General features: G+C 52.3%; 190 protein-coding genes, 3 tRNA genes and 3 rRNA genes (2 of these 196 only partly in view). 98 read left to right on the top strand and 98 right to left on the bottom strand.

Annotated elements, in window-relative coordinates; translation table 11 throughout:
• On the top strand, positions 1 to 772 hold the end of the coding sequence (locus EYZ66_RS00525) for a TonB-dependent receptor (RefSeq protein WP_160195546.1). The gene continues 1,067 nt to the left of window position 1, outside the view; 772 of the gene's 1,839 nt are visible here — the last part of the coding sequence; its start codon lies beyond the left edge, outside the window; it ends in the stop codon at positions 770 to 772.
• Between the two features lie 5 nt (positions 773 to 777).
• Here the strand turns inward: EYZ66_RS00525 and EYZ66_RS00530 are convergent, their stop codons facing one another.
• The 6 genes from EYZ66_RS00530 to rpsU all read right to left on the bottom strand — a co-directional run bounded on the left by EYZ66_RS00530 (position 778) and on the right by rpsU (position 6,081).
• A complete protein-coding gene (locus tag EYZ66_RS00530; RefSeq protein ID WP_009577351.1) occupies positions 778 to 1,416 on the bottom strand; it encodes a DUF2987 domain-containing protein in 639 nt (212 codons plus the stop codon).
• A gap of 86 nt (positions 1,417 to 1,502) precedes the next feature.
• Positions 1,503 to 1,579 (bottom strand) — tRNA-Ile (locus EYZ66_RS00535).
• A 28-nt stretch (positions 1,580 to 1,607) separates the two neighbouring features.
• Positions 1,608 to 3,410: an RNA polymerase sigma factor RpoD gene (gene rpoD, locus EYZ66_RS00540; protein ID WP_009577352.1), complete on the bottom strand. Its 1,803-nt coding sequence runs from the start codon at positions 3,408 to 3,410 to the stop codon at positions 1,608 to 1,610.
• Between the two features lie 101 nt (positions 3,411 to 3,511).
• Positions 3,512 to 5,335 (bottom strand): DNA primase, encoded by a 1,824-nt coding sequence (gene dnaG, locus EYZ66_RS00545; RefSeq protein WP_160195547.1) that lies wholly within the window; start codon positions 5,333 to 5,335, stop codon positions 3,512 to 3,514.
• Positions 5,336 to 5,406: 71 nt separating this feature from the next.
• Complete coding sequence (locus EYZ66_RS00550; protein WP_009575104.1) at positions 5,407 to 5,853, bottom strand: GatB/YqeY domain-containing protein; 447 nt, start codon at positions 5,851 to 5,853, stop codon at positions 5,407 to 5,409.
• A gap of 12 nt (positions 5,854 to 5,865) precedes the next feature.
• Positions 5,866 to 6,081, bottom strand: coding sequence for a 30S ribosomal protein S21 (gene rpsU / locus EYZ66_RS00555; RefSeq protein WP_009575103.1), 216 nt, complete (start codon positions 6,079 to 6,081; stop codon positions 5,866 to 5,868).
• Positions 6,082 to 6,235: 154 nt separating this feature from the next.
• On the opposite strand from rpsU, the gene tsaD reads away from it, so the two are divergent.
• The 3 genes from tsaD to folK are packed head-to-tail and all read left to right on the top strand — an operon-like array spanning position 6,236 to position 8,138.
• Positions 6,236 to 7,267, top strand: a complete 1,032-nt coding sequence (gene tsaD, locus EYZ66_RS00560) for a tRNA (adenosine(37)-N6)-threonylcarbamoyltransferase complex transferase subunit TsaD (protein ID WP_009575102.1) — start codon at positions 6,236 to 6,238, stop codon at positions 7,265 to 7,267.
• A complete protein-coding gene (gene folB / locus EYZ66_RS00565; protein ID WP_040816195.1) occupies positions 7,267 to 7,629 on the top strand; it encodes a dihydroneopterin aldolase in 363 nt (120 codons plus the stop codon). The genes tsaD and folB overlap by 1 nt, the downstream gene beginning before the upstream one ends.
• On the top strand, positions 7,626 to 8,138 hold the full coding sequence (gene folK, locus EYZ66_RS00570; protein ID WP_009575100.1) for a 2-amino-4-hydroxy-6-hydroxymethyldihydropteridine diphosphokinase: 513 nt from the start codon (positions 7,626 to 7,628) through the stop codon (positions 8,136 to 8,138). Before folB ends, folK begins: the two co-directional genes overlap by 4 nt.
• Here the strand turns inward: folK and EYZ66_RS14335 are convergent.
• From EYZ66_RS14335 to EYZ66_RS00605, 7 genes are read right to left on the bottom strand one after another with little or no spacing between them, the layout of a single operon-like run.
• Positions 8,135 to 9,271, bottom strand: coding sequence for a tRNA nucleotidyltransferase/poly(A) polymerase-related protein (locus EYZ66_RS14335; protein ID WP_009575099.1), 1,137 nt, complete (start codon positions 9,269 to 9,271; stop codon positions 8,135 to 8,137). The two genes, folK and EYZ66_RS14335, sit on opposite strands and share 4 nt — an antisense overlap.
• A 27-nt stretch (positions 9,272 to 9,298) precedes the next feature.
• Positions 9,299 to 10,150 carry a symmetrical bis(5'-nucleosyl)-tetraphosphatase gene (locus tag EYZ66_RS00580; protein WP_009575098.1) on the bottom strand — a complete coding sequence of 284 codons (852 nt, stop codon included), beginning with the start codon at positions 10,148 to 10,150 and terminating at the stop codon, positions 9,299 to 9,301.
• A gap of 5 nt (positions 10,151 to 10,155) precedes the next feature.
• The gene (gene apaG, locus EYZ66_RS00585) at positions 10,156 to 10,575 is read right to left on the bottom strand and encodes a Co2+/Mg2+ efflux protein ApaG (protein WP_009575097.1); all 420 of its coding nucleotides are present in this window, start codon (positions 10,573 to 10,575) and stop codon (positions 10,156 to 10,158) included.
• Positions 10,556 to 11,356 (bottom strand): 16S rRNA (adenine(1518)-N(6)/adenine(1519)-N(6))-dimethyltransferase RsmA, encoded by an 801-nt coding sequence (gene rsmA / locus EYZ66_RS00590; protein ID WP_009575096.1) that lies wholly within the window; start codon positions 11,354 to 11,356, stop codon positions 10,556 to 10,558. Before rsmA ends, apaG begins: the two co-directional genes overlap by 20 nt.
• Complete coding sequence (gene pdxA / locus EYZ66_RS00595) at positions 11,353 to 12,321, bottom strand: 4-hydroxythreonine-4-phosphate dehydrogenase PdxA (protein ID WP_009575095.1); 969 nt, start codon at positions 12,319 to 12,321, stop codon at positions 11,353 to 11,355. Before pdxA ends, rsmA begins: the two co-directional genes overlap by 4 nt.
• 2 nt (positions 12,322 to 12,323) lie before the next feature.
• Complete coding sequence (locus tag EYZ66_RS00600) at positions 12,324 to 13,589, bottom strand: peptidylprolyl isomerase (protein WP_009575094.1); 1,266 nt, start codon at positions 13,587 to 13,589, stop codon at positions 12,324 to 12,326.
• On the bottom strand, positions 13,573 to 16,107 hold the full coding sequence (locus EYZ66_RS00605; protein WP_040816178.1) for an LPS-assembly protein LptD: 2,535 nt from the start codon (positions 16,105 to 16,107) through the stop codon (positions 13,573 to 13,575). The genes EYZ66_RS00600 and EYZ66_RS00605 overlap by 17 nt, the downstream gene beginning before the upstream one ends.
• A 48-nt stretch (positions 16,108 to 16,155) precedes the next feature.
• Here EYZ66_RS00605 and EYZ66_RS00610 point away from each other — a divergent pair, with 48 nt between their 5' ends.
• The 7 genes from EYZ66_RS00610 to trpC all read left to right on the top strand — a co-directional run bounded on the left by EYZ66_RS00610 (position 16,156) and on the right by trpC (position 22,600).
• Complete coding sequence (locus EYZ66_RS00610) at positions 16,156 to 17,181, top strand: aminoglycoside phosphotransferase family protein (RefSeq protein ID WP_009575092.1); 1,026 nt, start codon at positions 16,156 to 16,158, stop codon at positions 17,179 to 17,181.
• On the top strand, positions 17,172 to 17,852 hold the full coding sequence (gene murU / locus EYZ66_RS00615) for an N-acetylmuramate alpha-1-phosphate uridylyltransferase MurU (RefSeq protein WP_009575091.1): 681 nt from the start codon (positions 17,172 to 17,174) through the stop codon (positions 17,850 to 17,852). Before EYZ66_RS00610 ends, murU begins: the two co-directional genes overlap by 10 nt.
• A 39-nt stretch (positions 17,853 to 17,891) precedes the next feature.
• The gene (gene rpe / locus EYZ66_RS00620) at positions 17,892 to 18,560 is read left to right on the top strand and encodes a ribulose-phosphate 3-epimerase (RefSeq protein ID WP_009575090.1); all 669 of its coding nucleotides are present in this window, start codon (positions 17,892 to 17,894) and stop codon (positions 18,558 to 18,560) included.
• A gap of 5 nt (positions 18,561 to 18,565) precedes the next feature.
• Positions 18,566 to 20,068: an anthranilate synthase component I gene (trpE, locus tag EYZ66_RS00625; protein ID WP_009575089.1), complete on the top strand. Its 1,503-nt coding sequence runs from the start codon at positions 18,566 to 18,568 to the stop codon at positions 20,066 to 20,068.
• Between the two features lie 107 nt (positions 20,069 to 20,175).
• On the top strand, positions 20,176 to 20,766 hold the full coding sequence (locus EYZ66_RS00630; protein ID WP_009575088.1) for an anthranilate synthase component II: 591 nt from the start codon (positions 20,176 to 20,178) through the stop codon (positions 20,764 to 20,766).
• The gene (gene trpD / locus EYZ66_RS00635; protein ID WP_009575087.1) at positions 20,763 to 21,809 is read left to right on the top strand and encodes an anthranilate phosphoribosyltransferase; all 1,047 of its coding nucleotides are present in this window, start codon (positions 20,763 to 20,765) and stop codon (positions 21,807 to 21,809) included. The genes EYZ66_RS00630 and trpD overlap by 4 nt, the downstream gene beginning before the upstream one ends.
• Positions 21,806 to 22,600, top strand: coding sequence for an indole-3-glycerol phosphate synthase TrpC (gene trpC, locus EYZ66_RS00640; RefSeq protein ID WP_009575086.1), 795 nt, complete (start codon positions 21,806 to 21,808; stop codon positions 22,598 to 22,600). The genes trpD and trpC overlap by 4 nt, the downstream gene beginning before the upstream one ends.
• Here trpC and EYZ66_RS00645 read toward each other — a convergent pair.
• The gene (locus EYZ66_RS00645; protein ID WP_009575085.1) at positions 22,597 to 23,235 is read right to left on the bottom strand and encodes a cyclic nucleotide-binding domain-containing protein; all 639 of its coding nucleotides are present in this window, start codon (positions 23,233 to 23,235) and stop codon (positions 22,597 to 22,599) included. The genes trpC and EYZ66_RS00645 overlap by 4 nt on opposite strands.
• Before the next feature lie 104 nt (positions 23,236 to 23,339).
• Between EYZ66_RS00645 and EYZ66_RS00650 the strand changes: the two genes are divergently transcribed.
• A complete protein-coding gene (locus EYZ66_RS00650; RefSeq protein ID WP_009575084.1) occupies positions 23,340 to 23,768 on the top strand; it encodes an OsmC family protein in 429 nt (142 codons plus the stop codon).
• On the opposite strand, the gene coq7 is transcribed toward EYZ66_RS00650, so the two are convergent.
• The 10 genes from coq7 to EYZ66_RS00700 all read right to left on the bottom strand — a co-directional run bounded on the left by coq7 (position 23,765) and on the right by EYZ66_RS00700 (position 33,663).
• A complete protein-coding gene (coq7, locus tag EYZ66_RS00655) occupies positions 23,765 to 24,433 on the bottom strand; it encodes a 2-polyprenyl-3-methyl-6-methoxy-1,4-benzoquinone monooxygenase (RefSeq protein WP_009575083.1) in 669 nt (222 codons plus the stop codon). The genes EYZ66_RS00650 and coq7 overlap by 4 nt on opposite strands.
• A gap of 18 nt (positions 24,434 to 24,451) precedes the next feature.
• The gene (gene purD, locus EYZ66_RS00660; protein ID WP_009575082.1) at positions 24,452 to 25,723 is read right to left on the bottom strand and encodes a phosphoribosylamine--glycine ligase; all 1,272 of its coding nucleotides are present in this window, start codon (positions 25,721 to 25,723) and stop codon (positions 24,452 to 24,454) included.
• A gap of 10 nt (positions 25,724 to 25,733) precedes the next feature.
• Positions 25,734 to 27,308: a bifunctional phosphoribosylaminoimidazolecarboxamide formyltransferase/IMP cyclohydrolase gene (gene purH, locus EYZ66_RS00665; RefSeq protein ID WP_009575081.1), complete on the bottom strand. Its 1,575-nt coding sequence runs from the start codon at positions 27,306 to 27,308 to the stop codon at positions 25,734 to 25,736.
• Between the two features lie 16 nt (positions 27,309 to 27,324).
• On the bottom strand, positions 27,325 to 27,552 hold the full coding sequence (locus tag EYZ66_RS00670) for a helix-turn-helix domain-containing protein (RefSeq protein ID WP_009575080.1): 228 nt from the start codon (positions 27,550 to 27,552) through the stop codon (positions 27,325 to 27,327).
• Between the two features lie 31 nt (positions 27,553 to 27,583).
• Positions 27,584 to 28,561 carry a tRNA dihydrouridine synthase DusB gene (dusB, locus tag EYZ66_RS00675; RefSeq protein WP_009575079.1) on the bottom strand — a complete coding sequence of 326 codons (978 nt, stop codon included), beginning with the start codon at positions 28,559 to 28,561 and terminating at the stop codon, positions 27,584 to 27,586.
• 77 nt (positions 28,562 to 28,638) lie between these two features.
• The gene (gene prmA / locus EYZ66_RS00680) at positions 28,639 to 29,532 is read right to left on the bottom strand and encodes a 50S ribosomal protein L11 methyltransferase (protein ID WP_009575078.1); all 894 of its coding nucleotides are present in this window, start codon (positions 29,530 to 29,532) and stop codon (positions 28,639 to 28,641) included.
• Between the two features lies 1 nt (position 29,533).
• On the bottom strand, positions 29,534 to 30,880 hold the full coding sequence (gene accC, locus EYZ66_RS00685; RefSeq protein WP_009575077.1) for an acetyl-CoA carboxylase biotin carboxylase subunit: 1,347 nt from the start codon (positions 30,878 to 30,880) through the stop codon (positions 29,534 to 29,536).
• Between the two features lie 14 nt (positions 30,881 to 30,894).
• On the bottom strand, positions 30,895 to 31,347 hold the full coding sequence (gene accB / locus EYZ66_RS00690) for an acetyl-CoA carboxylase biotin carboxyl carrier protein (protein WP_009575076.1): 453 nt from the start codon (positions 31,345 to 31,347) through the stop codon (positions 30,895 to 30,897).
• A gap of 37 nt (positions 31,348 to 31,384) precedes the next feature.
• Entirely contained in the window at positions 31,385 to 31,828 is a 444-nt protein-coding gene (gene aroQ / locus EYZ66_RS00695; protein WP_009575075.1) for a type II 3-dehydroquinate dehydratase, read from the bottom strand.
• Positions 31,829 to 31,962: 134 nt separating this feature from the next.
• Positions 31,963 to 33,663, bottom strand: coding sequence for a protein-disulfide reductase DsbD family protein (locus tag EYZ66_RS00700; RefSeq protein WP_009575074.1), 1,701 nt, complete (start codon positions 33,661 to 33,663; stop codon positions 31,963 to 31,965).
• Positions 33,664 to 33,773: 110 nt separating this feature from the next.
• Between EYZ66_RS00700 and EYZ66_RS00705 the strand changes: the two genes are divergently transcribed.
• Both EYZ66_RS00705 and EYZ66_RS00710 read left to right on the top strand, forming a co-directional pair.
• A complete protein-coding gene (locus tag EYZ66_RS00705) occupies positions 33,774 to 34,283 on the top strand; it encodes a copper chaperone PCu(A)C (protein ID WP_009575073.1) in 510 nt (169 codons plus the stop codon).
• A 12-nt stretch (positions 34,284 to 34,295) separates the two neighbouring features.
• Positions 34,296 to 35,321 carry a DUF2333 family protein gene (locus EYZ66_RS00710; RefSeq protein WP_009575072.1) on the top strand — a complete coding sequence of 342 codons (1,026 nt, stop codon included), beginning with the start codon at positions 34,296 to 34,298 and terminating at the stop codon, positions 35,319 to 35,321.
• Here EYZ66_RS00710 and EYZ66_RS00715 read toward each other — a convergent pair.
• Both EYZ66_RS00715 and EYZ66_RS00720 read right to left on the bottom strand, forming a co-directional pair.
• Complete coding sequence (locus tag EYZ66_RS00715) at positions 35,318 to 35,668, bottom strand: pentapeptide repeat-containing protein (RefSeq protein ID WP_009575071.1); 351 nt, start codon at positions 35,666 to 35,668, stop codon at positions 35,318 to 35,320. The genes EYZ66_RS00710 and EYZ66_RS00715 overlap by 4 nt on opposite strands.
• 16 nt (positions 35,669 to 35,684) lie before the next feature.
• Positions 35,685 to 36,686, bottom strand: a complete 1,002-nt coding sequence (locus EYZ66_RS00720; protein ID WP_009575070.1) for an adenosine kinase — start codon at positions 36,684 to 36,686, stop codon at positions 35,685 to 35,687.
• A 112-nt stretch (positions 36,687 to 36,798) separates the two neighbouring features.
• Here EYZ66_RS00720 and mrcB point away from each other — a divergent pair, with 112 nt between their 5' ends.
• Positions 36,799 to 39,027: a penicillin-binding protein 1B gene (gene mrcB, locus EYZ66_RS00725; RefSeq protein WP_009575069.1), complete on the top strand. Its 2,229-nt coding sequence runs from the start codon at positions 36,799 to 36,801 to the stop codon at positions 39,025 to 39,027.
• Positions 39,024 to 39,413 (top strand): hypothetical protein, encoded by a 390-nt coding sequence (locus tag EYZ66_RS00730; RefSeq protein WP_158026997.1) that lies wholly within the window; start codon positions 39,024 to 39,026, stop codon positions 39,411 to 39,413. The genes mrcB and EYZ66_RS00730 overlap by 4 nt, the downstream gene beginning before the upstream one ends.
• On the opposite strand, the gene EYZ66_RS00735 is transcribed toward EYZ66_RS00730, so the two are convergent.
• Positions 39,390 to 40,862, bottom strand: coding sequence for an ATP-binding cassette domain-containing protein (locus tag EYZ66_RS00735; RefSeq protein WP_009575067.1), 1,473 nt, complete (start codon positions 40,860 to 40,862; stop codon positions 39,390 to 39,392). The two genes, EYZ66_RS00730 and EYZ66_RS00735, sit on opposite strands and share 24 nt — an antisense overlap.
• 73 nt (positions 40,863 to 40,935) lie before the next feature.
• Between EYZ66_RS00735 and EYZ66_RS00740 the strand changes: the two genes are divergently transcribed.
• Positions 40,936 to 41,553 carry an NUDIX hydrolase gene (locus EYZ66_RS00740; protein ID WP_009575066.1) on the top strand — a complete coding sequence of 206 codons (618 nt, stop codon included), beginning with the start codon at positions 40,936 to 40,938 and terminating at the stop codon, positions 41,551 to 41,553.
• Here EYZ66_RS00740 and EYZ66_RS00745 read toward each other — a convergent pair.
• Genes EYZ66_RS00745 through EYZ66_RS00765 form a run of 5 tightly spaced genes read right to left on the bottom strand, consistent with a single transcriptional unit; the run spans position 41,550 to position 46,612 of the window.
• Entirely contained in the window at positions 41,550 to 42,143 is a 594-nt protein-coding gene (locus EYZ66_RS00745; RefSeq protein ID WP_009575065.1) for a hypothetical protein, read from the bottom strand. The two genes, EYZ66_RS00740 and EYZ66_RS00745, sit on opposite strands and share 4 nt — an antisense overlap.
• 3 nt (positions 42,144 to 42,146) lie before the next feature.
• Positions 42,147 to 43,157 (bottom strand): porphobilinogen synthase, encoded by a 1,011-nt coding sequence (gene hemB, locus EYZ66_RS00750; RefSeq protein ID WP_009575064.1) that lies wholly within the window; start codon positions 43,155 to 43,157, stop codon positions 42,147 to 42,149.
• Complete coding sequence (gene hemL / locus EYZ66_RS00755) at positions 43,154 to 44,452, bottom strand: glutamate-1-semialdehyde 2,1-aminomutase (RefSeq protein WP_009575063.1); 1,299 nt, start codon at positions 44,450 to 44,452, stop codon at positions 43,154 to 43,156. Before hemL ends, hemB begins: the two co-directional genes overlap by 4 nt.
• Before the next feature lie 16 nt (positions 44,453 to 44,468).
• Positions 44,469 to 44,891 (bottom strand): CopD family protein, encoded by a 423-nt coding sequence (locus EYZ66_RS00760; RefSeq protein WP_009575062.1) that lies wholly within the window; start codon positions 44,889 to 44,891, stop codon positions 44,469 to 44,471.
• 5 nt (positions 44,892 to 44,896) lie between these two features.
• Complete coding sequence (locus EYZ66_RS00765) at positions 44,897 to 46,612, bottom strand: chloride channel protein (RefSeq protein WP_009575061.1); 1,716 nt, start codon at positions 46,610 to 46,612, stop codon at positions 44,897 to 44,899.
• A gap of 81 nt (positions 46,613 to 46,693) precedes the next feature.
• On the opposite strand from EYZ66_RS00765, the gene argC reads away from it, so the two are divergent.
• Together argC and erpA are read left to right on the top strand one after the other, a co-directional pair.
• On the top strand, positions 46,694 to 47,731 hold the full coding sequence (gene argC / locus EYZ66_RS00770) for an N-acetyl-gamma-glutamyl-phosphate reductase (protein ID WP_160195548.1): 1,038 nt from the start codon (positions 46,694 to 46,696) through the stop codon (positions 47,729 to 47,731).
• Positions 47,732 to 47,807: 76 nt separating this feature from the next.
• Entirely contained in the window at positions 47,808 to 48,155 is a 348-nt protein-coding gene (gene erpA / locus EYZ66_RS00775) for an iron-sulfur cluster insertion protein ErpA (protein WP_009577162.1), read from the top strand.
• 17 nt (positions 48,156 to 48,172) lie between these two features.
• Here erpA and EYZ66_RS00780 read toward each other — a convergent pair whose 3' ends face one another.
• Positions 48,173 to 49,303, bottom strand: a complete 1,131-nt coding sequence (locus tag EYZ66_RS00780) for an anhydro-N-acetylmuramic acid kinase (protein WP_009577163.1) — start codon at positions 49,301 to 49,303, stop codon at positions 48,173 to 48,175.
• Positions 49,281 to 50,675, bottom strand: a complete 1,395-nt coding sequence (locus EYZ66_RS00785) for a peptidoglycan DD-metalloendopeptidase family protein (RefSeq protein ID WP_009577164.1) — start codon at positions 50,673 to 50,675, stop codon at positions 49,281 to 49,283. The genes EYZ66_RS00780 and EYZ66_RS00785 overlap by 23 nt, the downstream gene beginning before the upstream one ends.
• A 136-nt stretch (positions 50,676 to 50,811) precedes the next feature.
• Here EYZ66_RS00785 and tyrS point away from each other — a divergent pair, with 136 nt between their 5' ends.
• From tyrS to EYZ66_RS00850, 13 genes are all read left to right on the top strand, one after another.
• Positions 50,812 to 52,113, top strand: a complete 1,302-nt coding sequence (gene tyrS, locus EYZ66_RS00790; RefSeq protein WP_009577165.1) for a tyrosine--tRNA ligase — start codon at positions 50,812 to 50,814, stop codon at positions 52,111 to 52,113.
• Positions 52,114 to 52,418: 305 nt separating this feature from the next.
• A 16S ribosomal RNA gene (locus tag EYZ66_RS00795) occupies positions 52,419 to 53,952 on the top strand.
• A 72-nt stretch (positions 53,953 to 54,024) separates the two neighbouring features.
• A tRNA-Ile gene (locus tag EYZ66_RS00800) sits at positions 54,025 to 54,101 on the top strand.
• A gap of 114 nt (positions 54,102 to 54,215) precedes the next feature.
• Positions 54,216 to 54,291, top strand: a tRNA-Ala gene (locus tag EYZ66_RS00805).
• Positions 54,292 to 54,630: 339 nt separating this feature from the next.
• Positions 54,631 to 57,529: ribosomal RNA gene (locus EYZ66_RS00810) — 23S ribosomal RNA — on the top strand.
• A 114-nt stretch (positions 57,530 to 57,643) separates the two neighbouring features.
• A 5S ribosomal RNA gene (rrf, locus tag EYZ66_RS00815) occupies positions 57,644 to 57,759 on the top strand.
• Together the 16S, 23S and 5S rRNA genes with 2 tRNA genes alongside form the textbook arrangement of a ribosomal RNA operon.
• A 200-nt stretch (positions 57,760 to 57,959) precedes the next feature.
• Positions 57,960 to 58,340: a transposase gene (locus tag EYZ66_RS00820; protein ID WP_160195549.1), complete on the top strand. Its 381-nt coding sequence runs from the start codon at positions 57,960 to 57,962 to the stop codon at positions 58,338 to 58,340.
• Positions 58,337 to 58,672 (top strand): IS66 family insertion sequence element accessory protein TnpB, encoded by a 336-nt coding sequence (gene tnpB, locus EYZ66_RS00825; RefSeq protein ID WP_009576859.1) that lies wholly within the window; start codon positions 58,337 to 58,339, stop codon positions 58,670 to 58,672. The genes EYZ66_RS00820 and tnpB overlap by 4 nt, the downstream gene beginning before the upstream one ends.
• An 89-nt stretch (positions 58,673 to 58,761) precedes the next feature.
• Positions 58,762 to 60,336 carry an IS66 family transposase gene (gene tnpC / locus EYZ66_RS00830; RefSeq protein WP_160195550.1) on the top strand — a complete coding sequence of 525 codons (1,575 nt, stop codon included), beginning with the start codon at positions 58,762 to 58,764 and terminating at the stop codon, positions 60,334 to 60,336.
• Positions 60,337 to 60,684: 348 nt separating this feature from the next.
• Positions 60,685 to 61,488 (top strand): DUF6502 family protein, encoded by an 804-nt coding sequence (locus EYZ66_RS00835; RefSeq protein ID WP_009575106.1) that lies wholly within the window; start codon positions 60,685 to 60,687, stop codon positions 61,486 to 61,488.
• The gene (locus tag EYZ66_RS00840) at positions 61,485 to 63,005 is read left to right on the top strand and encodes a DUF5666 domain-containing protein (protein WP_040816200.1); all 1,521 of its coding nucleotides are present in this window, start codon (positions 61,485 to 61,487) and stop codon (positions 63,003 to 63,005) included. Before EYZ66_RS00835 ends, EYZ66_RS00840 begins: the two co-directional genes overlap by 4 nt.
• Positions 63,006 to 63,110: 105 nt before the next feature.
• Positions 63,111 to 64,538 (top strand): NAD-dependent succinate-semialdehyde dehydrogenase, encoded by a 1,428-nt coding sequence (locus tag EYZ66_RS00845; RefSeq protein WP_009575108.1) that lies wholly within the window; start codon positions 63,111 to 63,113, stop codon positions 64,536 to 64,538.
• A 93-nt stretch (positions 64,539 to 64,631) separates the two neighbouring features.
• Positions 64,632 to 65,141 (top strand): nuclear transport factor 2 family protein, encoded by a 510-nt coding sequence (locus tag EYZ66_RS00850; protein ID WP_009575109.1) that lies wholly within the window; start codon positions 64,632 to 64,634, stop codon positions 65,139 to 65,141.
• 86 nt (positions 65,142 to 65,227) lie between these two features.
• Here the strand turns inward: EYZ66_RS00850 and EYZ66_RS00855 are convergent, their stop codons facing one another.
• Together EYZ66_RS00855 and EYZ66_RS00860 are read right to left on the bottom strand one after the other, a co-directional pair.
• Positions 65,228 to 66,097, bottom strand: a complete 870-nt coding sequence (locus EYZ66_RS00855) for an SDR family NAD(P)-dependent oxidoreductase (RefSeq protein ID WP_009575110.1) — start codon at positions 66,095 to 66,097, stop codon at positions 65,228 to 65,230.
• Between the two features lie 88 nt (positions 66,098 to 66,185).
• The gene (locus tag EYZ66_RS00860) at positions 66,186 to 67,097 is read right to left on the bottom strand and encodes a helix-turn-helix domain-containing protein (protein WP_009575111.1); all 912 of its coding nucleotides are present in this window, start codon (positions 67,095 to 67,097) and stop codon (positions 66,186 to 66,188) included.
• Positions 67,098 to 67,310: 213 nt separating this feature from the next.
• Between EYZ66_RS00860 and EYZ66_RS00865 the strand changes: the two genes are divergently transcribed.
• The 5 genes from EYZ66_RS00865 to EYZ66_RS00885 all read left to right on the top strand — a co-directional run bounded on the left by EYZ66_RS00865 (position 67,311) and on the right by EYZ66_RS00885 (position 71,739).
• Positions 67,311 to 67,742 carry a response regulator gene (locus EYZ66_RS00865; RefSeq protein ID WP_009575112.1) on the top strand — a complete coding sequence of 144 codons (432 nt, stop codon included), beginning with the start codon at positions 67,311 to 67,313 and terminating at the stop codon, positions 67,740 to 67,742.
• Positions 67,714 to 69,165, top strand: coding sequence for a sensor histidine kinase (locus tag EYZ66_RS00870; RefSeq protein ID WP_009575113.1), 1,452 nt, complete (start codon positions 67,714 to 67,716; stop codon positions 69,163 to 69,165). Before EYZ66_RS00865 ends, EYZ66_RS00870 begins: the two co-directional genes overlap by 29 nt.
• 2 nt (positions 69,166 to 69,167) lie before the next feature.
• Positions 69,168 to 70,556, top strand: coding sequence for a sensor histidine kinase (locus tag EYZ66_RS00875; protein ID WP_040816204.1), 1,389 nt, complete (start codon positions 69,168 to 69,170; stop codon positions 70,554 to 70,556).
• Positions 70,557 to 70,578: 22 nt separating this feature from the next.
• On the top strand, positions 70,579 to 71,253 hold the full coding sequence (locus EYZ66_RS00880) for a response regulator transcription factor (RefSeq protein WP_050793381.1): 675 nt from the start codon (positions 70,579 to 70,581) through the stop codon (positions 71,251 to 71,253).
• Between the two features lie 135 nt (positions 71,254 to 71,388).
• Positions 71,389 to 71,739 (top strand): PilZ domain-containing protein, encoded by a 351-nt coding sequence (locus EYZ66_RS00885; protein ID WP_040816206.1) that lies wholly within the window; start codon positions 71,389 to 71,391, stop codon positions 71,737 to 71,739.
• Here EYZ66_RS00885 and EYZ66_RS00890 read toward each other — a convergent pair.
• Both EYZ66_RS00890 and EYZ66_RS00895 read right to left on the bottom strand, forming a co-directional pair.
• Positions 71,736 to 73,853, bottom strand: a complete 2,118-nt coding sequence (locus tag EYZ66_RS00890; protein ID WP_040816208.1) for an EAL domain-containing protein — start codon at positions 73,851 to 73,853, stop codon at positions 71,736 to 71,738. The two genes, EYZ66_RS00885 and EYZ66_RS00890, sit on opposite strands and share 4 nt — an antisense overlap.
• Entirely contained in the window at positions 73,850 to 76,009 is a 2,160-nt protein-coding gene (locus EYZ66_RS00895) for an EAL domain-containing protein (protein ID WP_040816209.1), read from the bottom strand. Before EYZ66_RS00895 ends, EYZ66_RS00890 begins: the two co-directional genes overlap by 4 nt.
• Before the next feature lie 124 nt (positions 76,010 to 76,133).
• Between EYZ66_RS00895 and EYZ66_RS00900 the strand changes: the two genes are divergently transcribed.
• A complete protein-coding gene (locus EYZ66_RS00900; RefSeq protein ID WP_009575120.1) occupies positions 76,134 to 76,457 on the top strand; it encodes a hypothetical protein in 324 nt (107 codons plus the stop codon).
• A complete protein-coding gene (locus EYZ66_RS00905) occupies positions 76,433 to 77,089 on the top strand; it encodes a DUF3187 family protein (protein ID WP_235714682.1) in 657 nt (218 codons plus the stop codon). Before EYZ66_RS00900 ends, EYZ66_RS00905 begins: the two co-directional genes overlap by 25 nt.
• A 51-nt stretch (positions 77,090 to 77,140) precedes the next feature.
• On the opposite strand, the gene EYZ66_RS00910 is transcribed toward EYZ66_RS00905, so the two are convergent.
• Complete coding sequence (locus EYZ66_RS00910; protein WP_009575122.1) at positions 77,141 to 79,543, bottom strand: acylase; 2,403 nt, start codon at positions 79,541 to 79,543, stop codon at positions 77,141 to 77,143.
• Positions 79,544 to 79,627: 84 nt separating this feature from the next.
• On the opposite strand from EYZ66_RS00910, the gene EYZ66_RS00915 reads away from it, so the two are divergent.
• Together EYZ66_RS00915 and EYZ66_RS00920 are read left to right on the top strand one after the other, a co-directional pair.
• The gene (locus EYZ66_RS00915) at positions 79,628 to 80,773 is read left to right on the top strand and encodes a DUF819 family protein (protein ID WP_009575123.1); all 1,146 of its coding nucleotides are present in this window, start codon (positions 79,628 to 79,630) and stop codon (positions 80,771 to 80,773) included.
• 51 nt (positions 80,774 to 80,824) lie between these two features.
• The gene (locus EYZ66_RS00920) at positions 80,825 to 81,901 is read left to right on the top strand and encodes an NADH:flavin oxidoreductase (protein WP_009575124.1); all 1,077 of its coding nucleotides are present in this window, start codon (positions 80,825 to 80,827) and stop codon (positions 81,899 to 81,901) included.
• On the opposite strand, the gene EYZ66_RS00925 is transcribed toward EYZ66_RS00920, so the two are convergent.
• Genes EYZ66_RS00925 through EYZ66_RS00940 form a run of 4 tightly spaced genes read right to left on the bottom strand, consistent with a single transcriptional unit; the run spans position 81,827 to position 84,637 of the window.
• Positions 81,827 to 83,008 (bottom strand): 5-(carboxyamino)imidazole ribonucleotide synthase, encoded by a 1,182-nt coding sequence (locus EYZ66_RS00925; RefSeq protein WP_050793382.1) that lies wholly within the window; start codon positions 83,006 to 83,008, stop codon positions 81,827 to 81,829. The two genes, EYZ66_RS00920 and EYZ66_RS00925, sit on opposite strands and share 75 nt — an antisense overlap.
• Positions 83,005 to 83,499: a 5-(carboxyamino)imidazole ribonucleotide mutase gene (purE, locus tag EYZ66_RS00930; RefSeq protein ID WP_009575126.1), complete on the bottom strand. Its 495-nt coding sequence runs from the start codon at positions 83,497 to 83,499 to the stop codon at positions 83,005 to 83,007. Before purE ends, EYZ66_RS00925 begins: the two co-directional genes overlap by 4 nt.
• 1 nt (position 83,500) lies before the next feature.
• A complete protein-coding gene (locus tag EYZ66_RS00935) occupies positions 83,501 to 84,436 on the bottom strand; it encodes a sodium-dependent bicarbonate transport family permease (RefSeq protein WP_009575127.1) in 936 nt (311 codons plus the stop codon).
• Positions 84,437 to 84,448: 12 nt separating this feature from the next.
• Complete coding sequence (locus EYZ66_RS00940) at positions 84,449 to 84,637, bottom strand: hypothetical protein (RefSeq protein WP_009575128.1); 189 nt, start codon at positions 84,635 to 84,637, stop codon at positions 84,449 to 84,451.
• Between the two features lie 118 nt (positions 84,638 to 84,755).
• Between EYZ66_RS00940 and EYZ66_RS00945 the strand changes: the two genes are divergently transcribed.
• Entirely contained in the window at positions 84,756 to 85,670 is a 915-nt protein-coding gene (locus EYZ66_RS00945; protein WP_040816212.1) for a LysR family transcriptional regulator, read from the top strand.
• Here the strand turns inward: EYZ66_RS00945 and EYZ66_RS00950 are convergent.
• Both EYZ66_RS00950 and EYZ66_RS00955 read right to left on the bottom strand, forming a co-directional pair.
• Positions 85,652 to 85,858 (bottom strand): helix-turn-helix transcriptional regulator, encoded by a 207-nt coding sequence (locus EYZ66_RS00950; RefSeq protein ID WP_009575130.1) that lies wholly within the window; start codon positions 85,856 to 85,858, stop codon positions 85,652 to 85,654. The two genes, EYZ66_RS00945 and EYZ66_RS00950, sit on opposite strands and share 19 nt — an antisense overlap.
• Entirely contained in the window at positions 85,855 to 86,241 is a 387-nt protein-coding gene (locus tag EYZ66_RS00955) for a hypothetical protein (protein ID WP_009575131.1), read from the bottom strand. Before EYZ66_RS00955 ends, EYZ66_RS00950 begins: the two co-directional genes overlap by 4 nt.
• A gap of 144 nt (positions 86,242 to 86,385) precedes the next feature.
• Between EYZ66_RS00955 and EYZ66_RS00960 the strand changes: the two genes are divergently transcribed.
• From EYZ66_RS00960 to EYZ66_RS00980, 5 genes are all read left to right on the top strand, one after another.
• Positions 86,386 to 86,961: an HD domain-containing protein gene (locus tag EYZ66_RS00960; protein WP_009575132.1), complete on the top strand. Its 576-nt coding sequence runs from the start codon at positions 86,386 to 86,388 to the stop codon at positions 86,959 to 86,961.
• A 14-nt stretch (positions 86,962 to 86,975) separates the two neighbouring features.
• Entirely contained in the window at positions 86,976 to 89,147 is a 2,172-nt protein-coding gene (locus EYZ66_RS00965) for a S46 family peptidase (protein ID WP_009575133.1), read from the top strand.
• A 75-nt stretch (positions 89,148 to 89,222) separates the two neighbouring features.
• On the top strand, positions 89,223 to 89,669 hold the full coding sequence (locus EYZ66_RS00970; protein WP_040816224.1) for a MarR family winged helix-turn-helix transcriptional regulator: 447 nt from the start codon (positions 89,223 to 89,225) through the stop codon (positions 89,667 to 89,669).
• 8 nt (positions 89,670 to 89,677) lie between these two features.
• On the top strand, positions 89,678 to 90,679 hold the full coding sequence (locus tag EYZ66_RS00975; RefSeq protein ID WP_139042547.1) for an HlyD family secretion protein: 1,002 nt from the start codon (positions 89,678 to 89,680) through the stop codon (positions 90,677 to 90,679).
• A gap of 8 nt (positions 90,680 to 90,687) precedes the next feature.
• Positions 90,688 to 92,208 carry a DHA2 family efflux MFS transporter permease subunit gene (locus tag EYZ66_RS00980; RefSeq protein WP_009575136.1) on the top strand — a complete coding sequence of 507 codons (1,521 nt, stop codon included), beginning with the start codon at positions 90,688 to 90,690 and terminating at the stop codon, positions 92,206 to 92,208.
• A 104-nt stretch (positions 92,209 to 92,312) separates the two neighbouring features.
• Here EYZ66_RS00980 and EYZ66_RS00985 read toward each other — a convergent pair whose 3' ends face one another.
• The 6 genes from EYZ66_RS00985 to EYZ66_RS01010 form a co-directional block, all read right to left on the bottom strand.
• On the bottom strand, positions 92,313 to 92,648 hold the full coding sequence (locus tag EYZ66_RS00985) for a YbjQ family protein (protein ID WP_009575137.1): 336 nt from the start codon (positions 92,646 to 92,648) through the stop codon (positions 92,313 to 92,315).
• Between the two features lie 8 nt (positions 92,649 to 92,656).
• A complete protein-coding gene (locus EYZ66_RS00990) occupies positions 92,657 to 93,022 on the bottom strand; it encodes an MAPEG family protein (protein ID WP_009575138.1) in 366 nt (121 codons plus the stop codon).
• Positions 93,023 to 93,068: 46 nt separating this feature from the next.
• The gene (locus tag EYZ66_RS00995) at positions 93,069 to 93,452 is read right to left on the bottom strand and encodes a diacylglycerol kinase (RefSeq protein ID WP_009575139.1); all 384 of its coding nucleotides are present in this window, start codon (positions 93,450 to 93,452) and stop codon (positions 93,069 to 93,071) included.
• A 71-nt stretch (positions 93,453 to 93,523) separates the two neighbouring features.
• Positions 93,524 to 94,300 carry a cyclase family protein gene (locus tag EYZ66_RS01000; protein ID WP_009575140.1) on the bottom strand — a complete coding sequence of 259 codons (777 nt, stop codon included), beginning with the start codon at positions 94,298 to 94,300 and terminating at the stop codon, positions 93,524 to 93,526.
• A 13-nt stretch (positions 94,301 to 94,313) separates the two neighbouring features.
• Positions 94,314 to 94,799, bottom strand: coding sequence for a low molecular weight protein-tyrosine-phosphatase (locus tag EYZ66_RS01005; RefSeq protein ID WP_009575141.1), 486 nt, complete (start codon positions 94,797 to 94,799; stop codon positions 94,314 to 94,316).
• A gap of 82 nt (positions 94,800 to 94,881) precedes the next feature.
• On the bottom strand, positions 94,882 to 95,349 hold the full coding sequence (locus EYZ66_RS01010) for a Dps family protein (RefSeq protein WP_009575142.1): 468 nt from the start codon (positions 95,347 to 95,349) through the stop codon (positions 94,882 to 94,884).
• Positions 95,350 to 95,710: 361 nt separating this feature from the next.
• Between EYZ66_RS01010 and EYZ66_RS01015 the strand changes: the two genes are divergently transcribed.
• The 6 genes from EYZ66_RS01015 (at position 95,711) to EYZ66_RS01040 (ending at position 101,342) form a co-directional block, all read left to right on the top strand.
• Entirely contained in the window at positions 95,711 to 96,946 is a 1,236-nt protein-coding gene (locus EYZ66_RS01015; RefSeq protein ID WP_083814345.1) for a cyclic di-GMP phosphodiesterase, read from the top strand.
• Positions 96,947 to 96,948: 2 nt separating this feature from the next.
• On the top strand, positions 96,949 to 98,232 hold the full coding sequence (locus EYZ66_RS01020; protein ID WP_009575144.1) for a putative bifunctional diguanylate cyclase/phosphodiesterase: 1,284 nt from the start codon (positions 96,949 to 96,951) through the stop codon (positions 98,230 to 98,232).
• Between the two features lie 34 nt (positions 98,233 to 98,266).
• Positions 98,267 to 98,950: an LOG family protein gene (locus EYZ66_RS01025; protein WP_160195551.1), complete on the top strand. Its 684-nt coding sequence runs from the start codon at positions 98,267 to 98,269 to the stop codon at positions 98,948 to 98,950.
• A 66-nt stretch (positions 98,951 to 99,016) separates the two neighbouring features.
• A complete protein-coding gene (locus EYZ66_RS01030) occupies positions 99,017 to 100,303 on the top strand; it encodes a dicarboxylate/amino acid:cation symporter (RefSeq protein WP_009575146.1) in 1,287 nt (428 codons plus the stop codon).
• Between the two features lie 23 nt (positions 100,304 to 100,326).
• Positions 100,327 to 100,977, top strand: a complete 651-nt coding sequence (locus EYZ66_RS01035) for an MBL fold metallo-hydrolase (RefSeq protein WP_160195552.1) — start codon at positions 100,327 to 100,329, stop codon at positions 100,975 to 100,977.
• Between the two features lie 5 nt (positions 100,978 to 100,982).
• A complete protein-coding gene (locus EYZ66_RS01040) occupies positions 100,983 to 101,342 on the top strand; it encodes a DUF2288 domain-containing protein (RefSeq protein WP_009575148.1) in 360 nt (119 codons plus the stop codon).
• Here the strand turns inward: EYZ66_RS01040 and EYZ66_RS01045 are convergent.
• The 14 genes from EYZ66_RS01045 to EYZ66_RS01110 are packed head-to-tail and all read right to left on the bottom strand — an operon-like array spanning position 101,339 to position 117,121.
• A complete protein-coding gene (locus EYZ66_RS01045) occupies positions 101,339 to 103,042 on the bottom strand; it encodes an amidohydrolase (RefSeq protein ID WP_009575149.1) in 1,704 nt (567 codons plus the stop codon). The genes EYZ66_RS01040 and EYZ66_RS01045 overlap by 4 nt on opposite strands.
• 13 nt (positions 103,043 to 103,055) lie before the next feature.
• Positions 103,056 to 104,522: an amidohydrolase family protein gene (locus EYZ66_RS01050; protein ID WP_009575150.1), complete on the bottom strand. Its 1,467-nt coding sequence runs from the start codon at positions 104,520 to 104,522 to the stop codon at positions 103,056 to 103,058.
• A 36-nt stretch (positions 104,523 to 104,558) separates the two neighbouring features.
• Positions 104,559 to 105,980, bottom strand: a complete 1,422-nt coding sequence (locus EYZ66_RS01055) for a M48 family metalloprotease (protein WP_009575151.1) — start codon at positions 105,978 to 105,980, stop codon at positions 104,559 to 104,561.
• A gap of 4 nt (positions 105,981 to 105,984) precedes the next feature.
• On the bottom strand, positions 105,985 to 106,656 hold the full coding sequence (locus EYZ66_RS01060; protein ID WP_009575152.1) for a hypothetical protein: 672 nt from the start codon (positions 106,654 to 106,656) through the stop codon (positions 105,985 to 105,987).
• Entirely contained in the window at positions 106,653 to 107,324 is a 672-nt protein-coding gene (locus EYZ66_RS01065; protein WP_009575153.1) for a hypothetical protein, read from the bottom strand. The genes EYZ66_RS01060 and EYZ66_RS01065 overlap by 4 nt, the downstream gene beginning before the upstream one ends.
• The gene (locus EYZ66_RS01070) at positions 107,302 to 108,300 is read right to left on the bottom strand and encodes a vWA domain-containing protein (protein WP_009575154.1); all 999 of its coding nucleotides are present in this window, start codon (positions 108,298 to 108,300) and stop codon (positions 107,302 to 107,304) included. The genes EYZ66_RS01065 and EYZ66_RS01070 overlap by 23 nt, the downstream gene beginning before the upstream one ends.
• Entirely contained in the window at positions 108,300 to 109,391 is a 1,092-nt protein-coding gene (locus EYZ66_RS01075) for a vWA domain-containing protein (protein ID WP_160195553.1), read from the bottom strand. The genes EYZ66_RS01070 and EYZ66_RS01075 overlap by 1 nt, the downstream gene beginning before the upstream one ends.
• Positions 109,392 to 109,394: 3 nt before the next feature.
• Complete coding sequence (locus tag EYZ66_RS01080) at positions 109,395 to 110,618, bottom strand: hypothetical protein (protein WP_009576227.1); 1,224 nt, start codon at positions 110,616 to 110,618, stop codon at positions 109,395 to 109,397.
• 2 nt (positions 110,619 to 110,620) lie between these two features.
• Positions 110,621 to 111,418 carry a MotA/TolQ/ExbB proton channel family protein gene (locus tag EYZ66_RS01085; RefSeq protein ID WP_009576226.1) on the bottom strand — a complete coding sequence of 266 codons (798 nt, stop codon included), beginning with the start codon at positions 111,416 to 111,418 and terminating at the stop codon, positions 110,621 to 110,623.
• Positions 111,419 to 111,426: 8 nt separating this feature from the next.
• Entirely contained in the window at positions 111,427 to 111,711 is a 285-nt protein-coding gene (locus tag EYZ66_RS01090) for a hypothetical protein (RefSeq protein ID WP_009576225.1), read from the bottom strand.
• Positions 111,701 to 113,752, bottom strand: a complete 2,052-nt coding sequence (locus EYZ66_RS01095) for a PEGA domain-containing protein (RefSeq protein WP_009576224.1) — start codon at positions 113,750 to 113,752, stop codon at positions 111,701 to 111,703. The genes EYZ66_RS01090 and EYZ66_RS01095 overlap by 11 nt, the downstream gene beginning before the upstream one ends.
• A complete protein-coding gene (locus EYZ66_RS01100) occupies positions 113,752 to 115,260 on the bottom strand; it encodes a coiled-coil domain-containing protein (RefSeq protein WP_009576223.1) in 1,509 nt (502 codons plus the stop codon). Before EYZ66_RS01100 ends, EYZ66_RS01095 begins: the two co-directional genes overlap by 1 nt.
• Positions 115,260 to 116,474 carry a hypothetical protein gene (locus EYZ66_RS01105; RefSeq protein ID WP_009576222.1) on the bottom strand — a complete coding sequence of 405 codons (1,215 nt, stop codon included), beginning with the start codon at positions 116,472 to 116,474 and terminating at the stop codon, positions 115,260 to 115,262. Before EYZ66_RS01105 ends, EYZ66_RS01100 begins: the two co-directional genes overlap by 1 nt.
• Complete coding sequence (locus EYZ66_RS01110) at positions 116,471 to 117,121, bottom strand: hypothetical protein (RefSeq protein ID WP_009576221.1); 651 nt, start codon at positions 117,119 to 117,121, stop codon at positions 116,471 to 116,473. The genes EYZ66_RS01105 and EYZ66_RS01110 overlap by 4 nt, the downstream gene beginning before the upstream one ends.
• Positions 117,122 to 117,278: 157 nt before the next feature.
• Here EYZ66_RS01110 and EYZ66_RS01115 point away from each other — a divergent pair, with 157 nt between their 5' ends.
• On the top strand, positions 117,279 to 117,485 hold the full coding sequence (locus EYZ66_RS01115; protein ID WP_160195554.1) for a hypothetical protein: 207 nt from the start codon (positions 117,279 to 117,281) through the stop codon (positions 117,483 to 117,485).
• A gap of 33 nt (positions 117,486 to 117,518) precedes the next feature.
• Here the strand turns inward: EYZ66_RS01115 and EYZ66_RS01120 are convergent, their stop codons facing one another.
• Entirely contained in the window at positions 117,519 to 118,754 is a 1,236-nt protein-coding gene (locus EYZ66_RS01120; protein WP_009575852.1) for a hypothetical protein, read from the bottom strand.
• A 164-nt stretch (positions 118,755 to 118,918) separates the two neighbouring features.
• On the opposite strand from EYZ66_RS01120, the gene EYZ66_RS01125 reads away from it, so the two are divergent.
• A complete protein-coding gene (locus tag EYZ66_RS01125; protein WP_009575853.1) occupies positions 118,919 to 119,701 on the top strand; it encodes a thioesterase family protein in 783 nt (260 codons plus the stop codon).
• 4 nt (positions 119,702 to 119,705) lie between these two features.
• Here EYZ66_RS01125 and EYZ66_RS01130 read toward each other — a convergent pair whose 3' ends face one another.
• On the bottom strand, positions 119,706 to 120,014 hold the full coding sequence (locus EYZ66_RS01130) for a hypothetical protein (protein WP_009575854.1): 309 nt from the start codon (positions 120,012 to 120,014) through the stop codon (positions 119,706 to 119,708).
• A gap of 87 nt (positions 120,015 to 120,101) precedes the next feature.
• On the opposite strand from EYZ66_RS01130, the gene ggt reads away from it, so the two are divergent.
• Complete coding sequence (gene ggt, locus EYZ66_RS01135) at positions 120,102 to 121,826, top strand: gamma-glutamyltransferase (protein ID WP_009575855.1); 1,725 nt, start codon at positions 120,102 to 120,104, stop codon at positions 121,824 to 121,826.
• 16 nt (positions 121,827 to 121,842) lie between these two features.
• Complete coding sequence (gene pdxH / locus EYZ66_RS01140; protein WP_009575856.1) at positions 121,843 to 122,484, top strand: pyridoxamine 5'-phosphate oxidase; 642 nt, start codon at positions 121,843 to 121,845, stop codon at positions 122,482 to 122,484.
• Between the two features lie 7 nt (positions 122,485 to 122,491).
• Here the strand turns inward: pdxH and EYZ66_RS01145 are convergent, their stop codons facing one another.
• Positions 122,492 to 123,787 carry a CinA family nicotinamide mononucleotide deamidase-related protein gene (locus EYZ66_RS01145; protein ID WP_009575857.1) on the bottom strand — a complete coding sequence of 432 codons (1,296 nt, stop codon included), beginning with the start codon at positions 123,785 to 123,787 and terminating at the stop codon, positions 122,492 to 122,494.
• Positions 123,788 to 123,896: 109 nt separating this feature from the next.
• On the opposite strand from EYZ66_RS01145, the gene EYZ66_RS01150 reads away from it, so the two are divergent.
• The 5 genes from EYZ66_RS01150 to rsgA all read left to right on the top strand — a co-directional run bounded on the left by EYZ66_RS01150 (position 123,897) and on the right by rsgA (position 128,352).
• The gene (locus tag EYZ66_RS01150) at positions 123,897 to 124,832 is read left to right on the top strand and encodes a hypothetical protein (protein ID WP_139042575.1); all 936 of its coding nucleotides are present in this window, start codon (positions 123,897 to 123,899) and stop codon (positions 124,830 to 124,832) included.
• A 68-nt stretch (positions 124,833 to 124,900) separates the two neighbouring features.
• Positions 124,901 to 125,524 (top strand): BamJ family beta-barrel-assembly machinery protein, encoded by a 624-nt coding sequence (gene bamJ / locus EYZ66_RS01155; RefSeq protein WP_009575859.1) that lies wholly within the window; start codon positions 124,901 to 124,903, stop codon positions 125,522 to 125,524.
• A gap of 13 nt (positions 125,525 to 125,537) precedes the next feature.
• Positions 125,538 to 126,695, top strand: coding sequence for an iron-containing alcohol dehydrogenase (locus EYZ66_RS01160; RefSeq protein WP_009575860.1), 1,158 nt, complete (start codon positions 125,538 to 125,540; stop codon positions 126,693 to 126,695).
• Positions 126,696 to 126,762: 67 nt separating this feature from the next.
• A complete protein-coding gene (orn, locus tag EYZ66_RS01165; protein ID WP_040816679.1) occupies positions 126,763 to 127,305 on the top strand; it encodes an oligoribonuclease in 543 nt (180 codons plus the stop codon).
• Between the two features lie 27 nt (positions 127,306 to 127,332).
• Positions 127,333 to 128,352 (top strand): small ribosomal subunit biogenesis GTPase RsgA, encoded by a 1,020-nt coding sequence (rsgA, locus tag EYZ66_RS01170; protein ID WP_009575862.1) that lies wholly within the window; start codon positions 127,333 to 127,335, stop codon positions 128,350 to 128,352.
• Here rsgA and asd read toward each other — a convergent pair.
• The 3 genes from asd to EYZ66_RS01185 form a co-directional block, all read right to left on the bottom strand.
• On the bottom strand, positions 128,349 to 129,200 hold the full coding sequence (gene asd / locus EYZ66_RS01175; RefSeq protein ID WP_009575863.1) for an archaetidylserine decarboxylase: 852 nt from the start codon (positions 129,198 to 129,200) through the stop codon (positions 128,349 to 128,351). The genes rsgA and asd overlap by 4 nt on opposite strands.
• A 103-nt stretch (positions 129,201 to 129,303) precedes the next feature.
• Positions 129,304 to 130,038: an MBL fold metallo-hydrolase gene (locus EYZ66_RS01180; RefSeq protein ID WP_160195555.1), complete on the bottom strand. Its 735-nt coding sequence runs from the start codon at positions 130,036 to 130,038 to the stop codon at positions 129,304 to 129,306.
• 42 nt (positions 130,039 to 130,080) lie between these two features.
• Complete coding sequence (locus EYZ66_RS01185) at positions 130,081 to 133,101, bottom strand: Tn3 family transposase (RefSeq protein WP_008293723.1); 3,021 nt, start codon at positions 133,099 to 133,101, stop codon at positions 130,081 to 130,083.
• A 179-nt stretch (positions 133,102 to 133,280) separates the two neighbouring features.
• Between EYZ66_RS01185 and EYZ66_RS01190 the strand changes: the two genes are divergently transcribed.
• From EYZ66_RS01190 to EYZ66_RS01205, 4 genes are all read left to right on the top strand, one after another.
• Positions 133,281 to 133,754, top strand: a complete 474-nt coding sequence (locus EYZ66_RS01190) for a winged helix-turn-helix transcriptional regulator (RefSeq protein WP_040818042.1) — start codon at positions 133,281 to 133,283, stop codon at positions 133,752 to 133,754.
• A gap of 46 nt (positions 133,755 to 133,800) precedes the next feature.
• On the top strand, positions 133,801 to 136,086 hold the full coding sequence (locus EYZ66_RS01195) for a molybdopterin-dependent oxidoreductase (RefSeq protein ID WP_009577296.1): 2,286 nt from the start codon (positions 133,801 to 133,803) through the stop codon (positions 136,084 to 136,086).
• Positions 136,087 to 136,145: 59 nt separating this feature from the next.
• Positions 136,146 to 136,670 carry a PaaI family thioesterase gene (locus tag EYZ66_RS01200; protein WP_050793490.1) on the top strand — a complete coding sequence of 175 codons (525 nt, stop codon included), beginning with the start codon at positions 136,146 to 136,148 and terminating at the stop codon, positions 136,668 to 136,670.
• Positions 136,671 to 136,787: 117 nt separating this feature from the next.
• Entirely contained in the window at positions 136,788 to 138,977 is a 2,190-nt protein-coding gene (locus EYZ66_RS01205; RefSeq protein ID WP_009577294.1) for a molybdopterin-containing oxidoreductase family protein, read from the top strand.
• Positions 138,978 to 139,616: 639 nt separating this feature from the next.
• On the opposite strand, the gene EYZ66_RS14385 is transcribed toward EYZ66_RS01205, so the two are convergent.
• A complete protein-coding gene (locus EYZ66_RS14385) occupies positions 139,617 to 140,654 on the bottom strand; it encodes an AraC family transcriptional regulator (RefSeq protein ID WP_009577291.1) in 1,038 nt (345 codons plus the stop codon).
• 186 nt (positions 140,655 to 140,840) lie between these two features.
• On the opposite strand from EYZ66_RS14385, the gene EYZ66_RS01215 reads away from it, so the two are divergent.
• Both EYZ66_RS01215 and EYZ66_RS01220 read left to right on the top strand, forming a co-directional pair.
• Positions 140,841 to 141,689: a TauD/TfdA dioxygenase family protein gene (locus EYZ66_RS01215; protein ID WP_009577290.1), complete on the top strand. Its 849-nt coding sequence runs from the start codon at positions 140,841 to 140,843 to the stop codon at positions 141,687 to 141,689.
• 204 nt (positions 141,690 to 141,893) lie between these two features.
• On the top strand, positions 141,894 to 142,511 hold the full coding sequence (locus tag EYZ66_RS01220; RefSeq protein ID WP_009577289.1) for a 2-hydroxychromene-2-carboxylate isomerase: 618 nt from the start codon (positions 141,894 to 141,896) through the stop codon (positions 142,509 to 142,511).
• Between the two features lie 271 nt (positions 142,512 to 142,782).
• Here the strand turns inward: EYZ66_RS01220 and EYZ66_RS01225 are convergent, their stop codons facing one another.
• Positions 142,783 to 145,092 (bottom strand): TonB-dependent receptor, encoded by a 2,310-nt coding sequence (locus EYZ66_RS01225; protein WP_116369203.1) that lies wholly within the window; start codon positions 145,090 to 145,092, stop codon positions 142,783 to 142,785.
• 823 nt (positions 145,093 to 145,915) lie between these two features.
• Between EYZ66_RS01225 and EYZ66_RS01230 the strand changes: the two genes are divergently transcribed.
• From EYZ66_RS01230 to EYZ66_RS01255, 6 genes are all read left to right on the top strand, one after another.
• Positions 145,916 to 146,890, top strand: a complete 975-nt coding sequence (locus tag EYZ66_RS01230; protein ID WP_156859321.1) for a glycyl-radical enzyme activating protein — start codon at positions 145,916 to 145,918, stop codon at positions 146,888 to 146,890.
• A gap of 86 nt (positions 146,891 to 146,976) precedes the next feature.
• Positions 146,977 to 148,497 carry an acetaldehyde dehydrogenase ExaC gene (exaC, locus tag EYZ66_RS01235; protein WP_116369214.1) on the top strand — a complete coding sequence of 507 codons (1,521 nt, stop codon included), beginning with the start codon at positions 146,977 to 146,979 and terminating at the stop codon, positions 148,495 to 148,497.
• 246 nt (positions 148,498 to 148,743) lie between these two features.
• Complete coding sequence (fdxA, locus tag EYZ66_RS01240) at positions 148,744 to 149,067, top strand: ferredoxin FdxA (RefSeq protein ID WP_040817928.1); 324 nt, start codon at positions 148,744 to 148,746, stop codon at positions 149,065 to 149,067.
• Between the two features lie 169 nt (positions 149,068 to 149,236).
• Positions 149,237 to 150,214 (top strand): NHL repeat-containing protein, encoded by a 978-nt coding sequence (locus EYZ66_RS01245; protein WP_216090319.1) that lies wholly within the window; start codon positions 149,237 to 149,239, stop codon positions 150,212 to 150,214.
• A 43-nt stretch (positions 150,215 to 150,257) separates the two neighbouring features.
• A complete protein-coding gene (locus EYZ66_RS01250; protein WP_235714749.1) occupies positions 150,258 to 151,466 on the top strand; it encodes an iron-containing alcohol dehydrogenase in 1,209 nt (402 codons plus the stop codon).
• Positions 151,467 to 151,492: 26 nt separating this feature from the next.
• The gene (locus EYZ66_RS01255) at positions 151,493 to 152,230 is read left to right on the top strand and encodes a hydratase (protein ID WP_009577221.1); all 738 of its coding nucleotides are present in this window, start codon (positions 151,493 to 151,495) and stop codon (positions 152,228 to 152,230) included.
• An 8-nt stretch (positions 152,231 to 152,238) separates the two neighbouring features.
• On the opposite strand, the gene EYZ66_RS01260 is transcribed toward EYZ66_RS01255, so the two are convergent.
• Positions 152,239 to 153,642 (bottom strand): wax ester/triacylglycerol synthase family O-acyltransferase, encoded by a 1,404-nt coding sequence (locus EYZ66_RS01260; RefSeq protein ID WP_009577220.1) that lies wholly within the window; start codon positions 153,640 to 153,642, stop codon positions 152,239 to 152,241.
• A 41-nt stretch (positions 153,643 to 153,683) separates the two neighbouring features.
• Positions 153,684 to 154,244 (bottom strand): hypothetical protein, encoded by a 561-nt coding sequence (locus EYZ66_RS01265; protein WP_160195556.1) that lies wholly within the window; start codon positions 154,242 to 154,244, stop codon positions 153,684 to 153,686.
• Between the two features lie 559 nt (positions 154,245 to 154,803).
• On the opposite strand from EYZ66_RS01265, the gene EYZ66_RS01270 reads away from it, so the two are divergent.
• The 11 genes from EYZ66_RS01270 to EYZ66_RS01320 all read left to right on the top strand — a co-directional run bounded on the left by EYZ66_RS01270 (position 154,804) and on the right by EYZ66_RS01320 (position 172,911).
• Positions 154,804 to 157,212: a pyruvate formate lyase family protein gene (locus tag EYZ66_RS01270; RefSeq protein WP_216090320.1), complete on the top strand. Its 2,409-nt coding sequence runs from the start codon at positions 154,804 to 154,806 to the stop codon at positions 157,210 to 157,212.
• Between the two features lie 235 nt (positions 157,213 to 157,447).
• Positions 157,448 to 158,470, top strand: coding sequence for an AraC family transcriptional regulator (locus EYZ66_RS01275; protein WP_009577079.1), 1,023 nt, complete (start codon positions 157,448 to 157,450; stop codon positions 158,468 to 158,470).
• Positions 158,471 to 158,714: 244 nt separating this feature from the next.
• Positions 158,715 to 161,102, top strand: a complete 2,388-nt coding sequence (locus tag EYZ66_RS01280; RefSeq protein ID WP_160195557.1) for a pyruvate formate lyase family protein — start codon at positions 158,715 to 158,717, stop codon at positions 161,100 to 161,102.
• Positions 161,103 to 162,012: 910 nt separating this feature from the next.
• Entirely contained in the window at positions 162,013 to 163,254 is a 1,242-nt protein-coding gene (locus EYZ66_RS01285; RefSeq protein WP_009575872.1) for a pyridoxal-phosphate-dependent aminotransferase family protein, read from the top strand.
• Between the two features lie 143 nt (positions 163,255 to 163,397).
• Positions 163,398 to 164,369 (top strand): 2-hydroxyacid dehydrogenase, encoded by a 972-nt coding sequence (locus EYZ66_RS01290; protein ID WP_009575873.1) that lies wholly within the window; start codon positions 163,398 to 163,400, stop codon positions 164,367 to 164,369.
• Between the two features lie 49 nt (positions 164,370 to 164,418).
• Complete coding sequence (glyA, locus tag EYZ66_RS01295) at positions 164,419 to 165,705, top strand: serine hydroxymethyltransferase (protein WP_040816704.1); 1,287 nt, start codon at positions 164,419 to 164,421, stop codon at positions 165,703 to 165,705.
• A 105-nt stretch (positions 165,706 to 165,810) separates the two neighbouring features.
• Positions 165,811 to 167,094 carry a glycerate kinase type-2 family protein gene (locus EYZ66_RS01300; protein ID WP_009575875.1) on the top strand — a complete coding sequence of 428 codons (1,284 nt, stop codon included), beginning with the start codon at positions 165,811 to 165,813 and terminating at the stop codon, positions 167,092 to 167,094.
• A 633-nt stretch (positions 167,095 to 167,727) separates the two neighbouring features.
• Positions 167,728 to 168,828: an S-(hydroxymethyl)glutathione dehydrogenase/class III alcohol dehydrogenase gene (locus tag EYZ66_RS01305; RefSeq protein WP_009575877.1), complete on the top strand. Its 1,101-nt coding sequence runs from the start codon at positions 167,728 to 167,730 to the stop codon at positions 168,826 to 168,828.
• A gap of 11 nt (positions 168,829 to 168,839) precedes the next feature.
• On the top strand, positions 168,840 to 169,673 hold the full coding sequence (fghA, locus tag EYZ66_RS01310; protein ID WP_009575878.1) for an S-formylglutathione hydrolase: 834 nt from the start codon (positions 168,840 to 168,842) through the stop codon (positions 169,671 to 169,673).
• Between the two features lie 355 nt (positions 169,674 to 170,028).
• Entirely contained in the window at positions 170,029 to 171,042 is a 1,014-nt protein-coding gene (locus tag EYZ66_RS01315) for an AraC family transcriptional regulator (protein WP_160195558.1), read from the top strand.
• 366 nt (positions 171,043 to 171,408) lie between these two features.
• Positions 171,409 to 172,911: an MFS transporter gene (locus EYZ66_RS01320; RefSeq protein ID WP_160195559.1), complete on the top strand. Its 1,503-nt coding sequence runs from the start codon at positions 171,409 to 171,411 to the stop codon at positions 172,909 to 172,911.
• Positions 172,912 to 173,013: 102 nt separating this feature from the next.
• Here EYZ66_RS01320 and EYZ66_RS01325 read toward each other — a convergent pair whose 3' ends face one another.
• The 7 genes from EYZ66_RS01325 to EYZ66_RS01355 form a co-directional block, all read right to left on the bottom strand.
• Entirely contained in the window at positions 173,014 to 175,191 is a 2,178-nt protein-coding gene (locus EYZ66_RS01325; protein ID WP_009575562.1) for a PQQ-dependent dehydrogenase, methanol/ethanol family, read from the bottom strand.
• A gap of 231 nt (positions 175,192 to 175,422) precedes the next feature.
• Positions 175,423 to 178,092: a TonB-dependent receptor gene (locus tag EYZ66_RS01330; RefSeq protein ID WP_009575563.1), complete on the bottom strand. Its 2,670-nt coding sequence runs from the start codon at positions 178,090 to 178,092 to the stop codon at positions 175,423 to 175,425.
• Between the two features lie 109 nt (positions 178,093 to 178,201).
• The gene (locus EYZ66_RS01335; protein WP_050793400.1) at positions 178,202 to 179,893 is read right to left on the bottom strand and encodes a class I adenylate-forming enzyme family protein; all 1,692 of its coding nucleotides are present in this window, start codon (positions 179,891 to 179,893) and stop codon (positions 178,202 to 178,204) included.
• Positions 179,894 to 180,029: 136 nt separating this feature from the next.
• Entirely contained in the window at positions 180,030 to 181,961 is a 1,932-nt protein-coding gene (gene acs, locus EYZ66_RS01340) for an acetate--CoA ligase (protein WP_009575565.1), read from the bottom strand.
• Between the two features lie 169 nt (positions 181,962 to 182,130).
• Positions 182,131 to 183,651 (bottom strand): acetaldehyde dehydrogenase ExaC, encoded by a 1,521-nt coding sequence (gene exaC / locus EYZ66_RS01345; RefSeq protein ID WP_116369214.1) that lies wholly within the window; start codon positions 183,649 to 183,651, stop codon positions 182,131 to 182,133.
• An 86-nt stretch (positions 183,652 to 183,737) separates the two neighbouring features.
• Positions 183,738 to 184,712: a glycyl-radical enzyme activating protein gene (locus EYZ66_RS01350; protein WP_160195560.1), complete on the bottom strand. Its 975-nt coding sequence runs from the start codon at positions 184,710 to 184,712 to the stop codon at positions 183,738 to 183,740.
• A complete protein-coding gene (locus EYZ66_RS01355; protein WP_160195561.1) occupies positions 184,702 to 187,089 on the bottom strand; it encodes a pyruvate formate lyase family protein in 2,388 nt (795 codons plus the stop codon). The genes EYZ66_RS01350 and EYZ66_RS01355 overlap by 11 nt, the downstream gene beginning before the upstream one ends.
• Positions 187,090 to 187,269: 180 nt before the next feature.
• On the opposite strand from EYZ66_RS01355, the gene EYZ66_RS01360 reads away from it, so the two are divergent.
• Entirely contained in the window at positions 187,270 to 188,208 is a 939-nt protein-coding gene (locus tag EYZ66_RS01360; RefSeq protein WP_009576011.1) for a LysR substrate-binding domain-containing protein, read from the top strand.
• Positions 188,209 to 188,228: 20 nt separating this feature from the next.
• Here EYZ66_RS01360 and EYZ66_RS01365 read toward each other — a convergent pair whose 3' ends face one another.
• Complete coding sequence (locus tag EYZ66_RS01365) at positions 188,229 to 188,993, bottom strand: FCD domain-containing protein (RefSeq protein ID WP_009576012.1); 765 nt, start codon at positions 188,991 to 188,993, stop codon at positions 188,229 to 188,231.
• A gap of 192 nt (positions 188,994 to 189,185) precedes the next feature.
• On the opposite strand from EYZ66_RS01365, the gene EYZ66_RS01370 reads away from it, so the two are divergent.
• Complete coding sequence (locus EYZ66_RS01370; RefSeq protein WP_009577216.1) at positions 189,186 to 190,709, top strand: arylsulfatase; 1,524 nt, start codon at positions 189,186 to 189,188, stop codon at positions 190,707 to 190,709.
• Positions 190,710 to 190,914: 205 nt separating this feature from the next.
• Here EYZ66_RS01370 and EYZ66_RS01375 read toward each other — a convergent pair whose 3' ends face one another.
• On the bottom strand, positions 190,915 to 191,559 hold the full coding sequence (locus EYZ66_RS01375; RefSeq protein WP_050793485.1) for a saccharopine dehydrogenase family protein: 645 nt from the start codon (positions 191,557 to 191,559) through the stop codon (positions 190,915 to 190,917).
• Positions 191,560 to 191,707: 148 nt separating this feature from the next.
• On the bottom strand, positions 191,708 to 194,728 hold the full coding sequence (locus EYZ66_RS01380) for a Tn3 family transposase (RefSeq protein WP_008293723.1): 3,021 nt from the start codon (positions 194,726 to 194,728) through the stop codon (positions 191,708 to 191,710).
• A 574-nt stretch (positions 194,729 to 195,302) separates the two neighbouring features.
• Here EYZ66_RS01380 and EYZ66_RS01385 point away from each other — a divergent pair.
• A complete protein-coding gene (locus EYZ66_RS01385) occupies positions 195,303 to 196,805 on the top strand; it encodes an MFS transporter (protein WP_160195562.1) in 1,503 nt (500 codons plus the stop codon).
• A gap of 102 nt (positions 196,806 to 196,907) precedes the next feature.
• On the opposite strand, the gene EYZ66_RS01390 is transcribed toward EYZ66_RS01385, so the two are convergent.
• The 7 genes from EYZ66_RS01390 to EYZ66_RS01420 form a co-directional block, all read right to left on the bottom strand.
• Positions 196,908 to 199,085 (bottom strand): PQQ-dependent dehydrogenase, methanol/ethanol family, encoded by a 2,178-nt coding sequence (locus tag EYZ66_RS01390; protein WP_009575562.1) that lies wholly within the window; start codon positions 199,083 to 199,085, stop codon positions 196,908 to 196,910.
• A 231-nt stretch (positions 199,086 to 199,316) separates the two neighbouring features.
• Positions 199,317 to 201,986, bottom strand: a complete 2,670-nt coding sequence (locus EYZ66_RS01395; protein WP_009575563.1) for a TonB-dependent receptor — start codon at positions 201,984 to 201,986, stop codon at positions 199,317 to 199,319.
• A 109-nt stretch (positions 201,987 to 202,095) separates the two neighbouring features.
• On the bottom strand, positions 202,096 to 203,787 hold the full coding sequence (locus EYZ66_RS01400) for a class I adenylate-forming enzyme family protein (RefSeq protein ID WP_050793400.1): 1,692 nt from the start codon (positions 203,785 to 203,787) through the stop codon (positions 202,096 to 202,098).
• A gap of 136 nt (positions 203,788 to 203,923) precedes the next feature.
• Positions 203,924 to 205,855 carry an acetate--CoA ligase gene (gene acs / locus EYZ66_RS01405; protein WP_009575565.1) on the bottom strand — a complete coding sequence of 644 codons (1,932 nt, stop codon included), beginning with the start codon at positions 205,853 to 205,855 and terminating at the stop codon, positions 203,924 to 203,926.
• Between the two features lie 169 nt (positions 205,856 to 206,024).
• On the bottom strand, positions 206,025 to 207,545 hold the full coding sequence (gene exaC / locus EYZ66_RS01410) for an acetaldehyde dehydrogenase ExaC (RefSeq protein WP_116369214.1): 1,521 nt from the start codon (positions 207,543 to 207,545) through the stop codon (positions 206,025 to 206,027).
• 86 nt (positions 207,546 to 207,631) lie between these two features.
• Complete coding sequence (locus EYZ66_RS01415) at positions 207,632 to 208,606, bottom strand: glycyl-radical enzyme activating protein (RefSeq protein WP_160195560.1); 975 nt, start codon at positions 208,604 to 208,606, stop codon at positions 207,632 to 207,634.
• A complete protein-coding gene (locus EYZ66_RS01420) occupies positions 208,596 to 210,983 on the bottom strand; it encodes a pyruvate formate lyase family protein (protein ID WP_160195563.1) in 2,388 nt (795 codons plus the stop codon). Before EYZ66_RS01420 ends, EYZ66_RS01415 begins: the two co-directional genes overlap by 11 nt.
• Positions 210,984 to 211,163: 180 nt before the next feature.
• Between EYZ66_RS01420 and EYZ66_RS01425 the strand changes: the two genes are divergently transcribed.
• Positions 211,164 to 212,102, top strand: a complete 939-nt coding sequence (locus EYZ66_RS01425) for a LysR substrate-binding domain-containing protein (protein WP_009576011.1) — start codon at positions 211,164 to 211,166, stop codon at positions 212,100 to 212,102.
• Positions 212,103 to 212,122: 20 nt separating this feature from the next.
• Here EYZ66_RS01425 and EYZ66_RS01430 read toward each other — a convergent pair whose 3' ends face one another.
• From EYZ66_RS01430 to EYZ66_RS01440, 3 genes are all read right to left on the bottom strand, one after another.
• Complete coding sequence (locus EYZ66_RS01430) at positions 212,123 to 212,887, bottom strand: FCD domain-containing protein (RefSeq protein WP_009576012.1); 765 nt, start codon at positions 212,885 to 212,887, stop codon at positions 212,123 to 212,125.
• A gap of 194 nt (positions 212,888 to 213,081) precedes the next feature.
• Positions 213,082 to 216,102, bottom strand: coding sequence for a Tn3 family transposase (locus EYZ66_RS01435; RefSeq protein WP_008293723.1), 3,021 nt, complete (start codon positions 216,100 to 216,102; stop codon positions 213,082 to 213,084).
• Positions 216,103 to 216,146: 44 nt separating this feature from the next.
• Complete coding sequence (locus EYZ66_RS01440) at positions 216,147 to 216,464, bottom strand: MBL fold metallo-hydrolase (RefSeq protein WP_160195564.1); 318 nt, start codon at positions 216,462 to 216,464, stop codon at positions 216,147 to 216,149.
• Between the two features lie 129 nt (positions 216,465 to 216,593).
• Between EYZ66_RS01440 and EYZ66_RS01445 the strand changes: the two genes are divergently transcribed.
• Both EYZ66_RS01445 and EYZ66_RS01450 read left to right on the top strand, forming a co-directional pair.
• Positions 216,594 to 217,352, top strand: a complete 759-nt coding sequence (locus EYZ66_RS01445; RefSeq protein WP_009575871.1) for a glucosaminidase domain-containing protein — start codon at positions 216,594 to 216,596, stop codon at positions 217,350 to 217,352.
• Positions 217,353 to 217,379: 27 nt separating this feature from the next.
• Entirely contained in the window at positions 217,380 to 217,775 is a 396-nt protein-coding gene (locus tag EYZ66_RS01450; protein ID WP_139042576.1) for a nuclear transport factor 2 family protein, read from the top strand.
• Between the two features lie 21 nt (positions 217,776 to 217,796).
• Here EYZ66_RS01450 and EYZ66_RS01455 read toward each other — a convergent pair whose 3' ends face one another.
• Positions 217,797 to 219,233 carry a PhoH family protein gene (locus EYZ66_RS01455; protein ID WP_009575869.1) on the bottom strand — a complete coding sequence of 479 codons (1,437 nt, stop codon included), beginning with the start codon at positions 219,231 to 219,233 and terminating at the stop codon, positions 217,797 to 217,799.
• A gap of 162 nt (positions 219,234 to 219,395) precedes the next feature.
• Between EYZ66_RS01455 and EYZ66_RS01460 the strand changes: the two genes are divergently transcribed.
• From EYZ66_RS01460 to EYZ66_RS01475, 4 genes are all read left to right on the top strand, one after another.
• Complete coding sequence (locus EYZ66_RS01460; RefSeq protein ID WP_009575868.1) at positions 219,396 to 221,354, top strand: ribonuclease R family protein; 1,959 nt, start codon at positions 219,396 to 219,398, stop codon at positions 221,352 to 221,354.
• 330 nt (positions 221,355 to 221,684) lie between these two features.
• Complete coding sequence (locus EYZ66_RS01465; RefSeq protein ID WP_050793412.1) at positions 221,685 to 222,389, top strand: FadR/GntR family transcriptional regulator; 705 nt, start codon at positions 221,685 to 221,687, stop codon at positions 222,387 to 222,389.
• 89 nt (positions 222,390 to 222,478) lie between these two features.
• A complete protein-coding gene (gene uxuA, locus EYZ66_RS01470; protein WP_009575866.1) occupies positions 222,479 to 223,669 on the top strand; it encodes a mannonate dehydratase in 1,191 nt (396 codons plus the stop codon).
• A gap of 2 nt (positions 223,670 to 223,671) precedes the next feature.
• Positions 223,672 to 225,081, top strand: a complete 1,410-nt coding sequence (locus tag EYZ66_RS01475) for a mannitol dehydrogenase family protein (protein WP_009575865.1) — start codon at positions 223,672 to 223,674, stop codon at positions 225,079 to 225,081.
• 20 nt (positions 225,082 to 225,101) lie between these two features.
• Here EYZ66_RS01475 and EYZ66_RS01480 read toward each other — a convergent pair whose 3' ends face one another.
• A complete protein-coding gene (locus EYZ66_RS01480) occupies positions 225,102 to 226,319 on the bottom strand; it encodes an acyl-CoA dehydrogenase family protein (protein WP_160195565.1) in 1,218 nt (405 codons plus the stop codon).
• A 65-nt stretch (positions 226,320 to 226,384) separates the two neighbouring features.
• Entirely contained in the window at positions 226,385 to 227,260 is an 876-nt protein-coding gene (locus EYZ66_RS01485; protein ID WP_040817474.1) for an AraC family transcriptional regulator, read from the bottom strand.
• A 116-nt stretch (positions 227,261 to 227,376) separates the two neighbouring features.
• Here EYZ66_RS01485 and EYZ66_RS01490 point away from each other — a divergent pair, with 116 nt between their 5' ends.
• The 3 genes in view from EYZ66_RS01490 to EYZ66_RS01500 are tightly spaced (at most 14 nt apart) and all read left to right on the top strand, a layout consistent with a single transcriptional unit that may run on beyond the window.
• On the top strand, positions 227,377 to 228,873 hold the full coding sequence (locus EYZ66_RS01490) for a CoA-acylating methylmalonate-semialdehyde dehydrogenase (RefSeq protein WP_009576935.1): 1,497 nt from the start codon (positions 227,377 to 227,379) through the stop codon (positions 228,871 to 228,873).
• A gap of 14 nt (positions 228,874 to 228,887) precedes the next feature.
• Complete coding sequence (locus EYZ66_RS01495; RefSeq protein ID WP_009576934.1) at positions 228,888 to 230,048, top strand: acyl-CoA dehydrogenase family protein; 1,161 nt, start codon at positions 228,888 to 228,890, stop codon at positions 230,046 to 230,048.
• Positions 230,045 to 230,686 carry the 5' portion of an enoyl-CoA hydratase gene (locus EYZ66_RS01500; protein ID WP_009576933.1) on the top strand. The gene runs 147 nt beyond the window's last position, so 642 of the gene's 789 nt are visible here — the first part of the coding sequence; its start codon is at positions 230,045 to 230,047; its stop codon lies off the right edge, out of view. Before EYZ66_RS01495 ends, EYZ66_RS01500 begins: the two co-directional genes overlap by 4 nt.

The following is a 230,686-nucleotide window of genomic DNA, read 5'->3' on the forward strand; positions in this document are numbered from 1 at the left end:
TTGGCGTTTTAAAGCGGGTATCGTCTATCAAGATACCTCTCAGAGTGAGCCATTCTGGGGTGCTTTGGGTTCGGCGACTTGGATATCAAACGCATTGCCCTTGCAGTTGACTTTGGATTACGCCGATAGCTCACAAGTCCCGGGTTATACCGCGTTAAAGTCTCGTCCTACCGGCCTGTTTGGCGGCAATGCGAACCTAGGTCGCGAAGAATCCGCGCAGTGGTCGACGACTCTCACTTATCAAGCGGCGGTAGGTAGCGATATTTCGGTTTCATTATTCAAACGCACGGACGATGACTTGGTCGACTGGACCTACAGTACGAGTCAACCCAGTACCCGCCAGGCTAATGCCGTTGACTTGGATGTTAAAGGCGTCGAGGTATTGTGGCGCGCGAGTGCCGGTGATCTTGCATGGATCGTCGGCGGAATGCACCTCACCAAAAATGCCGACTATGGCTCGGCCATGGTCGATGCGAGTTATTACGCGCTTAACTATGCTAAGCAGCGATTGACCGCCGCCTTGACCTGGCAGTTAGATGAGCAATGGCAGGTCAAACTAGACAACGAGTACCGGCGCCAAGCGCATAATCCTTTACGCAGCGGCGCTGATACCGCCTACGTTGGGTCGGTGTCTGTGGTGTATTCGCCGGTTGATGTGCTCGAGTTGGCGTTCATCGTTGATAATGTCAGTGACGAAGATTTTCAGCGCTTCCCGGGCTCACCGGCAGCGCGTCGAAGCGCGAGCTTGCAGGTTACGCTAAATTTGCGTTAATCAATCTAGCGCAGAGAAACGACCGACTCTGCTTGACGGCTGAAAGTTACCGTTGGGTTTTGCGCTTCGACTCTTTTGTTGCGCTTGAGCTCGATACTGTGCGTTTCGTCGGTTCGATATGTGGTGGTTTTTCCGTCAGCGGTCATTGTAATCGTTGCGGGTTCACCGAAGTGAAATTGCAAGGTCTTGAGTGTTGGCGTCAACCAGCTCATGCCGCCCGCCATTTTTTCGGTTAAGCCGTTAATATCATCGAGGGACGAAAAAAGTGTCTGATAAGAGATCACGTTGTCGGTGGGTGGCGCCAAAAACAAGGTGACGTTTAAAGACGTTAAGTGCGCGGGTTGGTTAACGACCAGCGTAAGTGCTTTTGCTTCAGCGTCGGTCAGCAAAGGCAAGGTGATGTTGTGGTTTGTATCAATGGGTAATGGCTGCTCTGGTAAGCCCGCGCCCTCTAGCCAGGCTTTGACTTCACCCTCTCCAGAATAACTGACGCGGGTATTGAGCTGCGCCATAGGACTTTTGACTTCGTCGTGAACGTACTGCAATACAGCATTGACTTTGCTGTATTCGACCCGTTTAAATTCGTCTGCAGAGCTCAGGCTTGAGGCTAGGCTTAACGCGATGATCATCAGTAATTTGGTCATTCAACACCCAAAAACAACTTACTCATGGCAGAGCGTAGCACCTACATGGGGGGCAACTGAAGTACAAAAAAATCCATCTGATGAAATGGTGGCCCCACCAGGACTTGAACCTGGGACCGATCGATTATGAGTCGAGCGCTCTAACCAACTGAGCTATAGGGCCATGAAGAGAGCGGCGATTATACGCCGCCTTAGTCGTCTAGGAAACTACGTAAGTAGTCGCTGCGCGTCGGATGTCGCAGTTTGCGAAGTGCCTTGGCTTCGATCTGACGGATACGCTCACGCGTTACGTCAAACTGTTTGCCCACTTCTTCCAATGTGTGGTCTGTGTTCATGTCGATACCGAAGCGCATACGCAAAACCTTGGCCTCGCGCGCAGTCAGTCCCGCCAATACCTCAGTGGTCGCTTCCTGCAAGCCTTGGCCGGTTGCAGAGTCCACCGGAGAGGCGATGGTTACGTCTTCGATAAAGTCGCCTAAATGCGAATCTTCATCGTCACCAATAGGTGTTTCCATCGAGATCGGCTCTTTGGCAATCTTAAGCACTTTACGCACTTTGTCTTCAGGCATATCCATGCGCTCGCCCAATTCTTCGGGCGTGGGCTCTCGGCCCATCTCTTGTAGCATCTGGCGCGAAATACGATTTAGCTTGTTGATCGTTTCGATCATGTGCACAGGAATACGAATGGTACGTGCTTGGTCGGCAATCGAGCGAGTGATGGCCTGACGGATCCACCAAGTTGCGTAGGTCGAGAATTTGTAGCCCCGGCGATACTCGAATTTATCGACCGCTTTCATCAAGCCAATGTTGCCCTCTTGGATGAGATCCAGGAACTGCAGGCCGCGGTTTGTGTACTTTTTAGCGATCGAGATCACTAAGCGTAAGTTCGCTTCGACCATTTCTTTTTTGGCGCGACGAGCACGAGCTTCACCCATCGACATGCGACGGTTGATTTCCTTGATCTCGCTAACGCTCAGGCCGCTTTTCTCTTCTGTTGCGATAATTCGGCGCTGCAGGCGCATCAACGTGTCGCGATCGGCTTCGAGTTTCGCGGCGCGTTCTGGTGCTTTCTTGATTAGGTCGTCCAGCCATGCCTCGTTGGTTTCGTTGCCAACAAAGCTGTCGATAAATGCTTTTCTCGGCACGCTGCAGTGGCGAACGCAAATCGTCATGATCTCGCGCTCTTGCGTGCGGACTTCTTGAAGCACATCGCGTGCCATATCGAGTAGCGGATCAAATACACGAGGCGTCAGCTTAAAGAACTTGAATACCTCGCCAAGCTTGTCCAGCTCTTTAAGGGTCACCTTGCTCTGGCGGCCTTTTTCGGCGAGTGCTTTCTCGGTCTTTTCCCACTGCTTGCGCAATTCTTTAAAGCGCTTTGCTGCCTCTACGGGGTCTGGACCAGAGTCACCTTCTTCATCGTCACCGCTTGCTTCGTTGGCGGCTGCGACTTCTGCTGCGGTGGGCACCTCGTCGGCAGGATCCAAATAGCCCACCATCACATCGCCCAACCGGCGCTCTTCTTGCGTGACTTGGGCGTACTCGTTCAGTACGTGCTCGACGGCGCCGGGGTAGTGCGCTAGGGCCGCCATTAACTCACGGATGCCCTCTTCGATGCGCTTGGCGATTACAATTTCGCCTTCGCGGGTAAGCAGTTCTACCGTACCCATTTCGCGCATGTACATACGGACTGGGTCAGTCGTTCGGCCTGCTTCCGTTTCTACCGCAGCCAGTGCGGCCGCGGCCTCGGCCGCAGCGATATCGTCGGCAGAGCTATCGCCTTCGGTCATTAATAGCTCATCGGCATCGGGTGCCTCTTCGAACACCTGAATACCCATGTCGTTGATCATCTGAATGATATCTTCGACCTGATCTGGATCTGAGATGTCTTCGGGCAGGTGATCGTTGACTTCTGAGTAAGTCAAATAGCCTTGTTCTTTGCCTTTCGCGATCAGGCTCTTCAAGCGAGACTGTTGCTTGACTGATTCAGTCATGAAGCGGTTACCTATGAGGAGATAAAATTAAGCCGGTTATTATAACAAGTTCAAAGCCTTACGACCAGACGCTGAGCGCTTGGCTTGAAAAAAGTTTGTCGCTATGAATTCGCTGACTCTAAGGCACGGAGTTCCGCCAAAAGTTCCTTAAGTTCGGATTTTTCGGTATCGGACAAAGACCCAATGCCGCGTTTGCTGAGATCATTTATGCGTTCTTGCAGAACTTTCAACTTGGGATGCTTTGTCAGGCGCCGCAGACAGTCTTTAAATTGAACGGGCAGACCATCGAAAGGAATGATCGATTCCTCACCCGCGAGTCGAGCCAGCAATTCACCCTCGGCGGTACCATACCAATGCCCGAGGAGCATCGCGGTATTGGAGTGGGGTTGCTTGCGCAGCAATGTGAGTAGCTCGCTCAGCAGCGACTCGCCAGAATCGTTAAGTATGGCAATGTCTTCGTTCTCGACTTGCGTGGCGACGTCGGGTCGCTGTAACAGTAAACTGATGCAGGTAAGCGCCAACTTACTGGGTCCGCTATTTTTTTCATGGCGTTGAATTGGTTTGGGCGCTAGGGAATTAGGGCTATTTGGCTCGAGATCTTGCGCGAGAATGGGCTTCGGCTTTGGTGTTTGAATCTGGGCAAGCTCTGTTAGAGACGCTAAATCTACGCCAGTCCGATCGGCCAGCGCCTGCCACATCAATTGTTTAAACACGCCGCTTGGCAGTTGTTGTACCAGTGGCACAGCACGCTTTGAAAATGAGGCTTTACCTTCGAGCGATTCTTGATTTAATCCCTCTGCGGCCATATCGAATAAGAACTGTTCGACCGGTCGAGCATCTTTGATTAATGATTCAAACGCTTGGGTGCCGAGTTTTCGGACCAGTGTATCGGGGTCTTCACCCTCATCTAGGAACAAAAATTTGGCTTGACGACCATCCTCGAGCAAGGGCAGCACCGTATGTAGCGCGCGCTCTGCTGCGGCTCGTCCGGCCTTATCGCCATCAAAGCAGAACACAACTTCTGATACAAGACGATAGAGGCGCGTTAAATGATGTTCCGATGTGGCCGTCCCCAGTGTTGCCACTGCGTAGTGAATATCGTGTTGCGCAAGTGCAATGACATCCATATAGCCTTCAACGACCACGATGCGCTCGATGGATTTGCGTGACTGTTTGGCTTCGTAAAGCCCATACAGCTCGCGGCTTTTTGAGAATACGGGCGTCTCGGGTGAATTAAGATATTTTGGTTTTTCGTCGCCCAGTACGCGACCGCCAAAGGCCACCACACGCCCCCGTTGATCCCTGATTGGGAACATAATGCGATCTCGAAAGCGATCGTAGGTGCGGTCCTTATCGTTGCGGATTGCCATGCCGTTTTCGACTAATGATTCGAGCTCTTTATCGCCCAAGCGCTCGATCAGATTTTGCCATCCAGGCGGCGCAAACCCAATCTGATAAAGTTTAGCGATGTGCCCACTCAAGCCCCGGCCCTTCAGGTAGTCGACGGCTCGACCGGCTTGCGGGTGATGTCGCAGGGCGTGTTGATAGTACTGATTAGCGGCATTCAGGGTCGTGTAGAGATGGGATTGACGGTCTCGTTGTGCCTCTTGCTGCGGAGTGGTTTGCTCGCGAGGTACTTCCAGGCCAGCGGTGTGGGCGAGTGTTTCCACGGCTTGCGGAAAGTCGACATTGTCGTAGTCCATCACAAAGCCGATGGCGTTTCCGCCCGCGCCACAGCCAAAGCAATAATAAAACTGCTTGTCTGGGTTAACGCTGAAAGAAGGCGTCTTTTCGTCGTGAAAAGGGCAGCGAGCCGAGTAATTCTTGCCGGTCTTTTTCAGTTTTATTCGACGATCAACGACTTCCACAATATCGGTGCGGTCGAGCAGGGTGTCGATAAAGCTTTGTGGAATGAGTCCGGCCATGGGCTATGTACGTTGCCAAAAAGGCTATTGAATCACGTTTTAGAGGCTTTGCCTAAAGACGGTGATCGCCTTTAGTTAAGGAGTGCTTTGACCCGCTTGGACACTTCGGCCATATCTGCTCGGCCTTGCATCTGTGGTTTGATGGTTGCCATTACAGCTCCCATTGCCTGCATGCCACTGGCGCCTGATGCCGCAATCGCGTCTTGAATCATTTTGTCGATTTCGTCAGCGGATAGAGGTTCTGGTAAAAATTCGCTAATCACTGCGATCTCGGCGAGTTCTTGCTCGGCGAGCTCATCGCGTCCAGCGTTTTGATATTGTTCTACGGAGTCGCGACGCTGTTTCAGCATCTTGTCCATAATCGCAGTAGCCCGCGCATCGTCAATGTCGATGCGCTCGTCTACTTCAATGCGTTTGAATTCCGATTGAATTAATCGGAGGGTGCCTAGGCGCTGCTTATCCTTTGCTTTCATGGCCTCTTTAACAGAGGCTTTTATCTGCTCGACTAGCGTAGCCATGGGCGCAGTCTCTTAATACAAACGAGTACGCTTGCGGTTTTCGCGAGAGACTTTTTTCAGGTGGCGTTTAACGGCAGCAGCGGCAGCTCGTTTGCGCAAGGTGGTAGGCTTTTCGTAGTGCTCACGCTTGCGAACTTCAGCCAATACACCGGCTTTTTCACAAGAGCGCTTGAAGCGACGAAGTGCTACGTCAAAGGGTTCGTTTTCTTTCAGCTTTACTGATGGCATTCTATTTACCTGTCCAGTTGTACGGTATGGGTGTAACCCCAATTTCAATTAAGGGCGCGAATTCTATAGTGGATTGCGCACGAATGCAAAGCTTTCTGCTAGCTCATTGCGCGCGCCTGTTTTACCATTGCGCCCAAGTGTTAAAGGGTGCCCTATGCGAGTATTAGGAATAGAAACCTCCTGCGACGAAACTGGGGTCGCAATTTACGATACCGAGGCCGGATTGTTGGCTGAAGCCTTGTACAGCCAAATCGATATTCATGCTGTCTACGGCGGTGTTGTACCAGAACTGGCCTCGCGCGATCACGTGCGCAAAACCTTGCCCTTAATTCATGACGTCTTGTCTCGAGCGGGTCTTGAGATTCACGATATCGAGGGTATTGCGTATACCTCAGGTCCCGGATTGATTGGCGCTTTAATGGTGGGTGCTCTGGTGGGGCGATCGCTGGCAGAAACCTTAGGCATCCCCGCGCTGGGTGTGCATCACATGGAAGGCCATTTGTTGGCACCCATGTTGTCGGATGAACCGCCGACCATGCCTTTTGTCGCCTTGCTCGTTTCAGGCGGGCATACTCAATTGATCGAAGTGCAGGGCATTGGAGACTACACCTTACTGGGGGAGTCGGTTGACGATGCCGCAGGTGAGGCTTTTGATAAAGTGGCAAAGATGTTGTACTTGCCCTATCCAGGTGGGCCGCACGTTGCAAAAAAGGCGGAGTCCGGTAACCCGGACCGCTTCGATTTTCCGCGCCCTATGGTGAATAAGCCGGGCCTGAACTTCAGTTTTAGCGGACTCAAAACCTATACCTTAACTACTCTGCAAAGTTTGGGCGGTATACATGAAATCAGCGAGCAGGATGTGTGCGATATTGCGCGCGCTTTCGAGGATGCCGTGGTTGATACGCTAATCATTAAATGTCGACGGGCTCTTGAGCAGACCGGGCTAAAGACTTTGGTGATGGCAGGCGGAGTTAGCGCTAACCAGCGCTTGCGCGCAAGTCTCGGTCCGGCGTTAGCGCCACTGGGGGCTAGTGTGTATTACCCTGCGCCGGCGTATTGCACTGATAATGGTGCGATGATCGCTTACGCCGGTGCTCAACGGTTGTTGGCGGGCGAGCAAGACGGACCTTTGATGGATCTGAGGCCGCGATGGCCCTTGGCGGAATTGCGAGCGGTGTCGAGTTAATGGGTGATTGTGTCTTAATTAAAGGCCTGCGCGTGCCCACTTGCATAGGAGTGCATGCATGGGAGCGCGAGATTCGACAGGAATTGGTCCTTGATATAAAGCTCGAATGGAATAATCGGTTACCGGCAGCGAGCGACAATGTTCGAGACTGTTTAGATTACACCGCAGTATCGGATTGGATAATGCACTACCTGGCTCAATCACAAGCCCAGCTTATTGAAACAGTAGCCGAACAAATAGCGATTGGTTTGTTGCATCAGTTTGGTGTCGCCGAGGTATCGTTGACAGTTAAAAAGCCCGGTGCGGTGCCGCAAGCTGACTGGGTGGGTGTGGAGCTCACGCGAACGCAGGCCGATTTGTGAGAGTATACCTAGGTATCGGCAGCAATATTGCGCCTGCTGATTCGATTGCTTCGGGTTTGCAAGCCTTGCGAGACGAGTTTGGTGCGCTGCAAGCATCAAGTGTCTACGAGTCAGACAGTGTTGGCTTTGACGGGCCGCGCTTTTGGAACTTAGTGGTGGCTCTGGATGCCGATTTGGGGTTGTTCGATTTACAAGATCGTCTTCGCGCCATCGAGTATCGGCACGGGCGCCCCGAGAACGCGATGCGCAACAGCAGTCGGGCGCTGGACATCGATATTTTGTTGTATGGCGATTACTGCGGTTTTTACGAGCACATCGAGTTGCCGCGCCCCGAAATTCATTACAACGCTTTTGTACTCAGGCCCCTAGCGGAGCTCGCACCTAATCGCGCACTGCCTAACATCAATATTTCCTTGGGTGAGCTCTGGCAACGTTTTGATCAGGCAAAGCAACCTTTGGTGCGCATTCCTTACGTTTATCTGGGTGTAGAGTTACCGGGTAATCTCTAGTCATTAGCCGCCAAGGCATTAGCAACAGCTTCACGGCGTGCTTGTTCTATGGCTTGTCCAATTGCGGGTCCCGTCAAATTGGCCTCGACATTGCCGCGGCCTATCTCTCGGCACATTTCGGCAAGTGCTAGCCACTCTGACCGGTTGTTTGTCTGCTCGTGGTTATCGATTCGTGCAAGATGGGCAGCCGTACTGAGTAAGTCCGCAAAACCTTCGCCTTGCTTGAGCGCGCCGCAATCACGCAAGCTGTTAAACACGGAATCGGGAGCCTGGGCATTGGGCGCAGCTTGTAGTTCAGGATGTACCCGCAGCTGGGCAATGTGTTCCACGATTCGCTTGGGCAGCCCGAACTGCGAAGTCAGTGCAGGTAAAACATCTTTGAGTGTGGGCTGTTTGCTGCCACGCAGTAGCCATGCGGCGATATGGTGGGTCGTATTGCGGCAGAGCATTGCACTTTGGTTCAGCGTATCTGTCCACGGCGTAAAAGTCGTGGGGCCTGTGTTGTCTACCTTGAGTAACTGCTGCAAGGCACCGCACTGTGCCAGTACCGCGATAAACTCGCCTGGATGTTGAGTGCCGAGCGCCTTGTGCAATTCTTGCCATAACCGCTCGTGAGGTAGGGTCGTCAATTCGCCGCTGGCCACGATGGTTTGCATTAGGCGCTGTGTTTCGGGCGCGATAGAAAACCCAAGGCGCTTAAATCGAGCGGCGAAGCGGGCCAAGCGCAAGACTCTTAAGGGATCTTCGCTGAAGGCATCGGTTACGTGGCGTAAAACCCGAGCCTCTAAGTCGACCCGGCCACCATAAGGGTCGATTAATGTGCCATCTTTGGTTTGAGCCATGGCGTTAATGGTTAAGTCCCGGCGCGCCAAGTCCTCTTCCAGTGAAACGTCTGGTGCGTAATGGCACGCAAAGCCGTGGTAACCCTGACCTTGTTTGCGCTCTGTGCGGGCTAGGGCGTACTCTTCGTTGGTGCTTGGATGTAAAAAAACCGGAAAGTCCTTGCCGACGGCGCGAAAGCCTTGTTCTAGCATGGCCTCGGGACTGCCGCCCACGACTACCCAGTCGCGTTCATGCACGGGTAGGTTTAACAGGCTATCACGGACGGCGCCGCCCACAAGATACGTTTTCATGCGGCGAGTTTAGGCCCAAACGCGGTGTTAGACCAGAGGCTTGCCGTTTTTGCAGGGGCAGCGAAAGAAGCGATCCTGTTCAAGCTCGTAAAGCGTTAACGAGCCGCCCCATACACACCCTGTGTCTAAGGCAAGTGCATGCGGTGCGGCGCAACGACCCTCAAGTGCTGCCCAATGGCCAAAGACAATGCGATGGTTTTCCGGAATTTGATGGGGATGATTAAACCATGCATCCACGGGCTCGGGTGTTTGAGTCAACGGGTTGGGTAACTCACTTGCCGAGGGGCTTGGCCCCTTGCTGGTCAAATCGAGTCGGCCCGACGCGGTACAAAAGCGCATGCGAGTGAAGACGTTGGTAATCGAGCGCAGACGTATCACGCCTGTCTGGGATTCGTCAAAGTAGTCGGGCTCGTTGCCGTACATGGATTCAAAAAACAACGGCGCCTTGCTTGAGCGCAGCATAGCTTGTACTTCGTTGGCATACCCTTGGGCCTGCTCGAGTGACCAATTTGGCGCAATGCCCGCATGCACCATGGTGACTTGGCTTTGGGTATACATTAACGGCTGCTGTATTAGCCAGCCCAAAAGGGTGTCGCAGTCTTTGGCTTTTAAGATTTCATCGATGGTATCGCCTTTTGAGGGTTTGCGTACCCCATGGGCCACAGCCAGCAGATGAAGATCGTGATTACCTAATACGACCTGAACATGATCTCGCCGTTCATACACAAAACGCAAAGCCTTTAGGCTCCTAGGGCCGCGATTGACAATGTCGCCCACCAGCCACAACCGGTCGTGTTGATCGTTAAAGTTTGCCTGTTTCAGCACGCATTTCAGCGGCTTTAAGCAGCCTTGTAAATCGCCGGCAATAAACGTCGCCATGGGTGTTAATGCAGAGCCCCGGGCTTGGCTAGCCGAAAGCTTGGGATAGTGACTTTAAACGTGTCTGGAAACGCGCCATGTTCGTGAATGACTTCGAAGGTGTAGTAGCCTTCCATAAAGCCGATGGGGGTCTCGAAATTTGAGCCGCTGGTGTAGTCATAATGCGCGCCGGGACGCAGAGTCGGCGTTTCGCCAACGACGCCAGCACCTTCTACTTCATCAATCTTACCGTTGGCATTGGTGATTTTCCAGTACCGGCGAAGCAGGCGCACGGTTTCCTCGCTGTGGTTTTCGATGCGAATGCGGTACGCAAAGCGATACTGTTTGCGCGCTGGATCAGAGTGCATTTCCAGATACTGAGGCTGAGTAAAGACCCGGATATCCAGCTTGGTGACCTCTTTAGTGTCAGAATTGTTCGATGCCATCGCTCAAAGCTACCCATTGTTCTAAGCTAATTGTTTCAGCGCGTGCGGCTGGATCTATGCCAAAGTGCTCGAGCTGTGCGTCGGATACCACGCCTTTCAAGTTGTTCCTGAGTGTTTTGCGGCGCTGTGCAAATGCTTGCTTAACTAAGGCCTGCAAGCGCCCGAGTTGCTCTAAATCTATCTTGCTCGAGTCTTTCGGAGTCAGTTTTACCACAGCCGATTGTACTTTTGGAGCGGGATCGAAGGCTTCGGGTGGGACATCGATAATGCGCTCAACGCGGCACAAGTATTGTGCTGCGATACCCAGGCGCCCCCAAGCCTTGCTGTGCGGCTGTGCTGTCAGGCGGTCGACTACCTCCGATTGCAACATAAAGTGCATGTCGGCAATGATATCGGTGTACTCGAATAGTTTCAGTATCAATGGTGTGGAGATGTTGTAGGGAAGGTTGCCCACGACACGCAAGGGTCTGCCTTGGTGCAACTCGCGGTAGTCCGTCTTCAGTGCGTCTTGATTGTGTAAGTGAAACCCTTTGTGAATCGAAAAGCTCGCCAGCAGCAAGGTTAATAAATCGCGATCGAGTTCGATGGCATCCAAGCGCTGACAATAAGGCACGAGTTCCGCCGTTAAAGCTCCCTGACCTGGTCCAATCTCGACAATATGGTCGTCTTGCGCTGGCGCAATAGCAGATACGATCGACGTGATCACATGCGTGTCGTGCAAGAAATTTTGCCCAAAGCGTTTGCGCGCCTTGTGTTTGTAGAGACCTGAGCTTTGATTCATGATTTTAAACTCGCCAATGTCGCGGCCAGTTCAAAAGCCGCAGAAAAACTGCCCGTTTTGGCGCGTCCAGTGCCGGCCAAATCGAGTGCTGTGCCGTGATCAACCGAGGTGCGAATAAACGGTAAGCCAAGGGTGACATTGACGGCCTCGCCAAAGCCCGCGTACTTAAGAACGGGTAAGCCCTGGTCATGATATTGTGCAATGACCGCATCCACTTGATCCAGAATCAACGGTTGAAATGCGGTATCTGCTGGGAGAGGTCCCAGCAGGTCGAAACCTTGGTTCTTGAGCTGCTCTAGGCAGGGCGTAATGATCTCGATTTCTTCACGTCCAAGGTGGCCGCCTTCGCCGGCATGAGGGTTTAAACCCAGCACCGCAAGCCGCGGATTGGCAATGCCAAAGTGTTGCTGCAAATCACGTTGCGTAATATGCAGCGTTTCGGTGATCGCCTGACTGGTGATCGCCTTGGGTACCGCACTGAGTGGCAAATGGGTGGTGACCAGTGCGACGCGCAAAGAACCGGCGACCAGCATCATGACGACTTTGGGCACCCCTGCCATGTCGGCAAAGAATTCGGTGTGACCACTAAAGGGCACGCCAGCGTCATTGATAACGGATTTTTGAACAGGTGCTGTGATAATGGCATCGAACTCGCCTCGTAGCGCCCCGTGGGCCGCACGTTCGAGGCTTTGCAGCACCGATGCTGCATTGGCAGTATTTAAGGCGCCGGGAATAACTGCTGCTTCGGTTGGACAGTTGATAATCTCAATACTGGCCGTGTCGTAAGGGTCGTCGCCGTAGTCAACCAAGTTCATGGCTAAGCCCAACTGCTGGGCTCTGGCCTTAAGTGTTGTCGCACAACCAATAACGATACGGCGGTGAGCGCTTGGGTTCTGCAGCGCAGAGGCGACAATATCTGGGCCGATACCCGCCGGTTCGCCCAGTGTAATCGCTAGGGTAGCCACAATTATTTAATGTCGACAAAGGCTTCGTCGCGGATCTGTTGCAGCCAGGCTTCGAGTTCTTCCTGATACTTTTGGTTGTGCAGGTAGTCTTGCGCGCGGTTGCGATTGACGATTTGGGTCACGTCTTGGTCGCGACGATCCATTACCTGCAGGATATGCCAGCCAAACTGCGACTGGAAGGGCTCGGTAATGGCGTTAAGCTCAGCGTTTGACATTTGCTCTTCAAACACAGGCACCATCTGGCCTGGGCTCGCCCACCCTAGGTCGCCACCCTCTTGGGCAGAGCCAATATCCTCTGAATATTCTCGAGCAAGATCGGCAAAGTCTTCACCATCCAGGGCGCGCTGTCGCAATTCGGCGGCTAATTCCTGTGCTTGCTCGTTGGTCAGAATTTCGCTTGGCTTGATCAGAATGTGGCGGACTGAGGTTTGCGGAATAATCTGAGTGCCACCACGCTTCTCCAATAGGTAGATAAAGTGGAATGAGCGGCCGTTCTCAATGGGTCCCGCAAACGATCCTTGTTCCATGGTTGGCGCGATGGGTGCAAACAGTGAGGGCAAGTCAGATTCTGGGCGAATGCCTAAATCACCGCCTTTGAATTGGTAAGGGTCTGTCGACGCGCCGATCACTTCGTTAAATTCTTCGCCTGCGTTAATTCGCTCGGCTAAGCTCTCGACGTAGGTGCGCGCTGCATCCAGATCTATGTCGTCGCTGACATCGAGGCGCGCATGAATTAAGCGATAGGCCGGTTGAATGAGTTGCTGACCTTCTTCCGTGTCAAGAAAAGCCTCGATTTCGGCTGTGGTAATATCAATTCGCTGGTTAACATTACCACCCTGAACGCGCTGAATGATCATTTCGCGCTCGATGTTGGCCAGTAACTCGCCATACGAACCGCCAGATTGCTCGAGCTGATCAACGAACTGCTGGGGCGTTAAACCATTTTGGCTGGCTAAACGTCCTACCGCCGCTGCTAATTGCTGGTCTTCGATTCGAATGCCATAGCGAACGCCTTTCTGCAGTTGGATGCTCTCCAGAATTAAGCGGTCCAGCGTTTCGCGGACCAGTGCATCCTCTGGTGGTGCTTCTAAACCACGCGACGTGATATTGTTTTTTACAACGATTAAGCGCTCTTGCAATTCGCTTTCCATGATGACGTCGTCGTCAACTACGGCAATGACTTTGTCTAGGATCTCAACAGCAGCTTGGGCGCCACTGATTGCGCAGCCTAATGCCAAACCTGCCGCTAATTTAACGAGTTGCTTCATGGAAACCTCTAATCAGTTGGTTGAGTGTCGAATCGATGGCTTGGCCAAAACCGCCTAAGCCTTTTAGTACGACCTCGATTTGTACTTGTTGTTCCTCGCGCCAGTCTAACTCAGTTTGGTAATACAGACCGTCAGGTACGTCTTGATACTGGCTGTGTACGAGCCGCACGCGCCAACAACAGCTGTCATACTCTAAACCAAGCAGCGTTTCGAGATTGGCATTGTGCCGTGTGTCGACATTGCCCGCAAACAAAACTCGCCATTGTGAGCTTAAACGATAAGCACCAGATACGTGCCATTGCTCGCGTGGAGCCATTAGAGTGTCGACTTTTGAGTAGCCCAAAGACAACAGGGTGTCGGTGCTTGGTTGCCAGCTGACTTCGGCAAACTGGTTCAGCGCTGTTCCAGACTGGGCGTCGGTAATGATGTCGAGCGATGCGCTGAAGCCTGAGTCCCAGTGAGCTTCAGCGTTAAAGCCTATTAGCTCGTCGTACTGGTACATCGCATGCGTCGTCAACAGGGGTGTCGCGGGGGTGTCGATAAAAGACAAGTAGGCCAGTCTTGCATCGAACACTGAACCGTCGGTGACATGGTTGAGCTCGATCGCTGCCGTTACTCTATTTTCGTCGAGTAGACGATCGTGGCCAACGGTTAAGCTGGGTTTAAACCAAGCGTTACTGTGTGCTGAACGGATTCGTGTATCGAACAAAGGGGTGCTTAGGGAGTCATCGCCGGTGTTGTTCAGGTAATAGATTTGCGGACTGATCGTTGTCAGCGCGCTCGATGTGCGCCGATCGAAGTAAAGTCCGGCGTCCAGGATAAAGCGATCAGCACTGGCCGTTGGTTTGTCGTCAATGCCAGGAGGCAAGTTGTCTAATGTGTAGCTCAAATCTTGAAAAGTGGCCTGGGCTTTGACGTAGGCGCCTGCGCCCTGCCAGTTGAGCGCCAAGCCTGCATTGGTATAGGTTCGCTCGCCCTGTATGGCTTGGTCGTTGCTGTGGTTGAAGTCAGTCCACTGCACGGTCAGCACAGGTTCAATGACGCGATTTTGACTGCGATAGCTGACCTCAAGTTGAGGAAGGCTTGCGTAGCTATCCTTCAAATCAAGCGCAGTTGATTGCAGTTTCCGGGCACTTATCTGGGCATCGAGATATTGCGCTTGATAGCGCAGATAACCTTCTTGGCTCAATTGGTCTTGGTAGCGACTATTTGCGCGACCGCTGTCGAGATCGCGCAAGTAGTTGGGGTCACTGATGCGTGCGATCTGAATTTTAGAGGACCAGTTATCGTTGTACTCGGCCTCTTGTGTGAGGTTGATATGCCAGCGGTTCTGGCCTACCGAGCCTCCGGCAAAGCCGAGTTCATCGCTGTCGATATAGCCCAATTCAAGTTCGAGCTGCCCAGTTGATTTACCGAGATAGCGCCCGGCAAGGGTTTGGTGGAACCCGCGCTCTTGCATCAGCATTGGGGTGTAGAGCACATCATAATTTGGCGCTAAGTTTGCGTACAAGGGTACAGCAATCGTCGCGCCGTTTTCTGAATCGTTGCTGATGCTGGGCCATAAAACCCCAGATTTGCGCGTGTCACCGACTGGAAAGCTCATGTTAGGCAGGGTGAGCACGGTCGTATCTTTGACTTTAAGTTTGGCGCCTTCTGCTCTACCAACGCCGGCTTCAGCGTCTAGTTCAAGCCTGTCAGCATGAAGCTCCCAACTGGGATCGTCCGGTGCGCAATAGCTCACGGCGCTATTGGTCAGTACCAAGCTTTGCGTGCCTGTTTGTTCTAGCTGCTCCGCTCTGCCGTGTAAAAAGTCGTCGTGAAGCACGAACTCGGCTTGACTCAATTTGGCAGTTTGATTGGCTCTTGAAATGACGGCGGCTTGGCTTTGCAGCAACACGCCCGGTTCACGAATTCGGATGTTTCCTTCTAGTTGTAGCGATTCGCTGTCAGTGGTGATGGTGACTTTATCAGCTTGGATTCGTCGGGCGCCTTGAGTGAGGAGAACATCACCTGACAGCACCGAGCCCGTGGGGGTTGTCTCTGAATTGTCGGCGCTTGCGTTGATGTTATCGCCAGAGGCTCCGCTTGTGTCGAAATCGGGCTCGAGGTAGCGGCCGCTGCAGCGAACGCAGTCTTCGTCTCGTTGGTCAGCCGGCACTCTGGCAAGTGGCTGCCAATCTAACTGCGCTGTGTCGGTTGTAAGTTTGGATTCAGGCTTTCCCGCAGCTGGGCTAGGCTGCTGGTTTGTCGTGCGGGTTGGCTTTGCGCTGACGGTACGCGGTGTCAGAGAAGCACTTGGCGCTGCATCACAGTCCCAGCCAGTGTTATCACGATTCGCTTCGCAACGGTATAGTGTGGGCGCAGAGGTTTTGTCTGGGGGGGCATCGGCTTGCCCGCCGCTGGCATACAACGCAAGCGCAGGCGCTAAGGCCAGCCACAGTGGGTGAAGTTTGGTTTTGCGTTGTGGAGTTGCAAGGGCCATGGTTACCAGTAGGTCTGTTAGTGCTAAAGTGCGCATGATAAAACATGCGGCTAGGCTTGTCCGACTTAAATTTTGTGAGAATCTGTGCAGAATCCAAATCCTGAAATACAACTGGCGTGGATCAAAACTCAGTTAGGGTTGAACGCAACCGAAGTCCATTTTCACGCGTTGGCGGGTGACGCGAGTTTGCGGCGTTACTATCGAGTTCGCGCGAACGGTCGATCGTACATTTTTGCCGATGCCAGCGCCGAGCCAGGCGTGACCCAAACCTTTGCACATTGCGCCAAAATTTTTTCGGAGGCCGGTGCGAGAGTGCCTCATCTTTTAGCATGGGATAACGAACTGGGGTACTCGCTACAAGAAGACGTTGGAGATCGCCAGCTGCTGCCCTTGTTGACCGACCAAAGTGTGGATATCTATTATTTAGGCGCCATGCAAATGTTGTCTCAGGTGGCACGAGCGACCACTCGAGCCATCGAGTTGCCGGCTTACAATGCCCGGCGTTTGCGAACGGAGTTGGATGTTTGTGAAGAGTGGTTTATCCGTGGTCTGTTGGGTATGGAACCCTCTGCTGAGTTTCAGAAGGCGCAAGGTGATTTGGACGAGAGACTGATCGACTCTGCGCTTGCGCAGGCTCAAGTTTTAGTTCACCGCGATTTTCACTCGCGCAATTTGATGGTGACCGATACTGAATTGGTCGCTATTGATTTTCAGGACGCCGTTATTGGCCCGGTGACTTACGACTTGGTGTCGCTGCTAAAAGATTGCTATTGCGCTTGGCCACGAGTAAAGGTCGAGGCTTGGGTCGAGACCTTCTATGACGGGCTAGGCGACTCGTTAAAGCCGGCCACTGTTGGTGAGTTTTTACGTGATTTTGACTTAATGGGCCTGCAGCGCCACATCAAAGTTTTGGGTGTATTTGCGCGCTTGTATTTGCGCGACGGTAAGCCGGGCTATTTGCCCGATTTGCCTCGAGTTATTGCTTACATAGAGGAGACCTTAATGCGGTACCGCGAATCTGAACCCAGCGTTGCCGAGTTCTTCGGCCGGTGGACCGAGCAGATTCGCCCCGCCTTTGAGCATTGCGTTTGGTACACCTCATGCGAGTGATGTTATTGGCCGCCGGTCGTGGCGAGCGTATGGGTGCTCTGACCGAGACCTGCCCGAAACCGCTGTTACCTGTAAACGGCTCGCCGCTGATTGTGCATCAATTGCGCAAGCTTCAGAACATCGGTTTTCGGGAAATTGTCATCAACACCTCGTATTTGGGTGAGCAAATTCAAGCAACCTGCGGTGATGGCAGCCAATTTGGGTTGGATATAGCCTATTCGCATGAGCCCGAACGTTTGGAAACAGCAGGCGGTATCGTTAATGCCTTGCCCTTGCTGGGTGATCAGCCTTTTTGGGTGGTCAACGCAGACGTGTGGTGCGACTACCAGCCCTTTCCCTGGGTGCGCTTGCCGCGTGGTGCAATGGCCTCGTTGATTATGGTGGATAACCCAGAACACAAGCCCTCAGGCGATTTTGGGTTTAGGCCCAATGGCAGCCTCGCGCTCCGACATGAGGTCCAAACCCAGGCATTTACCTACTCTGGCATGGGCGTGTATCACCCTGACTTGTTTAAGGGTTATGCGCCCGAGCCACTCCCCCTGAGACCCGTGCTAGAACAAGGGATCACCAACAGCGTAATTTTTGGCGAGCGTTTTCGGGGCTCTTGGCTGGATGTGGGAACCCCCGAGCGTTTGGGGGAATTAGAGAAAAGGTTCGCTGCGGCCCGCTAACGCGTTAAACTACACATTTTGCGAAACGAGACGCTTGCTGTGACCGATTATTTAATTGCCCCTTCGATTTTATCGGCCGATTTTGCTCGCTTAGGCGAGGAAGTTGACGCTGTGTTAGCGGCCGGGGCCGATGTGGTGCATTTTGATGTAATGGATAATCATTACGTGCCGAATTTAACCATCGGGCCAATGGTGTGTAAGGCCTTGCGCGACTATGGCGTTACCGCCCCAATCGATGTGCATTTGATGGTGTCGCCAGTGGATGCCTTGATCACGCAATTTGCCGACGCAGGTGCCAGCTACATTACGTTTCACCCCGACGCGTCGACGCACGTCGATCGGTCGCTCAGCGCAATCCGCGCGGCAGGCTGTAAAGCTGGGTTGGTCTTAAACCCTCACGTTAGCCCTGAGTGCTTGAAGTACGTCATGGATAAGGTTGATATGGTGCTGCTGATGTCGGTGAACCCTGGGTTTGGCGGGCAAAAATTTATTCCATCGACCCTAGAGAAATGTGCTGAAGTACGTCGTTTGATCGATGAGTCAGGCTACGATATCCGCCTAGAGATTGACGGTGGCGTGACGGCCGACAACATCGCAGACATAGCTCGAGCAGGTGCCGACATGTTTGTAGCCGGCTCAGCTATTTTTAACAAACCGGATTATGCGCAGGCCATAGCCGCCATGCGTGCTCAGTTAGCGAGCGTGTAAGAGCCATGTTAAATCCGATCAGTCAGGTAGAATTTCAGCAGCTCAAGGCGCAGGGCTTTAAGCGTGTCCCCGTAGCGGCGACCTTTTTAGCCGATATGGAAACACCCCTAACCGCTTACCTGAAGCTGGCTCGAGGTGCGTATTCTTACTTGTTTGAATCGGTGCAAGGTGGCGAAAAATGGGGTCGTTATTCCATTATCGGTCTACCGTGTTCGCATCGATTGGTGGCGCGCGGCCATGTTATGCAAGAAGTCCGCGGCAACGCTGTGTTGCGCGAGTGGGAGTCCAGTGACCCGCTGGCCGAGGTCGATGCATTTCGCGAGCAATTTACTTCGGCGCCCATCGCAGGCTTGCCCGTGTTTCACGGCGGGCTAGTTGGCTATTTTGCTTACGATACGGTGCGGTTCGTCGAGCAGCGCTTGGCCCATTCGGTGCCACATGATGACGTTCAAAACCCCGATATTCTCTTGATGGTATCCGAGGAGGTTCTGGTCTTTGACAACTTGGCGGGTACCTTAACGTTGATCGTGAATGTCGATGTGGATCAGGATCGTGCTTATGACGCAGCCATTGCGCGTTTGGGCGCGCTTGAAGCGGCACTGCCGCAGCCGCTTGAGGCTTTGCCAGCGATTCGCTTGGCGCCTGAGAATGCCGAAGCCATCGAGCAGGGCGCCGAATTTAGCTTTAGTCAAGATCGCTTTGAGTCTGCGGTTGAGCGAGTTAAAGACTATGTCCTGGCGGGCGATGTGATGCAGGTCGTGCCTTCACAGCGCATGAGTCTTCCCTTTTCTGAGCCGCCGATTAATTTGTATCGTGCGCTGCGCAACCTAAACCCTTCGCCTTACATGTACTATTTAGATTTGGGCGATTTTTATATCGTGGGTTCGTCACCTGAGATTTTGGCGCGGGTGCAGGACCAAGAGGTAACGGTAAAACCGATGGCGGGAACCCGTCGCCGCGGCCGCACTGAAGCCGAAGATTTGGCGATGGAGCAAGAGCTTAAAAACGACCCGAAAGAAATCGCCGAGCATTTAATGTTGATTGACTTAGGTCGCAACGATGTGGGACGCATTGCTGAAACGGGCTCGGTGGTATTGCAAGACAACATGATTATCGAGCGTTACAGCCATGTGATGCACATTATTTCGAGCGTCACCGGGCGATTAAAGTCAGGTTTGAGCCCTATGGATGTGTTGCGCTCGACTTTACCAGCCGGCACGTTATCGGGTGCGCCTAAGGTTCGCGCGATGGAAATTATCGACGAACTCGAGCCCGTTAAGCGCGGTGTATATGGCGGTGCAGTGGGCTATATCTCGTGGTCGGGCGATATGGATACCGCCATTGCTATTCGTACGGCGGTCATTAAGAACCAAACGCTGTATATTCAAGCGGGTGCAGGTATCGTTGCCGATTCGGTGCCGGAGCTCGAGTGGAAAGAGACTCTGAATAAGGCCCGCGCGATGTTGCGTGCGGCGGCGATGGTTAAGTCGAGTGAGTTATTGCCCTAAACCCCGGGTAAGCAAACGTGCTATCATTACGCAGCTTTAGCGCGCCGGCTAGCGAGTTTTTAGTCGTCCCGTGCTATTCAAAAACTCTCGTTTAAGGATCGGCGCCAATGTTGCTGATGATCGACAATTATGACTCCTTCACCTTTAACGTGGTGCAGTATCTCGCGGAGCTTGGCGCAGACGTGCACGTCGTGCGCAACGACGAAATCAGTGTCGCGGACATCGAGGCCTTAAAGCCAGAGCGTATTGTCATTTCACCAGGCCCTTGCACACCAAATGAGGCGGGAATTTCGCTGGATGTTATTCGCTCTTACGCGGGGCGGCTACCTATTTTAGGTATATGTTTGGGGCATCAAAGTATTGGCCAAGCTTTTGGTGGCAAGGTCGTGCGCGCTCGTGCGGTCATGCATGGCAAGACCTCACCCATTTATCACACCAACGAAGGTGTATTTCGTGACATACCCTCGCCCTACACCGCAACGCGTTACCACAGCTTAGTCGTCGAAAAAGACACGCTACCCGACTGCTTGGAAATTACCGCGTGGACGCAAACGCCCGCGGGTGAGGTCGATGAAATTATGGGTTTGCGGCATAAAACCTACGATATCCAAGGCGTTCAGTTTCACCCCGAATCGATCTTAACCGAACACGGTCACGCCTTGCTAAACAACTTTCTATTAGGAAAAGATGCTCCATGAATATTCAGGCAGCTCTAAAACGGCTGGTCGCAGGCGACGATCTTACCTACGACGAGATGCGCGCGGTGATGGCCCAAGTTATGTCAGGCGATGCCACGGATGCACAAATTGGCGCTTTGCTGATGGGTTTGCGTATCAAAGGTGAAACCATCGATGAAGTCAGCGCTGCTGCCCAAGTGATGCGCGACTTAGTGTCTCCCGTGACCCCTAAGAGTTCTCCTTTGGTCGATTTGGCGGGTACCGGGGGTGACGGCGCCAACCTATTTAACGTATCGACTGCCGCCAGTATTGTGGCTGCCGCGGCGGGTGCTCATGTTGCCAAACACGGCAATCGTTCGGTCTCGAGTTCAAGCGGTAGTTCGGATGTGCTGAGTGAGCTGGGTATGCCGCTCGATTTAGATTCTGAGCAGGTCGCGCGAGCGATTGATGCGGTGGGATTGGGGTTTTTATTTGCACCCGCTCACCACAGTGCTATGCGTTACGCAGTGGGCCCCCGGCGCGATATGGCTATGCGCACAATCTTTAACGTATTGGGTCCGTTAACCAACCCTGCTTTTGCCAAGCGACAGGTGTTGGGTGTGTTCGAGCCGGCGCTCTGTGATTTCATGGCGCAAGTGCTGCAGCGTTTGGGTAGCGAGCACGTTTTGGTCGTGCATGGTCATGGTGGTGTTGACGAGTTGAGCTTAACCGGCCCTTCGCAAGTCGCCGAGCTAAAAGACGGTGTCGTCACCAATTTTACGGTGACCCCAGAAGACTTGGGCCAAACCGTAGGTTCTATCGATGATTTAGTGGTCCACAGTGCTGCCGAATCGGCTGCGTTAATCCGGGGCGCTCTGGGTAACGAAGGTGGTGACCGTTATGATCGCGCGCGCGCAATCATTGCAATGAACGCAGGTGCTGCACTGTATGTCAGTGGCTGTGCCTCGACGCTCGCAAAAGGCGTGGCTTTGGCTGATGATGTCATTGCCACTGGGCAAGCTAAGGAGAAACTGGCGACCTTTATCCAGTTGACGCAAACCATGAAGGCTGCGGCAGAAGAATGAGTACCCCTACGATTTTAAGAACGATTGTCGCACGCAAGTACGAAGAGGTTGCCGACCGCAAACGGCAATTAACGCTCAGTAATCTTGAAGAGCTTCAGTCTGAGCAGTCGCCCGTGCGTGACTTTACCGGCGCCTTGGTTGCGCGTTGTTCTAATAATGAGCCGGGCATTATTGCCGAGGTAAAAAAAGCGTCGCCCAGCAAAGGGGTCATCCGCGCGGATTTTCGCCCAGGAGACATTGCCGAATGCTATGCGGGTGCAGGCGCTGCGTGTTTGTCAGTGCTGACGGATATTGATTTTTTCCAGGGTAGTGATGCCTACCTAAAAGAAGCACGCTCGGCGTGTGATCTGCCGGTATTGCGCAAAGATTTCACGGTTGATGATTATCAGATCGCCGAGGCGCGGGCAATTGGCGCAGACGCCATTTTATTGATCGCTGCGGTGTTAGATGATGCGCAACTCGCCGATTTGTATGCGGCGTCAACGCATTATGGTCTGCACACGCTGATTGAGGTGCACGATGCAAATGAATTAGAGCGCGCCCTGCGCCTAGAGGCCCCATTATTGGGTATTAATAACCGCGATTTGCACACCTTTAATACCGATTTACAGACAACGATTTCACTGCTGCCTGAAATCCCCGAAGGCGTGACGGTGATCACCGAAAGTGGCATTCATACCCGAGAAGACGTCGCATTGATGCGGTCCAACCACGTCAATGGATTCTTGATTGGCGAAGCGTTTATGAAGCAGACTGATCCAGGCGAAGCGCTGAAAGCCTTGTTTGCCTAATCTTGAGTCCTAACCAATAGGGTTTGGCCTGTGATGACGACCAGGCCGTCCTCTTCTAAAGACTTTAAAACCCTGCCAGCCATCTCTCGGCTGCATCCGACTAAGTTGCCTAGTTCTTGCCGAGTGATGCGGATCAGTCGCCCTTCGGGGTGCTCTTGTGCTTCGGGCTGTTGCGTTAGATCGAGCAGGGCATGCGCAATTCGGCCAGCGACATCGACAAACGTTAGATCGCGTAATTTCCGCGTGGTTTGTACCAGGCGTGAGGCCACCTGCGAGGCTATGGCAAATACGATGTCTGGGTACTTATCTCGGATGCTGTTAAGTTTGCTGTAAGAGATCGAGGCGATGTAGCAATCGGTTTTTGCCACGATCTTCGCGCTGCGATGAATGGCTTCGGCACTAAAAAACCCGAGTTCGCCGACGAATTCACCTTCGCTTAAATAGGCGACAACCATTAATTGGTTGGGGTCTTTTTCTTCGGCAACTTGGACAGAGACGGTGCCCTCTAAAATCAGATACAATCTGTCCGATTCACTGCCTTCGGCAATGATGGTTGCTTTGGCCTCGTAGTGCTGAGTTTCGCATTCGCGAACAAAGGCTTTAAAGAAACTTAGATCGTGTTGGCGCTCGAGCACACAGGCCTTCCGTAGTTAAGACAGGGCTACAGTTTAGCGTGTATCTGAGCAAAGTAAACAAAGATGCTATAAGTCATCTTTAAGTAATAGGTAAGGAGCAAATTTTGGAAGCGCGTGTAAAATGGACCGGCGGCAAGCAGTTTTTAGGTGAAAGCGGTAGCGGTCACTCGGTTGTCATGGATGGTCCCGAAAGTCTTGGTGGGCGTAATTTAGGTATTCGGCCGATGGAAATGCTGTTGATAGGCGCCGGAGGCTGTGCGAGCTTTGATGTGATCAGTATGCTTGAAAAAGGGCGCCAGAACGTTGTGGACTGCGAGGTGCTGCTGCAAGCTGAGCGTGCCGATGCAGTGCCTGCGGTTTTCACCAAAATTAATATGCATTTTGTGGTTACTGGCGTGAAACTCAAAGAATCGCAAGTGGAACGCGCGGTCGCGTTGTCGGCTGAAAAGTATTGCTCTGCGTCTATTATGTTGGCTGCCGCAGGAGTTGAGGTGACGCACACCTTTGAAGCAAGAGAGTTTGGTCAGGACTAAAGGTAGTAGCTACTTTTAGTCATCGCGGTCGCTACCGCGCTCATTGCATTTTTGATGGGTTTTGGTAGCTCGGCACCGCCTGCCTCTAACGCGGTTTCACCGTGGCGTTGCTCGTCTTCGATCATGGTTTGTAATATCAGACGGGAGCGACGATCCGACTCGGGCAATTGCTTTAAATGATCTTTTAAGTGGCGGCATACGCGCTCTTCCGTTGCGGCCACAAACCCTAAAGACCATTTGTCACCCGCTGCACCCGCAAGGGCACCTAAACCAAACGATAGTCCGTACCACAAGGGGTTCAGTATGCTGGTGTGGCTGTCGAGTTGGTCCAGTCGTTCTTTGCACCAGACCAGATGATCGACTTCTTCTTGCGCGGCATCGCGCATTTCTTCGCGTACTTCGGGGAGCTTCGCCGTCAAAGCTTGCCCTTGATACAGCGCTTGAGCACAGACTTCGCCTGCGTGATTAACGCGCATCAAGCCAGCCACATGGCGTTTTTCAGAGTCGCTTGTCAGCCCCTCGCTGTGACCTGAGGCCGGACTTGGCCGCGAGGCGACTAAGCCCTTGTTGGTTAGAGTTTTTACCACGGTATCGACTTCGCCTACTAAGCGATCTAACAGGCTTAACTGCCGAGTGCGAGGTCGAACCAGTGGTAGTGTGCTCATTTGCTTTTAACCTTTCTATTACAATGCGCGCCAGCCGATATCGCGGCGGTAATTCATACCCTCCCATGATATCGCTTTTATTGCGTCATAACAGTTTTGCTGGGCTGCCTGCAAATCGCTGCCCAGCGCCGTGACGCAAAGCACGCGTCCGCCGTTGGTAACAACATCGTTGCCATTCGATTTGGTTCCCGCGTGGAAGACTTTAACATCTTCACTGTCTGCTTGTTCTAAGCCGCTTATAACGTCACCTTTGGGGTAATCGGCAGGGTAGCCGCCCGCCGCTAATACCACCCCCATGCTGGGGCGAGGATCCCATTCAACGTCGCGCCCATCGAGCTCTCCTGCTAAAGCAGCTTGGCACAAGGCGATTAAGTCTGACTTCAAGCGCATCATGATGGGTTGTGTTTCGGGATCACCAAAGCGACAGTTAAATTCAATCACTTTGGGCGTGCCCTCGGTGTCAATCATAAGGCCTGCATACAAAAACCCAGTGTAATCGGCGCCTTCGCTGGCCATACCTTTGAGCGTCGGATAAATGACTTCGGCCATAATGCGGTCGTGAATTTCGGGTGTTACGACCGGCGCGGGAGAGTAGGCCCCCATGCCGCCCGTGTTGGGCCCCGTATCACCTTCGCCTACGCGTTTGTGGTCTTGGCTGCTGGCCATGGGTACGGCATTTTTACCATCACAGACAACGATAAAGCTCGCTTCCTCACCCAGCAGACACTCTTCGATAACGACACGACAACCCGCATCACCAAAGGCATTGCCAGACAGCATGTCGGTCACTGCATCGATGGCTTCTTGTTCGGTTGTTGCTACGATGACGCCTTTACCGGCGGCTAAGCCGTCGGCCTTGACAACGATGGGTGCACCTTGCGCTGTTATGTACCCAACTGCGGGCTCTACTTCGGTAAATGTTTGGTAGGAGGCCGTCGGGATATTATGACGGGCTAAAAACGCCTTAGTGAATGCTTTGGAGCCTTCGAGTTGTGCAGCGGCTTGACTAGGCCCAAAGCAGGGCAAACCGCGTTGAGTAAAGTCGTCGACAATACCCGCAACCAGCGGTGCTTCCGGGCCAACAATAGTAAGGCCCACACCGTTTTCAATCGCGAAGGCGGCAAGCGCATCAAAATCCAAAGGGTCGATTGCAACGTTTACCAGGCCTGCTTCGCGCTCGGTACCGGCGTTGCCTGGTGCGACAAATACCGTCTCGACGCTCTCTGATTGAGCTGCCTTATATGCCAGCGCGTGCTCGCGACCGCCACTTCCAATAATCAATACGTTCACGATTTGCTCCTTAGTGACGGAAATGGCGCATACCAGTAAATACCATGGCGATGTTTGCTTCGTCCGCCGCCGCAATGACCTCTTCATCACGAATTGATCCGCCTGGCTGAATTACTGCAGCAATACCGACCTTGGCAGCGTTATCAATGCCATCGCGAAAGGGGAAGAAAGCATCAGACGCCATGACCGACCCTTGTACTTCAAGTCCGGCATGCTCGGCTTTAATGGCCGCAATTCTCGCTGAATTAACTCGGGACATCTGACCCGCGCCAACACCGATGGTTCGCTGGTTTTTGGCGTAGACGATAGCGTTGCTCTTGACGAATTTAGCGACACGCCATGCAAACAGTAAGTCGGCCATCTCGGTTGGGGTCGGGCCGCGTTTGCTGACCACTTTTATTTCATCAGCGCCAATTAGACTCAGGTCGCGATCTTGAAGCAAAATGCCGCCATTAACTTGTTTGATATCGAGCGCGGGAGCAGTTGCTTGCCAGCCCGTAGTCGTTAAGACGCGCACATTGGTTTTTTGCGCCAGTATTGGCAGTGCGTCGTTATCCACGGTTGGTGCGATGATTACTTCCACAAACTGGCGGTCGATGATCGTTTTAGCCGTCTCGGCGTCGAGTGGGCGGTTAAAGGCAATGATGCCACCAAAGGCGCTTTCGGGATCGGTTTCAAACGCTTTGTGGTACGCCTCTAGAAGGGTTGTTGCAGTCGCTACGCCGCAGGGATTGGCGTGCTTAACGATAACGCAAGCGGGCTCGGCGAATACTTTGACGCACTCTAGCGCAGCGTCGGTGTCAGCAACGTTGTTGTAGCTGAGCTCTTTGCCCTGAACCTGTTGGGTATTGGAGATGCTGGCGTCAGGTGCAGGCGATTCGGCATAAAATGCAGCGGCTTGATGGGGGTTCTCGCCGTAGCGCATTCCCTGAAGTTTAGTAAATTGCTTCGTGTAAGTGCGCGGGAACTTGGGCTCGCCACCCTCTACGAATTGACCGAAGTGGTTGGCAATAGCGGCGTCGTACTTAGCGGTGTGCTCAAAGGCTTTGATGGCTAAATCGAAGCGCGTCTCGTAAGTTGTAGCGCCGTTGTTTGATTTTAGTTCGTCTAAAATGCGACCGTAGTCGGAGGCATTTACGACAATGGTGACGTCTTTGTGGTTTTTAGCGGCAGAGCGAACCATTGTAGGACCGCCGATATCGATGTTTTCAATAGCATCTTCTTGAGTGCAGTCTGGTTTTGCGATGGTCGCTTCAAAGGGATAAAGGTTTACGACGACCATATCGATAGTCTCGATCGCATGCTCTGACATGACGTCGTCATCGGTACCGCGACGTCCCAAAATACCGCCATGTACTTTAGGGTGTAGCGTTTTAACGCGTCCATCCATCATTTCAGGAAAGCCTGTGTAGGCAGAGACTTCACGAACAGGAAGACCAGCCTCAGACAGCAGTTTGTACGTTCCACCTGTGGACAGTAGCGCGACATTCATAGCGCTTAGTGCTGTGGCGAACTCTACAATGCCGGTTTTATCCGACACGCTAATTAATGCTTGTTTTACGGGGGCAAGAGCGGCTGTAGTCATGTGTGTCCTGAACGTTTTAGTCGATGAGTTGGTGGAATTTGAGTTTTTTGCGCAAGGTGCCGCGGTTTAAGCCCAGCATCTCGGCTGCTTTGCACTGGTTATGATTGACCTGCTCCATCACGTAGGCCAACAAAGGGCCTTCTACCTCGTTAATGACCATGGTGTATAGGTCGCTGGGCAGTTGGCCATCCATTTGTTCGAAATAGGTGTCTAAGCTTGCTGTTACAGCGTTGCGTAGGCTCATAAGAGTGTCCTTTGCCTATTATTCATCGTTATTACGCCGCATCTTTTCTAAGAGTCGCTGTTAATTGCTGGATAAAGTCCAGTTGTTCTTGGGGGTGCTGAATTCGGTTAAAGCTTGATCGTACGCTTCGGTCGAGGTCCATAGATTCAAAGTACCAGCTGGCGTGTTTGCGAGCAAAGCGCACGCCCATAAAGTCGCCGTAAAATTCATGAATCGCAGCTACATGCTGGTAGGCGATGTGTAGTTTCGTTTCACGACTGGGCGCTTCTAGTACCTCGCCGGTACGCCACTTGTGCTTTATCTGACCAAGTAACCAAGGTTGACCCTGTGCGCCGCGGCCGACCATGATCCCGGCAGCACCCGTGTAGTTTAACACCTTAAGTGCCTGATCGGGGTGGGTAATATCACCATTTGCGATGACTGGGATATCGACGCGGCTTACTACCTCTGCGATCGTATCGTATTCGACGGCACCTTTAAACGCGCAGGCTTTGGTGCGCCCGTGAATTGTAAGTGCAGCAATGCCAGCGTCTTGCGCGATGAGGGCAATGGTTGTGGCGTTGCGCTCGTTTGGTGATGTGCCGGTGCGAATTTTGAGGGTCACGGGAATATCTACGGCAGACTTTACTGCGACTAAAATGTCTTGTACTAAGGCTTCGTTGGCGAGCAATGCCGACCCCGCCGCCTTTTTACACACTTTTTTTGCAGGGCAGCCCATATTGATATCGATGATATCGGCGCCAGCTTCCTGGTTGAGCCGAGCTGCTTCCGCCAGTTGTTCGGGGTCATGGCCGACAATCTGTACGATATGAGCTTGGTTGGAGTCAATGACGCTGCGCCATTGGGATTTTTGGGTTTGGCGCGTGTCTGGGTTGGCACTGATCATTTCGGCGACTGCGTAGGACGCGCCGTGCTCGAGGCAGAGTCGACGAAACGGCAAATCTGACACGCCAGCCATAGGTGCGGCGATGACGGGATAGTCAAATTGATGGCGACCGATCGTCAGCAAAGTCGTTACCACTCTTTATGGGGAATTGGTAAGGATACCGCATGTCGTACGGTACTAGAACGAACATTTAAAAAAACTCAATGCTTACGCTTGCGCCCGATTAAACAAACCCATTCGTCGGTTTGATCGGCAATATGCAGCTCGACCGCTGGCAGGTAATGTTCGCTTACAGCTGGAACTTGGGATTCAATCAATCCTGCGAGCACCAACAATCCGCCGGGCTTCAAAAATTCGACTAATTTTGGCGCCAACATCATCAAAGGTTCGGCCAAGATGTTGGCGACTAAAGTATCTGCGTAAGAGGGCGTTAAGTGTTGATTTTCTAGCTCTGGGCTAACCACGATAAAATCGTCAGTCGAAATGCTATTGCGTTGCGCATTATCGGTCGTTGCAACGAGCGCCTGTGGATCGTTGTCGACACCTATAAATCGTGAGGCTCCCATTTTTAGCATGGCAATGCCCAGAATGCCCGATCCACAACCGTAATCCACAGTCATTTGATTTTGAAGATTTTGTTTGGCTAGCTGTTTTAAACACATCGCTGTCGAGGGATGGGTGCCAGTGCCGAACGCTAAACCAGGATCGAGTAATAAATTTACCGCGCTTGGATCGGGTGGGGTGCACCAGCTCGGGCAGATCCATAAGTTGTCGGAAAATTGAATGGGCTGATAGTGTTGCTCCCACTCGCGCTCCCACACTCGGTCTTCCAAGATTTCGATATCAAACTGACATGACGACTCAAACACGTCTTGAAGATGTGAGCGCAACGATTCGCTAGGAGTATCAGCCGTAAATAACCCCAAAATGACGAGGTTGTCCCAAAGAGGTGTCTCCCCAACTCCGGGCTCGAGCACAGGCTGGTCGGCGCCATCTTGAAACGTAATGGATACCGCGCCAAGTTCGAGCAAGTGGTCCTCGATGGTTTCGTGCAATGTCTTGGGCGCACGCGCTCGAACTTGGATCCAGGCCATGTCAGTCTTCCAGGAGGCCTTCGAGATAGTGAATGCTTACACCGCCGGCTAAGAACGAGGTATCTCTAACAAGGTTGCGATGCAGAGCTGCGTTAGTCCGTATGCCTTCTACAACCAACTCATCCAGCGCGCGCTGCATGCGTTTCATAGCGGTAGCGCGATCGTGTCCGTGAGTAATGACTTTGGCAATGAGTGAATCGTAAAACGGGGGCACGGTGTAGCCGTCGTAAATGTGGGAGTCAACACGCACGCCGATACCGCCCGGCGCATGGAAGCGCTTGATCTTGCCTGGCGAGGGCAGGAACGTTTGAGGGTCTTCCGCGTTGATTCGACACTCCATGGCGTGTCCGGTAAAGGTGATATCGTCTTGCTCGAAGCCGAGGGCTTCACCTCCCGCGACGCGAATTTGCTCGCGTACGATGTCGACACCGGTAATCATTTCGGTGACAGGGTGCTCTACCTGCACTCGGGTGTTCATTTCGATAAAGTAAAACCCACCGTCTTCGTACAAGAACTCGAAAGTACCTGCGCCGCGGTAGCCGATGGTCTTACACGCATTGACGCAGCTCTCGCCTACGGCTTGACGCAGCTCATCGGGAATGCCGGGTGCAGGCGCTTCCTCGATCACTTTCTGGTGTCGACGTTGGAGTGAGCAATCGCGGTCGCCCAAGTGAACAACGCCGCCTTGCCCGTCAGCCAATACTTGAATTTCGACGTGTCGCGGACGCTGCAGATATTTCTCGATATAGACGACATCACTGCCAAAAGCCGCCGCGGCTTCTGACTGTGTGACCTGCACCGAGGACAGCAGTGCTGCCTCGTTGTGGACGACGCGCATTCCCCGGCCGCCGCCGCCAGCCGCGGCTTTAACAATCACCGGATAGCCAATGCGACGCGCAATTTCGAGGGTTCGATCGGCATCGGCAGTCAAGGGACCGTCCGAGCCGGGCACCGTGGGGACGCCGGCTTTCTTCATAGCCTCGATGGCCGATACTTTGTCGCCCATTAGGCGGATGGTATCGGCGGTGGGGCCAATAAAAATAAAGCCGCTGCGCTCGACTTGCTCCGCAAAGTCGGCGTTCTCAGCCAAAAAACCGTAGCCGGGGTGAATAGCGTCGGCATTGGTGACTTCGGCTGCGCTGATAATCGCCGGTATGTTTAGGTAGCTTTGCGCTGAGGCTGCGGGACCGATGCAGACAGCTTCGTCTGCTAAACGCACATGCATGAGGTCGCGGTCCGCAGTCGAGTGTACGGCCACCGTTTTGATGCCCAGTTCCTTACAGGCTCTAAGCACGCGCAAGGCGATCTCGCCGCGATTCGCGATCAGGACTTTTTCTATGGTTCGCATCGATCTGCTCCCGATCAAATAATCGTGATCAGAGGCTGGTCGAACTCAACAGCTTCGCCGTTTTCGACCAAGATAGCGCCAATTTTGCCGGATTTGTCTGCTTCAATTTGGTTCATCATCTTCATGGCTTCGACGATACAGATGACGTCGCCGGCGTTAACGTTTTGGCCGACCTTGATGAAAGGTGCGGATGTTGGTGAGGGCGCAGCATAGTACGTGCCGACCATCGGTGATTTAACGGCATGACCCTCTACCGCAGCTTCTTTGGGTGCTTCTGCCACTGGCGCCGCAGGTGCAGCGGCCGCCGGAGCGGGAGGTGCGTAGGTCGGTACAGAGGCAACCGAAACATTGCCTGCGGGTGCGCTGCGGCGAATACGGACAGAATCATCGCCTTCATGAATCTCGATTTCGTCGATATTTGACTCTTCGAGAAGCTCAACCAATTTTTTGACCTTGCGGATATCCATAGTAGTTCAACCTTATAAAGTGAAAGCGCTTGGCGCGTTAATGTTGTTTTGTGTGCTCGATCGCCGCTGTTAGCGCCAGTTCGTAACTTTTAACTCCAAAGCCACAAATAACGCCGATGGCGACATCCGATAAATACGAGTGTTTTCTGAAGGGTTCTCGAGCGTGTACGTTCGATAAATGCGTTTCAATAAATGGAATGGCGACACCGGTAAGTGCATCGCGTAAGGCTACGCTCGTATGGGTCAACGCACCGGGATTAATCACAATCACATCGACATTAGCCGCGCGTGCAGAATGAATTTTGTCGATGAGTTCGTGCTCAGCGTTGCTTTGATAGCAGCTAATTTGTGCACCTTCTTGCAGGGCAATGAGTTGAAGTTGCCCATTGATGTCGTCTAGCGTGCTGTGGCCATAGACTTCGGGCTCGCGTTGGCCAAGTAAGTTGAGATTGGGGCCATGTATTACCCAAATTGTCGCCATATGAGAGCCGCCCCCGCTGCCTGCTTATAATGGCGCAAGTGTGACAAATTACCGTTTAGAAGTCCATGGGTTCCGAGCCGTTTCGCCGCAAATCACGCTTTTTAGCGTGATTTACCTTAATTGACTGGCAGTATTTACTGCGCGCCAATCGAATTCAGTACAATTTCTTTGGTGAGAATTTGGGGCAAGATTACCGGCGGCTGGCTATTTCCTGGATAGACGAGGTAAAACGGTATGCCGCTGCGCTGAAACTCTGCCAAAAATTCTGCAACCGCGGGGTCGTAATTCGTCCAGTCGATAATGTGGTAGATGACATTGCGTTCGGCAAAGGCTTGCTGAATTTCCGCAGTTTCAAGCACGGCCTTCTCGTTGGCAATGCACGTAATGCACCAGTCGGCGGTGACGTCTACAAAGACCGTCTGCGGCCCGGCTGTCAGCGTGTTGAACTCGCTGCGCGAAAACGCGCCACTTGATGATTGGGTTTCGGTTTGGACGGGCGGGTTGAAGGTTAGTAGGATGGCAAGTGCGAAGGTCAGTGCAGACAAGCGTTTTGCCCAACCTGTTTTGCTCCAGAGCCATAGCGACAAGGCTATTAACAAGCAGGCAACCAGTAAGGTGGCGAAGACATCCACGCCTGCTTGGCGCCCTGCAACCCAAAGTAACCAGATTACCGTCATGTAGAGTGGGAATGCTAAAAATTGCCGGAACGTGACCATCCAAGCGCCTGGTTTCGGCATCCAACGTCTAAGCGTGGTGCTGTAGCTTAGAGCTATCATGGGTAATGCCATGCCTAGCCCGAGTGCGGCGAAAACTAGCAGCGCTGTTGCGGTATTTTGGGTTAGCGCAAAACCTAAAGCCGTGCCCATAAATGGCGCTGTGCAGGGGCTTGCTACCACGACCGCAAGTACGCCCGTAAAAAAGCTGCTCTTGTGGTTGGTTCCTTGGGTGAGCGAGCTGCCTAAGCCCATGAACGACGTTCCGAGCTCGGCAAGGCCCGATAAAGCGAGCGCCATTGCGAAGAACAGAAGCGCCAGCAGCCCGACGAATTCAGTGCTTTGTAGCTGGAATCCCCAGCCAACTGCTTGACCGGCTGCTTTTAACGTCAGTATAAGACCGGCAAATGCCACAAAACTTAAAACAACGCCTGCGGTGTAATACCAGCTGTGAACATGGTTTTCCTTCGGATCAGCGCTGACAAAACCTAAAACTTTTAACGAAAGAATAGGGAAAACACAGGGCATTAAGTTGAGGATGGCCCCACCGAGCAAGGCGAACAGCATTATTGTCCATACGCTTTGCGAGCTGACTTCCGGTCGCGGCTGCAGGGATTGCTGAGCTTGCCGATATTGCTCTGCGCTTAGGGGTAAAACTTGTCCGGCCCCAGGCTGTAGCTCGAAGTAGTCCGTGCGTGGAGGATAGCACAGGCCCGCATCGGCGCAGCCTTGCGAAGTAATGGCAAGCACCGTGCCGTCGGGTATGGGAGTGGCGGTGCTTAGGTCAATGTCAGCAAACTCGTAATAGACTTTTACGTCGCCGAAATACTCATCCGTTTTATCGATAGCTGCTGAATAGCGAGCGCTTACCCCCGGTGCCCTGGATTCGGGCTTAAGAGCAAATGCAAACTGATGCTGATACAGATAGTATTCGGGAGCGATTTGCCACAGTACCTTTAGCGTTTGTGCATCGATCAGGTCGACTTGAACCTTGTAAGCGTCTTCAACAGGTAAGAACTCATCTTGATTGCTTGCTGTTAGAAAGTTGCCTTGCGCCAGACTTTGCAGTGGCAGGGCGAGCAGTAATAGCACGGCAAACAACTTGCGAATTCCCTGATCCATTTGCAACCTCAAGCGGTAAAAAGAGCGTAAATACTAGCAGGTTGCTGGTGTAATCCCAAAGTTTCGCCAATCATTCGTGCTATAGTGGCGTCAGATAAAGGAGTGTTGCTATGAAGTTTGTTTTGCAGGCCCTCATGCTCGGTTTAAGCGCGGTGTGTGTTAGTGATGTGGCGGCGAGTCAGGCGCAACACGAGCAGCAGCAGGCCTCGCATGGTAGTCATGCTAATGAGCTACACATTATGAATGGTTGGGTTCGTGCGCTGCCGCCCACGCGAAAGGTGACTGCGGCGTATCTGACATTGCATAACGCTAGCGATACCACAATGACAATTGACGGGTTTAGTTCACCCATTGCAGCTGCTGCAGAGCTGCATGATTCGGTCCTTCAAGATGGACAGATGCGCATGATCAAGCAGGAGGCTTTGGTGTTGGCGCCCGATGAGCACAAGACATTACAACCTGCTGGTTTGCATGTGATGTTGCTGGGGCTTGAGGCTATGCCGAAAGAGGGCGATCAAGTCGAAGTGTGCGTTAAATCAGGCGAGTTGAAGTCTTGCAAGGCAGTGCCTGTGTTAAAAATGGCTCCTATGGATGCGATGCCGCATCACCAACATCATTAAACGGAGCAAATCATGGCGCTGCAGCAACTGAAAAACCGAATTAAGACGTGGTTGCCCACCGGCGCTGTGGGCCTGGCTGGCCCCTTGGGAGGTTTGCTCGCGGTTTATATTTTACTGGTGGCGGGGCTTGGAATTTATTGGTCGCGCGCGCCTGCACCTTTCGACGTTCAAGCCATTATCGCGGAGTCTTCATCCCGTCCGGCGACGGGTGTTGCCACAACATTAACTGCCATTCAGCTGGGCGAAAGTCTGTTATCGAAGCCGGGGGGCTTTTTGCGCAATGACATCGCGCCACCTGGAGTTTTGTTGGATAACATCCCCAACTGGGAATACGGCGTTTTAATTCAGCTGCGTGATTTGACTCGGGCGATGCGAGAGGTGATGTCTCGATCGCAATCACAATCACGCGAAGACCCCGATTTGGCTTTGGCGGAGCCTCGCTTTAACTTTCAGGCTAATTCTTGGATGTTGCCAAGTTCCGAATCCCAGTACGAGGAAGGCTTGGCGTATTTGCGTGCGTACTTGGCGCGTTTGCAAGACCCTGAGGCAAAAGAGGCGCAGTTTTACGCCAGAGCCGACAATCTTCGACATTGGCTGGCAGCGGTAGATATTCGGCTGGGCAGCCTGTCGCAGCGCTTGAGCGCCAGTGTGGGGCAGCGGCGTGTGAATACCGATTTGGCTGGCGATGGCGCCGCAACTCAGTCCACGCCGGTACCGGCCGAGCTAGAAGTTAAAACACCGTGGGCTGAAATTGACGATGTGTTTTATGAGGCGCGGGGTACCGCCTGGGCCTTGTTGCACATTCTGCGTGCTATCGAGGTGGACTTTGCGGATGTGTTGGCCAAAAAGAACGCTACTGTGAGTGTCCGACAAATTATCAGAGAACTCGAGGCCACGCAGGAAAACGTATGGAGCCCCATGATATTGAACGGCAGTGGCTTTGGTCTGTGGGCTAATCACTCATTGGTCATGGCGAGCTACTTAACCCGAGCCAATGCTGCCATTGTCGATCTCAGAGATTTGCTAGCCCAGGGTTAGGTAAGCTGGCGACGATAGCGCAGGCGCGTGCCTGTATCCAGAGACAGACGTATCTCTTCGGGGCTTAATTCGTCTGGGAAGTAGGTGCCCGAGAGTTTGGCGTCTAGGATGCTTGCTCCCTCTAAATTCGTGTTGCGAAAGTCGATACCGGACAGATCGGCGTTGCGGAAGTAGGCGTCGCTGAAATCTAAGCCGTCGGCATTCATGTTGCGCAAATCTCGACCACGGTAATCGCCGCTTTTAAGTTCGCTGGTGCTAAGAGTATCTCGCGCTTCATTAAACGCTTTAACGTCTTCTTGGCGCAGCATTTGATAAAGAGGATCGGGTTTAATTTCTGGTTTGCTCACCGTTTGGCCTCGCGAGTTAGTTACCAAAGAAAGATTGGCGTAAGTGCTGACAGGTGTCAGCACTCAATCTAGGACCATATTGACTCACGATGGTTCCCGCCGCAAGGCTGCCAAAGCGTCCCGAGGTGGCAAAATCCTCACCGCGTGTGAGTGCATATAAAAACGCGCCTGCAAACATATCACCTGCCCCGTTGCTGTCGATGGCGTGTACTTGGTGTGCGGGTATCTCAATGAGTTCGCTACCATCGTAGGCAAGCGCTCCCTCTGCGCCGCGGGTAATAACAAACTGCCCCGCTTTGTGTTTTAACATCTCGATCGCGACGTCTAGGGATTCAGTTTTGGCATAGGTCAGGGCTTCTTGAGTATTGCAGAAGATTAAATCAACGCCATCGCCGACCAAGGCATCGATTTGCGATCGAAAAAATTCGACCATGCCGGGATCCGAAAAGCTGACCGCGATTTTTACCTCGTTCTGTTTGGCGATATCGCGGGCGCGCAGACAGGCTTTCATGCCGGTTGGTGAGGGCGCTTGATAGGCTTCTAGATAAAGCCACTCGCTCGCACACAAAGCTTTGGTATTGAGTTGGTCGAGCGACAAGGCCGCACTGATGCCCAAAAAGGTATTCATGCTGCGTTCCGCATCGGGGGTAATCATGACCAAACATTTACCCGTAGTGCCAATACCTCGCGCAACGGATTCGTCAAAGGCTACACCTGCTGCTGCCAAATCGCCGAGATAGATGTCACCGTACTCATCGTGCGCCACTTTGCAGGCAAAGTACGTTGGGCTACCCAGTAGGGCCGCCGCAATCACCGAGTTGGCAGCACTACCACCACTGGCGTGTTCGGCGGTGGTTAGGTGATCTTGTAGGTGGGCAATTAGCTCATCTTGACGGGCTTCGTCGACTAAGGTCATTAAGCCCTTTTCGACCTGCATGGTGTTAAGGTCTTGATCGGTGACTTTAATTTCAGTGTCGACAAGTGCCGCACCGATCCCGAAGATGGTGTATTGCTTCATGTTGGGTCGCTTCGCGTTTGGTTTCGTGTATTATCTCAGCATCCACTCTAATTAAAAGTGTAATCTTTCCGCATAATCGGCTTATTTCATGTTGCGCAGGCTTTCTATTGTATTGTTGAAGTTATTTCTGGCGGGTCTCGCTTTGGGTTTGCTATGGGTTGCCTATCTCGATGCGACCATCAGCAATACCTTTGATCAAAAGCGCTACGCGCTACCGGCGACGGTATATGGGCGTTCACTTGAGCTCTTCGAGGGTGCGCCCATAGAACCTGCGGCATTAGTTCGCGAATTAGACTGGGTGGGTTATCGCTCAGTGGCATCTTTATATCGGCCAGGGCAGTACAGCCGCAATGGCAATCTCATTGAGGTTTATACGCGAGATTTTAAGTTCCCTGATCAATTTGCCAAGGGTGCTAGAGTGGCGATTACGCTGAGTCAAGGTCGAGTCACAACGCTAACGCGGGAAGGCAGGGCAATCGATTTACTCCGACTTGAGCCAATGGTGATCGGTGGTGTCTACCCTAAACACGGTGAAGACCGATTGCTGGTGCAATTAGCCGATGTGCCTGCGAGTTTGACGCAGGGCTTGTTGGCTATTGAAGATCAGCGTTTCATGGAACACTACGGTTTTTCTGTCACGGGTATCGCTCGCGCGTTCATTAGCAATGTACGTTCTGGTCGCGTCGTGGCCGGTGGTTCTACTATCACTCAGCAGCTTGTGAAGAACTACTATCTGACGCCGGAGCGCACCATTACTCGGAAGATTCGCGAGTTGATTATGTCGGTGCTGCTGGAATGGCATGCCGAAAAAGAAGAAATCTTAGAAAGTTATCTAAACGAAATTTATCTAGGGCAAGACGGTCCTCGCGCTATACACGGGTTCGCTTTGGGGGCCTTACATTATTTTGATACGCCGCTGACGCAGTTGGGTTTGCATCAGCAGGCGCTGTTGGTTGGCATGGTAAAAGGCCCCTCATTATATAACCCTAACCGCAACCCTGAGCGCGCCAAAGAGCGCCGAAATTTGGTGCTGGATGTGTGGACGCAAGAAGGTATTATCACGCCGGAGCAGGGTGCGGTAGCCAAGCTAATGCCTTTGGATTTGCAGGGGCAAGATTCGTTGAAGCAGCGTTTTCCGGCATACTTAGATCTCGTGCGTCGACAGTTACGCCTAGAGTACAAGGATGAGGATCTCACAACCTTGGGCTTGCGCATTTTTACAGCCTTTGACCCTTCGATGCAGCTGACCCTGCAAAGAATCACTGAAAATACGCTAGCGTCTATTGATGATACTAAGCTACTGCAGTCGGCATCGGTGGTGACGCGAGTGGACAGTGGTGAGGTGATCGCCCTAACGGGTGGCCGCCAGGTCAGTCAGGCGGGCTTTAATCGTGCTCTTGATGCCAGGCGACCTGCCGGTTCTTTGTTCAAACCCGCGGTCTATTTGGCAGCGCTGGAGGATGACGCTAAGTACAGCTTAGTCACTGAAATTCCAGATTTGCCTTTAGCCGTTGAATTGCCGAGTGGTGACGTGTGGTCGCCCGAGAACTATGACAAAACGCACCGTGGTTCTGTGTCGCTTTACGCAGCCTTGATTGATTCTTTGAATTTGCCAGCGGCGCGATTAGGACTCGATCTAGGACCGGCGCGGGTTAAGCAAATGCTACAGCGCTTGGGCATGACAGCACCTATTCCCGAGGTTGCCTCGCTACCTTTGGGGGTGGGAGAGTACGCCGCTATAGATCTGGCCGCGGTGTATCAAACCATCGCCGCTGGAGGATTTAGAACCCCCTTGAGAACCATACGCGATATCGTTGATGCCAATGGAGACCCTTTGCGCCGGTATCCGCTTGCGTACGAACGCACCGTTGACCGAGCGACCATGCACCTGTTGCACTATGCGTTGCTGGGTGTCATGGAAGAGGGCACCGGTGCATCTTTGGCGCCGTTATTGCCTGCTGATTTGGTAACGGCGGCAAAAAGTGGCACCAGTGACGATGGACGCGACTCGTGGTTTGCAGGTTTTAGCGGGGACTTGTTGACCGTAACTTGGGTGGGTTTTGACGACAATCGTGCCAGCTCTTTAACCGGCACACGCGGCGCGGGGCAGATCTGGGCCCGGTTTATGGCGCAAGAAGCACGCAGGTCGGTCGCGTATCGTATCCCGGAAAAAGTGGAATATAAGTGGATTGACGTGACGAATGGGCGTAGAACAGGGCGTGGTTGTCCCAATGCGCAGCGCATTCCCTTTATAGAAGGCAGTGCGCCACGAACGAGTACCGATTGTCGTAAAACGGATAACCCCGTCCGCGATTGGTTACAAAAAGTATTTGGAGTATGAGTATGGTCTGTGTACAGCGAGCTGGGATCCTGGTTCTGTTTACTCTGCTAGCGGCGTGTGAAACGCCAGCGCCCAAGCAAGGCGATACTCGCACGCCGTCTCTGCCTCAAGCTGTGGAGGTACAGCGGCCGCTGTCGCCGGCTTATCTGCGCCTACTCGATGAAGGTCAGCAACAGTTGAACGCCGGGCAAATTGCTGATGCGATTGCCACCTTTGAGCGGGCGCAGCGTATTCACGCTGATAATGCCCGTGTGTATGTCGCTCTGTCGCAAGCTTATAGCAAGGCGGGTGATCGGCGCGCTTCAGTGGCGATGGCTGAGCGCGGTCTGCTGTATTGCAAAGATCTTGATCGTTGCCGTGTGCTACGGAAGCTCGCCGGGGGCTAAATCTCGGCATACCAGTTGGTAACCCGAATCATGGGGTATGAATTCTAAGCATTGGTTAATGCATCTCGGATACTCGCCAACACTGTGGCTGACAAAAATCAGTTGGGTATGTCCCGCGTTAGCGACATGATCAATCGCGTCGAGTAGTTGCTCGGTATGAACCGCGTCTAAACCCAGCGTAGGCTCATCCAGAATGAGCATTTTGGGCTGTTTGACCATGGCGCGGGCCAATAAAATAATGCGCTGTTGGCCAAAGGACAGGGTATCGAACTCGGTGTTGACCAAATCGTTCAAACCGAATGATTGCATCCAAGCCTTGGCCTGGCGGATTTGTCCGTCAGTTGGCTTTTGATAGAGCCCCTGGCTGTCATAAAAGCCCGAGATGACAACATGTAGCGTTTTTTGACGCGGCGGAAAGTTTAGGTGCGACGCCGAGTCCACCACACCAAAACAGCGTTTAATATCCCAGACACTTTCGCCACTGCCGCGCTTGGTGCCAAATACCGTGATGTCTTGTCCATAGGCTTTTGGATTGTCGCCAGTAATTAAGCTTAACAGTGTTGTTTTGCCTGATCCGTTGGGCCCCGCTAAAAGCGTGTGCTGCTGTTTGCCCATACGCCAGTTCACATCGTTCAATATGATGGTGTCACTAAAGCGTACACTTACGTGGTTCAGAACGAGCGCGTCCTCGGACGGTGTATCCCGCTGTTGGGTATCCATTGGCAGGTCGATTAACTGATGTTTCGCGCGCGCAAAGATCGCTTGAACATCGCTGCGCGCTAACACCTCGCGCTTAGGCCCTTGAGCGAGAATTTTGCCTTGATCTAACACCAGCAGGTGCGTGATGCCCTCTGGTAGTTGTTTGATGTCTCGGTAAAGCAGGATGACTGGATCGGCTTTATTGAGTAGAAAGCTCAGAGCTTCATGCAAGGTTTGTTGACTGCGCCTATCTAGGCCGTCAGTTGGGGTATCTAAAATCAGCAACCCCGGCGTTTGACAAATTGCCTGTGCCAGCAGTGTTTTTCGTGCCTCACCGGTCGATACAAAACGTAGGCCGCGATCCAGGATGTGTTTAATGCCTAGGCGCTCGATCCATGCTAGGGCGTCATCGTTAAGCGCTGAGCCGCCACTGATGGCTTGCCGCACTGTGGTGCCTGGGTCCGCGGCATCGGGTCGAAATTCCGAATCATCCAGTTTTTTATCCCGTTCAATCAGGGTTTTTTGCTGTTCGAAACACACGTACGCGAGGCCCCGCTCACGGGTTTGATCCGAAATGGAACACTTGCCGACATAATGCTTGGCGCTGCCGCTGATGATGTTGGCTAAACTCGATTTCCCGGCGCTGTTACGACCGACAATGGCCCACTGTTCGCCGGGTTGGATTTGCCAGCTGATGTTGCGTAGTACCGGATTTACTCGGTAGGTCAAACTGATGTTTTCGAGCGTCAAAACAGGCGCTGAACTTGAGGCTTTGATATGATGCTCCTTGCTTTAAAATCACAGTGTAATTCGAGGATATTTCGTGCTTACGCAAATCGAACAGGCTCTGCAAAGCTACCAGCGGTCGCAGCACCCCATGCGGGGGGTGTCGCGTAAAGCGGCGGTGGCAATCATGTTGTCTGAGCAAGCCGGCGACGCCTCGGTGCTAATGATACGCCGAGCCGAACGCAAGGGCGACCCTTGGTCGGGACATATGGCGTTTCCTGGCGGGATGGTTGATCCTACGGACGACCATTCATTTGCAGCCGCAGTGCGAGAAACCGAAGAAGAAATTGGTTTTGTTTTATCGGAGCAGGATCGAGTGATTGGACGTTTGTCCGATATACGTGCACGGCGAGCACAAACCCACAAAGACAAGGGCTTAGTCGTGTGCCCCTATGTGCTGCGGGTAGATCGCACCATTGATCCAAATCCAAATCATGAGGTCGCTGAAGTTGTATGGGTTCCCCTTAAGTTTATTCGCGACCTGAGTAATCGTACTCAAATGCCAGCCGAGCTATTGGATATGCCAAGGCACATTCCCTGTTATCGCTACGGCGATCGAATTATTTGGGGTATGTCTTTGGCGATGCTAGACGAGATGCTGTCTCATACCTTTGACGATCACCCGAATCCCTGGTCGATGGAGGCACCCGTCTAACGCTTAATGTGAAGACGGGTGTTGATCATTAACTCCCGCAGGGCAGGATCTACTTGGGTGGCTTCTTTCAAGGTATCGCGATCGATATCACCCGAAACAAAACCTTTAATAATGCGGCTTAACACGGGGGTGAGCTTGGGTTCAAAATCCCACTTGGTCGCGTCGATAATAGGGCCTGAGACCCAGTCATTTGAAACAGGCAAAAAGTACCCTCCGCAACCGGGTAGGCTGTAGTCGCCCTTGCGACCGTAGCTGATGTTTGGCGTCATGGGGTCAAAACCGCCTTCGGGCACAGCATCGATTTTGCTCAATGCCAAAATCCAGTCCTCGCCGACCTCAAACCCTTCGATCTCGGCGCGGCAAAGATCACCTGTTTTTAACCAGATACGCACTTGTTCGCGGTAGCTTGTGCCTTTGAATTCGTCGAGCACCTCAACATCCATCGAATTGCCTTTGATTTGAACAATTCGACCGTGGCTAATGTAGTCAACGCGTTCGATGATGTCAGCGAAGCTACCTTGCCAAAGACACTCACAGGCGACACTCGGCAAGCTGAGTGTCAGGAGTAACATGAGCGACAACGCGCGCATGGTTTAGCCCTTTAAGAGGCGCGCCGCTGCAGGGGCAAAGTAGGTGAGAATGCCATCACACCCTGCACGTTTAAACGCTAATAAGGACTCTAGCACAACTTTGTCATGATCGAGCCAACCGTTCTGGAAGGCGGCGCAGTGCATGGCGTATTCTCCGCTCACTTGATAAGCAAAAGTGGGTGCGAGCAGTTCGCTTTTGACTCGTTGAACGATATCGAGATAGGGCATACCGGGTTTCACCATGATCATGTCGGCACCTTCTTGCAAGTCGAGCGCGCATTCATGCAGCGCCTCGTCAGAATTGGCTGGGTCCATCTGATAGGTGGCTTTGTCGCCTTTCCCTAAATTACCCGCCGAGCCTACAGCGTCCCGGAAAGGACCGTAGTAAGCGCTCGCATATTTGGCCGAGTAGGCCATGATAAGCGTATTGATATGGCCGTCTAACTCCAGGGCTTCGCGGATAGCACCGATGCGCCCGTCCATCATGTCTGATGGCGCGACGATATCAACGCCGGCTTGTGCCTGGCACAGAGCCTGTTTTACCAACACCTCGGTCGTGACGTCGTTTAACACGTAGCCATCGTCGTCGATGATGCCGTCTTGCCCATGCGTGGTATATGGGTCTAATGCCACATCGGTCATAATCAAAAGGTCGGGATAAGCAGCCTTTAACGCACGGACAGCTGTGGGTACTAGGCCTTCGTCGGAATAGGCTTCTTCGGCGAGTAACGATTTTTTCTTCCCGGGAACGACAGGAAACAAGGCGAGACAGGGGATGCCAAGCGCTACCCATTCAGCGGCGTCTTTAATCAGTTCATCGACGCTCAGGCGCTCGATACCCGGCATGGATGCGACGCTTTCGCGCTGTTCCTGCCCTTCCAAAATAAAGACGGGATAGATTAAATCCTTAACGCTGAGCTGTGATTCGCTGACTAAGCCACGGCGGTTCGCCGATCTTCGCAGTCGACGCATTCGGGTGAGCGGAAAAGCGCCCCGGTTGGCTGTAAAACTCATAAGCCATCCTCTTGTGCGATTTTTACCATCGCTTTGCCGGCTGCTTCGATCGTTAATTCGATATGCTCATCGGTATGCGCACTCGACATAAAACCCGCCTCGTAAGAAGCTGGGGCTAGGTATACGCCTTGATCCAGCATACTGTGGAAGAAACGCTTGAAGCGGTCGGTATCGCAAGCCATGACCTGCTGGTAATTCTGGACCTTTTCTTCTTCGGTAAAGAATAACCCGAACATGGTGCCCGCATAGTTGGTGGTGAACGGTATGCCTGCTTTGTCTGCTTCGGCTTGAATGCCCTGGCACAAAGCCTCGGTGTGTGCGAACAGCGGTTCGTAGAATCCGTCAGCCGAAATAATATCAAGCGTTGCTAGTCCCGAAGCCATGGCAATAGGGTTGCCGCTTAAGGTGCCGGCTTGGTAGACGGGGCCCAAAGGAGAGACATGCTCCATGATGTGTTTCTTGCCGCCAAACGCGCCTACGGGCATGCCGCCGCCAATGATTTTGCCCAATGCTGTCAGGTCGGCTTCAATACCGTAATAACCTTGGGCGCCCGCGGTGCCGAAGCGGAAGCCGGTCATGACTTCGTCAAGAATAAGTACAGCGCCTGATTGATCGCAGACCTCGCGCAACGCTTGGCGGAATTCGGGGGTGGGCAGTATGCAGCTCATATTGCCGCATACAGGCTCGACGATGACACAGGCGATTTCTTCGCCGCGCTGAGCAAAGCACTCGCGCAGCCCGTCGGGGTCGTTATACGTTAGCGTGATGGTATGCTCCGCGATTGAGGCAGGAACACCAGGTGAGCTGGGTACGCCAAAGGTCAGCGCGCCAGAGCCTGCTTTAACGAGCAGCGAGTCCGAGTGACCGTGATAGCAGCCCTCAAACTTTACGATGGCATCGCGACCGGTATAACCGCGAGCAACGCGCAGGGCGCTCATCGTTGCCTCGGTGCCAGAGTTCACCATTCGTACCATTTCCATGTTAGGCAGTGCCGCGCAAATGCGTTCGGCTAGCTGAATTTCAAGTTCAGTAGGTGCGCCGTAGCTCAAGCCGAATTGTGCTCGCTGGACAACAGCATCACGCACACGTGGGTGATTGTGGCCCATAATCATTGGCCCCCACGAGAGTACGTAATCGATGTAACGCTTGCCATCAACATCATACAGGTATGGGCCGTCGGCCTTGTCGATAAACACTGGGGTGCCGCCCACTGCCTTGAAGGCGCGCACAGGTGAGTTGACACCACCGGGAATGTGGATGCCGGCGCGTTGGAAAAGAGTTTCTGATTGAGTCATGTTGATTCGGGCCCGATTAAAGAGTGGGTTTTAAAACGACAAGGATAACGATTGCAAACAAAAACAACACGGGGATTTCATTAAAAAATCGATAAAACACGTGCGTATGCCAATCGGCATCTTCCAAGATAATTTTCAGGTAGCGACCACATTGATAGTGATAGACCCACAAAAAAGCAACACCGGCAAATTTAGCCCACCACCAGATTTGAGTTTGATAGTAGTCCCAATTCAGATGCAGCAGAGCAATGCCAAAGCCTGCGGTTAAAAATAGAAACGGCGTGACAAATCGATACAGTTTGCGCGCCATAATAGCCAATTGCGCGCGCGTCTCAGCGTGCTCTGAGGACGCGTGGTAGACAAAGATACGCGGTAAGTAGAATAAGCCAGCGAACCAGCAAACCATAAAAATAATGTGAAAAGCTTTCAGCCATAGCATGGTGGTTACCCGTTGCGCGCGGCGCGGTTGATCAGTTTTTCGATATCGTTAGACCAGACGCCGGCAATTACCTGGCCCGTTTGATCTTGGATCAAAGCAATTTCGGCGTTGTTGTTGCTAAGTACATCTTTAACGCGCTTTACCGACGCAGTATCGTCAAGTGTGACGTAACTAAAACGCCTCACGTCTAGGTCGCTGACTGAAAGGTCCTCGCGCTCGATGACTTTTTGCAGTAGATCTTGCGTTTTGACGATGTACGATGGTTCGCCATGGCGTGTAATGATACACCATGGAGCCTCGATCATCGCAAACTCTTCTTGGGTTGCCGGTTGGTCGGCTTCTAAGGCCGTGAATTGCGTACTCCAGCAAGCGCTAACGTGAGTGCTGTGTAGTAAGCGAAGAAGGGGATTGCGTTGAGAGGACTCATCCACGGTTTCTAAGATTTGGTAGATAGAGCGTTGCCGCAGTACGCTGGTAAATACGATTGTCCCTGCGACCATGCAGATTAATGCAGGCATGGTGGTTTGTAAATTGCGCGTCAGTTCAACGGCAGCCAATATGCCCGCTAAGGGCGCATTAATCATGACGCCCATCGTGGTCGCCATGCCAACAACCGCATAGAGGCTGTGTTCACTGCTCATTTCGGGTATTGCCAGCGCGCCAAGGTCGCCCACCAATGCGCCTATCGTGGCGCCTATGAATAGACTGGGACCGATGGTGCCCACGGGCATGCCTACGCCTGCGGTCAGACTCGTGGTGGCGATCTTTGCCAGCGCAAGAAGCACCAGGAAGATAAGCGTTACTTGGCCGCTCAATAAAATCGCCACGGTATCTGTACCCATACCCATGACCTCCGGGATGAAAGCGGCAATGCACCCGGTTGTGAGACCTGCGAGTCCAAATCGCAGCCATATTGGCCACTGTAAGACGGGTTCTAGCCGCTTGACGCTTGCTGTAATGCAGGCAGCGGCGGCGCCACAGGCAATGCCCAGCAACACAATAAGAGGCAGCTCTGCCAGGGATTGAAGATGGGCCTGAGGAGCGGCAAAAATGGCTTCGGTGTTGCCAAACCATTGCGTAATGACGGAAGCGGTTGCGGCCGCAACCAGTACTGGTATGAAGCCGACCACGGTATACTCGGCAAGTATGACTTCCATCGCAAAAATGACACCGGCAAGCGGCGTGTTAAAGGCGGCGGATATACTCGCTGCCGTGCCGCAAGCAACGAGTATGCGCAAGCTGTTGTTGGGGAGCCTGAAGCGCTGTCCAAGTGCGCTGGAGACGGTGGCGCCGATATGCACTCCCGGCCCTTCGCGCCCACCCGACTGACCGCTTGCCAGCCCGATAATGCCAACGATAGTTTGAGTCAGGGCATTGCGTAATGGCAATTGACCATAGTGACTGTTTAGGTGGTGTATTACGTGGCGAATACCGGTGCTACGACTGGGTTCTTTCAAAGCATGCAGTATGAAGGCGATCGCCAAGGCACCGCCGGTGGCGAGCCCCACACGGTGGGGTATCGACAAAGCTTCGAAGCCCTCGGCATTGGCACTGCTGCCTAATAGTGAGCCCAGTGCTTGAATGCCCCAAAAAAATCCAAGCACTGCAAAAGCAGAGAGTGTGCCGCTCATCAGGCCCAACAGGCTGTAGGCGGCTATCGCATCGTAGCTGGACAAATGATCGCGGAAGCGACGGAATCTTAATCGCGTTATTTTGCGCATGCGTGCTCGGAAAATTGCAAAACTACACCTTATCATTCTGATCGAAGGCTCTATACTATGCGTTTTTGGTGGGGGAGTGTTATGGCTAAGGTCAAAGTAGGTATTGTAGGCGGTACAGGTTATACCGGTGTGGAACTGCTTCGTTTGCTGCTACCCCACCCCGAGGTAGACGTTATTGCACTTACATCACGAGCTGAGAACGGCCGCCGAGTAGATGATCTTTACACCAACCTTCGAGGGTTTTGTGATCTTAAGTTCACTGACCCTTCTGACTCAGCGCTGAGCGACTGCGATGTTGTGTTCTTCGCAACGCCGCACAACGTTGCAATGCAAACGGTTCCCGAGCTATTGGCCAATGGTCAGAAAGTGGTGGACTTGTCTGCCGATTTTCGACTGCGTGACGCTGAGGAATGGTCGCGGTGGTATGGCGAACCCCATGCCGCACCCGAGCTACTGGCCGAGGCCGTGTACGGTTTGCCTGAGCGCAACCGCAACGCGATCAAGACTGCGCGTTTGGTAGCTTGTGCTGGCTGTTACCCCACCTCGATTCAGCTGGGCTTTTTACCTCTGTTAGAGGCCGGTGTGATCGATAGTTCCAACCTGATTGCGAACTCGGCTAGCGGTGCGAGTGGCGCGGGTCGTCAGGCTAAAGTAGATAACTTACTCACCGAAATTAGCGATAGTTTTAAAGCTTACGGCGTGGCTGGGCATCGTCATTTGCCTGAAATCGAGCAAGAACTGAAAGTTGAGGCGGGTAGTGACGTCAGCTTAACCTTCGTGCCCCACTTGTTGCCAACTATACGGGGCATCCACTCCACCTTGTACGCTAAGTTGACTGGCGATGTTGGCGATATTCAAGCCTTATTCGAGGCGCGCTATGCCAATGAGCCTTTTGTCGACGTGCTCGCTGCAGGCCAGTATCCGCAAACACGGAGCGTCCGTGGTAGCAATGTGTGTCGACTGTCGATCGAGCGTCCCGTAGGTCGCGATACCGTTGTTGTTATGTCAGTCATCGACAACTTGGTTAAGGGTGCCTCGGGCCAGGCCGTCCAGTGCATGAATATTATGTGCGGCTTCCCAGAGGAGACGGGCCTACAAGGAATTGCACTGATTCCTTAAGGCTGACCTTGAATAATAGTTGACCTGTTTACTTGGTTTTATCACAATGTCGCTTGAGTTGTTGTGAGTTTTTCGAATGAGTGTCGCTGAAACATTTGATCCCCAAACCATTCGTGTTGCCCCGAGTGCGATCAGCAAGATCAATGAGCTGATCTCAGAGGAAGGCAATCCGGCGCTTAAGCTGCGTGTTTATATAACGGGTGGCGGATGCTCTGGTTTTCAGTACGGTTTCGCCTTTGAGGAAGAGGTTGCTGACGACGACAGTTTGTTTGCTAACGACAAAGTGATCGTCGATTCGATGAGCTACCAGTACTTGGTCGGGTCTGAGCTCGATTACACCGAGGGGCTGGAAGGCTCTAAATTTGTTATCCACAATCCTAATGCAGTGACCACCTGCGGTTGCGGCGCGTCCTTCAGTTTATAAATCTTTAGGCTCAGGATTTACGCTGGGTAGACCACGCCCAGCGGAACCTGACCTTCACTCCCCGTAGTGCTGTGTAAGTCAAAGCGCTGATCATTCATTCTGGCGTAGGCCAGCCATGCAAAGGCGGCTGCCTCAATCCAATCGGGATTGATGCCCAACTCTTGGGTTGTGGTGACCTGATAAACCCCGCTATGCACCTGGATGCGCTCCATCAAAAACGCGTTATGGGCGCCGCCTCCGCAGACATATATTTTAGCGGGCGCGCTTGCGTTCTGGATGATACCTTGGGCACAGCTAACAGCGGTCAGTTCCGTTAACGTTGCCGCGATATCTGCCGGTTGATAACGACTCAACGACGCCGAGTTAGCGACGAGCCAGTCGTGGTTGAAGTACTCGCGCCCCGTGCTTTTCGGCGGCGCTTTGGCGAAGTAAGCATCGCCCAGCCAATGGGACAATAAGGCGGGCTGGATGTTGCCAGTTCTGGCCCATTCGCCATCTGTGTCGAAGGGGCGATCCAAATGCTCTCGGCACCATGTGTCGATCAAGGTGTTGCCGGGGCCGGTATCAAAGCCGTGGTCGATTTGGCCTTTGTTCAAAATGGTCGCATTTGCCAGCCCCCCGATATTGAGCACTACGCCTGACTGGGTTTCGCCCAATAATGCGCGGTGGAATAAGGGTGCTAGAGGCGCCGCTTGACCGCCGGCGGCAAGGTCGCGACCTCGAAAGTCTGCTACGGTGGTGACCCCCGTTTTTTGGGCGATAGTGTGAGCATCGCCAATTTGCCACGTAAACGCCGGTGCTGAGCCTACAGCGTCGGGTCGGTGTCTAATGGTTTGACCGTGGCTTCCTATTGCCACTACCTCGGTCATGCTTGCACCGCATTGCTGCATCAGGCAGAGGCTTGCCTCGGCAAAAAGGTCTCCGAGAATTCGATGCAGCTGACCTATTCTATCGACGCAGAATGTCTCGCTGAGGCTGAGTCGATGCAACTCAGCCGTCAACTGTTCAGGCAAATTATGGGTGTACGTATGCGCAAGTTGGATCGATTCGTCGTCTATGCGAACTAGGGCGGCGTCGATGCCGTCGACACTTGTGCCCGACATCAAGCCGATAAATAAGCCGCTTTTACGGGGTGTTGAGTTTGGCAAGTTGAGTTGCCTGCTGTTCGCTGATCAAGCGCGCTAAAGCCTCTTGCTGTATCTGCGTTTGCGCTTTAAATCGAGGCATTTCCGTCGCCGCTAAGCTTTTCGCTTTAGGGAGCTTTTTATGAATAGTTCGCGGGTTTTGGTGCACGCCATTCACCAGAAACTCGTAGTGCAGGTGCGGCCCTGTTGCAGTGCCCGTAGAGCCTACGGTGCCGATGATCTGACTTTGACTGACGCGCTGATTCTTTTTTACGTGGCGCTTATTGAGGTGCAAATATTTGGTGACGTACTTTTCGCCGTGTTGAATAAACACGTAATTGCCGTTAGCGCGGTTGTAATCGGACTCGATAACGCGGCCATCGCCGGCTGCAAATACTGGGGTTCCTTTGGGTGCTGCGTAGTCTGTGCCCCGGTGAGGCCGGGAGGTTTTGTATACTGGGTGTACGCGGCGAGGGTTGAAGTTGGAGCTAATGCGCGTGAAATCCAGCGGCGCCATTAAGAACGCTTTGCGCATGCTCTCGCCGCGCTCGTTGAAATAGCCAAGGCGTCCGCTTGCGTCGGTATACCGGTAAGCGGTGAAGGTCTCGCCTTTGTTAGTGAACGCGGCGGCAATGATGTTGCCATCGCTGAAGTATTGGTCATCTAAGTACAATGTCTCGTAAACCACATGCAAGGTATCGCCCTCTCGTGGGTCCAGTACAAAGTCGATGACGCCGCCGAACAAGTTGGCGAGCTCCATAATAAGGTTGTCGCTTAATCCGGCTGCTTGACCGGCCAAGAATAAGGAGCTGGTGATCTCGCCGCTTTTTTCAACGATGCGTACTTCGGGCTCCCGTATTTGCCGTTCTACGCGAAATTTGCCGTCCTCATGGTGGTACACCATGGCTTCCAGCGCTGATAACTTATGCTGAATTTCGGTGAGCTCACCCGACGGCTTAGTGGCAAAGCCCAACGTTTGTCCGGGAAATAATTGTGTCAGCGATCCCTCAGGTGTTTTTCCTGCGATATAGGCGTCGCGTTCACTGAACCCCGCGCGCGTCATCAGTTTCGACAGGCTATCGCCTGGACGCACTTGATAAAAAGCCCAAGTGATCTCGCTGGGGGGTTGTGCGACTTCAGGCTCTTGCTCGTCCACATTATCGGTGAGTGCCTCTGTTGCTGCGGGCAATGCGTCGCTCGCTAACTCGGTTGGCTGCGGTAAGGGCAGCTCCGCATCTCGGTTGGCCGAGACATCGCCTGATGGAGTGAACGGTGCAACAACGGCCAAAAAAAGCAACACAAAGCCAATCGCTGCTAAATGCTTTCTCGGCATCTGGGTCGCGCTTTGCAAAGGCTCGCGTCCGGCGCGAATGGCTTTTTTAAATAATGACGTCATATTTACGCTGTTTTCATCACAAGGGTGCGAGTATAAAGGACTTGGCTTAGTAAATGGAACGTTTGCGCAAGGCTTGCAATATGCTGAGGCTGATGTATCGTGCGCGCGTCAGAGTAACAGGCAATGCGGAGCGGGCATGTCGAATGCATTATTAGAGGATCTTAAGGCGCGCGGACTGGTCTTCCAGATCGCCGGTGAAGAACGATTTGTCGATTGGCTTAATGAAAAGCCTCGTACCTTATATTGTGGCTTTGACCCAACCGCCGACAGTTTGCACATTGGCTCGCTGGTGCCCTTATTGATGTTGCGTCGTTTTCAGGAAGCTGGACACAGACCGATCGCTTTGGTGGGCGGTGCCACTGGTTTGATCGGCGACCCCAGCTTTAAAGCCACCGAGCGGCAGCTGAACACGCCCGATGTTGTTGCAGGGTGGGTCGATAAGCTTAAAGCACAGGTCAGTCGCTTTATCGCCTTCGATGACACCGCAAGCTCCGCCATGGTCGCTAATAATCTGGATTGGACGCAGGGTCTGGATGTTCTGACCTTTCTGCGGGATATCGGCAAGCATTTTTCTGTGAACTCGATGATTCAAAAAGAATCGGTAAAGCAGCGTATTGAGCGGGAAGGCAGCGGTATCAGCTTTACCGAGTTCTCGTACAGTATTCTTCAATCTTTGGATTTTGCCGAACTTTACCAGCGGTACGAGTGTGGCCTGCAAATTGGTGGCTCTGATCAGTGGGGTAATATTACAGGCGGCATTGATCTAGCTCGACGATTGCACGGGGCCCAAGTTTTTGGGTTGACCATGCCGCTTATTACCAAAGCCGATGGCACGAAATTTGGCAAAACCGAATCGGGCACAATTTGGCTCGACGCCAGCAAAACATCACCTTATGCGTTTTACCAGTTTTGGTTGGGGACCGCTGACGCGGATGTCTACAAGTTTTTGCGTTACTTCACCTTCCTACCGGTAGAGCAAATTGCTCGTATCGAAGAGGAAGACAAAACAGCGCAGGGGCGGCCTCAGGCTCAGGCGGTATTGGCAGAGGAAGTCACCCGCTTGGTGCATGGGCAAGATGGCCTAGGTGCTGCGCTGCGAATCACTGAGGCGCTGTTTAGCGGCAGTCTCTCAGATTTAAATGCTGACGACTTGGCGCAACTGGCGCAGGATGGATTGCCCACTACCAACATAACGCGTGGTGAGTTGCCTGCGACATTGACACAGTTACTTAGCGATGTTGAAGCGGTAGCTTCGGGCAAGCAGGCCAAGGATGCTTTGAGTCGATCTGCCGTGACCGTCAATGGTGCAGCTTTGGGTGTGGATGTTAATGCGAACCCTGAGGCCTGGTTCCCAGCTGATCGTGCGTTAGCAGGCAAGTTTTACCTTGTAAAAGTGGGCAAGAAGAAGCATCACTTATTCGTAATTTCGGGTGGCTGAAAGTTTTTTACAAAAAACGCAAAAAAGCGCTTGCGTGGTTTTGGATGTTACGTATAATGCGCGTCCTCGGTAAGGGAACTGCCTTACTGAAAAGCTGAAGCCCTAGCGGTTTTAGGTTATTTAACAGACAGATGAAGACAGAAATGTGGGCACTTGTTGAGGTGTATGGCTAACATATATCAGATACAAGTGAACCATTAATTCATAGTAATTTTTGATTTCGAATTGTATCTGAGCCGAGATTTGTACGTTAGCGCTGGTTAAAGCGAAAACGTGCCCTCTTGCTAACGCAGAGGATAAAGATTGAACTGAAGAGTTTGATCATGGCTCAGATTGAACGCTGGCGGCAGGCCTAACACATGCAAGTCGAGCGAGAAAGGTTTTCGGACTGAGTACAGCGGCGGACGGGTGAGTAACGCGTAGGAATCTACCCAGTAGTGGGGGACAACTTAGGGAAACTTAAGCTAATACCGCATACGCCCTGAGGGGGAAAGCGGGGGATCTTCGGACCTCGCGCTATTGGAAGAGCCTGCGTTAGATTAGCTAGTTGGTGGGGTAAAGGCTCACCAAGGCGACGATCTATAGCTGGTCTGAGAGGATGATCAGCCACACTGGGACTGAGACACGGCCCAGACTCCTACGGGAGGCAGCAGTGGGGAATATTGCGCAATGGGCGAAAGCCTGACGCAGCCATGCCGCGTGTGTGAAGAAGGCCTTAGGGTTGTAAAGCACTTTCAATTGGGAGGAAGGAGTTAAAGTTAATAGCTTTGACTTTTGACGTTACCTTTAGAAGAAGCACCGGCTAACTCCGTGCCAGCAGCCGCGGTAATACGGAGGGTGCGAGCGTTAATCGGAATTACTGGGCGTAAAGCGCGCGTAGGCGGTTTGTTAAGTCGGATGTGAAAGCCCCGGGCTCAACCTGGGAACTGCACCCGATACTGGCCGACTTGAGTGCGAGAGAGGGAGGTAGAATTCCATGTGTAGCGGTGAAATGCGTAGATATATGGAGGAATACCGGTGGCGAAGGCGGCCTCCTGGCTCGACACTGACGCTGAGGTGCGAAAGCGTGGGTAGCAAACAGGATTAGATACCCTGGTAGTCCACGCCGTAAACGATGTCTACTAGCCGTTGGGGAACTTGATTCTTTAGTGGCGCAGCTAACGCAATAAGTAGACCGCCTGGGGAGTACGGCCGCAAGGTTAAAACTCAAATGAATTGACGGGGGCCCGCACAAGCGGTGGAGCATGTGGTTTAATTCGATGCAACGCGAAGAACCTTACCAGGTCTTGACATCCTGAGAACTTAGCAGAGATGCTTTGGTGCCTTCGGGAACTCAGAGACAGGTGCTGCATGGCTGTCGTCAGCTCGTGTTGTGAAATGTTGGGTTAAGTCCCGTAACGAGCGCAACCCCTGTCCTTAGTTGCCAGCACGTAATGGTGGGAACTCTAAGGAGACTGCCGGTGACAAACCGGAGGAAGGTGGGGACGACGTCAAGTCATCATGGCCCTTACGACCTGGGCTACACACGTGCTACAATGGGAAGTACAAAGGGTTGCGAAGCGGCGACGTGGAGCCAATCCCATAAAACTTTTCGTAGTCCGGATTGAAGTCTGCAACTCGACTTCATGAAGTCGGAATCGCTAGTAATCGCGAATCAGAATGTCGCGGTGAATACGTTCCCGGGCCTTGTACACACCGCCCGTCACACCATGGGAGTGGGTTGCTCCAGAAGTGGTTAGTCTAACCTTCGGGGGGACGATCACCACGGAGTGATTCATGACTGGGGTGAAGTCGTAACAAGGTAGCCCTAGGGGAACCTGGGGCTGGATCACCTCCTTAAACGAAAGCTATTACTCAATGAGTGTTCACATTTTTGTCTTCATCACACGATGACACAACAGCTTTGGCTGCAGGCCTGTAGCTCAGTTGGTTAGAGCGCACCCCTGATAAGGGTGAGGTCGGCAGTTCAAATCTGCCCAGGCCTACCAATCCTTTGCTATACGTCGTTGTCAGGCTCCTCGCATAGCAGGCTATGCGTCGTCGGCTGACGCCTCGTCTATCAAACGATTGGTGTATATGGCAGGGCATGGCTGCAAGAATACGGGGCTATAGCTCAGCTGGGAGAGCGCTTGATTTGCATTCAAGAGGTCCGCGGTTCGATCCCGCGTAGCTCCACCACGATGTGTCATTGTTCACGGTATGAAGTTAGAAACGAGCACATAGATTGTGTGTTGGTTTCTGGTTTTTACAACCGGAATGTTCTTTAACAAGATAGAAAGCTGAGTCTAGAACTGATGTGTATGACCTTAGGGTTGTATTGCACGGTTCGAGATTAAAAAGTTCAGAATACGCTTAATCAATTCGGCGTATTCGAAACGAGTTGTACAAATTACTGTGACTCAAGCGTCACAGACATCCGGCGAATACACAGTTAATCTTGCTGTGTATTTGTATTAAGTACCTAACTTTGCTAAGGGGGTTAGGGAAAAGTCTTTTGATTGATAATTTAGGTTATATGGTCAAGCGACTAAGCGCATACGGTGGATGCCTTGGCAGTCAGAGGCGATGAAGGACGTTGTAGCCTGCGTAAAGCTTCGGGGAGTCGGCAAACAGACTTTGATCCGGAGGTGTCCGAATGGGAAAACCCACCCAGTGTAAGCTGGGTATCCCACACTGAATACATAGGTGTGAGGAGGCGAACCTGGGGAACTGAAACATCTAAGTACCCAGAGGAAAAGAAATCAATTGAGATTCCCCTAGTAGCGGCGAGCGAACGGGGATCAGCCTGCAAGTGATATTATTTGTGTTAGCGGAACGGTCTGGAAAGTCCGGCGATAGAGGGTGATAGCCCCGTACGCGAAAACACGAGTGTGGTACTAAGCTTGCGACAAGTAGGTCGGGACACGTGTTATCTTGACTGAAGATGGGGGGACCATCCTCCAAGGCTAAATACTCCTGACTGACCGATAGTGAACCAGTACCGTGAGGGAAAGGCGAAAAGAACCCCGGAGAGGGGAGTGAAATAGAACCTGAAACCGTATGCGTACAAGCAGTGGGAGCACCTTCGTGGTGTGACTGCGTACCTTTTGTATAATGGGTCAGCGACTTACTGTCAGTAGCGAGCTTAACCGAATAGGGGAGGCGTAGGGAAACCGAGTCTTAATAGGGCGTATAGTTTCTGGCAGTAGACCCGAAACCGGGCGATCTATCCATGGCCAGGTTGAAGGTGCCGTAACAGGCACTGGAGGACCGAACCCACGTATGTTGAAAAATGCGGGGATGAGCTGTGGATCGGAGTGAAAGGCTAATCAAGCCCGGAGATAGCTGGTTCTCCTCGAAAACTATTTAGGTAGTGCGTCGTGTCTTACCCTGGGGGGTAGAGCACTGTTTGGGCTAGGGGGTCATCCCGACTTACCAACCCCATGCAAACTCCGAATACCCAGGAGTACAATCACGGCAGACAGACGGCGGGTGCTAACGTCCGTCGTCGAGAGGGAAACAACCCAGACCGCCAGCTAAGGTCCCTAATACCAGTTAAGTGGGAAACGATGTGGGAAGGCTTAGACAGCTAGGAGGTTGGCTTAGAAGCAGCCATCCTTTAAAGAAAGCGTAATAGCTCACTAGTCGAGTCGGCCTGCGCGGAAGATGTAACGGGGCTAAATTGGTAACCGAAGCTGCGGATGCGTGCTTGCACGCATGGTAGAGGAGCGTTCTGTAAGCCGTTGAAGGTGGATTGAGAAGTCTGCTGGAGGTATCAGAAGTGCGAATGCTGACATGAGTAACGACAAGGAGGGTGAAAAACCCTCCCGCCGGAAGATCAAGGTTTCCTACGCAACGCTAATCGGCGTAGGGTGAGTCGGCCCCTAAGGCGAGGGCGAAAGCCGTAGTCGATGGGAAACGGGTTAATATTCCCGTACTTCTTGCTATTGCGATGGAGGGACGGAGAAGGCTAGGTCATCAGGGCGTTGGTTGTCCCTGTTTAAGGTGGTAGGCTGAGATCTTAGGTAAATCCGGGATCTTAAGGCCGAGAGCTGATGACGAGGCTCAATATGAGCTGAAGTGATTGATGCCATGCTTCCAAGAAAATCTTCTAAGCTTCAGATAGTAAGGAACCGTACTGTAAACCGACACAGGTGATCAGGTTGAGAATACCAAGGCGCTTGAGAGAACTCGGGTGAAGGAACTAGGCAAAATGGTACCGTAACTTCGGGAGAAGGTACGCCGGTTCGGGTGATGAGACTTGCTCTCTGAGCCTGGGCTGGCCGAAGTGACCAGGTGGCTGCGACTGTTTATTAAAAACATAGCACTCTGCAAACACGAAAGTGGACGTATAGGGTGTGACGCCTGCCCGGTGCCGGAAGGTTAATTGATGGGGTTATCTTCGGAGAAGCTCTTGATCGAAGCCCCGGTAAACGGCGGCCGTAACTATAACGGTCCTAAGGTAGCGAAATTCCTTGTCGGGTAAGTTCCGACCTGCACGAATGGCGTAACGATGGCCACACTGTCTCCACCCGAGACTCAGTGAAATTGAAATCGCTGTTAAGATGCAGTGTACCCGCGGCTAGACGGAAAGACCCCGTGAACCTTTACTATAGCTTCACACTGGACTTTGACCTTACTTGTGTAGGATAGCTGGGAGGCTTTGAAGCGCAGACGCCAGTTTGCGTGGAGCCGACCTTGAAATACCAGCCTGGTAATGTTGAGGTTCTAACTTAGGTCCCTTATCGGGATTGAGGACAGTGTGTGGTGGGTAGTTTGACTGGGGCGGTCTCCTCCCAAAGAGTAACGGAGGAGCACGAAGGTGCGCTAATCATGGTCGGAAATCATGAGGTTAGTGTAAAGGCACAAGCGCGCTTGACTGCGAGTCTGACAAGACGAGCAGGTACGAAAGTAGGTCTTAGTGATCCGGTGGTTCTGAATGGAAGGGCCATCGCTCAACGGATAAAAGGTACTCCGGGGATAACAGGCTGATACCGCCCAAGAGTTCACATCGACGGCGGTGTTTGGCACCTCGATGTCGGCTCATCACATCCTGGGGCTGAAGCCGGTCCCAAGGGTATGGCTGTTCGCCATTTAAAGTGGTACGCGAGCTGGGTTTAGAACGTCGTGAGACAGTTCGGTCCCTATCTGCCGTGGGCGTTGGAGAATTGAGGGAAGCTGCTCCTAGTACGAGAGGACCGGAGTGGACGAACCTCTGGTGTTCGGGTTGTCACGCCAGTGGCATTGCCCGGTAGCTATGTTCGGACAGGATAACCGCTGAAAGCATCTAAGCGGGAAGCCCCTCCCAAGATAAGTTCTCCCTGACCCCTTGAGGGTCCTAAAGGGCCGTAGAAGACTACTACGTTGATAGGCTGGGTGTGGAAGCGTTGTAAAGCGTTGAGCTAACCAGTACTAATTGCCCGTGAGGCTTGACCATATAATCTAAGTTATTAAAAAGACTGTGGATGTTTGTGGCGAGTCACAGAAATAAACGATTTAATCAGACTCAGTTGACTATCGAATTCGGTGTCGCAAGACACCAACCAGTTTGCCTGGCGACCATAGAGCATTGGTACCACCTGACCCCATTCCGAACTCAGTAGTGAAACGATGCATCGCCGATGGTAGTGTGGGGTTTCCCCATGTGAGAGTAGGTCATCGCCAGGCTTCTAAATAAAAACCCTCAGTCGTAAGACTGGGGGTTTTTTTATTTACAGCCCGCGGAAATCGGCTCACATGGGGTCCCCCATGAGAGAGTTGGGTGAGCACCGATTGCCGCAGGTAGTAAGCGTCCGGCCAACCCACCTAGCCATAGGTTCGAATTAAGGTAACGTAGGTGCCCACCTATTATTAAGTGGGCACCTATTATGGAATACAAAGTCATACGCGCTAAGCGTGCTAAGGAACGCCGGCGCTACGCGCCAGAGTTTAAGCAGAAGGTCTTACGTGAGTGCGAAGCGGGCGATCAGTCTGTCGCAGCGGTCGCCATGAAGTACGGGCTAAATCACAACCTAGTGCATAAATGGCGCCACCTAGCGCGACAGAACAAGCCCTCAGAATTTGTACGTCTGCCGCCACCTGTGACTTCTGTGCCAGCATCAATGGACACAACAGTTTCCACGCAAGCTGCGTCATCTAAACGTACCGTGCGATTGAACCTGCAAATTAAGGAGCATTGCCTAAACATAGACTGGCCGCTGGAGGAGATTCAAAGCTCAGTGGTCTGGATCCGGCAACTCCTGTCATGATCGAGGTCAACGAGGTTTGGCTGTCACGCGAACCCATGGACATGAGAGCAGGACCCGATACGGCACTCGCTCGCGTCATTAAGCAGTTCGGTAAAGCAACGCCGCACACCGCTTATGTATTCGCCAACAAACGAGGTAATCGTGTCAAGGTACTCATCATTGACGCCTTCGGCGTTTGGCTGGCGGCCCGTCGGTTGCACCAAGGCAAATTCGTCTGGTCTCGCTTACGCGAAGGTGCTGCGATAGCGCTTGATCAAGAGCAGCTGGCGTCTTTAATGGTGGGATTACCCTGGCAATACGCCAGTAAAATACACGCCTTTGATCGGGTGTGAATCAGAGCAAATTATCGGCTGAATTACCAGAGAACTAAGTCGCCGTATTCTCGATAGAACACCGATCCGTAAGCTGGCACAGTATCCTTATGAGTATGGATATTGACCTCAAGAGCTTAAACGAATCGCAGCTACGCGACCTCTCGTCGCGATTGCTTGATGAGCTCAACCGTAAGCAAAACGATGAGGAGCGATACCAAAACGAGATTGTTAAGCGCGACAATACGATTGCCCATTTGAGTTTGCGCAATGAACAGCTCACGCACGAACTCGCCATTCTTAAACGCCACAAGTTCGACCGCAGTAGCGAGCAAACCGGTAGCACACAGTTACGTTTACTCGATGAAGCTGTCAACGAAGACGTCTGTACCATCGAGCTCGAGCTTGAGCAAAACACCCGCGATCTTGGTCAGCAGCCCAGAACAAAGCAAGTCGCCAAACGCCAAGCATTACCTGCGCACTTACCTCGCAAGATCGTGCGACACGATCCTGAGTCGACCGAATGCCGCTGCGGGTGCCAAATGGTTCACATGGGCGACGATATCAGCGAGAAGCTAGACTACGAGCCAGGGCAGTTCTCGGTAGAGCAGCATGTGCGCAGCAAGTGGGCGTGCCGTCAGTGCGAAACAGTAGTGCAAAAGCCTGTTGATGCGCATGTGATTGATAAAGGAATTCCAACCACCAATTTACTCGCACACGTATTAGTCTCGAAGTACGCCGATCATCAACCCTTGTATCGACAACAGCAGATATACCAACGTGCCGGTGTGGACTTACCGCGCACAACGCTGTCGGAATGGGTCGGCCGCTGTGGTTATGAGATTGCCCCGTTAGTTGAGGCGCTGCGCGCCTCACTGTTAGCGCAACCTATCCTGCATGCCGATGAAACACCGGTGAATATGCTAGAGCCTGGTAGCAAAAAAGCCAAAAAGGCGTATGTGTGGGCCTATGCCACGCCAAGTTGGTGTTCAACCCAAGCTGTTGTGTACGACTTCCAGCCCAGTCGGGCGGGAGAATCCTCTCGCTTGTTCTTAGAGGGATGGCAGGGTTACTTGGTGTGTGATGACTATACCGGCTATAAAGCGGGCTTTGGTCTGGGTATGACCGAGGTCGCATGTTGGGCACACGCAAGGCGTAAGTTCCATGAGCTGCAGGTGAATCATGCCAGTCCCATTGCGGACAAGGCGATGGGGCTTATCGGCTCCCTGTACACCATTGAGCGTGAAGCGGCTGACTTAAGCCCTGATGAACGCTACGCATTGAGACAAACACAGGCGAAACCTATTCTGGAACGGCTGCATGATTGGTTAATCCGTGAACGCGAAGGTCTGCCCGACAGTGGTCGAAGCGCCAGAGCCATTGATTACACTCTCAAGCGTTGGCTTGCGCTAAAACGTTACTTGGATGATGGTGCAATCCCGATTGACAACAATTGGATTGAGAACCAAATCAGGCCGTGGGCACTTGGGCGCAAGAACTGGTTGTTCGCAGGATCCTTACGCAGTGGTCAGCGGGCGGCCAACATCATGACTTTGATTCAATCAGCGAAGATCAACGGGCTTGATCCGCAGCGGTATTTGAAAGAGGTGCTGGAGCGTTTACCGACAGCTAAGCAATCGGATCTTGAGGGCTTGTTGCCTCACAACTGGAGATCACGCGTCTAGGTGGGTTTACCGGACGCTTACCGCAGGTAAACCAAAGCATCGCTTTGGTAGGGGCGAACGACCGCACATGGATGTGCGGGCTGGGGCTTATCAAGAATTGTGGTGCTTGGCCATGGATGGCAGCGCTGAATCATCTTAGTGGCATTGAAAAGCGCGTGCGGCGAGCCTGCGAACGCCCGAGCGATACCACGCGAGCGGCCGGGCAAGCGAAGCTTGGCGCCAGGCTTCTAAATAAAAACCTGAACGTGTGCCCTTGGGTAGTCGTAAGACTGGGGGTTTTTTACGTTAGGGACCAAGGAAGTCAATAAATTCTTGCAATCACTCATATTTGGGAATATATTCCCAAATATGAGTGATTCATTGATTTTAAAAATCCAGCAAATGAGCAGCCTGATATTGCGGCCGCTCGTGCGCCTGTTGCTAAAACACGGCGTTTCTCATCGCACCCTGGAACAGCAGGTGCGACACATCTTTGTATCAGAGGCCGAGGAGTTACTGAGGGATCGCGATACGAAGCCGACAGTATCGTCCTTGGCGGTATTAACCGGCTTAAGCCGCAAAGAAGTCAAACGCATCTTAGAGACCGATTTTAAGGGCATTGCGGAAGAAACCCTGAGTCGCAATCGCGTGGTCAGAACCTTAAGTGCATGGTGCAATCATGAAGACTTTTCAAGTGAGGGTGCCCCTAACGCGCTGGCTACAGAAGGTGAAAATAGTTTCGCTGAGTTGGTGCGTCGCTTCAGTGGCGACATGACTCCCGCAGCAATGTTGGCCACCCTACTCCACAGCGAAAACGTTATTCAGATAAACGGCCGGCTGTGCTTGCAGAAAAAAGAATATTTGCCTCTCGAAACTTCGCATGAGCGGCTGATGCTCTTTGGAACCGACACGGCTGAATTGATGGGCACGATTGAGCACAACCTAGAAAACTCAAACGACAACCGCTGGTTTCAGCGCAAAGTATCCAGCCACTTACTGCATCGCGATGCGGTACCTGAATTCAGGGCGCTGTCCAATCGCAAGTCTATGGAGTTGCTTGAATACTACGATTACTGGTTGTCGAAGCACGAAGTTGAAGAGGGTGATCCTGACGGTAGTTATGTCGCCGTGGGTATTTATTACACGCAAAATCAAGATGAGGCAGAAAAATGATGTTATCGAGATGTTTGGGCACGGCGGTATTGGTCGCCTTACTCGCCTCGTGTGGTGGAGGCGGCGGTGGTGGCGGTGCAGCTGCACCCGCGCCGACTGGCACAAGTGGTGGAACAGATCCCGCGACGGGAGGTGGCACGACCGGAGGTACCGATGGTGGTACTGACCTAGGTATCAGTGGCAGCGGTGCTCCGATCGCGTACGGTACGATTGATGGTTTTGGTAGTATTTTCGTTAATGGCATCGAGTTTAATACAGACAACGCGGCGATATTCGTCGATGGACAACCCGCAAATGAACTGGATCTCTCGGTTGGTATGGTGGTGTCGGTAGAGGGCACCATTAATGCTGACGGCGTGACGGGCGAGGCGACGGTTGTTATTTTTGATAACGAGCTTAAAGGTCCAGTACAAGCGATCGCGTTAGACGCGCAGGGTGATGTGATGACCATCACGATCTTGGGCGTAAATGTGACGGTAGACCGTATTGCAACGACTTTCGAAAATACTACGTTTGACACCCTGGCGGTCGGCGATTTTGTCGAGATTAGCGGTTTTCCCGAAGGCTTGACGGATTTGCGCGCTACGCACTTAGAAAAGCGACAAGAGGTGTATGTTGAAGGTGAAACAGAAGTCGAAATCGAGGGGACAATCTCGGCCTTGACCGATACGACATTTCAATTACGCACGTACACGGTTGACTACACCGGAGCTGATCTGACAGAGGTAGCCGATAGCACCCTATTGGAGGGAATGTACGTCGAGGTAAAAGGTACGCTCTCCGGCGATCAACTGATAGCGACTGAGGTAGAGGAAGAGCGATCGTTCTCGGACAGCTTGGAAGCCGACGACGATTTCAGTTTGCAAGGCGCAGTCACCAATTATGTGGATGATTCGAGCTTCGAAATCGCGGGAGTCCCAATTGATGCGTCCAATGCAGTTAAAAAACCGAGCGCCTTGACTATCGCCAATGGCGTCCTCTTGGAAGTCGAGGGTACGTGGGATGGCGATATTTTAATTGCTACCGAAATAGAGGCTCGTGAGGGTGACTTAAAGTTAGAAGCGAGCGTCGACTCTGTCGATCTCGACCAATCTATCGTCACCTTGCGCTTAGCAACAGGTACGGTGCAGGTGTTAGTCGACAGCCGAACACGTTTCGACGACGATGTCAGTGACCTGCGCAACTTTGGCCTAGCTGACTTGTCCGCCGGTGATTTTGTGGAAGTAGAGGCCTACCTGAACGGAGGTCAACTGCTCGCCACCGAGCTCGATCGTGACGATGCCGACGATGAAGTTGTGAAGGCTCCAGTTGATAGTAGCAACCCAAATATTGAGATCACCCTTCTTGGTTTGACTTACAACGTCCAAGGCGCTGAGTTCAAAGATAAGAGCGACCGCGATGTCGATGCTGCGAGCTTTTTCGCTCAGCTCAACACTGGCGATATGGTGCGTATCAAAGACGAAAGACCCGCTGACGGCATTGCCGACAAGGTTTCTTTTGATGTCGAAGACGACTAAGTTTTGCTGGTTCGGGACACAAAGCGCCGGCGTCAGGGTTAAAGGCATTTAGCCAAATCGGGATAGGGTGTACACTCGGGGCCATTTTTAAATTTGGAGCCGACTATGACAACCTGGACCGATTTGGTTAACGCCGATGCTTTTACCGAACAAGGCCTCGTAGTAACCAATCCCGCGACTGGAAATGTGCTCGCGACCTTGCGCGACATGAGTGATAGCGAAGTTAACGCTATCATCGCCGAAGCTGACCTTGCACGCGTAGCCTGGGCATCACTAACCGCCAAATCCCGTGCGGCAAAACTTAAAGCGTGGAACGATCTCATTCTCGCGAATCAAGAAAAGCTTGCGCAACTGATTACGGCAGAATGCGGTAAACCACTGGCCGAAGCGCGAGGCGAAGTCGCCTACGGTGCGTCGTTTTTAGAGTGGTTCGCTGAAGAGGCTAAGCGCGTTTACGGCGATGTCATCCCTGCGCACGCAGAAGGTAAGCAGATCTTAGTACTGAAGCAGCCCATTGGAACGGCTGCTGCGATCACGCCCTGGAATTTCCCCCTCGCTATGATCACACGCAAAGCTGGCCCGGCACTGGCTGCTGGGTGTTCCATGGTCCTAAAGCCTGCTGAAGCGACGCCGCTAACCGCATTGGCATTAGAGACTTTGGCGCAACGGGCAGGCATTCCCGCGCCTCTGTTTAGGGTGATCACAACGACTCAGCCTGCGCATGTGGGCGGCATTCTATGCGCGTCCGATACCATTCGAAAGCTCTCTTTTACGGGCTCGACAGCCGTTGGCAAAATCTTGATGCGTCAGTCGGCTGATACCATGAAGAAGCTGAGCTTTGAGCTTGGCGGCAATGCCCCTTTTATTGTTTTTGATGATGCTGATATTAATGCCGCGGTCGATGGCGCTATGGTCTCGAAGTATCGTAATGCAGGCCAAACCTGTGTCTGTGTCAACCGATTCTTAGTTCAAGATTCGGTGTACGATGACTTTGTCGCTAAGCTCACCGAGCGGGTTAGCGCCATGAAGGTGGGTAACGGCGCTGAAGAAGGCGTGACGGTCGGGCCTCTGATTAACCAAGCGGCTCTCGATAAAGTTGAGAAGCTGATGACAGACGCCTGCGAAAAAGGCGCCAAAATTGCGGCTGGCGGCCATCGCGTTGATGGCGATGGTGCCTTTTATGCGCCCACAGTATTGACCGAAGTGACCCCTGAGATGGCGATCTTCAGTAACGAGATCTTCGGACCCGTTGCGACTGTTGTGCGATTTAACACCGAAGAAGAAGCCATTGCCATCGCCAACGCGACTGAATACGGCTTAGCCGCTTATTTCTACACCCAAAATTTGGGTCGAAGTTGGCGTGTTATGCAAGCCCTAGAATACGGCATGGTAGGCGTTAATGAGGGTATCATCTCAACCGAGGTGGCGCCTTTTGGCGGCGTAAAACATTCGGGTCTTGGGCGTGAAGGTTCTAAGTACGGTATTGACGAGTACTTAGAAATCAAATATTGCCTCGTCGGCGGCCTGACCTAGGCACTCATTTGTAGTAAATCGGCAGTTCTAGGTCGCAAGACCTTCCCTGTAAACTTGTGTAGCATCGAAACGTTCGATTACGAGGGGAAGGTCATGGATCAAACAATGAAAGAGTTGCTGGCGCGCGTTGAGCGTATTGAGGCCATCGAGGAAATCAAAGCTTTAAAGGCGAGGTACCTGAACGCGTGTGACAAGCAAGAACCAGAAGCTGTGCGAGAGTGCTTTGTCGCCCAAGGCGCCATTGTCGACATGGACTACTTCGGGTACTGCGACAATCGCGACACCTTTGTTGACGATGTGTTTGTACCACGCGGATGTCACGACTATGTGCTTGACATGCACCATGGCGCTAACCCCGAGATCGAGATCCTTGATGAAAAAACTGCACAAGGCGTCTGGTCACTGAACTATCGCAATATCAATACTCAAGATCATACGCTGACGATGCTGAGCGCCTTGTATCACGACGATTATGTTAAAACCGACGCCGGCTGGCGTATCGCCAAATCTCGAACCGAGTATCGCACGGTCATGGTGTGTAATTACGAGCCCGGTTCACTGCGTGTGGATGTGGCGGCGCGCACGCTTGCGGATGTCATGTAGGGTGGTGTCTGGCGAATTCCATTGCAAGAAACACCTGCGCTCGAGGGTGCTTTGGCATAACGACCAAAGCGCCCAAGTAAACTCAATCAGTAGACGGCAGCAGGATTTTTAGGCCGCGGGTTACCGAGCATTTCACGGTGCGATGGTCGGTCCACGCCGCGATCTTTAATGCCCAATTCTAATGCGATTTCAGCACCAATCAGTGTCTGACCTGACAATTCGTCACGATTGCTAGCGCGGTCAATGGCATCGAAGATATGTGCTGAAAACTCTGGGTTCTCTGCATAGGCGATGAATTCCTCATATTGCTCGGGATTGGTTTGACGCGCGATTTCGGAGCGTTCGGTAATTTGCGGACCCAGCCAGAGCGATACCGATACGACGCCAGTACCTCGTAGATCGTGCTCCATGTCGTGGGCAAATTTATCGATCCCTGCCTTCTGCGCGCCGTAGGCTGGTCCATGCATGTAGCAGTCGGCGCCAAATGAGGATACGAACCCGATGAGTCCAGAGCCTTGTGGCACCATGATTTGTGCAGCATGCCAGCTCGCGACATAGGCTGATCGTAGGCCGACATCCAGAATATTAACGGCGTCGAGCTCTTTCTCCCAAAAGGGCTTCTTCTCGATGAGCTGATGGTGGATATAGGTTGCGTTGTTCACCAGCATATCCAAACGGCCTTGTTCACGCTGGATTTGCTCAAAAAGCGCTGCCACTTGTGCGTCGTCGGAATGATCGCAAACGACTGCAATTCCCTTACCCCCGCGCGCAGTAACCTCGGCGGCGGTTTCCGCAACTGTTCCGGGAAGTACCGATCCGTCCCAGCCTTTGGCGTCTCCGGGTGTGATGGTGCGGCCAGTCACGTAGACGGTATAGCCTAATTCACCCAGGCCTTTGGCGATTCCAGCGCCGGCGCCGCGGCTGGCGCCCGTTACAAGTGCTACACGATTTGTCATAACGCTACTCCATGCTTTCTGACAGCATAGCGAGCGTTGGCTTTAGTGGCTATAGGCGTGAATAGTCCATCTGCGCATCGCGCTACCCTTAGGCGCTTGAGCTCACATAGTCACGTTGCTCATCATGTTGTCCAGATGCCTCGTCACCCTCGACTTGCGGATAGGGTGCAATATCACTGGCAAATAACGCGATGAAGTCTGGGTGCGCGAGGGTTTCGAAATAATCGCCTTCGAATATTTGTCCTTCGCGATCTGCAAGCGCCGACTGTATAAGCTGTGGTGCTTTTGTGCGACTCTGCGTCAAGCCCAACCGTTTGGCTAAAGCTCGTTGCTGCGAGTCACCGCATATTAAATGAATTGACCGAGCGTCCTGCTGCACAGCGAAGCGGAAGAACTGACTGAATAAAAACTCAAAAATTTTATCGCTTCCAGCGTAAACAGAGCTAATAATGACGCTCGGTGCTTCAGAGCACGTGTCTAAATTCCCGCAATATGCGAGTAGGTGCCCAAAAATTTCTTGCGTCGTTGGATCGAGTACCACAAGTCTGAGTGTCTTCGCTTGTTCTTGTTGTTGTGATAGCGCCATGAAATAGGGGTCGATACATCGACGAGTACCAGACGTCAGACGAGAGATATCGTCGGTAATTGCCAGCGCGCGGTGTGCCTCACCTACTAAGTAGGGATGCGGATGGAATGCGTTGACTTTACTGACCTTGCATTCTTGATGGCCACGAGGGCGATCTTTAATCATGTACTTGAGCGTGGTTCTTGTATGCTGAGGGTATAGAATTTTTGCAAAAGCAATAAGGCGTTTGGTCGACGGATACACTCGCCCTGCTTCCCAGCGGCTGATGGTGACGGTATCGACACCGTTAAAAATATCATTATGCTGCGTAAGATAAGAGGCCAGTTCTGCCTGTGTCATCCCCAGCGACATTCGTCCGTGACGGATCAAATCGCCCGTGCGAAGTGTTTCGATAATGTTTTCTTGGTTAGACATGCCATGCCTCCGTACTGGTTTGCTGGAAGTATAGGCACTTGCTCGCTTTTGAAAATTACCCCATGGTGCAGACTTTGCAAATTAGCATTCGCCCCAAAGTGCGTTACAATCCGCTGTTACTGCCCTGTAGGGCAATTGTGCAAACTTGCACGTAGGCTAAAGTGTCGATACAAAGTGCTGATTTCACAATTGTTTTAAACTGAGAGAGTCCGTTTGTCACACGCTATTACCGAGCCCTTCGGGTTATTGATCGTTGACGATGACGAGAGTTTACGTTTAAGTCTGCTCCGTTGGGCGCAAAGCGTGGGGCTACAAGCCATGGCCTTTGAGTCTGCAGAGGCGTGTTTACAAGCGTGGCGCGACCATCAATTTGAGCTCGAATCGAGTGTCAGCGACGGCTTCAAGGTAACGCACGCGATTCTTGATATTACGCTTCCGGGTATGAGTGGACTGGAACTGGCGGGGCACTTGTCGCCACCCTTGCCGATCGATCGAACCATTATGATTACCGCCCGAGCGTCGGAATTCCCTGTGGAAAGTCGGCAATTTCATCGAGGCCGTCCGACACTGTCAAAGCCTTTCAGTTTGTCGGCGTTAGAGTCAATGATTGGCTCCGATGTCAACGATCATAGTGACGATTGTTGATATGACGTTACACACAGAGTTAGACCTGGGTTACTTTGCGATGGGCTTAACGGCGTCTGTTGCTGTCGCACTGTTATTATTTTTTTCCTCCCTGCGCAGAAAAGGTCTTGTCTGGTGGGGCCTAGCTTGGCTGACGGTTGTCCTCGCTACGATGTTGGCGGCGGTGTTTGGCACTTCATCATCTCGTGTCTCGGTCTATTTTCCCGTGGCACTGGGACTCATGGCGCTATATTTCTTTTATCTGTCGCTAAGCCCTAATTCGGAGCTCTCAGAATCGAAATGGCGTTTAAGTTTGATGGTGTCGATTGGCTGTTACTCGTTTTTGCAGCTAGTTTCGGTGATGTTCGATGTATCATTTGCCAACTTGCTGGCTTTTGTAATCAGTGGGTTGGCAGCGATGAGTTTGGGTGTTTGGTTGATCAAAGAATGGAACAAAACACAAACTGGGGCACATGCGGTAATTGTTCTAATGTTTTTGATTGCGGGGGGCAGCTTGCTTGTTGATATTGTTGTCCAGCGCGTGACCAGTGCAGGTAGCGTATTCGCGACTGGTGATTTCGGGCGTTTGCCGACGAACAATTTTTTAGTGATTTTATTTGTGTGTGCATTTGCTTCCACTATTGCGCGCATTGCATTGGAGTTCGATTTTTTAAATCGCGAAAGAGAGCAAAAAGTTGACGCCGAACGTCGGGCAGTTCAAGAACGCAACTTCAATTCTACCGTCAGCTATCTTGAGCAATCGCGGTCCATTTCAATGTTGTCTGCGACCTTGGCTCACGAATTAAATCAACCGATAACTGCGATTGCAGCGAATGTCGACATTTTATTGCGCTATCGAGGCCGAGCTGATGCTACCAACGACTTGGCGACTTCCGCCGTTTCTGACATTCAGAGGGATTTGTCGCGGACTAATGAATTGCTTGACTACTATTTGTCTGACTATTCGGAAGCGCTGCATCCCGACGGAGATTCAGATGTGGGCGAATTAATCGCCAAAGTGCTGGATTGGTATCTTCCGCTGTTCAATGCATCTAATGTAAGTGTCAACGTGCAGGGCTGCGATGCTGAGATACGCGTCAACATATCGGAAGTTCACTTTTCGCAGGTGCTCATTAATATCATTCGTAATTCAATACAGGCACTTGGGGGTCATTCGGTGTCAGACCCCCGCATCGACATAGTGGTCAGTCAAACACACGACTCCGTGGTTGTTGCACTGAGCGATAATGGCCCTGGAATTCCGTCGGGTCAGCTTGAGGGCCTAGACAAACTGTTCAGCTCGCGCAAAAAAGACGGTTTGGGGCTGGGTTTGTCCATCTCGCGCTGGCTACTTGAAAGGTATGGTGGAAAGCTGTCGATTTGGTCAGATGTTGGCAAGGGGTTTCACGCTCAACTAACATTGCCTAGGAGCCAAAAGTCGTGAGCATGATACCACCTCTGGATCTTCCCGCCCTGTATTTAGGCGGTATGGTGTGTTCTGCTGCCGTAGCTCATTACTTGCTCAAGCACTATCTGGCCGAAGCCTTTACGGGTCTGGTGCGACTAACGATCCTGATGGTGATGGCCCTTGTTTGCTTGCTATTCTATCGAGATCAAGCACCGCTGCTTGTGCAGCTGGTATGCGTTGCTGTTGTGTACACTTGGCTTCGCTTACTGGTGCCTTTTTTGGCGATGAATAAAAAAGTTTATACTGATTACCGTAGGATAATGCTTGAGGGCGGCGGCGCGATTGTCTTGGTCGGTGGGCTCACATACGTACTTATGTTGGACTATGTGGCTCCTTTGTTCAGGTCGGTTGTGGTTTTGGGCCTTCTGGTTATGGGGGTTCAGTTTACCAAAGAACACAATTTGCCGTTGAGATTGAATCGATATGCTATGAGCCTGTTGTCTGTGTTGGCCGCCTTTGCTCTATTCTGGTGGACCTTAAGGAGTCAGGCCCTATTCGAAGACATACCGCTTTATTCAATTTCAGATGAATTCTGGATGGCGATGAGCTTGATTTGGGTTACCTTTTTTATGGCCATTATTAGGCTGTATTTTTCGGTAAATTCGCAAGAAAAAGACCGTATCGATTCTCTCACACGAGCACAAGAGAATCGATTGGTACTATCAAGACAAGTTGAATCTTTAGATCGACAGCGAGCCTTGGGCATGCTGGCCAGCTCTTTGCAGCACGAGCTGAGGCAGCCACTTGCGGCAATGACTGTGAACACGCAGTTAATTGCTCGAGCATTGAAGCGAAACGATGACGCCGATGACTTTGTGGATGAGTGTTTACTCGAGGTTAAGCAGGCGTTACACAGGTTTCAGCAGCACATACGAGCGATTCGAGGTTTCATCGGTTCCTCAGAACGAGAAGCATACTCCAGTATCATGGTCGAAGACACCATTGAGGATGTGTTGCGATTTTTGAATCCAGAGTTTTCCAAGCTCAATATTCAAATACATACAGCTGTTGAGCCCGGCTGTGAACTCCGTGTTGCGGTTAATCAATTGAAACATGCGTTGTTGCATTGCATGATGAATGCTATGGAGTCGATACAAAGCTCTTCGTCGCATCAAACCGGGGGTCTTATCAACCTAATCGTTAAGCGTGATGACGCACACTGTCTCATCAGAATCGAAGACACCGGGTCGGGTATGACAGATGAGCAAATGCAGAAAGCGGGCCAAGAAATCTTTACCACCAAATCTGGGCGTTTGGGATTGGGCTTGATGATGGTGAACCAGTTTTTGGTCAACTGTAGTGGTCACATGGTTCTTGATACTGAGGGGCCTAATTTTGCGATAGTATTGGCTCTCCCGTATGAATAATATTGATGTAGCTGTGAACTGAATGCCTAATATCCGAAAGCTCAGAACTATTTCGCAAGAAGAGGATGTCGCTCGGGCCGCGCAGGGCATAGTCTTTGTCGTGGACGACGATGCAGGTATCCGCAGTGCTTATCATCGGTTGTTCACTTTGGAGGGCTTTTTGTGCCTTCCGTATGAAAACGCCGAAGCATTTTTACTTCGCGCCGAGCAGGCTGTCGAAACGTTATCTGGCCCCCGCTGCTTGCTCTGCGACGTGGGTTTGCCCGGGATGAGTGGTTTGGCACTGCAAGCTGAAATTGCAGATCGGCAGCACATTATGCCCATTATTTTTATGAGTGGTGTCAGTTCTGAGGTGGAAGTGGTTCAAGCCTACAAAACCGGCGGGCATGCGTTTTTGTTAAAACCGGTCGATATCGATGAACTACTCGATACCATTGCTGCCGCTTTGACTCTAAGTGGTAGTCGACAACAAGAGCAAACTGAAGTTGCGGCGCTAAAATCCTTGGTCGTGCAGCTAACCGAGCGCGAGCGCGCGGTAATTCGATTGGTGCTTGAAGGCTTAACCAATCCGCAGATTGGCGAGCGGCTGCACATTGCGCTGCGGACTGTGAAGGTGCACCGCCAACACGCCATGGAGAAGTTGGGCGTTTCAAACTTGGTAGAGCTCACCCGACTTGCAGAGCGCGGTGATATTTAGCAGTAGCGCTTTTCGTTTTAGGGGGCATGCCCTGATGACTAGGCTGGTAAGTTCTTAACAAATCGGGGAATGATATGGTGTACGCCTCACGCTCGTTTTAATCTGCGCCGACCGATCACCACTTCATGCTGAGTTATGAACAGACGTGCGCATACGCGTATTCCTATATCGAGTAAGGCCTTACTTGCTGTAGAGCAACGGTATTACTCTTGTTCGCTCATCGATTGCTCTCGGCAGGGTTTAGCCGTTGCTATCGATCTACCCTTAATCCTTACGTTGGGCTCAGAGGCTGTACTTTTGTCGAATTTTTGCGGACAGGACTTTAAGTGTACGGTGCGTCTTCAGTACAAGACTGCGCGGCGCCTTGGGTTTCAAATTGTTGGTTTAGATCACCGAGACGCCAGCGTATTGAAGCAGCTGCTGTCTCAGTCTGCCGTAGATCATGCGCTGTCGTACGATCGGTTTGGGGCTTTGCAGTTTGATTAGGCGATGTCGATGTAATCGACACCGCTTTCTTGCAGGTAGTTGATGTAGAGGGGCTCGTTAACGGCTTTCGCCATAGTCAATAGGTTAAGCGATTGCGCGATCTGCAAGCCGGCCTCAAATATCAGCGATGCGCGGGTGGATTCGGCTGCTGCTTTGCTCATGGTTCGTGAAAAATGCGCCATGTCGAATAAGGGGTGCGCCAAGAGTTTGATATCGGTATCGCCTGCGCCCACTTCGCCCAACATAAATTTAAACCCTTTGGACTTAAGATCCTCCAGGCTTTGCCAGTGTTCCGGCAACAATTGGTTCGCTGAAGACTCGTGAATTCGCAACCAAAGCCTTTCGGGTACGATGTCGGAATCCATTAAACGTGAGCTCATTGCTGAAAAATTGGCCAAATTCAGTAAGATTTTTTCTGGTACCAATAAGGCGATATTATCCACCGAGGAACGGTCCTGCCCAAGTTTGATCATGGGCAGTAATTGTGTCGACTGGATGCGTGCCAGAGCATTAGATAGGCCAAGGTTCTGCAGAGCGATAATGAGCTCTTCTGCCGTTTTCTCTGGCTGCGTTTCATCGTGCCAGAGTAATTTCAATTCCTTGATCGAAGGGAGGTCGTCGCGGTCTTTTAAGGTATTTACTGTGCTCAGGCGTATGTCGTTGTTGATCAGCCCCTTTTTTAGTCGATCGCGCTGTGCGCTGCTCAATTTGGCGTTTATGTCTTGAGGTGCTTCGAAAAATTCGGGTCGATTATGGGACTCTAAGTAGGCCTTTAGTTTTAGCGCTTGTGCGGCCACTAAGTGGAATTCGCTGGGCGTTATGTGTTGTTGTAACAGGACTAGACTCAATGGCGTGTCGGTTTTTGAGCGGTCTTGGTGGAGGTGTTTAAGCATTACTCTGAACGCTTCTTGTCCTGCTCGATTAAGATGTAAAGCAGCAAGATAGCCCCCAATGCTATGCTGTCCCAAAAATCGATAGCTAAATGCGCCGCTTTGATCGATCATCCGTTTGAGCGCTACATTGACACCCTTAAATTCGTCGCGCTGTTCAGCAGATTCACAGCACCGATAACCGATAAAAGTCAGCTCGCCCGAAATTTCCTGAGTAGAGGTCAGATATTGACTTAAGGCCTGTGCGAGTAATGGGGTTGACTCGACATGCTGAGTGAGTGTTGAAGCGGTGGTTAGAATTAGGTGTTGACTACCCTGGTTGGTTAAGTAGGGCGTGACTGTCAGTTTACAGGCTTGCTTTGATATAAGTCCGGGTTCTAGCGTGGCGGAATAGCTGGAGCCTGTGGTTCGCGCCGCGTCGATGAGCTCTGGTAAAACTTTGACGATAGCCAGTTTCGTCTCGCTGTAGGGCTTTGGGTCATCGGTTTGCTCTTTAAGCTGATTTTGCGCTTCAAGGCTTAGATTACAGAGTCGATTATCTTGATTGAGCTCTACCGTAAACCCGCTTAATAGTCTAAATAACGCGGTTTTTGATGAGTTCACGCCGAGTTGGTGCATCGAAACTTGCCGATTCAGGGCGGCCTGTTCGTCCGATATCTGACTAAGTGCCTTTGCGGGGGGGAGCAGAAAGAAAACGCCAAGAAGCAGTCCGAGCAAATAAACAAATGCGGTGAATGTCATGCGCATACTATCATCCCACACAGTTTCGAGATGCGGAGGTAGGGTTCCTGCGTCCAAACCTTGGTAGTGAGTAAAACTAATAACCAATGTCCCGATAGTCGCGATACTGGCGATACTCCACAAGTAGCGTTTATTAAACGCCAGAGAGGCAACCATCAGCGTCAAATAAACGCCGACGTAAGCCGCGGCGTAGGTCCCAAGTGCGAAGTAGCTCAGCAATGCGGCAGGCAACATGGGGGCAATATAGACGATAACTTTGGTTCGCCAAGCTAAACGACGGGCGCGCATGATTACGGCAGCTAGGCTAAGTATCGAGAGGACAATCCCGGCACTAAAATTGATAGAACTTATCGTGTCGCTGCTTTTTCCAATAGAAGCTGACATGAAGTAAAGTGCTGCGAGTAATATTGGGACAAAAGCGTAAACCCGTAGTTGGGCCTCCATCGCCTGCTCAAGCGCTTGCCCTATTCGGCCCCTGTTCATGTTGCTGATGTCCTACTCGCGAAGGTGGTGGGCAATGCTGGGCGACCCAAAAAATAGCCCTGACCGTAATCGATCCCCAGAGACAGTAGTGCCTTTAACTGGTCTTCGGTTTCGATGCCCTCGGCAACGACTGTCATGTCGAGTTTATTGGCTAAGGCTACGATCTTGCTAACCAGTATGGCTAGTTTTTCCTGCTCAATACGATCGGTCAGCGAGCCATCAAGTTTAAAGATGTCGGCTTCTATCGTGATGAGTCGTTCTAAGGACGAAAACGATCTGCCGAAATCATCGATGGCAATTTGAGCTCCCCAAGCCTTCATGTCGTTAATGGCGGTAGTTAAGCTCTCTGGATCTTTAACATTATTCGTCTCGATCAATTCAATAACCACCTGCGAAGGAGCGAGTGCACTACTCATTAATCGAGATTTCATGAACGATCTTACCGAGGTGTCGGTAAAATTTTCAGCATCAATGTTAAACGAAAAACGCTGCCTAGCTATCTCATCGGAGTTGATCAAATCGTCCGCCGCATCGCAAAACAACGCGAATAATATCTTGGTCGCGGGCGCTTCCAGCCCCATATCCTTGGCTATCGATAGAAACACAGGTGGTGGCATGGGGTCAGGGCCACTCCATCGTGCTAGGGCTTCAAAAAATAACACCGGCTCGCCGGGCGTTAGTGTCATGACGGGTTGCAAATGCATCAAAAATCCACGCTTGTGGAATTGCTCTAGCACCCTCTTGCGCCTTTCTAATTCGTCTAGACATAGCGACTCTTGTAACTCTGCATCTAAAAAGTCGCGCGCTGTATGCCCCATAATTGGCGCAGTCAGAGCACTTAAGCGTGTTGAAAAGGGCTTGGGTTTTTCCAGCTTAGCCCAATGCGCATTAAGAGTTTCATCCGCAAGAGCGATATGGGCGTCATCCACTTCGTTCTGCTCGGGCAACACGACCACCAGCATAGACTGATCGAGCACTAACACGGGATAAGACCACAAGGAATGCAATATAAGAGCGCAGTCTCGCATAAACGCCATCACCTCCGCTTCGCTCACAGCCAGCTGGGTGTCTGTAGGTAGTTGCGGCCGCAGCCCCAAAAACGAGCGGCTCTTACAGTTTTCTCGGGCCGAATCAATGTGGTCTTGAAATACGGCAAGCGCTTGAGCTGGCGCCAGTATTAGACGGTCGTCATCAGTACCTGAAGAGCTCTGTTCCACGACCGGAAATTTTAATTCGATAAGTGTTGCCCAGTCATTGGCTGTTTCATGTGATGAGGGCGTAAGCCAAAGCAGAGCGCCTAAGGTTGGTATGGGTTTAAACAAGACTTCGCCTGTTTGATAGAAACTCTGTGTTGGCGATTGTTTGGTGTGCTCAAACCAACGCTCGACGGGCGTGCCTATGGTTTCTTGTTCGAGTAGCTGCAGTTTCGCCAATAATTGTGAACTGGCGGCTACAATAGTGCTGGCTGCATCGATAATCAGGATGTCCCGATTCAGGTAGCGATACAAATTGCCCAGGGTGTTTAGCTCATGCTGCAAGGCTTTTTGGCGCGCTCGCAGAAAATCCTGTTGCATCGAGAGTTTATTGCTCAGCGCAAAACCGAAATTGCTGGAAAGCAAAGTCAGTGCCGCGCACAAATAGGCTGCTGTTACTACGTTTAGCGAAGGCGCGCTCTCTCGAGCTAGAGTGATGTGGATTGCCTCGAGTGTCTTATCACTCAAAGGATTAAAACTTACGTATAAACAGCTTGCCGTAAACAGCGCCACCTGCGTAGCCACTAGTAAGCGGGCTTCCCGGTTGGGGAAAAACACAAAACTTGCCATTGTCGCGACAAAAATATAGCCGGGTTCTAAAGTGCTAAATCCTCGAGCCAATAGTGTAAAGCACGCGATAAGGGTCATGCTCCCTATGTACAAATAGGCTGCAACCGTCCGTGGTGCGTAGTACAAAACTGCTGCAGTGAGCACGCCAAGAAACAGCGCCGCTGAGCCGCTGGCTGCAAAGGCGGAGGTATATGGGAGCAGGAAATCGTGAATCAGCCAGCGGGATGCGCCGTAAACTAAGCCGAGTGTCCCTAGCCGGCGCAGCAGCAATGTGTCGGCTGGCGTCGCTAAGCCTGGGTTATCGATGGCGGGACTTGATGTGCTCTTAGGCATTTTTTATGCGCGCCGCTCGCTTATTCAGTATAGTTCTTGAAACGTCTTTCGATTCGACCATTAGAGCCTAGCTTTTTGGCGGCGTCAAAGGCTTTTAGCGGTTTGTTGTGCAGGAAATGCTAGTATGCGCTTGTTTGTTTTTGCTCGTTTGCCGTGGTATTCCGCCCTGATGTTAGGTTCAAGTTGGGCGAGAGCCGAAGTTTTACATCCCGTATCGATGAGAGATATCAGCCCGTTTTCTGTGCCCCATCCGGTGTTGAATACGCAGACTAGGCCGAACCATGTTCAAGTATCGCTCGATTACCAGCTGGCCAACTCGCAGTATTATAAAACGTTGGGCGACGACAGTATCGCGCTCGATGCGCAAACGGAACTCGTGATTTTTAGCGTGAGTGCCCCATTGACGATAATTGGTCGTATCGCATCGAGGCCGCGTATGCTGAGGTAAGCGGTGGCTTCAGCGATGGTTTTATCGACTCCTGGCACGATACCTTTGGCTTGCCTAACGGGTCGCGCGACAAATATGCGCAGGATTTAATGCGTCTTCAGTACCAGCGTGACGGCCAATTGTTGATTGATGAGAATGATGCTTTCACGGGACTGACGGATACACAGGTTGCATTCCAATACGCTTTATCCCAAGACGCTGCCCTAAACGTGTTTGTGAATTTACCTACGGGGGATAGCGATACTCTATTGGGTTCTGGATCTGTTGACGCTGGTGTAAGTTGGCAGGGCGCCTATACCTCTGAATCTGGGTGGCGAACCAGTACTCAGGTCGGTGTTATCGCGCTCGGGAATTCGGGTTTGTTGGAGGCCGAGGCACGCTCGGCAGCTGCTTTTGGGCAAGTCGCATTTGCGTGGCCAGCATCCGAGAACATAGTGCTAAAGTTGCAGCTAGAAGGCCACACTGCCTACTACGATTCGCCGCTGTCGCCCGTGGGTAAAAATGCGGTAATGCTGGGTATGGGTGGATCGATCTTGCTCGGCAGACAATGGCAACTGGATATCATGGTGTCTGAAGATATCGCTGTCGAAGCTTCGCTCGACGTGGGCTTGCATATGCGTTTGACCTTTTAAGCGGTCGCGCGCCAAGGCAAGCCACACTCGAGATGATTGTGGGTCACTCGCTTACTGCTTTGTCCCTCTCAGTGACCTGCGACTAATCGCACTTATAGCGATCTCGTCTTGAGTGAATTTAACATCGCGCCAGGCTTTATTGGCATATTGCTCGGTCTGATCAGCAAAGTGCGCGGACTGTGGTGCGCCGGATTCACTGTAAGATAGGATTGCTTGTGCTTTTGGGCCTTGGTCTGTAAAGCTCATGGCCATAATGAAGCTAGATCCGTGCGCGATGTTGTAACCACTAGAACTCAGAGTTTTGCTGTCGCCAACTCGATCGTTTGCGCCTGAAAAAATGGGAGAGTCGATGTGCTCACTCGTGACTTGAAGGTTGGCAATACCTTCGAAGCGATTACCGCCATGCACGGGCAATGCCTTGCCAGCACGATGAGCGAGCTGTAGCTCACCCAAGGGAGCATCTAAGGGTATCGTATTGGCTGTTAACAAATTCACGGCTTCTGCCAGTGCCGTTAGTGCGCGATTCGTATCAGCCAGACCTGAGGGCGTGGTGGCTGGATTTGACGGGTCAAAGTCCCCTTTGAATAAGGGCCCCGAAAATTGGGTCGCGGTGTAGTCGTAGCGGGTCAGCCACTCGCGGAACAGCACGGCACCGCGGCTATCGTTGTTATAGCGTTTGTCCCATTTAGCGAAAATTGCGCAGGCCTCTTTCAAGGACACAGTGGAGCCATTGAGTTGTATCTCGGGCTGCGTCGCGCAGGCTTCTAGCAGTTCATCCATTATAAGATGCGCCGTCAGCCCCGAGTTGTCGAATAAGGCCTGCTGAATTTCTGCGATAGAGAATTTGCCGTCATCGCCACGAAAATCAAAACCATTCAAACCCTCGAGTAAATGTATATTCATTCGCGTACGAATGCTGCGCGGTGTTTCTGTGGCACCGTACAGCGGTGAATAACCCGTTCTTGGATTATCAGGGTCGCTCAACCAGTAGCTGTCGTTCGAGTTAAAGACAGTATTGCGGCTTTCGATCAAAGGGCGCTGGTCAAAGGGGGTGGTGCCGGCAATGGGTGCGCTTTCGTCAATAAGCCATTCATCGCGCGCTGAACTGCCATCTAAAATCACTAAGCCCTTGGTCAGGAACAGCTGTTTTAGCTGTGGGGCTTGTTCGAGGCTTGTCTGCCAGGCTGCAATCGCCTCTTGGCTTAGATGCCCCACGTTGGTGTTGTCAAAGTAAACCGCACGCCCTTCGGCGCTGGTCGATATGGTATTTACCCAGGGCATTGCGTTAAACGTTCGGTGTGCCTCGATAAACTCGTCCATCGATTGTGCTTGTCCCATGGCCAGCCACTGACCGAGAACTTGGGTGTTTTCGCTGTTTGCATCCCGTGCCGCGTAGGCTGTTGACGAACTCCAAGTTAAACCGGGCATTTGTACCATGGGTCCGTGATGGCTAAACCAAATGGAGCCTGACTGTTCGGTAAGCCCAGCGTCTGTTTTGATTTTGACTGATACCGGTACCGAGGTCAGGTCGCGCCATTCATCTTCATAGCGATACTGGGTTGGGTTTTCTGGGTTCAAGGTCAGTCGATACAGTGTGACGCGCTTAGAGTCGGATACCGTGTGCGTCCATGCAACGGCATCATTAAAGCCGATAGCTACCCCAGGTGTGCCAATAAGCCCTGCGCCGTAGACGTCTAGCTCGCCTGGAATGGTCAGATGTTTTTCCCAGAACCGGCTGGTGCCATACCAAGGGTAGTGCGGGTTCGCCAGCAGAGCACCCTTGCCAGACTCGGTCGCTTCGGAGCCAAAGGCCCAGCCATTAGAACCCATTCCTTCCAGTTTAATTGCATCTAGAGCTGCAATCTGAGCTCCCTCATGCACCGTGAATTGCGCTTGATCTTGGGGTGGTTGTGCCGCCGCCACCGCACCTGCCATTCGGGTGATGGTGTGAACGAGCGCAACGTATTGCGTCATAAAGTCTTCAGCCGACGCTGGTTTAACCCAGTCCGTTTGGTCGCACCACGAACCATAATTGCCTTGGGTATCGGCCAAGTAACGGTTGTAACCGGCCGCGTAACCTTCTATCCATTCGCGTATTCTTGGCGGCTGCTGCGCAAGTGCCATTTTACCCTTGGATGGCATATCCAGCGCTTGCATGACCATGTCGCTGTAGACGTTGCTATTGTTGTGTCCGGCCCCCAAATGCTCCGCGGCGGTGCCTTGAGCTGTGGTCAGTGCCACCGCCATGTTGCACACGTGATCTTCCGCTGCGGCATAAGCCTCACCATAGCCTAGACTTGCGTAATCGTTGGCGCGGATGTGTGGTATGCCAAATTCGGTTCGGGTAATTTCCACATCGTATTTTAGTGGCGGCACAGCAGCTTCTTGCTGGCAGGCACTGAGCAGTGCAATGCACGCTACCGCGAGATAGGTTTTAGGATTGGGATACGCCATGGATAGAGTCCTTGTGTTATTGTGCTCCAACGCTACCAAATCGCAGTCGCAGTGCCTAGGGCGGAAGATAAGAAGGAGTACAAAATGGCCGTAAATAACCCTGTGTGGGTCATGGCAATTTTATTTGCGTTAAGTGCCATCGGCTTTTTGAGTGAGAAGACTCGGCTAGGTCGAAGTCTAACCAGTACTGTGGTTGTTATTTTGCTGGCCATTGTTGCCGCTAACATCGGCCTGATCCCTCACGAGTCAATCGCTTATAATTTTGTGTTCTCTTACGTCGTGCCCGTTATTATTCCGCTATTTTTATTCAAGGCGAATTTGCGTCAAATGGCGACCGAGGCTTCGCGTTTATCGGGCGCTTTTTTATTGGCGACTGTCGCAACGGTGATCGGTGTCTTGGTCGCCATTACTCTTGTGGATGTCTCGCAACTCGTGGTCGGAAACCGCAGTGCGCAAGAAACTGAAGCGGCTATCGCCGGTCTGTTTGCCTCTACGTACATTGGCGGTTCAGTAAATTATGCTGCTTTGGGCGAGGTCACGGGCTTACTTCGCGAGGCGTCATTTTTTAGTGCCGCGACTGCAGTCGACAATTTGTACAGCGCCTTGTACTTGTCGGTTCTGGCCATTTTGCCGGCTTGGCGTTGGTTAGCGCAGCGATTTGCGCCTGATAGCAGCGAAGTCATTGTCGACTTAGCACCTGATAGCAAACCCACAGTCACAGCGCAGAGCCTGACGTATTCATTGGCTTTAGCCCTGGTTATCGTCGCATGCTCCGATGCCCTAGTAGCGTGGCTCGATTGGTCAATGTACCGCTACGCGATCATTACCCTCGTCACGGTAACGATTGCCACGACTTTTCCGGCGCTTGCGGCCAAATTGGAAGGGAGTTTTGAACTCGGCGTTGCTTTAAGTATGGTCTTTTTCGCGTCTATTGCCGCGGGTGCCAACGTACAAGCTGTCATTACGCTCGCTCCTATTTTGATTGTGTTTACGGGGGTGTTGCTGCTGACACATGGTTTGAGTCTGTTGCTGCTCGGGCGTTTCTTTAAGCTGACGTTGCCGGAGTTAATTGTTGCCTCTAATGCGGCGATCCTGGGCGCTACAACGGCGCCCGCTTTAGCAGCGGCCAAGGGTTGGCAGCATTTGATCACCCCCGGTGTTTTGGTGGGGGTGTTGGGATACGCGCTAGGTACCTTGGTGGGCACCGCCTTGTATCAATGGTTGTTATAAACGCCCTCGGCTTGCTACTCTTGCCCTTTGCTCAGTCATAAGGAATTAAAAATGAGTTTGTCTGATGTTCTAACACTTCGCAGTGGCCACACGCTTAAAAATCGGTTCATGTTGGCACCTTTGACCAACCTTCAGAGTCACACCGATGGTCGTTTAGGCGATGACGAATTTACGTGGCTGAGCATGCGGGCACGGGGTGGTTTTGGCTTAACCATGACTTGCGCAGCATCGGTTCAGTACGCAGGTCTTGGGTTTCCCGGCCAACTAGGGGTTTACTCGGATGAGCACATCGAGGGCCTTACTCGGCTCGCAGAAGCTTTGAATAAAGAAGGTAGTTTGTCTGTGGTGCAGCTGCATCATGCTGGAATGCGAACGATGGCCGATGTGGTTGGTCACGCGCCATTGTGCCCTTCGGACAACGAAGAAACGGGTGCTCGGGCAATGACTCACGAAGAAGTGAAAGCCACGATTCAAGATTTTATTGACGCAGCTGTTCGTAGCCAAAAAGCGGGTTTTGGCGGTGTTGAAGTCCACGGCGCACACGGTTACTTGGTCGCGCAGTTTTTAAGTGCCGAAATCAATCAACGCACCGACGAATACGGTGGCTCGGTCGAAAATCGCGAGCGTTTTTTGTTCGAGATCATAGACGGTATCGCTAAAGCTTGTGGGCCTGAGTTCAGTATCGGTGTGCGGCTGTCGCCAGAGCGTTTCGGTATTCAAATGGCCGAGGCTTTAGATTTGGCGGGTCGACTATTAAAAGATGAGCGCTTGGACTACCTAGATATGTCGCTGTGGGATAGCTTCAAAGAGCCAGAAGAAGAGCCGTTTAAAGGCAAGTCGTTGCTTGAGCATTTTTGTGCCTTACCGCGCGACGGTGTTGCCTTGGGTGCAGCGGGCAAGATTTTCTCGGCCGAGGATTGCGCCAAAGCGATGGATTCGGGTTTGGACTTTGTCGTGCTGGGACGCACCGCGATTCTGCACCACGATGCGCCTGCTCGGATCGTGGCAGATGCGAGTTTCACGCCCACCAAGCCGCCCGTGTCACGCGAGTATTTAGCGGCCGAGGGTTTGGGTAAGCCCTTTATCGATTACATGAGCACCTGGAAGGGCTTTGTCGCTGCAGAGTGACGCCGTACGAACTGCCTCCTTGGGGTACAGTTGCGCGAGTAGCGCGTCTTGCTCGCGCAACAGTTCGGTCTCGGTCGCTGCCCACAACGCAATGTGTCCGAGTTTGCGTTTTGGTCGGTTCTCTTTGCCGTACCAGACCGGTTCAAATTGTTTGTTCGTCGGGATCTGATCTTGTTCAACGGGTCCCAGAATATTGACTAAGCCATAAACCTGCGGGAATGATTGGTGTACTAGCGACATGCCCGCTACCGCACGAATGTGCTGTTCAAACTGAGAACATAAGCCACTTTGTAGGGTCCAGTGTCCGCTGTTATGGACTCGAGGTGCAATCTCGTTAATCAAAATGCCGTTTTGCGTCACGAAACATTCGACGGTCAAGACACCAACGTAATTCAACTCTTGCAACAAAGTGCTGGCGTAGCGTTCTAGGGTGTGTTGTTGCTCCGCGCTAATTAAGGGCGCCGGCGCGATGGAGGATATTAGAATGCTATTTTGGTGTTGGTTTTCCACAACGGGGTAGCAAACGATATCGCCAAACTGATCGCGCGCGGCGATGATCGACACTTCAAACTCGAAATTAATGCGTTCCTCGATTAACACGGCGGTGTCGGTCAGTTTGGATGTGATGTGGACGGTCTCATCAAGCGTTTTTGCGTGCCACTGGCTTTTGCCGTCGTAACCTTGGGTTGGGTGCTTTATCACCACCGGAAACCTGAGGCTTTTTGCGATAATCGATGGCTCTACACAGCTACTAACCCAGGGTGAGGTGGGTAAGTTCAAATCGGTTAATAGAGATTTTTCTTTCAGCCTATGCTGAGTTTTGGCAAGCGCCTCGATCGGTGGGTAAATTGGCACTTCTTCATTGAGACGCTGAAGGACAGAGAGATCAATTTGCTCTCGCTCTACCGTGATAGCGTCAATATCTGACACCCCAAGAAGTGACGCTTTGGGATTGCTGGGGTCGATGCGGATGACCGTGCCAAGATGCTCCACGCATCGCGTATCTTCATTCGGCTCCGCCAAAAAGCATACGCTGACCCCCAGGCTGTGGGCGGCTTCAGCCATCATGCGGGCAAGTTGACCGCAGCCATAAATGGCGACTTTCATGATTGTATCTCGACAGCAACTTCTGCGCTGCGGTTGAGGCGCCATTCTTTAAATCGGGCACGAAGAGGATGATCGTAGATGGCCAACATTTGAACGGCCATTACGCCGGCGTTAAATGCGCCTGCTCCGCCCACTGCCTGCGTTGCCACGGCAACTCCGCGAGGCATTTGTACAATAGATAGCAGTGAGTCGAGTCCCTGGTTAAATTTACTTTCTACTGGGACGGCGATGACAGGGACAGAGGTCATGGATGCAATCATGCCGGGCAAATGAGCCGACCCACCCGCGCCAGCAATGATGATCTCGACCCCGTTCTTTTCGGCGCCGCGCGCAAATTCGTATAGGCGATCTGGCGTGCGATGCGCTGAGACAATGCCGCAGGCATGATCTACGTTCAACTGCCCCAAGATCGTGGTAGCTTCCTGCAGGGTGGGCCAGTCGGATTGTGAACCCATAACGATGGTGACGCGAGCAGCGGGTAATATGTCCATATTAACTCCCTAATTGAGTTAGGCTTAAGTAAAGTGGTATTGCAACAAGCACGTTAAAGGGAAATGTGATTGCCAGCGACGCGGTAATTGCCAAGGCGTTATTGGCTTCGGGTAAGGCGCTGCGCATGGCTGCAGGTACAGCAATATACGAGGCGCTGCTGGCCAGTACCATCAGCAGAAACACACCGCCCGCACTCAGATTCAGAACATAGGTGGCTAAAACATAACCAAGACTTGCCGCCAATAACGGCATGGCGATCGAGAACGAGGCTAGAAAGGGGCCTTGTCGTTTGATGTCATTGATTCGCGTTGCGGCTTGACGTCCGAGTTCCAGTAAAAACAGCGCGAGCACGCCGTGAAACAGGTCACCGAAGAAGGGCATGAGTCGCTCAGTTCTCTCGCCACCCCAGGCGCCAATGATCAAGCCGCCGATGAGTAATAAAACGCCCTCGTTGAAAAACATTTCGTGTAAGGCTTTGGGAAAGGCTTTTGACATGAAGATTTTTGGTTTGGCGATGAACAAACCCGCGAGAATTGCGGGAATTTCAAGCAGGGCAACAAACAGGGGGAAATACGCTTCGTAAGTGATGCCCTGAGCTTCGAGTACGGCCACAGAGACGGCATAGGTAGCGACAGAAACCGATCCATAATGTGCAGCGGTGCTGGCCGCATCTTCGCGAGTCCACCCACCAATCTTGTACAAGATGGGGAAAGCAATGAAAGGTAAAATTAGCCCAAAGGCGATAATGATGAGTGCCTGAGGGATCAGAACACCGAGAGGGTAGGCGGTAAAAGCCATGCCACCTTTGATACCAATGGCAAGAAGCAGAAATAAAGTACAGCCTCGGTAGATTGCCTTGGGTACCTCAAAGCTAGCGCGGCTGAGTGTTGCGACTGCGCCGAGCAGAAAAAATGCGACAACAATATCTAATTGCATGCTATTGCGGACCTAGTGGCGAGCTGCCGTTTTGATTTTCTGCAGCAATCGAATCTGAGGGTGAGCCAGGCTGTTCAGTACGACGAGGCTCAATCCCGTAATCATCAAATACGGCGCAATGAGCTGTGCATTCCAGCCGATAAAACCAAGCGCAGCAATGAGCGTGCCCACCAAGATTCCAAACCAATAGCTTCTGTTCATAGCGACCTCCCTAAACGACGGGGGCGATTATGGGGGCGAATAGAAATAGATAAAACTAGATAATATTTATTATTAGTATAGAATTTAATCTATATATTTTGCCGGTTTCTGGATCAGTATGAAACACCGTACGCACGCACGAATTGGTACTGCACGGCAGTTGGAAATACTGCTTGCGGTTTACGAGCACAAAAGTCTGTCCGAGGCAGCGAAAACCCTGTTTCTGACTCAGCCAACGGTATCCATGCAGTTAGCAAAGCTCACCGATAACATCGGTTTGCCCCTGTATTATGTGCACGCCAAGCGGCTTGTTTTTACCGAAGTGGGTCAACGCGTGGTGACCCATGCGCGCGCCATTTTACGGGAATACGACTACCTTGCACTGACTCTAGAGCAACTAAAAGGCACCCAAACTGGGTCGGTGAGTTTGGGGCTGGTGACGACGGCTAAATACTTTATCCCACATTTGATCGGGCCATTTGCCGAGGATCACCCAGGTGTGGAGCTGAGCCTAAAAATTGGTAACCGAGCGGAAATTATCGAACGTGTCATGAGTGACGAAGATGATTTTTATGTGTTCAGTCACCCGCCAAGTGATCAGGGTTTAGAGTTGACCCCGTTCTTATCGAATAAGCTTTGGCCTGTGGTTTGCCCTACGCACCCACTGGCGCAAACCGATAACGTCAGCCTGGCAAGATTTTTACAAGAGCCGTTTCTATCACGTGAGTCAGGTAGTGGCACTCGGCATGCCATCGAGCAATTTCTGGCAAAACGGGGCATGAGCTTTGTGCCCAGAATGATTATCGAGAGTAACGAAGCGATTCGCCATGCGGTAATGTCAAACTTGGGTGTCTCTGTTGTTAGTGAGCACACACTTAACTATGGTGGGAGAGAGGGTCTAACAGTACTTGATGTCGATGGGTTTCCGATCGAGTCAAAATGGTACCTAGTCCGCCGCACCGTGCGGCCACTGTCGCCTGCGGCACAAGCTCTAGCTGACTGTTTAACCCGGCGTCAGGATGGATTTATTTGAGTCGGTTTAAACAGAGCTTCTACGGGTTCTTTAAATACCCCAGATAACTTGAAGGCGAGCGACAAACTCGGGTCGAACTTACCCGTTTCGATGGCATTGATCGTTTGTCGGGATACACCGACCAGACGGGCAAGGTCCTGCTGCGTCAGTCCGAGTTCTTGTCGCTTTTCGCGAATGTTGTTGATCATAAATAACGCCAGTTGTTCACCATGATCGCTGCTAAGTAGGTTAAGCCCATGAAGACAACCACGACACTAATCTCGGCGTCAAAGGGGATGAGGTTGGTGGTATCTAACAGAGAATACGACAGACCAAAGACAAGAACCAAGCCTAATGTGAGGCCCATGGCTTCCAGGTGAATTTTCTGCTGTAGCTCGTCGAGCGAGCGCAAGTGCTTGATGTTGGCGCGGATCATACCCAGTCCAAAGAGCAAGGTTGCGATAATGGCGATTACGGTAAAAATCGATTGTTCGCCCCAGAGAAATAGAGGACCGAACGCGGCGACGGCTTGTGAGATGACCCATAGACCGGTCCAGGTTGCCAATTGAGCAATACGATTGTTGGTTTGCATAGTAACTCCGTGTCAAGTTTTGTTTACATATTGTCTAACCTCGTTCGCCGTGTCAAGTTTTATTGACACGAAATACCGCTTTATGCCGATTCCGAACTTGCGCTATCCTTGTGAGGAATGAATATCAATAACTAAGGATTTGCTATGAACGCACCGACACGCGCCACGTTTAAACACATGAAGGACTCAACTTTCGAAGATTGGCAGCTGATCATGGGCGAGATGCGACATTACTCGGCGGGTTTAGCTGATCGAATGTTAGATCAATTACGTGCTCTCGAGGGAGACTGCGGTGGTTTTATTGTTGATCGCTTAACCCACTGTTTGCAAACGGCGACCCTAGCCCACAAAGATGGCAAAGACGAAGAATACGTTGTGTGCGCCTTGCTGCATGATATAGGCGATACACTCGGACCTTATAATCATGCAGATATCGCGGCGACTTACTTGCAGCCATTTATCTCGGAAAAAAATCACTGGATGGTGAAGCACCACGCTATTTTCCAAGGCTACTATTTTTTCCATCACTTAGGTCTAGATCGTGAGCTCTACAAGCAGTACGAGGGGCACGAGTATTTTGACTATACCAAGGAATTCATTGACAAGTACGATGCACCAGCTTTTGACCCAGACGGCGAAACGTACCCGTTGAGCTTTTTTGAGCCTATGGTGCGCAAAGTCTTTGCGGCCCCCAAACAGTCCCTGTACAAAAAAGACTAAGGAGTAAAACCCCGATGCGAACTCTGGGTCTGTTTTTGTTGGCGCTGGCACTACCACTGGCACATGCGGATGAAGGTATGTGGCAACCGCATCAGCTGCCCAAAATTTCCAAGCAATTGCAAGCGGCGGGCCTCAAGATTGACCCCGCGTCGATGCAGCGATTAGATCAGTTTCCAATGAATGCCATTATCAGTTTAGGTGGCTGTACGGCCTCTTTCGTGTCGCCAGCAGGCTTGATTGTGACTAACCATCACTGCATTTACGGTTCGATTGCTTACAACTCAACGCCGGAACAAAATTTGCTGCAAGATGGTTTTGTTGCTGCGGACCAATCCAAAGAAATTCCCGCCTCGCCGGGGACTCGCGTCTATGTCACTGAGGAGGTCACAGAGGTAACCGACACAGTACTGGACGTTGCAAGCGACGCACAACGGGGTGACGCTTACTATCAAGCCATCGAGCAAAATAAAAAGCGTTTGGTCGCTGATTGCGAGACCAGTCAAGATTATCGCTGCGAGGTGTATACTTTTCACGGGGGCGCGAGTTATTTTTTGATTCGCTATCTGGCGATAAGAGATGTGCGATTAGTGTATGCGCCTCCGTCGAGTATTGGTAAATTTGGGGGTGATACTGATAATTGGATGTGGCCCCGCCACACGGGCGATTGGGGTTTTTATCGGGCCTATGTGGGAGCAGACGGGCTGCCCGCTGATTACGACCAAGCCAATAAGCCCTACACACCCGCCGCGCATTTTTCGGTGAACAAGGACGGGTTGGCGGAGGATGATTTCGTGATGGTGCTTGGGTATCCAGGGCGCACCAATCGTTATCGAACCGCCCTAGAAGTGCAAAACCAATTTGATTGGACCTATCCCACGGCGAAGCAGTACCGCGAGGACTATATTGAAGCCATCAAATCTGTGGCCGCTCCGGGCAGCGAAGCTCGGTTAAAGTATGAGAATACCATTGCCGGTTTGGCTAACTACGCAAAAAACTATGGCTCGATGATCACCTCTTATCGGAAGGGGTCTTTGTTACAAGACAAGCAAACCCTAGAGCGCGATGTCCTGGCTTGGATTGATCGTGACGAGGCACGCAAACAGCGTTTCGGAATGGCCTACGACAATTTGGAGCATCTTCTCTCCGAAGAGTTAAAACACCAAGAGCGCGATTTGCTGCTGGCCTATATGGGAAGAACCAATATGTGGTCTGTGGCCTCGCGCTTACTGAAATTAGCTCACGAGCGCCAAAAGCCTGATCTAGAGCGTGATACGGGATATCAAGAGCGCGACATGGCGCGATTTGCACAAGGACTGCAGAGTGTTGACCGGCGCTACGACGCTGAAGTCGACATCGCAGTATTACTACATTTTTTCAGTCTTTATGAGCGTTTGCCGGCTGCGGAGCGCGTTGTTGAGCTCGACGAGTTTTTTGGCTTAAATGGCCAACAAGATCGCGAGGCTTTGCAAGAAAGGTTGCAGTCGATGCACGCCAGAACCCAATTGAATAAGGCGGATGTGCGCTTGCAATGGATGGAGGCCAGCCTTAGTGAGTTTGAGGCCTCGGATGATCCCTACATTCAATTTGCTCAAGCGCTGTGGTCATACAACGATCAAATTGAGCAAAAGAACAAAGCGCTCGCGGGTGAGTTATTAAAAGCACGTCCGCTGTGGATGCAGGCGATACTGGCGTATAAACAAAGTTTGGGCGAGCCTGTTTACGCCGATGCGAACAGTTCGCTTCGCATTACGTACGGCACGGTCACGGGTTATTCCCCTCAAGATGGGCTGGTTGCTGTGCCCTTCACGACCGCCGAGGGCATGTTAGCCAAGTACATCCCTGGTGATGATGAATTCGATTTGCCTGAGTCTATGCGTCGCGCTATTGCAGCGCGCGATTATCATGAATATGCGGATCCAACACTCAACTCAATCGCTATTAATTATTTGACGACGGTGGACATTACCGGCGGCAATAGCGGTTCTCCAACCCTGAATTCGAGGGCCGAATTTGTGGGTCTGGCTTTTGATTCAGTCTACGAATCGGTTATCGGAGACTGGAGCTATGACCCGAGCATGAATCGCACGATTCATGTATCGAGTCCCTACATGCTTTGGGCCATGAAGTACATTGACGGCGCCGGGCATCTGCTGGACGAAATGACCTTGGTAAATAATCCGCACTGATATTAACTGAGTTGGACTAAAGCCCTGCGGGGCTTTTTTTTTGCGGAAACTACTAAGCATGCTTATAATATGCCTATGCCTAGATCTACCGTAAATTTTGTACCGTCAAGCTTGGGCTTTTTGCTCAATGACATCTCGCGTACGTTTCGTCGTCATTTTGATGTCAAGATGGCCGAGTATGGTTTGACGCAGGCGCAGTGGCGCGCGCTTCTTATCATGGCAACGCGCGAGGGTTGCACTCAGCGCGAGCTTTCTGATGCGTTAGATGTTCAGCCCATCAGTATTGCGCGTCTACTGGATCGAATGGTCAAGGGGGGATGGGTCAAGCGTGAGCCTTGTCCAAATGACCGTCGAGCCCACCGCTTGTACTTGACTTCGCAGTGTGACCCGATTCTTGAAGTGGCTAAGGCGGCGTCGCAGGAAATTTTGGGTCGAGCTTATCAGGGCATATCAGATGCAGAGTTGGCTCAGCTGCTTGCCACGCTTGAGCGCATCAAAAACAATTTGGACCAAACGAGTTAGGGGGTAGCGTGTCGAGAGGTAAAAAACAGGGAGCTATGGTGGGTGTGATTGCGATCGCCTTCGCAGTCATTGGCTTTTTGTATTACCAGCAAGTCGACGTGTTGAGCACAGATAACGCGTACGTAAAGTCACAGCATGTGTACGTCAATGCTCAAGTCAGTGGGGCCATTGTTGACGTTAAGGCTGAGCAGCATCAAATGCTTCACGCCGGCGACATTATTTTCGTTGTTGATCCTGCACCTTATGAGTTAAGAGCGCAGCAAATTGAGGCCGAGCAACGAGCCTTTGCTATCGATATTACGCGCAAAAAAAGTGCCTTGAATGAGCTCGAGGCACAAAAAGCGCTGCTGCTGGAGGACCTACGCTATGCCCGAGAAGAGTGGCAGCGTGAGAAAGATCTGACGGCTAAAGGACTCAATGCCGAGCACGACTTGGCGGTCAAACAGCACGACCTGCAGCGTGCCGAGCGAGCCATTACCGTGATTGAAGCTGACATTGCGACCGCCTTATCGGAGCTATTGGGTCAGACCGATTTGGCGGTCGAAGATCACCCGACGTACAAAGCGCTGCAAAGCCAGCTCGATCAGGCCAAGCGCGACGTTGCAAATACCGTTGTGCGCTCACCGATTAGTGGGATGTTAATTGAGAAGCCAGTATTGGGAACGCACGCCGAACGCGGTCGCCCCATTACGTCGGTGGTAGACATCAACAATCTGTGGGTAGAGGCCAATTTCTTAGAGACGGACGTCGCGCGTTTAACACCTGGCTTACTCGCGGAAGTTCATATCGACACGTATCCTGACAAAGTTTGGAAGGGGCGGGTCGCAAGCCTCAGCCCAGCGACGGGTGCTGAGTTTGCAATTTTACCGCCGCAAAACGCTACCGGTAACTGGGTGAAAATTACGCAGCGAATTCCTGTGCGTGTCGAGTTGGAATCGTCACACGCCGGCACCGTGTTAAGGAAGGGAATGACGGCTGAGGTTGTTGTGTTTCCCTCTCAGCAAAAATAGCCAACAGAATGATCGATAAGCCGCTGGTCGAAGTCTCTCCCGGTATTCGAACCTGGAATGTGGTTCTGTCGTCCATGGCAGTGTTGTTGATTACACTGGACACAACCATCGCAAATATCGCACTGCCGCGCATCCAGAATGACCTTAACTTGACGAATAGTCAGCTGGGATGGATCTTAACCTCTTATATTCTGTTTAACGCCATTTTTATGCCGCTTACCGGCTTTTTGGCCGATCGTTTTGGTAAGAGAGAAGTTCTGATTGCGTCGGTCATAGGATTTGTCTTTACCAGCTTTCTGTGCGGAATCTCTCAGAATTTGGAGCAGTTAGTCATCGCGAGAGCCCTGCAAGGGGCTAGCGGTGCGTTTTTGATGCCGGTGACGCAATCGATACTGCTCGATATCCATACCAAGGCAACCTACGCAAAGGCGATTGGTATTTGGAGCATGGGCATCATTATTGGGCCAATTTTGGGCCCAACAATAGGCGGCTATTTGACCGAGATGCTGTCTTGGCACTGGGTGTTTCTGATTAATTTTCCTATTGGTATCGTTTTGGTCATTGGCCTGTTAATTGTATCGCCGCACTGCCCTAAGAATCCTGACCGTCGTATTGATTTGAAGGGTTTCTTGTATCTGGGGCTCGCGATTGGATTATTGCAATTGATGATTGATCGAGGCGAGGGCGAAGACTGGTTCGATTCATGGGAAATTCGACTAGAAGCCATATTCTCGGTTATGTTCTTCTGTATCTTTTTGATACACACGGTGGGGCGCAAGCATCCGTTTATTCAGTTGGGATGCTTTAAAGATGCGAACTTTCTTGCGGGTTTGGTTTTTGCGTCGGTCACCAGTATCGTGATTTACGGTACCTCTGCCATTCTTCCGGGCTACCTGCAGGGAGTGATGCGCTACCCCGTTATCGATGCAGGTTTACTAATGATGCCACGTGGTTTGGGTATGTTCTTTGCCCTAATGATACTGAGTCGCCTGCCCGTTGCCCAAAACCCGCGGCCCTACATTGCGTTTGGTTTTATGCTTCAAGCGCTGTCGCTCTGGCTGATGACAAACTTCAATGTGCACATAGATTCTTCGTATATTGCTTGGAGCACCGTATTACAGGGCATTGGCACTTCGTTTGTGTTCATGCCGACTAATGTGTTGATGTATTTAACCTTGGAACCTAAGTATCAGACCGATGCCGCGAGCTCTGGCGGTTTAATTAGAAACTTGGTGGGCGGTTTTGCTATCTCTGGAGTTTTTGCTGTCTTTACGCGCGATAATCAATTTTTTCATGCGCATTTGGTTGAGGCGATTACGCCCATGACATTTGTTGCGGGTTGGCCCGCCCTGCTGCCGCTTGATTCCGTACAGGGCGCTTGGGTGTTAAATATGGAAATTACACGCCAGGCTGCGATGCAATCTTATTTGAACATTTTCACGGCAATGCAATGGATGTCGATCGTCATTGCCGCACTGTTAATTTTGACTCGTCCGAAGCGGTCAAAGGCACAGGCGCTTGCCGCCTAATCACCAGCGCCGCTTTTCGAACTTCTCTTCGCGCTTTTCTTTTTGGCGAACCACAATGAAGTAGATGATGCCGGCAGCCAGTCCGCCCCAAATCAGCCATTCAATCATGGGTCATTCGCCTTAATTTTCACAGCGGTGCCATAGGCCATAATTTCTACCGCCGCCTGCGACACCATAGACGTGGTAAAACGGAAACCAATAACAGCGTCTGCTTGAAGCGCCTTGGCATCTTCTAACATCCGATAAATAGCTTCCTCGCGACCCTCAGCTAAGAGTTCCGTGTAGCCTTTAATTTCGCCGCCTACGATATTTTTCAAGGCCGCGGTAATGTCGCGGCCTATGTGTTTCGCTCGGACGGTGGATCCTCTGGCAACGCCGAGTACTGATTGGATTTGATAGCCAGGCAGGTGGTCTATCGTGGTAACGATTGGGTCAGACATAGGGGCTCCTACAGTAAGCGATACGCCATGCAAATAAGCGCGCCAAGCGACACGCTCCAAATGATAGAGCGGACGTATTTGATATTGAATACGTAGCAGGGGACATAGGCAACGCGGGCGACGAGCCACATCCACGCAACGGTCTCGAGTTGCGCGTTCTGCACGTGCGCAATAATTGCTAAAGCCAGGAAGGGCGCAAGGCTCTCTTGCAGGTTGTTGCCCGCTCGTTGGATGCGACCTTGAATGATCGATACGTCAAGAGGTTCGTCGCGACTCGACAGCAGCCAGTCGAGTTTGTCCAGGCGGGTGCTTGCGGGTAAAAGCCAAAGCTGGAACAACGCTAGTGCTAGGGCGTAGATAATAATTTCGATCATGTTATGTCCTTATTATTGTGATGTCGCAATTGACAGTAGTAACAATCTAACCTGTAAAGCATCGCCACACAATGGGTGCCCAGATGACGAGCCAGATGATTAACGAGAAAGTCACGGCGAGCGATCCGAGGTCTTTTGCTAAGCCCGAGAGCTGGTGGTAGTCGTGGCTGATGCGATCGATGGTCGCTTCGATCGCGGTGTTTAGTGTTTCGATAACCAGTACGAATAACGTGGCGGTAATCATCAGGCTGATCTCGCCAGTCGTTGTGCCGATCAGGAACGCCGCTGGAATTAATATAAGCGCTAACACGAATTCAAGCTGGAAGGCTTCTTCGTGTTTTAACAACCAAGCTAGGCCCTTGCCAGAATTTACAATCGTAAATAGTAGGCGTTGCACTCCTGTCCGTTTAATCACTTGGGGCTCGTCCATTGCGGCTTCCATCCATTGTTTGACGTCTGCGTACTATACGGGCTGTTGGTTACGGGTTTCTTAAGTGTGGATTAATCGTTAAGAATCGCTACCGCTCGAGTCCAGCCGGCTGAGGCCGCGCGAATTTTGAAGGGGAAGCACGACACCGTAAACCCGGTACTCGGGAGCGCTTCGAGATTGTGAAGTTTCTCGAGATGGCAGTAGCCGGTGTGGCGCCCTGCCTTGTGACCTTCCCAGATAATGCTGGGATCTTGAGTTTCGTTAAATCGTTGCGCGGTGTGCACAAAGGGTGCGTCCCAGCTCCAGCCATCGGTTCCGGTCACACGAATGCCTCTATCTAGCAGGTAGCGGGTTGCTTCGTAACCCATGCCGCAGCCACTCGAGACATAATCGTCATGCCCGTAACGAGAGCCCGCGCGGGTATTTACCAGAACAATTTCAAGGGGCGACAGCGTATGGTTTATGCGTGCAAGCTCTGCTTCAACCTCATCGGCACTGACAACATGACCGTCGGGAAGATGGCGAAAGTCAAGTTTTACCCCCGGTTGAAAGCACCATTCTAGCGGGACCTCGTCGATGGTCCAAGCGCGTTCCCCTTGGTTCATGGTGCTTGCAAAGTGGTAGGGGGCATCGAGGTGAGTGCCGTTGTGGGTGTTTAGGTTGATCTGTTCGATTGCCCAGCCCTCAGCATCGGGTAGATCCTCTGGGGCAAGTCCGGGGAAAATATTGGCAATATCCTGGGCTGAATCGGAGTGCTTAATGTAGTGGATTTGCGGTTGATGTCCCGGGGGGTCAGAGATGACGTCGTTCTCTAGAAAGATGGATAAGTCGACAATCTTCTGGCCCATGGTCTGCTCCTAGTTAATCGATTTCAGGATTTTTGCACAGCGTTTGCAGAATACCATCACAGCCGTCTTCGAGCATAGTAATCACCCTGTCAAAGCCCTTGGTGCCCCCGTAGTAAGGATCGGGCACGTCTTTAGGTGCTCCCTTGGGTAAAAAGTCCGAGAACAAGCGTAACTTAGCCGAGTCCGTGGGTTGGCGGACAAGCGCTTGCAGGTCCTTGAGGTTGTTGCGATCCATCGCGATGATGAGATCGAACCGATCGAAGTCGGCCCGTTCGAATTGGCGTGCACACCCGTGATAGCTGTGGTTGTATGCTCTGAGTCGATCTTGCATGCGTTGGTCGGGCGGCTCGCCAATATGATAAGAGGCGGTGCCACATGAGTCGATGTGCACGGTAAAAGGCCGATTGTCGCTCTCGATGAAGTCTCGGAATATGTTTTCTGCCGCGGGTGAGCGGCAGATGTTGCCTAGGCACACGAATAAGATCTTGAACTCGGACATGGTTACACTCGCTGTTAAATAACGACCAGTCTAGCGTCCTAGATTTGTGCTGCCTAGGCTGCGGTGCGCCCCGGTTAGGATGCTAGGCGATCAGGCTCCTCAACATCCAGGCGGTTTTTTCGTGCGCTTGCATACGTTGCGTCAGCAAATCGGCACTGGGTTCGTCGCTGGCCTCGCTGGCAATAGCAATCACTTCGCGCGCTTGGCGAGCAATGGTTTCTTGAGCCTCAACCAAGTTTCTAATCATATCTTCCGCGCATGGGATAGAGCTATCTTCTGGAATTGAGGTGAGCGCCGCATAAGCGCTGTAGGATCCTGGAGCGAATTCGCCCAAGGCACGAATCCGTTCGGCAATTTCATCGACCGCAGTCGCCAGCTCGGTGTACTGTTGCTCGAACATCAAATGCAGGGTGTTGAACATGGGGCCTGTGACATTCCAGTGGTAGTTGTGGGTTTTGAGGTACAGCGTGTAGGTGTTAGCCAGTAACACGCTTAATCCTTGTACGATTGCTTGACGGTCGGTCTCTTTAATTCCGATATTAATGTTCATTCTGCTCTCCTGGTTGTTCTGGTTCGTTAGTGGAAAGGGCCGTTTTTCCTATCAGCTACCTTCCTGCTTTCGTCCTTTGATACTACGTAATAATCTGCTTTGGGCACGCCTATTTATCGGTCGGAACGCCTGTCTTTGATCTGCCTCATCTTATGATGCTGTAGATCTTTTATAAATTAAATTGTTTAAATCAAAACGATTTATTTTATTGAATGCTCAGCCATTCACGAGAGTAAGAGAGAATGAGATGTTGCGATGGTTTGAATCAATTTTTCGGTAGAAAATTTTCTAAATAAAGTCGTTTTCTACTTTGGTGGGGTATACTATGGCATTGTGTTTTTATGGTTTTGCATAGTCGCTAATGATCCAGGTCCGCAAAGTTACCGTCGATAATTTAAAGATTGGGATGTATGTCTCCAGTCTGGACAGGCCGTGGCTGGAAACTCCCTTTGCGTTGCAGGGTTTTTTGCTAAAGTCGCAGCGCGATATCGACAAAATCAGTAAATTCTGTGAGTTCGTGTACGTCGATTTTGAAAAAAGCGAAGTGGCGGATCAAACAACAAAAAAGCGTGCGGCACCGGTCTCGCGCCCTCGCAAAACCAAACAAGAGTTGTTTCCTAATCGTAGTCTCAGTGATTATCGCGATGCCGGGCAATTTGGCGATGAGTATCCCAAGGCGCGTCAGGCCATAACGACCCTGACAACGGGTGTGACAAATATTTTTGACAGCGTCAGTAAAGGCAGTGGTCTGGATGTTGTCAAAGTGAAGCGCTCAGTTGAGCCCATGGTCGAGAGTATCACGCGCAACCCTGACGCCTGTATTTGGCTGGCGCGCATGAAGCAAGCCGATACTTATACCTATCAGCACTCAATTGGTTGCTCAATTTGGGCGGTGGCGCTCGGTCGTCAGTTAGGTTTACCCAAACCCGATCTGCGGTCTTTGGCGATTGGTGGTTTGCTGTTCGATGTGGGTAAGTTGCAGGTCGATAAAGAATTGATCGATGCTAAGCGCAAGCTGAGTGACCAAGAATTTCAGATGGTGCAGAACCACGTCAATTTGGGTCTAGAGGCCGTTAAAAAAAGCGGACTGATGAACAAAGACGTGCTTGAGATGATCGAGTACCATCACGAGCGCCACGATGGCTCGGGTTACCCTAAAGGCCTGAAAGGGGATCAGATCCCCATTTTTGCGCGAATTGCAGCGATTGTGGATTGCTACGATGCTATTACCAGTCATCGCAGCTATGCCAAAGCGTTACCCCCCTCGATGGCAATTAAGATGCTCTACGAGTGGCGAGATATCGATTTCCAAGCGGAGTTGGTGGAAGAATTCATACAAGCCGTCGGTATTTACCCAGCAGGGACGCTCGTTGAGTTGTCGTCAGGTCAAGTGGGTGTGGTGTTGTCGGAGTATCGAACTCGACGGTTGCGCCCTAAAGTTATGATTTTGCTAGACGCCAATAAAAAGCCAATTATGGACGTGCAGACTATTAACTTGTTGGAGGTGACTCATACCGAAGACGGCCAACCCCTAGATATCGTGAATTCCCTCGAGCCTGATGCCTACGGTATCGATATGGCGGGAATTCAACTGTAACTATGTCTGCCTCGGCTGCTCCGATCGAGCGAGAGCGCTTTGTCGCCGCCCTAGAACTTGCGGTAAAAGAGGGGCATCGCAACAAAGACAATGTGGGTCTTTTGCTGATTGATCTGAGCAATCTCGCCCGTATCAATCACTCTTACGGTTTTGACCGCGGCGATGCCATTCTGAGAGAGGCCAATCAAGCTCTGCTGGGCGTGACCAAGCTGCCCGATACGGTATTTCGCATCGGCGGTCGCCAGTTTGCGTACATCCTGCCGGGCTTGAATAATCCTGCCTTTATCGCGTTAGCGTTGAACCGAGTGCAAATGGTGCTAGAAGAAGCGCTGATGTTAGGTGACGGCGTCATGCCGATCATTGTCAAGCAGGGCGTGGCAGTGAACAAAGGTTGCGTGCTACCCGCAATGGATATGCTGGCTGCTGCTGAGGTCTCATTGTCGGCTGCCAAGCAGGGTAAAGAGCGCAACCTTGAAGATTTACTCGGCACCGAGTTGCCGTCTGAGCAAGACATCGAGCTCGAGCGCCTCTTTTACGAAAGTCTGCACAACAACGCCTTCCAGTTGTATTACCAGCCTAAGATTAATCTGCATACCGGTCGCCCTGACGCGGCCGAGGCTTTACTGCGTTGGCAGTTAGACGATGGCAGCTTTATCTCACCGGAGTATGCGGTCAACCTCGCAGAATCCTCGGGGCGCGGTTATGCTCTGGCGAAGTGGGTTATTCATCGCGCGATGCGTCAGGCGAAAGAGTGGCAATCCAGTATGGATGTGCAACTCGCCGTGAATATCCAAGCGAGCCTCGTTGCCAACCCCGACCTACACGGTCTGGTGAAAGACTCGTTAGCAATATGGGGCGTCAGCTCAGATCGGTTTGCGCTTGAGATTACCGAAGGCGGCTTTATCGAAGATAAAGAATCCGGGTTTGATAACCTGTTAAAGCTGCGAGAGCTCGGCACCACTCTATCCATTGATGACTTTGGTACAGGCTATTCCTCGTTGTCTTACTTTAAGCACATCCCCGCTGATGAGCTGAAAATTGACAAGTCATTTATTGATCATCTGATCGATGGTGGTCACGATCTCGAGCTGGTGAAGATCATGATCTACATTGCGCATCAGTTTGGTCTGACCGTGGTGGCTGAGGGCGTTGAAGATCGTGCCACCTGCGATCTTCTGAAAGCGCTCGGTTGCGATTACATTCAGGGTTATTATTTTTCTCGACCTTTGCCGGTCGATGCATTCGAAGCGTGGATGCGCGATAATGGCAAAAAATCCCTGATATAGAAGCCCGCAAACGGGCCTTTGGACGCACTACACCATGAGCCCGATCGATTTTGTCGACCCCCAATATCATTTCAGTGACGACGAGCGTCAGCGACTCGATCGCATTGAGGCAGAATTAGAGCACGGTATCCGCGAACTGCAGTCAATCGGCCCAGCTGTTACGGTATTCGGCTCGGCGCGTTCATCAGTGCAGTCATGGGAGTATGTCAGCGCTTACGCACTTGGCAAAACCTTGGCAGAGCGGGGTATTGGTGTGATTACCGGAGGTGGTCCCGGTGTGATGGAGGCCGCTAATCGCGGTGCGCTTGAAGCGGGCGGCTTGAGTGTGGGTTTAAATATTACGCTGCCCAAAGAGCAGCAACCCAACCCTTACCTGAGCATGGGGTTGGAGTTTCGTTATTTTTTCACCCGAAAATTTCTACTGATTCGCTATGCTTTAGGCTTTGTCGCTTTTCCGGGTGGTTTTGGTACCACCGATGAGTTATTCGAGCTGTTGACGCTGATGCAGACGGGTAAGCTCGATAAGCGTCCGATTATCCTCGTGGGCACGGAATTCTTTGATCCCCTATTGCAGTTCGTCCGTGACCAAATGGTGCGTCAGCATTATGTCGGTCCCTTGGATCTCGATTTGATTACGCTGACGGATGACCTTGACGAGGTCATTACGCGGCTTTTTTGTTGTCCTCGCTTATCCAAAGCAGTAGGCGACAACAGCTAAAGCCGATGCAGGGCTTGCAATCTGGCGATGCAAGGGTTGCAATGGGGCACAAAAAAAGGATGGACTATGAGTTTAACCAATAGAATTTTACTGGCGATGGTATTGGGCATCGCCGTGGGATCACTGCTGAATTTACTGTTGAGTGCCAACGCATTGGGGGTAAGTTTTGGTGCGCTGATACAAACCTACTTAATAGACGGTGTATTTGATGTCTTGGGACGAATTTTTGTCGCCTCTCTCAAGCTTTTGGTTGTCCCTTTAGTTCTCGTTTCCCTGATCTGTGGTGCTAGCGCCTTAGGCGACAGCGCGCGCATGGGGCCTATAGCCGGTAAAACGATCGCATTCTACTTATTTACCACCGGCTTGGCGGTGACCATTGCTTTGCTGGTCGCATCGATCGTGGCGCCGGGTGAGGGTATGAATTTGCAAACGAGTGCGGAGTTTGTGCCTAAACCTGCGCCGCCATTAACCGATGTGATTGTGAATATTTTTCCAACCAACCCCGTCAAAGCCATGGCCGAAGCAAACATGCTGCAGATTATCGTGTTTGCTCTGTTGTTCGGTTACGCCATGTCACATGCCGGTGAGCCCGGTCGACGATTAGCAGGTTTTTTCCGCGATGCTGAAGCCGTGGTGATGCGTATGGTGTCACTCTTGATGGAAGTGGCACCTTACGGTGTTTTTGCTCTTTTGAGCAAACTGTTTGCTGGCATGGGTGCCTCCGCGATTCTGGATTTAGCCGGCTACTTCTTTACTCTAGCCGCTATTCTCGTATTTCATGGTCTGGTTGTTTATCCAATGCTTCTTCGCGTACTCGCGGGGCTTTCTCCGGCGGTGCTCCTTCAAAAAATGCGCCCGGTATGGGCATTTGCGTTTAGCACCTCATCGTCGGGCGCGACCATTCCGGTAACATTGCGCACGGTCGAGCACCGTTTGGGTGTGCATAACTCCGTTGCAGGTTTTACGGTCCCACTGGGAGCCACGATCAATATGGATGGCACAGCCATCATGCAAGGCGTGGCCACGATATTCATTGCACAAGTGTATGGTATCGATTTGTCGATGGCGGCCCTTTTTGGCGTTGTGGTCACGGCTATCTTGGCCTCGATTGGTACAGCAGGCGTACCGGGTGTGGGTTTGATTACTCTTGCACTCGTGCTCGAGCAGGCCGGTTTGCCGGTAGAGGGTATTGCCCTAATTATTGGGGTAGATCGTTTGTTGGACATGATTCGAACCGTAATTAATGTCACAGGTGATGCGGTGGCGAGTGTGGTTGTGGCAAACTCTGAGGGCCAGCTCGATCAGGAAATTTATCACGCTTCTGCAGACACGCTAGACGCTCGTGAAGCTTAGTATGAACAAGAAGGTTAGTAACTATGTCGATTAAAGTTTCGGTGGTGCCGGTAACCCCTTACCAGCAAAACTGCTCGATCATTCAGTGTCAAGCGACCGGTAAAGCCGCTGTTGTTGACCCAGGTGGTGACATCGATCGTATTTTGTCAGCGGCCGAGCAAATGGGCGCCACGATCGAAAAAATTATCCTAACCCATGGGCACTTGGATCATTGCGGTGTATCCGCTGAGCTGCGCGATAAACTCGAAGTACCTATCGAGGGGCCAGAAGCCGCTGATAAGTTCTGGATTGATCAACTGCCCGACTATTGCAAACTGGCGGGTTTTCCTCATGCCGATGCATTTACACCGGATCGCTGGTTACACGACGGTGACACGGTTAACGTGGGTGAGGTTGAGCTGCAGGTCATTCACTGTCCGGGGCATACACCAGGACATGTGGTGTTCGTGAGTGACGAAAACCGTATTGCCTGGGTGGGCGATGTGATTTTTCAGGGCTCAATCGGTCGCACTGACTTCCCCATGAGCAAGCACGATGATCTTATCCACTCCATCCGAGACAAGTTATTCCCGCTGGGCGATGACATTACCTTCGTGCCGGGTCACGGGCCAACGTCAACGTTTGGGCAAGAGCGTCAGACGAACCCTTTCGTTGCTGATTCGCGCTACGGGTAAGTTCGGTGTCTGATCAGCCCTCTTTTAATGTGCCGGATGTTGATCTGGCGAGCTTGAGTACCTCCGAGCGCGAGCAACTGCTGCAAACCGAGTTTTTAAAGCAAACTGCAAAAATGCCTTGGCGCGAGATGCAAACCTATTACGCTCGCGGCAGTGTGATTGTTGTGTCTGCAGAGCTCGATTTGATCGAAGTCGCCGTGCAGTTAGGTTTGGATAACTCCGCTCAGTTTGCCGCGTGGATAGAGCAAGGTTTCATCGCACCCGCGACCGACGAGCAGGCGCTGGTGTGGTACGACAACGACCAACTGCTGTGGGTGACGGTGGCAGCACCGTGGGTCCTGGTGCAGCACAAAAACTTGGCTTAGTTGACTGGGGCGAAGCGTCCCTCGAATACAGTGCCTCGTATCTCAATCTCTTTTAGGCCAGATGCACCGACCTCATAGGGATCTTGCGCCAAAACCGTGAAGTCCGCTTTTTTGCCGACCGCTATACTGCCGATCTCGGTCTCCATACCGACTGCCCAAGCGGCATCGATGGTAATTGCACGCAGCGCGGCGTCCAGCGATACGCGTTCATTTTGCCCAGTCAGATGGCCATTAATGGTTTGTCTATTGCTCGCATTCCAAGCGAGCGTTAGCGGTCTCAGTGGCGCCATGGGTGTATCCGAATGCAAGGTAAAGGGCACGCCCAAACGTTCTAGGGTACCCAAGCGTACCATTTGCTCGGCGCGCGATGGCCCTATTTCATGCTCGCCGTAACTGTCAGACAGAATGTAATGATAGTAGGGGTTGGCCGATACGATGACGCCAAGCGCCTTAATACGTTTGGCTTGATCAGACGTCGCGTACGCGAAATGCTCGATGGCAAAACGGTGATCTTGACGCGGGAAGTCTGTCAGCAGTGACTCTACCAGATCCAAAGTCCGTTCGGTCGCAGCGTCGCCATTGGAATGGGCATGAAGCTGAAAGCCTGCGCGCCAAAAAACCTCGGCATATTCTTTAAGTGCGTCTTCGGGTGTGAGCCAGACACCCTCGTGTCCGTCTAAATAGCCGGGCGCTTTAAATTGCGCCAGTGCGGAAAAAATGGCGCCATCGACCATAAGCTTGAAATGATCTCGCACCGACACTTGTCCGGTGTGAGTTTGTTGCCATCGTTTGACTTGCTCTAGCGCTTGCGCCGGCGTTTTTCCCGCCTGCATAAACTTCGAAATAATCGGGGTCATGATCAGTCGTAGGGGCGCGTTGGATTGTTGCATCATCCCGCTGAGTAGCCTCAGTTCTACGTCTGGGTCGCTGGAAATTCCCAGCCCCATGTCCACCGCGGTCGTTACTCCACCTTGATGCGCCATTTCTAGAAAGTTTTGGGTCCCGCGCATGTAGTTTTGCGGCTCGATTAAATAGCCCAAGTTGCGAAATACTGCGAACAGGCCGTTTTCCCAAAAATGCCCCTCGTCCCAATTGGCTTCGCCGTGCGCCGCCTCCGCATCGGCTTGGGTAATACCAAAGTGCTTAAGTGCGGCGGTATTGAAGATGACTTCATGAAAAGATCGTTGCCAGATAAATACGGGGCGGTCTCCAAACCAAGCATCGAGCTCCGCGCGGCGGACATGACCGTGCCAAAGCTCGTGGTAGCCCCAAGAGCCAAAGGGTTTGGATTTATCGGCGTCGTTGGCTTCTAGCGCGATCAGTTTGCTTTTGTAATCCTCGGGTGTCAGCGCGCCGGGGAATTCGCCCGTGGGTAGGCTCCAGTCATCAGGAGCCAAGAAGGGGAGTTGTGTTAAAATCGCGGGCAGACTGGGGTGAACGTGAGGGTCGATAAAGCCCGGCATCACGGTCATATCGTCTAATTGTCGGTCAATCTTACCCCCAAAGCGGTCGACCCATGGCGTTAGGCTGGCTTCGGTGCCAACCCCGACAATCAGACCGTTTTGGACCGCCACAGCCGTGGCGCGCGGCTGCGATGGCTCCATGGTGATAATGGATTTGGCGGTATAAATTGTGACCTCAGAGGCGTAGCTCGCCAAAGAAACAAGTAGAGCGAAGGTCGCGGTTAATAAGGTTCTCATGTACTGACGTCTCTTAGTTTGTGAGTGTCGTGAGCCGCTTACCGGCCGCGATAGACGATTGGATGGTGCCATCTACGACAGCCACTTGGCCATTCACAATGACCCAGTGAATACCAACAGGTGCTTCATAAGGTTTGCCGTAATCCGCTGTGGCCGCTACGGTATCTGCGTCGAATATTACGATGTCGGCATCCATACCTAGCTGGATGCGCCCTTTGCGTTTGAAGGCCGGCGCAAACGGCTCGAGCCATTGCGCTTGTTTCAGACTCATACGCGAGAGCGCATCGGATAACGTAAGAATACCTTGCTCTCGTACATAGCGACCTAAAACCAGCGAGAAAGTGCCCGCAATATTAGGGTTGCTGAATTGCTCATGCGTGAAAGCGGGTAAGGCATCGGTTGAAATCATCATATCGGGCCAGCGAAGCGCTGTGTGCAGCCAGGGTTCTTTGACATAATGATGATTTACGGCCCCCGAGCCTTCATGCTTGGCATAGTGATTCCAGGTTTCTTCGGTCAGCCATTCGCCGGTTGCGACCCACTGGACGTCTTCATAGGTGATATCAAAAATGGCTTGCCAGTCGCGCTTACGGAAGACGTCGGCAGAAATCGAAGTGCCACCTGCCAGATAACTTAGTGTCTCGGTGGTCACGCGAACGCCATCTGCGCGGGCTTGGTCAATGGTTTTAAGCCAATCTCCCACTGAGCCCATGGCATTGTGTGTGATATGACAAATGAATATCGCTGCCCCCGTCGATTTGGCCAGCGCCAAAACCTCGTTCAAACCGCTTGGGTCGCCCGGTAGGTTGCGCCGCACATGCGTGAATACTGGTACGTCGTGATCGGCCGCGACTTCAAAAATCATTCGCAGCTCTTTATCGGTAACGGCATCGCGCATGTAATCAAGTAGCAGGCCGATACCTAATCCACCCTGCTTTATGCCTTGGTTCAAGTGCTGGCGAATTTCTTCTATCTGTTCGGCTGTTGCGGGCTGCTCAAACGCAGGTGAGCTCATGCCCGCTAGGTTTCCCTGGTGAAAAAAATAGGGCTGATACTTTCCCTCGATCACTCGAATTCTTGCGGCGTAATGCCCTACCGAGGCACCAAAATTCAAGAGCGCATTATCTTTAATTGCATCGCCGTATTCGTAAACGGGGTAGGCGCCTGCTTCGGTGTCGAGTGCAGTGGTAATACCATCTAAAATATTTAGCTGCATACCAAAAGGGGTCGGTGTGTGGGAGTGGATGTCGATAAACCCGGGGGCGACAACACGACCTTCCGCATTGATCACTCGATCAGCCTCGAGCAAATCAGTGGTCAGAGCGACGATGCGGCCATCTTGAACACCCACATTTAGCACCTTATCGGTGCGTGTTTCCGGGTCGATCACGCGGCCGCCAATAATGGCGAGATCTAAGGCTTGTGCTGGCAGTGTCGCCAACAACAAGGGCAACAGGAAATGGGTACGAATACGGTGCATTGTGATCTCGTTATTGTCGTTATTAACGTGCGAGGCTTAGCGAATAATTTTAATCCAATCACCCACTCGAGGCTCACCACTGGGGTAAAGTCCATTGATTAGACGCAACTGATTTTCCGCATCAGGAATATCTATTTGCTCGGCAAGAGATGCCAAGGTAGCTCCGCGGGGAAATTGGATAAACTCGATGAATTGACCATCGCCCACGGCCTTCTCGGTGGGATGGATCGGCCGAAAGCTCTCGATCATCGGCAAAATTAAGGCGTCACCACTATTAAAATCTTCGGCCTCACCTTCGAAGCGATACGCCAGACCGTTGTAATAAATGACCGCGACGCGTTTGCTGATGCCTTGGGCGCTCACGATGCTGGTATAGCCCTGCAGGCCAGCCTGCTCCAGGGCTTTGCTGGCAGACAGCGCGCCGCTAACCTGCGATTCCAGAAAAGCCTGCGGCGTCTGATCTTTAGGTTCGCGCGAAAGCGTAAGGGTCAAAGTCATGGATTTAGAGGCGTCGCTGGCGATAATCTTATCGGCATTGGTACTTACCTTCCAGCCTTCTGGGTGTGCAAAGGTAAAGCCCAGTTTGTTGTGGTAAAAACGGTTGTCCTCGCGCTTACTCTGAATGCTTTCGCCCCACACAAGGCCCTGCAAATGTTTGCGCAAAGGCTCTGGTGGTTCGAGCGAGCGATTTTGGACATCATCGAGCTGGCTCGCGGTGCGGATGACCTGCTGCAAGCGTTTATCGTTGCGTGGATGGGTGGAATACAGTCCATGGTAAGACCCTGTTGCCTTGCCACCGGCTTTGGCTCGTTGGTAGCGCTCTTGGTCTTTGAGGACGCCAATAACAGCGAGCAGGGCATCGGTATCGTAGCCCGCTTTGTGCATATATCTTGCCCCTAAACTGTCGGCTTCGAGTTCCATTTCACGGCCGTAGCCCGAGATAAGTTGGGCGCCATAGGTATCAGCAGCACCGGCAAGGTCGCCGCTCCCCGTCAAGATGTAGGTCGTGACAGCCAAAACTTTACTGGTGGTTTGTGCGGTTTTTTGGCGGGCTGAATGGCGAGCGGTAACGTGACCAATCTCGTGCGCCATAACGCCTGCGAGTTCGTCCTCGGTGTCGAGATAGGCGAGCAATCCCCGGTTGACGTATACATAGCCTCCTGGCGTGGCATATGCGTTAATTGCTGGGTTGTCGATGACCGTGAAAGTAAAATCCAAGTCTGGCATGTCACTCACAGCGACCAGTTTTTGCCCAACTCGATTGATGTACGCCTGAAGTTCGGGATCCTCGTAAAATCCACCTTGCTCTTTTAGCTGCTCGTACATTGTCTGGCCAATTTCTTTTTCTTTGCTGGCGCTGGTAAATACGACGCTACTGCCGCCAGTGGCCGGGTTGCTTGAACAGCCGGTTATGATCAATGCCGCAGTTAAGGTCAGTAAAGCAACAAAATAAGGCATGGTTTTAGTACTTAGCCGATAAAAATTGCAGTAATTGTTCGCCAATACCGTCGCAGGCTGTGCCTTGTACTGGGGCGATGATAGGGATGGGGACTACGACAGCGGGCATATACGACTGACCGCTGGTGCTGGTATTGATGCGTCCTACCTCTGCCTGATTGCTAAAATCCCAGATTACCGCTTCGTAGTTCGACTCGTCGCTCCAAGTACCGAAGCCAAAACAGCCTGCGCCGGTGGGCCCCACCCCGCAGGTCATAGAGCCAGAGGCATCGGTGCGCTCGGTGTTGCCGTCAATCCAAATCATGTACTGCGTGTCCAGCGCTTGGATTTTGCTGGCGACGGCGGGTTGGGCGAGTAACTCGCGGATAGCACCGGGGTGCATGGGGGCCGTTCTGGGTTCAAACCAAGGGTAGAGCGCGTCTAAAAATTGGGCTTCGTCAACAATATCGATGGTGTCGTCTTTGCCCTGAATATGATTTCGAACGCATTGCACAAAATCGCGCTCAGTGTCGTAGTTGCTGGCATGGCGACGGCCCAGCAGCACAACTGATGATGCACCAACCCCTGCCTCTGGGGGGTTATAGGTCATTTCATCGATCTTGGCTGTGACGCAACCTTGCAGTACGAACATCACCGCCGTCAGGGACATGACTTGGATGAGCTTGGAGGTGTTCATGGTGTATCCTCCCGAGAAGACGTTTCGTCGGTGGCTCGCTCTAACCATTCGCTTACGGCTGGAACTTTCGGGAAATTCACCGCAAAATTGGCGCCGGCATCGCGCAGCGCAACAATGGCTGCCGCACCGACGGCCTCTTGATTGCTTTGCATAAAAGCTTCGGGGGTCTTGCCGTACGCGGTCATCGACCATTCGGCAAGCGAGTCGCCCGTATGATCGGTCAAGGCGATGTCATACTTCAGCCACAGCTCGAACACTTTAGTATTGGTGTGTGCCGGGATTGCATATTGCAAGTCACTGATGGTGGGTATTAATACGGATTGGACCTCGGTATTGGGTGTCTCGGTCGATGGTGCCTCTTTTAAGTAAACGACCTTTTGGAACATGGCGTTTAGAATGGTTTGCCACAGACTCATTTGTGCAGCACCCGTCTCGACCACCCAGCCTCGCTCGGTCTCCGCCTCGGGTTCATCAACAAAGGTGTGCGTTTTGAACTCTTCGCTGAAGTAAACCCCTAACGTTATCGGGATAGGGTCAAGCGCGGGCTGTGGGAACTGGCTGTCGACAATGACTTGGTTGGCACCGCAGGCCGACAGAAACAATAAGCATAACGCTAGAGCTGCCGCTCTGAGCGATGAATCTTGCTTATCGATAGTCGTTAAGCCCAACAAATGTGCCTCCGTTTCGGTAGGTCAGTTCACGCATGAGCGTGGCAAACCGTATGCCCGTTACGTTAGTGTATGCATCTGGCGAGAATTGTACAGGGAAGCCGATGGCGTGAATGCGAACCTTACGCGAGCCATCCGCTGCCTCGGCATTGATCGCGTCTACGGTATCAACTACCGAGGCGATTGAGTCCCCAGAAAACTCATCACCTAATACGTATACGCTAATCTTTTTTTGTGGATCATAAAAGCCCCGAATGGCTTGTGTTATCCCTTCTACCGGACTTGAGTTACTGAACGGATTCCAAGTGCGCAGGTTATCTAGGATGATTTTCCGCCGCCCTGGGGTATCGGGAATCCATTCGCCGCGGTATCGAGAAAATAAGTAGTTGCCCATGTCATTCATGACTTGAATGCCCTTTACCTCGGGGTAGATGCTTAATGTAGCCTCCATTTCTTGCAGCATCCGTGGCCAAGCGTAAGAAAACATCGAGCCCGAGGTATCGATGACAAAAATGATGTATTCGCTGTCGACCGGTATGCCTGCAATGAGATTATTCTTGGCTTGATACTGTAAACCCAACAGGCGCTGCATCTCTTCGGTGAGGCGTTGTTTGGCTTCGGCGAGTTGCTCAACGATAATGCTGTCGCCTGTACTCGCAACCTGCTCTTCCTCGAATCGACTGCGCAAGGCAGCAAGTTGACCGGATAAGCGAGCGATGCGCTCTTTGTACTCTGACAATTGTTCTTGCTTGGCGTTTAAATCACGATTGAATATTGCGGTTTCACCACGCAATTCGAACAGCTGTTTTTGTAGGGCGGCAATACGTCCCTCTAGATTGACGGTGCTTTGCTCAAGAATTTGGGGCTGTACCGTCTTGGTAATCATCAGCAACAAAATCACAGCGCCAAAACCGCAGCAGATCACATCCAAAAACGATAAAGAAAACCCTTCTGCCTCGCGGCGTTGTCGTCTCATTATGGCCAATCCTTTGATGGGCTGATAAAAGACCCCTGAGTGCCCAAGGCCAACTGCCAGTAGTAAGCCGCGGCCATTGGGTCACCCTCCATGGGTGCCAAAATGGTGTTTATCGGCACACCCTTGGGTAGCTTTTTGACCGCCTCTCGAAACAGTTTTTCTCGGTCGGCTCCAGAGATGGTGGCCCCCTTGGGTTTTTTGTCGCCTTGCGTGGGTAAGCCGTCGGTAATAATAAAAATATTGTCAGGGCGCAGGGGTAGTTTATCCATGGCGTCAAAGGCCGCGTGTAAGCTACTGCCCCCGCTGGGTAAGAGTTTTGTCACCGCGTCACCGACGGCTTCTAATTGACTGCGGTTTGAGACATCAAGCCACTGGCCCTCGGTTTCAGGGAGGGCGGCCTTTGCCTCGGTGTTAAAGTACACCACTTGGTATTGAGAGGATGGTGGTAACTGAGCGGTCAGCCAGCGCACTGTATTGGTTGCGCGACGCCATTTGGGCGCTTGCGCTTGGACTTGTTCTGACATGTTGCGTAAGCGGATAATGTTGACGATGCGATGGTCTAGCATGCTGGCAGAAGCGTCGAGCAGAATCAGAATCCGTCGTCCACCCAAATTCATACCCGTTAAATACTGGCGATTTCCATCGCCAACGTAGTCACGAGCACTTTTGCCCGCGTTCTTCTCTGCCGTGGCACGCAGTCGTTCAACTTCAGATTCCAGTTGGCTCAACTCGCCTTTGAGGGTATCGATGATTGACTCCTTGCTGGCGCCATCTTCATCAAGGGCTGTTAACAGGGCGTTGATGTCATCGATTTCTTTGCGAATTCGATCAGCACGACCCTCGGCGGTCACTACGTCTAAGCTCACCGTGTCGAGCGTATTTTTGAGTTTGACCAGGCCCGCTTGTCCTTCGCGGATATCTTCCTCTAACAGGCTGACTTCTGATAGCAGATCCGCATTAATCGCGTCTGCTTCTTGCTCGATGGCATGATCAATAATTAAAAACACTAGGACAACTGCGCCAAAGCCGCACGACATAATGTCTAAGAAACTTAGGTTAAAGGTGGTAAAACGGCGCCGTGCTCTGGCCATTGCCTACCCGCTGATCTCGATCAGAGTCATGACCGACCCATTAATATTGATGGTGTCACCCGGTGTGAGTTTTTGTTGCCTGCTCACCAAGCGGCCGTTCACCGTAATTAACTCCGGTGCATTGCTGCTGAGAGTTAGGGCCCAGCCATCCAACGAGGCGCTGGGGGCCTTGTGTTTGAGCCACTGTTTTAGAGGTATGGCTTTGTAGTTCGACAAGCCAAAAGGCAGGGTCTGGACAGTATCTGAATTTGTGACCTGAGCTCGGTCTTCTTGTGGCTCACAGGGCAGTGTATCGATTAGGGTAAATGCGTCGCTGTTTGGCGTGAGTTCAACCCACGTCGTAAGCTGGTCAAATAAAATGCGTGAATCCACTGTTTCGGTTGTCCAAGTGGTTGGACAAAAGTGACTCACCTTAAAGTTATGGTCTTCGATGAGGCATTGCGCCTGGGCGGGCCCAAAACGAGTGATGGCGTCAATAATGGGTTGGTAGGCAGGGCGAAGCTGGTCATGATCTAAAGCGACGGTATGCCCTTGGCAGTGAAAATAATACTCGGCCTCGAAAGTCGGGTTTGCAGCGAGCAATGTATCGATTTGATCTGCGAGGTCTTGCTCGTCTTTGCCCGAGCGTAAGGCGTCAAATCGAGCTTGATCGATAAACACAGAATTAATGACCTGTAGCAGACGGTCGCGCAATGCAAATAAACCCTGTCCAGCGACTGTCGTTGTGCGTTTCACCGTCAGTTCGCGGTCAACGATATGCAGCTCAGTAGCTGCCAATTGGTGTAGTTGGAGCTCGAGGTGTAAAACTCTTGGCGCTTTTGCTTGAGAGTAGCTAATGCCAATACTTCGGTGAATCAGGCGCACAGGTTCGAGTGTCGTCGCTCGCAAAATGCCCAATATCAAACTGAGTTGCTCGTCGCTGTAGTGACCTGGTACGGCAATCAAAGTCTCGGCGACATGGCCTTGAGTAATCTGGTCGATTTGTGCGTGAACCAGGTCGGCGTTGTGGCGTGCGTGCCCCAAGGGTGGTGTCAAGGGTTCTAGCGCGGGTTGCATCCAGTAGCGGTGCAGCATATCGGTTGGGCAGCGCTTGAGTTTTGGCCTCGCGGACTCGCCAAAGGTGTAGTTGCTGCCGTCCCAGTAGGCAATTCCGGGGTGAAAGTCTTGCTCTTCGCTCGTGCCAAAGCCCAGCTTGCAATCGTTGATGTCGAGTAGGTGTAAGGTCATAGTTAGGGCGTTACCAAAAATCGAAGCAGGCTTTTATCGGTGTAGCGCTGACACTCGAGTACCAGGCGTTCTTGCGAGTGCTGTAACTGATGCAAACAGAACATAATGATAATGCTCAATACGAGGGCGACAAACGTACTGTTAAATGCCACGCCAAGACTCACTGTGACGCCAGAGATGTCACCTTCAACGGCTTTGTAAGCTTGTCCCAAAGCATCACCGATGCCGCGCACAGTGCCAATAAAGCCGATTGAGGGAATCGCCCAAGCAATGTAGCGAACCATCGATAACTCTGAGTCTAAGCGGTCGGCCTCTGTTTCACATTGCTCGCGCACGGTGTCTGCAACAGCGGGAATGCTGGCGGTTGTGGCGTAGCGTTGTAAGGCCGCGGCTAGGGTTCTGGCGACCAAATAATCTTGTTGCTCTTCGGGCAGGGCCTCCAAGGGGCGGCTGTAGGCGCGAGCGTCACTGGGCAATACACTGGTGCCTTCTGGGATCGCAATCAAACCTTTCTGGGTCAGAGCGCGCTCCGCAAGATTGCGTTTCAGTTTGAACCCCATGATCGCTAGGGCCCACAACAGCAAAATAAAGCACGCTTCCTGCTCATAATCGCGGATGACGACATACAGACTGCGTGTGGGTGTGAAGTCGCCGCTGGCGGCCTGCAGCGCGGCTTGTGCCGCTAAGTGGGCATCGGCATTAGGCCTGACCAAACCCACGTAGACCCCGTGCACGAGAATGACGGCGATCAAAAGAGATACTAGTTGGAACAAAAATTCATTGCGAGTAAACCAATGCATGAGGTGTCCTATATGTCTACTGGGAACGAGACGGAAAAGTCTTCTGAAATCTGTTCGGAAGCTTCGTAGTCTAGTACGGTTTTTGTGCTGGGCGAAGACTGAGCCGGTTTGGGTGCGGCTTCCGCTTGCGATGGTGTGGGAGTTGTCGTTGCATCGCTGACAGCGGGCGCTTCAGTCTGGGGCGACGCCGATTCGGTTGTCTGCTGAGCGTCCGTCTGAGCAAGCGCCGTTGTGACGCCCAGAACAGTCGCCGTTAAACCGAAGACAAGCAAACTGTAGGTTTTATTCAGCATAACGCGCCACCCTGAACCCCACGTCGTCGCGACCTCGCGCGCCGTAATCGCGGTAGCTTAACCGCAGCTCGGTCAACTTAGAAAGTGACCAGCTTGCACCTTTTATCACGTAGTTGTCGCCCACCTGTTTACCCAGTGGGTTGGTTTCTGTTTGTTCAGATGGCGTGCGAATTTCGTACACGTCATGTACCCACTCTGCCACGTTGCCCGCCAAGTCGAACAAGCCGTGAGGGCCGGGATTGAAGCTAGCTACCGGAGCGGTCGCCACGTAGCCGTCTTGGTAATTAGCGACAATGCGTCCGGTGACGTGGGCGCTGCTGGCATCCGCAAAGTTTTCCGTGTTATTGGCGGGAGGGAAGGTCTCGCCCCAAAGGAATCGACGTTCTCCGGCTTCGGTCACGCGGGTCACAAATTCCCACTCGGCTTCACTGGGGAGCCGGTAACCTGAAGCTTCCTGATTAAAACCGACAATAATTCCGTTTTGCTCTTTATAAAACAGGGGTAGACCCTCTCGACGGCTGAGCCAGTTGCAAAATTGCGCCGCTTGTTGCCAGCTGACCTTAACAGCCGGTTGGGTCTGTCGGTTTAGGGAGTTGCCCGCCGCGACTCCGGAATCATGGGATGATTCGAACAATCTAAATTGCGCATTGGTGGTTTCCTGTTTGGCTATGTAAAACGCGCGCGTTAGCTGCACGCTTCGCTCTGTTTCGTTGGCGCGTCGGCCTGAGTCTCGTCGTGAGCTACCTATAGTAAAGGCCCCCTTGCCGGCGGGGTCAATCAACACCATCTCTGCGCCTGTGGGGTCTTTGGCGATAGGTTGAAGTCGCGCTTTGCGGGCCGCCGCTTCAGTCATCAATGTTGCCGTAACCGTTTGTGCGATCCCATTCCGAGGCGTGATGACCGTGGAAAAAGGCTCGTATCCCGGCTTGCTGATAACGACCGTCTGCTCGACTTGTGGAAGATCAAGGGTGGTCGATCCCTGTCCTATTTTGCGACCGTTAGCCGTAATTGAGGCATCCGCAGGGCTAATAGCAAAGGTAACTCGGCCGAGCATTGGTTTCAGGTTAAACATTTCTTTCGCAGAGCCACCGGCCGCAAGTTTGCGTGTGAATTCCAGCGCCTGAAACCCCGGTTTTGTTAATGCGATTGTGTGCTCTTGCCCCGGTTCAAGTGTTAACGAGACCGGTGTAAGGCCTTTGTAGCGACCATCGAGCATGACGGTAGCACCAATTGGGTCTGATTCGATTTTGAATTGACCGTTGGCTTCATCGAGTACGATCTTTGGTAAACTCTGGTCGGCGCCAGCATCAACGTCTAGTGTTTGTGTTGTGGGTTGATAATGTTGTTTTTCTAAGCGCAGCTCATGTTGGCCCGCAAGAATGTCAGCCGTCAGAGGCGTGGCGCCAAGGCGGATATTGTTGAGGTAAACCTCGGCGTTCGCCGGTTCAGAGTGAATCGTAATAGTAGCCCAATTGGGATCTAAAGAGATGACGAACTCTTGCGTTATGCCTTTGCCCTCGACTTCAAGGCTTACGTTTTTAGCTTGATAGCGGTCAGCTTGAACGAGTAACTCATAGGTGGCCGGTTCGAGCTCCAGCGTTGTTTCGGTGATTGTCTCGCCATTGAGTTGTGCTGTCGCGTTGGCCGGGCTCAGGTTGAGGGTGATTCTACCGGGGAGTGCTTTTAGCTCGACTTGGAGCTGTTGGCTCTCGTCTCGTGTCACCGTATAGGCAATTTCTGCGGCCTGAAATCCTGCAGCTGCGACTGAAATGGTGTATTCGCCAGGCAACAACAAGAACCGACCGCCAAAGTTTACCGAGAACCCGCCCTTAACGTCGACGTTGGCTTCATGGGTCTGATTCACGATAACCGTCAGACTTTTGGCGGCTAGCACAAACGCTAACGCTGCAAACAACCCGAGAGCCAGTAGGATCAACCCAACCTTCGCTGGCGAGAGCCCAATCGATCCGCCTGTCCCCTGAGTATTTTGCGTAACAGGTTGGAATTCGGTAGGTGTTAAATTGCGTTTAGATTGCGTCATTAGATTGGCTCGCGACAGGCAGCAAAGACACGAAGGTTAGAGTCATCGGGTTTGACTTCAAAATTGACGAGTATGTCGCGGAAGCCTACTCGTGTGCCGCGAACGGTATACTTACCCGGGCGAAGCCTCGCCTGATGTTGCTGGGTGGTCCCAATGTTGCTGTGACGTAGTAACACGAGCTCCGTTAAGCCATCCGATTCTATCGTGACATTGACAATACGATTGGCCCGTTCAATTAGATTTTCCAGCGTTTGAATTTGCAGTGTTAACGCCGGCCCCGCTGGTGCGATACTGCGAGCCTCATCCAGCAGGCGCTGCGCCCCCGCAGTAATCGCAGGGTCTTGCAGGCGCTCTGGGGCATTCAAAACAGAGCTGATTTTTTGATCTAATTGCAGGCGTCCTTGCGCATTGGGAAGGCCTTGTTGCGCGAATTGAATGCTCGGGTCCAAGGCGAGCGCCTCTTGATACAGATCGATGACGCCTTGCCAATCTTCCTGCTGAGTTGCGGCGTCGGCCGCTTGTTCGAGTCGACGCAGAGTTGCGGTGGTCTCAGCAAGTCTGAGCGTCGCTCTGGCTTGGTCTAGGGCTTCGTTTGAGCCCCTGTAGGCGCTAGCCTCTGAAAGCAAACGCGCGGCCATGTCGAAGTCTTTATCCTCGATGGCAGCGTAAGCTTGCCCGAGTGTTTCTTCAAACATCGCTTGTTGCCATTTTTCGAGAATTTCTGCTTGCGCTAGGCTAACGGTCTGATGCGCGGGATCGGCCTTGGCTGCCGCATCAATCGCGACCTTGGCTGCACTCCAATTCGATTGGCTTCGCGCTTGCTGGGCGTTGTCGAAGTACTGGGCAGTTTGCGGCAGTGCCTCGATACGCTGAGTCAGTGTTGCAATGCTACCGTGGTTGGGCGCTAGGGCCTCAAGCAGATTCAGTTGTTGTACAGCCGTTTGTGGGTCAAACGCTTCAATCGCGTCTCGGGTTTGCAGTTCGGCCAGGTTGGCGCGAGCCGGAATGCCATCGCTTAGTTCAACGAGCTGTTCTAAGGCTGCTGAGTAACCTGCAATCGCGCTGGCAAAATCTCTATCGCGGTAGTATTGATCTCCTTCCTGAGCACGACTGAGTGCTTGTTCGTAGGGCGTCTGTCCCCACAACTCGACTTTTGCTTCCTGCAATACTTCTTGCTGTAAGAGTATCTGCTCAAGGACGTCTTGAGCCTCTTTGCGCGCTTTTTCCAGTTGCGCTTGTTCGAATGGAGAAAGTTCTGAGGCAGGGCTACCCAGCTCGGGACCTGCGCGGTTTGGCGTTTGCGTTGAAGTTGATGTTTGATTTGCTTGAACACTGGTGGGACTGGTCGGTGTAACTTGTCCGGGGAGCCAAATAAAAACGCCGTAAATGGCAACCAAAATAAGGACGACCGCGAGGACTAAGCCCCAAGGCTTGTTGCCTTCTTGGAGTTTAGTGTCACTCCGCGCTACAGCGGGCTGAAACTCGGTCGGTTCAATGCGTTTTTGCATCAGCGATTACTGTCCTGTTGTGATCGCAGTGTTTGATCCAAGCTGCCAATCTCTGACTCGTAGATATCGTCGAGCAAGGCGCGCCACTGGGCATATTGATCCTGCACGTTCCCGGTCAGAGTAATTGTTTGATCGTCGAGTTGAATGACCTGAGGTGTAATTTCGGCTTCCAAGGACGCCCCAAGTTCTTCTAGTGCCTCGACGTGAATGGCGGCCTCATTACGTTTGTCTAATCCGCTTTTGACCATGTAGGCGCCGCCCATTATCGCAACGTTACCCGCCGTTCGTGTCACGGTGTCATTGCCTTCAGCCGCCGCATAAATACCCGCGAGTACTGACAAGCCCCCTATTAATAAATCGCTCGCGGCTTCTGCTCGAACTTCTTCTAAGGCCATGGCTTCTTCGTAGGTAAGTTTGCGCCACTCTTGGTAGGGCAACTGCATCTGACCGCCAAATTGCTCGTAATAGGTTTGTAAAGTATCGACGTATAAATGATCACGTGCGCGTATTTTGCGGACTCGCTCAAGCATGGGGTCGCCCTCCGCGGGTAATTTTTGCAGCTGATAACGCCCGTCTTCGTAGATGACATAGTCCTCAAAAGCTTGGCTTGCAAAGCGCTCGGCGAAGCGCATTTCGGCGACTTGCCGTACTCGTACTAAGGTTGCGGGGCCGAGCTTGTCATAGTGCTGCAACAGGTCATTTGCAATGCGGTTGTACACGGCCTGGAAAGCGTCGTGGGTGCTTCTTGTTGTCGTTGAGTAGGCGTAGCGAGACGCTTCGGCTTTATAGACGCGGTGATCGATCCAGTAGCGGTTGGTTGCGTCCACCGCGGTAATTTCAAGGGCTAAATTTTTGCCATCAGAGCGCAGGATCTTGCCGCTGATCATTAAGTCCGTGAGTTGGTCCTCGGAGGGCACGACACGCACCGCACCCCAAGCGCCGCTGTCTTGCATTGCGTTCATTAACAATTGAGGCATATAGCGAGCTTCTGATTGCCGCACTTCGGGGAATACTGGAATATCGCCATCCGATTCGATATCCAGCCCCGGGTCAAATAGGGCAATGCTGACGTCCAATAATTGTTCGTTTGGAATGGCTGCCGTGGGCGTTTGGATGGCGGGGATTTTGGTGGTTTTTACGGTTTGTGATACGCAACCGCTTAGACTGACCAGCGTAACGATCAAGCAGCCAACTACCCGCACAGAGATCTTCATCCTTGGTTAATTCCTTTGTATTTTCGGTATTCGTCCCACAGTTTTTCGCGGACTGCGGGATCGGGTTCGCGCATCGCAGCTTCGCGCAGTTGGCGCGCGATAACGTCATCATCGTCGCCGCTAGGTATGTCGCCTGGCGGTGGATACTTAGCGGTTGTGTTAGCCGCACTAACCTCGCCGGTACGCATGCCGCCCCCGCCACCTTGGCTGCCCATGCCCCCAGGCATACGGCCGTACGTTTGGTTACTATCCGTACTCGCAGTTTCCGCGCCCGCCGGGTACTGCGGGTTTGGTTCGGTATCGGACTCACGCTGCTCCGCTTGCGCATCTAGGATAATCTGATCAAACACGCCTGTGGCGCGTTCGAGCTCAGCATCCAGCACAGCAATTTTCTCGCTCTGGCTCATCGGGCCTGAGGCTCCGGGGACGCCTTGTTGGGTTGCTTCGCTATTATTGTTACTGGCGTAGTCACCTTGTGTGTCGGTGGTCGATGTCTGACCGCCGGTATTAGCCTCGGTGCCATTATCATCTGCAGGCTGTTCGTTGGACCCACTGGCTTGACCGATCTCTAAGGGTGCTTTGCGAGCACTGCTCGCGGGTTCTTCGTCCACCAAGGTAGGCAGCGCCTCGCTACCTTGGTCGCCCATAGTGACAAAGCCGGGTTCTCCGCTTTGATCAGTAGAGGTATCATCAGAGGCGCCCTCGCCGTTACCGGTTTTGGGTGGCGGTGGAATCGCTGCTGTCTCGGAGCCACTGCTGGTCTCTGTCCCGTTTTTTGAGCCGCTCGTCGTCGTAGGCGATGTCGTGCTGGTCGGGTCTGAGCTTTGCGATGAGCTTGGGTTGGGTATGCCCCCACTCGGCAGACTGGGGCTGCTTGAACTCGAGCTCGAACTCGAACTCGAACTCGAACTTGAGCTTGAGCTTGAGCTTGAGCTTGAGCTTGAGCTCGGCGATGGGAGTGACACCGATGGCGTCGAGGTCGACGTTGAGGTGCTGGTCGAGCAACCATAGGTCAGCGCTGTCATGCTTATGGCTATGACCAGTTTAGTCAACTTGTAAGACATAGGTTTGCTCCACTCCTTCTCTGGTTACAGTGGTACCCTCTATGACATGAGGCCTAAACACGGCGTGTCTTAAGTAGCGTATAAATTTACCGGCTAAGCCATCAAACCCCTCGGCAACCTCGATGCGCTTCACGTTGCGTACACTGCCCCGATCGGTCACATTAAAGCTGAGTGTTACGTTGCCTTCCTCGGCTGGTACCGCGGGCGGCAACAAACGGATGCCGCTAATATCCGGCAATAACGTAATGCGATTAAACAATCGCTCACGTAAATCTTGGATCTGGGTTTCGTCTTCGAGTTCCCCAATGACCTGATCGATCTGGCGATACAGTTCGCTGGCGGTTCGGCGTTCGCCGCGCCAGAGATGCCAGTCGGCCAACTGTATACTGGCGTGAAATGCCTCGAAGCTAGTCACACCATGTAATTCTGATAGCAAATGAACCAGGAGTTCGATGGCTTGCGGTGCGCCGCGGTCGGCGTCGCGGTAAAATTCGTAAAAGTTTTCTTGCGGCGCGTTTTCGTCAAAATTGGTTCGCCTCTCGAAGGGCGAGGCGTCTTTCTCGTCGTCAAACGAGGTGATCAAGAAGTATGTTTGAATTAAGCCCCACAACGAATCGGCAACGAGCTGTCTCTCATCCTCAAAGGTTTTAAGCTCGTTCAGTGCACTTTGATAAGCGTCCAGCATTTTTACCAGTCGAGGGAACTGAGTGTCGACAGGGTCCTTTAAAAACTGGGAACGCTGCCAATATGCATAGGCTAGCCACGCTGAAATTCGCTCAGGCCCGGCAGGTAGTGCACGCTGTTGCACGCGAATTAAGTAGTCTTGCTGGTCATCTGCCGCGCGAATATCTTGAAGTACTGCTAGGCTGTTTATCGAACCTTTCAAGAAAGGGATTTGTTGCTCGCTGTACAAACCTTGGTTAATGCGAGTGATGTGTGTGCCGCGTTGAAATATCTCGACCGCCTGCGTTTGGCGGCCAGAACGCTGCAGAGCTAAGCCAAACCCAAGTAGTTCTTCAGATAAGCCTAAAGCGTAGGCACCGCCGGTTTCTTCCAAGCTTTTTATGACGTCTCGGTACCCATCGAGTTCAGCGGTACTGAGCTCGATCGTTTGCTCGCTATCAGTCATGTCGAGGACGTCAGCCGCTTGTGCCAACGCGGTTGCATTAGTGCTGAGTACAATGAGGCTGGCAATAATAGGTACGCGCATCTTCATGGTTTTTCGACTTCCAGTTGATCAGGGCGGACACCGATTTAATCTACACTATAACCGATTTGTATACGATACGAGGCCAACCCCAAAAAGGGTTTAAGTAAAGGGTTTGTGCACTGATTTTCGTTTTGGGCTACAGTACTCGGCGTTCATAAGGTGGAAGACGTATGGGATTGTTCGAACAAGACACGGCAGTACAGCGAATTAGCGAGACTCGCTGGCAGGCAAACTTGGTGCCGGGGTGGCGCATTGGCGAAATGATGAATGGGGGGTATCTGTTGGCGATCGCGGGGCGTGTCATGGGCGAAGCCCTGCCTCAATCTGACCCGCTGTCGATTAATGCGTTTTATCTTGCGCCCGCGTTTGTCGGTCCCATGATCTGTGAGGTCGAGATCTTGCGCCTTGGAAAAAACACCAGCCAAGCGGTCGTTAAGATGTACCAGAACGACGAACTCAAAGTTCAAGTCACCGGCGCTTGCTGCGACCTCGACTCCCTTTCGGGCCCGACATGGCTGCGGACTGAACGCGCTGATATCCCAGAGTGGGAGGAACTCGTACCCACGCCTAATACCGCGATCGAATTGGGTCAGCGCATGGATTTGCGCTTATCTCAGGGCCAGAGTTTCATGAAAGACGGAAAAGGCGATGGTCGCGGCGAGTTTCAAGGTTGGATTCGCCACAGTGATGGCGCGCCGACAGATGCGTTATCTTTGTTGTTTTTTTCCGACGCGTTTCCACCGCCAGCATTTTCACTATTTGGTGCGGTTGGCTGGGTGCCCACCATCGAGTTGACGGTGCAGGTACGCGCCAAACCAGCGCCGGGACCCATACAAGCTTACTTGTGGTCAAACTATTTAACCGAGGGTATTACCGAAGAGGACGGTTTGTTCTGGGATAATACGGGAAAGTTGGTGGCGATTTCGCGCCAGTCGGCTAAGGTTCGCGCTTAAGCGTTTAAACTTTTGTCGTTGGCTGAACGGGCGCTGGTTTGGCAAAAAGTGGCAAGCTAGGGAACTGAAAAAAGTCAGCCCAAGCGTCACCGAACTGGGTTTTGATGCAGCGGCCAGTTAAGTCTTGGTAGCGCTCTTCGAACAGTTTTTGTAGGTCTGCTTCGCTCGTGATGCTTACTAAAACGGCGGCTTGCATCAAGCCCTCAAGGCGCAATTGATCGGCGGGCGGGCAATCCAGGCCCGCGTGTAGTCGGATAATTATGGCGTCTAGTCGCTCAGTAATTGCTTTGAGTAATGGATTTATTGCGCTCAAGCGGTATCATTCCTCTCGGCACCTGGGCCGCACAATTCGGTTATAGCCCGATTCAAACACACTGTGCATGTAGAAGGAAGATCGACCATGCTACGACGCTTGTTATTGATTAGTTTGTTGTACTCTACCTTCGCGGTAGCCCAGCCTAGCACGGAGCAGGCGCCGATTATCGATTATCAGGATCGATTTTTACCGCAGTTTGGTCGCAACGGTATGGTCGTGGGTCCTGAGCGTCTGGCCACTGAAATTGGTTACGCTATTTTGCAACAAGGCGGTAATGCCGTTGACGCCGCTGTGGCGACCGGCTTTGCTTTGGCAGTGACCTACCCGCGCGCCGGTAACTTGGGCGGCGGTGGCTTTATGCTGATTCACTTGGCCGACGAGAATAAACAGGTGTTTATTGACTATCGCGAGATGGCCCCGGGTCGAGCACAGCGTGATATGTATCTGGATGAATTTGGCGATGTCGATAGGCAACGACTGTACTTTAGTTATTTGTCGGCGGGGGTGCCCGGCACTGTGGCTGGTTTACTTCATGCGCTAGAAAATTATGGCACGATGAGCGTGCGGCAAGTTTTGCAGCCGGCGGTTGACCTTGCGCTGAAAGGCATTCCTGTCTCCTTCGCGTTGAACCAAGAATTGAATTCGCGTAAAGAGCGTTTGCTGGCCGATCCGGGTGCAGCCAGTACGTATCTCGTTGAGGGCGAAGCGCCACAGCTCGGTGTGAACTTTCGTCAATCCGATCTAGGGCAGGTGCTTAAAAGTATTCGCGATAATGGTCGTTCAGGTTTCTACGAGGGCTGGGTTGCCAAAACCATTGCGCAAGCCATGGCGGAGTCGGGCGGTATCATTACCGAAGGCGATCTCAAAAATTACCGAGTGGTCGAACGTGAGCCCGTACGCGGTACGTTTCGTGGCTACGAAGTCGTGTCTGCACCACCGCCGTCCTCGGGTGGAGCGCACATAATCCAAATGTTAAACATTCTGGAGCCCTTCGACTTGCAAGCTATGGGGCACAACTCTGCGGAATATATTCACCATGTCATCGAGGCTATGAAAATTGCCTACGCGGATCGTGCGGCGCACATGGGCGACCCCGATTTTTCCCCAGTACCGGTTAATCAATTGTTGAGCAAAGAGTATGCCGCCAAGGTTCGTGGTGACATTGATCCCGAACGAGCGCGCGCTGCCACCGAAATTCAAGCCGGCGACTTTAGCGACATCGAGAGTCTAGATACTACGCATTTTTCGGTGGCAGATACGCTGGGCAACGTTGTGTCTAATACCTACACATTGAACTTTAGCTACGGTTCACACATTGTCGTGCCAGGTACAGGTGTGCTGTTAAATAACGAAATGGCGGATTTTATGACGAAGCCCGGAACGCCTAACGCCTTTGGTTTGATCGAAAGCCAGGCCAACGAAATTACCGCGGGTAAACGACCTTTGTCTTCAATGAGTCCAACGCTGGTGTTCAAAGACGGCCAGCCTTGGCTAGCGACCGGTAGTCCAGGTGGGAGTTTGATTATCAGTACCGTCATGCAAACGATACTGAATGCCATGGCCTTTGATATGAACATTGCCGCAGCAGGGGGCGCCGCGCGCGTTCATCATCAGTGGATGCCTGATACCCTGCGTATTGAGAACGGTGTGAGTAAAGACACCGTCGACAAACTCAAGGCCATGGGTCACCCCGTGGAGGAAAACGTCAGAACCTTGGGGCGGACCCAATCGATTATGATTCAAGAGGGCTGGTTCTTGGGAGCGAGCGATACGCGCAGGCCCGGTGGTTGGGTTGCTGGCGCGCAGTAAAGGCAAGGAGAGTTAAGTGAGCTTAAAAGATCACCGAAGAGACTACACCAAAGGCGGGCTGAGTCGCTCTGATTTGAGTTCGGACCCCTACCAACAGTTTGACCGTTGGTTGCAGCAGGCCATTGATGCAGGCCTTGGTGACCCCACAGGTATGGTGGTTGCGACCCAAGATGAGTCGGGCTATTTGTGGCAGCGGATGGTGCTGTTAAAAGACGTGGGGGTCGATAAAGGCTTTGTGTTTTTTACGAACTATTCAAGTTCTAAAGCTCAAGCTATCGATCACAACCCGCGTGTGTCGTTGCACTTTCCTTGGAATGAATTAGATCGTCAGGTGATCGTGGGTGGTGTAGCGAGTAAGATCTCTAAACTCGAAACCGCCCATTATTTTTTATCGCGCCCTCGTGAGAGTCAGTTGGCAGCCTGGGCTTCGCATCAAAGTCGCCCAATCTCGGCTCGCTCAGTGCTTGAGCAACAGCTACATGCCATGAAGGAGAAATTCAGCCACGGTGATATTCCAGTGCCCGATTTTTGGGGCGGTTATCGCGTGGTGCCGGATCGCATAGAGTTTTGGCAGGGTGGCGTTAACCGCCTTCATGACCGCTTCCGGTATTATCGTGAAGGCGAAAGCGATTGGTGGATCGAGCAGTTACAGCCTTAGTTTGAGCCTATTCTTGATCGGTCGGAACCACTTGGCGTTGATCTACATAACGGCAATATTTTGGTAGTCCAAGTAGTTGGCGACGGATTAAGTCCAGCGTACAGGCGGTGACCATCGTCTGGAATAGTTGCCGAGGCAGTGGCCACAATAGCCGAAGCGTGTTCAATTCTTCTCGTGAGCCGTAGGCTACCCAAACCGTGCCTACGGGCTTTTCGTCGGATCCACCATCGGGCCCTGCAACACCGCTCACCGCAATCACGTAGTCGGCCGATGCCCGGGCTAGTGCCCCGTCAGCCATTTGCCGTACAACCGGTTCGCTAACAGCGCCGCAGTTGTTTAAGTGACTGTCTGAAACGCCAAGAACACTGGCTTTGATCGCATTGTCGTAGGTGACAAAACCGGCATGGAATGCTGCCGAGGCGCCCGGGATTTGAGTGAGAGCACTGGCGATTAGGCCACCGGTGCAAGACTCTGCGGTCGTGATGGTTTGCTGGCGTTCTCGCAATAGTTTCAACACTGCTTCGGCAAGTGTGGTATCGCCTTCGCCAACGATATGGTCCCCAAATAGGGTATGGATGTGTTGGATACAGCGTTCTTGGTCTTCTTGATGGCTGTCGTCGTGGATAGTGAGTTTTACTTCCATTTGTGGAGCGCTGGCGCGAAAGCCCAGCTCCACGGTCTCGGGCCAGTCAAAAGTGCTGTTGTTAATGAGCTGTTGAGCGTTAGATTCGCCCAATCCAAAGGTTTGCAAACGTCGCACAATAGTACGATGCGTCAGATCAAATCGAGCGCTAATTCGGTCCGTGATAATGGGCAGCATTTGCCGCATTTCGCTGGGAACCCCAGGTGTTGCAAAGACGCGGGTGCCTTGGTGCTGCAAGTCAATTCCCGGCGCCGAGCCCGTTGCGTTAGGAATGATGTCTGCACCGGCAGGAATCAACATTTGTTTTTTGTTTGCGTCATTTAGCGCTTGGCCTCGACGTTCACACCACCCCTCTAATTGGGCTTTTGCGTCCGGGTGTATTTGCAAGGCGCTATTGCTAAAAGCCGCTAAAGCCTCTGACGTTAGATCGTCGACAGTAGGCCCCAAGCCACCATTCATGATGACAATGTCAGCCGATGCACTCATGCTGTTTAGTTCAATTAACAGTTGTTCGAGGTCGTCGTTGACCGTGACTCGACGGCTAACTTTAATGCCCATGGCGGCCAGCTCGCGGGCGATGTAAGCCGAGTTGGAGTCGATGGTGTCGCCCGCCATGACTTCGTTTCCGGTCATGAGTAATTGAACGTTGAGTGCTGTCATTTGGCCTCCATGTGGGGTGAGTAGTGTAACAATCCATGCTTAAATGACTACTCAAAATTGTGGTGTGCGTGTTAAGTTTTTGCTAAGCAACAATCGAGATGATGACGGCATGATTAAATCGTTGTTCACAGTTTTTACTGTGCTATGGCTATTTGCGCCCATGGCGAACGGTCTTGATGAGTCTGAATCTGGCAGCTCCGAAAACCTTGTCTGGCTGGATCGTGCGCATCAGTCCGCGACCACAAGCGTGGATAACATGGCACTGTGGATTGATGGTGTGTTTGGCGATCAGGTCACCGAAGATGAAGCAATGGCCGAGAGCTATCTGCGGGTTATTGGGCGTTACTCATGGAATGAAAATGCCGAAAATGCCAATAATTTGCGCGTTCGAGGCACCTTGTATCTTCCCAAGGTGAACGACCGTTTGGCGCTTTTATTTGACGATGATGATATCGGCGATGAGGCGTTGGACGCTATCCCAGGTGCGGGCAGCGAATCCCCTGACCTAGGTATTCAGTGGCGCTTGTCGAAGCAGGATGCTTCAAGTATTGATTTGACGGCACATTGGCGTGATTCAGGTATACGTCCGGGTATTAGATTTAGGCGTCAGGCCCCGGTCACGGACAATGTCGCTATGCGTTTTTACCATCGATTTGATTACGGCAAAGATGGCTGGGAAACATCGACAGAATTGATTTTTGATAAGAAAGTCACGTCCGGACACCTCTACCGCTGGCGTACCCGAGTCGATACCAGCTTGGGTGACGAGGCTGCGTCTTGGCGCACGGTGTTTCAGTCGCGACATGCGAACGGAGAGGGCGCTGCCCTGCATGCTCGGCAGTGGTTTTTGGGTTTGGCGGGGCAGGGTTCTTCAGCCTGGCGGGATACCGCTAAATATGTCGGGGTTACCTGGCGACGCTCTTACGTGCGAGACTACCTTTGGTTCGAAGTCGAGCCCCGCTACACCTGGCAATCTGCGTTGTGCGATTGCGATACCGCATCGTTGCAACTGCGTGTAGAAGTCTTACTTTTTGATCCTGACTAGCGCTTCTGTCTCGCCACAAAGGAATCCAGCTGTTAAGGTGTGGGGTTTTGAAAATAGGGGGACATGTTATGAGCGACAACTTGAAATTTACGACAGATGAGCAAAAAGTCAGCTATGGCTTTGGCCTGCAATTTGGCGACCAGCTACGTAAGAATCAATTCGACGGTATGGACATCGATGCGGTGGTTGCCGGTATCCGCGACTGGTTTGCCGATGGCGCCAGCAAGCTATCTGACGCTGACCTAAATCCTGCCTACCAGGCCGTTCAAGCCAAGCAACAAGCGGCGCAGGCAGAGCAAGGTGCTGCGCAAAGCGCTATCGCTGACCAATTCATGACCCAAAACGCGGCGCGTGAGGGTGTCGTGAGCACTGAATCGGGTTTGCAATACGAGGTGCTCGAATCTGGCGATGGTGCTGCGCCCACTCGGGACTCTACGGTCGTGGTGCACTACCACGGGACCTTTGTTGATGGTTCGGTATTTGATAGCTCCGTGCAGCGCGGGGAGCCTGCGACTTTTGGCGTGACACAGGTTATTCCTGCGTGGACCGAAGCTTTGCAGCTGATGTCTGTGGGCGATAAATGGCGCGTGTTTGCGCCCCCACATTTAGCCTATGGTGAGCAAGGTGCCGGTGGTGTGATTCCACCCAACACCGCTCTAATATTTGAGGTCCACCTGATCGGGATCGAATAAGGAGCCGCGGGCGGTGATCAGTCAGTTGAATTTACCCAGAATTCTCCGCGTCGGGGGCGGTGCGAGCCAAGAGCTAAGAGCGACACTCGCGCAATTGGGGCTGTCAAAGCCCTTAATAGTGACCGACCCATTCATTCGCTCGCGAGCGTTTTTTGATGCGATTGTCGGTGCAGTGCCTGATTTTGATAGTGCTACCGATATCTTTGCTGACTGCGTGCCCGACCCAACCACCGATTCGGTGCGGGCCGGTTTGTCGGCGTTGACAGCAAAGGATTACGATTGTCTCATCGCCATCGGGGGCGGTAGCTCCATGGATACGGCAAAAGCGATGGCTGCGATGCAAGGGCGGTCTGAGCCCATGCGGCAATACAAAGTACCTTTTGCTTTAGATTCCGGTTTGCCGATTATCGCGATCCCAACGACTGCGGGAACCGGTTCTGAGGCCACCAAATTTGCAGTAATAACCGACACCGAAACGCAGGAAAAGATGCTGTGGATAGGACTGGCGCTGATGCCGATTGCTGCGCTGGTCGACTATGAGTTGACGATCGAAATGCCCTATCGTTTAACCGCAGACACAGGCCTAGATACCCTGTGCCACGCCCTAGAGGCCTTTGTGAGTCGCAAAGCCAATGCGTTTACCGACCCGATCGCCTTGGATGCCATGCGTTCAGTGGTGACCTTTTTGCCCAGCGCATGCGCCGACCCTAGCAATCGTGAAGCACGCGAGGCGATGATGCTGGCTGCAACTCAAGGCGGCGTTGCTTTTGCAAATGCCTCGGTGACGTTAATTCACGGGATGAGTCGCCCTATCGGCGCGCACTATCATGTGCCGCACGGGTTAAGTAATGCCATGCTGCTGCCAGAGATTACCGCCTGGTCGTTGCCGGGTGCCCAAGTCCGCTATGCTATCGCATCTCGGCATATGGGTTTCGCTGCCCAAGACAGCGATGACTCAACCGCGTGCGATGCACTAATCAGTGGTCTGCGTCGTTTGTGCTCGGATTTAAGTGTACCGACGCCCGCGAGTTACGGCATTGACCCCGACAGCTGGCGAGCTAATGTAACCTTGATGGCAGAGCAGGCTTTAGCCTCTGGTTCGCCGAATAATAATCCTCGCGTGCCGTCTGCTGCGGAAATTGTGGATCTTTATCGGCGTGTCTTCGAGTAAAGACTTGCTTCGGATACGGATTTCCGCCCATCATTAGCGGGTCAAGCGACTTTAAGCGGGAAGGTTCATGGTTTCAGATTCAAACCTTATTTGGGTAGACATGGAAATGACGGGTCTAGAACCTGATCAAGACGTGGTTATCGAAATAGCAACGATTGTCACCGATAGCGAGTTGAATACTTTGGCCGAAGGTCCGGTCATTGCCATTCATCAGTCCGATGCCATTCTTGCGGGGATGGATGAGTGGAATACCACACATCACACAGCGTCGGGTTTACTGGATCGAGTGCGTGCCAGCACCACGGACGAACGGGCCGCCAGTCTGGAAACTATCGCCTTTTTAGAGCAATGGGTTCCCGCAGGTAAATCACCAATGTGCGGTAACACCATTTGTCAGGATCGGCGTTTTATGGCTCGTCACATGCCAACACTAGAGGCCTATTTTCACTATCGCAATTTAGATGTCAGCACGTTAAAGATTTTAGCCCAGCGTTGGGCACCAGAAGTCGCTGATGGCTTTTCCAAAAAAGGCGCGCATTTGGCTCTTGATGACATTCGCGAGTCGATCGAAGAGCTGCGTTACTATCGTGAAAAAATGCTGACCTGTTAGATTCGGCGCAATAGGCGGTTACAAGCGGTGGGCAAGCGAAAATTAACCAAGCAGCAAGCGTGGCGAATCCAAAAGATTCAAGATGAGCGCAGTAAGCGCTCGCAGAAACGCGACAGCAAAGCCGATGAATTACTCGTTGGCGGTGAGCTAGGCGATGAACAAGAAGGCCTAATCATCTCGCATTTTGGTACCCAAGTGGAGGTGGAGGGCACAAACGCTGAGCGGCAGCGCTGCTTTATCCGGGCTAATTTACCGGCTTTAGTCACGGGCGACCGAGTGGTGTTTTGCGCTGGCGAATACGCAGGCGTCGTGGTGGCTTTGCACGAGCGCCACACCATATTGAAGCGCCCAGATCCCTACACGGGTCTTAAGCCTGTTGCTGCCAATATTGACCAGGTCGTCGTGGTGATTGCACCTCAGCCTACACCCTATGCTGATTTGATAGACCGCTATTTGGTGGCGGCCGAAACGGCCGGTATCGAACCTTTATTGTTACTAAACAAGACCGATCTACTGGATCAGCCCGAGCTGAAAGATACAGTCGATGAAGTGCTCGAACCCTATAAAGCCTTGGGTTATCGAGTGGTGCAAACCAGTGCGAATCGGGCCGATTTGTCGGCTCTAGTCCATGTTTTGCAAGACCGTGTGAGTGTGTTTGTTGGACAATCGGGAGTGGGTAAATCGTCTTTAGTGAATTCACTGCTGCCGGCAGCAGCGCTGCGTACCAGCGAGCTTTCGCAATACAATCAAAAGGGTCAGCACACCACGACTACGGCGCGACTGTTTCACTTGCCCACCGGCGGCGTATTGATCGATTCTCCTGGAATTCGCGAATTCGGTTTGTGGCATATGAGTCGTGCCGAATTAGAGCAGGGTTTTCGGGAGTTTGCGCCGTTTCTCGGAGTCTGCCGTTTTCGTGATTGCAAGCACGAAGCTGAGCCAGATTGTGCGCTTTTGGCGGCGGTGGACGAGGGGCGTATCAGCGAGGCTCGATTTCGCAGTTATCAAATATTGGTCGACGCGTTAGACGCCGACCGCCCCGTCTAAACGTTTATTCGTGAGGCAATGCATTCGCCCATGCGGATGTCGTTGCCCGCGTGACACCAAGTCTCCCAAGCGATCTGATCTTTGCCGAACAGCAAAATGACAGTTGACCCCAGTTTAAACCGGCCGAGCTCATCCCCTTGCTTGAGCTCGATAGCCGGCGCTGGTTGGGCGTAGTGGCGAGTAATAATCTGCGATCCAGGAGGTGCCACTTGGCCTTCCCAGACGGTTTCGATACCCGCTACGATCATAGCACCCACCAAGACGGCTGCCATTGGGCCCGCCTCTGTGTCGAAGAGGCACACCAAACGCTCGTTGCGAGCAAACAGTCCATCGACATTTTCGGCGGTGGTTTGATTTACCGAGTAAAGATCGCCAGGGATGTATCGAGTGGCGAGCAGGGTACCTTGAATCGGCATATGAATGCGGTGATAGTCTTTTGGGCTTAAGTAAATAGTAGCGAAATCGCCATCATGGAAGAGCGCGGCCCATTCTTCGTTGCCGCCGAGTAGGCTGGTAGTTGTAAATGATTTGCCCTTGGCTTGAAAAATCTGATCCTCATTGATTTTACCAACCTGGCTAAAGGCTCCATCTGCGGGACTCAGTACATCGGCAACGGCCAGCGGGCGAGCCCCTGGCTTTAAGGCGCGAGTGAAAAACTCGTTAAAATTGACGTAGGCTTCGGGGTAGGGTGCGAAGGCCTCTTCCATATTGACCTGATAGTGTTTAATAAACGCTTTTATCAGGGTGTTCTTGAGCCATTTTGGATGCTTGAGTTCGGCAAGGCGCCCCACCCAGCGAGACAGTAGGTGTTGGGGTAATAGGCGCTGAAGCAAGATAAAAGGCGACATAATCAAATCCGCAGGTACCACGTAAACCGCAAGTATATAGATTTTCTGGTAGTAACGGGGAGTCAGATTTTGGTTTGAATCTGAAAATTTCGGTACTTTTGCGCTAGCGTGTCCGATTCTGTAGTCGGTGCATAACACCCTGTGCATTTAAGGCCAGATCTTGACTAAGACTGTCTAATATCATCGTTGCCTCTGGCCCGCTAAACGTCTGGGTTAAATTGTGCAGCGTGATGTTTTGAAGCTCTGCAGCGGCGTGCTCGATGTCGCTAATGTTGGCATAGGCGCCAATTTGTTGTTTTAGGCTTTGTGCTGTTCGAACGTCAAAGGGGATACGGCCGTAATGGGTAGGGTAAATCCACTGGGGCTTTTTAGCAGCGATGATATCGATAGACTCTTGGTAGTATGACGGCAAGAACTGTGTGGGGGTCGTGGCCGGCAAGGCAAAAGGCCAATCGCCTGTCTGCATGCAGGGGTAGCAAATGCCGAACGAGTCGCCGGTAAACCAGCCGCGGCTTTGCTCGTCCCACAAACACAGGTGGTGGTCCGCGTGACCCCGGGTATGATAGGCGGTGAGCCCGCGCTGACCAACCTCTACTGAATCGTGATCTTCTAAAATGACTACTCGATTTTCTGGTACCGGTATCAACTGCCCATACAGTGCGTCGAAAGCTTCTCCGTAGACTCCGCGAGCGGAGGCTTCGAGGCGCGAAGGGTCGATTAAGTGGCGCGCAGCTTTGGGGTGACAGTAGAGCTTGGCATTGGGCATGGCCTCAATCCAATGCCCAGCGGCGCCGGCATGATCTAGGGGTCCTAGGGATTTTGCCTCCAAATATTGCAAAAACCGCTGCAGGCCGCGCCAGCTGTGGTTTCTGGAGGCCCATTACTTATCGATTGTCGGCCGGTAGCCATCAATCGATTCCATTAAATCCTCAAGTTTTGGCAATTCACCTGTCGGTGCGAATGTGTATCTACCCCGGAGGTTGATATTCTCCCAGGCTACAGGTGAGGCCCGCTTTACTGTTTCCAGAGACATTGCATTGCCTTGATCCTCAAAGCTGTCCAGCAGATTACTGAGCACTTTTGAGTTGAAGTAGATGATGGCATTTGCCACCAGTCTGGCACTTTCGTTCCAGATCTGGATCTCCTCATCGCTATTACCCCGGAATCGGTCGCCATTGACGTGGCTAATCGCCCGTCTCAGCTGGTGATAGGCTTCACCCCGGTTCAACGCTCGCTGAACGTGATTTCTAAGGCTGGCGTCGTCAATGTAGTTCAGCAGATATTGGGCTTTCAGCAGCCGGTTATATTCGGTCAATGCCTCCAGTAATGGGTGATTGTGCTTGTAACCGGATAGTTTACGCACTAACCTGGCCTGACTGGTCTTGCGCTGAGCCAAAGAGACGGCAATCCGCTGGATGGTGTCCCAGTGAGCCATGATACGCTGCGTGTTGATCGGCTTGCGCAACGATATATGCACTTGCTGGTTCTTGTCTTCGGTGATGTTGAATAGTTCATTGATGACCCTGCCGACCTGGGCATATCGAGGTGCGAACCGATATCCGAACAGGTCGAGCAGGGCAAAGTTCACATGGTTTACTCCATGAGTGTCAGTTGAGAGCATGTCGGGGACTATCTCAGTACTGTTGTTCATCAACAGGTCAAAGATGTAATGGGATTCATGCTCATTGGCCCCGATTACCCGGGCATTGATGGCCATATGATTGGCATTCAGACTGACCGCGGACACGCCTTTGCTGGTCCCGAAGTATTTTGAGGAGTACCGCGTGCGGAATGTCTCGCGTTTGGCTTCGAACTTCTGACCATCGGCACTGGCGTGCAGAATATCTTCCTGAATGTTGTAGTGCTTGAAGATACTCAGTCGTGTAGTGGCGTTGTTGATGCGGTCATTGGACGCATTCAGGGTTTCCAACCGAAGGTAGTTCGCTTGGATAGTGCTGAGTTGTTCATAGGTGCAGTCAGAAATCTGCGCGATGCCATAGATGCCCTGATTAGTGGCATTGGCAATCAGTATCGCCAGCAGATCCACTTCGTACTGACGGCTTTTCGAGCTCAAGCCCAGCACATGTTGGAAGTCGTCAATGAACCCGGTATCCCGATCCACTACGCGCAATACATCGGCGATGCTGACCGCTTTCATTTGCTGGAAGAACGGGTTATTCACTAGGTGCTTCTTGCTGGCTGTAGGCAGCCGCCAGTGATGTTTGCCGTCTTTCGGTCGCAAAATTACGTCCCTGGTATCTGAACGCTCCAAATAGTGGCTGACTTCGTGCAACCGAAGAGTCAGCTCATCCGCCATGCGTGGAATCAGACGTTTCGGATCCTCGCTGATATTGGGTTGCTGAGTGCCCTCCACCAAGGACCCCTTCTGGTTTTTCCAGATCTCTGGCTTCACGAGATCATCCTCTAACGCCCGATATCGAATGACTTCCGGCAGCGTCAACTGGCCGTTTAAGCGGTTGGGTATCTGCAGATACAAAAACCATTCATACTTGGATTTGTCTATACTGCCATCGGGTTTCGACAGCAATGGCCGTGTGGCTTTCGGTAGTAAACGCTGATCAATGCTGACATCGCCGAGCCTATTACCGGCGACCAAATCCAACCGAGCTTGGGCCAGGGCCCCGGCTAACCGCCGCGTTTTGTCGGTACCGTCAAAACGCAGACAGCAAAAGAGCGAACGCAACAGTCCGGCTCGCAATGTGGACTCCGTATCCAGGTGCTGCCAAAATGCCTCCTCCGCCGACTGTTTCTGATTACTCAGGTATCGGCAGACTGAGTTCAGGTCGCTGACATTGAGAAACTGGAACGCCCGTTGCTGTACAGCTTGAAACGACGTATCAGGATCGATGCTGTCATCAACGAACAGGTGTAAGATATCAGCAGCTTTGCTCACATTGCGAGCTGCCTTTTGCCAATCCCGATAGACCCGTTCTTGGGCCATTTGATGCGCACGTTGTTTCACTTGCCGGAGGTGATGTATGAACCCTTCCGCAATACGTTCCAGGCCCTGCTGGTGCCGCGACTGCAGATAGCACAGCAAGTACAGGCGCTGGTTAGCAAGCGATTGACGTTTAAGTTTGGCTCCGTAGTAGTCAACCCGTTCGGCATAGTGTTGCTGGTTTTTCTGAGAGAGAGAAAGTGACTCGAGTACAGTCGTCACATCCGTCATCCACGGCTGAATATGGTGATACACGGCTATTTCTTTTTGCAACTCGGTGCCGGTAAAATTGCGGGCGCTCTGGCGTAGTTGCTGGAATGTAAACTGGCCTTCACCGGAAACCAGTGTGAGCAACATAGTTGATAGACCTTGGCTGCAAGCGGCGTCGATCTGGTCATGCAATCGTTTCTGGTGCTGGCCAATAACCTGACTGACGATCTTCTGCAGCGTACTATAGGCGGGAATTGCGATTTTCTGGCGAGCCAAATATTCGATTGCAGCGTCAAAGACTGCTCGGGGCTCCACCCAGCTTTCAGCACAGGTACACAAGTGCTCGACAAGCTGTGGCTGATGTCTTTTATCGTTCCAGTTGCTGACGCCGACGATCGATAGAACACGCGCATAGATACGGGATTTTTGGTCAGGTTTCAGGCTAAAACGCCTGAAGGTAAGGTCCCTATAGTGAAATCGGGCTATGAATACCAAGTCGTCCTGCATTGATTTGTACCTTGGGTTAAGCAGGACCGGTTTGCATTTGAAGTAGCCCAGCAAAGCAATCGCCACACAACGATATTTGCGTTGCCTTATTCTCGATATCTCCGCTAGTTCTTTGTCATTCAGCATAAAGTAGAATCGCTGGTATGACTCATTGAAGGATGGGACGCCATATAGATCCTCGACCTCGGCAGCAGTGAGGATTGATAGCCGCTTGTTTCTGCTCATTCTTTGACCTAAAGGTCGAAGAAGATACCGAATTTCTCAGCGCATTAGAAACTAATAGCCCCCTGCAGCCCACGGATGGCGGGGCCTCCGGCGGTTTTTGCAATATTTGGAGGCAAAATCCCTAGGACCCCTCTCTTGAGATCTCAACGATGAACGCAGGTGGATATGAGGTCTAGCGAATGAAACAAACCCCACTGGGTGAAATGCGCTGTTCCGCTGCCAGGGCACTGAATGAGGTGGGCCCCTGGTGGTCATTGTTACTGGTGCGCTGTTGTCTTCAGGGATTGTCCCGCTTCAATGAATTCCAGGTTGCCTTGGGTATTGGCAAGAATACACTTTCGATTCGATTGAAGGAGCTTATTCACGACGGTGTGCTGACTAAAGTACACGCGAGCGACGGATCCAAGTTCCACGAGTATCAATTGACCGAGAAAGGTGTAGAGCTTGCGCCCGTTATTTTGGCGTTGTCAACGTGGGGGGACAAGTGGCTTCCGCATGAGTTGGGCCCCTCTGTTCGGCTACACGACAATAGAAGCGGCAAGACTGTGGGTGTTGGCTTTGTCGACGACGAGGGTGAAGCCGTTTCACCCGAGTTTATTCAGTGGACTCCCGGGGAAGGCGTTATCGCCTCCTTGTCTCAGGGTGGGCGTTAGTCGCGCCTGTACACTACAAGAATCGATCTAAGGGTGGATAGTAGATATGGAAGATACAAACACGTACAAGACAGCATGTAATCTTTGCTTTGTGAATTGTGGTCTTGAAGTCACTCTTGGGGGTGAAGATGGTCGGCAATTCATCAAGGTGAAGGGGGATAAAGATCACCCGAAATCCCAAGGCTATATTTGCAACAAGGCGGCAAGGCTCAACTTCTATCAGAATGACAACAATCGGATTCACTCTCCCAAGAAGCGAATGGAAGATGGAGTCTATGTTGACATCAGTTGGGAGCAGGCAATCCAAGAGATAGGGTCAAAACTAAAATCTGTGCAGGAGCAGCATGGTGGCGAGCGAATCCTATTTTATGGGGGCGGCGGCCAGGGCAACCACCTCGGAGCGACCTATGTCGCGTCTTTGCTGAATGCGCTTGATGTGCGATACAGGGGTAACCCTGCTTCACAGGAAAAGACCGGGCATACCTTTGTGTTCAGCCAGATGTTCGGATTGCCTGTGCACAGTGACATAGAGAAGGCGCAGGTCGTTATGTTTAGCGGTAAGAATCCGTTTATGAGTAATGGCATGGATCAGGCCCGCAACTTCCTACGTGAGATGAAGAGAGATCCGGAGCGTACACTGATTGTTCTCGACCCCCGGCGCACAGAAACAACAGACTATGCGGATATTCACTTAGCAATTAAGCCTGGATTCGACGCATGGTGCCTTTCCGCAATTCTGGCTCAGATCGTAAAAAACCACGATCTACCCCTGGACTGGCTCAAAGCACATACCCGCGGCTACGAAGAGATCATTGAGCGATTCTCAAAGGTTTCGGTGAAGGATTACGCAGAACACTGCGGCGTCCCACTGCATACAATTGAGGCGGCAGCCGAGGCAATTGCCAATGCCTCATCTTTCTCGCTTGAAGAGGATCTTGGCGTGCAGATGGCGCCACATTCAACGTTGAATAGTTACCTGGACTTGCTGCTCTCCGCTATCACTGGTCAGTACGGGAAGACGGGGACGCTGGGACCTGTGTTGCAGATTGCCGAGGCGTTGCCTACGGACCATACACCCTTGGATGAAGAGGGGAACCTTCTGGTTGTCGATCGTCTACCTGTAACTGGTGCGCCTATTGTTAGCGGGCTCTATCCGGGTGCCGTCTTGGCTGATGAGATTGATACTGATCACCAGGATCGACCGCGGGCGATGATTCTTGAAAGCACAAACGTCGTGCATAGTCTGCCGGAATCCGACCGAATTGCACGCGGACTTCGCAATTTGGACTTCAGTCTAGCAATAGATGTAGTCATGACCGAGACCGCCAGGCAGTGCGACTATGTACTGCCTGCATCCAGTCAGTACGAGAAATGGGAGGCGACCTATTTCCAGAGGCATTACCCGAAGAATATCTTCCATTTGCGTCGCCCGATGCTCGAGCCGGCTGGCGATACGCTGCCAGAGGCGGAGATCTATGCCCGAATTATCGAGCAACTGGGGATAGTTGACGCATCGACCCTGGACCAGCTTACCGCCGCAGCCGAGGAAGGTGACAGCAGGTTTGGACAAGTATTGATGGAGATACTGTCAGAGCAGCCGCAACTCAAGCGTGTCATGTCATATCTGCTCTATCGTACCCTGGGCCAGACACTTGAGCCCGGCCAGGACGTGGCAGCTGCGCTTTGGGGATTGTGTCAGCGCTTCGTGATGTCGCACCCCGTGGAGGTTGCAAGAGCTGGATTTGAGGGTCCCAATGCGGGTAGTGACATGTTTCGTGCGCTGTGCAATTCGCCATCCGGTGTTGTGATCAGCATTGCAGACCACGCTGACAGTTTTACCAAGTTACCGAAGCCTGAGAACAAGATTCAACTGCCTATTGGCACGCTTTTGCGTGACATCGATGAACTGGACCAGTTACAGGCGCCCGTGGATACTCCCGAGGGGTTTCCGATGCTTTTAGTCGCCGGACAACGGCGTTCATATACGGCCAATTGCATTATGAGAAACCCCGATTGGATCAAGGGTAAGGGACAGATGGAGCTCACCATCAGCCCCGAGGATGCAGATGGCCTTGGGCTCGAAGAACTTTCGTCCGCGGTGTTGGAAACCCAGAATGGCCGCTGCGAGGTCTCCGTTTCGATCGATGAGCGAATGCCAAAGGGGCTTATGGCACTTCCCAATGGACAGGGAATGGACTTCGTTAACGATGCCGGAGAGGTCGTAAAAGCTGGTTATTGGATCAACAAGTTGACCAGTGCCAAGCTGATCGATAAGCATATCGGCACACCATTACATAAGCATGTTCCGGCTCGTCTCTTAAGTGCGGGATGAACTCCCATGTGCTAGCTCTCGTTTATGTGACGCGGGATAAATTTACTTGAGTACTTGTTATGTCTACTAGTTTTTCTGCCGCAGAGCCTGTGTTAGAGGTATTCTTCGATGACTCAGAGCCAGCGCGGGACAGCGGTATTCTAGCTTCGGCCGAGCCGCGATCGGTAAACATCAGTACACTGGAGCACCCACTTGCCCGGCGGTACGATGACATGGAGTTTTCAAAGTTCCTGGGAATCCGGTTTACGGAAATAGGCGATGGAAAGGTAACAGCGACGCTCTGTATTGAGGAGCGTCACACCAACCTCATGTCTGTGTTACATGGTGGCGTTGTTTACGCGGCGGCGGATGTGGTTGGGTATTTTGCGTTATTGAGCGTTCTGGATGACCACGAGTCAGCAGCCACCGTGGATATATCCGTATCTGTACTAAGGCCTTGTCACGTAGGAGAGACCTTGGTGTTAAACGGCCGCGTGGCGAAGCGTGGGCGGCAAGTATCGTTCATGGAAACAGAATGTCACGTTGATGGAAAGCTGGTAGCGACCGCTAAGGTGACCAAGGCAATGCTGAAGCTGCCGAAATAATGTACGTCTTTGGCTGGCGCTTGACTGCGGAACATTGCCCGACAGGGCGGAGACCACATTGTTAGCCTGACTTCACACCAGAGCGACATTGATAACACTTGAATTTGAGGGAAAGCCATGACAACGAAGACAGGATACTCCGTTTGTTCTATCTGTGACATCGGTTGTCAGGTTCGAACCGACGCGAAAGATGGCAAGGTCACCCGCGTGACGTCGCATGATAACCCCTTGCTTGCAAAGAATATTTGTTTCAAGGGTGTAGCGGCTCCCAGCATTCACAATCACAAAGAGCGTCTAAGAGTTCCATTGAAGCGCGTTGGCGAGCGCGGCGAAGACAAGTGGCAGGAGATTTCCTACGAACAGGCCATGGATGAAATTGCAGCCAAACTCAAAAATATCGTGAAAGAATACGGTCCTGAGGCTTTCGCTGTTTCCACGTCTGCCTGGAATACCCAGACAACCCAGGGTACGGACCGCCGCTTCATGAACCTGCTTGGATCACCCAACTGGATTAGCGGTGTGTCACTTTGTGCGGGTAATACTGCAGCAGTCAATCGCATGACCTATGGCTGGTTTCCCATGGGCGATTTCATGAATACAAACTGTATAGTATTGTTCGGTCATAACCCCAGAAAACACTCCTGGACACCGATCTACAATATGATTGAATCTGCGCGTGAGCGTGGTGCCAAGGTAATTGTGCTTGACCCACGAATCTCAGAGCAGGCTGAGGTGGCTGATATTCATCTCAGGCTTCGATCGGGCACAGATGCTGCAATGTGTCTGGGCTGGCTGAAGGTCATATTTGACGAGGGGCTTTATAACAAGAAATTTGTCGAGAAGTGGTGTGTTGGTTTCGAGGAATTAAAGGCTCGGGTTGACGAATATCCGCTAGCGCGCGTAGAGGAAATTACCGGGGTAAGCCGGCATCTTATCGCTGAAGCCGCACGCACCTATGCAAATGCCGATGGCGCTATTATTCCCTGGACGCCAATTACGGATATGCAGATATCTTCAACATCGTCGATTCGCCTCCACTCGATTCTCAGAGCCGTGACCGGTAACTTGGATGTTGTCGGTGGTGAAATTCTCGGCGGCTTCAACCCCAACATTGTACCTGAGTCGGAACTTGGACTGCATGAAGAGCTTTCCGTTGGACAAAAGGCAAAGCAACTGGGCTATGAGAAGCATCCCGCTTATACTTATCGCGTAGCCGAGATGTTGAAAGAACCAACTGAGAAAGTTTGGGGATTTCCATACGCTGACATTGTGACCGGCTGTCAAATGGCTAATCCCAGCGAGCTTTTCAGGGCCATGGCTTACGGCGATCCATACCCTGTGAAGGCATTTTTCGTACTTGGCAACAATGCGCTGATGAGTTATCCGAATCAGCACCAGATTCATAGGGCCATGCAAAATCAGGAGCTTATCGTTGCCCATGAACTTTTCCTAACGCCTACCGCTATGCTCGCTGACTATGTCATACCTGGAGACGCATTTTCTGAACGAAACCACATATCTGATACATGGAACTGGACAACACGTCTTAGTCTTTCGCAGAAAGTAGCTGAGCCACCGGAAGAGAGCAGTGGTACTTATCAGTTTTGGCGCGACCTAGCGGTCCGCTTTGGATTTGAAGACCGGTTCCCCTGGAAGACGCCAGAAGAGTTGCTCGATTACCGCCTATCTCGCTCCAACCGCACATTCGCAGAGTTCGAAAAGTCCGGCTTCATGGAGATGCCGTCGCCGAGATACCGGAAATATCGCAAAGATGGTTTTGCGACCCCTTCCGGTAAAGTTGAGCTGTATTCCTCTGTACTGGAGGAGCTTGGCTTCGATCCTTTGCCCTATCACCGTGAGGGACCGACGCCGTCTCTGGAGTATCCATATCGCGTGTTTAACGGCGTTCGAGAAGATCCCTTCTTCCAGACCGGCCAGCGCAATATCAGCGAACTACGACAGCGTTGTCCTATTCCCAGAATATTCATGCATCCAACGGATGCTGAGCGCGATGGATTAGTCGACGAGGAGTGGGTGGAGCTGCAGACTGCGTACGGTAAGGTCAGTGCGCAGCTCTCTGTTCAGCCTTCGATGAAGGAGGGACATGTACGAGTACCTCATGGCTGGTGGTACCCCGAAACAAGAGGTACAGAGGAGCTCGCAGGAGCATTCTTGTCGAGTGACGCGGTACTGTGTTCCGACGACGATGAGTTTTTGGATTATGAGCAGGGCATTCCTCATTTCAAGGGTTTTCCCGGCCGCGTGGTAAAGGCAGATAAACCACAGAACATTCAGGTGGAAATATGACTCAGCGTACCGAATTTCAAGAGCGAGTATTGGAAGTAAAGTCCGTATTGATGGCCTGGATAGCCAGTAGAATATTCTCGTTCAAACAGACTGGACTCGACGGTTGGATCAAACGACGTATGCTGCCCAAAAGCAAGACAAGAGATGACGCGCTCTCAACCTAAAAACCTCATGCACAGCCTGGGAGGGTCTTCGTTCAGAGCTCAGGCCAATTTTTTCGCGTTGAGATTCATTATTGATGATTTAGATAAGTGTGACTATGAACGGGCTCGAAAAGTAGTCGAAGCTCTATCGCATGTGGGCGAGTATCCTGTGCTCTAGAGTCCGGCTAGCAGGAACTTATCTGGAGGAAATAGCGTCTCTGCCAATTAGGATGCGCTTGTCGAAACAACTATTTTGCTTTGAGCAGTTGGCTAGAAGGAATGCGCTAACGGAATCACAAGTAGATTTGGCTATAAGTCTAGGTGTGAGCAGGCAAAGTATTTACCAAGCTATATATGAATGGCAATCATTGGGGGTGATCAATTAAGACTCTGGCAATGTATCCATTCTTGATCACGAAGGGTTAAAGCGCCTGGTGAAACGGTAGAGCTGAGAGTGACTTGTCAGATCAGAAGCGACCTGTATATTGCTACACAGTTAGCGAGTTGCGCTCCGCTGTCCGCCACGGATGGAAGAGGGCGTATTTCCAGTCCAGCGCTTAAATGCTTTTCGAAAATTTGCGACATCCTGATATCCACATTTGGAGGAGATTTCATCAACTGTCAGCTGTGTGTTCCTGAGGTATTCGATTGCAACAGAACAGCGCAGTCGGTCTATTAGCCCCTGGAAACTTACCCCTTCTTGTTTCAGTCGTCGGTAAAAGGTACGCAACGACATACTCATGGCTCGGGATACAGTTCCCGCATCCACCTTTGGGAAATGTCTTTGGTCCAGGCAGGTTCGGAGTACCTCCCGTTCAAATTTACTGTGTGACCCGCTGTGTTTAAAGAATTGATTGTAGTAGTGTTCGCAGAGCTCAACTGTGAATGGGTCTGCATGATTATACGGTTGATCCAGGACGGCCGCGTCAAAACGCCACTCCATGACGTCGGCATCAAAATTGATCGGGCACCTGAAAATTTCTCTATAGAGACTAGCGTGCCGAGGCGCCTTGTAAGGAAATGTCATGCTTATCGAGGGGAATCGACTACCCAAAAAGGTTGAAAACAGGGTGTTCAACGAACTTCGCCAATACTCTGCTACAAATGGTAGCAGTGGGCCTAGCGAGTCTGGTTGGTGGGAGAGCCACACACCCTCGCCGTTTTCTTCCCGGAAAGAGATTCGAAGTAGCGTTCCAGACAAGTGCAGAAAAGCTCTCCCCGTTCCCACGGCCTCTCGCATTGTCCGGCAAGTCGCTAGAGCATAGCCATAAGCGCCGTAGTAACTAATACGTTGACGCTGACCCGCAAGAAGTGCGGTTTGCGGCCGCCTGGATAGTGCTTGAGCTGCTCTGAAAAGAGCTGTTCTCTCATGAAACTGTAAATCGTCGGAAAGTGCGGAAAGACCCGCCTCTCGCAGAATCTGATCTTGTGAAATGCCTTCCTCAGCTAACTCGGCTATCAGTGCCGGAAGCCCATAGGCCTTCACTACCCCCTTGGACTCTAATTGATTCTGCATATCGAATGTTGGCAGCATCTAACCCCACGAGTGGCACAATATCACCTGTTCATATGCTGCGCAATCTCTAAATTAGACCGTGCTCTTGAGAGTTCCACAACTTAGAGGAACAAGATTCATCACAGGTTAGAGATCGCTTTAGCTTAGAAAAGAGTGCCAACTAGTCGGTCTCGCAAGTTGAACGCAGATAAAACGGAGAAACATATGTCACTTACAGTTACCCCCACAGGATCTTCATGTGGTGCCGTCGCAACAGGTATCGACCTTACCGAGAGCGTTTCGCCTGAAATCGTGTCTGAACTTCGTAGCCATTGGCTTGAACATAAGGTTCTCGTGTTTCCGCGCCAGAACCTTAGTAACGATGACCTAGAACGCGTTTCAGCATATTTTGGTGAGTTGGGCGACGACCCGTTCTTCGGCCATATCGAAGGGCACAAGCATATTTGCGCGATTCAAAGAAATGCAGATGAGACAGCTCCAGTGTTTGCCGAAATCTTCCACTCTGACTGGAGCTTTATGAAGACTCCGCCAGCAGCCACTGCGCTATACGGCATCAAGATTCCTCCCTCAGGCGGTGATACCTTGTTTGCGGATCAGGTGGCTGCTTACGAGCAGATGCCAGATGAATTACGCGCAAGGACCGAAGGTTTAATGGCAATACATTCAGCTGAGCTGGGCTATGCACCTGATGGAGTGTACGGCGACAGCGAGGAGAATCGCCAACGCAGTATGAAAATTGTCACCAGCGAAAAAGCGCGAGATAAGCAGGAGCATCCGCTAGTGATAACGCATCGCGAAACCGGCAATAAGGCTCTATTTTCATCGCTTGCATATATCCAGGGTTTTGTTGGCATGGACAAGTCTGAATCGGATGCACTCCTGATTGATCTCTATAACCATCAGTCGAAAGAGGAGTTCGTCTATAGACATAAGTGGGAAAAAGGCATGCTGGTGATATGGGATAACAGGTCGGTTTTACACTCGGCCACTGGTGGATATGATGGTTATGACAGGCTATTACACCGAACCACCATTTCGGATACTGTGATCTAAATAGAACTTTTCGACATGGAAGAAAAGACCAGCTTTGGCTAGTATGACGAAAGCGCTAGGTCGTCCGTCCTAGTGCTTTCGCCTGTATTAGAAGGATTTTTGGAGGAAGATGTCGTGTGGGTAAAAGAACGAGGTACTAGACTTAGTGGTACGGCCCGGAAATCGGACCCTTCCCCACTTAATTGATGAATTGAGAGCTTTTTTATGCCTACACCCACCGTAGAATTCATTTTTGACTTTGCCAGCCCCAATGCCTATCTGGTGCATAAGACTATTGATGGGCTGGTTGCAAGAACGGGCATCAGTATCGAGTATATTCCATGCTTACTGGGCGGACTGTTCAAGTCAACCGGTAACCAAGCGCCATTCATTACGTTCGCAGAAGTACCTAAGAAGCTGGCGTATGAACAACTAGAACTGGAACGCTATGTTATTCGACATGGTTTGAGCAAGTATCAGATGAACCCGAATTTCCCGGTCAACACGCTGCTTCTAATGCGTGCCTTTATCGCTGCCAAAAAACGGGGTGAACTCGAGCAGTTTATTGAGATCGCGTTCAAGGCGATGTGGGAAGATGGCAAGAAGATGGACGATCCTGAGACATTCGTTGAAGTGTTTACTGACGGCGGTCTGGACGGCCAGACGCTTTTAGAAGCTACACAAGATTCGGAAGTCAAGCGAGAATTGATCGACAACACGCAACGTGCTGCTGATCGCGGTGCCTTCGGTATTCCAACGTTCTTCTTTGGTGAGGAAATGTTCTTTGGAAAAGAGCGCCTCGGGCAATTGGAAGAGCTGATTGTGAACTCGATAACCACATAGTGTTCATCAGTAGTGCGAAGGCACATTCGCAAGGATGCGGATGTTAGCAGTCACTGTCATAAGTCCTGACTCGTTAAAGCAGCGTATGAGTCGAGAATCTACGTTGGCCCTGGAATGTCCGCTTGTGAATGGCGCTTGACCCGCGGCAATCTTTAGCGGTCAATAAAATTCTGGGGCCACTTATAGGCTCTAAATTCAATCGATCACCGCGCCACACTACAATGTCATTAGAGATTTTGTGCGTCGCGATGACCGATTGATTTCAAAAGACTCACCAGTTTTTACGGAGAGTGATTCCCCAGGTACGCGGAGCACCATAGTAGCCGATCAACTTGCCTTCTTGGGCTACGGCGTCAGCGATTGTGGCTACGATGTCTTCGTCGGTGAGATTTCTTGCCCAGACTGTAAGGGATGTGTCCAAGCTGATCCAATCGAGACCCGCTCGTAGATTGACATAAAAATAGTCGTCGTCCAACTTCAGAGGATCGTTGTTGACGTCTGTCATCCTCTCGTCGGTATAGATGTATTCACCATAGATGAATCCTTCAATGACGCTGGAAAAGCTGAAACGATAGTCAGCGCTCAAGGTCGCCCGGTTCTCAGCGTTACCCCGGAGCATTCCGCCTGATCGGTCGCAAGTGCCGTCCCCATTATCGCCGGGATCAGGAAGTCCGGTATGCCAGGGTGTGGCTACCTGGCAGGGTCCCAGCTCAAAGTCGGAATACTCGCCGTCGTTATAGGCGTAGCCAAGGTTCATGGTCAGTCGTTCGGTAGGCAACCAGGAGACTTCGACCTCGGCCCCCTGGGCCTCGGCAACTCCTGCATTCAGCAAAGTGAATCCGTTGCCTTGGAACGACACGGTTTGTAGGTCGTTGGTGTCGGTCCTGTGGATGGCAACGTTGAGGCGAAGCGCCTGCTCAGGGAAGGTTGCTTTCATGCCCACTTCATAGGACTCGGAGTCTTCCGGACCGAATATGTAGGGAAGTCCGGGTACCAATCGGTCGGTATTTGTGCCGCCAGATTTGTAGCCTGTACCGTAAGAGGCGTAAAACATAATGTCATCGAAGGCAAACCAGCTCAGTTTAAGCGTGCCGGTTATTTGATCATCATCGATTTCTTCGTACACGTCATCTACTGGTGCCAACGGCGGAAAGAAGTAGAAGCCCCAGTTGTCGTAAATCGGTAGCGGCCCCTCGCCAGCATCGTCGATGAAGATGTTGCTGAGCTCTTTTTCCTCATTGGTCCAACGCAGGCCGGCGGTCAGTACGAGACTGTCTGTCAGGTTGATGTCGGACTGACCAAAAACGGCGTAGCTGGTGTGCTCTTGATCTGCGAAGTTTGTAGATCCTGTTCCACCAATAAATGCGTTGGGCGGTAGCCCCAGTAACGCGGAAGCGTCATCGCCCACACCCAGGTAAGACACGGTGTCCAACGATTGCTCGTAGTAGTAGAGGCCAGCCACATAGTTCCAGTTGTCGAACTGGTTGGCGAACCGTAGTTCCTGTGAGAATTGACTCTGTTCCTGCTGGTTGTCCTGAACGTTCCCGTCGAGGTCGATGAAATCAACATCAACGGTTTCATGGGACTCAAACTCGCGGTAGGCGGTAATGCTAGTCAACGTGAACCAGTCAGCTTGCCAGTCGACCTGCACGGAAATGCCCTTGTCCTCATTCTCAGAGGAGGGGAGGAAGGTGAGTGCCACTTCCCGCTCGAAGTATTCACTACCCGGAATAATGTTGGAACCCAGTGCAACGGCGTTGGCGTCCGTGCCCGTCTTGCCTGGCACTTCATCCGCGACAAAGTTGTTCTTCCAGCTGTTGGTAGTACAGCACACCTCATCGATTTCTGAGTGGTCCGCAATAACATGCACGGACAGCTCGTCAGTTGGCGTCCATAGGGCTTGCAGTCTGACGCCCCAGCGGTCGCGATCGTTGATCTTATCATCTCCAAGGCTGACGTCGCTGATAGTGCCGTCCCGCTCTGTGTAGAAGCCGGTCACTCTTGTAGCCAGAATGTCTTCAATAACGGTGAAGGACTTGGCGCCTTGGCCGGATAACAGAGAATACTCGCCACCCTCCACTTGAAGATAGCCAGTTCCTTCAAAGTCTGGCTCAACACTAAATACCGAGATAGCGCCCGCGGGAGTGTTGCGGCCAAACAGTGTACCCTGGGGGCCTCGGAGTATTTCGATACGGCCGATGTCCACCAGGTCGTTTAGCATCGAGCCCTGGCGTGCACGATAGACGCCATCAACATACAGGCCAACCGAAGATTCAAGGCCAAAGTTATTGGAACTTGTGAATACGCCTCGAATACCGAACGATGAAGTGGAGGCATTATGCCCCTGACCTACAACCAGGCTTGGGTCATTGGCCTGTAGTTCGAACATGTCTTTGACGCCTGCTTTTTGCAGCATTTCGTTCGAGAACGCTGCCACGGCAATCGGCACATCTTGAAGGCTCTGTTCGCGTTTCTGGGCAGTAACTATTACCTCTTCCAATGCTTGTGCCTTGGCATCTACAGTGCCAACTGCCATAGCTACGGCAAGAGGAAGGGTGAGGGAGTTTAGGTACCTGTTCATTATCGTGCCTCTTCAAAAATTCAGTTATTTTCTTATGCCCATCACTAACACAACTGCTCATGATGCAAATGCTCACCTGCTAGTATTTTGATGATGTGGCTGGCGAAATTGTGAGGAGACTCAAGACCCTATGTTCTAGTTTATATTTTGTATGTTAAATATTCTTGGGGTGAATAAAATTTGAGTTATGGTGCCTAAGCGCTCCGGAGCACTATGTCAGTAGCGTTTGCGAATGGGGCGACAATTTCAAGCGTTGATAGACAATTAAAGCGGCCATTTATAATGCGAAGAAGCATGAAGATCGTTACTTGGGAACTAACTCCTTTTGACTATTCATTGCCGCGAAACAATGTCAGTGGAATCACGGGCTATTATCATGGATGCAAGGCGCGGAGGTGTACTGGAGGAGCGTTTCTGTGACCTTTATGGAACAGGGGGCCGTAGTAATGTCTTCTCCGCTGATGACGCATCAGGTGCACCTCCCGGCCATCAAGAAAGCTATTGTGTGGGAGCGTCCTCTTAGAGTTCAGGGGAAAGATCGACCCCTGACACTGCTGAATGGTACGTCCCGTTACTTGGCGCGTTTCAAGGGCCCATTATCTTACCTGGCTTTCTAAGTTATTTTCCGTAGCGGAAGTAACATTCAAACAAATGCGTGAAAGCAATGAGCTGATATGCATTGTATGGCGAGTTGTATCGCATTGATAAATATAGGAAATAAATATTTCAACTGAGGCTGAGCTTTCAAAATGAGCGAATATGATTTCCTCCGATGGCGCAGCTGCCGTATGGTTGGTAAGGTTAGAAATATACCGAGCAGTGTATGAGACCTGATGCAAGCCTGATTGATGCGATAGCAGTTACCGAGCCAAGGAAGGCATCGCTGTACTTCGACATCAAGAGAAACACCCTGGACGACGGGCCGGGCATTCGCAGTGTGGTGTTCTTCAAGGGCTGCCCGCTGTCTTGTACCTGGTGCCAGAATCCGGAAAGCATCAACACCGGTTACGAACTCTCCTATGATGCAGAGAAGTGCATCAGCTGTCACGACTGTGCTGACGCCTGCCCCGAGCAGGCGATCGACCTGAGTTCGCCCGACAAGATCATCCGCGACAAATGCACCCAGTGCTTCAAGTGCGTTGATGTCTGCCCGTCAGGTGCACTGGAGCGCTGTGGCAATGACATCGACATGGATCAGCTGGTGGAGAAGGTGCTTGAGGACGAGGCCTTCTTCGAGGCCTCCGGCGGCGGTGTCACTGTCTCCGGCGGCGAGGCACTGATGCAGATGGATTCGGTCGGCGAACTGTTTTCGCGGCTGAAGCAGCGGAATGTCCACACGCTGATCCAGACAGCGGGCCTATTCAATTACAAGGTATTTGAAAATCTGGTATTGCCCTACACCGACACCATCTACTTTGATCTCAAGTTGATGGACAGCGATGCGCACAAGCAGTACTGCGGCGTTCCCAACCATTCTATTCATGAGAACTTCAGGAAGGTCCAGGCCCTGGCACGGGATTCGGTGATCGAGGTTCTGCCGCGGGTCCCGTTGGTGCCCTTTATCACCGACACAGATGAAAACCTCAGTGCCATTGCTGACTTTATGCTCGAGAACGGCGTAAAGAACATGCAGATCTTGCCGTACAACCCGATTTGGCTCGACAAGCTGCCACGCTTCGGCAGTGTCCAGCGTCTGGACTTCGGTGAAGGGACAGGCAAGTTCATGCCGGACGCGGAGCTTGACCGCTGTACGGAGATTTTTGAGTCCAGAGGTATTCACGTCCATTGTCACAGGTGATGTATCAGCTCAGACAGCCGGCGCCTTCCTGATTTCGCTTTACCTATAACCCATAATCAATCTGTCCATCACATGAGGAAAATAAAATGACGTATGCACAACCCGGCCAGGAAGGATCTGTAGTTTCCTTCAAATCGCGCTATGACAATTTCATCGGCGGCGAGTGGGTAGCGCCCGCTGACGGCCGCTACTTCGAAAATGTGACTCCGGTAACCGGCCAGGTGTACTGTGAGGTGGCCCGTTCCTCGGCGGCGGATATTGAGAAGGCCCTTGATGCGGCGCATGCAGCGCGAGCAAGTTGGGGTGCCACCTCGGTAGCCGACCGGTCCAACCTGCTGCTGAAGATCGCTGACCGCGTCGAGCAGAATCTTGAAATGCTGGCGGTTGCGGAGACCTGGGAGAATGGTAAAGCCGTACGCGAGACCCTGAATGCTGACCTGCCCCTGTTTGTAGACCACTTCCGCTATTTTGCGGGCTGCATCAGGGCCCAGGAAGGCAGCGCTGCTGAACTGGATGCGACAACGGCCAGCTATCACTTCCACGAGCCCTACGGCGTGGTGGGCCAGATCATTCCCTGGAACTTCCCCCTGCTGATGGCCGCCTGGAAACTGGCGCCAGCGCTGGCCGCGGGTAACTGCGTGGTCATGAAGCCCGCCGAGCAGACCCCGGTGACCATTCTCCTGGTGATGGAGCTGATACAGGACATTCTGCCCGCTGGCGTGGTTAATATCGTCAACGGCTTCGGGGCGGAAGCGGGGGCGGCACTCTCGCAAAGTACACGCATTGCCAAGCTGGCCTTCACCGGCTCGACGGCGGTGGGTAATGAGATTCTCAAGTGCGCGGCGAACAACCTCATTCCTTCAACGGTTGAGCTGGGTGGTAAGTCACCGAATATCTACTTTGAGGATGTTCTGGACTATGAAGATGACTACCTTAACAAGTGTGCGGAGGGTCTGTTGCTGGGCTTCTTCAACCAGGGTGAAGTGTGTACCTGTCCCTCCCGGGCGCTGATCCAGGAATCCATCTATGACCGTTTCCTTGATATCGTGGTTGAGCGTTCAAAGACCATTAAGCAGGGCAATCCGCTGGATCCTGAGACACAGGTTGGTGCGCAGGCCTCCAAGGAACAGTTTGACAAGATCATGAGCTACATGGAGATCGGTCGGCAGGAAGGTGCACAGATTCTGATCGGCGGTGACAGTGCCAACCTGTCCGGTGATCTGTCCGGCGGTTACTACGTGCAGCCGACCCTGATGGCGGGCAAGAACGACATGCGCATTTTCCAGGAGGAGATCTTTGGGCCGACGCTGGGTGTGACCTCTTTCAAGGACGAGGCCGAAGCACTGGCCATCGCCAACGATACTGACTATGGCCTGGGTGCCGGCGTCTGGACCCGCGACATGAATCGCGCCTACCGCATGGGGCGGGGCATTCAGGCGGGTCGCGTGTGGACCAACTGCTACCACGCCTATCCTGCGCACGCGGCCTTTGGCGGATACAAGAAGTCGGGTATTGGCCGTGAAACCCACAAGATGATGCTTGACCATTACCAGCAGACCAAGAACCTGCTGGTGAGCTACAGCATCGACCCGCTGGGTTTCTTCTGAGTCCGAAGCGATACGGCCCCCCTGCAATGGGGGGCTTCTGTACGGCCGGGTTAAATGTCACAAAACCATGCTACAGGGACATATGCCGATTCCAAATGGCAATGGATTCGATTGCAAGCTGTGGCTGAGCCAACCGGCGGGGTGCATAGGAATGAAGACGAACCGCCTTACGTATACGAAACAGAGAAATTCTATAGCGGGGACGCCACTGTATAACTTTGTTCCTGCGCTAGTGGAGAAAACTGGATGACGTTCATAGTAGGTGAAGAGTGCATCAAGTGTAAGCACACGGACTGCGTTGAGGTCTGCCCGGTAGATTGTTTCTACGAGGGTCCGAATTTCTTGGTGATACACCCCGGAGAATGTATCGACTGTGCGCTATGCGAACCGGAATGTCCTGTGGACGCAATTTTTTCTGAGGACGAACTGCCAGAAGACCAGGCCGTGTTCCTGGAACTCAATGCGGAACTGGCCGAAGTATGGCCAAACATCAGTGAAATGAAAGAAGCTCCAGCAGACGCGGAAGAGTGGACTGGAAAACCGAACAAGCTCCAGTATCTTGAGAGATGATGGCTCGATAGCGAGTGGCAATCGTCGCATTGAAATCAACATATAACGTAGATTCACTAGTGTCTGCGGAACGGCTCTGAGGTATTAAGCTATGTCTAGCGTCAATGGACTTAGAAAGCTTGAACAGATGGATAAGATGGCCAAGGTGATTGCGCGGGGCAAGCACTTTGTGGGGCGAAACCGAAGAGATAAGTTACATGGCAGTCTGGTTGGTCACAATCAATTTCTGTATCGAGTGGATTTAAATTGGGCGAGTGGAATTGAGCTAACGCCTGATAGTTCGCGGGATCATCATGAAATGGTGATCAGTAAAGCAGGGCATATTTACGTGCTGACTAACGATTTCAGGAACAACATATTAATCCTCGATCCTTCTGGAGAGCTCATTGACACCTGGACGCTCGGCCTAGAGGCAGCGCATGGCCTGACCATCTCGCACAGCGAAGATGAGGAAATGCTGTTCATCACTGATTACAAGACCCAGACAGTATACAAAACGACACTATGGGGACAGATCTTGATGCGGATACGCGCACCAGAGTTTCTGGATATCTATTCCGGCAGTAGCGCGTATCTACCAACAGGAACAGCGGTATCCAAGAATGGTGATGTGTACGTCGCTGATGGCTATGGCTCATCTTACATTATTCAGTACGATGTAGAGGGCAGGTACATCAGTCACTTCGGTGGGCGGGGTGAAGACGAGGAGAGCGTCAACTCCTCCCACGGCATTGCTATTGATTCCAGAGGGGCAGAACAAACCTTACTGGTAACTTCTCGCGAGGACGCTTGTATCAAGCGTTTTACCCTGTGTGGCGACTATATCGAAAGCATCAATATTCCTGGCGCATACATGTGCCGTCCGGTAATTCACGGTGAGAATTTGTACGCGGCCGTATGCTGGTCAGATAAATTGTATGCCCCAAATACGGGATTTGTAACGATTCTCAACAGAGACAATGTTGTTGTCTCTAATCCAGGAGGAATAGGGCCAGAGTACGTAGACGGAAAAGTCCGAAAACTCAGGCAGGAGGTACCCCTGTTCAGTCACTGCCATGACGTCTGTGTAGACAATGACGAGAATGTTTATGTCTGCGAGTGGAATGCGTCAGGTCGTCTACCAGTAAAGTTGGTTCGCTTGCATTAACAACAGAATATAGAAAATATTCATAGTATTTAGGTAATTACAAATGAAATTCTTAGTACGACTCTATTTCATGATCAGAGCCTTCGGGGCAATCAGGGTGTTGCGATTTTTACCCAAGAAGTCCCCCATGGTGTTCAAAGGCGAGGGATCTTCACTGCACCTTTGTAACGAGATATCAATGTTGGGATTCCGTAAAGTCCTTCTTGTCACTGACAATTTCCTCGCTGAATCTGGCCTGCTGAATGAAATGCAAGCTTCACTTAGAGCCGCAGGCGTAGAATACATTGTGTACGATGGAGTACTGCCCAATCCTGATTTTGATGCGGTGATCGAGGGGGACAAGGCTTACGGAGATAACGGCTGTGACGCCATTGTGTCTGTGGGTGGAGGCTCGGTCCTTGATGCAGCGAAGATGATGGCACTACTACACTACAACCGCTTATCTCTGGATAAGTTTGAGGGTGTATCGAAAAGTAATAAGCCCGCTGTCCCACATTTTGCAGTACCCACAACGGCTGGGACTGGTGCCGAGATCACACCGGTTGCCGTAATATCAGACCCGGCCACGCATCGAAAAGTACTGATCACAGACGGTAAGATGTTGCCCGATTACATCGCGCTGGATCCCGTGATTATGCAGGGCCTACCACCCTCGATCACAGCAGCTACAGGGATAGATGCTCTAACACATGCTGTCGAAGCGTACCTCAGTAGAGGGGCCACTGAAAAAACAGATCGAGAAGCGAGGTTGGCTGTTAATCTGATCTTTCGCTATCTGTTAAGAGCATATCGTAACGGCGATGATATGGAGGCCAGGGACGCCATGGCCACTGCTTCCTTCTATGCCGGTACGAGCTTTGGAGTCGCCGGCGTGGGTTATGTCCACGCTATTGCGCACCAACTGGGGCGACTCTTCGGCACCCCGCATGGCAACGCTAATGCAATGGTATTTCCTGAAGTACTTGCTGCTTACGGCGACTGTGTTTTCTCCCGACTAGCTGAGCTTGCCAGACTAGTCGGGGTCGGCGCGGCGGATGATAACGATAAAATCCTGGCAAATAAATTTGTAGCTGCGATTGTCGAAATGCGTTCAACCATGGATATGCCCCTCCAGATCGAAAATTTCACCCCACAGAAACAAGATGATGTGGTGCGCTCAGCCGGCGCCGAGGCGGGGAATATGTATCCCGTCCCCCGATACCTGGATGAATCCGATTTGCAATCGATAGTTAATGGGCTCGTAGCCGTTTAGATCACGAACATAAAAGGACACAGGATATGCATGACGAGTTTCAGGCAAAGCTAGCCAGCGACATAGTGGGCCACAATCCACTTTCGGAATTTCCAGAGGGCCTCACCTTAGACGATGCCTATGCATTACTACCATCTGTTGCTGAGCGTGTTTGTGACAGGAAGATTCGTGGATTGAAGGCAGGGTTAACGAATACAGATCTACAGCCTTTTTTTGGCCTTGACCATGCTTTGCTTGGCTATGTGTATGACCGGGGCGAGCTGATATTGGGTGACGGCATTCCTCTGCTGGCTGGCTCGCAGATCGAGTGTGAGTTGGCCATCATTCTTGATGCTGACGGACAGCCAAAGTCTTTGGCTCCAGCGATTGAATTTGTCTACGTTAACTTTTCCAGACCCGAAGATATGACGGCGGCAAACCTGGTCGTTTCCAGCCTGGGTGCTGATCGCTTTCTCGTTGGGGAGCAGATGCCTTGGTCGGAAGTGGATTTCGATGCTATAAAAAACTCAAAGCTGACGGCTAAGCTGGACGGGTCCACTATCATGGAAACCTCTCCGATGGATTCCCTTGGTGGTCCAGAGCAGGCGCTGCAATGGTGTACTAGCGAAGCTCGAAAACGTGGTCTTCAGATAGAAGATGGTTCAGTCTTGCTATGTGGTACCTGCGGCGGTGGACTGCCAATGTTAACTGGTGGTTACAGTGTAGATTATGGCTCGCTGGGCCGCATCGATTTCGAGGTTACAATGAGCAGCAGGTCGCACTAAGCGAGCCTCTAGGTGGTGATTCCCGCGACCTCCTCTAAATCAACCAGTGCATCCTCCATCAGGTCAATGATTCTGTCAGCTTCGGGTAGGGACCGCCGGCAGGCGATGGCGCCACAGTCCAATCTTCCCGCGTAGCTGGAGACAGTGATATTTAGGGCGATGCCTTCTGGTAATGCGGCAACCGGATAACTTGCCTCGAGCTCGGCCCCGTCGATATACATCTTTTTGCGGGGGCCAGGTACATTGGATATGAGTACGCTGCTGTGTGGGTATTTTGGTGTCAGGCCTAGCAGGGATGAGGTCAGCACCGGCGCCTGTGTCAGGGCACTGAATACTCCGGCTTCAGTCGCAGATAGCCCGGAATAGAGAGATTTTCCAGATTTCACTGATCTCTGGATATCCCTAAAGCGCTGCTCGGAATCTTCAACATCGGTAGCAAGGTTTACGGTGATAAATGCGATCTGGTTTGCGCTACCTGTATCGCCTTTGTCTCGCAGGGAAATCGGAACTATGGTGGTTAGTGGTCGTGTCGGTAGCTCATGCCATTGTTTTAGATAACTCCGAATTGCGCCTGAGCACACAGTCAGCACAACGTCATTTATTGTGCCTCCGAGCGTCTTTCCAAGTCGTCTGATACGATCAAGTTCCCATGAGCTTGCATTGAATGATCGTGGAGCACCGACTTTGGTATTCAATGGGGTGGGGCCGCTGTGCTGCCAGGGCACGGTGAGATCACCCGGTCGGACATAACCCTGCAGATACTTCAACATAGCCGAAGATATGTTCGTGGTGCTTCCAGCAGCTTGTTTTAAGACCTCTAAACCCACTCTTAGATCCGGCATAGACACAGGTTGAGCGGGTTCTCCAGATGCACCCTTCGACGCCTCTGTTTGTAGCCCGTGACAGAATGGCGAGGCCTTTAAGCGATCGGACTTTCTTGTCGAGTGCATGGATTGGCCGAGTTTGGCCATGCCCACTCCGTCGATGGCTGCGTGGTGAAGCTTTGTATAGATAGCAAAGCGATTACCCTCCAGGCCGTTAATCAGGTGTTGTTCCCATAAAGGTCTCTCGCGATCCAGAGATGTTCCGTGAAGCCTAGATACAAGCGTAAACAATTGTTCAAAGTCACCAGGCGTTGCGAGGCCGGACCGGCGCAAGTGGTAGGAAATATCGATGTCGTCATCGGCTATCCAGCTTGGCCCTGTTAGGGATGAATGCAGGCGGCTGCCAAAAGGGAAACGAAAGCGTTCGATATCACCAACGGTATCTACCAGGCGCTGCAGGAATTTCGCCTCATCGGAACCTTTCGGTATCTTATAGATGCCAAGCACGGCGATGTGCATAGGCGTAGTTCTCTTTTCGGTGAAGAGAAATGCGGCACTTGTTGGATCCAGTGCTTTAGACTTGTTCATGTCGAATATCCATATGGCACGATCGAAAGTTCGATGGATCCCTACTTAGTGCTTAGATGGTCAATCGAGAAGAGCTCGGCGCCACCTTCTTCGACAGGCTCTTGGATAACCTCACAGGGTGGAGCCTCCGTCCATGGGTAGGGATAGTTGCCTTCTATAGTGTTCTTAAACAATCTGGTGCAGAGGCCATTTGCAAAGCGATACAGCCCGTCATTTACGAAGCCCACAACCGCAGAGTCATCATCTTGCATGCCATCCTTGGTCACTGATTGACTATTGATGTGAGCTCCCACGTCGATTGCATGGTCCTCCTCTAGATAGTTCAGTTCAAAAGCGTCCAGGTAACCATCTATCCACTGCTCGGTGGAGCTGGCCCGCTCCAACAGGTCCTGATCGCTATTTAGGTACCATTCGATGCTACGGGGACTGGTCTTGAACTGCTCGGCGACAGTTACTACGTCAGACTGTTGGATAGCTCTGGTGTCGACCATCCTATGCATTAGTTCATTGCCCCAGCGATAAATCAGATCGCCGGCGAACTGGTCTTGAGTAGGGCGGTGTAGGTAAGGAATCAATAACGCATAATGACTAACGGGTTGCACTGCCACTACCGTGTGGTACGGACTATGGCTTTGACTACTTGTGATTAGATGACATTGCCAGCTCACCACATCCTCAGTATTGGCGATCCGCTGCGCGCCGATAACGTCACTCCCCCTGCGCATGAGCCTTGGCAAATCCATCCCCAGCCATCGACTGAGATCATGAGAAATAGAGAGTTGGACAATCATAGCTTCTGACTAGTTAGTTCTGGTACGTTGAGTAACCCATATAGGATTCGAAATGCTTAAGAATCCATTTTGGTAATGCAGCCCTCGAGCTGCGCTACGAATGCTAATTTTAGTTGAATTGCACCAGAATATCCGAATATCCGAACGATATTACAAGAGCGTTGCGTGAGTGCGTGAGCCAAAATGTAGTTTTTAACATTTTGATATATATACAAAAAAACTAATACTTGGTCTATCCATCACAAAATAGGCATTAACTTTAAGCCATTCTGCCCTGACACTATTTATGAGGCGATATACATTTGGGCCACATAACAGCCTGCAGCATGGCTAAGGCCTGGACAATGAAACAATGTGTGAGGACATCAGAATGAATGCCCCTATCAATAAAGATCTTATTGCCGCGAACTCTGACCGCTGTGCCCAGCCGCCGAGTGAACGAGTTGAAGCCCTAAAAAAGGCAGTCCAGAGCGAAACCAATGGCGCCTGTATTGAGCGCGCCTTGCTCTGGACGGAGTACGACAAGGACAAGCGCAATAGGGGCAAGACCCCTGCTGTTCGTATCGCAGAGGCCACCCGCCATGTACTGAATCACAAAAGTGTCAAAATTTACCCCCGTGAACTGATTGTCGGAAATTTCACCTCCAAGCGCGTGGCAGGGTTCTGCTACCCCGAGCTCGCCGGTATTCAGGTAATGGTCGAGGCGTTCGGTTTACCCAAGCGCAGAGTTAATCCGCTCGAGATCAGCCTCTGGGATCGGTTCAAACTGGCCTCCAAGGTACCTTATTGGCTCAATAAGAACGCAGCTTACCGCGCATTTGACAACATGAAAGATCTCTTCCGCTTCGCTGCAGAGCAGGGTGAAGCGCTCCAATACCAGGTCTATGAAGCTGGTGGCATTGCTCACCTCGCTCCCGACTACGAAAAGCTGATCAAGGTTGGTGCGCAAGGTATTATCGATGAAGTGGCATCCATGGAAGCTCAAACCAGCGATCCTGAAAAGCTGGATTTCTACCGGTCAGTCAAGATCGCCATGAGTGGACTGGCGGAATTCGGCGACCGCTATGCGGCAGAGGCCAAGGCAATGGCGGTGCAGGAGAGCGATCCGGTACGAAAGCAAGAGCTTCTGGACATTGCAGCGGTGTGCTCTCGTGTACCACGGCAGGGAGCAACGAACTTCCACGAGGCAGTGCAGTCCATGACACTTGCCCATATTGCCATCTTTCAGGAAACGCTTGGCGAAACGACCTGCCCGGGCCGTATTGACCAGTTCCTGAGACCCTATTATGAAAAGGACCTTGCAGAAGCGCGTATCGATCGTGCGCAGGCCAAGGAAATCCTGGGGGCGTTCTGTGTCAAGTTGTGCGAAACCATCCCTATGCATTCAGACGTCGCTACCAGCACGCTCGGTGGGCTGACCAGCTGGGAGGTAGTTACCATCGGTGGCCAGGACTCCGAGGGCAACGATGCGACCAATGAGCTGAGCTACGTTCTGCTAGAGCTCGCCGATGAGTTGCGCATGCGTCAGCCCAACTTCCATGTGCGTATTCACGAGAACACACCCAAGGCATTCTACGACGAGGTGATTCGCATCAACTTTGGTGCTGGGTCCGCTCCCGCGATGTACAATGACGAGACCATCATCGAGTCTATGATGAACGTGGGATATTCACTGGAGGACGCTCGAAACTATGTGGCCATTGGCTGTGTTGAGCCCACGGCGCCGGGCAAGTCACTGGCTTCTACCGACGCCGGGATGTACAACATGCCTCTGGCGGTGGAAATGGCCCTTAACGAAGGCAAACAGTTCCACAGCTCGAAGCAAATAGGAGCGAAGACTCCTCCGGTTAGTGAAATGCGCTCGATGGACGACTTTGTTGCCGCCTACGATACCCAGGTGAAGCATCAGCTGGGCAAGCTACGCCGTGACCTGCAAGCGATCGAACGTTTCCACGCCGAGCATCATCCCACCCCACTGACTAGCAGCATGGTCGAGGGCTGTGTGGAGCAGGGTGTTTGTTCGACCAGTGGAGGCGCGAAGTACAATTTCTCCGGTATCCAGGGCACCGGCATGGCGGTCGTGGCCGATTCCCTGGGGGCCATTGAGAGTGCTGTGTTCGAGGACAAGTGGCTCACCCTTGAGGAGCTGGTCGCTCACCTGAAAGACAATCTCTCGGATGAGGTTGTGCGGACCAGGCTGGAAGGCATCGATAAATTTGGCAACGATATTCCCAAGGCGGATGCCTGGATGAAGTGGGTCGGGGATCACTACTCCGATTCCATTCACGCCCTGGGCAAGAATACCCGCGGTGGCCAGTACCTGGCGGGCGTGTACTCCAACACCTCACACACCCACTTTGGTGGCCTGGTTGGTGCCTTGCCTAATGGCCGTCGGGCGGGTGAAACGTATGCCTCAGGCTTTGCGCCGGAGAACGGCGCGGACAAGCGAGGTACCACTGCGTTGTTGAATTCCATGAACCGCATCGACTACAAGAAGTTCGCCAATGGTATTAATTTCAATATCAAGCTGGATGCCTCCAGTTACGACTGTGAAGAGGGACGAGATGCGCTAGCCAGCTTGTATAAGGTGTACTTCAAGCGGCACGGTATGCAGGTGCAGGCCAATATGCTGGATCCGAAGATTCTGATTGAGGCGCGGGACAACCCGGAGCTGCACCCTAACCTGCTGATCCGGGTATCGGGCTACTCGGCGTACTTCAACGATCTGTCGCCGGAAATGCAGGATGAAGTTATCGGGCGCAGCTCAAACAAAGGTTAACTCTTGCTGCTAAAGAGGCCTTTAGCGGCGCCTTCGGGCGCCGCTTTTTTATGTAGTAAACAAGTGTTCGTGATGTTGATTCTGACTTTACTTTCGACGACTGGAAGCGCAGTATTTCTCAATAAAGTTGTTAGATGCGTGAGCGACAATTAGCGTATACATTAGTATTTTCTACATAAACCCCATGGCCAACTTACACGTGGCATAATTGGTTTTGATAGCGGCCTGAATAAAAATGAAAAAGTTAATAGGTGGCCAGGACTCCCTATTTCCCTGGGTGCTACATCCAGTTCATCTTTATGAGTATGGGCTTGAACTTGGGCTATCTGCAGAAGAACTGCTACACGGCGCCGGTCTCAGTCTACAAGATATCGATGATGTCGATCTGCACATTACATGGCAACAGTATCAACTAATCGCCGATGTCGTAGCAGGGATCGCAAGCGATTGGGGGTTTCAGTTTGGGCTTCGACTTCCCGTAGCTTCGCATGGGCTTCTCGGTCTACTTGCATTAAATTGCTCGACTTGGGAGCAGGTGGTTGATATCCAGGAGAACTATCCATTACTTGTATCCCCAATCTTTTATGTTCAGCGCCGAGATACTCACGAGTATTGCTGCCTAACTATCCATCCTGAATTCACACGTGACCCGATTCTGAGACATTCGCTGGAAGCGTATTTCTCAATGTTTTTCCAGTCTGTACTCCAGATTGGGGGCGAGGCGGCGCGGAAGTACACCAGTTCACTATTTGTGAGGGTGCAAGGCTCGCCACCGGATTATGCAGAAGAGTGGCGGCAGTTCTTTGATGGCCAGATAGAATGGAATCAACATGCAGACCAGATATGGATTCACAAAGATCTTCTTGCATTGCCTATTCCGAATGCCGATCCGGTGTCGGCTAATGCAACTCGGCGCGTATTGCAGGCACAACTGAATCAGCTGCCGGCCAACAAGGGCGGATTGAATGAACTGCGGACGCTCTTTTCCCGTGGATTCTATAAGCAGGAGGAGTGTGCACAACAGCTCTTTACGACGCTTCCCACCTTAAAACGATACCTGCAGGCGGCATGTACCTCCTTTAGCCGTGAGCTCACCATGTATCGCATGGATGAGGCTTTCTGGGAGGCAGCCCACACGGAATGTTCCATGTCGGAATTGTCCGAAAGGCTGGGATTTCGTGATGTAAACAGCTTCGGCCGATTATTCAAGAAGGAGGCGGGGGTCAGTTTTACGGATTTTAGGCAAAGGTATCAGTAACAGAATAGGGGGCAATTCTAACGTAAAGAGCCATGTATTGTTTTTGGTGTTGAGCTAATTTGCCAGTCCTATCTTATTGATAATAAAGAAAATTAATGGAGAAATATCATCTTTGTTTCTGCAGGCGCCGGAACTTTAAGCCATTCTGCCCTGACAGCCTGCTGAGGGCGGTATACATTTACCTGTGTGCCAGACCGTGGCATAGCTAAGGCTGGATAACCGACATAGATGTGAGGAGAGCGAGATGAATGCGATAGTGGATCCCCAGAAATCGACTACCAAGGCCGTTACAAGGGTGCCGAACCTGAAGAAGGCAGTGCAAGCAGAGGAGTACGCAGTCTGTATTGAACGCGCGATGCTCTGGACACAGTTCAGCAAGAACAAAAACAATAAGGCGAAGTCCCGCCCCGTGTTTATCGCCGAGGCTACCCGCCATGTTTTGAGAAACAAGACAGTGGAAATCTACCCGGAGGAGCTTGTCGTCGGCAACTTCACTGCCCATCGCGTCGGCGGCATCATTTATCCCGAGATGACCGGCATTGCGCCGATGATGGAAATCTTCAAGATCCCCACCCGCAGAGTTAACCCTCTCAATATCAAATTTCTTGATCGGATTAAACTGGCATTAACTATCCCTTATTGGCTCACAAGAAACACAGCAGTTCTTGCATTCGATAACAACGAAGATCGTGCGCGTTTTGCGAAAGAGCAGGGCGAGGCACTGCAGTACCAATTGTATGAGGCTGGAGGAATCGCGCACCTGGCACCTGGCTACGAGAAGATTATTCGATTGGGTGCTGAGGGCATCATCGCCGAGGTGGAGGCCTTCGAGGCACAAACCACTGATCCGGAAAAACTCGAATTCTACCGTGGCGTGAAGATCTCCATGGAGGCACTAGGTGAATTTGGTGACCGTTATGCGGCGGAGGCCACGCGAGTTGCTAGCGATGAAAGGGATCCTGTGCGTCGTCAGGAGTTGGAAAAAATTGCGGAAGTTTGTACCCGCGTGCCTCGTCACGGAGCCTCCAGCTTTTACGAAGCGGTCCAATGTATGACCTTAGTACATATCGCGATATTCCAGGAAACTATTGGGGAGACGACCTGCCCGGGTCGTATAGATCAGTTCCTTAATCCGTACTATGAGCAGGACCTGGCAGATGGCGTCATCACCCGGGAGGAGGCCAAGGAACTCCTTGGCGCTTTCTGTGTGAAAATTTGTGAAACGATTCCCGTATGGTCTGAAACTACCGGCGCAATGCTGGGCGGTATGACCAGCTGGGAAGTCATTACCATCGGGGGCCAGGATTCCGAGGGCAACGATGCGACCAATGAGCTGAGTTTTATTATGTTGGAGCTCGCCGATGAGTTACGCATGCGTCAGCCCAACTTCCACGTCCGTATTCACGAGAACACACCCAAGGCATTCTACGATGAGGTCATCCGGGTGAACTTCGGCCCGGGTTCGGCGCCCGCCATGTATAACGACGAGACCATCATCGAGTCTATGATGAATGTCGGTTATTCCCTGGAGGATGCCAGGGACTATGTCGCCATCGGCTGTGTTGAGCCCACGGCGCCGGGCAAGACCCTGGGTTCCACCGACGCCGGGATGTACAACATGGTCCTGGCCCTGGAAATGGCGCTCAACGAGGGGTGCCAGTTTGGTTCTGACCGACAGATCGGTGTCAAGACACCCCCGGTCTCCAGCATGAAGAGCATGGATGACGTATTGGACGCCTACAAGGTGCAGGTGAAGCATCAGCTGGGCAAGCTGCACGCGGATTTGCAGAAGTGTGAACAGTTCCACGCCAAGCACCACCCCACCCCTCTTACCAGCGCTACACTCGAAGGCTGCCTGGAGCAGGGCGTTTGCTCTACGCAGGGTGGCGCGAAGTACAATTTCTCCGGTATCCAGGGCACCGGCATGGCGGTCGTGGCCGATTCCCTGGGGGCCATTGAGAGTGCTGTGTTCGAGGACAAGTGGCTCACCCTTGAGGAGTTGGTTGCGCACCTGAAAGACAACCTCTCGGATGAGGTTGTGCGGACCAGGCTGGAAGGCATCGATAAATTTGGCAACGACATTCCCAAGGCGGATGCCTGGATGAAGTGGGTCGGTGATCACTACTCCGATTCCATTCACGCGCTGGGCAAGAATACCCGTGGCGGCCAGTACCTGGCGGGCGTGTACTCCAATACTTCCCATACGCATTTTGGCAGTTTGACTAGCGCTACACCCAACGGTCGCCGGGCTGGTGAGACCTTCGCCTCGGGTTTTGCGCCTGAAAACGGAGCGGACAAGCGAGGTACCACTGCGTTGTTGAACTCCATGAACCGGATCGATTACAAGAAGTTTGCCAACGGCATCAACTTCAATATCAAGCTGGATGCCTCGAGTTATGAGTGTGACGATGGCAAGAGTGCACTCGGTAGCATGTACAAAGTGTACTTCAAGCGCCACGGCATGCAGGTGCAGGCCAATATGTTGGATCCGAAAATCCTGATTGAAGCACGGGACAACCCGGAGTTGCACCCCAACCTGCTGATTCGGGTATCGGGCTACTCGGCATACTTCAACGATCTATCACCTGAAATGCAGGATGAGGTGATATCGCGTAGTAGTAACAGGGGCTGAGCTGAGACTACTTTTGTCCTACCTTAACTCTGTTCGTAGAGTTTTACCAAAGTGTGCCTGCGAGCTGAACCTTGGGCAGTTCGCAGGCCTACCTCAATAGAAGAGATATCAATCTGTCTTGAGTTGTAGCGGTACTTGGTGTTGAGCTAAGTGAAACACTCGAAAGTTCCAGTTCTGGTCAGTCCGAGCTCAGGGTAGCGCCATACACCGCTGACAACAGAATACCTGATCCCATTGTTTTGTCTCGTGCGAAGATACCCCTATAACCTGCTGCAACAGATCTCTTCTTCGAACCTAGGGCGAAAACGTGTCCGCAAGGGCCCGCCACTGCGAGCAGTTGATATCCAGATTAGCTCTGATCATGGCAGATTCAAATTTCATGCTTTGGACAAATATCATGTGAATTTTCGTCTCAGCAGTGGGATTTGGTCGAATGGATTAGTCCTTCTGCTTTCCGTTGCTGGGGTTCTTCCAACCAGGCAAAAAGCTGAGACTTAGCCACCCAACAATAAGACAGCGTAGATTTTGCCGTTGGCAATTCACACACCTCAGATCGGCGGCTGACCCTCCTAGGTTGTACGTTGGTTGCTCGGATATAAGTGAGCAGAATAGCGTTCGTCAATACAGGACGACGCGACATTGCGGTGCCTGTTTCCTTTGTATTGAACACTACGGTCTAAAATTGATCTCCAAAATCATTCGTTTCTTTGCCCGCATAATGGAAATTACCAGTTCGATGCGATATTTGGTTTGACGGGGGATCAGTTCGCCACCCGTATCTGTGGGAAAACGCGCTGATCACCCGTTACGTGCGCCGAGCGTATTGTCGGCACTTGCCTTGCATTGATTTCAATGGGCAGGCACGGCGTAGAGAACGGCATGAAAATTATATATGGGAGCGGCACCGCACATGGCGATTGATAGATATCCAAAGTTGGAGATTCCGCAAACGTTGGCGGCAGGTCCGGGGCCAGGCCACACGGATGAAAGGGTGCTACAGGCCTTCGCGACAGCCGGTGTTGCCGATCATATGCAGAGTGATGTGTTACGAGGATTGATTGAATGTAAGCACATGCTTCGGGAACTTTGGGGTACCACAAACATACATACGTTCGCAGTGGCTGGCACTGGCTGGAGTGGACTTGATGCGATGTTTTCCGCAGTTATGCCTGGTGACAAAGTCGTTGCCTTTAGCAACGGAACATTCTCTAGTATTGATGCACTCACTCTCAGAATAAAGGCGGCAACCCCTGATGAACTGGCGGAGGATTCGCTCAACCCGCTGGCTAAAAGTGTAGTTGTTATTAAAGCGGAACACGGGGAGTCTGTGTCTGAAGAGTGTATAGACGCTGCACTTGAGGAACACCAGCCCAAATGGGCTTTCATGGCTCACTGGGAGACTGGGTCTGGGCGCATCAACGATATCCGGGCTTTCTCGGATGCATGTAAACGTCATGGAGTGATGGGATTGGTAGATGCAGTCTCCTCCTTTGGGGTGGAGGCATTCGCAATCGACGATTACCCGGGAGTCGTAGCGTGGGCATCGTGCCCCCAGAAGGGACTTTGCTGCCTTCCCCTGACCTATGCACCCGTAAGTTTCCGCGATGTCTATATTGATACGCTAATAAAAAATGGTGCCTATACGTACGTCCACCATCCGATCTTTGAGGCGCGACACTGGGGGATCATTGGAGGGCAGGACGTCGAGAAAGGCACTTATCATAGAACGCACTCACCTTATGCCGTGGCCGCCTTTCATGAGTCTTTGCGGTTGGCATTGAAGGAGGGTCTTCAGAAGCGCGCTGAGTCATATCGTAAGCACGAGGTCGCCTTGAGGGAAGCAGTGACTACTATGGGATGCGAAGTTACCTCGGATATGAGCAGCTTGGTCGTGCTGAACTTGCCCGCGGATTTGTCAGGGCGTGAAGGGGAATTGGTCGAGCTGTGCCGAGCCAATGGATTTGGTCTCTGGCCGACATTGTCCGAGCCAATACAGGTTCGCATTGGAATACTCAATCAGCTAAATGCTGGGGCCGTCAGGGATATCGTTGGCCGCTTTATGGATGTCCTCCTTGAGATGGGATGCGATGTGGATCGCGCTCGCGTTGGAGAAGTGATGGACAAGCATTTTCCCGTAGATTGCGTAGCCTGACTAGAATCGAGGTATTGCTGGCCCACGGTTGTTTCGGCTGATAGCGATTAAATCGCCAGTGGTATGGATTAATCTGCTAGTTCAGCGGCTGATAAGGCTTGTTGCCTAGGCAAGTCACAACTTTTATCAAAGAGGTTTTAGTGATGGGAAAACCATCAGTATTTGTGACTCGACGTTGGCCAAATGCCGTCGAGTCCCGACTGTCCGAGACATACGATACTACATTCAACAGGCAGGATAGAGCACTAACTCCGACGGAGCTTAAAGAGGCGCTCATAAAGTATGACGCTATATTGCCAACCGTCACAGATAGCTTGAACGCTGAAGTACTAGATGTCGCCTCACCTAAGACGAGGTTTCTGGGAAATTTCGGTGTCGGTTACAGTCATATCTGTGAAGAGTCAGCTCGCGCCCTGGGATTGACAGTAACAAACACACCAGGTGTTTTATCGGAGTGCACTGCCGATCTGACTATAATGCTGATGTTGATGGTAGCCCGCCGCGCCGGCGAAGGCGAGCGGGAATTGCGCTCGGGTAAGTGGTCGGGTTGGGCGCCAACACACATGGTCGGCACGAAGGTGTCAGGAAAGAGATTGGGCATTATCGGTTTCGGAAGAATTGGCCAGGAAGTAGCTCGCCGTGCGCATCATGGCTTCGGCATGAACGTTGTTGTTTACAATCGAAGTGCCATAAGTAGTAAAGCTCTTGCCGAGTGCGGTGCACGTCAGGTGGACACATTAGATGAGCTGATACCGCAATGTGATTTTCTATCGTTACACTGTCCCGGCGGTTCATCCAATCGCCACCTTATCAACGCGGAAAGGCTGCGCCTTATGAATAGAGATGCATACATCATCAACACCGCCCGAGGCGAAGTTATTGATGAGTTCGCTCTCGCCGAAGCGCTAGAAGATGGCAGCATTGGCGGGGCAGCCCTGGACGTCTTCGAGGGTGAACCAATAATCAATGCGAGTTTGCTGGAGTGTGGTAAGACCGTACTGCTGCCACACCTAGGCAGCGCAACTCTTGAGACTCGTCAGGCTATGGGATTTCGCGTAATTGAGAATCTGGATGACTTTTTCGAAGGACGAGAGCCCAGAGATCGCGTTATTTAGCGTGTCAGCACTTGCGTTTAATCTCTATTCACTATTCGGGTATTTTAAGATGAATACACGTCAAAAATTGGCTGGCTTCTTTACAGAAGGCGTGGCAGATAGCGATCCTGAAGTCTATGCGAGCATCCAGGATGAGTTGCATAGACAACGAGATGAGATAGAGCTGATTGCCTCTGAGAATATCGTCTCCAAAGCCGTTATGGAGGCGCAGGGTACCGTATTGACGAACAAATACGCAGAAGGTTATCCAGGCAGACGATACTATGGGGGCTGCCAACATGTAGATGTCACTGAGAACCTGGCAATTGAACGAGCCCAAGAGCTGTTCGGTTGTGCCTTCGCTAACGTCCAGCCCAACTCCGGTTCCCAAGCTAATCAGGGAGTGTTCCAGGCCCTTCTCGAACCCGGCTGTACGATTATGGGGATGAACCTGGCTTCTGGAGGCCATCTTACCCATGGGGCGGCGCCGAACCAGTCCGGAAAGTGGTTCGAAGCAGTTCAGTATGGTGTAAGTCCACGAGATAACAGAATTGACTATGATCAAGTTGAAGCGTTAGCGCGTGTCCATGTTCCGAAGCTGATCATCGCCGGTGGTTCCGCTATTCCCAGGGTAATAGATTTTGAACACATGCGCGCAATCGCCGATGAAATTGGCGCCTATTTAATGGTCGATATGGCCCACTTTGCCGGATTGGTAGCTGCAGGCGAGCATCCTTCTCCATTTCCGCATGCGCATGTTGTAACCACCACGACGCATAAGACGCTGCGCGGACCTCGTGGCGGAATGATACTGACCAATGATGAATCAATCGCCAAGAAAGTTAACAGCGCGATATTTCCGGGTATACAGGGTGGTCCTCTAATGCATGTCATTGCTGCCAAGGCGGTAGCGTTCGGTGAAGCATTGCGCCCGGACTTCAAAAAATACATACGTCAAGTGCGCTTAAACGCAGACTCGTTGGCCGATCAGCTGATCAAGGGTGGCCTGGATATAGTAACGGGGGGCACAGATACCCATCTTATGCTGGTGGACCTGCGTTCAAAGGGAGTTACCGGAGATAGGGTCGAAAAAGCGCTCTCCCGAGCCTGCATTACTACCAATAAGAATGGGATTCCCTTTGATCCTGAGAAGCCTACGATCACTTCAGGAGTCCGCTTGGGGACTTCGGCTGGTACTACGCGTGGCTTTGGAGAGCAGGAGTTTCGAGACATCGCTGATTGGATTGTTGAGATAGTCGATGGCCTTGCCACTTATGGCGAGGACGCCAACGACACAATTGAATCGAGTGTGCGCGAAAAAGTGTCAAAACTTTGTGCGCGTTATCCTATCTATTAGCTGTACGATGGAGTCGCAGAACACCCCAGATTGGCATTTGTTTTATGCCTCCGGGGCGCTCGAGCTCGATGGGCGGCATTTTCAGGATGTCCACAGAGCCTCACCATGAATCTGGCAACGACCGAAAATCTCAGGGCTCGAGCGAAATCAATATTTGACTGCGCGGTGGCTGCAGCAGATCCTGCAGAGGCCTTGAAGCGCACGTTGGTGACCCACCCGCTGCCAATACCCGCCGAGGGCGGGAGAACGTTCCTAATTTCAATCGGTAAGGCCGCGCCAGAAATGCTAAGAGAAGCGTTACCCCATGTGGTGGGCGAGCGTCAGGCGCTTCTCGTGACCCATTACGGTAACCAAGCGGATGTACCTGGGGTAGAAATCATTCGTTCGTCCCATCCGTTGCCGGATGCCAATGGCATTCTCGCGGGCAACCGCGTATTAGAGCTGCTTGAGACTACCAGACCACCTGATCAGGTCATCGTATTGATATCAGGGGGCGGTTCGGCATTGCTTCCGGCACCTGTCCCGGGTGTGACCCTTGAGGACAAGATTGCGCTTAACCAGTTATTGCTATCCGCTGGACTTGATATCACCGAAATGAATTTGGTGCGGCAGCAAGTTAGCAGGCTAAAAGGAGGGGGATTAGCTCGCCTCGCAGCGCCTGCACCGGTGACAGCCTATATCCTTTCCGATGTCATTGGTGATGATTTACGCGTTGTTGCCAGTGGGCCGACAGCCGCCGCCATCGGCTCGCCGGTTGATGCAATGCACGTCCTCAAGAAATCTAATCTAGCGAATCGAGTCCCTAGTAGCATCCTTGCAGCGCTTGGGAGCAACCAGGAGGAAGGCTTTAGGAATTCAATCGTCGTTAACCATTTGATCGGTTCCAACAAACTTAGCCTCAGTGCAGCCAAGCGTGCGGCCGAAAAATACTGTGCGGTCAAAGTAGTATCCGATCAATTGATTGGAGATGTTGCTACTGCAGCACAGGGTATCTTACATGCGGGTCGTTCCATTCTGAGCCAGTCCCCGGCCGCTCTTCTGTTTGGAGGTGAAACGACGGTCGATGTGCGGGGAACTGGATTGGGAGGGAGAAATCAGGAATTGGCTTTGCGTGTAGCGATTATCGCTGATTCGTTGCCCCTTAATCGCGATTGGGTGCTTTTGAGTGGAGGCACCGATGGCCGAGACGGACCAACAGATGCAGCTGGTGGTATTGTCGATGCTGAAACAGTCTCTCGTATTCGGGCGCGTGGTCAAGACCCTCTCGCCTTACTAGAGAACAACGACAGTTATGCCGCTCTAAAGAGCTCCGGTGATTTACTAGTTACGGGAGCAACGGGCACCAATGTCGCCGACGTACAGATTCTACTCCTTTCTGCCTCTGGGTGAAGCAACATATAGAAGCGGAAGATGTACGCCGAGCTCAATCTCCTTCGTGCGAAAATCGGCATAAGCAAGACGCTCGTTTTCCTGATTTAATGGCTTTGCCAACTTAAAACTGCTCACGGGTAACGTGTTCAACACAGTACGCCTCCAACTACAGTAGAACGCCCATCGCCGTCTGTCGTTGACGACAAGAGTCGCTGAAAAAGAACATGAGTCTTGTCTGATATCTTAGAAAAGATCCCCAGACAATTCATATCCATATTTGCTAAAGGCCTTGTCGAGAATCAAATTGTTTGTAGGGATGCCAAACATATTCAGGCACAGATATGTTTCATTGTGTTGTCGTTTAGCTGGATTCGTCCCGTCTTGTCTGGCAGACGGATGCCGGAAGTCCGAAGGTCGAAAATGACATTATTTGACCAAATATGTCATTCCGCTGAGTCGGACAGCTATCGAGAATGTCGGCTAGTAAATGGAATGGTTCGTTCGGAACGATTTTCAGTATATGGCGATCGACGAATCAATCCAGACAAAGGATTTTGGTGTGGTGTTGAGCACTTGACCTTTACGCATAAGAATTTCAGGGGTGATTGCCAATAGGCCCCCCTAACTTGCACAATGACTTGGATACTATCTATGAAAACTAAGGCCGCTGTGGCGTTTGAGCCAAACAAACCGCTTGAGATTGTCGAGCTTGACCTGGCGGCTCCTAGAAAAGGTGAGGTCCTGGTCGAGATAGTGGCGTCGGGAGTCTGCCATACCGATGCCTATACATTGGACGGGAGAAATCCTGGAGGGTACTTTCCTGTCGTCTTAGGCCACGAGGGCGCCGGAATAGTGAGGGAAGTCGGCGGAAACGTCCATGGCCTAAAGCCAGGCGACCATGTAATTCCGCTCTATACACCCGAGTGTAGGGAGTGCGATCTTTGCTTACATCCGAAAACAAACCTGTGTAGTGCGTTGTTGGAAACACAGGCTAGAGGAGTGATGCCCGACCAGACTAGTCGATTTTCCTATGAAGGACGCCCTGTTTATCACTATATGGGATGTTCCACCTTTTCCAACTTTACTGTCGTACCTGAGATTGCTTTGGCCAAAATCCGTAAGGACGCTCCATTGGACAAAGTTTGCTATATCGGCTGCGGAGCAACAACCGGCATCGGTGCTGTCATATTTACAATGAAAGTTGAGGCTGGCGCCAGTGTCGCCGTCTGGGGCCTGGGTGGCATCGGGCTCAATGTGATTCAGGGTGCGAAAATGGCAGGGGCAGGTCGGATTATCGGCGTGGACATCAATCCTGCCAAAGCTGATCTCGCGACCCAGTTCGGGATGACCGACTTTGTCAACCCCAGAGACGTGGACGATGTAGCGGGACATTTGAGGGAAATGACGGGAGGAGGGCTCGATTATACCTTTGAGTGCATTGGGAATGTTGATGCCATGCGGCAAGCGATGGACGCGTGTCACATTGGATGGGGAGAAAGTTGTGTCATCGGAGTAGACGGCAACGAGTTCACAGGGCACCCATATCATCTCCTTTATGGTCGAACCTGGAAGGGCACTATGTTTGGGGGAGCTCGAGGACGCACGGATGTACCGAAAATTGTAGACTGGTACATGGACGGAAAAATTGATATCGATGAGCTGATTACTCGCACGTTGCCCCTGGAGAAGATCAATACAGCGTTTGACCTGATGCACCAAGGCGATGGCATTCGCTCAGTTATTACCTACTGATGGCTGGAAACATGAGACAGATTGAAAGTAGTACCTGCTTTGGTGGCCGCCAGATTCGGTATCGACATGACTCTGAAACCCTGAATTGTACAATGTCCTTCGGTGTTTACCTGCCCCCCGCAGCCGAAAAGAATAAGGTGCCTTTTTTGATCTGGCTTTCGGGATTGACAGGTAGAGACAACACCTTCCCATTTTTGGCAGGTGCCCAGCGCTATGCCGCTGAACGCGGCATAGCAATCGTGACTCCTGATACCAGCCCAAGGGGAGAAGGCGTTCCTGACGACCCCGATGGTGCTTACGATTTTGGCTTGTCCGCCGGATTCTACCTGAACGCAACAGAGCTACCTTGGCAGAAAAATTATCATATGTATGACTACGTAGTTGATGAGTTCAGTACTCTTATTGTTAATGAGCTGCCAATTGACTCCGCGCGCCAGAGTATATTTGGACATTCGATGGGCGGCCATGGCGCAATTACGATTGCCCTAAAGAACCCGGGACGATTCCGCTCAGTGTCAGCGATGGCCCCCATCTGTAATCCTATGGATTGTCCATGGGGTGTGAAAGCATTCAATAACTATCTTGGTCCTGATCGCGCCACCTGGCGCCAATATGACGCCACCAAACTCGTGGCGACCTCAGAGGAACGCTTACCGCTCCTCATTGATCAGGGTGATGAGGACGAGTTTCTAGAAGAGCAACTGGGGTTGGATGAACTACAGTCAGCATTAAGTGAGTATGACTACCCTGCCACCGTGAGGATGAGAGGCGGCTACGATCACGGCTACTATTTTGTCGCATCATTTATTGGCGAGCACATTGATTTCCATGCTAACTATCTGTAGTTAGTCAGAAAACCACGGCTTCTCTTCGTTGCTACATGCTAGATAGGAAACTATTGACCACTTTCTCCCGCATGCATGTCCACCATATCCCATAGGTATCGGGCGCAGTTTTCTAGACTCCCGGAATCGTGAATTAACTGTCTAGACTAATGCCTGTTGAGTTTCTTTCGATGTATAGAGACATAAGGCATGATTCACTGGTGGCCTGATTCGATCTATACTTCTTAAGTATCAATTATCGTAGGGTGCTGGTTTTCAGGCACTCCTACCGTATTATGAACGTAAGCTACCCTTCGACAACTGCAAATAGAAGGCCACGGCATCATTAAAACAATAAAATCGCGGGTGAACTGACATGGATCGAGATGCTAAGCGTGACGCTTCGGCTTTTAGGGTGCTTTTGGATCTGTCCGAGGAGGCCAAGCTTCCGGTCGATCAGCTGCTGGCAGGCATTGACGTAGACCGAGACAGTATATACCAGCCCTATGCTGAAATATTTATGTGGCAGGAGCTGGCCTATATAGAGAGACTCGTTGAGAGGCATGTGCGATTTTCACTGGCGCTCACCGCGGCGAGTAGAGTACATATAACGACATTAGGCACGCTCGGATATGCAATGCTGTCGTGCCGCAATATTTTTCACGCACTGCAAGTGTCAGCAGATTATCACTCAATTTCTCTGTGGACATGCGAAGTCGCCGCGCAACCGCATGAGCGATCAGTCGAGTTTTTGATATTACCCCATGCGTTGCCGGCCGCATGCCAACACTTTTGCGCGATCCGCGGGCTCGCTTCTCTAAAAATCTGGTTTACTGAAATGCTTGGCAGAGACATAGTACCCACCCAGGTTACTTGTATGATAGAAGCCCCCAATGATGCACCATTTTATGCTGAATTTTTTGGATGCCCGGTACAGTTTGGTTCGGATGTGTACTCTATTTCATTTGAAAACACGCTGTTTCTTGAACCACTGAGAATGTCCGATAAGTGGGCGTACCAACGTGCCAAGATTGAACTTCAAGGAATAGTCGATCAAAGACGGTCTTCCTTTACTAATCGAGTTCATGATCTCATATCATTTGCTCGTAAGGTCAATCACAGTGAGGAAACGGTTTCTGAGACCCTGGGGATTTCGAGTAGTACCTTACGGCGCCGGTTGCGTGAGGAGGAAACAACCTTCAGGGAAGTGAGAGCCGAAACATTACATTCTTTAGCCTGTGTGATGCTTTTGAGCTCAACAAAAACAGTCGACGAAGTAGCTGATATGTTGGGATTCTCCGAGGCGGCAAGTTTTGTTCGATCATTCAAGAGAAGGGAAGGAATAGCACCTGGAGCATGGCGAAAGCAACAGCGGCAGAAATTTACGTAAGTGCTCCTCAGTTCAGCAACACTGTCTCTCGAATCCATGTGATGTCGAGATATCGTCTTAGGTCTGTCAGTTTCAACTGGCATGGCTATTTTTGAAGATGATCAATTAAGTCACGATTTGACCATTTCGGTCATTCACCCTTGTTGGCGCACGCCGGACAATGGAGCGCGACTGTCTGATACCTCCGACGATGGAATAAGAAACCAGCGAGGTTCATCAAAATTCAAAGGTTCAATGTCTGCACGGATCAGATAGCGTCAAATACAAGTGTCAAGCAGTAGACACGTCGCCAGTAAAAACGATAACGAGATGGAGGTACGCCCGGCGTAATGGGTTTGAGCCTCCGATAAAGTTGAAGAAATAGCGATGAACCAAAATATAAATACTACAGCTGCTTCAGCGAGTACACAGCCCGTAGCGGGGCCGGTAAGCAACCACATCACCACTATTGAAAAGTTCCTTTACGGAGGCGGGAGCGTGGCGCTCGCCGTGAAGAATGTCACGTTCAACATGTTCGTTCTTCTCTTCTACAAACAGGTGTTGGGGTTATCGGGCACCTTGACGGGCTTAGCGATATTCATCAGTGTTATGTGGGACGCTGTATCGGATCTATTGATCGGGTCATGGTCTGACCGCTTGCGCACCAGATTGGGCCGACGCCACCCGATGTTAATCGCCGGGACCATACCCCTTGGACTGTCCTTTGTCATGATCTTTAACCCTATCGAAGCTGTACAGGGCACACAATGGCCTTTGTTCGCTTGGTTACTGGTCTCTGTAGTTCTATTGAGAACCTTTCTTACGATGATCTCGATCCCGCTTGGTGCAATGGGCGCAGAGATTACCGACGACTATGCTGAACGTACGTCAATCGTTAGCTTTAGAACCAACATCGGCTGGATCGCAGGTATGTTACTACCAGTTATTGCATTACCTCTTCTTTTCGTAGGCACGAACGATCAAGATGGTCGTTTCATTGTCGAAAACTATACGCAGTACGGGTGGGTATGCTGCATTATTGTCATTATCTTCTGCTTTGCTTGTATAAGGGGAACATGGCGCTTCATCCCACGTCTAATCGCCGTCGGTAACCGTCACCGGCCAACCCCCGGCGCGATGGGTGTGCTTCGTGATGCAATTGAGACCTTCCATGACAGTAATTTTAGAAGGCTCATCGTACTGGACCTCTGTGTCGGCGCCACCTTTGGAATAACCGCTGCGTTGTTTATGGTTACGATGACGTACTACTGGGAGGTCAGTGTCGGCGAACTGTCTGTTCTCTCGACGGGCTCTCTGGTGGCCGCAGGACTTATCTTTCCAGCGACGAAGTACCTATCTGAACGTTGGGAGAAACAAACTATCCTGAAATTTGCCGTAATCGGCTTTATTATCAATACTCCCTGGCTGATTGTCGCCAGAATGACGGACTGGGCGCCTGAAAACGGGACTCTCTTTCTATTTGCGCTTCTATATATTCAGGGAACAATTAATACCTTTCTTTCCATACTCTGCACGATTTCACACCACTCCATTCTGGCTGACATTGCTGACGAGCATGAACTTCGCACCGGACGTCGACAAGAAGGTGTGCTATTTGCAGTAGCGGCCTTTGCCGCGAAGTTTGTGATGGGATTTGGCTACATTTTTGTGGGTCCCTTTCTGGATATCATTGGCCTTGAGGCAACGATGGCTCCCGGAGCTGTGCCGGAATCAATCCTTACCTCCATTGGTATCGTGATTGGCCCTGTAATGACAATTATCCTGGTCATTCCCTTGTGGATGGTCTCTCGATTGGGCGTTAGCCGAGAACGGAGCAGGGAAGTCCAAGCTGCTCTGAGGTCCAGACAACTAGGGGAATCAGCAACGTAGTTCCGGTGGACTGGCTAATCGGTATATATCGGATCCCGTATGGATGCCTCGATGTTCCAGATCTGATCCAAGCCAGCACCTGCCCCTGCCTCTGGGGGCGCTTTACTGTGCACTTACGGGTCGCTGCTCCCAGTCATCATTCGCTGCATCGATCAGGTATGCCTTAAGTGATAGAGCGTCGTCCGACGACAGTACGTCCTTAAACGCCGGCATTCCCAGCTGTTCCAAGCCACCGTCAAGCACAATAACATTGAAGGCGCTGTAGACAGCTTCAGCGCTGCGCCGCAAGTCAGGAATGCGGCCGTTACTGACGGCAAACTGTCCGTGACATCGTTGACAATATTCCGCGTAGATAGCTGCGCCTTGGCTGAGGATACTCATATCATCCGTCACTCTGGGTGGGGGCTTTGGTCGTTTCCTGGCGGGCTTGAGCGGAGGCAGTTCGTGGCCCGCGCCTACCTTGAAGGCCAGAACTCGACTGGGAGGAGGCTGTAGCCCTGAGCCAAGATCCAGCCCATAGGTTTGACCCAAAATCCCACCCCAACCCACGGTCACCGCTACATATTGCACGCCGTCGATAGCATAAGTTATCGGGGATCCTACAATCCCCGCCTGGGTTGGAAATGTCCACAGTGACGCCCCGGAACGGGCATCAAGAGCTTCAAAATATCCATCCCCTCGGCCCTGAAAGACCAGGTCGCCGGCCGTCGAGAGCGTGCCGCCATTCCACGCAAGATCACGGTTCACGCGCCAGGCAGCTTTTTGGTCACGCGGATTCCAGGCCGTTAAGAAGCCCCTGGCAGCCTGCCTGATGTCTTTTTGGTCCTGCGCATCATCTCCCATAAGATCGGCAGAGTAGGTGGTATTCGTGTTCCATTGGCCCCATTGGTGAGGCTTGGAGTTGCCTTCGAAAAGATAGTCGATCTCTAGTGTGGGTATGTACACCAGCCCTGTTCCAGGATGATGGGACATGGGGTGCCAGTTGTGAGCCCCATAGGGAGAGGGCGCGACGAACTGTGATTCGGTAGAATAATCCATCCCGGGCACTTCCACCGGCCGGCCAGTAGCCAGGTTATAGTGGCTAGCCCAGGTTACTTCTGCGAAGGGTTCGGCGGACAGGAGCTGACCTGTTTCCCGATCAATGATAAAGAAAAAGCCATTTTTGGGAGCGTGCCATATCACCCTGCGCGCCGTACCTTGCCAGTTCATTTCTGCTAGCATGATGGGCTGAGTGGCCGTGTAATCCCATGTCTCAGCGGGGGTCTCCTGAAAGTGCCAGATATATGCGCCGGTATCTGGATCAAGTGCCACGATCGACGAGAGGAATAGATTGTCGCCTCCCTGCGGACTTCTTACCCGCCTATTCCAGGGAGACCCGTTTCCAACACCTATATAGAGTTGATCCAGATCAGTGTCATAAACGATAGAATCCCAGACGGTGCCACCGCCACCGGCATTCCACCACTCTCCCGTCCATGTTAATGCAGCCTGTTCAAGTGCCTCGCTTTCCTGGCCGACTTCGGGGTTGCCTGGCACCGTATAGAAGCGCCACACCAGTTCGCCTGAATCCGCATCGTATGCGCTCACAAATCCCCTGGCACCGAATTCTGCCCCTCCATTCCCGATAAATACTTTGCCCTTTGCGGCTCTGGGCGCTCCGGTTATGGTGTACGGGTACTTGGATGTGTCTGCCGTCTTTATGTCCCATAGGACCCTGCCGGTTGAAGCCTCGAGAGCCACCAGACGGGCATCTAACGTGCCGACAAAAACCTTTCCTTGATAAATGGCCACGCCTCGATTCACGACGTCGCAGCAGGCCATTTTCCCCCACTCCTTAGGTACTTCTGGGTCGTAGCGCCAGATCAATCTGCCATCGGAAGCATCCAGCGCATACACAACGCTCCAGTTGCCGGTCACATACATGACGCCGTCAACTACCAGCGGAGTTGCCTCCAACCCGCGGTTGTAATCGGTATCGAAGTGCCAATCGAGGCCAAGGTCGGTGATGTTGTCGCTGTCTATCTGGGCCAGGCGGCTATATCGTTGCTCATCATAATCAAGCCCATAGCTGAGCCAATTACTTTCCGACGGGGAAGCAATCCGAGCCGTGTCTATATTGCGTGTAGACTTTTCAATACCCACTGAAGAGGGTGACTTAGAACTTGCCCATAGTTGTATCGAAAAACTTGTTGCTAAGACGCTAATCAGCGATAACCGAAGTATCATATGTACTGTGCGGTTGGGCCCGTTCGTCCACCGCAAGCCACTACGATATAGCATAGATAACTCCTTTTCGGGACCGGTTCCCTACCAGATCGCCAACTTGAACATTGATTGGGTACTTTATGGAATCAAAACAAAGTGTGCCGGCGAAGCCTATTTGTCCTAGATGATTGCTTCTACTTGAAAACTTTACTGGACAAGGCATATCCCACTGTAACATCCGTTCGCCAAACGTAAAAAAGCCCGGCTGAAATCAGCCGGGCAAGCAGGGATGGTGCCGCAGGACCATCAGAAGTCCTTTCTTAAAGTCAGGCCGTATGTCCTAGGCTCCTGGACAAACTGGCCTCGGGCGCGATCGCCGGTAAAGCCTCGAAGGGGGATGTTGAACGTGTTGAACTTGGTACGCTCATCAAACACATTGTTCCCCCAGACCTCAATCGACACTTTGTGCTCCAACATAGTCAGGCCGAATCGCAGGTCAACCTTGGTGTTCGAATCCTGGATGTCACCCGGCAGAGGAACTGCAGCGTCTACGGCCGCCCTGACCTCTGCTTCAGTTGTCAATCCTGCAACGTTAGGCCGTTCGGTGGGCAGGGTACTGGTTCTTCTCTCTGATTCATAGCGAGCCGAGCCATAGGCGAAAAAGGCCCAGTTGCCATCAAAGACGGGTTGATAGTAGTTCGCAGACAGTACACCGACCCACTCAGAGGAGTTGGTTAACGGAGCGCCGCACAAAGGCAGGATTTGGGATGAGAAGTCTGATGCATTGGGATTAAAGGTTGAGCAGTCACTGGGGTGCTCAGCGTCCGTATAGGTTATACCCAGGTTCATGCCGAAGCTCTCAGTAAACTGCACAGTTGATTCTACCTCGACACCCTGGCTTTTTGTTTTGGGGACATTGAACGTCTGGAACCGTGTGCCATCGTACTCAAGTACCTGGAAGTCCTCGAAGTCCTGGTAGAAAATTGCCATATTCACCCGGGCGCGATTTTCCCAGAAATCGGTTTTTAAGCCGACTTCAAAGGCATCCACGGTTTCAGAGTCAAACCGTGGATCATCGCCGCCTGCACCTGAGGATACATCAAGATTGAATCCACCTGATTTGAATCCGTGCGTGAAGCTGGCATAAACATTGGTGTTGTCATTAAGGTGATAGGTGCCATTGACGGTATATGTCAGCTCTTCATCCTCAAATTTTTCATCAAAGGGCCGCGGCATGAAATCCACTAACCACGCGGTAGCGGGGTTAGTCGCATACGGTACAAAGAAGTCATCCGGATCATCCGGATCATAGAAGGGTGCTGTGAACACCCAGCAGTTGGTCGTGATGGCGGCCCCTAGGCGGCCAAGACTCAATCCTGGCGTTACGCTGTAGAAGGGTATGCTGTTTTCCAAGTTCTCAAAGCTCGCGAAACAGGCGTTATGCTGTCCGTCTACCTGCTCCTGCATTGAACCGTCTTTCTCTTCCTTAACGTAACGCAAGCCCAGAGTTACATCGAGTTTGTCGGTCACGGAGAACACATTGTGGGTGAAGATCGACCAGGTTTCGCTTTCCTGGGAAGCATGGGGAGAACCGAAGTCTGATACGGCGTCTACTCCACCGGAGACAAAATTCAGCTCATTCCATGTGGGCTGACCAAATGCACCAATACTCCAGCCAATTTGCATCTCCTCCTCAAACTGGAGTGTGTATTTCTGATCCAACTCCTCATAACCGTAGTAGGCGCCGACCATCCAATCCAATCGATCATTGAAGGCCAGTCCATTTAACCGAATTTCGTGGCTATAAGCTTCGGTTTCGGTACCGTTCATGGACTTGTAGTCGCGCTCAGGATTAAGCGCGCGGCCGGCTGGCGTGTCACCAACAGAGTAAATCGCGTTCTGCGTATAGTCCGCTCGCTCGGAGTCAGCGAATCCTTCGTTATACCCGCCCAAATAGGTCAAATCGCCAAGAGGGGTTTCTACATTGTACTCGACGGTGATCCCCCAACCTCGACTGGGGTTGCGATAAAAGTCATCAACAGCTTTTGAATCATCCAGCGCGTCTCTACCGACGAGGTCGGGTGGAACGCCCGCATTTTCGCCAAGACCAAGTTCGGGATCCACATAAGGTAATACGTTATCAAGGAGGAACTGCGAGTCATTGCGCCAAACCGCGAGGCAACACTTGTCGTCACCCTCTCCATAGCCGGCAGTTACCCGCAGTTCGCCTGCTTCTTCGGCATTCCACAACATATCCGCCCGGACCGAGCTTCGATCGCGACTGATATTGTCACCGCCAAAGCCGCCATCAATGAAGCCATCGCGCTTTCGGATAGAGCCGGTCACTTTTAACGCGAGAGTGTCCTCTATAAGCGGCATGTTGACGCCAACTTGGCCAGCGCCGAGGTCATAGTTGCCTGTGGTCAGGTTGCCGAAATAGCCAAATCTCTCCAGGTCCGGACGCTTGGTGTGGATGACCAATGCGCCAGCCGAGGTATTCCGACCAAACAAGGTGCCCTGAGGCCCCCGCAACAGCTCAATGCGCTCTATGTCTACCAGATCTCCGAGAACGCCGCCTGGCCGGGGCCGATAGAAACCGTCGACAAAAACCCCAACGGAACTTTCAAATCCGATGTTGTTGCCCGTGGTGCCAACACCCCGGACTCTGAGTACGACGCCACCTGTCGCTGAATCAGATGTATTGATATTGAAGCTGGGTGCCACTCGCTCAAGTGCCAGTATGTCATTCACCCCGGCATTCTCAAGGGTTTCTGACGTCATGACAGTGATAGCTATCGGCACATCTTGGACACTGGTGCTACGCTTCGTTGCAGTAACGACAACTTCCTCAAGGGCTGCTGGGCCGGATTGGGCACTGGCTAGATTGGGGGCGATTAGCGTGCCGGAGACCACGACGCTGGCGAGCATAACGGAGCGTGACAGGGCGGTTTTGGGAAAAGAACAGCTTTTACTCATTATAGGACTCCCTAATATGGTTGATATTATTTTGCAGTTCTCGTTGCGAGTATATGGGGACGCAACTTGGCGCAGAATGTTTGGCCTGCTCAATTATTGATAGTTCTGCTCATTGATGGCTGTCAAAAGGCAGACCCAGATCGCCTATGTGCTCTTGGCGTAGACGACGCTTGTCGATCTTGCCGGATGCTATTCTGGGCAATTGCTCTGTACACAGTTTCAAGTACTCAGGCACTTTGAATTTGGCTAGCTTCGATTGCAGATAGTCAGAAATTGCGACATTTTTTGCATCCGCGCTTATGTAAAGTGTCGCGGCAACGGTTTCTCCTAGACGTTCATCAGGCACACCATAAACGCTGGCTTCTATCACGTCAGGATGATCCAGCAAGGCGTCTTCTACCTCGCCACAGCCAATGTTCTCACCACCCCGAATAATGAGTTGCTTAATGCGGTCGACCACATAAAGATGCCCGTCATTGATATAGGCTACATCACCAGTTCGGAACCACTCTCCGACAAATGACTCTTTGTTGGCCTGGGGCTGATTCCAATATCCGTGAATTACAGAGGTGCCCCGGACAACGAGTTCACCTCGATCCCCAGGAGGCAAAAAGCTGCCCTGTTCATCAATCGTTGAAACTTCCAGTACTGCAGAGCACATGCCAGACGAGTTGGGATTTTTTAGGTAGTCCGCCCCGTAAATACCGGTACCAATCGAATTGGTTTCGGTCATTCCCCAGCCAGTAAAGGGCGCGGCATTTTTTAGCGATTGTCCAATGTCCTTCACCTGGGACGTAGCACGCGCGGATCCTCCGCCACCTGTTGAGCGTAGACTTTCTAAATTTCTGTGTGATCGTTTTGCATACTCAACTAAATCACCGGTCATCGCTGGTGTCCCAACAAAGGTCGATATGCCTTCGTTATCGATGATATCTGCAGCGGTGGCCGCATCCCATTTGTACATGGAGACGATCTTCCTTTGCGTGCGGAAGGCAGATAGCAACACTGCGTGCAGTCCATCCACGTGGAACAACGGCATTGCCAGTAAGGCGGTGCTCTGAGATTTTGCTGCGCTTCCTATTTTCTCCTGATCAAATTCGCCGTTCTCCATTATGAAATGAGTGACGAAGTCGACCTCCCACGAAAGTAGCGCCGCGAGAATGTTGCGGTGAGTAGATACGGATCCCTTGGGGTGGCCAGTTGAACCGGATGTAAACAGTATTACCGCATCGTCGTCCGGGTGAATACCTACCGATGGCATAGGGTCGTTGGAGCTTGTCAGTGTGTCTATTGGAGTGGTCGAGTCTGACGGGGCTGCACGTACGGCGATGATATGGGGAGTAGACTCCGGAGCGATGTGGGAGATACGTTCTATCCGCTCCTGGTCCGCTATGACCACGGTAACGCCCGTGAGCTTAAACGCATAGTCGATTTCTTCCGGCTGCCACCAGGCATTAATTGCTACCGCGATAGCGCCAATGGACGTTATGGCTTCAAGGGCAATGGGCCATTCCGGGTAGTTGCGCATCGCTATAGCAACGCGGTCCCCATGTTTCACGCCATATCGACTCTGCAGTTGCTGAGCCAGGCTTGCGGCCATTCGATAGACTTCTTGAAAGGTATAGCATTCGTCTTCATAGGCATAGAACGGCTCATCGCTGAGATTGTCCTCATAGAGCTGACGGAGAGACTGAGGGCCGTTTACAAACCACTTTTGCGTGGCGCCCTTGACTTCAACTTCTTGGAGCTCCCAAGGCGCCTTCTCGGAGGTCACCATTCCCACCACGTCGTGTCGATTCATCGTCCTTGTAGCCCATCCACTGCCATATTATTGTCAGGACTATTGGTATCAAGAACTGGGCTAATCGATACATGACATTAATGCCAAATTGTTGATATATCTGATCACTTATCGAGAATCACCTGCATTTTGAGAATTAAGATAACTTGTTGGCGACAAGGTGATCCACCACAGAGGGATCCGCCAGGGTGCTGGTATCGCCCAGGCTGTCCAGCTCGTTCTCGGCGATCTTGCGCAGGATGCGACGCATGATCTTGCCGGAGCGCGTCTTGGGCAGGCCCGGGGCCCACTGGATAATGTCGGGCTTGGCGATGGGGCCGATTTCCTTCACACACAGCTGGATCAACTCCGCGCGCAAGTCGTCGTCCGGCTCCACGCCTGCCATCGGGGTGACATAGGCGTAGATACCCTGGCCCTTGATATCGTGGGGGAAGCCGACCACGGCGGCCTCTGCGATCTTGTCGTGCAGTACCAGGGCGCTCTCCACCTCGGCGGTGCCCATGCGGTGGCCGGATACGTTGAGCACGTCGTCCACACGGCCGGTGATCCAGTAGTAGCCGTCCTCGTCGCGGGTGGCGCCGTCACCGGTGAAGTAGTAGCCGGCATAGTTGCTGAAGTAGGTGTCTATCATGCGCTGGTGATCGCCATAGACACTGCGGATCTGGCTGGGCCAGGAGGACTTCACCACCAGGTAGCCGGAACCGGCGCCTTCAACCTCGGAGCCGTCTTCGTTCAGCAGGGCCAGCTCCACACCGAAGAAGGGGAAGGTGGCGGAACCGGGCTTGAGGTCTACAGCCCCGGGCAGCGGGGTGATCATGTGGGCGCCGGTCTCGGTCTGCCACCAGGTATCGATGATGGGGCAACGCTCGTCGCCGACCACGCGGTGGTACCACTCCCAGGCCTCCGGGTTGATAGGCTCACCCACGGTGCCAAGCAGGCGCAGGCTGGAACGGGAGGAGCGGGTAACCGGCTCATCGCCCACCGCCATCAGGGCGCGGATCGCCGTGGGGGCAGTGTAGAAAGTGTTGACCTGGTGCTTGTCCACCACTTCCCAGCAGCGGCCGGCATCGGGGTAGGTGGGGACGCCCTCGAACATCAGGGAGATGGCGCCGTTGGCCAGGGGGCCGTAGACGATGTAGGTGTGGCCGGTCACCCAGCCCACATCGGCGGTGCACCAATAGACCTCGCCCTCGCGATAGTCGAACACGTACTTGAAGGTCATGGCCGCCTGCAGCAGGTAGCCGCCGGTGGTGTGCAGCACGCCCTTGGGCTTGCCGGTGGAGCCGGAAGTATAGAGGATGAACAGCGGGTCTTCGGAGTCCATGGGCTCCGGCGCGCAATCGGCGTCGGCGCCAGCCATCAACTCGTGGTACCACTGGTCGCGGCCTTCCACCCAGTTGACGTCATTGCCGGTGCGCTCTACCACCAGGCAGGTGTGTACATTGGGGCAGGACTGCAGCGCCTTGTCGGCGTTGACCTTGAGCGGTACCGAGCGTCCACCGCGCACGCCCTCGTCGGCAGTGATCACGGTCTGGCAGTCGGAATCGAGGATACGATCCTTCAGCGCTTCGGGCGAGAAGCCGCCGAACACAATGGAGTGAACCGCGCCGATGCGGGTACAGGCGAGCATGGCGTAGGCCGCCTCGGGAATCATCGGCATGTAGATGCAGACCCGGTCGCCTTTCTGTACGCCGCGCGCCTTCAACACGTTAGCCAGCTTACAGACCTGTTCCTTCAGCTCGCCATAGGTGATGTGCTTGCTGTCGGCGGGATCATCCCCCTCCCAGATCAGCGCGGTCTGGTCGGCGCGCTCCGGCAGGTGACGGTCGATACAGTTGTAGCTGACATTGAGCTTGCCGCCTGAGAACCAGGCAGCCTCGCCCTTCACGAAATCGTAGTTGACCACGCTGTCCCAGGGCTGGTCCCAACTCAGGAACTCACTGGCCATCTCGCCAAAGAAGCCCTCGGGATCCTCGATGGAGCGCTTGTACATGGCCTGGTACTTCTCGGCGTTGATGTGCGCGTCTTTGAAATTCGCTGGTACTGGGTGTGTCTGAAACTCGGACATTCCAACTCCTGTAGTAAGGATAGGTCACTGAGCCATTCAACACGTGACCAAGTCGGGGTTAAATTCAAGCTGGCACGGCGAGAATGGTTGAGACTAAATTTTCTGGCATTAGAAATGCCCCAAGGTGATTACCAAGGGGCATTAAGACCATTAAGGCAGTAGTTTGGACTCAGAAGAAACCCAGCGGGTCGATGCTGTAGCTCACCAGCAGGTTCTTGGTCTGCTGGTAATGGTCAAGCATCATCTTGTGGGTTTCACGGCCAATACCCGACTTCTTGTATCCGCCAAAGGCCGCGTGCGCAGGATAGGCGTGGTAGCAGTTGGTCCACACGCGACCCGCCTGAATGCCCCGTCCCATGCGGTAGGCGCGATTCATGTCGCGGGTCCAGACGCCGGCACCCAGGCCATAGTCAGTATCGTTGGCGATGGCCAGTGCTTCGGCCTCGTCCTTGAAAGAGGTCACACCCAGCGTCGGCCCAAAGATCTCCTCCTGGAAAATGCGCATGTCGTTCTTGCCCGCCATCAGGGTCGGCTGCACGTAGTAACCGCCGGACAGATCACCGGACAGGTTGGCACTATCACCGCCGATCAGAATCTGTGCACCTTCCTGCCGACCGATCTCCATGTAGCTCATGATCTTGTCAAACTGTTCCTTGGAGGCCTGCGCACCAACCTGTGTCTCAGGATCCAGCGGATTGCCCTGCTTAATGGTCTTTGAACGCTCAACCACGATATCAAGGAAACGGTCATAGATGGATTCCTGGATCAGTGCACGGGAGGGACAGGTACACACTTCACCCTGGTTGAAGAAGCCCAGCAGCAGACCCTCCGCACACTTGTTAAGGTAGTCATCTTCATAGTCCAGAACATCCTCAAAGTAGATATTCGGTGACTTACCACCCAGCTCAACCGTTGAAGGAATGAGGTTGTTCGCCGCGCACTTGAGAATCTCATTACCCACCGCCGTCGAGCCGGTGAAGGCCAGCTTGGCAATGCGTGTACTTTGCGAGAGTGCCGCCCCCGCTTCCGCCCCGAAGCCGTTGACGATATTAACCACGCCAGCGGGCAGAATGTCCTGTATCAGCTCCATCACCAGGAGAATGGTCACCGGGGTCTGCTCGGCGGGCTTCATGACCACGCAGTTACCCGCGGCCAGCGCCGGCGCCAGTTTCCAGGCGGCCATCAGCAGGGGGAAGTTCCAGGGAATGATCTGGCCCACCACGCCGTAGGGCTCGTGGAAGTGATAGCTGGCCGTTGTCGCATCCAGTTCAGCGGCGCTGCCTTCCTGGGCCCTGATGCAGCCCGCAAAATAGCGGAAGTGGTCTACAAACAGGGGCAGGTCAGCATTCAGGGTCTCGCGTACGGCTTTACCATTCTCCCAGGTCTCCGCAACCGCCAGCATTTCAAGATTCTGCTCGACGCGGTCAGCGATCTTCAGCAGCAGGTTGGACCGGTCGGCTACCGAGGTGGCACCCCAACTTGCTCGCGCTGCATGCGCCGCATCAAGGGCCTTCTCAATATCCGCCGCCGAGGAACGGGCCACCTCACAGTACACCTGGCCGGTTACCGGAGTCACATTTTCGAAGTAACGGCCGTCAGCGGGCGCTACCCATTCGCCGCCGATGAAATTGTCATAGCGCGATTTGAAGGAAACTACAGATCCTTCCTGGCCGGGTTGTGCATACGTCATTTTATTTTCCTCATGTGATGGACAGATTGATTATGGGTTATAGGTAAAGCGAAATCAAGAAGGCGCCGGCTGTCTGAGCTGATACATCACCTGTGACAATGGACGTGAATACCTCTGGACTCAAAAATCTCCGTACAGCGGTCAAGCTCCGCGTCCGGCATGAACTTGCCTGTCCCTTCACCGAAGTCCAGACGCTGGACACTGCCGAAGCGTGGCAGCTTGTCGAGCCAAATCGGGTTGTACGGCAAGATCTGCATGTTCTTTACGCCGTTCTCGAGCATAAAGTCAGCAATGGCACTGAGGTTTTCATCCGTGTCGGTGATAAAGGGCACCAACGGGACCCGCGGCAGAACCTCGATCACCGAATCCCGTGCCAGGGCCTGGACCTTCCTGAAGTTCTCATGAATAGAATGGTTGGGAACGCCGCAGTACTGCTTGTGCGCATCGCTGTCCATCAACTTGAGATCAAAGTAGATGGTGTCGGTGTAGGGCAATACCAGATTTTCAAATACCTTGTAATTGAATAGGCCCGCTGTCTGGATCAGCGTGTGAACATTCCGCTGCTTCAGCCGCGAGAACAGTTCGCCGACCGAATCCATCTGCATCAGCGCCTCGCCGCCGGAGACAGTAACCCCGCCGCCGGAGGCCTCGAAGAAGGCCTCGTCTTCAAGCACCTTCTCCACCAGATGATCCATGTCGATGTCATTGCCACAGCGCTCCAGAGCACCGGATGGGCAGACATCAACGCACTTGAAGCACTGGGTGCATTTGTCGCGGATGATTTTGTCGGGCGAACTCAGGTCGATCGCCTGCTCGGGGCAGGCGTCAGCACAGTCGTGACAGCTGATGCACTTCTCTGCATCATAGGAGAGTTCGTAACCGGTGTTGATGCTTTCCGGATTCTGGCACCAGGTACAAGACAGCGGGCAGCCCTTGAAGAACACCACGCTGCGAATACCCGGCCCGTCGTCCAGGGTGTTTCTCTTGATGTCGAAGTACAGCGAAGCCTTCCTTGGCTCGGTAACTGCTATCGCATCAATCAGGCTTGCATCAGGCCCCATTACTGCTCCGGGATATCACCTCATCCTGCATTTCAGGTGATAGATCGTTGAAGTACGCCGAGTAGCCAGATACCCGAATCAGCAGGTTGGGGTGCAACTCCGGGTTGTCCCGTGCCTCAATCAGGATTTTCGGATCCAGCATATTGGCCTGCACCTGCATACCGTGCCGTTTGAAGTACACCTTGTACATGCTACCCAGTGCACTCTTACCATCGTCACACTCGTAACTGGAGGCATCCAGCTTGATATTGAAGTTGATGCCATTGGCAAACTTCTTGAAATCGATCCGGTTCATCGAATTGATCAAGGCGGTGGAGCCACGCTTGTCTGCACCGTTTTCCGGCGCAAAACCCGAGGCGAAGGTCTCGCCGGCACGACGGCCATTTGGTGTGGCATTGATCAGCCCGCCGAAGTGGGTGTGGGAAGTGTTGGAGTACACGCCCGCCAGGTACTGGCCACCGCGGGTATTCTTGCCCAGGGCGTGAATGGAATCGGAGTAGTGATCCCCGACCCACTTCATCCAGGCATCCGCCTTGGGAATATCGTTGCCAAATTTATCGATGCCTTCCAGCCTGGTCCGCACAACCTCATCCGAGAGATTGTCTTTCAGGTGAGCGACCAGCTCCTCAAGGGTGAGCCACTTGTCCTCGAACACAGCACTCTCAATGGCCCCCAGGGAATCGGCCACGACCGCCATGCCGGTGCCCTGGATACCGGAGAAATTGTACTTCGCGCCACCCTGTGTAGAGCAAACGCCCTGCTCCAGGCAGCCTTCGAGTGTAGCGCTGGTAAGAGGGGTGGGGTGGTGCTTGGCGTGGAACTGTTCACACTTCTGCAAATCCGCGTGCAGCTTGCCCAGCTGATGCTTCACCTGCACCTTGTAGGCGTCCAATACGTCATCCATGCTCTTCATGCTGGAGACCGGGGGTGTCTTGACACCGATCTGTCGGTCAGAACCAAACTGGCACCCCTCGTTGAGCGCCATTTCCAGGGCCAGGGCCATGTTGTACATCCCGGCGTCGGTGGAACCCAGGGTCTTGCCCGGCGCCGTGGGCTCAACACAGCCGATGGCGACATAGTCCCTGGCATCCTCCAGGGAATAACCGACATTCATCATGGACTCGATGATGGTCTCGTCGTTATACATGGCGGGCGCCGAACCCGGGCCGAAGTTCACCCGGATGACCTCATCGTAGAATGCCTTGGGTGTGTTCTCGTGGAGACGGACGTGGAAGTTGGGCTGGCGCATGCGCAACTCATCGGCGAGCTCCAACAAAATGAAACTCAGTTCATTGGTCGCATCGTTGCCCTCGGAGTCCTGACCACCGATGGTCACTACCTCCCAGCTGGTCAATCCACCGAGCATGCTGGTCAGCTTGTCGGAGTACATGGGGATGGTTTCGCATACCTTTACGCAGAAAGCTCCCAGAATATCTTTCGCCTCTTGTCTTGAAATACGTCCAGCCGCCAAATCCTCTTCATAGTAGGAATTCAGGAATTGGTCCACGCGGCCCGGACAGGTGGTTTCACCTGTTGTCTCCTGGAAAATGGCGATGTGGGTGAGGGTCATTGATTGGACCGCTTCATAGAAACTGGTTGCGCCATAACGTGGTACGCGAGCGCAGACCTCCGCAATCCGCTCTAGATCAAGTTTCCGCTGAGGGTCCGCTTCAGCCTCTGCCAGCCTACGCGCCTCGGTCGCATAGCGGTCACCAAACTCTGCCAGCGCATTCATTGAGATTTTCACAGACTGGTAGAAGTCCAGCTTGGAGGGATCGTTGGTTTGTGCCTCGAAGGCCTCCACCTCGGCGATGATGCCCTCGGCACCCAGTTTGATCACTTTCTCGTAGCCGGGTGCCAGGTGAGCAATACCACCAGCCTCATACAATTGGTACTGCAGTGCTTCACTCTGCTCCTTAACAAAGCGCATCTGCTCTTCCTGCCCGTCAAAGGCAAGATAAGCCATATTCTTGTCCATCCAGAACGGAATATATGACTGGAGTTTTGCCTGCTCGTCTTCGCTGATCTCGAGAGGATTGACCTTGCGGGTGGGTAGTTTGTCGACACCAATCATTATGCCCAGACCGCCCAACTCCGGATAACAGATGCCGGCGACCCGTTTGGCGGTGAAGTTGCCAACAATCAGCTCGTCAGGATAGATTTTCACCGTTTTGTTGGCCAGGACGTGGCGTGTCGCTTCAGCTATCTGAACGGCCGTAGATTTCCCATCGTTGGCCTCATCCATGTAATACTCTGACCAAAGCACTGCGCGCTCGATGCAGCCACCGTAGGTAGCCTCGTCGACAGCTTTCTTCAGGCGAGCGACTCGAGCACCATCTTCCAGTGACTGACCAACGACATTAGTAATTGCATTCATATTTCACCTCGCGTCTCAGCGCTTGACTCAAAAGTTTAATATTGTTTTTGAAGCTACGGTTGCTTTACATGTCGCCCCGTCTTAAACGAAGCACATACTATGAAGAGTACAAGGAGTTGATATTAATTCAAATAGATAATATATAAGAGTATTATCAGTTATTTGAATAAGAGGTGGTCGGTGCTTCGAAACCAGGATTTGAATCTCTTGCCCATATTTGATGCATTGATGCAGGAGCAGCAGCTTTCCAGGGCGGCGGAACGGTTGTGTATGAGCCAGCCTGCAGTTAGTAATGCATTGAAACGTCTCCGAATCAGCTTCAGGGATGATCTATTTGTCAGGACAAGACGGGGGCTGAAGCCAACCCAGCGCGCAGTGGAGCTGCATGAGGCTATAGCACCTGTTCTGGAGTCACTCAGCCATACGTTCGACGATCAAACCTTTAGTCCAGAAGTATCAGATAGGACGTTGGATATCTCCATGGATATTGCAGCGGAGTATGTTTTCGCTCCTGATGTGCTAGGGATACTGCTTCCGGTGGCTCCAAACCTTAGGATTCGGTTCCATCCTGACCATATTCCGGACATTGCTGGGCGTTTGAAGGATGGGCGTTTGAACTATGCATTGGAGTATGGGCCAGTCTTATCCGATGAGTTTGATTCGGCTCATTTTGCGGACGAAACCCTGTCAGTTATTTGTGCCAAGAGTCACCCGAGCATCAAGGGAAGTCTCTCCCTGGAGCAATACACGTCGCTTCCGCATGTGTCGCTGGTCCCACGCCCCAGCTTTTCTGCTGGTCAAACAGCTGGAGAAGTAACTCCCGTTGAGTACATCGTCGGAGGTGACTTGCCTACAAGGAATATTGGTCTCAGGGTGGCCAGTTCGCTCGCTATTCCTGAGATCGTCGCGACAACAGACCTTATTGCCACGCTGTCTACCCGACTAGTTTTACCGCTTGTTGAATCGGGGGAACTGCAGCGTTTCGATCCGCCTTTCAACAATATAGGGTTTGAGTTTCGTCTGTACTGGCATAAGAGTCGGTCTAAAGATCCATTTCATCAATGGTTTATCAACGAGCTTGCTGAACACCAAAATAGTATTCGAGGTCAGAGGAACTAAGATTACACTGAATCTGCAAGCTATTGTTTTTCCCTTATTAGTTCCCACTTTCCAGCGCGCTCCAGCCGTTGATTTTCCATTTCAATGGCTTGCAGGCTCTTTCGAATTTCCTGAATGTGGAGAACTGCTGCGGCACGTGCTTCATCTGGCTTCTGGTCCATAATGGCCACAAAGATAGAGTGATGTTGTGCACTCAACATCATTCGCTGTTCTGGCCGATGATAGAGATTATTTACTGATGTGATAACAGAATCTAATAGCAGTTGGGACAAACTACGCAACGTGTATGCCAGGAAGGGATTGTGGGTTGCTTCTGATATCGCTTGATGAAAGTTGTGATCCAGCTTTGCTTCGATGTTCACGTCAATCTCACCCGAGGTCGAATGGTCCATTGCTTCATAGGCCTTGGAAATACGATAGCGATCAGCCGGCGTCAGGCGTAAAGCAGCGTAGAAGGCGGATTGTCCCTCCAGTAACTCTCGGACCTCAAGGAGATCGTATACGGCCCTTGAGTGGTCTCGAAATAGGTGCCGAAGCGGCGACTGATCGGACGCTGCCGGTAACATTTCTGATACAAAGGATCCCCGGCCACGTTGAGTCTCGATAATTCCCCTGCCTCTTAACTCCTTCAGCGCTTCACGCACTACCGGCCGCGATACAGAGAGTCTTTGGGCCAACTGGCGCTCGGAAGGGATTTTGCTCCCCGGGAGCAATGTTCTGTCTAGAATCAAGGCTTCCAACTGCCTGGCCACATCCTGATAGAACGGGTCGTTAGCGCTAATCATCTGGTATTACCAGTTTTTACATAATGAGAAACTATAGACGTATTCATTCAAATAGAGCTCTAAAGAAAATAAATGGAAACACAAACTGGTATTACCACAGGAATTAAGGGTTGTCTATCGCCAGCTAACGTCTAGACTGCGAACACAAGCAGATAGGGATAAGCCAGCCACAGCATTCAGGAAAAGCGTATTATGAACAGACTTGTAATAAGCCTCATCACCTCGTTACTTTGGATACTCCCCGTTACAGTACTGGCTGGGTCAAAGCCGAACATTCTGGTGATCTGGGGTGACGATATTGGATGGCTTAATATCAGTGCTTACAACGATGGCTTAATGGGCTATCAGACACCCAATATAGACCGCATCGCCGAGCATGGGATCCGTTTTACAGATCACTATGGAGAGCAAAGCTGTACAGCAGGTCGATCTGCATTTATTACGGGACAACATCCCGTTCGTACCGGACTTACCCGAGTAGGTGTGCCAGGTTCCTTACTGGGTATACAACCAGAGGATCCGACTCTCGCCGCGTTGTTGAAGAACTTCGGCTATGCCACTGGGCAATTCGGCAAGAATCACCTAGGGGATCGAAGTGAGTTTCTGCCCACTGAACACGGATTCGATATCTTCTTCGGCAATCTTTATCACTTGAACGCAGAGCAGGCACCGGAGCACCCTGATTACCCGAAGAACCCCTTATACAAACAACTGTTCGGTCCTCGAGGAGTTGTCCGATCATCCGCCGATGGCCAAGTGGAGGATACTGGACCACTGACGATTAAGAGAATGGAAAGTGTAGATGCTGAGTTCCTTGCTGAAACGCTGCGCTTTATAGACGACTCGCATGATAAGGGCGTCCCGTTCTTCGCCTGGTTTAATTCAACGCGTATGCATACGGTCACCCATCTGAGTGACAAGTGGAAGGGCAAGACGGGGCAGGGTGTGTACGCCGATGGTATGCAGGAACACGACAGTCACGTCGGTGCTCTTTTGGACAAGCTGGATGAGCTGGGAATTACTGAAAACACATTGGTGTTCTATTCCACGGACAATGGTGCACAACTTCATAATTGGCCAGATGGTGGCATGACCCCGTTTCGTGGCGTAAAAAACACGACCTGGGAGGGGGGCTTCAGGGTGCCTGCTATTGTGAGTTGGCCGAAACGGATTCAACCCGGCATATCCAATCAAGTGATGTCACACCTCGACTGGTTACCTACCATTTTGGCCGCTGTAGGAGAACCTAAAATAAAGGACAAGCTTCTTGAGGGATACGTTGCCAACGGCAAGAGGTACAAGGTGCACCTTGATGGCTATAACTTTCTCCCACACTTGACGGGCGCTCAGGCTACCGGGCCACGGAAGGAGTTCTTCTACTTCACGGATGGGGGAATGCTATCCGCCGTTCGAGTTGGAGATTGGAAAGGTATGTTTGCACAGCAGCGAGCTGTGGGATTTGACGTTTGGAATGAGCCATATACACAGCGAAGATTACCTGCCATATACAATCTTCGTAGGGACCCGCTTGAGAGAGCAGAGATTGACAGTGGATACTTCGTAGAGTGGTACGACGAGCTCTTGCCGGCTGTTACAGGATTATTCTATCTGGAAATTCAAAAATTTCTTGCCACTTTCGAAGAGTTTCCGCAGCGACAATCGCCTAGTTTTAATATGATTCAAGCCGCAGACAAAGCAATACAAGGTGGTAATTAAAAGCCGTCACTGCTTGCCAAAGGCATTAATTCAATAGACCACCTCGGGGTCAGGCCTTATGTATAAGGTCTTGTTGTAGAGTGTGATCAAGCCTGGGCGGCAAACCCGCTGGCTAGCGGAGAGTGTGCTCAGTAGAGAAGTGGAACCAGGACCTAGCGTACTACAATAACCAGGCCTAGAGAAAATTTGAAGTGGACCAGTCACATCATTCAATGACAAAACGCAGGCCAGCGTTATCTTCAAGTCGCTTGATCAGGTCGAGCCCCATAGCCGCACTGGGCGTCCATATGCCGCCGCCGGCCAGATCAGGGTTTTTGGCCAGGCAGACTGCACACTCTGCAATCATTTTACTAGTCGAACCGTAACCGGGATCCATATCGCCATGAACGCTGATCTTCGCAAAACGCCCATTATCTGAAGTCCCGGCAAACAAGATATCGTACATACCACGTTCTCTTTCCTCGCGAGAAGGACCTTGACCCGGTGGTGTGCTGTCTTCTGCCATGGATTGATCTGCAGCCATTGCATTTGCTAGTTGCTCACCTTCCTCACCAGGCCCGGTCACAAACATTTCATCGTAAACGAATTCTTCCCCGTACATGCGGTCGAGAAGATGGTTGGAACGATGTACGGTTTTAGTATTAATGACAGCCATGACAAAGGGGGCGGTCCACGTCTGTAGAGCGTCGTCGTAATGCGGCTGATTTCCCGGGGGCTGGCTGACTCCAGTATAGCCGGGAGTAAGTGCAAAGGGATCTACAAGGCTAGAGAGCAACTGTGGATCTTCGGTAACCACTGAGACGGTGGATCTAAAGCTCGCGAGAGTGCCTCCAGACCAGGAACCCTCCATGCTCCTGACTCTTCCCCTGACTCTCGAAAAGGGCTCAGAGTATTGCGATAGTGCGTGCAGTTGCAAGAAGTAGGGGTCCTAGGGATTTTGCCTCCAAATATTGCAAAAACCGCTGCAGGCCGCGCCAGCTGTGGTTTCTGGAGGCCCATTACTTATCGATTGTCGGCCGGTAGCCATCAATCGATTCCATTAAATCCTCAAGTTTTGGCAATTCACCTGTCGGTGCGAATGTGTATCTACCCCGGAGGTTGATATTCTCCCAGGCTACAGGTGAGGCCCGCTTTACTGTTTCCAGAGACATTGCATTGCCTTGATCCTCAAAGCTGTCCAGCAGATTACTGAGCACTTTTGAGTTGAAGTAGATGATGGCATTTGCCACCAGTCTGGCACTTTCGTTCCAGATCTGGATCTCCTCATCGCTATTACCCCGGAATCGGTCGCCATTGACGTGGCTAATCGCCCGTCTCAGCTGGTGATAGGCTTCACCCCGGTTCAACGCTCGCTGAACGTGATTTCTAAGGCTGGCGTCGTCAATGTAGTTCAGCAGATATTGGGCTTTCAGCAGCCGGTTATATTCGGTCAATGCCTCCAGTAATGGGTGATTGTGCTTGTAACCGGATAGTTTACGCACTAACCTGGCCTGACTGGTCTTGCGCTGAGCCAAAGAGACGGCAATCCGCTGGATGGTGTCCCAGTGAGCCATGATACGCTGCGTGTTGATCGGCTTGCGCAACGATATATGCACTTGCTGGTTCTTGTCTTCGGTGATGTTGAATAGTTCATTGATGACCCTGCCGACCTGGGCATATCGAGGTGCGAACCGATATCCGAACAGGTCGAGCAGGGCAAAGTTCACATGGTTTACTCCATGAGTGTCAGTTGAGAGCATGTCGGGGACTATCTCAGTACTGTTGTTCATCAACAGGTCAAAGATGTAATGGGATTCATGCTCATTGGCCCCGATTACCCGGGCATTGATGGCCATATGATTGGCATTCAGACTGACCGCGGACACGCCTTTGCTGGTCCCGAAGTATTTTGAGGAGTACCGCGTGCGGAATGTCTCGCGTTTGGCTTCGAACTTCTGACCATCGGCACTGGCGTGCAGAATATCTTCCTGAATGTTGTAGTGCTTGAAGATACTCAGTCGTGTAGTGGCGTTGTTGATGCGGTCATTGGACGCATTCAGGGTTTCCAACCGAAGGTAGTTCGCTTGGATAGTGCTGAGTTGTTCATAGGTGCAGTCAGAAATCTGCGCGATGCCATAGATGCCCTGATTAGTGGCATTGGCAATCAGTATCGCCAGCAGATCCACTTCGTACTGACGGCTTTTCGAGCTCAAGCCCAGCACATGTTGGAAGTCGTCAATGAACCCGGTATCCCGATCCACTACGCGCAATACATCGGCGATGCTGACCGCTTTCATTTGCTGGAAGAACGGGTTATTCACTAGGTGCTTCTTGCTGGCTGTAGGCAGCCGCCAGTGATGTTTGCCGTCTTTCGGTCGCAAAATTACGTCCCTGGTATCTGAACGCTCCAAATAGTGGCTGACTTCGTGCAACCGAAGGGTCAGCTCATCCGCCATGCGTGGAATCAGACGTTTCGGATCCTCGCTGATATTGGGTTGCTGAGTGCCCTCCACCAAGGACCCCTTCTGGTTTTTCCAGATCTCTGGCTTCACGAGATCATCCTCTAACGCCCGATATCGAATGACTTCCGGCAGCGTCAACTGGCCGTTTAAGCGGTTGGGTATCTGCAGATACAAAAACCATTCATACTTGGATTTGTCTATACTGCCATCGGGTTTCGACAGCAATGGCCGTGTGGCTTTCGGTAGTAAACGCTGATCAATGCTGACATCGCCGAGCCTATTACCGGCGACCAAATCCAACCGAGCTTGGGCCAGGGCCCCGGCTAACCGCCGCGTTTTGTCGGTACCGTCAAAACGCAGACAGCAAAAGAGCGAACGCAACAGTCCGGCTCGCAATGTGGACTCCGTATCCAGGTGCTGCCAAAATGCCTCCTCCGCCGACTGTTTCTGATTACTCAGGTATCGGCAGACTGAGTTCAGGTCGCTGACATTGAGAAACTGGAACGCCCGTTGCTGTACAGCTTGAAACGACGTATCAGGATCGATGCTGTCATCAACGAACAGGTGTAAGATATCAGCAGCTTTGCTCACATTGCGAGCTGCCTTTTGCCAATCCCGATAGACCCGTTCTTGGGCCATTTGATGCGCACGTTGTTTCACTTGCCGGAGGTGATGTATGAACCCTTCCGCAATACGTTCCAGGCCCTGCTGGTGCCGCGACTGCAGATAGCACAGCAAGTACAGGCGCTGGTTAGCAAGCGATTGACGTTTAAGTTTGGCTCCGTAGTAGTCAACCCGTTCGGCATAGTGTTGCTGGTTTTTCTGAGAGAGAGAAAGTGACTCGAGTACAGTCGTCACATCCGTCATCCACGGCTGAATATGGTGATACACGGCTATTTCTTTTTGCAACTCGGTGCCGGTAAAATTGCGGGCGCTCTGGCGTAGTTGCTGGAATGTAAACTGGCCTTCACCGGAAACCAGTGTGAGCAACATAGTTGATAGACCTTGGCTGCAAGCGGCGTCGATCTGGTCATGCAATCGTTTCTGGTGCTGGCCAATAACCTGACTGACGATCTTCTGCAGCGTACTATAGGCGGGAATTGCGATTTTCTGGCGAGCCAAATATTCGATTGCAGCGTCAAAGACTGCTCGGGGCTCCACCCAGCTTTCAGCACAGGTACACAAGTGCTCGACAAGCTGTGGCTGATGTCTTTTATCGTTCCAGTTGCTGACGCCGACGATCGATAGAACACGCGCATAGATACGGGATTTTTGGTCAGGTTTCAGGCTAAAACGCCTGAAGGTAAGGTCCCTATAGTGAAATCGGGCTATGAATACCAAGTCGTCCTGCATTGATTTGTACCTTGGGTTAAGCAGGACCGGTTTGCATTTGAAGTAGCCCAGCAAAGCAATCGCCACACAACGATATTTGCGTTGCCTTATTCTCGATATCTCCGCTAGTTCTTTGTCATTCAGCATAAAGTAGAATCGCTGGTATGACTCATTGAAGGATGGGACGCCATATAGATCCTCGACCTCGGCAGCAGTGAGGATTGATAGCCGCTTGTTTCTGCTCATTCTTTGACCTAAAGGTCGAAGAAGATACCGAATTTCTCAGCGCATTAGAAACTAATAGCCCCCTGCAGCCCACGGATGGCGGGGCCTCCGGCGGTTTTTGCAATATTTGGAGGCAAAATCCCTAGGACCCCTTGTTCGATCATTCAAGAGAAGGGAAGGAATAGCACCTGGAGCATGGCGAAAGCAACAGCGGCAGAAATTTACGTAAGTGCTCCTCAGTTCAGCAACACTGTCTCTCGAATCCATGTGATGTCGAGATATCGTCTTAGGTCTGTCAGTTTCAACTGGCATGGCTATTTTTGAAGATGATCAATTAAGTCACGATTTGACCATTTCGGTCATTCACCCTTGTTGGCGCACGCCGGACAATGGAGCGCGACTGTCTGATACCTCCGACGATGGAATAAGAAACCAGCGAGGTTCATCAAAATTCAAAGGTTCAATGTCTGCACGGATCAGATAGCGTCAAATACAAGTGTCAAGCAGTAGACACGTCGCCAGTAAAAACGATAACGAGATGGAGGTACGCCCGGCGTAATGGGTTTGAGCCTCCGATAAAGTTGAAGAAATAGCGATGAACCAAAATATAAATACTACAGCTGCTTCAGCGAGTACACAGCCCGTAGCGGGGCCGGTAAGCAACCACATCACCACTATTGAAAAGTTCCTTTACGGAGGCGGGAGCATGGCGCTCGCCGTGAAGAATGTCACGTTCAACATGTTCGTTCTTCTCTTCTACAAACAGGTGTTGGGGTTATCGGGCACCTTGACGGGCTTAGCGATATTCATCAGTGTTATGTGGGACGCTGTATCGGATCCATTGATCGGGTCATGGTCTGACCGCTTGCGCACCAGATTGGGCCGACGCCACCCGATGTTAATCGCCGGGACCATACCCCTTGGACTGTCCTTTGTCATGATCTTTAACCCTATCGAAGCTGTACAGGGCACACAATGGCCTTTGTTCGCTTGGTTACTGGTCTCTGTAGTTCTATTGAGAACCTTTCTTACGATGATCTGGATCCCGCTTGGTGCAATGGGCGCAGAGATTACCGACGACTATGCTGAACGTACGTCAATCGTTAGCTTTAGAACCAACATCGGCTGGATCGCAGGTATGTTACTACCAGTTATTGCATTACCTCTTCTTTTCGTAGGCACGAACGATCAAGATGGTCGTTTCATTGTCGAAAACTATACGCAGTACGGGTGGGTATGCTGCATTATTGTCATTATCTTCTGCTTTGCTTGTATAAGGGGAACATGGCGCTTCATCCCACGTCTAATCGCCGTCGGTAACCGTCACCGGCCAACCCCCGGCGCGATGGGTGTGCTTCGTGATGCAATTGAGACCTTCCATGACAGTAATTTTAGAAGGCTCATCGTACTGGACCTCTGTGTCGGCGCCACCTTTGGAATAACCGCTGCGTTGTTTATGGTTACGATGACGTACTACTGGGAGGTCAGTGTCGGCGAACTGTCTGTTCTCTCGACGGGCTCTCTGGTGGCCGCAGGACTTATCTTTCCAGCGACGAAGTACCTATCTGAACGTTGGGAGAAACAAACTATCCTGAAATTTGCCGTAATCGGCTTTATTATCAATACTCCCTGGCTGATTGTCGCCAGAATGACGGACTGGGCGCCTGAAAACGGGACTCTCTTTCTATTTGCGCTTCTATATATTCAGGGAACAATTAATACCTTTCTTTCCATACTCCGCACGATTTCACACCACTCCATTCTGGCTGACATTGCTGACGAGCATGAACTTCGCACCGGACGTCGACAAGAAGGTGTGCTATTTGCAGTAGCGGCCTTTGCCGAGAAGTTTGTGATGGGATTTGGCTACATTTTTGTGGGTCCCTTTCTGGATATCATTGGCCTTGAGGCAACGATGGCTCCCGGAGCTGTGCCGGAATCAATCCTTACCTCCATTGGTATCGTGATTGGCCCTGTAATGACAATTATCCTGGTCATTCCCTTGTGGATGGTCTCTCGATTGGGCGTTAGCCGAGAACGGAGCAGGGAAGTCCAAGCTGCTCTGAGGTCCAGACAACTAGGGGAATCAGCAACGTAGTTCCGGTGGACTGGCTAATCGGTATATATCGGATCCCGTATGGATGCCTCGATGTTCCAGATCTGATCCAAGCCAGCACCTGCCCCTGCCTCTGGGGGCGCTTTACTGTGCACTTACGGGTCGCTGCTCCCAGTCATCATTCGCTGCATCGATCAGGTATGCCTTAAGTGATAGAGCGTCGTCCGACGACAGTACGTCCTTAAACGCCGGCATTCCCAGCTGTTCCAAGCCACCGTCAAGCACAATAACATTGAAGGCGCTGTAGACAGCTTCAGCGCTGCGCCGCAAGTCAGGAATGCGGCCGTTACTGACGGCAAACTGTCCGTGACATCGTTGACAATATTCCGCGTAGATAGCTGCGCCTTGGCTGAGGATACTCATATCATCCGTCACTCTGGGTGGGGGCTTTGGTCGTTTCCTGGCGGGCTTGAGCGGAGGCAGTTCGTGGCCCGCGCCTACCTTGAAGGCCAGAACTCGACTGGGAGGAGGCTGTAGCCCTGAGCCAAGATCCAGCCCATAGGTTTGACCCAAAATCCCACCCCAACCCACGGTCACCGCTACATATTGCACGCCGTCGATAGCATAAGTTATCGGGGATCCTACAATCCCCGCCTGGGTTGGAAATGTCCACAGTGACGCCCCGGAACGGGCATCAAGAGCTTCAAAATATCCATCCCCTCGGCCCTGAAAGACCAGGTCGCCGGCCGTCGAGAGCGTGCCGCCATTCCACGCAAGATCACGGTTCACGCGCCAGGCAGCTTTTTGGTCACGCGGATTCCAGGCCGTTAAGAAGCCCCTGGCAGCCTGCCTGATGTCTTTTTGGTCCTGCGCATCATCTCCCATAAGATCGGCAGAGTAGGTGGTATTCGTGTTCCATTGGCCCCATTGGTGAGGCTTGGAGTTGCCTTCGAAAAGATAGTCGATCTCTAGTGTGGGTATGTACACCAGCCCTGTTCCAGGATGATGGGACATGGGGTGCCAGTTGTGAGCCCCATAGGGAGAGGGCGCGACGAACTGTGATTCGGTAGAATAATCCATCCCGGGCACTTCCACCGGCCGGCCAGTAGCCAGGTTATAGTGGCTAGCCCAGGTTACTTCTGCGAAGGGTTCGGCGGACAGGAGCTGACCTGTTTCCCGATCAATGATAAAGAAAAAGCCATTTTTGGGAGCGTGCCATATCACCCTGCGCGCCGTACCTTGCCAGTTCATTTCTGCTAGCATGATGGGCTGAGTGGCCGTGTAATCCCATGTCTCAGCGGGGGTCTCCTGAAAGTGCCAGATATATGCGCCGGTATCTGGATCAAGTGCCACGATCGACGAGAGGAATAGATTGTCGCCTCCCTGCGGACTTCTTACCCGCCTATTCCAGGGAGACCCGTTTCCAACACCTATATAGAGTTGATCCAGATCAGTGTCATAAACGATAGAATCCCAGACGGTGCCACCGCCACCGGCATTCCACCACTCTCCCGTCCATGTTAATGCAGCCTGTTCAAGTGCCTCGCTTTCCTGGCCGACTTCGGGGTTGCCTGGCACCGTATAGAAGCGCCACACCAGTTCGCCTGAATCCGCATCGTATGCGCTCACAAATCCCCTGGCACCGAATTCTGCCCCTCCATTCCCGATAAATACTTTGCCCTTTGCGGCTCTGGGCGCTCCGGTTATGGTGTACGGGTACTTGGATGTGTCTGCCGTCTTTATGTCCCATAGGACCCTGCCGGTTGAAGCCTCGAGAGCCACCAGACGGGCATCTAACGTGCCGACAAAAACCTTTCCTTGATAAATGGCCACGCCTCGATTCACGACGTCGCAGCAGGCCATTTTCCCCCACTCCTTAGGTACTTCTGGGTCGTAGCGCCAGATCAATCTGCCATCGGAAGCATCCAGCGCATACACAACGCTCCAGTTGCCGGTCACATACATGACGCCGTCAACTACCAGCGGAGTTGCCTCCAACCCGCGGTTGTAATCGGTATCGAAGTGCCAATCGAGGCCAAGGTCGGTGATGTTGTCGCTGTCTATCTGGGCCAGGCGGCTATATCGTTGCTCATCATAATCAAGCCCATAGCTGAGCCAATTACTTTCCGACGGGGAAGCAATCCGAGCCGTGTCTATATTGCGTGTAGACTTTTCAATACCCACTGAAGAGGGTGACTTAGAACTTGCCCATAGTTGTATCGAAAAACTTGTTGCTAAGACGCTAATCAGCGATAACCGAAGTATCATATGTACTGTGCGGTTGGGCCCGTTCGTCCACCGCAAGCCACTACGATATAGCATAGATAACTCCTTTTCGGGACCGGTTCCCTACCAGATCGCCAACTTGAACATTGATTGGGTACTTTATGGAATCAAAACAAAGTGTGCCGGCGAAGCCTATTTGTCCTAGATGATTGCTTCTACTTGAAAACTTTACTGGACAAGGCATATCCCACTGTAACATCCGTTCGCCAAACGTAAAAAAGCCCGGCTGAAATCAGCCGGGCAAGCAGGGATGGTGCCGCAGGACCATCAGAAGTCCTTTCTTAAAGTCAGGCCGTATGTCCTAGGCTCCTGGACAAACTGGCCTCGGGCGCGATCGCCGGTAAAGCCTCGAAGGGGGATGTTGAACGTGTTGAACTTGGTACGCTCATCAAACACATTGTTCCCCCAGACCTCAATCGACACTTTGTGCTCCAACATAGTCAGGCCGAATCGCAGGTCAACCTTGGTGTTCGAATCCTGGATGTCACCCGGCAGAGGAACTGCAGCGTCTACGGCCGCCCTGACCTCTGCTTCAGTTGTCAATCCTGCAACGTTAGGCCGTTCGGTGGGCAGGGTACTGGTTCTTCTCTCTGATTCATAGCGAGCCGAGCCATAGGCGAAAAAGGCCCAGTTGCCATCAAAGACGGGTTGATAGTAGTTCGCAGACAGTACACCGACCCACTCAGAGGAGTTGGTTAACGGAGCGCCGCACAAAGGCAGGATTTGGGATGAGAAGTCTGATGCATTGGGATTAAAGGTTGAGCAGTCACTGGGGTGCTCAGCGTCCGTATAGGTTATACCCAGGTTCATGCCGAAGCTCTCAGTAAACTGCACAGTTGATTCTACCTCGACACCCTGGCTTTTTGTTTTGGGGACATTGAACGTCTGGAACCGTGTGCCATCGTACTCAAGTACCTGGAAGTCCTCGAAGTCCTGGTAGAAAATTGCCATATTCACCCGGGCGCGATTTTCCCAGAAATCGGTTTTTAAGCCGACTTCAAAGGCATCCACGGTTTCAGAGTCAAACCGTGGATCATCGCCGCCTGCACCTGAGGATACATCAAGATTGAATCCACCTGATTTGAATCCGTGCGTGAAGCTGGCATAAACATTGGTGTTGTCATTAAGGTGATAGGTGCCATTGACGGTATATGTCAGCTCTTCATCCTCAAATTTTTCATCAAAGGGCCGCGGCATGAAATCCACTAACCACGCGGTAGCGGGGTTAGTCGCATACGGTACAAAGAAGTCATCCGGATCATCCGGATCATAGAAGGGTGCTGTGAACACCCAGCAGTTGGTCGTGATGGCGGCCCCTAGGCGGCCAAGACTCAATCCTGGCGTTACGCTGTAGAAGGGTATGCTGTTTTCCAAGTTCTCAAAGCTCGCGAAACAGGCGTTATGCTGTCCGTCTACCTGCTCCTGCATTGAACCGTCTTTCTCTTCCTTAACGTAACGCAAGCCCAGAGTTACATCGAGTTTGTCGGTCACGGAGAACACATTGTGGGTGAAGATCGACCAGGTTTCGCTTTCCTGGGAAGCATGGGGAGAACCGAAGTCTGATACGGCGTCTACTCCACCGGAGACAAAATTCAGCTCATTCCATGTGGGCTGACCAAATGCACCAATACTCCAGCCAATTTGCATCTCCTCCTCAAACTGGAGTGTGTATTTCTGATCCAACTCCTCATAACCGTAGTAGGCGCCGACCATCCAATCCAATCGATCATTGAAGGCCAGTCCATTTAACCGAATTTCGTGGCTATAAGCTTCGGTTTCGGTACCGTTCATGGACTTGTAGTCGCGCTCAGGATTAAGCGCGCGGCCGGCTGGCGTGTCACCAACAGAGTAAATCGCGTTCTGCGTATAGTCCGCTCGCTCGGAGTCAGCGAATCCTTCGTTATACCCGCCCAAATAGGTCAAATCGCCAAGAGGGGTTTCTACATTGTACTCGACGGTGATCCCCCAACCTCGACTGGGGTTGCGATAAAAGTCATCAACAGCTTTTGAATCATCCAGCGCGTCTCTACCGACGAGGTCGGGTGGAACGCCCGCATTTTCGCCAAGACCAAGTTCGGGATCCACATAAGGTAATACGTTATCAAGGAGGAACTGCGAGTCATTGCGCCAAACCGCGAGGCAACACTTGTCGTCACCCTCTCCATAGCCGGCAGTTACCCGCAGTTCGCCTGCTTCTTCGGCATTCCACAACATATCCGCCCGGACCGAGCTTCGATCGCGACTGATATTGTCACCGCCAAAGCCGCCATCAATGAAGCCATCGCGCTTTCGGATAGAGCCGGTCACTTTTAACGCGAGAGTGTCCTCTATAAGCGGCATGTTGACGCCAACTTGGCCAGCGCCGAGGTCATAGTTGCCTGTGGTCAGGTTGCCGAAATAGCCAAATCTCTCCAGGTCCGGACGCTTGGTGTGGATGACCAATGCGCCAGCCGAGGTATTCCGACCAAACAAGGTGCCCTGAGGCCCCCGCAACAGCTCAATGCGCTCTATGTCTACCAGATCTCCGAGAACGCCGCCTGGCCGGGGCCGATAGAAACCGTCGACAAAAACCCCAACGGAACTTTCAAATCCGATGTTGTTGCCCGTGGTGCCAACACCCCGGACTCTGAGTACGACGCCACCTGTCGCTGAATCAGATGTATTGATATTGAAGCTGGGTGCCACTCGCTCAAGTGCCAGTATGTCATTCACCCCGGCATTCTCAAGGGTTTCTGACGTCATGACAGTGATAGCTATCGGCACATCTTGGACACTGGTGCTACGCTTCGTTGCAGTAACGACAACTTCCTCAAGGGCTGCTGGGCCGGATTGGGCACTGGCTAGATTGGGGGCGATTAGCGTGCCGGAGACCACGACGCTGGCGAGCATAACGGAGCGTGACAGGGCGGTTTTGGGAAAAGAACAGCTTTTACTCATTATAGGACTCCCTAATATGGTTGATATTATTTTGCAGTTCTCGTTGCGAGTATATGGGGACGCAACTTGGCGCAGAATGTTTGGCCTGCTCAATTATTGATAGTTCTGCTCATTGATGGCTGTCAAAAGGCAGACCCAGATCGCCTATGTGCTCTTGGCGTAGACGACGCTTGTCGATCTTGCCGGATGCTATTCTGGGCAATTGCTCTGTACACAGTTTCAAGTACTCAGGCACTTTGAATTTGGCTAGCTTCGATTGCAGATAGTCAGAAATTGCGACATTTTTTGCATCCGCGCTTATGTAAAGTGTCGCGGCAACGGTTTCTCCTAGACGTTCATCAGGCACACCATAAACGCTGGCTTCTATCACGTCAGGATGATCCAGCAAGGCGTCTTCTACCTCGCCACAGCCAATGTTCTCACCACCCCGAATAATGAGTTGCTTAATGCGGTCGACCACATAAAGATGCCCGTCATTGATATAGGCTACATCACCAGTTCGGAACCACTCTCCGACAAATGACTCTTTGTTGGCCTGGGGCTGATTCCAATATCCGTGAATTACAGAGGTGCCCCGGACAACGAGTTCACCTCGATCCCCAGGAGGCAAAAAGCTGCCCTGTTCATCAATCGTTGAAACTTCCAGTACTGCAGAGCACATGCCAGACGAGTTGGGATTTTTTAGGTAGTCCGCCCCGTAAATACCGGTACCAATCGAATTGGTTTCGGTCATTCCCCAGCCAGTAAAGGGCGCGGCATTTTTTAGCGATTGTCCAATGTCCTTCACCTGGGACGTAGCACGCGCGGATCCTCCGCCACCTGTTGAGCGTAGACTTTCTAAATTTCTGTGTGATCGTTTTGCATACTCAACTAAATCACCGGTCATCGCTGGTGTCCCAACAAAGGTCGATATGCCTTCGTTATCGATGATATCTGCAGCGGTGGCCGCATCCCATTTGTACATGGAGACGATCTTCCTTTGCGTGCGGAAGGCAGATAGCAACACTGCGTGCAGTCCATCCACGTGGAACAACGGCATTGCCAGTAAGGCGGTGCTCTGAGATTTTGCTGCGCTTCCTATTTTCTCCTGATCAAATTCGCCGTTCTCCATTATGAAATGAGTGACGAAGTCGACCTCCCACGAAAGTAGCGCCGCGAGAATGTTGCGGTGAGTAGATACGGATCCCTTGGGGTGGCCAGTTGAACCGGATGTAAACAGTATTACCGCATCGTCGTCCGGGTGAATACCTACCGATGGCATAGGGTCGTTGGAGCTTGTCAGTGTGTCTATTGGAGTGGTCGAGTCTGACGGGGCTGCACGTACGGCGATGATATGGGGAGTAGACTCCGGAGCGATGTGGGAGATACGTTCTATCCGCTCCTGGTCCGCTATGACCACGGTAACGCCCGTGAGCTTAAACGCATAGTCGATTTCTTCCGGCTGCCACCAGGCATTAATTGCTACCGCGATAGCGCCAATGGACGTTATGGCTTCAAGGGCAATGGGCCATTCCGGGTAGTTGCGCATCGCTATAGCAACGCGGTCCCCATGTTTCACGCCATATCGACTCTGCAGTTGCTGAGCCAGGCTTGCGGCCATTCGATAGACTTCTTGAAAGGTATAGCATTCGTCTTCATAGGCATAGAACGGCTCATCGCTGAGATTGTCCTCATAGAGCTGACGGAGAGACTGAGGGCCGTTTACAAACCACTTTTGCGTGGCGCCCTTGACTTCAACTTCTTGGAGCTCCCAAGGCGCCTTCTCGGAGGTCACCATTCCCACCACGTCGTGTCGATTCATCGTCCTTGTAGCCCATCCACTGCCATATTATTGTCAGGACTATTGGTATCAAGAACTGGGCTAATCGATACATGACATTAATGCCAAATTGTTGATATATCTGATCACTTATCGAGAATCACCTGCATTTTGAGAATTAAGATAACTTGTTGGCGACAAGGTGATCCACCACAGAGGGATCCGCCAGGGTGCTGGTATCGCCCAGGCTGTCCAGCTCGTTCTCGGCGATCTTGCGCAGGATGCGACGCATGATCTTGCCGGAGCGCGTCTTGGGCAGGCCCGGGGCCCACTGGATAATGTCGGGCTTGGCGATGGGGCCGATTTCCTTCACACACAGCTGGATCAACTCCGCGCGCAAGTCGTCGTCCGGCTCCACGCCTGCCATCGGGGTGACATAGGCGTAGATACCCTGGCCCTTGATATCGTGGGGGAAGCCGACCACGGCGGCCTCTGCGATCTTGTCGTGCAGTACCAGGGCGCTCTCCACCTCGGCGGTGCCCATGCGGTGGCCGGATACGTTGAGCACGTCGTCCACACGGCCGGTGATCCAGTAGTAGCCGTCCTCGTCGCGGGTGGCGCCGTCACCGGTGAAGTAGTAGCCGGCATAGTTGCTGAAGTAGGTGTCTATCATGCGCTGGTGATCGCCATAGACACTGCGGATCTGGCTGGGCCAGGAGGACTTCACCACCAGGTAGCCGGAACCGGCGCCTTCAACCTCGGAGCCGTCTTCGTTCAGCAGGGCCAGCTCCACACCGAAGAAGGGGAAGGTGGCGGAACCGGGCTTGAGGTCTACAGCCCCGGGCAGCGGGGTGATCATGTGGGCGCCGGTCTCGGTCTGCCACCAGGTATCGATGATGGGGCAACGCTCGTCGCCGACCACGCGGTGGTACCACTCCCAGGCCTCCGGGTTGATAGGCTCACCCACGGTGCCAAGCAGGCGCAGGCTGGAACGGGAGGAGCGGGTAACCGGCTCATCGCCCACCGCCATCAGGGCGCGGATCGCCGTGGGGGCAGTGTAGAAAGTGTTGACCTGGTGCTTGTCCACCACTTCCCAGCAGCGGCCGGCATCGGGGTAGGTGGGGACGCCCTCGAACATCAGGGAGATGGCGCCGTTGGCCAGGGGGCCGTAGACGATGTAGGTGTGGCCGGTCACCCAGCCCACATCGGCGGTGCACCAATAGACCTCGCCCTCGCGATAGTCGAACACGTACTTGAAGGTCATGGCCGCCTGCAGCAGGTAGCCGCCGGTGGTGTGCAGCACGCCCTTGGGCTTGCCGGTGGAGCCGGAAGTATAGAGGATGAACAGCGGGTCTTCGGAGTCCATGGGCTCCGGCGCGCAATCGGCGTCGGCGCCAGCCATCAACTCGTGGTACCACTGGTCGCGGCCTTCCACCCAGTTGACGTCATTGCCGGTGCGCTCTACCACCAGGCAGGTGTGTACATTGGGGCAGGACTGCAGCGCCTTGTCGGCGTTGACCTTGAGCGGTACCGAGCGTCCACCGCGCACGCCCTCGTCGGCAGTGATCACGGTCTGGCAGTCGGAATCGAGGATACGATCCTTCAGCGCTTCGGGCGAGAAGCCGCCGAACACAATGGAGTGAACCGCGCCGATGCGGGTACAGGCGAGCATGGCGTAGGCCGCCTCGGGAATCATCGGCATGTAGATGCAGACCCGGTCGCCTTTCTGTACGCCGCGCGCCTTCAACACGTTAGCCAGCTTACAGACCTGTTCCTTCAGCTCGCCATAGGTGATGTGCTTGCTGTCGGCGGGATCATCCCCCTCCCAGATCAGCGCGGTCTGGTCGGCGCGCTCCGGCAGGTGACGGTCGATACAGTTGTAGCTGACATTGAGCTTGCCGCCTGAGAACCAGGCAGCCTCGCCCTTCACGAAATCGTAGTTGACCACGCTGTCCCAGGGCTGGTCCCAACTCAGGAACTCACTGGCCATCTCGCCAAAGAAGCCCTCGGGATCCTCGATGGAGCGCTTGTACATGGCCTGGTACTTCTCGGCGTTGATGTGCGCGTCTTTGAAATTCGCTGGTACTGGGTGTGTCTGAAACTCGGACATTCCAACTCCTGTAGTAAGGATAGGTCACTGAGCCATTCAACACGTGACCAAGTCGGGGTTAAATTCAAGCTGGCACGGCGAGAATGGTTGAGACTAAATTTTCTGGCATTAGAAATGCCCCAAGGTGATTACCAAGGGGCATTAAGACCATTAAGGCAGTAGTTTGGACTCAGAAGAAACCCAGCGGGTCGATGCTGTAGCTCACCAGCAGGTTCTTGGTCTGCTGGTAATGGTCAAGCATCATCTTGTGGGTTTCACGGCCAATACCCGACTTCTTGTATCCGCCAAAGGCCGCGTGCGCAGGATAGGCGTGGTAGCAGTTGGTCCACACGCGACCCGCCTGAATGCCCCGTCCCATGCGGTAGGCGCGATTCATGTCGCGGGTCCAGACGCCGGCACCCAGGCCATAGTCAGTATCGTTGGCGATGGCCAGTGCTTCGGCCTCGTCCTTGAAAGAGGTCACACCCAGCGTCGGCCCAAAGATCTCCTCCTGGAAAATGCGCATGTCGTTCTTGCCCGCCATCAGGGTCGGCTGCACGTAGTAACCGCCGGACAGATCACCGGACAGGTTGGCACTATCACCGCCGATCAGAATCTGTGCACCTTCCTGCCGACCGATCTCCATGTAGCTCATGATCTTGTCAAACTGTTCCTTGGAGGCCTGCGCACCAACCTGTGTCTCAGGATCCAGCGGATTGCCCTGCTTAATGGTCTTTGAACGCTCAACCACGATATCAAGGAAACGGTCATAGATGGATTCCTGGATCAGTGCACGGGAGGGACAGGTACACACTTCACCCTGGTTGAAGAAGCCCAGCAGCAGACCCTCCGCACACTTGTTAAGGTAGTCATCTTCATAGTCCAGAACATCCTCAAAGTAGATATTCGGTGACTTACCACCCAGCTCAACCGTTGAAGGAATGAGGTTGTTCGCCGCGCACTTGAGAATCTCATTACCCACCGCCGTCGAGCCGGTGAAGGCCAGCTTGGCAATGCGTGTACTTTGCGAGAGTGCCGCCCCCGCTTCCGCCCCGAAGCCGTTGACGATATTAACCACGCCAGCGGGCAGAATGTCCTGTATCAGCTCCATCACCAGGAGAATGGTCACCGGGGTCTGCTCGGCGGGCTTCATGACCACGCAGTTACCCGCGGCCAGCGCCGGCGCCAGTTTCCAGGCGGCCATCAGCAGGGGGAAGTTCCAGGGAATGATCTGGCCCACCACGCCGTAGGGCTCGTGGAAGTGATAGCTGGCCGTTGTCGCATCCAGTTCAGCGGCGCTGCCTTCCTGGGCCCTGATGCAGCCCGCAAAATAGCGGAAGTGGTCTACAAACAGGGGCAGGTCAGCATTCAGGGTCTCGCGTACGGCTTTACCATTCTCCCAGGTCTCCGCAACCGCCAGCATTTCAAGATTCTGCTCGACGCGGTCAGCGATCTTCAGCAGCAGGTTGGACCGGTCGGCTACCGAGGTGGCACCCCAACTTGCTCGCGCTGCATGCGCCGCATCAAGGGCCTTCTCAATATCCGCCGCCGAGGAACGGGCCACCTCACAGTACACCTGGCCGGTTACCGGAGTCACATTTTCGAAGTAACGGCCGTCAGCGGGCGCTACCCATTCGCCGCCGATGAAATTGTCATAGCGCGATTTGAAGGAAACTACAGATCCTTCCTGGCCGGGTTGTGCATACGTCATTTTATTTTCCTCATGTGATGGACAGATTGATTATGGGTTATAGGTAAAGCGAAATCAAGAAGGCGCCGGCTGTCTGAGCTGATACATCACCTGTGACAATGGACGTGAATACCTCTGGACTCAAAAATCTCCGTACAGCGGTCAAGCTCCGCGTCCGGCATGAACTTGCCTGTCCCTTCACCGAAGTCCAGACGCTGGACACTGCCGAAGCGTGGCAGCTTGTCGAGCCAAATCGGGTTGTACGGCAAGATCTGCATGTTCTTTACGCCGTTCTCGAGCATAAAGTCAGCAATGGCACTGAGGTTTTCATCCGTGTCGGTGATAAAGGGCACCAACGGGACCCGCGGCAGAACCTCGATCACCGAATCCCGTGCCAGGGCCTGGACCTTCCTGAAGTTCTCATGAATAGAATGGTTGGGAACGCCGCAGTACTGCTTGTGCGCATCGCTGTCCATCAACTTGAGATCAAAGTAGATGGTGTCGGTGTAGGGCAATACCAGATTTTCAAATACCTTGTAATTGAATAGGCCCGCTGTCTGGATCAGCGTGTGAACATTCCGCTGCTTCAGCCGCGAGAACAGTTCGCCGACCGAATCCATCTGCATCAGCGCCTCGCCGCCGGAGACAGTAACCCCGCCGCCGGAGGCCTCGAAGAAGGCCTCGTCTTCAAGCACCTTCTCCACCAGATGATCCATGTCGATGTCATTGCCACAGCGCTCCAGAGCACCGGATGGGCAGACATCAACGCACTTGAAGCACTGGGTGCATTTGTCGCGGATGATTTTGTCGGGCGAACTCAGGTCGATCGCCTGCTCGGGGCAGGCGTCAGCACAGTCGTGACAGCTGATGCACTTCTCTGCATCATAGGAGAGTTCGTAACCGGTGTTGATGCTTTCCGGATTCTGGCACCAGGTACAAGACAGCGGGCAGCCCTTGAAGAACACCACGCTGCGAATACCCGGCCCGTCGTCCAGGGTGTTTCTCTTGATGTCGAAGTACAGCGAAGCCTTCCTTGGCTCGGTAACTGCTATCGCATCAATCAGGCTTGCATCAGGCCCCATTACTGCTCCGGGATATCACCTCATCCTGCATTTCAGGTGATAGATCGTTGAAGTACGCCGAGTAGCCAGATACCCGAATCAGCAGGTTGGGGTGCAACTCCGGGTTGTCCCGTGCCTCAATCAGGATTTTCGGATCCAGCATATTGGCCTGCACCTGCATACCGTGCCGTTTGAAGTACACCTTGTACATGCTACCCAGTGCACTCTTACCATCGTCACACTCGTAACTGGAGGCATCCAGCTTGATATTGAAGTTGATGCCATTGGCAAACTTCTTGAAATCGATCCGGTTCATCGAATTGATCAAGGCGGTGGAGCCACGCTTGTCTGCACCGTTTTCCGGCGCAAAACCCGAGGCGAAGGTCTCGCCGGCACGACGGCCATTTGGTGTGGCATTGATCAGCCCGCCGAAGTGGGTGTGGGAAGTGTTGGAGTACACGCCCGCCAGGTACTGGCCACCGCGGGTATTCTTGCCCAGGGCGTGAATGGAATCGGAGTAGTGATCCCCGACCCACTTCATCCAGGCATCCGCCTTGGGAATATCGTTGCCAAATTTATCGATGCCTTCCAGCCTGGTCCGCACAACCTCATCCGAGAGATTGTCTTTCAGGTGAGCGACCAGCTCCTCAAGGGTGAGCCACTTGTCCTCGAACACAGCACTCTCAATGGCCCCCAGGGAATCGGCCACGACCGCCATGCCGGTGCCCTGGATACCGGAGAAATTGTACTTCGCGCCACCCTGTGTAGAGCAAACGCCCTGCTCCAGGCAGCCTTCGAGTGTAGCGCTGGTAAGAGGGGTGGGGTGGTACTCGGCGTTGAACTGTTCACACTTCTGCAAATCCGCGTGCAGCTTGCCCAGCTGATGCTTCACCTGCACCTTGTAGGCGTCCAATACGTCATCCATGCTCTTCATGCTGGAGACCGGGGGTGTCTTGACACCGATCTGTCGGTCAGAACCAAACTGGCACCCCTCGTTGAGCGCCATTTCCAGGGCCAGGGCCATGTTGTACATCCCGGCGTCGGTGGAACCCAGGGTCTTGCCCGGCGCCGTGGGCTCAACACAGCCGATGGCGACATAGTCCCTGGCATCCTCCAGGGAATAACCGACATTCATCATGGACTCGATGATGGTCTCGTCGTTATACATGGCGGGCGCCGAACCCGGGCCGAAGTTCACCCGGATGACCTCATCGTAGAATGCCTTGGGTGTGTTCTCGTGGAGACGGACGTGGAAGTTGGGCTGGCGCATGCGCAACTCATCGGCGAGCTCCAACAAAATGAAACTCAGTTCATTGGTCGCATCGTTGCCCTCGGAGTCCTGACCACCGATGGTCACTACCTCCCAGCTGGTCAATCCACCGAGCATGCTGGTCAGCTCGTCGGAGTACATGGGGATGGTTTCGCATACCTTTACGCAGAAAGCTCCCAGAATATCTTTCGCCTCTTGTCTTGAAATACGTCCAGCCGCCAAATCCTCTTCATAGTAGGAATTCAGGAATTGGTCCACGCGGCCCGGACAGGTGGTTTCACCTATTGTCTCCTGGAAAATGGCGATGTGGGTGAGGGTCATTGATTGGACCGCTTCATAGAAACTGGTTGCGCCATAACGTGGTACGCGAGCGCAGACCTCCGCAATCCGCTCTAGATCAAGTTTCCGCTGAGGGTCCGCTTCAGCCTCTGCCAGCCTACGCGCCTCGGTCGCATAGCGGTCACCAAACTCTGCCAGCGCATTCATTGAGATTTTCACAGACTGGTAGAAGTCCAGCTTGGAGGGATCGTTGGTTTGTGCCTCGAAGGCCTCCACCTCGGCGATGATGCCCTCGGCACCCAGTTTGATCACTTTCTCGTAGCCGGGTGCCAGGTGAGCAATACCACCAGCCTCATACAATTGGTACTGCAGTGCTTCACTCTGCTCCTTAACAAAGCGCATCTGCTCTTCCTGCCCGTCAAAGGCAAGATAAGCCATATTCTTGTCCATCCAGAACGGAATATATGACTGGAGTTTTGCCTGCTCGTCTTCGCTGATCTCGAGAGGATTGACCTTGCGGGTGGGTAGTTTGTCGACACCAATCATTATGCCCAGACCGCCCAACTCCGGATAACAGATGCCGGCGACCCGTTTGGCGGTGAAGTTGCCAACAATCAGCTCGTCAGGATAGATTTTCACCGTTTTGTTGGCCAGGACGTGGCGTGTCGCTTCAGCTATCTGAACGGCCGTAGATTTCCCATCGTTGGCCTCATCCATGTAATACTCTGACCAAAGCACTGCGCGCTCGATGCAGCCACCGTAGGTAGCCTCGTCGACAGCTTTCTTCAGGCGAGCGACTCGAGCACCATCTTCCAGTGACTGACCAACGACATTAGTAATTGCATTCATATTTCACCTCGCGTCTCAGCGCTTGACTCAAAAGTTTAATATTGTTTTTGAAGCTACGGTTGCTTTACATGTCGCCCCGTCTTAAACGAAGCACATACTATGAAGAGTACAAGGAGTTGATATTAATTCAAATAGATAATATATAAGAGTATTATCAGTTATTTGAATAAGAGGTGGTCGGTGCTTCGAAACCAGGATTTGAATCTCTTGCCCATATTTGATGCATTGATGCAGGAGCAGCAGCTTTCCAGGGCGGCGGAACGGTTGTGTATGAGCCAGCCTGCAGTTAGTAATGCATTGAAACGTCTCCGAATCAGCTTCAGGGATGATCTATTTGTCAGGACAAGACGGGGGCTGAAGCCAACCCAGCGCGCAGTGGAGCTGCATGAGGCTATAGCACCTGTTCTGGAGTCACTCAGCCATACGTTCGACGATCAAACCTTTAGTCCAGAAGTATCAGATAGGACGTTGGATATCTCCATGGATATTGCAGCGGAGTATGTTTTCGCTCCTGATGTGCTAGGGATACTGCTTCCGGTGGCTCCAAACCTTAGGATTCGGTTCCATCCTGACCATATTCCGGACATTGCTGGGCGTTTGAAGGATGGGCGTTTGAACTATGCATTGGAGTATGGGCCAGTCTTATCCGATGAGTTTGATTCGGCTCATTTTGCGGACGAAACCCTGTCAGTTATTTGTGCCAAGAGTCACCCGAGCATCAAGGGAAGTCTCTCCCTGGAGCAATACACGTCGCTTCCGCATGTGTCGCTGGTCCCACGCCCCAGCTTTTCTGCTGGTCAAACAGCTGGAGAAGTAACTCCCGTTGAGTACATCGTCGGAGGTGACTTGCCTACAAGGAATATTGGTCTCAGGGTGGCCAGTTCGCTCGCTATTCCTGAGATCGTCGCGACAACAGACCTTATTGCCACGCTGTCTACCCGACTAGTTTTACCGCTTGTTGAATCGGGGGAACTGCAGCGTTTCGATCCGCCTTTCAACAATATAGGGTTTGAGTTTCGTCTGTACTGGCATAAGAGTCGGTCTAAAGATCCATTTCATCAATGGTTTATCAACGAGCTTGCTGAACACCAAAATAGTATTCGAGGTCAGAGGAACTAAGATTACACTGAATCTGCAAGCTATTGTTTTTCCCTTATTAGTTCCCACTTTCCAGCGCGCTCCAGCCGTTGATTTTCCATTTCAATGGCTTGCAGGCTCTTTCGAATTTCCTGAATGTGGAGAACTGCTGCGGCACGTGCTTCATCTGGCTTCTGGTCCATAATGGCCACAAAGATAGAGTGATGTTGTGCACTCAACATCATTCGCTGTTCTGGCCGATGATAGAGATTATTTACTGATGTGATAACAGAATCTAATAGCAGTTGGGACAAACTACGCAACGTGTATGCCAGGAAGGGATTGTGGGTTGCTTCTGATATCGCTTGATGAAAGTTGTGATCCAGCTTTGCTTCGATGTTCACGTCAATCTCACCCGAGGTCGAATGGTCCATTGCTTCATAGGCCTTGGAAATACGATAGCGATCAGCCGGCGTCAGGCGTAAAGCAGCGTAGAAGGCGGATTGTCCCTCCAGTAACTCTCGGACCTCAAGGAGATCGTATACGGCCCTTGAGTGGTCTCGAAATAGGTGCCGAAGCGGCGACTGATCGGACGCTGCCGGTAACATTTCTGATACAAAGGATCCCCGGCCACGTTGAGTCTCGATAATTCCCCTGCCTCTTAACTCCTTCAGCGCTTCACGCACTACCGGCCGCGATACAGAGAGTCTTTGGGCCAACTGGCGCTCGGAAGGGATTTTGCTCCCCGGGAGCAATGTTCTGTCTAGAATCAAGGCTTCCAACTGCCTGGCCACATCCTGATAGAACGGGTCGTTAGCGCTAATCATCTGGTATTACCAGTTTTTACATAATGAGAAACTATAGACGTATTCATTCAAATAGAGCTCTAAAGAAAATAAATGGAAACACAAACTGGTATTACCACAGGAATTAAGGGTTGTCTATGGGGTCCTAGGGATTTTGCCTCCAAATATTGCAAAAACCGCTGCAGGCCGCGCCAGCTGTGGTTTCTGGAGGCCCATTACTTATCGATTGTCGGCCGGTAGCCATCAATCGATTCCATTAAATCCTCAAGTTTTGGCAATTCACCTGTCGGTGCGAATGTGTATCTACCCCGGAGGTTGATATTCTCCCAGGCTACAGGTGAGGCCCGCTTTACTGTTTCCAGAGACATTGCATTGCCTTGATCCTCAAAGCTGTCCAGCAGATTACTGAGCACTTTTGAGTTGAAGTAGATGATGGCATTTGCCACCAGTCTGGCACTTTCGTTCCAGATCTGGATCTCCTCATCGCTATTACCCCGGAATCGGTCGCCATTGACGTGGCTAATCGCCCGTCTCAGCTGGTGATAGGCTTCACCCCGGTTCAACGCTCGCTGAACGTGATTTCTAAGGCTGGCGTCGTCAATGTAGTTCAGCAGATATTGGGCTTTCAGCAGCCGGTTATATTCGGTCAATGCCTCCAGTAATGGGTGATTGTGCTTGTAACCGGATAGTTTACGCACTAACCTGGCCTGACTGGTCTTGCGCTGAGCCAAAGAGACGGCAATCCGCTGGATGGTGTCCCAGTGAGCCATGATACGCTGCGTGTTGATCGGCTTGCGCAACGATATATGCACTTGCTGGTTCTTGTCTTCGGTGATGTTGAATAGTTCATTGATGACCCTGCCGACCTGGGCATATCGAGGTGCGAACCGATATCCGAACAGGTCGAGCAGGGCAAAGTTCACATGGTTTACTCCATGAGTGTCAGTTGAGAGCATGTCGGGGACTATCTCAGTACTGTTGTTCATCAACAGGTCAAAGATGTAATGGGATTCATGCTCATTGGCCCCGATTACCCGGGCATTGATGGCCATATGATTGGCATTCAGACTGACCGCGGACACGCCTTTGCTGGTCCCGAAGTATTTTGAGGAGTACCGCGTGCGGAATGTCTCGCGTTTGGCTTCGAACTTCTGACCATCGGCACTGGCGTGCAGAATATCTTCCTGAATGTTGTAGTGCTTGAAGATACTCAGTCGTGTAGTGGCGTTGTTGATGCGGTCATTGGACGCATTCAGGGTTTCCAACCGAAGGTAGTTCGCTTGGATAGTGCTGAGTTGTTCATAGGTGCAGTCAGAAATCTGCGCGATGCCATAGATGCCCTGATTAGTGGCATTGGCAATCAGTATCGCCAGCAGATCCACTTCGTACTGACGGCTTTTCGAGCTCAAGCCCAGCACATGTTGGAAGTCGTCAATGAACCCGGTATCCCGATCCACTACGCGCAATACATCGGCGATGCTGACCGCTTTCATTTGCTGGAAGAACGGGTTATTCACTAGGTGCTTCTTGCTGGCTGTAGGCAGCCGCCAGTGATGTTTGCCGTCTTTCGGTCGCAAAATTACGTCCCTGGTATCTGAACGCTCCAAATAGTGGCTGACTTCGTGCAACCGAAGAGTCAGCTCATCCGCCATGCGTGGAATCAGACGTTTCGGATCCTCGCTGATATTGGGTTGCTGAGTGCCCTCCACCAAGGACCCCTTCTGGTTTTTCCAGATCTCTGGCTTCACGAGATCATCCTCTAACGCCCGATATCGAATGACTTCCGGCAGCGTCAACTGGCCGTTTAAGCGGTTGGGTATCTGCAGATACAAAAACCATTCATACTTGGATTTGTCTATACTGCCATCGGGTTTCGACAGCAATGGCCGTGTGGCTTTCGGTAGTAAACGCTGATCAATGCTGACATCGCCGAGCCTATTACCGGCGACCAAATCCAACCGAGCTTGGGCCAGGGCCCCGGCTAACCGCCGCGTTTTGTCGGTACCGTCAAAACGCAGACAGCAAAAGAGCGAACGCAACAGTCCGGCTCGCAATGTGGACTCCGTATCCAGGTGCTGCCAAAATGCCTCCTCCGCCGACTGTTTCTGATTACTCAGGTATCGGCAGACTGAGTTCAGGTCGCTGACATTGAGAAACTGGAACGCCCGTTGCTGTACAGCTTGAAACGACGTATCAGGATCGATGCTGTCATCAACGAACAGGTGTAAGATATCAGCAGCTTTGCTCACATTGCGAGCTGCCTTTTGCCAATCCCGATAGACCCGTTCTTGGGCCATTTGATGCGCACGTTGTTTCACTTGCCGGAGGTGATGTATGAACCCTTCCGCAATACGTTCCAGGCCCTGCTGGTGCCGCGACTGCAGATAGCACAGCAAGTACAGGCGCTGGTTAGCAAGCGATTGACGTTTAAGTTTGGCTCCGTAGTAGTCAACCCGTTCGGCATAGTGTTGCTGGTTTTTCTGAGAGAGAGAAAGTGACTCGAGTACAGTCGTCACATCCGTCATCCACGGCTGAATATGGTGATACACGGCTATTTCTTTTTGCAACTCGGTGCCGGTAAAATTGCGGGCGCTCTGGCGTAGTTGCTGGAATGTAAACTGGCCTTCACCGGAAACCAGTGTGAGCAACATAGTTGATAGACCTTGGCTGCAAGCGGCGTCGATCTGGTCATGCAATCGTTTCTGGTGCTGGCCAATAACCTGACTGACGATCTTCTGCAGCGTACTATAGGCGGGAATTGCGATTTTCTGGCGAGCCAAATATTCGATTGCAGCGTCAAAGACTGCTCGGGGCTCCACCCAGCTTTCAGCACAGGTACACAAGTGCTCGACAAGCTGTGGCTGATGTCTTTTATCGTTCCAGTTGCTGACGCCGACGATCGATAGAACACGCGCATAGATACGGGATTTTTGGTCAGGTTTCAGGCTAAAACGCCTGAAGGTAAGGTCCCTATAGTGAAATCGGGCTATGAATACCAAGTCGTCCTGCATTGATTTGTACCTTGGGTTAAGCAGGACCGGTTTGCATTTGAAGTAGCCCAGCAAAGCAATCGCCACACAACGATATTTGCGTTGCCTTATTCTCGATATCTCCGCTAGTTCTTTGTCATTCAGCATAAAGTAGAATCGCTGGTATGACTCATTGAAGGATGGGACGCCATATAGATCCTCGACCTCGGCAGCAGTGAGGATTGATAGCCGCTTGTTTCTGCTCATTCTTTGACCTAAAGGTCGAAGAAGATACCGAATTTCTCAGCGCATTAGAAACTAATAGCCCCCTGCAGCCCACGGATGGCGGGGCCTCCGGCGGTTTTTGCAATATTTGGAGGCAAAATCCCTAGGACCCCATCTAGGTGCGCATGGGTCGGGATAACGGCGCTGAATTGGTCGAGAGACAGCCCTAAATCGCTAATGCGTTCCATCATGGCGGATAGGGCAGGGCCGGTGCCGGTTTCGATAAGGGCGCATTCCTCCCCATCTTGTATGATGTACGCGCAAGCGATACCAGGTGCAGCGTAGTCGGTGTCAATGCAAAAAATGTGGTCGGTGTAGCGCTGCGTATCCATGGTTTGTGTCATCTCCGGGGCCAATCGCAATGGCAACAAGACTATGTTTTCTCAGTGCGAAGGTCAAAATTCCCGCAAAAAATAGTCGGGTTGCGCGCTACCGCAGGTTAGAATCCAAGAAAACACAAAAATGAAGTCATTATGAGTCCCGTATTTAAGCGCCATTTTTGGCTAGCCGGTTTGCTGTTCAGTTCGTTGACTAGTTGCTTTGCAGGCGAGCACGCTCCGCCCGATTTTGCAGCTATCGAGAGTGTGCAAGCTCGTAAAACAGCGTTTTTTGATTATCTTCAGCCGATCGCTGCGAGGGTAAACACGAGCATTCTAGAAGATCGAAGCCGGCTTTTGGATATCGCAGAATCAAAAGACAGTATAGGTTGGTGGGATCGGCGTTTCTTGAACCGACTGGCAGAGCGCTACGATGTGGATCCGAGTGATAAGCAAACACTGTTGCGCCGCGTTGATGTCCTGCCCGTCAGTTTGTTGCTGGCACAAGCGGCCAACGAGAGCAACTGGGGGCGATCTCGTTTCGCGACTCAGGGCAAAGCTTTGTTTGGTCAATGGTGTTTCACGCCGGGTTGTGGCATGGTGCCCAAAGGCCGTCCTGCGGGGCAGACTTATGAGGTGCGCTCGTTCTCGACGTATCGGGACTCGGTAAAAGCATACGTACATAACCTAAATACCGGAGACGCCTACCGCGAGTTGCGCCTTATTCGAGAGCAAGAGCGCAAGCGATTGAGTAGCCCGGAAGGTGCAGAGTTGGCTGAAGGGTTGATTCGTTATTCGACGCGTGGTGAAGAGTATGTCAAAGAGATCCAGTCCATGATTCGGTTTAATAAGTTGGATCGTTTTGATGATGTAGCCTCAGCTTGCTCGCACACGGAAATGGATCATCGTTGTTAAAGACCCAACAAGAATATAAGGATGAACATGAGTCAGGTTGTCGATCGTTGGCATGCACTTGCCAAAAATCATACCAGCGAAGGTTTACACGAGATGTTGGCCGACGAGGTGGTGTTTCACTCGCCGGTCGTGCATTCACCCCAAGAGGGGCGTGCGATTACGCACGCGTACTTATCGGCTGCCTTTCACGTATTAATGAACGAGTCGTTTACTTATGTGCGTGAAATCATTGGGCCACATGATGCAATGCTTGAGTTTAAGCTTGAGCTCGAAGGGATTCATGTAAACGGTGTGGACATTATCCATTGGAATGACGATGGCAAGATCACCGACTTTAAAGTGATGGTGCGCCCACTCAAAGCCATCGATGTGGTGCGCAATCAAATGGCCGCAATGCTAGAGAGTATGGCCAAGGCGGGTTAAGCCGTCCTGGCCTGGGCGTTCCTACAGCTGCTCTTCAGCAAAAGCGGCTAGGCGCGAACGCACAATCCCGCCTATGGTCATAATACCGGCATGGGCGTAGGCCTTACTTTTTTCGACCAGGTAGGTCAGTCCCGAGCTGAGTGGCGATATGTATTTATTGTCGATTTGAGCAAGGTTGCCAAGCACGACAATTTTCGAATCGGATCCAACCCTCGAAATTATCGATTTTAACTGAAACTGGGTGAGTCCCTGTGCTTCGTCGATGATGATATAAGCATTATTGAACGAGCGTCCGCGCATAAAGTTTAAAGACTTAAACTGAATATTGGCGCGCTCTTTGACGTAGTCGATCGAACCGCTGGTGGATTCGTCTGCACCGTGCAGAATCTCGAGATTGTCGTCAAATGCGGCAAGCCAAGGTGCCATTTTCTCTTCTTCTGTCCCGGGTAAAAAGCCAATGTCCTCGGCGATGGGCGGCGTCGATCGGGCGACAATGAGTTTGCTGTATTTGCCGCCTTCAAGAATGGCATGCAGGCCGTAGGCCAGCGCAATTAGGGTTTTGCCTGAGCCTGCGGGTCCCGTGAGGACTGTCATGTCGATGTTGCTGTCGTCCAGCAAAGCCATGGCCATGGCTTGCTCCAGGTTGCGCGGAGTCAGTCCCCAAAATTGGCGGTTCATTAAATGATGACGATCTTCGACTCTCAGGTAGAGGTGCTCGCTGTCCATGCGCTTTACACAGGCAATGAACTCTTGATCGTCGTAAATGAATTGATTGGGGTAGGCCTCTGGTAATACCTCCCGAGGCACTCGATACAGCGTGGTATCGCCCTCACGTAGGGTCTCGACTTCAGCTACACCCGACCAAAAGTCACCTGTGATTCTTGTCCAGCCCCGCGCCAGTAAGTCAATGTCGTCGAGAACTTTATCGCGGCGGTAATCTTCCACGTGTAAAAGCCCCGAGCCTTTGGCTTTGATGCGCATGTTGATATCTTTGGTTACTAAGCAAACAAAGCTGTCTTCTGCGGCTGCTTGAAGGCGCAGGGCGACATTGATGATTCGGTTGTCGTTACTGTGTGCTTCTTTAACACTTAAAAATGGTACGTCGCTGTCATCGTCAATAATCTGATCGGCATAAACCGATAGATTGCCCAGGGGGTCTGACACCGACGATCCCGGAATTTCAACACCGGCTTGTAGCTCAGCCGGCGTGGCGCCCTCGACAATTTTCTCGATGAGGTTGATGGCAATTCGTGCCTCTCGACTGACTGTTTTATCGCGTCGATCCTTAATGTCGTCGAGTTCTTCCAAAACGGTCATGGGAATGACGACATGGTGTTCATTAAAAGCCGTAATGGCGTTGGGGTCATGAAGCAGGACGTTGGTGTCTAGGACGTAGGTTTTTTTGGGTGAAGAGGTCAAGGGGGTGGGTTCAACTCGAAGCTTGGGCGATACCGACATGCAGCGTTCCTTTTCAAGAAGATTCCGTTTCAGTCTCGGTGGGCTTATACGCGCTGTCAACAATAAAATCATGCTTTCGTTAATTTGCGTTAAAGCCTCGTATAATCACTGACAGACCGGTGTTTTTCCGTTATGCTTTTTCTTTTTTGTGAAAAGCTCTCCATGCTAGATAAAGATGCGTTGGCCAGCCTTAAAGGCCTAAAATCGCAGATGGAGGCGGAAAAAGAGCGAGTTGATGCAACCATCAAAGGCACTCAATCTCGCTACGGTTTTGCCGTACTGGATGATGGGCGTGAAATCTTTGTTCCGCCCGATGAAATGCTTAAAGTACTACCAGGTGACCGCGCGCGCGTGTGCGTTCATCCGGGCCGAGAAGGCAAGCCTGTCGCCGACATTGAAAAGCTCATCGAAAGTCCTATGGGCGAATTCGTTGGGACTTGCGTGACCAAAGGGAAAGCATTTTTCGTGCAACCCGATTTCGGCACTCTCACACGCTGGTTGTTTGTTCCGCCTCACGCCCGTAATGGCGCCAAGGCCGGCGATCACGTGCGATGCGCCATGTTGCGTCACCCCATTAAAGACGGTAAACCGCAAGCTAAAATTTTGCGAGTGTTGGGTAATCATTCGACACCCGGCATCGAAAATCAATACGCCGTAGCAAGCTTTGGTTTGGCTGACGAGTGGTCTCCAGCTTTACAAAAAGACGTTGAGGCAGCGGTTGAAGCGGGTATCATTCTTGAAGGTCGTGTCGATTTAACCGCTTTAGGTTTTGTCTCGATCGATGCCGCCAAAACGCAGGATATTGACGACGCCTTGTACGCTGAAACTACTGCTGATGGTTGGACTCTTTACGTCGCTATTGCTGACCCGGCAGATTATATTAAGCCTGGGTCTAGGCTTGACCAGGCTATTTGTGCGCGCGCGACCTCGGTGTATTTTCACGGTGATGTCATCCCAATGATGCCTGAACTATTGGCACAGCAAACGTGCGCATTAGTTGAGGGCGAGCCGCGCCCCGCGCTGGTATTAAAGGCGGATATCAACAACGACGGTGAAATTACCCAATTTAAGTTCATCGAGGCGATTATCAAGTCGCACGGCAAGTTAAGCTACTACGCGGTAGATCGCTACCTGTCGGGTAATAACGAAGACCCCGTGATGCACACTTCTGCCGTTGAAGCCTTATACCAGTTGTATCGAGTATTGCGTGAGCGTCGCTCTGTAAACGAGCTGGTCATGGAAGATCGCCAAGAGTTCCGCTGGGTGTTAAATGATCAGAAGCAGATCGAATCGATCGAGCCCAATGAAAAGCTAACTTCGCAAAAGCTTGTTGAAGAATGCATGGTCGTAGCCAATCGCTGTGCTGCGCGTTTCATGCTAGAGCAACAAAGCAGTGGTCCTTTTGTCGCTCATAGCGGTTTCAGAGCCGATCGATTGGACGAGGCCAAGCAGTTTTTCGAGCGGTTTGCGCCTGAGCTTCTGGAGGTTGACCCAACGACTGTTACGGGATACCGCCAGATAATGGCAACGCTCGCCAGCAGTGAGCATGAACTGCCTCTACGTCAAATGGTCAACCGTTTGCTGACGCGCGCTAGCCTTACGACGGCGGGTGGTGCCCACATGGGTATGGCTCTGCCGGCTTACACTAATTGCACATCGCCTTTACGCAAGTACGCCGATTTGTTGGTTCATCGACAGTTAAAAGCTTTGTTGCGAGACCAAGTGGATACGGGCATCGAACAGGGCGTGCTGGATGGCTTGAGTCAGAGCATTCAAACTGCGCGAGATGCCTGCATCTACGCAGAACGGTGGCTCGCGGCCAATTACCTGAAAAAGCTGACTGGATTTAAGCGACAGGTTCCCTTGGGCGCGGTCGTGGCGCAAATCAGTAGCAGTGGCTTTATTGCGCGCTTAACTGATTCAGGCCTTGAGGGGTTTGTCGATTTGCGCAAGGATCCTGAAAAGTTCAGCTTTGATAAATGGACGGCCAGTCTGACTTCAACGACGCGGCGCTTTCAGTTGGCCCAAGAAGTCGCGGTGTACTGTGTTGGCTTTGACCCTAAAACTCGGGTGATCAACTTTGAGCTGGTGCCGGATTGCGGCTTGAAAACGGCTGGCTAATTCGGTCTGTTACAGGATCTTCAGTTTAAAGCCGCTCTCGTAGCGGTTTTTCACCTTTTTGTGTTCCCCAAACTATTTGCACTTGCACCACCTCTACGTTAGTCTTTCTTTGGTAAGGCCACATGACCGCCTCGGTCGGGTGGTATGAGGTGTCAGCGCCTAGATTATCGTCGAGGTGATTTGCGCGAAATGTAGATGCAAGGATTTTAAGCCAAGCCCATCAGCTAGCACGCAATACAAAGCAGAAATTCTACTGGGTCTGAAGCGAGGAAGCTTATTGATGGGGGAGTTTTCGGGTATGATTGGAGCAAATGAACAGTGAATAGCTCTATGAAAATACAGTCGATTAAGCAAGAACGTTTGTACCTTCGAGTTGCCGATCAGTTAGCAGAAAAGGTTCGTAATGGAGAGATCAAAGAGGGTGAGCGCTTACCCTCCGAGCGAGATCTGGCATCGCTGTTTGGGGTAAGTCGTCCCACTATCCGCGAGGCGATGATTGCTCTCGAAATTGCCGATCTTGTTGAGATTCGCTCGGGTTCAGGAGTTTATGTAAAAAGACCGGAGCTAAACGACAAGTCTATGCCGGATGATGCGCCAGGCCCACTCGAACTTATCGAAGCACGTTATTTTATAGAAGGCGAGGCTGCAGCGCTTGCCGCTCAGCGGGCAAATGATACTGATTTAGCCCTCATTGCTGGTGCCCTAGACGATATGGCGGCAGAAAACGAAGCCTCCGATGCGCACGAGGATGCCGACGAGGCGTTTCACACCTTAATTGCAATGGCGACCAAAAACAGCGCGATGATCGCTATGATCGAGCGGCTGTGGGAGTGGCGCACGACAACGGCCATGAGCATGTTTTTTCATGAGCAGCAGCGCCAAAGTGGTATCCAGCCCTCGGTTGAAGATCACCGCCAAATCTATGAGGCCATTCGGCGTCGTGATGCTGACGCAGCACGTTCGGCAATGCATTCACACTTGGGTCGAGTGTTGTCTCAAATTGTCGACGGCGAGCTGGGCTCAGACGGCGCTTAAACAAAATTTCACAAAACGACTTGATTGGTCAGGCCACTTGACCGATAATGCTCAGCAATACAAATTCGTGCTATGGCAAGGAATAGGCGATGTTAGAAACGTGGCGATGGTTTGGTCCCTCTGATCCAGTGACGCTCAGTCAAATCCGGCAAGCCGGTGCAACCGGTATCGTATCTGCCTTGGATCATATCCCCACAGGCGAAGCTTGGCCTCTTGTCGACATTCTCGAACGCAAGACGATTATTGAAGAGGCAGGGCTCACCTGGTCGGTTGTGGAATCGGTACCCGTTCACAACAATATCAAATCACGCACCGCCGATTATGAGCGCATGATCGAAAACTACAAAGAATCGCTGCGTAATTTGGGCAAGGCCGGCGTGCGCACGGTGTGCTACAACTTTATGCCCGTGGTCGATTGGACTCGAACGAGTCTCTCGTACAAACTGCCCAATGGTAGCGTCGCGCTAAAATTTGAGATGACTGATTTTGCGGCCTATGATCGTTATGTGCTGGAGCGTTCGGGCGCCGAAACTTCTTACACTGCTGAGGTCTTAGCGAAGGCAGGGACACGCTTTACGCAAATGACCGAGCAAGATGTGCAAGCGCTAGAGACCAATATCATCGCAGGGCTACCCGGCGGCGAGGGCTCGTATGATCGTGCGGGTGTAAAAGCCGCGATAGAACGTTTTGCAGAATTTGATGATGAGACCTACCGCGGGCACTTGTTTGCTTTTCTTGATGAGGTTATCCCCGTTGCGGAAGAGGCTGGCGTGGTTATGGCGATTCACCCCGATGATCCACCGTTTTCGTTATTTGGTCTACCGCGCGTGATGTCTACCGCTGACGACGCGCGTAGGTTGACCGAGCACCTCCAAAGTCGTGCAAACGGTATTACGATGTGTGCTGGCAGCTTTGGTGCGCGGGCAGATGCGGATTTGGTCAGTTTGGTAAGGGCTTTCTCTGATCGGATTTACTTTGTGCATCTGCGCAACATTAAGAAAGAAGCGGACGGCTCGTTTATGGAGTCAGAGCACTTGGACGGTGACAACGATATTGTGGGTATAGTCGATGCGCTGCTCGATGAAGAAAACGCTCGTCGTGCACAATCAGAAAACTGGCTACCGATCCCAATGCGCCCTGATCACGGGCATACCATGGATGTCGACCAGCAGGCCAATACGACCCGCCCCGGCTATTCTTATGCTGGACGCATGCGTGGTCTGGCAGAGCTGCGAGGTGTCATTCATACCCTGTCTACTTTGAAGAAAATCGCGGTCTAACAATGTCTAGAACAGTGCCCGCGATTGTGCATATTGGTTTGGGCGCTTTTCACCGCGCTCATCAAGCGGTGTATTTGCAGTCGTACTTCGATCGAACGGGCGATGACTCGTGGCAACTTTGCGCCGCCAATATTCGCTCCAATCAGGCGATTGTCGATGCGCTTCACAGCGCCGATCACTGCTATCCGGTTGTGGCTTACGAGTCGGAAGATACGGCGACGCTGACGAACGTGCGGGTTATAAGCGATACCCTGTTTGCGGGAAGCGATAAGTCTGTTTTGGTGCAGCGATTAATCGACCCCGCAACACGCCTAGTGACATTAACGGTCACCGAAAAGGGTTATGGATTATTGTCGAATGGTGAGGCCTTGAACCAAGAGGATCCGGCGATTGCTGCTGACTGGCAGAGCCTGGACGCGCCTAAATCGGTCCCTGGATTACTGCTGACCGCCATACACACGCGAGTGGCTCAAGGGCTTGCTCCCTTCACTGTGTTATCTTGCGATAACCTGCCACACAATGGCAGGCGTATTCAGACCGCCGTGTGTTTGTTGGCACAGCGGCACTATCCAGAGCTGGTAGACAGTATTCAGGCCATGAGTTTTCCGTCGAGCATGGTCGACCGCATCGTGCCCGCGGTGACAGACGAGGCTATTGCGAAATCCGTGCGCTGGGTTGGTAGGCAAGATCCACTTGTTGTCGTGACCGAGCAATTTTCGCAATGGGTTGTCGAAGACAATTTTGGCAATGGTCGTCCTGATTGGGAGCTCGATGGCGTCACTATGGTTGACGATGTTGAACCCTATGAGACGATGAAGTTACGTCTGCTTAACGGAGCACACTCGCTCTTAGCGTACGCGGGACTCTTGCTTGGACACTTTACAGTCGACCAGGCGATCAACGACCCAGCCTTGCGTGCCCTGGTGCTAGCCTACTTTGGCGAAGCCCGCGTTACGGTTAGGGTTGCTGTCGATCTGGACGATTATTGCTGCGCTCTACTTAAGCGCTTTGCGAACAATAGTTTGCACCACCAGTTAGCTCAGATCGCGATGGATGGCTCGCAAAAAGTGCCACAGCGGTGGTTGCGCGGCGTCATTGATCGCAGACAGCAAGGCTTGGATTCACCGATTGCGGCCCTGGCTCTCGCGTGTTGGATGGCACATCTGCGCGGAACGGGTGTAGAGGGCGCGTCTTACCCGATTAATGACCCTTTGGCGGTCAGTTTGACGCAATGCGTCGACGATGAGCCCAGCGCTTATGTCGCTAAGCTCATGGCATTGGATGGCTTGGTGCCGCTAGCCTGCCGTGACGATGATCGCTTTATCGCTCAGCTGGTTGGGAGCCTTGCGCGTGTCAGTGATTGCGCGACGACGGAAGCGCTTAAAAAACTATTCGTTGACGCGACGCCTTAGCGTCACGTCAGCTTCGCTTTTTAGCCCCACTGTTTGATCAGTTGTTTACCTAAGGCCATCTGGTGGACTTGATCCGGGCCGTCTGCTTGGCGGCACCAGCGGGCATAATTGAACGCATCGGCTAAAAAGTAATCGGCGGTCAAACCGCCGGCACCATGCATTTGCATGCATTTATCCAATACGTTTTGAATAGTGCGTGGCACGCCCACTTTAGCGGCGGCTATCATATCGCGCGCATCTTTGGCGCCGACTTGGTCCATTTTGTGACAGGCTTTGAGCACCAGCAATCGCGATGTCTCGATGTCAATAAAACAATCCGCAATGTCTTCTCGAACTGATTGATGCTCGGCAAGCTGTTTGCCGAAAGTTTTCCGCTGCGTTACGCGTTGGCAGGTAATCTCGAGCGCGCGTTGAGCTGCACCGATTAAACGCATGCAGTGGTGCATGCGCCCGGGGCCTAGGCGCCCTTGTGAGATCTCAAAGCCTCGTCCTTCTCCAAGAAGAATGTTGTCTTTGGGTACGCGGCAGTTTTCGAAGCGAAGTTCAGCGTGACCGTGGGGGGCGTCGTCGTAACCCAAAGTTGTCAGTGGTCGGATAATATGGAGGCCAGGCGTGCCTTTGGGGACCAATACCTGAGACTGTTGCAGGTGGCGCGATGGATTGTTTGGGTCGGATTTTCCCATCACGATAAAAATTTCGGTCTTTTCGTACATCGCGCCGGTAATAAACCACTTGCGCCCATTGAGTACCCACTCATCCCCGTCTACCTCGATAGAGAGTTCGACGTTAGTGGCGTCACTTGACGCCACCTGAGGTTCGGTCATGGCGTAGGCAGAGCGTATCTCGCCTGCAAGTAAAGGCGTCAGCCAACGATCCCGTTGCGTTTTGGTGCCATATTTCATGAACACTTCCATATTGCCGGTGTCGGGTGCGTTACAGTTGAAAACTTCAGCACTCCATGCGACTCGTCCCATCATCTCAGCCAATGGTGCGTAATCGAAGTTGCTCAGTCCACCAAAGTCGGTGTATTCGCCATGTGAGGGCGGGACAAACAGATTCCACAGGCCCTGTTCTTTGGCTTTTTGCTTCAGTTCTTCAACGATGGGCACCGGTGCGAAGCGGTTGTCTGCAGTGGCGAGTTGATGTTCGAAAGTGGTCTCATTCGGATAGATATACTGGTCCATAAACTGCAGTAATTGGGTCTGAAATGCCTGGGATTGTTCGCTGAACTGGTACATGATTTTCTCCTCGTGGTGGCAGCACCATATGTCGAGACATTGGATTTGTACAACCGTATTTTGGTTTAGCCTTGCGTTGACTTGCGGTAGGTCAAAGGTGATACACCGATGGTGCGTTTAAACAATCGAGAAAAATACAGCGGGTCGTTGTAGCCCAACGCAGCTGCTATGGCCTTTACGCTAAGAGTGCTGGCATCGAGCAATTCACAGGCGTATTCCATTTTCATGTTCAAAAAGTGCTGAATAGGCGGGTAGCCCGTCAGGCGTTTGTAACGGTTAGAAAAATGGAATTTTGATAAAAAAGTGGCTTGTGCGAGCTCATCTAAACTAATGTGGCTATTCAGATGCTCGCGCATCAGCTGTTGTGTCGCCTCTAGGTCCAAGCCTTTCGGTGCAACTTGTTGATAGCGCGTTTGGCCAAGCTCTGTCAGCAGCAGTTTGAGTCTATTGGCTAGAGTTAAAAACGCGCTCAGGTCGTAGCCGGTTCTGGCGACGTCGAGCAAGCCTTGAAAAGCCGAGCGTAGCTGGGGGTGGTTGCCGACGTGGGTCACTCGGTAGTCTGCGTGTTGGAGCAGATAGTCGGTAAAGTCTTGCGCTTTGTTGCCTAAATAGTGAACCCAAAAGATGGTCCAAGGTGTGTTTCTTAGCGCCCTGTAGCTGTGTGCTTGCCCTTTTGGGAGTACGATGATATCGCCGGCCTCGATATCGTGTTGGTTTTGCTTGGTGGTGAGTTTCCCGCGGCCATCAACGCAATATATGATCAGGTAATCGTCATGGATTGCGCGTTGCATACGGTGGCCCTTGGCTCTAGGGTAGTAGCCCAGAGCAGTGGGGTATAGGTCTTCACTCAGCGCATGTGCTTGCATGCGCTCTAACATAAACGCTGGGCTGACGATGCGGCTGCCTTTGGGAGGCAACGGCCATTGCGATGGTAAACTCATGCCAATAGGTTATTCGATAAGAGCAATATAGTCCATGTGTTTCCCAAGATCGGTAATATCGGGTCGTCAAACCTCGTGTTAGCTTAGCGTTTGTCACGTTTATTAGAGTAAATATTATGAAGCGCGTTCCTTTGTTTATTAACGGCGAGTTCGTTCAAAGTTCGTCTCAGCAGGTCATGCCCGTTATCAATCCTGCGAACCAGCAGGTCTTAGCTGAAGTGCCAATGGCGACTGCGACCGAGGTGGATTTGGCGGTGGCGTCGGCCAAAGCGGCGTTTGAGACCTGGCGTTTGGTGCCGGTGGCAGAGCGTGCGCGCGTTATGATGCGCTATCAAGCCCTGTTAAAAGAACATCATGACGAGCTGGGTGAAATTCTAGCAAATGACACTGGCAAAACGTTTGAAGACGCCAAAGGTGATGTGTGGCGTGGAATCGAGGTAGTCGAGCAAGCGGCTAACGTACCCTCGAACATGATGGGTGAAACGGTTGCTAACGTCGCTGGCGGAATCGACACCTACAGTTATATTCAACCTTTGGGCGTGGTGGCAGGTATTACGCCGTTTAATTTTCCAGCTATGATTCCACTGTGGATGTACCCCCTAGCGATTGCTTGCGGTAATACCTTTGTTTTAAAGCCGTCTGAACAAGTGCCCCTAACCCCCATCCGTTTGATCGAATTATTCATCGAGGCTGGCGCACCCAAAGGTGTGTTAAACATGGTTCACGGTGGCGCGGAGCAGGTCGATCAACTATTGACGCATCCTGATGTTGAAGCCGTGTCGTTTGTTGGGTCGACGCGTGTGGGTGAGTACATTTATAAAACCGCCACCGCTGCAGGCAAACGGGCCCAGTGTATGATGGGCGCTAAAAACCATATGGTGATTATGCCCGATGCTGATCGCAATTCTACTTTGAATGCTTTGGTGGGCGCTTCGGTGGGTGCAGCGGGTCAGCGCTGTATGGCTATTTCGGTGGCTGTATTCGTCGGTGATTCGTACGAGTGGGTCGAGGAGTTGAAAGAGCGTATGAGTAAAGCTCGACCCGGTGTCTGGAATGATGCGGGCGCCAGCTACGGCCCTATCATTTCAAAAGCGGCACATCAGCGAGTACTTGGCCTCATTGAAAAAGGTGTCGAGCAGGGCGCGCGCTGTTTGCTCGATGGTCGCAATGTGCAAGTTGAAGATTACCCCGATGGCAACTGGGTGGGTCCCACCCTGTTTGCGGACGTCACGACGGACATGGCGATCTACCAAGAGGAGATCTTTGGTCCTGTATTGTGCTGCATGCGGGTCGATACCTTAGATGAGGCCATTGGTTTAATTAACCGCTGTCAGGTCGGTAACGGCACTTCTATCTTCACCGCCAGCGGTGGTGCGGCCAGACACTATCAAAGCGAGATCAAGGTGGGTCAAGTCGGTATTAATATCCCGATTCCGGTGCCGCTTCCCTTTTTCTCGTTCACAGGATGGCGTGGTTCCTTCCGGGGTGATTTGCACGCCTATGGCAAACAGGCGGTACGTTTCTACACCGAAACGAAAACCATTACCGCAAAGTGGACGCATACCGAGGCGACCACCGGTACGCAACCTAATATGAGTATTAACTTGCGCTAGAACGAGGCACTGCTATGGACTTTTCCCTGAGCGATGAACAGCAAGCGTATGTCGATAGTGCCAGGGCATTTGCCCAAGCAGAGATGGCGCCACATGCGGCTCGGTGGGACGCCGAGTCCATTTTTCCGGTAGACGTTCTGCGCCTAGCCGGCGAGATGGGCTTCATGGGTATGTACACCCCAGAGTCTGCCGGTGGCTTGGGCATGTCGCGTTTAGATGCCAGTTTGATTGTCGAAGAGCTCGCTCGGGGGTGCACGACCACGGCAGCCTTTTTGACCATTCACAATATGGCCACGAGCATGATTGGTAAGTACGCCAATCCCGAGATCATTGAGCAATGGTGCCCTGAACTGGTTATGGGTACCAAGCTGGCATCGTACTGTTTGACTGAACCTGGCGCGGGGTCTGACGCTGCCTCACTGCGCAGCAGTGCCGTGCGTGACGGCGACCATTACGTCGTGAACGGCGCGAAAGTGTTTATCTCAGGAGCTGGGTCAACAGACGTGTTGGTTGCGATGCTTAGGACCGGTGACGCGGGTGCAAAGGGTGTGTCGGCCTTCTTGATTCCCGCCGATGCTGAGGGCATCAGCTACGGTAAAAAAGAGGAAAAAATGGGCTGGAATGCTCAGCCTACGCGCATGATCAGCTTCGATAATGTTCGTGTACCGGTAGCGAATCGTCTTGGCAAGGAAGGGCAAGGGTTCGCTATTGCCATGGAGGGTTTAGATGGTGGCCGAATCAATATAGCCACCTGCTCGGTCGGGACTGCACAGCAGGCTTTGGTCGAAGCCACGGCCTACGTGCAGGAGCGGCAACAGTTCAATCAAAGTATCGCGGAATTCCAGGCAACACAGTTTCGCTTGGCAGATCTGCAAACCGAGCTCGTCGCGGCTCGGACTATGGTTCGTTTAGCGGCTTTTAAATTGGACGCAAACGATCCGCAAGCCACCACCTACTGCGCTATGGCTAAGCGTTTCGCGACCGATGCGGGTTTTGATGTGTGCAACCAGGCTCTGCAGCTGTTCGGTGGTTATGGGTATATTCGTGAATATCCTATGGAGCGCTTTGTGCGCGACACTCGCGTGCATCAGATACTGGAAGGCACAAACGAAGTGATGCGGGTTATTATTGCCCGACGAATGTTAATGGAAGGCGCCTTGGAGGTCATAAAATGAGTATAAGCCCATCAGAAAAAGTGAAAGTCGAAATCGACGGGCACACGGCCCTGATTACCATCGATAATCCGGCCGCGAATACCTGGGATGTTGAGAGTTTGCCTGCTCTGCGTGACGTGGTTGCGGCTCTAAATGCGGATCGTTCCATTTTTGCGCTGGTGATTACGGGCGCCGGTGAAAAGTTTTTTTCGGCAGGTGCGGATCTAAAATTATTTGCCGATGGCGACCCAGCCAACGCTGAGACCATGGGGCGTCTATTTGGCGAAGCCTTCGAGGCGTTGGCGGATTTCCGTGGCGTGTCGATTGCGGCCATCAATGGCTTTGCGATGGGCGGGGGGCTTGAGGTAGCGCTAGCCTGCGATATTCGCATTGCCGAGCAACAAGCGAAAATGGCACTACCTGAGGCGCGCGTGGGTCTATTGCCTTGCGCCGGTGGTACGCAACGTTTGGCCTGGCTGGTGGGCGAAGGTTGGGCTAAGCGCATGATTTTATGCAACGAGCGGATCGATGCAGCGACGGCCGAGCGCATTGGTTTGGTCGAGCAAGTGGTAGAGACTGGTCAGGCCTTTGACGTCGCCAAGCAATTGGCAGCTCAGGCCGCACAGCAAAGCCCGATTTCGGTCGCTATGTGCAAAGAG

The sequence above is a fragment of the Aequoribacter fuscus genome (assembly GCF_009910365.1).
Classification (GTDB): Bacteria; Pseudomonadota; Gammaproteobacteria; order Pseudomonadales; family Halieaceae; genus Aequoribacter; species Aequoribacter fuscus.

Coding starts and splice junctions, on each gene's coding strand:
- EYZ66_RS00970 (WP_040816224.1), top strand. CDS start 89,223: ATGCCTAGATCTACCGTAAATTTTGTACCGTCAAGCTTGGGCTTTTTG.
- EYZ66_RS01250 (WP_235714749.1), top strand. CDS start 150,258: ATGAAATTCTTAGTACGACTCTATTTCATGATCAGAGCCTTCGGGGCA.
- EYZ66_RS01480 (WP_160195565.1), bottom strand. CDS start 226,319: ATGTACCAGTTCAGCGAACAATCCCAGGCATTTCAGACCCAATTACTG.
- acs (WP_009575565.1), bottom strand. CDS start 181,961: ATGTCCGAGTTTCAGACACACCCAGTACCAGCGAATTTCAAAGACGCG.
- EYZ66_RS01490 (WP_009576935.1), top strand. CDS start 227,377: ATGAAGCGCGTTCCTTTGTTTATTAACGGCGAGTTCGTTCAAAGTTCG.
- EYZ66_RS01380 (WP_008293723.1), bottom strand. CDS start 194,728: ATGAGCAGAAACAAGCGGCTATCAATCCTCACTGCTGCCGAGGTCGAG.
- accB (WP_009575076.1), bottom strand. CDS start 31,347: ATGGATATCCGCAAGGTCAAAAAATTGGTTGAGCTTCTCGAAGAGTCA.
- EYZ66_RS14335 (WP_009575099.1), bottom strand. CDS start 9,271: ATGAAAACGTATCTTGTGGGCGGCGCCGTCCGTGATAGCCTGTTAAAC.
- EYZ66_RS00785 (WP_009577164.1), bottom strand. CDS start 50,675: ATGACGTCATTATTTAAAAAAGCCATTCGCGCCGGACGCGAGCCTTTG.
- purH (WP_009575081.1), bottom strand. CDS start 27,308: ATGACTACAGCCGCTCTTGCCCCCGTAAAACAAGCATTAATTAGCGTG.
- EYZ66_RS01000 (WP_009575140.1), bottom strand. CDS start 94,300: ATGGGCCAGAAGATTGTCGACTTATCCATCTTTCTAGAGAACGACGTC.
- EYZ66_RS00730 (WP_158026997.1), top strand. CDS start 39,024: ATGAGTATGGTCTGTGTACAGCGAGCTGGGATCCTGGTTCTGTTTACT.
- asd (WP_009575863.1), bottom strand. CDS start 129,200: ATGTCGCCTTTTATCTTGCTTCAGCGCCTATTACCCCAACACCTACTG.
- EYZ66_RS01330 (WP_009575563.1), bottom strand. CDS start 178,092: ATGAGTAAAAGCTGTTCTTTTCCCAAAACCGCCCTGTCACGCTCCGTT.
- orn (WP_040816679.1), top strand. CDS start 126,763: ATGGTTTCAGATTCAAACCTTATTTGGGTAGACATGGAAATGACGGGT.
- EYZ66_RS00835 (WP_009575106.1), top strand. CDS start 60,685: ATGAGTGATTCATTGATTTTAAAAATCCAGCAAATGAGCAGCCTGATA.
- EYZ66_RS00885 (WP_040816206.1), top strand. CDS start 71,389: ATGAACAGACGTGCGCATACGCGTATTCCTATATCGAGTAAGGCCTTA.
- EYZ66_RS01370 (WP_009577216.1), top strand. CDS start 189,186: ATGAACAGACTTGTAATAAGCCTCATCACCTCGTTACTTTGGATACTC.
- uxuA (WP_009575866.1), top strand. CDS start 222,479: ATGTTAGAAACGTGGCGATGGTTTGGTCCCTCTGATCCAGTGACGCTC.
- EYZ66_RS01045 (WP_009575149.1), bottom strand. CDS start 103,042: ATGAGAACCTTATTAACCGCGACCTTCGCTCTACTTGTTTCTTTGGCG.
- EYZ66_RS00765 (WP_009575061.1), bottom strand. CDS start 46,612: ATGCGCAAAATAACGCGATTAAGATTCCGTCGCTTCCGCGATCATTTG.
- EYZ66_RS00605 (WP_040816178.1), bottom strand. CDS start 16,107: ATGCGCACTTTAGCACTAACAGACCTACTGGTAACCATGGCCCTTGCA.
- EYZ66_RS01485 (WP_040817474.1), bottom strand. CDS start 227,260: ATGAGTTTACCATCGCAATGGCCGTTGCCTCCCAAAGGCAGCCGCATC.
- EYZ66_RS00965 (WP_009575133.1), top strand. CDS start 86,976: ATGCGAACTCTGGGTCTGTTTTTGTTGGCGCTGGCACTACCACTGGCA.
- EYZ66_RS01060 (WP_009575152.1), bottom strand. CDS start 106,656: ATGAACACCTCCAAGCTCATCCAAGTCATGTCCCTGACGGCGGTGATG.
- trpE (WP_009575089.1), top strand. CDS start 18,566: ATGTTAAATCCGATCAGTCAGGTAGAATTTCAGCAGCTCAAGGCGCAG.
- tyrS (WP_009577165.1), top strand. CDS start 50,812: ATGTCGAATGCATTATTAGAGGATCTTAAGGCGCGCGGACTGGTCTTC.
- fdxA (WP_040817928.1), top strand. CDS start 148,744: ATGACGTTCATAGTAGGTGAAGAGTGCATCAAGTGTAAGCACACGGAC.
- glyA (WP_040816704.1), top strand. CDS start 164,419: ATGAATACACGTCAAAAATTGGCTGGCTTCTTTACAGAAGGCGTGGCA.
- EYZ66_RS01390 (WP_009575562.1), bottom strand. CDS start 199,085: ATGCTATATCGTAGTGGCTTGCGGTGGACGAACGGGCCCAACCGCACA.
- EYZ66_RS00875 (WP_040816204.1), top strand. CDS start 69,168: ATGATACCACCTCTGGATCTTCCCGCCCTGTATTTAGGCGGTATGGTG.
- EYZ66_RS00940 (WP_009575128.1), bottom strand. CDS start 84,637: ATGAACAGAAGCTATTGGTTTGGAATCTTGGTGGGCACGCTCATTGCT.
- EYZ66_RS01460 (WP_009575868.1), top strand. CDS start 219,396: ATGCTAGATAAAGATGCGTTGGCCAGCCTTAAAGGCCTAAAATCGCAG.
- rpsU (WP_009575103.1), bottom strand. CDS start 6,081: ATGCCATCAGTAAAGCTGAAAGAAAACGAACCCTTTGACGTAGCACTT.
- tsaD (WP_009575102.1), top strand. CDS start 6,236: ATGCGAGTATTAGGAATAGAAACCTCCTGCGACGAAACTGGGGTCGCA.
- argC (WP_160195548.1), top strand. CDS start 46,694: ATGGCTAAGGTCAAAGTAGGTATTGTAGGCGGTACAGGTTATACCGGT.
- EYZ66_RS01375 (WP_050793485.1), bottom strand. CDS start 191,559: ATGGAGGGTTCCTGGTCTGGAGGCACTCTCGCGAGCTTTAGATCCACC.
- EYZ66_RS00945 (WP_040816212.1), top strand. CDS start 84,756: ATGAAACACCGTACGCACGCACGAATTGGTACTGCACGGCAGTTGGAA.
- EYZ66_RS01185 (WP_008293723.1), bottom strand. CDS start 133,101: ATGAGCAGAAACAAGCGGCTATCAATCCTCACTGCTGCCGAGGTCGAG.
- rsmA (WP_009575096.1), bottom strand. CDS start 11,356: ATGAATCAAAGCTCAGGTCTCTACAAACACAAGGCGCGCAAACGCTTT.
- EYZ66_RS00855 (WP_009575110.1), bottom strand. CDS start 66,097: ATGACAAATCGTGTAGCACTTGTAACGGGCGCCAGCCGCGGCGCCGGC.
- EYZ66_RS00600 (WP_009575094.1), bottom strand. CDS start 13,589: ATGAAGCAACTCGTTAAATTAGCGGCAGGTTTGGCATTAGGCTGCGCA.
- EYZ66_RS00915 (WP_009575123.1), top strand. CDS start 79,628: ATGGCCGTAAATAACCCTGTGTGGGTCATGGCAATTTTATTTGCGTTA.
- EYZ66_RS00550 (WP_009575104.1), bottom strand. CDS start 5,853: ATGGCTACGCTAGTCGAGCAGATAAAAGCCTCTGTTAAAGAGGCCATG.
- EYZ66_RS01420 (WP_160195563.1), bottom strand. CDS start 210,983: ATGAATGCAATTACTAATGTCGTTGGTCAGTCACTGGAAGATGGTGCT.
- EYZ66_RS01095 (WP_009576224.1), bottom strand. CDS start 113,752: ATGACGCAATCTAAACGCAATTTAACACCTACCGAATTCCAACCTGTT.
- EYZ66_RS01050 (WP_009575150.1), bottom strand. CDS start 104,522: ATGCACCGTATTCGTACCCATTTCCTGTTGCCCTTGTTGTTGGCGACA.
- EYZ66_RS00760 (WP_009575062.1), bottom strand. CDS start 44,891: ATGCTATGGCTGAAAGCTTTTCACATTATTTTTATGGTTTGCTGGTTC.
- EYZ66_RS01440 (WP_160195564.1), bottom strand. CDS start 216,464: ATGACACAAACCATGGATACGCAGCGCTACACCGACCACATTTTTTGC.
- apaG (WP_009575097.1), bottom strand. CDS start 10,575: ATGGCATCGAACAATTCTGACACTAAAGAGGTCACCAAGCTGGATATC.
- EYZ66_RS00850 (WP_009575109.1), top strand. CDS start 64,632: ATGGATCAAACAATGAAAGAGTTGCTGGCGCGCGTTGAGCGTATTGAG.
- fghA (WP_009575878.1), top strand. CDS start 168,840: ATGAGACAGATTGAAAGTAGTACCTGCTTTGGTGGCCGCCAGATTCGG.
- EYZ66_RS00630 (WP_009575088.1), top strand. CDS start 20,176: ATGTTGCTGATGATCGACAATTATGACTCCTTCACCTTTAACGTGGTG.
- exaC (WP_116369214.1), bottom strand. CDS start 207,545: ATGACGTATGCACAACCCGGCCAGGAAGGATCTGTAGTTTCCTTCAAA.
- EYZ66_RS01015 (WP_083814345.1), top strand. CDS start 95,711: ATGATCCAGGTCCGCAAAGTTACCGTCGATAATTTAAAGATTGGGATG.
- accC (WP_009575077.1), bottom strand. CDS start 30,880: ATGCGAACCATAGAAAAAGTCCTGATCGCGAATCGCGGCGAGATCGCC.
- EYZ66_RS01055 (WP_009575151.1), bottom strand. CDS start 105,980: ATGCCTTATTTTGTTGCTTTACTGACCTTAACTGCGGCATTGATCATA.
- EYZ66_RS14385 (WP_009577291.1), bottom strand. CDS start 140,654: ATGCTGCCAACATTCGATATGCAGAATCAATTAGAGTCCAAGGGGGTA.
- EYZ66_RS01085 (WP_009576226.1), bottom strand. CDS start 111,418: ATGCATTGGTTTACTCGCAATGAATTTTTGTTCCAACTAGTATCTCTT.
- EYZ66_RS01145 (WP_009575857.1), bottom strand. CDS start 123,787: ATGACAGCACTCAACGTTCAATTACTCATGACCGGAAACGAAGTCATG.
- EYZ66_RS01350 (WP_160195560.1), bottom strand. CDS start 184,712: ATGGGGCCTGATGCAAGCCTGATTGATGCGATAGCAGTTACCGAGCCA.
- EYZ66_RS01415 (WP_160195560.1), bottom strand. CDS start 208,606: ATGGGGCCTGATGCAAGCCTGATTGATGCGATAGCAGTTACCGAGCCA.
- EYZ66_RS01150 (WP_139042575.1), top strand. CDS start 123,897: ATGATTAAATCGTTGTTCACAGTTTTTACTGTGCTATGGCTATTTGCG.
- EYZ66_RS01285 (WP_009575872.1), top strand. CDS start 162,013: ATGGCGATTGATAGATATCCAAAGTTGGAGATTCCGCAAACGTTGGCG.
- acs (WP_009575565.1), bottom strand. CDS start 205,855: ATGTCCGAGTTTCAGACACACCCAGTACCAGCGAATTTCAAAGACGCG.
- EYZ66_RS01465 (WP_050793412.1), top strand. CDS start 221,685: ATGAAAATACAGTCGATTAAGCAAGAACGTTTGTACCTTCGAGTTGCC.
- EYZ66_RS00700 (WP_009575074.1), bottom strand. CDS start 33,663: ATGGATCAGGGAATTCGCAAGTTGTTTGCCGTGCTATTACTGCTCGCC.
- EYZ66_RS00860 (WP_009575111.1), bottom strand. CDS start 67,097: ATGTCTAACCAAGAAAACATTATCGAAACACTTCGCACGGGCGATTTG.
- EYZ66_RS01335 (WP_050793400.1), bottom strand. CDS start 179,893: ATGAATCGACACGACGTGGTGGGAATGGTGACCTCCGAGAAGGCGCCT.
- EYZ66_RS01220 (WP_009577289.1), top strand. CDS start 141,894: ATGCCTACACCCACCGTAGAATTCATTTTTGACTTTGCCAGCCCCAAT.
- EYZ66_RS00950 (WP_009575130.1), bottom strand. CDS start 85,858: ATGATCAACAACATTCGCGAAAAGCGACAAGAACTCGGACTGACGCAG.
- EYZ66_RS01105 (WP_009576222.1), bottom strand. CDS start 116,474: ATGAAGATCTCTGTGCGGGTAGTTGGCTGCTTGATCGTTACGCTGGTC.
- EYZ66_RS00895 (WP_040816209.1), bottom strand. CDS start 76,009: ATGCCTAAGAGCACATCAAGTCCCGCCATCGATAACCCAGGCTTAGCG.
- EYZ66_RS01100 (WP_009576223.1), bottom strand. CDS start 115,260: ATGCAAAAACGCATTGAACCGACCGAGTTTCAGCCCGCTGTAGCGCGG.
- EYZ66_RS01400 (WP_050793400.1), bottom strand. CDS start 203,787: ATGAATCGACACGACGTGGTGGGAATGGTGACCTCCGAGAAGGCGCCT.
- EYZ66_RS01455 (WP_009575869.1), bottom strand. CDS start 219,233: ATGTCGGTATCGCCCAAGCTTCGAGTTGAACCCACCCCCTTGACCTCT.
- EYZ66_RS00995 (WP_009575139.1), bottom strand. CDS start 93,452: ATGGACGAGCCCCAAGTGATTAAACGGACAGGAGTGCAACGCCTACTA.
- tnpB (WP_009576859.1), top strand. CDS start 58,337: ATGATCGAGGTCAACGAGGTTTGGCTGTCACGCGAACCCATGGACATG.
- EYZ66_RS01120 (WP_009575852.1), bottom strand. CDS start 118,754: ATGAAGATGCGCGTACCTATTATTGCCAGCCTCATTGTACTCAGCACT.
- EYZ66_RS00705 (WP_009575073.1), top strand. CDS start 33,774: ATGAAGTTTGTTTTGCAGGCCCTCATGCTCGGTTTAAGCGCGGTGTGT.
- EYZ66_RS01020 (WP_009575144.1), top strand. CDS start 96,949: ATGTCTGCCTCGGCTGCTCCGATCGAGCGAGAGCGCTTTGTCGCCGCC.
- ggt (WP_009575855.1), top strand. CDS start 120,102: ATGCTACGACGCTTGTTATTGATTAGTTTGTTGTACTCTACCTTCGCG.
- EYZ66_RS00720 (WP_009575070.1), bottom strand. CDS start 36,686: ATGAAGCAATACACCATCTTCGGGATCGGTGCGGCACTTGTCGACACT.
- EYZ66_RS00880 (WP_050793381.1), top strand. CDS start 70,579: ATGCCTAATATCCGAAAGCTCAGAACTATTTCGCAAGAAGAGGATGTC.
- EYZ66_RS01260 (WP_009577220.1), bottom strand. CDS start 153,642: ATGAACAAGTCTAAAGCACTGGATCCAACAAGTGCCGCATTTCTCTTC.
- EYZ66_RS01010 (WP_009575142.1), bottom strand. CDS start 95,349: ATGAACATTAATATCGGAATTAAAGAGACCGACCGTCAAGCAATCGTA.
- EYZ66_RS01325 (WP_009575562.1), bottom strand. CDS start 175,191: ATGCTATATCGTAGTGGCTTGCGGTGGACGAACGGGCCCAACCGCACA.
- trpD (WP_009575087.1), top strand. CDS start 20,763: ATGAATATTCAGGCAGCTCTAAAACGGCTGGTCGCAGGCGACGATCTT.
- EYZ66_RS01280 (WP_160195557.1), top strand. CDS start 158,715: ATGAATGCGATAGTGGATCCCCAGAAATCGACTACCAAGGCCGTTACA.
- EYZ66_RS01365 (WP_009576012.1), bottom strand. CDS start 188,993: ATGATTAGCGCTAACGACCCGTTCTATCAGGATGTGGCCAGGCAGTTG.
- hemL (WP_009575063.1), bottom strand. CDS start 44,452: ATGACTCAATCAGAAACTCTTTTCCAACGCGCCGGCATCCACATTCCC.
- EYZ66_RS00840 (WP_040816200.1), top strand. CDS start 61,485: ATGATGTTATCGAGATGTTTGGGCACGGCGGTATTGGTCGCCTTACTC.
- EYZ66_RS00870 (WP_009575113.1), top strand. CDS start 67,714: ATGTCAACGATCATAGTGACGATTGTTGATATGACGTTACACACAGAG.
- EYZ66_RS01190 (WP_040818042.1), top strand. CDS start 133,281: ATGAAACAAACCCCACTGGGTGAAATGCGCTGTTCCGCTGCCAGGGCA.
- EYZ66_RS00955 (WP_009575131.1), bottom strand. CDS start 86,241: ATGCAAACCAACAATCGTATTGCTCAATTGGCAACCTGGACCGGTCTA.
- EYZ66_RS01300 (WP_009575875.1), top strand. CDS start 165,811: ATGAATCTGGCAACGACCGAAAATCTCAGGGCTCGAGCGAAATCAATA.
- EYZ66_RS01230 (WP_156859321.1), top strand. CDS start 145,916: ATGAGACCTGATGCAAGCCTGATTGATGCGATAGCAGTTACCGAGCCA.
- EYZ66_RS01070 (WP_009575154.1), bottom strand. CDS start 108,300: ATGAGACGACAACGCCGCGAGGCAGAAGGGTTTTCTTTATCGTTTTTG.
- EYZ66_RS01355 (WP_160195561.1), bottom strand. CDS start 187,089: ATGAATGCAATTACTAATGTCGTTGGTCAGTCACTGGAAGATGGTGCT.
- exaC (WP_116369214.1), top strand. CDS start 146,977: ATGACGTATGCACAACCCGGCCAGGAAGGATCTGTAGTTTCCTTCAAA.
- EYZ66_RS00990 (WP_009575138.1), bottom strand. CDS start 93,022: ATGATCGAAATTATTATCTACGCCCTAGCACTAGCGTTGTTCCAGCTT.
- EYZ66_RS01450 (WP_139042576.1), top strand. CDS start 217,380: ATGAGTCAGGTTGTCGATCGTTGGCATGCACTTGCCAAAAATCATACC.
- prmA (WP_009575078.1), bottom strand. CDS start 29,532: ATGGCCTGGATCCAAGTTCGAGCGCGTGCGCCCAAGACATTGCACGAA.
- EYZ66_RS00890 (WP_040816208.1), bottom strand. CDS start 73,853: ATGAACAGGGGCCGAATAGGGCAAGCGCTTGAGCAGGCGATGGAGGCC.
- EYZ66_RS00670 (WP_009575080.1), bottom strand. CDS start 27,552: ATGAGCCTACGCAACGCTGTAACAGCAAGCTTAGACACCTATTTCGAA.
- EYZ66_RS01430 (WP_009576012.1), bottom strand. CDS start 212,887: ATGATTAGCGCTAACGACCCGTTCTATCAGGATGTGGCCAGGCAGTTG.
- EYZ66_RS01025 (WP_160195551.1), top strand. CDS start 98,267: ATGAGCCCGATCGATTTTGTCGACCCCCAATATCATTTCAGTGACGAC.
- EYZ66_RS01205 (WP_009577294.1), top strand. CDS start 136,788: ATGACAACGAAGACAGGATACTCCGTTTGTTCTATCTGTGACATCGGT.
- EYZ66_RS01225 (WP_116369203.1), bottom strand. CDS start 145,092: ATGAACAGGTACCTAAACTCCCTCACCCTTCCTCTTGCCGTAGCTATG.
- hemB (WP_009575064.1), bottom strand. CDS start 43,157: ATGAGTTTTACAGCCAACCGGGGCGCTTTTCCGCTCACCCGAATGCGT.
- EYZ66_RS01200 (WP_050793490.1), top strand. CDS start 136,146: ATGTCTACTAGTTTTTCTGCCGCAGAGCCTGTGTTAGAGGTATTCTTC.
- EYZ66_RS01110 (WP_009576221.1), bottom strand. CDS start 117,121: ATGGGCGACCAAGGTAGCGAGGCGCTGCCTACCTTGGTGGACGAAGAA.
- tnpC (WP_160195550.1), top strand. CDS start 58,762: ATGAGTATGGATATTGACCTCAAGAGCTTAAACGAATCGCAGCTACGC.
- EYZ66_RS00935 (WP_009575127.1), bottom strand. CDS start 84,436: ATGCAATTAGATATTGTTGTCGCATTTTTTCTGCTCGGCGCAGTCGCA.
- EYZ66_RS00530 (WP_009577351.1), bottom strand. CDS start 1,416: ATGACCAAATTACTGATGATCATCGCGTTAAGCCTAGCCTCAAGCCTG.
- coq7 (WP_009575083.1), bottom strand. CDS start 24,433: ATGAGCACACTACCACTGGTTCGACCTCGCACTCGGCAGTTAAGCCTG.
- dnaG (WP_160195547.1), bottom strand. CDS start 5,335: ATGGCCGGACTCATTCCACAAAGCTTTATCGACACCCTGCTCGACCGC.
- EYZ66_RS01320 (WP_160195559.1), top strand. CDS start 171,409: ATGAACCAAAATATAAATACTACAGCTGCTTCAGCGAGTACACAGCCC.
- EYZ66_RS00985 (WP_009575137.1), bottom strand. CDS start 92,648: ATGTCTGACCCAATCGTTACCACGATAGACCACCTGCCTGGCTATCAA.
- EYZ66_RS01445 (WP_009575871.1), top strand. CDS start 216,594: ATGAGTCCCGTATTTAAGCGCCATTTTTGGCTAGCCGGTTTGCTGTTC.
- EYZ66_RS01395 (WP_009575563.1), bottom strand. CDS start 201,986: ATGAGTAAAAGCTGTTCTTTTCCCAAAACCGCCCTGTCACGCTCCGTT.
- EYZ66_RS01385 (WP_160195562.1), top strand. CDS start 195,303: ATGAACCAAAATATAAATACTACAGCTGCTTCAGCGAGTACACAGCCC.
- EYZ66_RS00925 (WP_050793382.1), bottom strand. CDS start 83,008: ATGAAAGTCGCCATTTATGGCTGCGGTCAACTTGCCCGCATGATGGCT.
- EYZ66_RS01195 (WP_009577296.1), top strand. CDS start 133,801: ATGGAAGATACAAACACGTACAAGACAGCATGTAATCTTTGCTTTGTG.
- EYZ66_RS01005 (WP_009575141.1), bottom strand. CDS start 94,799: ATGTCCGAGTTCAAGATCTTATTCGTGTGCCTAGGCAACATCTGCCGC.
- EYZ66_RS00980 (WP_009575136.1), top strand. CDS start 90,688: ATGATCGATAAGCCGCTGGTCGAAGTCTCTCCCGGTATTCGAACCTGG.
- EYZ66_RS01125 (WP_009575853.1), top strand. CDS start 118,919: ATGGGATTGTTCGAACAAGACACGGCAGTACAGCGAATTAGCGAGACT.
- EYZ66_RS01255 (WP_009577221.1), top strand. CDS start 151,493: ATGCATGACGAGTTTCAGGCAAAGCTAGCCAGCGACATAGTGGGCCAC.
- exaC (WP_116369214.1), bottom strand. CDS start 183,651: ATGACGTATGCACAACCCGGCCAGGAAGGATCTGTAGTTTCCTTCAAA.
- EYZ66_RS00920 (WP_009575124.1), top strand. CDS start 80,825: ATGAGTTTGTCTGATGTTCTAACACTTCGCAGTGGCCACACGCTTAAA.
- EYZ66_RS01305 (WP_009575877.1), top strand. CDS start 167,728: ATGAAAACTAAGGCCGCTGTGGCGTTTGAGCCAAACAAACCGCTTGAG.
- EYZ66_RS01030 (WP_009575146.1), top strand. CDS start 99,017: ATGAGTTTAACCAATAGAATTTTACTGGCGATGGTATTGGGCATCGCC.
- EYZ66_RS01475 (WP_009575865.1), top strand. CDS start 223,672: ATGTCTAGAACAGTGCCCGCGATTGTGCATATTGGTTTGGGCGCTTTT.
- bamJ (WP_009575859.1), top strand. CDS start 124,901: ATGAGCGACAACTTGAAATTTACGACAGATGAGCAAAAAGTCAGCTAT.
- EYZ66_RS01495 (WP_009576934.1), top strand. CDS start 228,888: ATGGACTTTTCCCTGAGCGATGAACAGCAAGCGTATGTCGATAGTGCC.
- EYZ66_RS00745 (WP_009575065.1), bottom strand. CDS start 42,143: ATGCGCGCGTTGTCGCTCATGTTACTCCTGACACTCAGCTTGCCGAGT.
- EYZ66_RS01035 (WP_160195552.1), top strand. CDS start 100,327: ATGTCGATTAAAGTTTCGGTGGTGCCGGTAACCCCTTACCAGCAAAAC.
- aroQ (WP_009575075.1), bottom strand. CDS start 31,828: ATGGCGACAATTTGGGTAATACATGGCCCCAATCTCAACTTACTTGGC.
- EYZ66_RS01270 (WP_216090320.1), top strand. CDS start 154,804: ATGAATGCCCCTATCAATAAAGATCTTATTGCCGCGAACTCTGACCGC.
- trpC (WP_009575086.1), top strand. CDS start 21,806: ATGAGTACCCCTACGATTTTAAGAACGATTGTCGCACGCAAGTACGAA.
- EYZ66_RS00900 (WP_009575120.1), top strand. CDS start 76,134: ATGCGCTTGTTTGTTTTTGCTCGTTTGCCGTGGTATTCCGCCCTGATG.
- EYZ66_RS01290 (WP_009575873.1), top strand. CDS start 163,398: ATGGGAAAACCATCAGTATTTGTGACTCGACGTTGGCCAAATGCCGTC.
- EYZ66_RS01275 (WP_009577079.1), top strand. CDS start 157,448: ATGAAAAAGTTAATAGGTGGCCAGGACTCCCTATTTCCCTGGGTGCTA.
- EYZ66_RS01215 (WP_009577290.1), top strand. CDS start 140,841: ATGTCACTTACAGTTACCCCCACAGGATCTTCATGTGGTGCCGTCGCA.
- EYZ66_RS01435 (WP_008293723.1), bottom strand. CDS start 216,102: ATGAGCAGAAACAAGCGGCTATCAATCCTCACTGCTGCCGAGGTCGAG.
- EYZ66_RS00845 (WP_009575108.1), top strand. CDS start 63,111: ATGACAACCTGGACCGATTTGGTTAACGCCGATGCTTTTACCGAACAA.
- EYZ66_RS01315 (WP_160195558.1), top strand. CDS start 170,029: ATGGATCGAGATGCTAAGCGTGACGCTTCGGCTTTTAGGGTGCTTTTG.
- EYZ66_RS01080 (WP_009576227.1), bottom strand. CDS start 110,618: ATGACCTTACACCTACTCGACATCAACGATTGCAAGCTGGGCTTTGGC.
- rpoD (WP_009577352.1), bottom strand. CDS start 3,410: ATGACTGAATCAGTCAAGCAACAGTCTCGCTTGAAGAGCCTGATCGCG.
- EYZ66_RS00580 (WP_009575098.1), bottom strand. CDS start 10,150: ATGGCGACGTTTATTGCCGGCGATTTACAAGGCTGCTTAAAGCCGCTG.
- erpA (WP_009577162.1), top strand. CDS start 47,808: ATGAGTGTCGCTGAAACATTTGATCCCCAAACCATTCGTGTTGCCCCG.
- purE (WP_009575126.1), bottom strand. CDS start 83,499: ATGGACATATTACCCGCTGCTCGCGTCACCATCGTTATGGGTTCACAA.
- EYZ66_RS00710 (WP_009575072.1), top strand. CDS start 34,296: ATGGCGCTGCAGCAACTGAAAAACCGAATTAAGACGTGGTTGCCCACC.
- murU (WP_009575091.1), top strand. CDS start 17,172: ATGCGAGTGATGTTATTGGCCGCCGGTCGTGGCGAGCGTATGGGTGCT.
- EYZ66_RS00820 (WP_160195549.1), top strand. CDS start 57,960: ATGGAATACAAAGTCATACGCGCTAAGCGTGCTAAGGAACGCCGGCGC.
- EYZ66_RS01090 (WP_009576225.1), bottom strand. CDS start 111,711: ATGCTGAATAAAACCTACAGTTTGCTTGTCTTCGGTTTAACGGCGACT.
- EYZ66_RS00910 (WP_009575122.1), bottom strand. CDS start 79,543: ATGGCGTATCCCAATCCTAAAACCTATCTCGCGGTAGCGTGCATTGCA.
- EYZ66_RS00960 (WP_009575132.1), top strand. CDS start 86,386: ATGAACGCACCGACACGCGCCACGTTTAAACACATGAAGGACTCAACT.
- folB (WP_040816195.1), top strand. CDS start 7,267: ATGGGTGATTGTGTCTTAATTAAAGGCCTGCGCGTGCCCACTTGCATA.
- EYZ66_RS01075 (WP_160195553.1), bottom strand. CDS start 109,391: ATGGCCAGAGCACGGCGCCGTTTTACCACCTTTAACCTAAGTTTCTTA.